Origin of the sequence: Staphylococcus casei (assembly GCF_030294405.1) — a bacterium.
Taxonomy (GTDB): Bacteria; Bacillota; Bacilli; order Staphylococcales; family Staphylococcaceae; genus Staphylococcus; species Staphylococcus succinus.
In genome coordinates this window covers 1,557,128-1,787,813 of sequence record NZ_CP125718.1, presented here as the reverse complement: position 1 = coordinate 1,787,813, position 230,686 = coordinate 1,557,128, and the positions used below count along the sequence as shown (strand labels likewise).

At 32.8% G+C, this 230,686-nt stretch carries 201 protein-coding genes, 4 pseudogenes and 1 riboswitch (2 of these 206 cut by a window edge); of the genes and pseudogenes, 169 read left to right on the top strand and 36 right to left on the bottom strand.

The genetic code is table 11. From position 1 onward, the window contains the following. Nucleotides 1-73: the 5' portion of an Rqc2 family fibronectin-binding protein gene (locus QMO72_RS08625; protein ID WP_069824286.1), read on the bottom strand. The gene continues 1,625 nt to the left of window position 1, outside the view; only the first 73 of its 1,698 coding nucleotides appear in the window; it begins with the start codon at nucleotides 71-73; the stop codon falls past the left edge of the window. A gap of 158 nt (nucleotides 74-231) precedes the next feature. Between QMO72_RS08625 and gmk the strand changes: the two genes are divergently transcribed. From gmk to QMO72_RS08600, 5 genes are all read left to right on the top strand, one after another. After that, entirely contained in the window at nucleotides 232-855 is a 624-nt protein-coding gene (gmk, locus tag QMO72_RS08620) for a guanylate kinase (protein ID WP_046836195.1), read from the top strand. Beyond that, entirely contained in the window at nucleotides 855-1,064 is a 210-nt protein-coding gene (gene rpoZ, locus QMO72_RS08615) for a DNA-directed RNA polymerase subunit omega (protein WP_046836196.1), read from the top strand. Before gmk ends, rpoZ begins: the two co-directional genes overlap by 1 nt. A 242-nt stretch (nucleotides 1,065-1,306) precedes the next feature. Beyond that, on the top strand, nucleotides 1,307-2,515 hold the full coding sequence (gene coaBC, locus QMO72_RS08610; protein ID WP_103267383.1) for a bifunctional phosphopantothenoylcysteine decarboxylase/phosphopantothenate--cysteine ligase CoaBC: 1,209 nt from the start codon (nucleotides 1,307-1,309) through the stop codon (nucleotides 2,513-2,515). Nucleotide 2,516: 1 nt separating this feature from the next. Next, entirely contained in the window at nucleotides 2,517-4,925 is a 2,409-nt protein-coding gene (gene priA / locus QMO72_RS08605) for a primosomal protein N' (protein ID WP_103267382.1), read from the top strand. Between the two features lie 336 nt (nucleotides 4,926-5,261). Beyond that, nucleotides 5,262-6,287 carry a DUF418 domain-containing protein gene (locus tag QMO72_RS08600; RefSeq protein ID WP_103267381.1) on the top strand — a complete coding sequence of 342 codons (1,026 nt, stop codon included), beginning with the start codon at nucleotides 5,262-5,264 and terminating at the stop codon, nucleotides 6,285-6,287. Nucleotides 6,288-6,395: 108 nt separating this feature from the next. Here the strand turns inward: QMO72_RS08600 and QMO72_RS08595 are convergent, their stop codons facing one another. Continuing rightward, nucleotides 6,396-6,716, bottom strand: coding sequence for an SdpI family protein (locus tag QMO72_RS08595; protein ID WP_103267380.1), 321 nt, complete (start codon nucleotides 6,714-6,716; stop codon nucleotides 6,396-6,398). Nucleotides 6,717-7,128: 412 nt separating this feature from the next. Here QMO72_RS08595 and QMO72_RS08590 point away from each other — a divergent pair, with 412 nt between their 5' ends. After that, nucleotides 7,129-7,761 (top strand): esterase/lipase family protein, encoded by a 633-nt coding sequence (locus QMO72_RS08590; RefSeq protein WP_069824281.1) that lies wholly within the window; start codon nucleotides 7,129-7,131, stop codon nucleotides 7,759-7,761. Nucleotides 7,762-7,895: 134 nt separating this feature from the next. Here QMO72_RS08590 and QMO72_RS08585 read toward each other — a convergent pair whose 3' ends face one another. Beyond that, a complete protein-coding gene (locus tag QMO72_RS08585; protein ID WP_046836202.1) occupies nucleotides 7,896-8,099 on the bottom strand; it encodes a TM2 domain-containing protein in 204 nt (67 codons plus the stop codon). Nucleotides 8,100-8,620: 521 nt separating this feature from the next. Here QMO72_RS08585 and QMO72_RS08580 point away from each other — a divergent pair. From QMO72_RS08580 to QMO72_RS08530, 11 genes are all read left to right on the top strand, one after another. After that, a complete protein-coding gene (locus tag QMO72_RS08580) occupies nucleotides 8,621-8,815 on the top strand; it encodes a helix-turn-helix domain-containing protein (protein WP_069824279.1) in 195 nt (64 codons plus the stop codon). 146 nt (nucleotides 8,816-8,961) lie between these two features. Next, nucleotides 8,962-9,651 carry a GNAT family N-acetyltransferase gene (locus tag QMO72_RS08575; protein ID WP_103267631.1) on the top strand — a complete coding sequence of 230 codons (690 nt, stop codon included), beginning with the start codon at nucleotides 8,962-8,964 and terminating at the stop codon, nucleotides 9,649-9,651. A gap of 241 nt (nucleotides 9,652-9,892) precedes the next feature. Further along, nucleotides 9,893-10,381 carry a peptide deformylase gene (locus tag QMO72_RS08570; RefSeq protein WP_069824277.1) on the top strand — a complete coding sequence of 163 codons (489 nt, stop codon included), beginning with the start codon at nucleotides 9,893-9,895 and terminating at the stop codon, nucleotides 10,379-10,381. Next, entirely contained in the window at nucleotides 10,374-11,306 is a 933-nt protein-coding gene (gene fmt, locus QMO72_RS08565; protein ID WP_103267632.1) for a methionyl-tRNA formyltransferase, read from the top strand. The genes QMO72_RS08570 and fmt overlap by 8 nt, the downstream gene beginning before the upstream one ends. Before the next feature lie 2 nt (nucleotides 11,307-11,308). Further along, a complete protein-coding gene (rsmB, locus tag QMO72_RS08560) occupies nucleotides 11,309-12,616 on the top strand; it encodes a 16S rRNA (cytosine(967)-C(5))-methyltransferase RsmB (protein WP_286093272.1) in 1,308 nt (435 codons plus the stop codon). 3 nt (nucleotides 12,617-12,619) lie between these two features. Next, nucleotides 12,620-13,714, top strand: coding sequence for a dual-specificity RNA methyltransferase RlmN (gene rlmN, locus QMO72_RS08555; protein ID WP_069824274.1), 1,095 nt, complete (start codon nucleotides 12,620-12,622; stop codon nucleotides 13,712-13,714). A 4-nt stretch (nucleotides 13,715-13,718) separates the two neighbouring features. Further along, on the top strand, nucleotides 13,719-14,462 hold the full coding sequence (locus tag QMO72_RS08550) for a Stp1/IreP family PP2C-type Ser/Thr phosphatase (RefSeq protein ID WP_103267634.1): 744 nt from the start codon (nucleotides 13,719-13,721) through the stop codon (nucleotides 14,460-14,462). Then, nucleotides 14,459-16,495: a Stk1 family PASTA domain-containing Ser/Thr kinase gene (pknB, locus tag QMO72_RS08545; RefSeq protein ID WP_103267635.1), complete on the top strand. Its 2,037-nt coding sequence runs from the start codon at nucleotides 14,459-14,461 to the stop codon at nucleotides 16,493-16,495. The genes QMO72_RS08550 and pknB overlap by 4 nt, the downstream gene beginning before the upstream one ends. A 575-nt stretch (nucleotides 16,496-17,070) precedes the next feature. Beyond that, nucleotides 17,071-17,946 carry a ribosome small subunit-dependent GTPase A gene (gene rsgA, locus QMO72_RS08540; RefSeq protein ID WP_069824271.1) on the top strand — a complete coding sequence of 292 codons (876 nt, stop codon included), beginning with the start codon at nucleotides 17,071-17,073 and terminating at the stop codon, nucleotides 17,944-17,946. Further along, complete coding sequence (rpe, locus tag QMO72_RS08535) at nucleotides 17,947-18,591, top strand: ribulose-phosphate 3-epimerase (protein ID WP_103267636.1); 645 nt, start codon at nucleotides 17,947-17,949, stop codon at nucleotides 18,589-18,591. It begins immediately after the preceding gene. 5 nt (nucleotides 18,592-18,596) lie between these two features. Next, nucleotides 18,597-19,232 (top strand): thiamine diphosphokinase, encoded by a 636-nt coding sequence (locus QMO72_RS08530; protein WP_103267641.1) that lies wholly within the window; start codon nucleotides 18,597-18,599, stop codon nucleotides 19,230-19,232. 86 nt (nucleotides 19,233-19,318) lie between these two features. On the opposite strand, the gene rpmB is transcribed toward QMO72_RS08530, so the two are convergent. After that, the gene (gene rpmB / locus QMO72_RS08525; protein ID WP_002483503.1) at nucleotides 19,319-19,507 is read right to left on the bottom strand and encodes a 50S ribosomal protein L28; all 189 of its coding nucleotides are present in this window, start codon (nucleotides 19,505-19,507) and stop codon (nucleotides 19,319-19,321) included. 229 nt (nucleotides 19,508-19,736) lie between these two features. Here rpmB and QMO72_RS08520 point away from each other — a divergent pair, with 229 nt between their 5' ends. The 5 genes from QMO72_RS08520 to recG all read left to right on the top strand — a co-directional run bounded on the left by QMO72_RS08520 (nucleotide 19,737) and on the right by recG (nucleotide 25,637). Further along, nucleotides 19,737-20,108: an Asp23/Gls24 family envelope stress response protein gene (locus QMO72_RS08520; protein WP_103267637.1), complete on the top strand. Its 372-nt coding sequence runs from the start codon at nucleotides 19,737-19,739 to the stop codon at nucleotides 20,106-20,108. Nucleotides 20,109-20,123: 15 nt separating this feature from the next. Continuing rightward, nucleotides 20,124-21,782: a fatty acid kinase catalytic subunit FakA gene (gene fakA / locus QMO72_RS08515; RefSeq protein ID WP_103267638.1), complete on the top strand. Its 1,659-nt coding sequence runs from the start codon at nucleotides 20,124-20,126 to the stop codon at nucleotides 21,780-21,782. Nucleotides 21,783-22,039: 257 nt separating this feature from the next. Then, nucleotides 22,040-22,705 carry an L-serine ammonia-lyase, iron-sulfur-dependent subunit beta gene (gene sdaAB, locus QMO72_RS08510; protein ID WP_069824267.1) on the top strand — a complete coding sequence of 222 codons (666 nt, stop codon included), beginning with the start codon at nucleotides 22,040-22,042 and terminating at the stop codon, nucleotides 22,703-22,705. Between the two features lie 14 nt (nucleotides 22,706-22,719). After that, nucleotides 22,720-23,589, top strand: a complete 870-nt coding sequence (gene sdaAA / locus QMO72_RS08505) for an L-serine ammonia-lyase, iron-sulfur-dependent, subunit alpha (RefSeq protein ID WP_046836217.1) — start codon at nucleotides 22,720-22,722, stop codon at nucleotides 23,587-23,589. 2 nt (nucleotides 23,590-23,591) lie between these two features. Further along, entirely contained in the window at nucleotides 23,592-25,637 is a 2,046-nt protein-coding gene (gene recG, locus QMO72_RS08500; protein ID WP_103267639.1) for an ATP-dependent DNA helicase RecG, read from the top strand. Between the two features lie 161 nt (nucleotides 25,638-25,798). On the opposite strand, the gene QMO72_RS08495 is transcribed toward recG, so the two are convergent. Continuing rightward, the gene (locus QMO72_RS08495; RefSeq protein WP_103267640.1) at nucleotides 25,799-27,373 is read right to left on the bottom strand and encodes a M4 family metallopeptidase; all 1,575 of its coding nucleotides are present in this window, start codon (nucleotides 27,371-27,373) and stop codon (nucleotides 25,799-25,801) included. 329 nt (nucleotides 27,374-27,702) lie between these two features. Between QMO72_RS08495 and fapR the strand changes: the two genes are divergently transcribed. From fapR to ffh, 10 genes are all read left to right on the top strand, one after another. Beyond that, on the top strand, nucleotides 27,703-28,272 hold the full coding sequence (fapR, locus tag QMO72_RS08490; RefSeq protein ID WP_069824264.1) for a transcription factor FapR: 570 nt from the start codon (nucleotides 27,703-27,705) through the stop codon (nucleotides 28,270-28,272). Then, a complete protein-coding gene (plsX, locus tag QMO72_RS08485) occupies nucleotides 28,265-29,251 on the top strand; it encodes a phosphate acyltransferase PlsX (RefSeq protein WP_103267850.1) in 987 nt (328 codons plus the stop codon). Before fapR ends, plsX begins: the two co-directional genes overlap by 8 nt. After that, entirely contained in the window at nucleotides 29,244-30,170 is a 927-nt protein-coding gene (gene fabD / locus QMO72_RS08480; protein WP_103267849.1) for an ACP S-malonyltransferase, read from the top strand. The genes plsX and fabD overlap by 8 nt, the downstream gene beginning before the upstream one ends. Continuing rightward, nucleotides 30,163-30,897, top strand: coding sequence for a 3-oxoacyl-[acyl-carrier-protein] reductase (fabG, locus tag QMO72_RS08475; RefSeq protein ID WP_103267848.1), 735 nt, complete (start codon nucleotides 30,163-30,165; stop codon nucleotides 30,895-30,897). The genes fabD and fabG overlap by 8 nt, the downstream gene beginning before the upstream one ends. A gap of 249 nt (nucleotides 30,898-31,146) precedes the next feature. Then, nucleotides 31,147-31,380: an acyl carrier protein gene (locus QMO72_RS08470; protein ID WP_046836224.1), complete on the top strand. Its 234-nt coding sequence runs from the start codon at nucleotides 31,147-31,149 to the stop codon at nucleotides 31,378-31,380. Nucleotides 31,381-31,635: 255 nt separating this feature from the next. Next, entirely contained in the window at nucleotides 31,636-32,346 is a 711-nt protein-coding gene (rnc, locus tag QMO72_RS08465) for a ribonuclease III (protein WP_433963175.1), read from the top strand. 81 nt (nucleotides 32,347-32,427) lie between these two features. Further along, nucleotides 32,428-35,997: a chromosome segregation protein SMC gene (gene smc, locus QMO72_RS08460; RefSeq protein ID WP_103267846.1), complete on the top strand. Its 3,570-nt coding sequence runs from the start codon at nucleotides 32,428-32,430 to the stop codon at nucleotides 35,995-35,997. Then, nucleotides 35,994-37,211, top strand: a complete 1,218-nt coding sequence (gene ftsY, locus QMO72_RS08455; protein WP_103267845.1) for a signal recognition particle-docking protein FtsY — start codon at nucleotides 35,994-35,996, stop codon at nucleotides 37,209-37,211. The genes smc and ftsY overlap by 4 nt, the downstream gene beginning before the upstream one ends. Next, nucleotides 37,198-37,530, top strand: coding sequence for a putative DNA-binding protein (locus QMO72_RS08450; protein WP_046836228.1), 333 nt, complete (start codon nucleotides 37,198-37,200; stop codon nucleotides 37,528-37,530). Before ftsY ends, QMO72_RS08450 begins: the two co-directional genes overlap by 14 nt. Before the next feature lie 25 nt (nucleotides 37,531-37,555). Next, nucleotides 37,556-38,923, top strand: a complete 1,368-nt coding sequence (gene ffh / locus QMO72_RS08445) for a signal recognition particle protein (RefSeq protein WP_069824257.1) — start codon at nucleotides 37,556-37,558, stop codon at nucleotides 38,921-38,923. A 110-nt stretch (nucleotides 38,924-39,033) separates the two neighbouring features. On the opposite strand, the gene QMO72_RS08440 is transcribed toward ffh, so the two are convergent. Further along, complete coding sequence (locus tag QMO72_RS08440) at nucleotides 39,034-40,341, bottom strand: LLM class flavin-dependent oxidoreductase (RefSeq protein ID WP_103267844.1); 1,308 nt, start codon at nucleotides 40,339-40,341, stop codon at nucleotides 39,034-39,036. Nucleotides 40,342-40,368: 27 nt separating this feature from the next. After that, a complete protein-coding gene (locus QMO72_RS08435; RefSeq protein WP_103267843.1) occupies nucleotides 40,369-41,121 on the bottom strand; it encodes a 3-oxoacyl-ACP reductase in 753 nt (250 codons plus the stop codon). A gap of 115 nt (nucleotides 41,122-41,236) precedes the next feature. Continuing rightward, nucleotides 41,237-41,335: riboswitch (TPP riboswitch) on the bottom strand. A gap of 322 nt (nucleotides 41,336-41,657) precedes the next feature. Here QMO72_RS08435 and rpsP point away from each other — a divergent pair. From rpsP to rplS, 4 genes are all read left to right on the top strand, one after another. After that, the gene (gene rpsP, locus QMO72_RS08430) at nucleotides 41,658-41,924 is read left to right on the top strand and encodes a 30S ribosomal protein S16 (protein ID WP_069824254.1); all 267 of its coding nucleotides are present in this window, start codon (nucleotides 41,658-41,660) and stop codon (nucleotides 41,922-41,924) included. 269 nt (nucleotides 41,925-42,193) lie between these two features. Beyond that, nucleotides 42,194-42,700, top strand: a complete 507-nt coding sequence (gene rimM, locus QMO72_RS08425) for a ribosome maturation factor RimM (RefSeq protein WP_069824253.1) — start codon at nucleotides 42,194-42,196, stop codon at nucleotides 42,698-42,700. Next, entirely contained in the window at nucleotides 42,700-43,437 is a 738-nt protein-coding gene (trmD, locus tag QMO72_RS08420) for a tRNA (guanosine(37)-N1)-methyltransferase TrmD (protein WP_103267842.1), read from the top strand. The genes rimM and trmD overlap by 1 nt, the downstream gene beginning before the upstream one ends. A 101-nt stretch (nucleotides 43,438-43,538) precedes the next feature. After that, a complete protein-coding gene (gene rplS / locus QMO72_RS08415; protein WP_046836235.1) occupies nucleotides 43,539-43,889 on the top strand; it encodes a 50S ribosomal protein L19 in 351 nt (116 codons plus the stop codon). A 178-nt stretch (nucleotides 43,890-44,067) separates the two neighbouring features. Here the strand turns inward: rplS and QMO72_RS08410 are convergent, their stop codons facing one another. After that, nucleotides 44,068-46,692, bottom strand: a complete 2,625-nt coding sequence (locus tag QMO72_RS08410; protein ID WP_103267841.1) for a YfhO family protein — start codon at nucleotides 46,690-46,692, stop codon at nucleotides 44,068-44,070. A gap of 50 nt (nucleotides 46,693-46,742) precedes the next feature. Continuing rightward, nucleotides 46,743-49,322 (bottom strand): YfhO family protein, encoded by a 2,580-nt coding sequence (locus QMO72_RS08405; protein ID WP_103267840.1) that lies wholly within the window; start codon nucleotides 49,320-49,322, stop codon nucleotides 46,743-46,745. Nucleotides 49,323-49,723: 401 nt separating this feature from the next. On the opposite strand from QMO72_RS08405, the gene ylqF reads away from it, so the two are divergent. The 26 genes from ylqF (at nucleotide 49,724) to QMO72_RS08275 (ending at nucleotide 82,141) form a co-directional block, all read left to right on the top strand. Further along, nucleotides 49,724-50,584 (top strand): ribosome biogenesis GTPase YlqF, encoded by an 861-nt coding sequence (gene ylqF, locus QMO72_RS08400; RefSeq protein ID WP_103267729.1) that lies wholly within the window; start codon nucleotides 49,724-49,726, stop codon nucleotides 50,582-50,584. An 8-nt stretch (nucleotides 50,585-50,592) separates the two neighbouring features. After that, the gene (gene rnhB / locus QMO72_RS08395) at nucleotides 50,593-51,363 is read left to right on the top strand and encodes a ribonuclease HII (RefSeq protein ID WP_103267730.1); all 771 of its coding nucleotides are present in this window, start codon (nucleotides 50,593-50,595) and stop codon (nucleotides 51,361-51,363) included. 107 nt (nucleotides 51,364-51,470) lie between these two features. After that, complete coding sequence (gene sucC, locus QMO72_RS08390) at nucleotides 51,471-52,637, top strand: ADP-forming succinate--CoA ligase subunit beta (RefSeq protein ID WP_073504606.1); 1,167 nt, start codon at nucleotides 51,471-51,473, stop codon at nucleotides 52,635-52,637. A 21-nt stretch (nucleotides 52,638-52,658) separates the two neighbouring features. Continuing rightward, complete coding sequence (sucD, locus tag QMO72_RS08385) at nucleotides 52,659-53,567, top strand: succinate--CoA ligase subunit alpha (protein ID WP_103267731.1); 909 nt, start codon at nucleotides 52,659-52,661, stop codon at nucleotides 53,565-53,567. Between the two features lie 348 nt (nucleotides 53,568-53,915). Then, nucleotides 53,916-54,785: a DNA-processing protein DprA gene (gene dprA / locus QMO72_RS08380; protein ID WP_103266803.1), complete on the top strand. Its 870-nt coding sequence runs from the start codon at nucleotides 53,916-53,918 to the stop codon at nucleotides 54,783-54,785. Nucleotides 54,786-54,992: 207 nt separating this feature from the next. Next, nucleotides 54,993-57,059 (top strand): type I DNA topoisomerase, encoded by a 2,067-nt coding sequence (topA, locus tag QMO72_RS08375; protein ID WP_103266801.1) that lies wholly within the window; start codon nucleotides 54,993-54,995, stop codon nucleotides 57,057-57,059. 155 nt (nucleotides 57,060-57,214) lie between these two features. Further along, entirely contained in the window at nucleotides 57,215-58,522 is a 1,308-nt protein-coding gene (gene trmFO, locus QMO72_RS08370; RefSeq protein ID WP_103266800.1) for an FADH(2)-oxidizing methylenetetrahydrofolate--tRNA-(uracil(54)-C(5))-methyltransferase TrmFO, read from the top strand. Nucleotides 58,523-58,640: 118 nt separating this feature from the next. Continuing rightward, nucleotides 58,641-59,531 (top strand): tyrosine recombinase XerC, encoded by an 891-nt coding sequence (gene xerC, locus QMO72_RS08365; protein ID WP_103266799.1) that lies wholly within the window; start codon nucleotides 58,641-58,643, stop codon nucleotides 59,529-59,531. A 3-nt stretch (nucleotides 59,532-59,534) separates the two neighbouring features. After that, the gene (hslV, locus tag QMO72_RS08360; protein ID WP_046836246.1) at nucleotides 59,535-60,077 is read left to right on the top strand and encodes an ATP-dependent protease subunit HslV; all 543 of its coding nucleotides are present in this window, start codon (nucleotides 59,535-59,537) and stop codon (nucleotides 60,075-60,077) included. Nucleotides 60,078-60,206: 129 nt separating this feature from the next. Then, nucleotides 60,207-61,616 carry an ATP-dependent protease ATPase subunit HslU gene (gene hslU / locus QMO72_RS08355; RefSeq protein ID WP_103266797.1) on the top strand — a complete coding sequence of 470 codons (1,410 nt, stop codon included), beginning with the start codon at nucleotides 60,207-60,209 and terminating at the stop codon, nucleotides 61,614-61,616. Nucleotides 61,617-61,640: 24 nt separating this feature from the next. After that, entirely contained in the window at nucleotides 61,641-62,414 is a 774-nt protein-coding gene (codY, locus tag QMO72_RS08350; RefSeq protein WP_069824241.1) for a GTP-sensing pleiotropic transcriptional regulator CodY, read from the top strand. Between the two features lie 253 nt (nucleotides 62,415-62,667). After that, a complete protein-coding gene (gene rpsB, locus QMO72_RS08345) occupies nucleotides 62,668-63,456 on the top strand; it encodes a 30S ribosomal protein S2 (RefSeq protein WP_046836249.1) in 789 nt (262 codons plus the stop codon). A gap of 94 nt (nucleotides 63,457-63,550) precedes the next feature. Beyond that, a complete protein-coding gene (gene tsf / locus QMO72_RS08340; RefSeq protein ID WP_103266795.1) occupies nucleotides 63,551-64,429 on the top strand; it encodes a translation elongation factor Ts in 879 nt (292 codons plus the stop codon). A 133-nt stretch (nucleotides 64,430-64,562) separates the two neighbouring features. After that, nucleotides 64,563-65,285, top strand: a complete 723-nt coding sequence (gene pyrH / locus QMO72_RS08335; protein WP_103266793.1) for a UMP kinase — start codon at nucleotides 64,563-64,565, stop codon at nucleotides 65,283-65,285. 16 nt (nucleotides 65,286-65,301) lie between these two features. Beyond that, nucleotides 65,302-65,856, top strand: coding sequence for a ribosome recycling factor (frr, locus tag QMO72_RS08330; protein WP_103266791.1), 555 nt, complete (start codon nucleotides 65,302-65,304; stop codon nucleotides 65,854-65,856). Nucleotides 65,857-66,089: 233 nt separating this feature from the next. Continuing rightward, a complete protein-coding gene (gene uppS / locus QMO72_RS08325; protein ID WP_069824239.1) occupies nucleotides 66,090-66,854 on the top strand; it encodes an undecaprenyl pyrophosphate synthase in 765 nt (254 codons plus the stop codon). 17 nt (nucleotides 66,855-66,871) lie between these two features. Further along, a complete protein-coding gene (locus QMO72_RS08320) occupies nucleotides 66,872-67,654 on the top strand; it encodes a phosphatidate cytidylyltransferase (protein ID WP_069824238.1) in 783 nt (260 codons plus the stop codon). Between the two features lie 316 nt (nucleotides 67,655-67,970). Then, nucleotides 67,971-69,257: an RIP metalloprotease RseP gene (gene rseP / locus QMO72_RS08315; protein ID WP_103266790.1), complete on the top strand. Its 1,287-nt coding sequence runs from the start codon at nucleotides 67,971-67,973 to the stop codon at nucleotides 69,255-69,257. A 20-nt stretch (nucleotides 69,258-69,277) separates the two neighbouring features. Continuing rightward, complete coding sequence (locus QMO72_RS08310; protein ID WP_103266789.1) at nucleotides 69,278-70,978, top strand: proline--tRNA ligase; 1,701 nt, start codon at nucleotides 69,278-69,280, stop codon at nucleotides 70,976-70,978. Nucleotides 70,979-71,250: 272 nt separating this feature from the next. Continuing rightward, on the top strand, nucleotides 71,251-75,567 hold the full coding sequence (locus QMO72_RS08305) for a PolC-type DNA polymerase III (RefSeq protein WP_103266788.1): 4,317 nt from the start codon (nucleotides 71,251-71,253) through the stop codon (nucleotides 75,565-75,567). A 233-nt stretch (nucleotides 75,568-75,800) separates the two neighbouring features. Further along, entirely contained in the window at nucleotides 75,801-76,268 is a 468-nt protein-coding gene (gene rimP / locus QMO72_RS08300) for a ribosome maturation factor RimP (RefSeq protein ID WP_046836258.1), read from the top strand. Between the two features lie 20 nt (nucleotides 76,269-76,288). After that, nucleotides 76,289-77,485 (top strand): transcription termination factor NusA, encoded by a 1,197-nt coding sequence (nusA, locus tag QMO72_RS08295; RefSeq protein WP_103266787.1) that lies wholly within the window; start codon nucleotides 76,289-76,291, stop codon nucleotides 77,483-77,485. A 17-nt stretch (nucleotides 77,486-77,502) separates the two neighbouring features. Continuing rightward, nucleotides 77,503-77,787 carry an RNase P modulator RnpM gene (gene rnpM / locus QMO72_RS08290; RefSeq protein WP_046836260.1) on the top strand — a complete coding sequence of 95 codons (285 nt, stop codon included), beginning with the start codon at nucleotides 77,503-77,505 and terminating at the stop codon, nucleotides 77,785-77,787. Continuing rightward, nucleotides 77,784-78,101, top strand: coding sequence for a L7Ae/L30e/S12e/Gadd45 family ribosomal protein (locus QMO72_RS08285; protein ID WP_046836261.1), 318 nt, complete (start codon nucleotides 77,784-77,786; stop codon nucleotides 78,099-78,101). Before rnpM ends, QMO72_RS08285 begins: the two co-directional genes overlap by 4 nt. Before the next feature lie 4 nt (nucleotides 78,102-78,105). Continuing rightward, complete coding sequence (gene infB, locus QMO72_RS08280) at nucleotides 78,106-80,229, top strand: translation initiation factor IF-2 (protein WP_103266786.1); 2,124 nt, start codon at nucleotides 78,106-78,108, stop codon at nucleotides 80,227-80,229. Between the two features lie 919 nt (nucleotides 80,230-81,148). Continuing rightward, nucleotides 81,149-82,141, top strand: coding sequence for a hypothetical protein (locus QMO72_RS08275; protein ID WP_286093170.1), 993 nt, complete (start codon nucleotides 81,149-81,151; stop codon nucleotides 82,139-82,141). Nucleotides 82,142-82,236: 95 nt separating this feature from the next. Here QMO72_RS08275 and QMO72_RS08270 read toward each other — a convergent pair whose 3' ends face one another. Next, nucleotides 82,237-83,109, bottom strand: a complete 873-nt coding sequence (locus QMO72_RS08270) for an HTH domain-containing protein (protein ID WP_103266951.1) — start codon at nucleotides 83,107-83,109, stop codon at nucleotides 82,237-82,239. Nucleotides 83,110-83,550: 441 nt separating this feature from the next. Between QMO72_RS08270 and rbfA the strand changes: the two genes are divergently transcribed. From rbfA to rny, 18 genes and pseudogenes are all read left to right on the top strand, one after another. Next, a complete protein-coding gene (gene rbfA, locus QMO72_RS08265; protein ID WP_046836265.1) occupies nucleotides 83,551-83,895 on the top strand; it encodes a 30S ribosome-binding factor RbfA in 345 nt (114 codons plus the stop codon). Nucleotides 83,896-84,026: 131 nt separating this feature from the next. Beyond that, a complete protein-coding gene (truB, locus tag QMO72_RS08260) occupies nucleotides 84,027-84,944 on the top strand; it encodes a tRNA pseudouridine(55) synthase TruB (RefSeq protein ID WP_103266950.1) in 918 nt (305 codons plus the stop codon). A 13-nt stretch (nucleotides 84,945-84,957) separates the two neighbouring features. Next, nucleotides 84,958-85,929 (top strand): bifunctional riboflavin kinase/FAD synthetase, encoded by a 972-nt coding sequence (locus tag QMO72_RS08255; protein WP_103266948.1) that lies wholly within the window; start codon nucleotides 84,958-84,960, stop codon nucleotides 85,927-85,929. A gap of 103 nt (nucleotides 85,930-86,032) precedes the next feature. After that, nucleotides 86,033-86,302, top strand: coding sequence for a 30S ribosomal protein S15 (gene rpsO / locus QMO72_RS08250; RefSeq protein ID WP_046836268.1), 270 nt, complete (start codon nucleotides 86,033-86,035; stop codon nucleotides 86,300-86,302). A 152-nt stretch (nucleotides 86,303-86,454) separates the two neighbouring features. After that, nucleotides 86,455-88,554 carry a polyribonucleotide nucleotidyltransferase gene (gene pnp / locus QMO72_RS08245; protein WP_103266946.1) on the top strand — a complete coding sequence of 700 codons (2,100 nt, stop codon included), beginning with the start codon at nucleotides 86,455-86,457 and terminating at the stop codon, nucleotides 88,552-88,554. A 376-nt stretch (nucleotides 88,555-88,930) separates the two neighbouring features. Next, nucleotides 88,931-90,604, top strand: a complete 1,674-nt coding sequence (gene rnjB / locus QMO72_RS08240; RefSeq protein WP_069824226.1) for a ribonuclease J2 — start codon at nucleotides 88,931-88,933, stop codon at nucleotides 90,602-90,604. Nucleotides 90,605-90,913: 309 nt separating this feature from the next. Then, nucleotides 90,914-91,798: pseudogene (locus QMO72_RS14165) on the top strand (cell division protein FtsK); the annotation flags it as partial. 114 nt (nucleotides 91,799-91,912) lie between these two features. Continuing rightward, nucleotides 91,913-93,364 (top strand): annotated as a pseudogene (locus QMO72_RS14160) (DNA translocase FtsK); the annotation flags it as partial. Between the two features lie 2 nt (nucleotides 93,365-93,366). Next, complete coding sequence (locus QMO72_RS08230) at nucleotides 93,367-94,080, top strand: GntR family transcriptional regulator (RefSeq protein ID WP_069824224.1); 714 nt, start codon at nucleotides 93,367-93,369, stop codon at nucleotides 94,078-94,080. 10 nt (nucleotides 94,081-94,090) lie between these two features. Then, nucleotides 94,091-95,383: an EF-P 5-aminopentanol modification-associated protein YfmF gene (yfmF, locus tag QMO72_RS08225; RefSeq protein WP_103266943.1), complete on the top strand. Its 1,293-nt coding sequence runs from the start codon at nucleotides 94,091-94,093 to the stop codon at nucleotides 95,381-95,383. Further along, entirely contained in the window at nucleotides 95,380-96,666 is a 1,287-nt protein-coding gene (gene yfmH, locus QMO72_RS08220; RefSeq protein WP_103266942.1) for an EF-P 5-aminopentanol modification-associated protein YfmH, read from the top strand. Before yfmF ends, yfmH begins: the two co-directional genes overlap by 4 nt. Before the next feature lie 3 nt (nucleotides 96,667-96,669). Beyond that, nucleotides 96,670-97,374, top strand: coding sequence for an elongation factor P 5-aminopentanone reductase (gene ymfI / locus QMO72_RS08215; RefSeq protein WP_103266941.1), 705 nt, complete (start codon nucleotides 96,670-96,672; stop codon nucleotides 97,372-97,374). 204 nt (nucleotides 97,375-97,578) lie between these two features. Continuing rightward, nucleotides 97,579-98,394 (top strand): DUF3388 domain-containing protein, encoded by an 816-nt coding sequence (locus QMO72_RS08210; protein ID WP_103266939.1) that lies wholly within the window; start codon nucleotides 97,579-97,581, stop codon nucleotides 98,392-98,394. Between the two features lie 36 nt (nucleotides 98,395-98,430). Further along, the gene (locus QMO72_RS08205; protein WP_103266938.1) at nucleotides 98,431-98,823 is read left to right on the top strand and encodes a helix-turn-helix domain-containing protein; all 393 of its coding nucleotides are present in this window, start codon (nucleotides 98,431-98,433) and stop codon (nucleotides 98,821-98,823) included. Between the two features lie 26 nt (nucleotides 98,824-98,849). Continuing rightward, a complete protein-coding gene (gene pgsA / locus QMO72_RS08200; RefSeq protein WP_073504582.1) occupies nucleotides 98,850-99,428 on the top strand; it encodes a CDP-diacylglycerol--glycerol-3-phosphate 3-phosphatidyltransferase in 579 nt (192 codons plus the stop codon). A gap of 385 nt (nucleotides 99,429-99,813) precedes the next feature. Continuing rightward, nucleotides 99,814-100,956 carry a CinA family nicotinamide mononucleotide deamidase-related protein gene (locus tag QMO72_RS08195; protein WP_103266937.1) on the top strand — a complete coding sequence of 381 codons (1,143 nt, stop codon included), beginning with the start codon at nucleotides 99,814-99,816 and terminating at the stop codon, nucleotides 100,954-100,956. Between the two features lie 171 nt (nucleotides 100,957-101,127). After that, nucleotides 101,128-102,174 carry a recombinase RecA gene (gene recA / locus QMO72_RS08190; protein ID WP_069824217.1) on the top strand — a complete coding sequence of 349 codons (1,047 nt, stop codon included), beginning with the start codon at nucleotides 101,128-101,130 and terminating at the stop codon, nucleotides 102,172-102,174. Nucleotides 102,175-102,514: 340 nt separating this feature from the next. Next, nucleotides 102,515-104,074, top strand: coding sequence for a ribonuclease Y (gene rny / locus QMO72_RS08185; protein ID WP_046836281.1), 1,560 nt, complete (start codon nucleotides 102,515-102,517; stop codon nucleotides 104,072-104,074). A 158-nt stretch (nucleotides 104,075-104,232) separates the two neighbouring features. On the opposite strand, the gene QMO72_RS08180 is transcribed toward rny, so the two are convergent. Next, nucleotides 104,233-104,448: a hypothetical protein gene (locus QMO72_RS08180; protein ID WP_046836282.1), complete on the bottom strand. Its 216-nt coding sequence runs from the start codon at nucleotides 104,446-104,448 to the stop codon at nucleotides 104,233-104,235. A 170-nt stretch (nucleotides 104,449-104,618) separates the two neighbouring features. On the opposite strand from QMO72_RS08180, the gene QMO72_RS08175 reads away from it, so the two are divergent. The 19 genes from QMO72_RS08175 (at nucleotide 104,619) to hfq (ending at nucleotide 126,346) form a co-directional block, all read left to right on the top strand. After that, on the top strand, nucleotides 104,619-105,407 hold the full coding sequence (locus tag QMO72_RS08175; RefSeq protein ID WP_103266935.1) for a TIGR00282 family metallophosphoesterase: 789 nt from the start codon (nucleotides 104,619-104,621) through the stop codon (nucleotides 105,405-105,407). A 116-nt stretch (nucleotides 105,408-105,523) separates the two neighbouring features. Then, complete coding sequence (locus QMO72_RS08170) at nucleotides 105,524-107,284, top strand: 2-oxoacid:acceptor oxidoreductase subunit alpha (protein ID WP_103266934.1); 1,761 nt, start codon at nucleotides 105,524-105,526, stop codon at nucleotides 107,282-107,284. After that, nucleotides 107,285-108,151, top strand: a complete 867-nt coding sequence (locus QMO72_RS08165; protein ID WP_069824215.1) for a 2-oxoacid:ferredoxin oxidoreductase subunit beta — start codon at nucleotides 107,285-107,287, stop codon at nucleotides 108,149-108,151. A gap of 203 nt (nucleotides 108,152-108,354) precedes the next feature. After that, nucleotides 108,355-108,975, top strand: a complete 621-nt coding sequence (locus QMO72_RS08160; RefSeq protein WP_103266932.1) for a poly-gamma-glutamate hydrolase family protein — start codon at nucleotides 108,355-108,357, stop codon at nucleotides 108,973-108,975. Between the two features lie 111 nt (nucleotides 108,976-109,086). Further along, complete coding sequence (locus QMO72_RS08155; RefSeq protein ID WP_103266930.1) at nucleotides 109,087-109,470, top strand: RrF2 family transcriptional regulator; 384 nt, start codon at nucleotides 109,087-109,089, stop codon at nucleotides 109,468-109,470. A 214-nt stretch (nucleotides 109,471-109,684) separates the two neighbouring features. Further along, the gene (locus tag QMO72_RS08150) at nucleotides 109,685-109,981 is read left to right on the top strand and encodes a thiamine-binding protein (RefSeq protein WP_046836288.1); all 297 of its coding nucleotides are present in this window, start codon (nucleotides 109,685-109,687) and stop codon (nucleotides 109,979-109,981) included. A 218-nt stretch (nucleotides 109,982-110,199) separates the two neighbouring features. After that, complete coding sequence (miaB, locus tag QMO72_RS08145) at nucleotides 110,200-111,741, top strand: tRNA (N6-isopentenyl adenosine(37)-C2)-methylthiotransferase MiaB (protein ID WP_103266929.1); 1,542 nt, start codon at nucleotides 110,200-110,202, stop codon at nucleotides 111,739-111,741. Then, nucleotides 111,741-112,106, top strand: coding sequence for a YlbF/YmcA family competence regulator (locus QMO72_RS08140; protein WP_046836290.1), 366 nt, complete (start codon nucleotides 111,741-111,743; stop codon nucleotides 112,104-112,106). Before miaB ends, QMO72_RS08140 begins: the two co-directional genes overlap by 1 nt. 27 nt (nucleotides 112,107-112,133) lie before the next feature. Further along, complete coding sequence (gene thiW / locus QMO72_RS08135) at nucleotides 112,134-112,625, top strand: energy coupling factor transporter S component ThiW (protein WP_046836291.1); 492 nt, start codon at nucleotides 112,134-112,136, stop codon at nucleotides 112,623-112,625. Between the two features lie 456 nt (nucleotides 112,626-113,081). Then, on the top strand, nucleotides 113,082-115,721 hold the full coding sequence (gene mutS / locus QMO72_RS08130; RefSeq protein ID WP_103266927.1) for a DNA mismatch repair protein MutS: 2,640 nt from the start codon (nucleotides 113,082-113,084) through the stop codon (nucleotides 115,719-115,721). A 12-nt stretch (nucleotides 115,722-115,733) separates the two neighbouring features. Continuing rightward, nucleotides 115,734-117,665: a DNA mismatch repair endonuclease MutL gene (mutL, locus tag QMO72_RS08125; RefSeq protein WP_103266925.1), complete on the top strand. Its 1,932-nt coding sequence runs from the start codon at nucleotides 115,734-115,736 to the stop codon at nucleotides 117,663-117,665. Nucleotides 117,666-117,677: 12 nt separating this feature from the next. Continuing rightward, a complete protein-coding gene (locus tag QMO72_RS08120; protein ID WP_103266924.1) occupies nucleotides 117,678-118,211 on the top strand; it encodes a glycerol-3-phosphate responsive antiterminator in 534 nt (177 codons plus the stop codon). A gap of 246 nt (nucleotides 118,212-118,457) precedes the next feature. Next, the gene (locus QMO72_RS08115) at nucleotides 118,458-119,492 is read left to right on the top strand and encodes a S66 family peptidase (RefSeq protein ID WP_103266922.1); all 1,035 of its coding nucleotides are present in this window, start codon (nucleotides 118,458-118,460) and stop codon (nucleotides 119,490-119,492) included. A gap of 171 nt (nucleotides 119,493-119,663) precedes the next feature. Beyond that, on the top strand, nucleotides 119,664-120,482 hold the full coding sequence (locus tag QMO72_RS08110) for an MIP/aquaporin family protein (protein ID WP_069824207.1): 819 nt from the start codon (nucleotides 119,664-119,666) through the stop codon (nucleotides 120,480-120,482). Nucleotides 120,483-120,662: 180 nt separating this feature from the next. Beyond that, a complete protein-coding gene (gene glpK / locus QMO72_RS08105) occupies nucleotides 120,663-122,165 on the top strand; it encodes a glycerol kinase GlpK (RefSeq protein WP_069824206.1) in 1,503 nt (500 codons plus the stop codon). Between the two features lie 146 nt (nucleotides 122,166-122,311). Then, nucleotides 122,312-123,985 (top strand): glycerol-3-phosphate dehydrogenase/oxidase, encoded by a 1,674-nt coding sequence (locus QMO72_RS08100; protein WP_103266921.1) that lies wholly within the window; start codon nucleotides 122,312-122,314, stop codon nucleotides 123,983-123,985. A 241-nt stretch (nucleotides 123,986-124,226) separates the two neighbouring features. Continuing rightward, on the top strand, nucleotides 124,227-125,165 hold the full coding sequence (locus QMO72_RS08095; RefSeq protein WP_103266919.1) for an alpha/beta hydrolase: 939 nt from the start codon (nucleotides 124,227-124,229) through the stop codon (nucleotides 125,163-125,165). A gap of 19 nt (nucleotides 125,166-125,184) precedes the next feature. Beyond that, nucleotides 125,185-126,132 (top strand): tRNA (adenosine(37)-N6)-dimethylallyltransferase MiaA, encoded by a 948-nt coding sequence (gene miaA, locus QMO72_RS08090; RefSeq protein WP_241965950.1) that lies wholly within the window; start codon nucleotides 125,185-125,187, stop codon nucleotides 126,130-126,132. Nucleotide 126,133: 1 nt separating this feature from the next. Further along, complete coding sequence (gene hfq / locus QMO72_RS08085) at nucleotides 126,134-126,346, top strand: RNA chaperone Hfq (protein ID WP_069824202.1); 213 nt, start codon at nucleotides 126,134-126,136, stop codon at nucleotides 126,344-126,346. Nucleotides 126,347-126,481: 135 nt separating this feature from the next. Here the strand turns inward: hfq and QMO72_RS08080 are convergent, their stop codons facing one another. After that, complete coding sequence (locus QMO72_RS08080; RefSeq protein WP_103266917.1) at nucleotides 126,482-126,955, bottom strand: glutathione peroxidase; 474 nt, start codon at nucleotides 126,953-126,955, stop codon at nucleotides 126,482-126,484. A gap of 103 nt (nucleotides 126,956-127,058) precedes the next feature. On the opposite strand from QMO72_RS08080, the gene hflX reads away from it, so the two are divergent. From hflX to QMO72_RS08045, 7 genes are all read left to right on the top strand, one after another. After that, the gene (gene hflX / locus QMO72_RS08075) at nucleotides 127,059-128,294 is read left to right on the top strand and encodes a GTPase HflX (RefSeq protein WP_103266916.1); all 1,236 of its coding nucleotides are present in this window, start codon (nucleotides 127,059-127,061) and stop codon (nucleotides 128,292-128,294) included. Nucleotides 128,295-128,311: 17 nt separating this feature from the next. Next, a complete protein-coding gene (locus QMO72_RS08070; RefSeq protein ID WP_103266914.1) occupies nucleotides 128,312-129,550 on the top strand; it encodes a methionine gamma-lyase family protein in 1,239 nt (412 codons plus the stop codon). Nucleotides 129,551-129,780: 230 nt separating this feature from the next. Continuing rightward, nucleotides 129,781-130,149 carry a MerR family transcriptional regulator gene (locus QMO72_RS08065; protein ID WP_103266954.1) on the top strand — a complete coding sequence of 123 codons (369 nt, stop codon included), beginning with the start codon at nucleotides 129,781-129,783 and terminating at the stop codon, nucleotides 130,147-130,149. Between the two features lie 21 nt (nucleotides 130,150-130,170). After that, nucleotides 130,171-131,511: a type I glutamate--ammonia ligase gene (glnA, locus tag QMO72_RS08060; RefSeq protein WP_046836305.1), complete on the top strand. Its 1,341-nt coding sequence runs from the start codon at nucleotides 130,171-130,173 to the stop codon at nucleotides 131,509-131,511. A 731-nt stretch (nucleotides 131,512-132,242) separates the two neighbouring features. Next, on the top strand, nucleotides 132,243-132,806 hold the full coding sequence (locus QMO72_RS08055) for a PepSY domain-containing protein (protein ID WP_103266912.1): 564 nt from the start codon (nucleotides 132,243-132,245) through the stop codon (nucleotides 132,804-132,806). Between the two features lie 601 nt (nucleotides 132,807-133,407). Beyond that, complete coding sequence (locus tag QMO72_RS08050) at nucleotides 133,408-133,938, top strand: hypothetical protein (protein WP_103266911.1); 531 nt, start codon at nucleotides 133,408-133,410, stop codon at nucleotides 133,936-133,938. Nucleotides 133,939-134,373: 435 nt separating this feature from the next. Continuing rightward, on the top strand, nucleotides 134,374-134,571 hold the full coding sequence (locus tag QMO72_RS08045) for a hypothetical protein (RefSeq protein WP_103266909.1): 198 nt from the start codon (nucleotides 134,374-134,376) through the stop codon (nucleotides 134,569-134,571). Nucleotides 134,572-134,757: 186 nt separating this feature from the next. Here the strand turns inward: QMO72_RS08045 and QMO72_RS08040 are convergent, their stop codons facing one another. Further along, nucleotides 134,758-134,943, bottom strand: coding sequence for a LapA family protein (locus QMO72_RS08040; protein ID WP_424153918.1), 186 nt, complete (start codon nucleotides 134,941-134,943; stop codon nucleotides 134,758-134,760). Between the two features lie 232 nt (nucleotides 134,944-135,175). On the opposite strand from QMO72_RS08040, the gene nucI reads away from it, so the two are divergent. Continuing rightward, nucleotides 135,176-135,706 (top strand): thermonuclease NucI, encoded by a 531-nt coding sequence (nucI, locus tag QMO72_RS08035; RefSeq protein WP_103268051.1) that lies wholly within the window; start codon nucleotides 135,176-135,178, stop codon nucleotides 135,704-135,706. Nucleotides 135,707-135,825: 119 nt separating this feature from the next. On the opposite strand, the gene QMO72_RS08030 is transcribed toward nucI, so the two are convergent. Continuing rightward, nucleotides 135,826-136,689 carry an NERD domain-containing protein gene (locus QMO72_RS08030; RefSeq protein ID WP_103268052.1) on the bottom strand — a complete coding sequence of 288 codons (864 nt, stop codon included), beginning with the start codon at nucleotides 136,687-136,689 and terminating at the stop codon, nucleotides 135,826-135,828. A gap of 300 nt (nucleotides 136,690-136,989) precedes the next feature. Between QMO72_RS08030 and QMO72_RS08025 the strand changes: the two genes are divergently transcribed. Next, a complete protein-coding gene (locus QMO72_RS08025; RefSeq protein ID WP_103267362.1) occupies nucleotides 136,990-137,445 on the top strand; it encodes a sugar phosphate isomerase family in 456 nt (151 codons plus the stop codon). Between the two features lie 108 nt (nucleotides 137,446-137,553). After that, on the top strand, nucleotides 137,554-138,141 hold the full coding sequence (locus tag QMO72_RS08020) for a hypothetical protein (RefSeq protein ID WP_103267361.1): 588 nt from the start codon (nucleotides 137,554-137,556) through the stop codon (nucleotides 138,139-138,141). A gap of 67 nt (nucleotides 138,142-138,208) precedes the next feature. On the opposite strand, the gene QMO72_RS08015 is transcribed toward QMO72_RS08020, so the two are convergent. Then, entirely contained in the window at nucleotides 138,209-139,576 is a 1,368-nt protein-coding gene (locus QMO72_RS08015) for an aspartate kinase (protein ID WP_073504556.1), read from the bottom strand. Between the two features lie 190 nt (nucleotides 139,577-139,766). Here QMO72_RS08015 and QMO72_RS08010 point away from each other — a divergent pair, with 190 nt between their 5' ends. Genes QMO72_RS08010 through QMO72_RS07995 form a run of 4 tightly spaced genes read left to right on the top strand, consistent with a single transcriptional unit; the run spans nucleotide 139,767 to nucleotide 143,886 of the window. Next, nucleotides 139,767-141,047, top strand: a complete 1,281-nt coding sequence (locus QMO72_RS08010; protein WP_069824189.1) for a homoserine dehydrogenase — start codon at nucleotides 139,767-139,769, stop codon at nucleotides 141,045-141,047. A gap of 5 nt (nucleotides 141,048-141,052) precedes the next feature. Beyond that, on the top strand, nucleotides 141,053-142,114 hold the full coding sequence (gene thrC, locus QMO72_RS08005) for a threonine synthase (RefSeq protein ID WP_103267360.1): 1,062 nt from the start codon (nucleotides 141,053-141,055) through the stop codon (nucleotides 142,112-142,114). 1 nt (nucleotide 142,115) lies between these two features. Further along, entirely contained in the window at nucleotides 142,116-143,036 is a 921-nt protein-coding gene (thrB, locus tag QMO72_RS08000) for a homoserine kinase (RefSeq protein WP_103267359.1), read from the top strand. Nucleotides 143,037-143,079: 43 nt separating this feature from the next. Further along, nucleotides 143,080-143,886, top strand: coding sequence for a Cof-type HAD-IIB family hydrolase (locus QMO72_RS07995; RefSeq protein WP_103267358.1), 807 nt, complete (start codon nucleotides 143,080-143,082; stop codon nucleotides 143,884-143,886). Nucleotides 143,887-143,946: 60 nt separating this feature from the next. Here the strand turns inward: QMO72_RS07995 and QMO72_RS07990 are convergent, their stop codons facing one another. Next, nucleotides 143,947-144,261, bottom strand: a complete 315-nt coding sequence (locus tag QMO72_RS07990; protein WP_103267357.1) for a hypothetical protein — start codon at nucleotides 144,259-144,261, stop codon at nucleotides 143,947-143,949. 235 nt (nucleotides 144,262-144,496) lie between these two features. Next, nucleotides 144,497-145,942, bottom strand: a complete 1,446-nt coding sequence (locus QMO72_RS07985; RefSeq protein ID WP_103267356.1) for an amino acid permease — start codon at nucleotides 145,940-145,942, stop codon at nucleotides 144,497-144,499. A 224-nt stretch (nucleotides 145,943-146,166) separates the two neighbouring features. On the opposite strand from QMO72_RS07985, the gene QMO72_RS07980 reads away from it, so the two are divergent. Further along, on the top strand, nucleotides 146,167-147,654 hold the full coding sequence (locus QMO72_RS07980) for a catalase (protein WP_103267355.1): 1,488 nt from the start codon (nucleotides 146,167-146,169) through the stop codon (nucleotides 147,652-147,654). A gap of 337 nt (nucleotides 147,655-147,991) precedes the next feature. Here QMO72_RS07980 and rpmG read toward each other — a convergent pair whose 3' ends face one another. After that, nucleotides 147,992-148,141, bottom strand: a complete 150-nt coding sequence (gene rpmG / locus QMO72_RS07975) for a 50S ribosomal protein L33 (protein WP_046836327.1) — start codon at nucleotides 148,139-148,141, stop codon at nucleotides 147,992-147,994. A gap of 314 nt (nucleotides 148,142-148,455) precedes the next feature. Here rpmG and rpsN point away from each other — a divergent pair, with 314 nt between their 5' ends. From rpsN to QMO72_RS07960, 3 genes are all read left to right on the top strand, one after another. Then, on the top strand, nucleotides 148,456-148,725 hold the full coding sequence (rpsN, locus tag QMO72_RS07970) for a 30S ribosomal protein S14 (RefSeq protein ID WP_069824183.1): 270 nt from the start codon (nucleotides 148,456-148,458) through the stop codon (nucleotides 148,723-148,725). Between the two features lie 193 nt (nucleotides 148,726-148,918). Then, nucleotides 148,919-149,896, top strand: a complete 978-nt coding sequence (gene guaC, locus QMO72_RS07965; protein WP_103267354.1) for a GMP reductase — start codon at nucleotides 148,919-148,921, stop codon at nucleotides 149,894-149,896. Between the two features lie 95 nt (nucleotides 149,897-149,991). Next, nucleotides 149,992-150,930: a CAP domain-containing protein gene (locus QMO72_RS07960; RefSeq protein ID WP_433963169.1), complete on the top strand. Its 939-nt coding sequence runs from the start codon at nucleotides 149,992-149,994 to the stop codon at nucleotides 150,928-150,930. A gap of 200 nt (nucleotides 150,931-151,130) precedes the next feature. On the opposite strand, the gene lexA is transcribed toward QMO72_RS07960, so the two are convergent. Next, nucleotides 151,131-151,754, bottom strand: a complete 624-nt coding sequence (gene lexA, locus QMO72_RS07955; protein ID WP_046836331.1) for a transcriptional repressor LexA — start codon at nucleotides 151,752-151,754, stop codon at nucleotides 151,131-151,133. A 142-nt stretch (nucleotides 151,755-151,896) separates the two neighbouring features. On the opposite strand from lexA, the gene sosA reads away from it, so the two are divergent. The 8 genes from sosA (at nucleotide 151,897) to sbcC (ending at nucleotide 160,627) form a co-directional block, all read left to right on the top strand. Then, nucleotides 151,897-152,133 carry a DNA damage-induced cell division inhibitor SosA gene (gene sosA / locus QMO72_RS07950; protein WP_103267353.1) on the top strand — a complete coding sequence of 79 codons (237 nt, stop codon included), beginning with the start codon at nucleotides 151,897-151,899 and terminating at the stop codon, nucleotides 152,131-152,133. Nucleotides 152,134-152,263: 130 nt separating this feature from the next. Then, nucleotides 152,264-152,512, top strand: a complete 249-nt coding sequence (locus tag QMO72_RS07945; protein WP_069824178.1) for a DUF896 domain-containing protein — start codon at nucleotides 152,264-152,266, stop codon at nucleotides 152,510-152,512. A gap of 76 nt (nucleotides 152,513-152,588) precedes the next feature. Next, nucleotides 152,589-154,577 (top strand): transketolase, encoded by a 1,989-nt coding sequence (tkt, locus tag QMO72_RS07940; protein WP_103267352.1) that lies wholly within the window; start codon nucleotides 152,589-152,591, stop codon nucleotides 154,575-154,577. Nucleotides 154,578-154,781: 204 nt separating this feature from the next. Next, nucleotides 154,782-155,021: a YneF family protein gene (locus QMO72_RS07935; RefSeq protein WP_046836335.1), complete on the top strand. Its 240-nt coding sequence runs from the start codon at nucleotides 154,782-154,784 to the stop codon at nucleotides 155,019-155,021. 369 nt (nucleotides 155,022-155,390) lie between these two features. After that, nucleotides 155,391-155,579 carry a hypothetical protein gene (locus QMO72_RS07930; protein WP_069824176.1) on the top strand — a complete coding sequence of 63 codons (189 nt, stop codon included), beginning with the start codon at nucleotides 155,391-155,393 and terminating at the stop codon, nucleotides 155,577-155,579. Nucleotides 155,580-155,890: 311 nt separating this feature from the next. Continuing rightward, nucleotides 155,891-156,358 (top strand): CcdC family protein, encoded by a 468-nt coding sequence (locus QMO72_RS07925; RefSeq protein WP_103267351.1) that lies wholly within the window; start codon nucleotides 155,891-155,893, stop codon nucleotides 156,356-156,358. Between the two features lie 108 nt (nucleotides 156,359-156,466). Next, nucleotides 156,467-157,597 (top strand): exonuclease subunit SbcD, encoded by a 1,131-nt coding sequence (gene sbcD, locus QMO72_RS07920; protein WP_103267350.1) that lies wholly within the window; start codon nucleotides 156,467-156,469, stop codon nucleotides 157,595-157,597. Then, nucleotides 157,598-160,627, top strand: a complete 3,030-nt coding sequence (gene sbcC, locus QMO72_RS07915) for an exonuclease subunit SbcC (RefSeq protein WP_103267349.1) — start codon at nucleotides 157,598-157,600, stop codon at nucleotides 160,625-160,627. A 374-nt stretch (nucleotides 160,628-161,001) separates the two neighbouring features. Here sbcC and mscL read toward each other — a convergent pair whose 3' ends face one another. Continuing rightward, nucleotides 161,002-161,355 (bottom strand): large conductance mechanosensitive channel protein MscL, encoded by a 354-nt coding sequence (mscL, locus tag QMO72_RS07910; RefSeq protein WP_046836340.1) that lies wholly within the window; start codon nucleotides 161,353-161,355, stop codon nucleotides 161,002-161,004. A gap of 202 nt (nucleotides 161,356-161,557) precedes the next feature. Here mscL and QMO72_RS07905 point away from each other — a divergent pair, with 202 nt between their 5' ends. The 3 genes from QMO72_RS07905 (at nucleotide 161,558) to menI (ending at nucleotide 166,807) form a co-directional block, all read left to right on the top strand. Then, nucleotides 161,558-163,213 (top strand): glycine betaine uptake BCCT transporter, encoded by a 1,656-nt coding sequence (locus QMO72_RS07905; protein ID WP_433963168.1) that lies wholly within the window; start codon nucleotides 161,558-161,560, stop codon nucleotides 163,211-163,213. A gap of 331 nt (nucleotides 163,214-163,544) precedes the next feature. Next, on the top strand, nucleotides 163,545-166,247 hold the full coding sequence (acnA, locus tag QMO72_RS07900) for an aconitate hydratase AcnA (protein WP_069824170.1): 2,703 nt from the start codon (nucleotides 163,545-163,547) through the stop codon (nucleotides 166,245-166,247). 101 nt (nucleotides 166,248-166,348) lie between these two features. After that, nucleotides 166,349-166,807: a 1,4-dihydroxy-2-naphthoyl-CoA hydrolase MenI gene (gene menI / locus QMO72_RS07895; protein WP_073504543.1), complete on the top strand. Its 459-nt coding sequence runs from the start codon at nucleotides 166,349-166,351 to the stop codon at nucleotides 166,805-166,807. A gap of 238 nt (nucleotides 166,808-167,045) precedes the next feature. On the opposite strand, the gene QMO72_RS07890 is transcribed toward menI, so the two are convergent. Together QMO72_RS07890 and plsY are read right to left on the bottom strand one after the other, a co-directional pair. Continuing rightward, entirely contained in the window at nucleotides 167,046-167,342 is a 297-nt protein-coding gene (locus QMO72_RS07890; RefSeq protein ID WP_069824168.1) for a HesB/YadR/YfhF family protein, read from the bottom strand. A gap of 346 nt (nucleotides 167,343-167,688) precedes the next feature. Next, nucleotides 167,689-168,297, bottom strand: a complete 609-nt coding sequence (gene plsY, locus QMO72_RS07885; RefSeq protein ID WP_069824167.1) for a glycerol-3-phosphate 1-O-acyltransferase PlsY — start codon at nucleotides 168,295-168,297, stop codon at nucleotides 167,689-167,691. Nucleotides 168,298-168,498: 201 nt separating this feature from the next. On the opposite strand from plsY, the gene parE reads away from it, so the two are divergent. The 11 genes and pseudogenes from parE (at nucleotide 168,499) to QMO72_RS07830 (ending at nucleotide 185,186) form a co-directional block, all read left to right on the top strand. Beyond that, entirely contained in the window at nucleotides 168,499-170,493 is a 1,995-nt protein-coding gene (gene parE, locus QMO72_RS07880) for a DNA topoisomerase IV subunit B (protein WP_286093270.1), read from the top strand. Next, the gene (parC, locus tag QMO72_RS07875; protein ID WP_103267346.1) at nucleotides 170,490-172,892 is read left to right on the top strand and encodes a DNA topoisomerase IV subunit A; all 2,403 of its coding nucleotides are present in this window, start codon (nucleotides 170,490-170,492) and stop codon (nucleotides 172,890-172,892) included. Before parE ends, parC begins: the two co-directional genes overlap by 4 nt. Before the next feature lie 255 nt (nucleotides 172,893-173,147). Continuing rightward, nucleotides 173,148-174,599, top strand: coding sequence for a glutamine transporter AlsT (gene alsT, locus QMO72_RS07870; protein WP_103267345.1), 1,452 nt, complete (start codon nucleotides 173,148-173,150; stop codon nucleotides 174,597-174,599). A 148-nt stretch (nucleotides 174,600-174,747) separates the two neighbouring features. Beyond that, on the top strand, nucleotides 174,748-175,587 hold the full coding sequence (glcT, locus tag QMO72_RS07865) for a glucose PTS transporter transcription antiterminator GlcT (RefSeq protein ID WP_103267344.1): 840 nt from the start codon (nucleotides 174,748-174,750) through the stop codon (nucleotides 175,585-175,587). Nucleotides 175,588-175,846: 259 nt separating this feature from the next. Next, nucleotides 175,847-177,073, top strand: coding sequence for an AI-2E family transporter (locus QMO72_RS07860; RefSeq protein ID WP_069824162.1), 1,227 nt, complete (start codon nucleotides 175,847-175,849; stop codon nucleotides 177,071-177,073). Nucleotides 177,074-177,361: 288 nt separating this feature from the next. Further along, nucleotides 177,362-179,888, top strand: a pseudogene (gene mprF, locus QMO72_RS07855) (bifunctional lysylphosphatidylglycerol flippase/synthetase MprF). Nucleotides 179,889-180,431: 543 nt separating this feature from the next. After that, complete coding sequence (locus tag QMO72_RS07850) at nucleotides 180,432-181,397, top strand: LacI family DNA-binding transcriptional regulator (protein WP_103267343.1); 966 nt, start codon at nucleotides 180,432-180,434, stop codon at nucleotides 181,395-181,397. A gap of 44 nt (nucleotides 181,398-181,441) precedes the next feature. Beyond that, nucleotides 181,442-181,831 (top strand): D-ribose pyranase, encoded by a 390-nt coding sequence (rbsD, locus tag QMO72_RS07845; RefSeq protein WP_103267342.1) that lies wholly within the window; start codon nucleotides 181,442-181,444, stop codon nucleotides 181,829-181,831. Nucleotides 181,832-181,843: 12 nt separating this feature from the next. Then, complete coding sequence (locus QMO72_RS07840) at nucleotides 181,844-183,334, top strand: sugar ABC transporter ATP-binding protein (RefSeq protein WP_103267341.1); 1,491 nt, start codon at nucleotides 181,844-181,846, stop codon at nucleotides 183,332-183,334. Then, entirely contained in the window at nucleotides 183,321-184,262 is a 942-nt protein-coding gene (locus QMO72_RS07835; protein ID WP_103267340.1) for an ABC transporter permease, read from the top strand. Before QMO72_RS07840 ends, QMO72_RS07835 begins: the two co-directional genes overlap by 14 nt. A gap of 12 nt (nucleotides 184,263-184,274) precedes the next feature. After that, nucleotides 184,275-185,186 (top strand): substrate-binding domain-containing protein, encoded by a 912-nt coding sequence (locus tag QMO72_RS07830; protein ID WP_103267339.1) that lies wholly within the window; start codon nucleotides 184,275-184,277, stop codon nucleotides 185,184-185,186. Nucleotides 185,187-185,269: 83 nt separating this feature from the next. On the opposite strand, the gene msrA is transcribed toward QMO72_RS07830, so the two are convergent. Beyond that, nucleotides 185,270-185,794 carry a peptide-methionine (S)-S-oxide reductase MsrA gene (gene msrA / locus QMO72_RS07825; protein ID WP_103267338.1) on the bottom strand — a complete coding sequence of 175 codons (525 nt, stop codon included), beginning with the start codon at nucleotides 185,792-185,794 and terminating at the stop codon, nucleotides 185,270-185,272. A 147-nt stretch (nucleotides 185,795-185,941) separates the two neighbouring features. Between msrA and QMO72_RS07820 the strand changes: the two genes are divergently transcribed. Then, nucleotides 185,942-186,922: an LCP family protein gene (locus QMO72_RS07820; protein WP_103267337.1), complete on the top strand. Its 981-nt coding sequence runs from the start codon at nucleotides 185,942-185,944 to the stop codon at nucleotides 186,920-186,922. A gap of 93 nt (nucleotides 186,923-187,015) precedes the next feature. Here the strand turns inward: QMO72_RS07820 and thmT are convergent, their stop codons facing one another. Continuing rightward, entirely contained in the window at nucleotides 187,016-187,201 is a 186-nt protein-coding gene (thmT, locus tag QMO72_RS07815; RefSeq protein WP_069824153.1) for a 2-hydroxymuconate tautomerase, read from the bottom strand. A gap of 149 nt (nucleotides 187,202-187,350) precedes the next feature. Here thmT and QMO72_RS07810 point away from each other — a divergent pair, with 149 nt between their 5' ends. Next, entirely contained in the window at nucleotides 187,351-188,613 is a 1,263-nt protein-coding gene (locus tag QMO72_RS07810; RefSeq protein ID WP_103267336.1) for a Y-family DNA polymerase, read from the top strand. A gap of 249 nt (nucleotides 188,614-188,862) precedes the next feature. Here the strand turns inward: QMO72_RS07810 and QMO72_RS07805 are convergent, their stop codons facing one another. Beyond that, nucleotides 188,863-189,954, bottom strand: coding sequence for a prephenate dehydrogenase (locus QMO72_RS07805; protein WP_103267335.1), 1,092 nt, complete (start codon nucleotides 189,952-189,954; stop codon nucleotides 188,863-188,865). A 128-nt stretch (nucleotides 189,955-190,082) separates the two neighbouring features. Here QMO72_RS07805 and QMO72_RS07800 point away from each other — a divergent pair, with 128 nt between their 5' ends. Beyond that, complete coding sequence (locus QMO72_RS07800) at nucleotides 190,083-191,120, top strand: M42 family metallopeptidase (protein WP_103267334.1); 1,038 nt, start codon at nucleotides 190,083-190,085, stop codon at nucleotides 191,118-191,120. A 153-nt stretch (nucleotides 191,121-191,273) separates the two neighbouring features. Here the strand turns inward: QMO72_RS07800 and QMO72_RS07795 are convergent, their stop codons facing one another. After that, nucleotides 191,274-191,639 (bottom strand): winged helix-turn-helix transcriptional regulator, encoded by a 366-nt coding sequence (locus QMO72_RS07795; RefSeq protein ID WP_069824149.1) that lies wholly within the window; start codon nucleotides 191,637-191,639, stop codon nucleotides 191,274-191,276. A 130-nt stretch (nucleotides 191,640-191,769) separates the two neighbouring features. Here QMO72_RS07795 and nfsA point away from each other — a divergent pair, with 130 nt between their 5' ends. The 6 genes from nfsA to QMO72_RS07765 all read left to right on the top strand — a co-directional run bounded on the left by nfsA (nucleotide 191,770) and on the right by QMO72_RS07765 (nucleotide 197,321). Next, nucleotides 191,770-192,510 (top strand): oxygen-insensitive NADPH nitroreductase, encoded by a 741-nt coding sequence (gene nfsA / locus QMO72_RS07790; RefSeq protein WP_103267333.1) that lies wholly within the window; start codon nucleotides 191,770-191,772, stop codon nucleotides 192,508-192,510. 467 nt (nucleotides 192,511-192,977) lie between these two features. Then, nucleotides 192,978-193,973: a glycoside hydrolase family 43 protein gene (locus QMO72_RS07785; RefSeq protein WP_103267332.1), complete on the top strand. Its 996-nt coding sequence runs from the start codon at nucleotides 192,978-192,980 to the stop codon at nucleotides 193,971-193,973. Then, nucleotides 193,966-195,225 carry an oligosaccharide MFS transporter gene (locus QMO72_RS07780; protein ID WP_103267331.1) on the top strand — a complete coding sequence of 420 codons (1,260 nt, stop codon included), beginning with the start codon at nucleotides 193,966-193,968 and terminating at the stop codon, nucleotides 195,223-195,225. Before QMO72_RS07785 ends, QMO72_RS07780 begins: the two co-directional genes overlap by 8 nt. 415 nt (nucleotides 195,226-195,640) lie before the next feature. Further along, the gene (locus tag QMO72_RS07775) at nucleotides 195,641-196,252 is read left to right on the top strand and encodes a YdeJ family lipoprotein (protein WP_103267803.1); all 612 of its coding nucleotides are present in this window, start codon (nucleotides 195,641-195,643) and stop codon (nucleotides 196,250-196,252) included. A gap of 200 nt (nucleotides 196,253-196,452) precedes the next feature. Then, entirely contained in the window at nucleotides 196,453-196,968 is a 516-nt protein-coding gene (locus QMO72_RS07770) for a MarR family winged helix-turn-helix transcriptional regulator (RefSeq protein ID WP_069824131.1), read from the top strand. Further along, a complete protein-coding gene (locus QMO72_RS07765) occupies nucleotides 196,965-197,321 on the top strand; it encodes a rhodanese-like domain-containing protein (protein WP_103267802.1) in 357 nt (118 codons plus the stop codon). Before QMO72_RS07770 ends, QMO72_RS07765 begins: the two co-directional genes overlap by 4 nt. 63 nt (nucleotides 197,322-197,384) lie before the next feature. Here the strand turns inward: QMO72_RS07765 and QMO72_RS14105 are convergent, their stop codons facing one another. Further along, nucleotides 197,385-197,612, bottom strand: a complete 228-nt coding sequence (locus QMO72_RS14105) for a sporulation protein (RefSeq protein ID WP_103267801.1) — start codon at nucleotides 197,610-197,612, stop codon at nucleotides 197,385-197,387. Next, nucleotides 197,560-197,790 (bottom strand): sporulation protein, encoded by a 231-nt coding sequence (locus QMO72_RS07760; protein ID WP_103267800.1) that lies wholly within the window; start codon nucleotides 197,788-197,790, stop codon nucleotides 197,560-197,562. The genes QMO72_RS14105 and QMO72_RS07760 overlap by 53 nt, the downstream gene beginning before the upstream one ends. 969 nt (nucleotides 197,791-198,759) lie before the next feature. Between QMO72_RS07760 and QMO72_RS07755 the strand changes: the two genes are divergently transcribed. The 5 genes from QMO72_RS07755 (at nucleotide 198,760) to QMO72_RS07735 (ending at nucleotide 200,721) form a co-directional block, all read left to right on the top strand. Beyond that, entirely contained in the window at nucleotides 198,760-198,936 is a 177-nt protein-coding gene (locus QMO72_RS07755) for a VraH family peptide resistance protein (protein WP_286093169.1), read from the top strand. A gap of 494 nt (nucleotides 198,937-199,430) precedes the next feature. Continuing rightward, nucleotides 199,431-199,628: a hypothetical protein gene (locus QMO72_RS07750; protein ID WP_107554227.1), complete on the top strand. Its 198-nt coding sequence runs from the start codon at nucleotides 199,431-199,433 to the stop codon at nucleotides 199,626-199,628. 327 nt (nucleotides 199,629-199,955) lie between these two features. Next, nucleotides 199,956-200,180: a VraH family peptide resistance protein gene (locus tag QMO72_RS07745; protein WP_103268046.1), complete on the top strand. Its 225-nt coding sequence runs from the start codon at nucleotides 199,956-199,958 to the stop codon at nucleotides 200,178-200,180. An 85-nt stretch (nucleotides 200,181-200,265) separates the two neighbouring features. Next, nucleotides 200,266-200,532, top strand: coding sequence for a hypothetical protein (locus tag QMO72_RS07740; protein ID WP_103268047.1), 267 nt, complete (start codon nucleotides 200,266-200,268; stop codon nucleotides 200,530-200,532). A gap of 24 nt (nucleotides 200,533-200,556) precedes the next feature. Beyond that, nucleotides 200,557-200,721 (top strand): hypothetical protein, encoded by a 165-nt coding sequence (locus QMO72_RS07735; protein WP_182689011.1) that lies wholly within the window; start codon nucleotides 200,557-200,559, stop codon nucleotides 200,719-200,721. Nucleotides 200,722-201,842: 1,121 nt separating this feature from the next. On the opposite strand, the gene QMO72_RS07730 is transcribed toward QMO72_RS07735, so the two are convergent. The 4 genes from QMO72_RS07730 to QMO72_RS07715 all read right to left on the bottom strand — a co-directional run bounded on the left by QMO72_RS07730 (nucleotide 201,843) and on the right by QMO72_RS07715 (nucleotide 204,653). Beyond that, a complete protein-coding gene (locus QMO72_RS07730) occupies nucleotides 201,843-202,088 on the bottom strand; it encodes a DUF3923 family protein (RefSeq protein WP_103268050.1) in 246 nt (81 codons plus the stop codon). Nucleotides 202,089-202,616: 528 nt separating this feature from the next. Continuing rightward, nucleotides 202,617-202,817, bottom strand: coding sequence for a hypothetical protein (locus QMO72_RS07725; RefSeq protein WP_286093168.1), 201 nt, complete (start codon nucleotides 202,815-202,817; stop codon nucleotides 202,617-202,619). Between the two features lie 240 nt (nucleotides 202,818-203,057). Beyond that, complete coding sequence (locus QMO72_RS07720; RefSeq protein ID WP_103268085.1) at nucleotides 203,058-203,666, bottom strand: stage II sporulation protein M; 609 nt, start codon at nucleotides 203,664-203,666, stop codon at nucleotides 203,058-203,060. A gap of 417 nt (nucleotides 203,667-204,083) precedes the next feature. Continuing rightward, entirely contained in the window at nucleotides 204,084-204,653 is a 570-nt protein-coding gene (locus QMO72_RS07715; protein WP_103268087.1) for a hypothetical protein, read from the bottom strand. Between the two features lie 829 nt (nucleotides 204,654-205,482). Here QMO72_RS07715 and QMO72_RS07710 point away from each other — a divergent pair. Beyond that, a complete protein-coding gene (locus tag QMO72_RS07710) occupies nucleotides 205,483-205,668 on the top strand; it encodes a hypothetical protein (RefSeq protein ID WP_103268088.1) in 186 nt (61 codons plus the stop codon). Between the two features lie 177 nt (nucleotides 205,669-205,845). Here QMO72_RS07710 and QMO72_RS07705 read toward each other — a convergent pair whose 3' ends face one another. Together QMO72_RS07705 and QMO72_RS07700 are read right to left on the bottom strand one after the other, a co-directional pair. Then, nucleotides 205,846-206,436, bottom strand: coding sequence for a DUF4352 domain-containing protein (locus tag QMO72_RS07705; RefSeq protein WP_103268089.1), 591 nt, complete (start codon nucleotides 206,434-206,436; stop codon nucleotides 205,846-205,848). Nucleotides 206,437-206,499: 63 nt separating this feature from the next. After that, nucleotides 206,500-208,000: pseudogene (locus QMO72_RS07700) on the bottom strand (glycosyltransferase). Nucleotides 208,001-209,695: 1,695 nt separating this feature from the next. Here QMO72_RS07700 and QMO72_RS07695 point away from each other — a divergent pair. The 3 genes from QMO72_RS07695 (at nucleotide 209,696) to QMO72_RS07685 (ending at nucleotide 213,580) form a co-directional block, all read left to right on the top strand. After that, complete coding sequence (locus QMO72_RS07695; protein WP_156874670.1) at nucleotides 209,696-209,863, top strand: hypothetical protein; 168 nt, start codon at nucleotides 209,696-209,698, stop codon at nucleotides 209,861-209,863. 1,399 nt (nucleotides 209,864-211,262) lie between these two features. Further along, nucleotides 211,263-212,552, top strand: a complete 1,290-nt coding sequence (locus QMO72_RS07690; RefSeq protein ID WP_286093167.1) for a ParB N-terminal domain-containing protein — start codon at nucleotides 211,263-211,265, stop codon at nucleotides 212,550-212,552. A gap of 23 nt (nucleotides 212,553-212,575) precedes the next feature. Further along, complete coding sequence (locus QMO72_RS07685; protein WP_103268061.1) at nucleotides 212,576-213,580, top strand: phage lytic cycle repressor MrpR family protein; 1,005 nt, start codon at nucleotides 212,576-212,578, stop codon at nucleotides 213,578-213,580. A 1,380-nt stretch (nucleotides 213,581-214,960) separates the two neighbouring features. Here QMO72_RS07685 and QMO72_RS07680 read toward each other — a convergent pair. Then, on the bottom strand, nucleotides 214,961-215,896 hold the full coding sequence (locus QMO72_RS07680; protein ID WP_103267948.1) for a helix-turn-helix transcriptional regulator: 936 nt from the start codon (nucleotides 215,894-215,896) through the stop codon (nucleotides 214,961-214,963). 79 nt (nucleotides 215,897-215,975) lie between these two features. Between QMO72_RS07680 and QMO72_RS07675 the strand changes: the two genes are divergently transcribed. Beyond that, nucleotides 215,976-216,629, top strand: a complete 654-nt coding sequence (locus QMO72_RS07675) for an FMN-dependent NADH-azoreductase (protein WP_103267947.1) — start codon at nucleotides 215,976-215,978, stop codon at nucleotides 216,627-216,629. Between the two features lie 119 nt (nucleotides 216,630-216,748). Here the strand turns inward: QMO72_RS07675 and QMO72_RS07670 are convergent, their stop codons facing one another. Next, nucleotides 216,749-217,279 carry a hypothetical protein gene (locus tag QMO72_RS07670; RefSeq protein ID WP_103267946.1) on the bottom strand — a complete coding sequence of 177 codons (531 nt, stop codon included), beginning with the start codon at nucleotides 217,277-217,279 and terminating at the stop codon, nucleotides 216,749-216,751. A gap of 1,462 nt (nucleotides 217,280-218,741) precedes the next feature. On the opposite strand from QMO72_RS07670, the gene QMO72_RS07665 reads away from it, so the two are divergent. From QMO72_RS07665 to QMO72_RS07615, 11 genes are all read left to right on the top strand, one after another. Next, complete coding sequence (locus QMO72_RS07665) at nucleotides 218,742-220,148, top strand: anthranilate synthase component I (RefSeq protein ID WP_103267945.1); 1,407 nt, start codon at nucleotides 218,742-218,744, stop codon at nucleotides 220,146-220,148. Beyond that, nucleotides 220,145-220,741 carry an anthranilate synthase component II gene (locus QMO72_RS07660; protein WP_103267944.1) on the top strand — a complete coding sequence of 199 codons (597 nt, stop codon included), beginning with the start codon at nucleotides 220,145-220,147 and terminating at the stop codon, nucleotides 220,739-220,741. The genes QMO72_RS07665 and QMO72_RS07660 overlap by 4 nt, the downstream gene beginning before the upstream one ends. Further along, nucleotides 220,710-221,726: an anthranilate phosphoribosyltransferase gene (gene trpD / locus QMO72_RS07655; protein WP_103267943.1), complete on the top strand. Its 1,017-nt coding sequence runs from the start codon at nucleotides 220,710-220,712 to the stop codon at nucleotides 221,724-221,726. Before QMO72_RS07660 ends, trpD begins: the two co-directional genes overlap by 32 nt. Next, nucleotides 221,710-222,492, top strand: coding sequence for an indole-3-glycerol phosphate synthase TrpC (trpC, locus tag QMO72_RS07650; RefSeq protein ID WP_103267942.1), 783 nt, complete (start codon nucleotides 221,710-221,712; stop codon nucleotides 222,490-222,492). The genes trpD and trpC overlap by 17 nt, the downstream gene beginning before the upstream one ends. Then, on the top strand, nucleotides 222,489-223,121 hold the full coding sequence (locus tag QMO72_RS07645) for a phosphoribosylanthranilate isomerase (protein WP_103267941.1): 633 nt from the start codon (nucleotides 222,489-222,491) through the stop codon (nucleotides 223,119-223,121). The genes trpC and QMO72_RS07645 overlap by 4 nt, the downstream gene beginning before the upstream one ends. Continuing rightward, complete coding sequence (gene trpB, locus QMO72_RS07640) at nucleotides 223,121-224,335, top strand: tryptophan synthase subunit beta (protein ID WP_103267940.1); 1,215 nt, start codon at nucleotides 223,121-223,123, stop codon at nucleotides 224,333-224,335. The genes QMO72_RS07645 and trpB overlap by 1 nt, the downstream gene beginning before the upstream one ends. Beyond that, complete coding sequence (gene trpA, locus QMO72_RS07635; protein WP_103267939.1) at nucleotides 224,328-225,062, top strand: tryptophan synthase subunit alpha; 735 nt, start codon at nucleotides 224,328-224,330, stop codon at nucleotides 225,060-225,062. Before trpB ends, trpA begins: the two co-directional genes overlap by 8 nt. A gap of 126 nt (nucleotides 225,063-225,188) precedes the next feature. Next, a complete protein-coding gene (locus QMO72_RS07630; RefSeq protein WP_069824098.1) occupies nucleotides 225,189-225,848 on the top strand; it encodes a type 1 glutamine amidotransferase domain-containing protein in 660 nt (219 codons plus the stop codon). Nucleotides 225,849-226,202: 354 nt separating this feature from the next. After that, nucleotides 226,203-227,465 carry an aminoacyltransferase gene (locus QMO72_RS07625; protein ID WP_103267938.1) on the top strand — a complete coding sequence of 421 codons (1,263 nt, stop codon included), beginning with the start codon at nucleotides 226,203-226,205 and terminating at the stop codon, nucleotides 227,463-227,465. A gap of 30 nt (nucleotides 227,466-227,495) precedes the next feature. Continuing rightward, a complete protein-coding gene (locus QMO72_RS07620) occupies nucleotides 227,496-228,755 on the top strand; it encodes an aminoacyltransferase (protein ID WP_103267937.1) in 1,260 nt (419 codons plus the stop codon). A gap of 1,337 nt (nucleotides 228,756-230,092) precedes the next feature. Further along, nucleotides 230,093-230,686 carry the 5' portion of a siderophore ABC transporter substrate-binding protein gene (locus QMO72_RS07615; protein WP_103267204.1) on the top strand. Its footprint extends 417 nt past the window's final position, so 594 of the gene's 1,011 nt are visible here — the first part of the coding sequence; the start codon lies at nucleotides 230,093-230,095; its stop codon lies off the right edge, out of view.

Genomic DNA, 230,686 nt, shown 5'->3' with positions numbered 1-230,686 from the left:
TGTGGATTCTACCGTCTACTAAAAATTGTAACGATTCCACCATTTTTCTTGTAAATAAACCATCGTATGCCATTACTATCAGCCACCTTATTTTTAGTCATTCATCATATTGTAACACGGCAAAAAGAATTGGTCATGGTCAAAGTTTGTACTAAGTATGCTATACAATCAAATGGTGATTGTGGTATCATGTGTTAATAATAGAAGTATAGCTTAGAGAGGTCGTAAGTCATGGATAATGAGAAAGGTTTGTTGATTGTACTATCTGGACCTTCTGGTGTAGGGAAAGGTACAGTTAGAAAGAAAATATTTGATGACCCATCCACATCTTATAAATATTCTATTTCAATGACAACACGTGATATGCGTGAGGGTGAAGTTGATGGCGTTGATTACTTTTTCAAAGCAAAGTCTGACTTTGAAGAATTAATTAAACAAGATCAATTCATAGAATATGCAGAGTATGTTGGCAATTATTATGGGACACCTGTGCAGTATGTTAAAGACACTATGGATCAAGGCCATGATGTGTTTTTAGAAATTGAAGTCGAAGGTGCCAAACAAGTGCGTAAGAAGTTTCCAGATGCATTGTTTATATTTCTTGCTCCGCCAAGTTTAGACCATTTACGCGAACGATTAGTCGGTCGTGGTACAGAATCTGATGAAAAAATTCAAAGCCGTGTGCACGAAGCGCGTAAAGAAGTGGAAATGATGAACTTGTATGATTATGTTGTCGTTAATGACGAAGTTGATTTAGCAAAACAACGTATTCAATCGATTGTAGATGCAGAGCATTTGAAAAGAGAACGCATTGAAGCAAAATATAGAAAAATGATATTGGAGGCAAAAAAATAATGTTATACCCACCATTAAACCAATTAACATCAAAGATTAACTCGAAATATTTAATTGCAACTACTGCTGCAAAACGTGCACGTGAAATAGATGAAAATCCAGAAACTGCATTGTTAAATAAGTACAACTCAAAAAAACCCGTAGGTAAAGCTTTAGAAGAAATTGCTGACGGTGAAATTTATCCAGACGGTACAATAAAACTTTCTTAAGTAATTGAACGTTCACCTTGAAATACATTTATATAATTGAGATGGCATTAAATAAAGGTCTTTCAAGCGCACACCATGCAAAAGCAAGGTGTGCTTTTTTAATTTATCTATTAATTTGTGTATAATAATGAGTAATCATGCCAATAAAACAACATACAACTTAATGTTTGTTGTTTTATAAGCCATCACTGAGTTATTACGTAATAACCAGTCACGTTTAAACTATCTGGAGGTAAATTATAATGAAACGAATCTTACTTGCTGTAACAGGCGGTATAGCTGCATATAAAGCCATCGATTTAACGAGTAAATTAACGCAAGCTGGATATGATGTGAGCGTTATGCTTACAGATCATGCACAAGAGTTTGTAACCCCTTTAGCTTTTCAGGCGATAGGAAGAAATGCCGTATATACAAGTACATTTGTTGAACAAAACCCTAAAGAAATACAACATGTTGCATTAGGAGACTGGGCAGATGCAATTGTAGTTGCGCCAGCGACTGCCAACACAATTGCTAAATTAGCACACGGTATTGCTGATGACATGGTGACTTCAACATTATTAGCTACAGAAACGCCCAAATTTGTTGCGCCAGCAATGAATGTGCATATGTACGAGAATAACAGAACACAGGAAAACATGGCCACATTACGTTCAGATGGGTATTATTTTCTTGAACCAGGTGAAGGTTATTTAGCATGTGGATACGTTGCAAAAGGTCGTATGGAAGAGCCTTTACAAATTGTAGAAAGATTAAATTTATTTTTTAAGGACAAGCAACAGAATCAAACTACAAAGGAAAGTCGATTTGAAGGTGTGCATGCTTTAATTACAGCTGGCCCAACTATCGAAGAGTTAGATCCAGTAAGGTACTTGTCAAATCGTTCTTCTGGGAAAATGGGTTATGCTTTAGCTGAGTCTTTGGAGAAACGAGGAGCAATAGTAACGCTGGTTTCAGGTCCCACAAACATCGTGCCTCCAGAAAATGTAGATACGATTCAAGTTACTAGCGCAGAAGAAATGTTTAAAGTAGTAAAAAATCGTTTTGAAACGCAGGACATCATATTCAAAGCTGCTGCAGTATCGGATTATGCCCCCGTAGAAACATTGGACCATAAATTGAAAAAACAAGATGGAACATTATCTGTTACGTTTAAACGTACACCTGATATTTTGAAGTATTTAGGTGAACACAAGACCAGTCAATTTTTAGTAGGCTTTGCTGCAGAGACGCAAAATATCGAAACGTATGCGCAACAAAAATTAAAACGTAAAAATGCAGATGTCATTATTGCCAATAATGTAGGTGATCGCACAATAGGGTTTAGTTCGGATGACAATGATTATACGATGTACTTTGAAAATGGCGATGAGACGCATTTAGGTAAAGCCAAGAAAGTCATTTTAGCGGAGCGTATACTAGACAGTTTAGAAAATAGGTGGCAATAAAATGATAGCAAAAGTAATTGTTGATATACCTTCTAAGAGTGTAGATTTCACCTTTGACTATATCATTCCTTCTAGATTGCAATCAATGATACAAGTAGGTATGCGTGTAGTGGTTCCTTTTGGCCATAGGACGATACAAGGTTATGTCATGGTGATTACAGAGCAGCCAGATGACAGTATAAATATATCGAAATTAAAAGAAATCAAAGAAATTCAAGATATCAAGCCAGAGTTGACACAAGAACTTATTGAATTAACAGATTGGTATAATAATTATTTTGTTACCAAACGTATTTCAATGTTGGAAGTTATGTTACCGAGTGCTATCAAAGCAAAGTATACAAAAGTTTTTTCTATGGTAGATTCGGAAGCTGTTCCATTGCAATTGCAACAAAGATTTAATGAAGAAGGTCAATATTTATATAAAACAGCACAACAAAATGACGATTTATCCACTATAGCACCACTATTAAAAAATGGTGCAATTCAGGAAGTCACTTTACTCTCTCAAAATCTTAGTAAAAAGAAACAACGTGCAGTGAGAGTAATTGAAGACTTTGATTATGATACCGTTTTAGGGTCATTAGAAAAGTCACCTAAGCAGTATGATTTATATGCGTATTTAGTTGATGAACGCCATCATACAGTAATGTTAAAACATATAGAAGAAATGGGATTCTCAAAATCAAGTGTAGATACATTAACACGCAAGGCTTATATAGAGAAATATGATGCGATCGTAGAACGCGATCCATTTGAAACACGAGTGTTTGAAAAAGATGAAAAGCAGCCACTTACATCTGAACAACAACAAGCTTTTGATGCAATTTTAGAAAACATTAAAGCGCATGAACAACGGACATTTCTGTTACATGGTGTTACAGGTTCAGGAAAGACCGAAGTTTATTTACAAACAATCGAAGAAGTATTAAATTTAGATAGACAAGCGATGATGTTGGTACCGGAAATAGCACTCACACCGCAAATGGTATTGAGGTTTAAACGTCGATTTGGTGATGAGGTTGCAGTATTACATTCCGGTTTATCCAAAGGTGAGCGGTACGATGAATGGCAAAAGATAAGAGATGGTAAAGCTCGCGTAAGCGTTGGCGCACGGTCAAGTGTATTTGCACCATTTAAAGACTTAGGAATGATTATTATTGATGAAGAACATGAATCCTCCTATAAGCAAGAAGACTATCCAAGATATCATGCTAGAGATATTGCACAATGGCGTAGCCAGTATCATGATTGTCCGTTGATATTAGGGAGTGCGACGCCGAGTTTAGAGAGCTATGCAAGGGCAGATAAAGGTGTTTATGAGTTGTTATCTTTACCACATAGAGTGAATCAACAGGCGATGCCAGAAATAGAAATTGTCGACATGAGAGCAGAGTTGAGTGCAGGTAACCGGTCTATGTTTTCAGGACAATTACGGGAAGCAATTCAACAGCGATTAGATCGCAAAGAGCAAATTGTATTGTTCTTAAATCGTCGTGGTTATGCTTCGTTTATGTTGTGCCGCGATTGTGGACATGTGCCACAATGTCCAAACTGTGACATCTCATTGACGTACCATAAATCAACCGATCAATTAAAATGTCACTATTGTGGACATCGGGAAACACCTCCTAATAAATGTCCAAACTGTGAAAGTGAGCATATCAGACAAGTAGGTACTGGTACGCAACGTGTGGAAGAGCTTTTACAAGAGGCGTTTCAAGAAGCACGTATTATCCGTATGGATGTAGATACGACATCTAGAAAAGGCGCACATGAAAAATTATTAGATGATTTTGGTGCGGGTAAAGGGGATATTTTATTAGGTACTCAAATGATTGCCAAAGGACTGGATTTTCCCAATATCACGCTTGTGGGTGTCTTGAACGCAGATACGATGTTAAATCTACCTGACTTTAGAGCAAGTGAACGTACATATCAATTGTTAACACAAGTTGCAGGTCGTGCAGGACGTCATGAGAAAGAAGGAGAAGTCATCATACAAACCTATAATCCAGAGCATTATGCAATTAAAGATGTTCAAGATAATGACTATACTGCTTTTTTTCAAAAAGAAATGAATTACAGAAAAATAGGTAAATATCCACCTTATTTCTTTATGATTAACTTTACCATTGCGCATAAAGATATGAAAAAAGTTATGGAAGCTTCTAAGCATATTCATAAAATTTTGTTACAACATCTAACAGAGAAAGCACTCGTACTAGGGCCCTCACCAGCAGCATTATCAAGAATAAATAACGAGTATCGCTTTCAAATCCTAGTTAAATATAAAAATGAACCTGCGTTACATGAGGCGTTAAAATATCTAGATGATTATTATCATGATTTGTATTTAAAAGATAAATTATCATTAAGAATAGATATTAATCCGCAAATGATGATGTAAATTAGGTGCTTAAATGACTTTATATCAGTATTTAAAAGGGTTTTATAGATTGTTAAAAATTAACTGAGGGCAGAAAAAGGGCAGATGGTTTAATTGGGAATGTTTTCTAACTTCTTAATTAACTATTTGCCCTTTTCTATTATATGCGTGTATATCAGAGTAGTTGATTTCAAAAATGGTTTACTAACCTTGTTGGGTTTTTTTAATATATTTAAGGTTAAGTACTGTTCCGGAAGCGCATATAAAAACAAGTGACAAGAATGTAAGATGTAAAAGTATTTTTTTCTGATAATATTATTTTAGTATCAAAGAAAAAATAGTATTAAGGAGATTATCATGGCATTAGATACGAGGCGTAAACGGATTGTAGATTTAGATTATATGAGGGGATTTGCCTTACTTGGTATCATGCTTACGAATATAATGACTATATTTAATTTGCCCATATCCATCAATTATGGACAAGCTCATTATTTAAAATTTCTTGATTTTTTTATCGAAAGTAAATTCTTTACAATATTTTCATTCTTGTTTGGAATGGGGTTTTATATATTTATTCGAAATAGTAAAGCTAAAGAATTAAATAGTACTATCATTTTTATAAGAAGACTAATTATTTTAGCGTGTTTTGGTATTTTGCATCAACTACTTCAGCCAGGAGAAGCATTATTGTTATATTCAATCATGGGGCTATTATTAATACCAAGTTATTATTTATATAAATATATAAATTTAAGTATGGGATTAATTTTGCTAGGTTTGTGTTTGTATATTGGAAATAAAACATTATTACCGATTCCGTATTTTATATTGGGGCTTACAGCAGGGCAATTTAATATTTTTGATAATGTAAAAAATAAAGCGTTAGTGCTATTAATGAGCATATCTGGTTTATTATCACTAGTCAGTTGGATGATATTAAGTCACTTTTATGTATTTCCAAGTTATAAATTTATAGATGGTGCTTTAAGTAAGGAAGAAGTAAATAACTTTATTCAAGATAAAGCGATTTATGAACATTTAATAATAATTACTAGTCCGTTTATAGCATTATTTTATGTTTCTTTCTTATTGTTAAGTGTTAGAACTCAAATTTTGCATAGAATCTTATACCCGTTGCAACTATATGGGAGAATGGCACTTACAAATTATATAGGCCAGACTTTATTAATTTATTTAGCGATATTACTCTTGGGTAATGAGCGTATAGATTATATAGATACTTTGTGGATTTGTATTATGGTCTATATTTTTCAATTGATATTCAGTGCGTGGTGGTTGAAATGCTTTGAATATGGACCATTGGAATATGTTTGGCGTTTAGGAACTTATTGGAAGCTGTTTAGTATAGTGAAAAAATAAAGATAATATTCGAGTAATCATTTCGACGTCTGTCTAATATATCATGTTGCAAATGACGATAAGAAAAGTGTCATCTCTTGAATAGATGCAACCATGATAAATCATGTTTTAAATCCTTTGAGATTTTTCGAATGCTTTAATAATCTTTTCTGTAAAAAAGATTATGAGCAAGATGAGCAGAATCAGACTAATGCTTTGTAGCGTCACAGACATAGCTTTTAAGTTTACAATAAGATCAATCATTAGCCAGATCGTTCCTACGCACATAAAGCAACGATTAAATAACTTACTATATTTTATAAATTCACCTTGTGCTACACACCAGTTTTGCTCATTTTTTAAAGCACGAGGTGTTCTATAACCTAATACTAAATTCCTGTGTTCATCTAATGTGTTATGATGTTTTTCATAAATTCTACAAACTATCATATTGAGCAACACTACTATAAATAGAATAATATATATCACATCCTTATCTATTCAATTTGAACATATAATGTTTATAGTGAAAAGTTATTTTTAGTTCAAAGGTTGATAGACATTTAGGGAATGAATTGTATTTTATTTGCTAAAATGAGTGCGTATCCTGTTTTGATTACACAAGTGAAGTGATAGATACATGAATAAATGTTAGGTGAATAAAAGCAAATATTAAGATAAACACGTCGTATAAATTATGGGAATTTATACGACGTATATTTTTATGCTATGAGATTTGAAACATTTATTATTTTTACAGAAATGGTTTTAAGAATTATAATTTCATAAAACTAAAAATTTTAATATATTTAATCAAATAAATGTTGTAATATTAAAATATGTTAATTTAGGAGGATATATAATGAAAAAAGTTTTGTTGTCAATATTATTAGTTGTTGTATTTGCAATTGCACTTCCTATAAATAAAGGAAATACAGTTCAAGCTGCTGAACAACATAACCCAGTTGTTTTTGTACATGGCATTGGAGGTAGTGCTAGTAATTTTTATAGTATAGAGAAATACTTAGCTTCACAAGGTTGGAATAGTAATCAATTTTATGCTGTTGAATTTTATAATAAACAAGGTTCTAATATCACTAATGGTCCACAATTAAAACGATACATTGATAGTGTATTACAAAGAACAGGTGCCCAAAAAGTCGATATCGTAGCCCATAGTATGGGTGGGGCGAATACTTTATATTACATAAAAAATTTAGGTGGCGGAAATAAAGTGGATAACGTAGTAACATTAGGTGGTGCTAATGGTCTAACGACGAACCAAGCATTACCTGGTACGGATCCTAATGATAAAATACTGTATACATCTATTTATAGCTTAACAGATGGTATAGTAGCTCCAAGTCTTTCAAGGCTATATGGTGGTAAAAACATTCGATTAACAGGTATTGATCATTTAAGTCTACTCATTAATTATCAAGTTAAGGGATACATTAAAGCAGGATTAAATGGTGGCGGAGAAAACACAAATTAAGAGTATTTTTATAAAAAAGATATAACACTTTAAAAGCACCCATCTATGAATGCATTCATAGATGGGTGCTTTTTATATAAAGCTTTGCATAATATAAGCATACTTGATAACTATTAAATTTTATATGGCTGTAGCTAAAGTGTTACATTACCATTTGAATCAGCAGGTTTAAATGCCACTAACACACCACTAATGATAGCTAAGATGTGAGGAATCGCTGTCCAACAAAATAATATGTGTAAGAGACCTTGCATATTTTTGCCAGCATAAAATTTATGCACGCCAAAACTACCTAAGAAAAAAGCTAGTAAAATATAAATGATTTTATTTACTTCCATCGTCTTTCCTCCTTAATTATAGATAAAATATAAAGATTGATTATTAACTATAGATCAAATTTGACACCATATTACATTGCTTAAATTGAAACTGTAATGCTGTAAAATAATAAAATACATTATTCTAATTGACTATACCTTTATTATCCCAAGGCTACTGTGAATAGTCAAATGATGGGGCTATTAACAGTAGGTCTATCAATATAGACATAACGCTAACGGGTTAGAAATGAAAATCAATGTAATACAATATTACAAGTGATAGTGATTAAGTTAATCATAAAGTGTACTAAATCCATAGGAATTATTAGGAATGAAGATGAATTTATAAAAAAATATCCAATTTAAATTTGCATTTAATACATATTGCAGTTATATTAAATAGTAACGAGTCCAATATAAATTTTAATCACATTTATTTAAGTTATTGATAATGTAGCGATATTACGAAGCGAGTTATGTATACATTGATGAATTACTAAAGTTCATCAAGTAAATTTATTGCGTAAGGGGTTATGCCTATGAGTTTATTAAGTAATAGAGAAGCAACAGGCTTAAGTATTGAAGAATTATCAAATCGTCTAGCGTCATTGTATAAGACAAATTTGAGTCCCGAAAAAATTGAACGCATAGAAACAAATGAATTAAAATTAGGTAATGATGAGGCTAGAATATTAGCAGAATTTTTTAATACGACCTCTGAAGATATTGTCTGAATATTACGAAAATGACTGTGTATTTTATCATATTGTGTGATAGTCTTGATATTAAAATGATAAATCATTATGAAGTCATACATTTAGATTATTGTGAAAGTGATTAATTTAAAAATGATATTGAAATATATGGGAGTGATAAATATATGAGGTTTAATGCATTTAATCAGCCTATTGGAGATCAAATAACGCATTTTGACAAACCTACCTTGCCTAATATAGCAACGTTAGATGGGAACTACTGTCGTTTAGAAAAATTATCTTCAAATCATACTGATGATTTGTTTCGACATTTTAGTGACCCGGAAGATACTCCCAATTGGACATATTTACCAGACGATCAAATCAAAAATTATAATCAATTTCAACAGTATATAAATAATAGAATAAGTTCAAAAGATCCATACTTTTTTTCAATCATAAATAAGACCAATAATGAAGCAATAGGTATAATCGCTTTATTGAGAATAGACCCTCAAAAGGGTTCTATTGAAGTGGGACATATCCATTACGCAAATGTATTGAAACGAACACGCATTGCTACAGAAGTACATTATTTACTGGCGTCCTATGTATTTGATACATTAGGATATCGTAGGTATGAATGGAAATGTGATGCACTCAATGAGCCTTCAAAAAAAGCAGCGCAAAGGTTAGGATTCAAATATGAAGGTACATTTAGAAACCACTTAATATATAAAAATAGAAATAGAGATACATGTTGGTTATCCATTATTGAAAGCGAATGGCCAAACATCAAACACAATTATGAAATGTGGTTAGATGAAAATAACTTTGATGAATCAGAGAAACAATTGAATAAGCTTTCCATATAGACAGAAACAAGTAGATGGCGTTAAATAAGCATTCAAATAGTTAGAACTATAAAGAAGATGAGTCTCAAATCATTGGGATTCATCTTCTTTAATTTTTTAATTTTAAATAAATTAAAAGCTTCACTAAGCATATAATTGGATTATGAGCCTAGATACATTGATACTTTTATGTGAAGCATGGTGCATTTTCATATAAAATAAGTTATAATGATATGATGAAATTTTCTAAGGAGAACATAGTATGACGATAAAACAGCTTGTTGCAAGTCAACACCCAATTCTAAAAAAATCTATTCCTGAAGTCACAATATTTGATAAGCAATTAGAACAATTGTTACTCGATTTAGAAGATACAATGTATGACGTCGAGGCATCAGCTTTATGCGCTCCGCAAATTGGCATTGCACAAAAAGTAGCAATCATTGATATGGAAGCGGATGGCTTGTTACAACTGATTAATCCTCAATTGATAAGTGAATCCGATGAAAAAGTTACGGACCTTGAAGGATCTATTAGCATTCCCGATGTTTTCGGTGAAGTAACACGCAGCAAGATGATTGTAATAAAAGGTAATGATAAAAAAGGTAATGAAGTAGAAATGACTGCATATGATGATATTGCTCGTATGATATTACATATGATTGACCATTTTGATGGTAAGTTATTTACAGAACGTGTAGAGAAATTTTTAAATGAAGCTGAATTGGAGGCGTATTTTAACAATGAGTAAAATCATCTTTATGGGAACACCTGATTTTTCAACGAAAGTATTAGAAATGTTAATTGCTGAACACAACGTGATAGCAGTGGTAACACAACCCGATCGACCAGTTGGTAGAAAGCGTAAATTAACACCGCCACCTGTGAAAGAAGTAGCAGTTGAACATGGTATCCCAGTCTACCAGCCAGAAAAATTAGCACAATCAGAAGATTTACAAACACTTATTGACTTAAATGCTGATCTAATTGTTACTGCAGCTTTTGGACAATTATTACCTGAATCATTATTAGCTTCACCTAAATTAGGTGCTATTAATGTTCATGCATCATTACTTCCTAAATATAGAGGTGGCGCGCCCATCCATCAAGCGATCATTGATGGGCAAAAAGAAACTGGTATTACAATTATGTATATGGTTAAAAAGTTAGATGCAGGAAATATTATTTCTCAAAAAGCAATAGAAATTGAACATCAAGATGATGTTGGGACAATGCATCAAAAATTAAGTTTTTTAGGCGCGGATTTATTAAAAGAGACGTTGCCATCTATTATTAATGGTACGAATCATAGTGTGCCACAAGATGATAGTGAAGCGACATTTGCGTCTAATATTCGTCGTGAAGATGAAAAAATTGACTGGACGTTGCCTGCTGAAGCTATATACAACCAAATTCGAGGTCTTTCACCGTGGCCTGTTGCATATACTGTAATGGACGATGGAAATATGAAAATATATGCATCGCGAATTGAAAAAGATAAAACAGGCACACCTGGCACAATTATTGAAACAACTAAAAAAGCGATTATTGTGGCTACGGGTTCGGAAGATGCAATTGCTTTAACTGATATACAAGTAGCAGGTAAAAAACGAATGCTTGCAGCAAATTATTTGAGTGGCGTTCAGACGTCGCTCGTGGGGAAGGTATTATCATGACAATAGACAATAATGTTAGAGAACTAGCGTTTGAAACGTTGCAATACATTATGAATGATAAAGCATATAGTAATATCATTATAAACGACGTGTTATCAAATAATGAATTGAATCGTGCGGACAAAGGATTATTTACCGAACTTGTATATGGAACATTAAAAAGAAAATTTACTTTAGATTATCTTTTAAAGCCATTTGTACAAACTAAACTTAAAGGTTGGGTAAGACAGCTTTTATGGATGAGTATCTATCAATATGTATACTTGGACAAAGTACCAGAACATGCAATTATCAATGAAGCTGTGGAAATTGCAAAACATAAAGGTGGGCCTCATAATGGTAATGTTGTAAATGGTATTTTACGAAATATCATGCGTAGCGAATTACCAGATTTCACTGAAATCACTGATGATAAAAAGAGAATTGCAATTGAGTACAGTTTACCTAAATGGTTAGTAGATCATTGGGCAACACATTTTGGAATTGAACAAACTGAAGCTATCGCACAATCATTTTTAACAAAAGTAACACAAACTGTTCGAGTGAATGTGACAAGAATTACGATTGAAGATGCAATAAGAAGGTTAGTAGATGATGAATATATTGTTGAACAAGACAAAGAAATTGAAACTTGTTTACATGTCAGTGGAAAGCCAATCATTGATTCTCGTATGTTTAAAGATGGTTTAGTGTCGATACAAGATAAAAGTTCAATGTTTGTTGCTCAGTTAATGGATTTACAAGAGGGTGATGAAGTCTTAGATGCTTGTAGTGCGCCTGGTGGGAAAGCGTGTCATATCGCCGAAGTATTAAACGGCACAGGGCATATTGATGCAACGGATATACATGAACATAAAATAGACTTAATAGATTTTAATATTAAAAAATTACGATTATCTAACATTTCAGCATTTGAACACGATGCAACCGAAAAATATGATAAAGTGTATGATAAGATTTTAGTTGATGCACCTTGCAGTGGTTTAGGTGTATTAAGACATAAGCCTGAAATTAAATATGAACAGTCACAACATACTATTAATTCACTCGTTGAGATTCAACTAGAAATTTTAAATAATGTTAAAGATAACTTGAAACCAGGTGGCACGCTTGTTTATTCAACGTGTACTATTGAACAATTAGAAAATGAAAATGTAATATACACATTTTTAAAAGAAAATAATGATTTTGAATTCGATACATTTGAACACCCAATCACTGGAGAAAAAGTAAAAACGATGCAAGTTCTACCTCAAGATTTTAACTCTGATGGCTTTTTCATTACTAGGATTAAAAGAAAGGAAAATTAATTTATGATAACTGCAGATAAGAAGAAAAAGAACAAGTTTCTTCCCAATTTTGAAAAGCAATCAATCTATTCGCTAAGATACGACGAGATGGAAGATTGGCTAGCACAAAAGGGTCAACAAAAGTTTAGAGCGAAGCAAATTTTTGAATGGCTTTATGAAAAAAGAGTAGACAGCATCGATGAAATGACAAATCTTTCTAAAGAACTAAGAGAAATTCTTAACGAAAACTTTACGATGACGACGATGACGACAGTGGTAAAACAAGAAAGCCGAGATGGCACAATTAAGTTTTTATTTGAATTGCAGGACGGCTATACAATTGAAACAGTACTAATGAGACATGAATATGGTAACTCTGTGTGTGTAACGACTCAAGTTGGTTGTCGTATTGGTTGTACATTCTGTGCATCTACATTAGGTGGGTTGAAACGTAACCTAGAAGCTGGAGAAATTGTATCGCAAGTATTAACTGTTCAAAAAGCCCTTGATGAGTCAGAAGAACGCGTATCACAAATTGTAATTATGGGTATAGGAGAACCATTTGAGAATTATGATGAAATGATGGATTTCTTAAAAATTGTAAATGATGATAATGGTTTAAATATTGGTGCACGTCATATTACAGTTTCTACATCTGGTATTATTCCTCGTATTTATGATTTTGCAGATGAAGATATTCAAATCAACTTTGCTGTGAGTTTGCATGGTGCAAATGATGAAGTGCGTTCACGTTTAATGCCAATTAACAGAGCTTATAATGTTGAAAAACTAATGGAAGCTATTAATTATTATCAAGAAAAAACAAATAGACGTATTACGTTTGAATATGGTTTATTCGGTGGCGTTAATGATCAAATTGAGCACGCTAGAGAACTGGCACATTTAATACAAAAATTAAATTGCCATGTTAACTTAATACCAGTCAATCACGTACCAGAAAGAAATTATGTTAAAACACCTAAAGAAGACATTTTTAAATTTGAAAAAGAATTAAAACGTTTGGGTATTAATGCAACAATTAGACGTGAGCAAGGTGCAGACATTGATGCTGCATGTGGTCAACTAAGAGCTAAGGAACGACAAGTAGAAACGAGGTAGAGACATGCTAAAAGCACAATTTTTTACTGACACGGGTCAATATCGTGATAAAAACGAAGATGCAGGTGGCGTTTTTTATAACCAAACAGAGCAACAATTACTAGTACTCTGTGATGGTATGGGTGGACATCTTGCAGGTGAAGTAGCAAGCCAATTCGTAACAAATGAACTGCAACGTCGATTTGAAGAAGAAAATTTAATCGAGGCAGAACAAGCTGAGACTTGGTTGCGCAAAACACTAAAAAATATTAACCGTGAATTATATCAACAATCAGTAGAAAACCCAGAATATCAAGGTATGGGTACAACTTGTGTCTGTGCATTAATTTTTGATAACTATATCGTCGTTGCGAATATTGGAGATTCACGTGCTTATTTAGTAAATAGTAGAGAGATTGAACAAATTACAAATGATCATTCATTTGTGAATCATTTAGTTATGATAGGTCAAATTAGTGCTGAAGAAGCAATTAATCATCCACAACGCAATATCATCACAAAAGTTATGGGGACTGATAAATTAGTTACACCAGATATATTTGTGAAGAAAATAAAGTTTTATGATTATTTGATGTTAAATTCTGATGGGTTAACTGACTTTGTACGTGATCCTATGATTCAAGATGCATTGATTCAAGAAGATGATTTGGAAACACATGGTCAAAATTTAATAGAACTTGCATTATCTCACCAAACCAATGATAATGTAAGCTTAATTTTGGCTGAGATTGAAGGTGATAAAGTATGATAGGCAAGATAATAAATGATCGCTATAAAGTGAGTAAGAAGCTTGGTGGCGGTGGAATGAGTACTGTCTATCTTGCAGAAGACTCGATACTCAACCGTAAAGTAGCAATTAAAGCAATCAGGATTCCAGCTGGTGAAAAAGAAACAACAATCAAAAGTTTTGAGCGAGAGGTACATAATCTTACTCAACTCTCACATAATAATATTGTTAATGTATTTGATGTGACAGAGAATGATGAAAACTTCTTTTTAGTAATGGAATACATACAAGGTCTAACATTATCAGAATATATTAAACAACATAAACCGTTAGACGTTCAAACAGTATTGAATTTTACTAAACAAATTATTGATGGGATTAAGCACGCTCACGATAATCAAATTGTTCATCGGGATATTAAACCTCAAAATATTTTAGTAGATGAGAATCAAACATTAAAAATATTAGATTTCGGCATAGCTAAAGCATTAAGTGAAACGACAATGACTCAGACCAATCATGTATTAGGTACTGTTCAATATCTTTCACCTGAACAAGCACGGGGTGAGTCTACTGATAATGGTACCGATATTTATTCTATCGGTGTCGTATTGTATGAAATGCTTGTGGGTAAACCACCATTTTCTGGAGAGACGGCCGTTGGAATTGCGATAAAACATATTCAAGATCCGATGCCTAATGCTACAGATAAACGTTCAGAGATACCTCAAGCGTTAAGTAATGTGGTGTTAAAAGCAACTGAAAAAGATAAAGCGGATCGTTATCTCGCTGTTAATGAAATGCAAAATGATTTAGATAGTGTGCTCTCTGATAGTCGTAAGGATGAAGCAATATACCAATCAGATGAGGCCAATGCTAAAACAGTACCTATTAATAAGGCGGAAATTGCTAATCAAGCGCGTGATGAAGATAAAGAAAAAAATATTAAACAAACGATGCAAATTCCAATCGTCAACCAGCAGCAATTTCAATCTAGTGAAGAACATATTTATGGAACTGCAACGCGAAAGCGTTCCAAGAAAAAGAAAGTTATTTACAGTTTGATTATAGTATTGTTATTATTTGGTTTATTTGGATTTATGGCCATGGGCATGTTTGGTAATAAATATTTAGAAACGCCAGACTTATCAGGAAAAACTGAAAAAGAAGCTGAAAGCATTCTGAAAGATAATAAGTTAGAACTTGGTGATATTTCACGTGAGTATAGCGATAAATACTCAGAAAATAAAATTGTTAAAACGACACCTGAAAAAGGTGAACGATTAGAGCAAAAAAGTAAGGTTGATATTGTATTATCTAAAGGACCTGAAATGGTAGATATGCCTAGCTTATATGGATTACCTAAAGATGAAGCTTTAGATAAACTTAAAAAGTTAGGAATCAAAGATGTTAAAGTTGATACGTCATATTCTAAGAATAATATGGCGAAAGGACTTATTGAAGCTCAAAATGTAAACCCTGGTGAGAAAGTTAAAGTGAATAATGGTGAAATTACATTAACTGAATCTTTAGGTACTAAACAAGTATATGTCGATAACTATGAGAAGAAACCTTTGAGTTCTGCTAAGACAGCATTGGAAGCGAAAGGGTTCAAAGTTATAGTTACAGAAGAACGAGAAGATGACAAAGTTAAAAAAGATAGTATCGTTAGTCAATCACCTAAAGATGAAGAAGTAGATGAAGGTTCAACTATTGAATTTACAGTTTCTAAAGGCGCTGCCAAAAAAGATACTGATGCTAAGAAATCTAAAGAAGATGACAAAGCAAAAGATAGTGATGATGAAGCGCAAACAAAGAATTATACAGAAACGTATGAAATACCATACACAGGTAAAGATGATAAGAGTCAAGAAGTTAAGGTATATGTGAGAGATAAAGATGATGAAGGAACTTCAGCTTCACAAACATTTAAGATTAAGAATAATAAATCTATAAAAATACCGATGACAATTGAAAAAGGCAAAACAGCAGGCTATACCATACGCGTTGATGATAAGATTGTAGCGGATAAAGATATCCCCTATGATTTTTAGAGACACTTAACGAACGTAGTGAGTTTAGTGTCTCTTATGCAAGTGAAACACTTGCGAACCGAAAGAACGTAGTGAGTAAAGTGTCTCTTATGCAAGTGAAACACTTGCGAACCGAAAGAACGTAGTGAGTAAAGTGTCTCTAATGCAAGTGAAACGCTTGCGAACCGAAAGAACGTAGTGAGTTTAGTGTCTCTTATGCAAGTGAAACACTTGCGAACCGAAAGAACGTAGTGAGTAAAGTGTCTCTTATGCAAGTGAAACACTTGCGAACCGAAAGAACGTAGTGAGTAAAGTGTCTCTTATGCAAGTGAAACACTTGCGAACCGAAAGAACGTAGTGAGTTTAGTGTCTCTAATTTTGCAGTTTACAGATAAACACCATTTCGACAAAATAAATTGTCGAAATGGTGTTTTATTTAATATAAAATAAACTAAGGTGATATTTATATTATCATTTTCACTGTTTTAGAAAACATAATAGTGAATTTTACTCGAAATAGCCTAAAATCATATTTAAATTAAAATTGCTTTGCTATAATATAATAACGTAATAGCTTTTAAAAGAGGGGTGCCTAATTGAAAACAGGACGCATCATTAAATCAATCAGCGGCGTGTATCGTGTGGATGTTAAAGGACAAATGTATGATACAAAGCCGAGAGGTCTTTTTAGAAAAAATAAATTTTCACCAATTGTTGGAGATGTCGTAGACTTCGAAGTGGAAAATATAAATGAAGGCTATATTCATCATGTGCATAGTAGAAAAAATGAAATAAAACGACCACCTGTCAGTAATGTAGATCATCTGATTATAGTGATGAGCGCGGTTGAGCCAGATTTTTCAACGCAATTATTGGATAGGTTTTTAGTCATTGCACATTCATACCATTTACGACCACGTATTCTAGTCACTAAAAAAGACTTAGCTTCAGATGAAACACAACAAAAAGTATCTCAATTATTAAATGTATATGAAGAAATGGGTTATAAAACACAGTTTATTAGTATGCACGATGATATAAAAAAAGTCTTTTTAGAGTGGGGAGACGGTTTGGCCGTATTAAGTGGACAATCTGGCGTAGGCAAATCGACATTATTAAATCAATATTATCCAGAATTAATGTTAGAAACTCAACATATATCGAAATCATTAAATAGAGGTCGTCATACAACAAGGCATGTAGAACTATTTGAACGTAGTCATGGGTTTATTGCAGATACGCCAGGTTTTAGTGCATTAGATTATGATCATATTCAAAAAGATGATATAAAAAAATATTTTATGGAAATCAATGAATATGGTGAACACTGTAAATTTAGAGATTGTAATCATGTTAAAGAGCCGAAATGTAATGTTAAAGCTGAATTGGAAAAAGGAAATATTGCTCAGTTCAGATACGACCATTACTTACAACTTTTCAATGAAATTGCAAATAGAAAGGAAAGATATTAAGTGGTAAAGCTATATCCATCATTATTATCAACAAATTTTTTAAAGTTACAAGAAGAATTAACAGCATTAGAAGAAGTAGGGGTAGATGGTGTTCATTTCGATGTTATGGATGGCCAATTTGTACCTAATATTTCTATCGGTTTACCAATTCTAGATGCGGTACGTAAAGGAACGCATTTACCAATAGATGTACACTTGATGATTGAAGAACCGGAAAAATATGTTGAGTTATTTGCAGATCATGGTGCTGATATGATTTCGGTACATGTGGAAGCAACACCGCATATTCATAGAGTGATAGAACAAATTCTATCTAAGAATGTAAAAGCAGGCGTAGTTATCAATCCAGGTACACCAGTAAGTTCGATTTTACCTATAATCAAAATGGTGGATTTTGTCTTAGTAATGACTGTAAATCCAGGTTTTGGTGGTCAAACATTTATTAATGAATCTATAGAAAAACTCGATGAATTATCAAAAATCAAAAATGATTTAAATTTAAGTTTTGATGTTGAAGTAGATGGTGGAATTAATGATGAAACGGTAGAATCTGTAGTAAGTCATGGTGCTACAATGTTAGTGGCAGGATCATACTTTTTTAAACATGAGGATTATAAAGAGGTAACCAAGATATTGAAAGGCTGAGGTTGATGAAAGTTAATTTGTTATGTGGTGATAGAAACTTACCGCAGGATATATTACAGGTACAAAAAGACACTCACTGGATAGGTATAGATCGGGGAGCGCTAATTTTAATAGAAGCAGGAATTATCCCGCAATTTGCAGTGGGTGATTTTGACTCTGTTACAAATGAAGAAAGAGCTTATATAGAATCACATATTACGATTAATCCACTTAACTCAGAAAAAAATGACACAGATTTAGCTTTGGGTATTGAGCAAGCTGTAGCTAGTGGGTATAAGGAAATTTGTGTATATGGCGCAACTGGAGGAAGACTAGATCATTTTATGGGAGCGCTTCAGACATTAGAAAAGTCGGAATATACTCAACAGAATATTACTATTAAGATTATCGATGAAAGTAATGAAATTCAATTTTTAAAAAAAGGTAATCATCAGATTCGCTATAGTCAATATTATCCATATATATCTTTTATCCCTGTTACATATCCAACAGTCATATCATTAGCTAAGTTTAAGTACAATTTGGAAAATGAAATGCTTAAGTTAGGTTCTACATTAACGATTTCAAATGAATTAAACAATGTAGAGGGAGAAGTGCGGATTTCAGAAGGCAATGTACTAATGATAAGAAGTAAAGATTGATCTACGATGATGATAAACAATGAAATAAAGCATAAAAAAAGACCATTCCTCCACATAAGGACTGGTCTTTTCGTGCATTATATTTATTAAACTCTAGTTACTTTACCAGATTTTAAAGCACGTGCAGAAACCCAAACTTTTTTAGGTTTTCCGTCTACAAGAATTCTAACTTTTTGAAGGTTAGCATTCCATCTTCTTTTAGAAGAATTTAAAGCGTGAGAACGATTGTTTCCAGTTGAAGCTTTACGACCTGTTACGAAACATTGTTTGCCCATGAAAGTACCTCCTTTAATAAATATAAATACACGTATCTACTACATACTTGAATAATGTACCACATCTCATTTGATATAGCAATATAAAGTTGCAATTTTTCATGTTTATTATTTTTGTTAGCGGTTAATTATGATATAATTGTAAAATGTGGGTAAATGTAGTATTTTCTTAAGTAGACAAATAGTGTAATGACTATTTTTATAACCATAAACTAGGAGGCCCTAATAAATGACGTTAGAAATCACGAATGATTATGGTAGTATAGATATTTCAAATGAAGTAATCGCTTCAGTTGTAGGTAGCAAAGCAGTTGAGTGTTACGGGATTGTAGGTATGGCTTCTAGACAACAAGTCAGAGATGGCATTGCTGAAATATTAGGGCATGAAAATTACTCTAAAGGTATTGTTGTCAAAGAAGAAAATGGTGTGATAAATGTAGATATGTATATTATCGTAAGTTATGGAACGAAAATTTCAGAAGTAGCAAGTAATTTACAGTCAACAGTGAAATATACATTAGAACAAACATTAAAAGTAAAAATTAATTCAATAAATATATTTGTACAGGGTGTACGATTGAATAACGGCACGAAAAACTAGGAGGACAAACGCACAATGGTTATCAAAATTAATGGTAAATTATTTGCCGAGATGATTATACAAGGGGCGCAAAATTTATCAAATCATGCAGACTTGGTTGATTCATTAAATGTGTATCCAGTTCCAGATGGTGACACAGGAACAAATATGAATTTGACAATGACATCAGGCAGAGAAGCGATAGAGCATAATATATCTCAGCACATCGGTGAACTTGGAAAAACATATTCTAAAGGTTTATTAATGGGCGCTAGAGGTAATTCTGGTGTTATCTTATCTCAACTATTTAGAGGTTTTAGTAAAGAGTTAGAAGCATATGAAGCAATTAATGCGCGACAGCTTGCTGAGAGTTTTAAAGCTGGTGTAGAGACTGCATATAAAGCAATTATGAAACCGGTAGAGGGCACAATTTTAACCGTAGCTAGAGATGCAGCTGATGCAGCGATACATAAGGTAGAAGAGACAGATGATTGTATTGAACTTATGTCTTATGTTTTAGAAGAAGCTGAAAAATCACTTGAAAATACCCCGAATTTATTACCTGTATTAAAAGAGGTCGGTGTTGTAGATAGTGGTGGTAAAGGTTTAGTCTTGGTATATGAAGGCTTCCTTAAAGCTATGAAAGGCGAAACAGTGAGTTCTGAAGCACCTAAATTAGATAAAGATTCATTAGTGAATGAAGAGCATGATTTTCATGGTGTGATTAACACAGAAGATATTGTTTATGGTTTTTGTACTGAAGTCATGGTGCGTTTTGATAAAAGCAAAAGAGTGTTTGATGAACAGATATTCAGAGAAGATATGAGTGAATTTGGCGATTCATTATTAGTAATCAATGATGATGAGATAGTCAAAGTACACGTACACACAGAAACACCAGGTGACGTATTCAATTATGGTCAGCAATACGGAGAGCTCATTAAGCTAAAAGTTGAAAATATGCGTGAACAACATCGGGAAGTGGTAAAAAAAGAAGAAAGTTCACAACGTAACGCTGTCAATTCTAAGACCGAAACTGTAGATACGGCAGTTATTACAATTTCAATGGGTGATGGCATATCAGAATTATTTAAATCTATGGGAGCAACAAATATTATTAGCGGTGGCCAAACTATGAATCCATCAACAGAAGATATTGTTAAGGTAATTAAACAATCTCAATGTAAACGTGCCATTATTTTACCTAATAATAAAAATATTATGATGGCAAGTGAGCAAGCAGCAGATATCGCAGATGTTGAAGCAGTCGTCATCCCTACTAAGTCCATCCCACAAGGTATTGCAGCGTTATTTAATTATGATGAATCAGATACACTCATTGATAATAAATCACGAATGATTGAATCTCTTGAAGCTGTTACTTCAGCTGCTGTAACGTATGCCGTAAGAGATACGACCATTGATGGCGTTGAAATTAAAAAAGATGCATTTATGGGATTGATTGAAGATAAAATTGTTACAAGTCATGTAGATTTATTAGAAACAGTTAAAGGCCTATTATCAGAAATGATTCATGAAGATAGTGAAATTATAACTATGATTGTGGGTGAAGATACAAGTGATGCTGTAACTTCACAAATTGAATCGTGGATTGAGTCGGCATATCCTGAGGTTGAACTTGATCAACACCATGGGCAACAACCAGTTTATCCATATTTATTTTCTGTGGAGTAAACGAAACATAAATAAACAATAGATTAAATATACGTAATTAGAGAATCAAATCTAATTACGTATATTTTTGTGTGAACCAAGCAATTGAGATATATTACAAAGTTGAATGCTTATTCGTGGCTATGTTGTCATTTCAACTTTAACAAGACAACCAGTTTTAGTTTATAATATCTAGCTATCTTGTTATAATAAAACCGTCATATGTAAATGAAAGCGCAACACATTAGAAACATTAAAAATAAGAGTGGGGTATAAATATGAAATACAAAACAGTTTTCGACATTATTGGTCCTACAATGGTTGGTCCCTCCTCCTCTCATACTGCAGGCGCAGTAAGAATAGGACTTGTAGCGAAAGATTTATTTAATGAGACACCAAAACAAGTAGATATATATCTTTATGGTTCTTTTATGGAAACTTATAAAGGGCACGGTACAGATGTTGCACTGGTAGGAGGCTTATTGGGTTATGATACAGATGATGATCGAATACAAACAAGTCTGCAAACAGCTGAAGAGATCGGAATGAAAGTGAATTTTATAGAAATGGCTGAAGAAAGGTCACATCCTAATACTGCTATTATCAATATGCGAACGGCAGACAAGGAAATTTCTGTTGAAGGCGTATCTATAGGCGGGGGCAAGATTGAGGTAGTAGCGATAAATGGCTTTAATATTGCTATTAGTGGGAACTACCCAGCACTACTTGTCTTCCATAAAGATACATTTGGTACGATTGGGAGTGTAGCTAAGATATTAGGAGATTCTAGTATTAATGTTGGTAGTATGCAAGTTTCTAGAAAAGAAAAGGGTGACCAGGCATTAATGACTTGTGAATTAGATGATGCTATTAATGATGAAATTATAAATCAAATTAAGAACGTCGATGGTGTAGTGACGGTATCACTCATGGGAGACGCCTAAACGGAGGGTAATACATGTTTAAAAGTGTGGAAGAATTAATAGCAATGTGTGAATCAAATGATAAAAAGATTCATGAAATTATGCTTGAGCAAGAAATGGAAGTAACAGGATTATCTGAAGCTGATGTTTATGCACATATGGATAAGAACCTGCAAACTATGGAGAATGCACTTGACGAAGGACTAGCAGGTGTAACATCTACAACAGGGCTAACAGGTGGAGATGCAGTATTAATCAAAGAATATTTGAAATCAGGAAAATCATTATCAGGACCGACGTTATTAGATGCAGTAAGTAAAGCTGTAGCTACAAATGAAGTTAATGCAGCGATGGGTAAAATTTGCGCAACGCCTACTGCTGGTTCTGCAGGTGTGGTACCAGGCGTGTTATTTGGACTTAAACCACGTTTAGAACCAACACGCAGAGACATGTTGAACTTTTTATTGACTGCAGGCGCATTTGGCTTTGTAGTTGCTAATAACGCATCAATCTCAGGCGCAGCAGGAGGTTGTCAAGCAGAAGTGGGTTCTGCAGCAGCTATGGCAGCAGGCGCAACTGTTGAGCTTGCAGGAGGCACGCCACAACAATCAGCTGAAGCTTTTGCAATTTGTTTGAAAAATATGCTAGGTTTAGTATGTGATCCGGTGGCTGGTTTAGTAGAAGTACCTTGTGTGAAACGTAATGCAGCGGGTGCTTCTAATGCAATTGTCTCTGCAGATATGGCTTTAGCAGGTGTGACTTCAAGGATACCTACTGATGAAGTTATTGAGGCAATGTATAAAATTGGACAAACCATGCCATCAGCTTTACGCGAGACTGGACGAGGTGGTTTAGCAGGTACGCCTACGGGTCAGCGTCTAAAACAAGAAATATTTGGTGATTAAACATGTCAAAAGTAAATTTAATAGATAGCCCATTTCTTTTATCCCAGATTAAAGGATTAGGACCGAAACGCTTAGCTGTACTTAATGAACTTAATATTTATACAGTTGAAGACTTGATTCTATATTTGCCAACACGTTACGAAGATAACACTGTGGTTGATTTGAATGAAGCTGAAGATCAAGCGATAGTGACAGTGGTAGGTGAGGTTTATTCAACCCCTACTGTCGCTTTTTTTGGTCGTAATAAATCAAAATTAACAGTGCATATTATGGTAAATCACATTGCAGTAAAGTGCACTTTTTTCAATCAACCTTATTTGAAAAAGAAAATTGAACTACACGGTACAGTTACTGTAAAAGGCAAGTGGAATAGAAGCAAACAAGAAATAAATGGAAATAGAATGTTTTTCAGTCAAAATATGATGGAAGAAGCTCAGTTTGAGCCTATTTATCGAATTAAAGAAGGTATTAAACAAAAACCATTAAGAGATATGATTCGTCAAGTTTTGGATGATGTAACAATTCATGAGTGGCTTACTGATGATTTACGTCAAAAGTACAAACTGGAATCACTTGAAGATACAATTAACGCTTTGCATTTTGCTTCTGATAAAGCATCGTTAATCAAAGCGCGTAGAACATATGCATTTACTGAATTGTTCATGTTTGAATTAAGAATGCAATGGTTAAATCGATTAGAAAAAACATCTGATGAAGCGATTGAAGTTGATTATGATATTCAATTAGTTAAACATTTCATTGATAGTTTGCCATTTGAACTGACAGATGCACAAAAGCATAGTGTGAATGAAATATTTAGAGATTTAAAAGCGCCACTCCGTATGCATCGCTTACTACAAGGCGACGTAGGTTCGGGTAAAACAGTTGTTGCTGCCATTTGTATGTATGCATTGAAAACAGCTGGTTTCCAATCGGCGTTAATGGTACCTACTGAAATCTTAGCGGAACAACATGCTGAAAGTTTGGTTGAAATCTTTGGAGATAGGATGAATGTTGCATTATTAACAGGTTCTGTTAAAGGAAAGAAACGCAAATTATTATTGGAGCAACTCAATAATAATGAGATTGATTGTATTATTGGTACGCATGCGCTTATTCAAGATGATGTTATTTTCAATAATGTAGGGCTTGTTATCACTGATGAACAACACCGTTTTGGCGTGAATCAAAGACAGCTGTTGCGAGAGAAAGGCGCTATGACTAATGTATTATTTATGACCGCGACGCCTATACCAAGAACGCTAGCAATATCTGTATTCGGTGAAATGGATGTTTCATCGATTAAACAATTACCTAAAGGACGTAAACCTATTATAACGTCATGGTCGAAACATGAAGCATATGAAAGTGTATTACATCAAATGACTTCAGAATTAAAAAAAGGACGTCAAGCATATGTAATATGTCCGCTTATCGAAAGTTCTGAGCATTTAGAAGATGTTCAAAACGTAGTGGCTTTGTATGAATCATTGCAAGCTTATTATGGCACGGATAAAGTGGGCTTGTTACATGGAAAACTACCTTCTGATGAGAAGGATAAGGTGATGCAACAATTTAGTAATCATGAAATAGACGTATTAGTATCTACCACAGTTGTAGAAGTAGGGGTAAATGTCCCGAATGCAACGTTCATGATGATATATGATGCGGATCGGTTTGGCCTGTCTACTTTACATCAACTGAGAGGGCGTGTAGGTAGAAGTGAGCAACAAAGCTATTGTGTACTCATTGCTTCCCCTAAAACTGAGACGGGTATAGAACGAATGAACATTATGACGCAAACGACTGATGGTTTCGAATTAAGTGAACGTGACCTTGAAATGAGAGGTCCAGGTGATTTCTTTGGTGTGAAACAAAGTGGCTTACCAGATTTCTTGGTGGCCAATGTAGTAGAAGATTATAAAATGCTTGAAGTGGCAAGAGATGAAGCGGCGGAGTTGATCCAATCGGGTGTATTTTTTGAACCGCAATATCAAAGATTAAGAACGTTTATCGAAGAAAATTTATTGTATATGAGTTTCGATTAATCTGACACATAGGGCTTAACTGAAACTGCTGATCACCTGTAGCAGTTGTCACATATTAAATCAAAAGGCATGATCTTAAAGAATTAAATTTCATCTTTAAGATCATGCCTTTTTTAGTTAGAAGTTTTACAGCGCTTAGTTTTAAAGTAGAAGCGTTGTGATTATTCAGTAACGCCTACATCATTCCAAGCTTTATCGATAGCATCTGCTTCCGTGCTATTGTCACCATATAATTGATTTGCAGCTTCTTTAAGTGCGAGTTTCGCATCAACGAATTGAGAATTTGGTGTTAGGTATTGCGTTAAAGCTAAATAATATATTTGTTGTGCTTTATCTTTGCCAATAGACTTGATTGTTAAGTATGCAGCTTTATTTGGTATACCACTATTTATATGTACGCCACCTTCGTCTTCAGTACCTTGATAGTAATCACTCATGTTTGCTGGTTGGTCATATTGTTCTGGGTTAGATAGACTTCTTAAACCATCACCGTCTTTTCCAGGTGTGTATGCATCTTCTCCCATTAACCAATCGTCTGGATCATTAAAGTAACCAAAAACGTCTGAGAAGGATTCATTTAATGCACCGGGTTGGTCATGATACTCTAACCCAGCAGTATGTTCGGTAACAGCATGTGTTAATTCATGTGCAACGACATCGTTAGCAGCGGATAATGGTGCAAATTGTTTGCCATCGCCATCACCATAAATCATGTATTGACCAGTCCAAGCAGCATTGTTGTACTGCTTACCATAATGTACTACAGAGTCAATTTTACTGCCATTACCATCTAAGCTATTACGGCCAAAATTGTCTAAATAATAGTTGTAAACTGAATTAGCATAATAATGTGCATCTACACCAGCGCGTTGTTCTTCTTTATCGAAATTAGTGTCACTGTTGACGATTGGTAAAGATAAGTTTTCTGTACTGTTTGCTGAGCGTGTTTCAATTTCAGCATCTTGTGATACATCGTGTAACGTGTACTTACCAAGCGCAGAAGAAATGTTTAACGGTGACTTTTCATCGCCATTGACACCGGTACCTTTTCCTGTTGCACTAGCATTTTCAATTAAGTCTTGTTTTTTTATAATTTCACCTGTATTTGCATCGACCTGTATTTTCCAATGTGCTGCTTTAGGATGAATATAGTTAATTTCCACATTATAAATTAATTTCTTTTTATCGCTGTTTATATCTAATTTATTATTGCTGATAACTGGATAACCTTTAATGTTACTTACATCACTTTTATTTATACCGAGAGATTGGAAAGCTTTGCCTTCAGCATCACTTTTTGTTAGTTTTTGGTTGTTTGTCAGTTCGATTTTTGGTTTATCTAAATTTCCGTTAATTAAAGTGACTTTGTTATTTTTGTTAACGTGTATTTTAATTTTACTATCAGTTGCTGTTATATTGTTTTTCTTTGGGGTAAGTGTATAGTGCGTTGCGCCTGTTTTATCTTGTTCTTTATCAACGACACTATATTGGTCAAATGCTGAACGCGTATAACTTTCATTTTGAGATTTATTTTGATCTTGAATTAGTTTTTGAGCATTTTCTTTTAATATACGCACTGGGTCTTGATCATTGTTGATTTCTAAATTATCCAGTTGCTTCAATTGTTGAGGAGCAATCGTTTGCTGAGCCTCTTCTTTTGCTTCTGCCTCGGTGACGTTACTTAATAAAGCAATTGTAGCACTAGATAACAAAGTTGTTAGTAATAATTTTTTCATTTAAAAACCTCCTGAATGATATGCGAAACGAATAAATCTATTAAATTGTTAATTAGTCATCATTATGCAATTAAAATTAGTTTAAATCAATAACTATTTCCAAATATATTTAAAATTTATAAAAGTGTAATTATTAAATCACGTTGAATATTTATTATATTAATTTTTATGATTGAAAATGAGTAAATGAGTAATTTATATAAAAATTTCGTAAAGTAGTATAAAAAGAATGTGTTAATGTGGTGTTATTTGTTGAGCATTATAAAAAGAAAGTGTTATGATGTGTTAGGAATGTTTAAGACTTGGTACTAAAAAGGGAGTTCGAATGTATGAAATTAAAAAAACAAGAACGTCGCGATGCAATTAAAAAAGAAATTGAAAAAAACCCCTTTATTACTGATTTAGATTTAAGTATACTGTTTTCCGTAAGTATTCAAACTATTAGACTAGATCGTAAATACTTAAATATTCCGGAGCTAAGGAAGCGAATTAAATCAGTAGCTAGAAAAAATCATGAAAATATTCGCTCAATTGATGGTAGTGAAATCATAGGTGATGTAATTAATGTACAACCTAATCAAGAGGCAACATCAATCATTGAAATTGATGAAGATTCAGTATTTACAAGAAATCAAATTGCTAGAGGTCATGTACTGTTTGCACAAGCAAACTCCCTATGTGTAGCACTTATACATAAACCAACTGTATTAACAAAAGAAAGTAATGTGACGTTTTTAAAACCAGTTAAATTAAATGATACGGTACGTGCGGAGGCACAGGCTGTTGAAATTACAAACAAATATTATATGATCAATGTAAATTCTTATGTCAAAGGTAGCATTGTATTTCAAGGTACATTCAAAATGTATTATATAAGTGAGGATGAACAAAATGGTTAAAATAGCGATTGATATGATGGGTGGAGATGAAGCACCTGGAATCGTTTTGGAAGCTGTTAAAAAGGCTATAAATGATTTTAAAGATTTAGAAATAATATTATTTGGGAATCAAGCCCAATGTAATCTCAATCACGATCGTGTAGAAGTACGTCATTGTACTGAAGAAATTACCATGGAAGATGAACCAGTTAGAGCAATTAAACGTAAAAAAGATAGTTCAATGGTGCGAATGGCAGAGGCTGTGAAAGCGGGCGAAGCTGATGGCTGCGTGTCTGCAGGAAATACAGGCGCCTTAATGTCTGCTGGTTTATTTATAGTTGGTCGTATTAAAGGCGTAGAACGACCAGCTTTAGTTGTTACTTTACCTACTATTTCAGGCGAAGGCTTTGTATTTATGGATGTGGGGGCAAATGCGGATGCGAAAGCCGAGCACCTATTACAATATGCAAAACTAGGAAATATATACGCGCAGAAAATTCGTGGTGTTCAACACCCTTCAGTAAGTTTATTGAATATTGGTACAGAGGCTTCAAAAGGCAATACACTTACGAAGAAAGCGTATAGTCTAATGGAAGCACAGCAAGACTTTAAATTCACTGGTAATATTGAAGCGAAAGCACTAATGACAGGCGAAGCAGATGTAGTAGTAACGGATGGATATACCGGAAATATGATTCTTAAAAACTTAGAAGGTGTAGCAAAATCCATAGGTAAAATGCTTAAAACAACATTGTTAAGTAGCTTTAAAAATAAATTGGCTGCACTTGTTTTACGTAAAGACTTAAATGCTTTAACAACAAAAATGGATTATGCAGAATATGGCGGTTCAGTGTTATTAGGGTTGAATGGTATTGTAGTCAAAGCGCATGGTAGTTCAAGTGCGAAAGCTTTTTATTCAGCGATTCGCCAAGCTAAAATAGCTGGAGAACAAAAGATTGTTGAAACAATGAAAGAAACGGTGGGTGAAGGAAATGAGTAAAACAGCAATTATTTTCCCGGGCCAAGGTTCACAAAAAGTCGGGATGGCAAATGATTTATACGAACATAATGAAGCAGCAACAGAAATACTTAATCAAGCCCAAGCACAAATGGACTTCGATATATTAGAAACGATGTTTACAGATTCAGAAGAAAAATTAGGTCAAACGGAAAATACACAACCAGCTTTATTAACACATAGCTCTGCGCTATTACAAGCGCTTGAAAAATTAGATGCAGATTATACTATGGGACATAGCTTAGGCGAATATGTAAGCTTAGTTGCAAGCGGTGTACTTGCGTTTGAAGATGCAGTGAAGATTGTGCGTAAACGAGGTCAATTGATGGCTGCGGCGTTTCCTGATGGTGTTGGTAGTATGGCAGCTGTTTTAGGGCTAGATTATGAAGCGGTAGAAGAAATATGTCAAAAGCTATCTACCGAAGATGAAATTATCGAACCAGCCAATATTAATGCTCCAGGACAAATCGTTGTTTCAGGACATAAAACATTAATCGATCAACTTGTAGCTGAAGGCAAGGCGATGGGAGCTAAACGCGTGCTACCACTTGCTGTATCTGGGCCATTCCATTCTGCAATGATGCAAGTCATTGAGGCTGACTTCGCTACATATATCGATCAGTTTGAATGGCATGATGCTCAATTTCCAGTAGTACAAAATGTCCACGCTAAAGGCGAAACGGATGCAAAAGTGATTAAAGCGCATATGATTAAACAACTTTATTCGCCAGTACAATTCATTGAATCAACACAATGGCTTATCGACCAAGGCGTTGATCATTTCATTGAAATTGGTCCTGGTAAAGTACTTTCAGGATTAATTAAAAAGATTAATAGAGATGTAAAATTAACTTCAATTCAGACGCTAGAAGATGTGAAAGGATGGAATGAAAATGACTAAAAGTGCATTGGTAACCGGAGCTTCAAGAGGGATTGGACGCAGTATCGCCATCCAATTAGCCGAAGAAGGGTATAATGTCGCAGTAAACTATGCTGGCAGTAAAGACAAAGCAGATGCAGTTGTGGAAGAAATCAAAGCTAAAGGTGTAGAAAGCTTTGCAATTCAAGCGAATGTTGCAGTAGGTACTGAAGTCAAAGCGATGATTAAAGAAGTAGTTAGTCAATTTGGTTCAGTTGATGTGCTTGTAAATAATGCTGGCATTACACGTGATAATTTAATCATGCGTATGAAAGAACAAGAATGGGACGATGTTATCGACACAAATTTAAAAGGTGTGTTTAATTGTATACAAAAAGTAACACCACAAATGTTGAGACAAAAAAGCGGAGCAATTATCAATTTATCTAGTGTTGTTGGTGCTATGGGTAATCCAGGTCAAGCGAATTATGTTGCAACAAAAGCAGGGGTCATTGGTTTAACTAAATCATCTGCAAGAGAATTAGCTTCAAGAAATATCACTGTAAATGCTGTAGCGCCTGGCTTTATTGTCTCAGACATGACAGATGCTTTGAGTGATGAGTTAAAATCACAAATGTTAGAGCAAATTCCATTAGCAAGATTTGGAGACGATAAAGATATTGCTAACACTGTAGCCTTTTTAGCATCGGATAAAGCCAAATATATTACTGGCCAAACAATTCACGTTAATGGCGGTATGTATATGTAAATGCTTGTGGCATGTCTATAAACGACATGTTAGGGTGGAATCAGTGTGATAAGATATTTGATTATGCGATTATCGTAACATTTATAGCGCTTAATTTAGTTGTACGTCACCTATATAAAGTTAAGGTTAAAACTACAATAATATACGAAAATATACACTTATCCATCTAATTGCCACTTGTATTTCAATAGATAAAATGGGAAAATATAAAAGTCTATAATTAGACTTTTTAAAAGGAGGTGAATCGACGTGGAAAACTTTGACAAAGTAAAAGATATCATTGTTGACCGTCTAGGGGTTGACGCTGAAAAGGTAACTGAAGGAGCATCTTTTAAAGATGATTTAGGCGCTGACTCACTTGACATCGCTGAATTAGTTATGGAATTAGAAGACGAATTTGGTACTGAAATTCCTGATGAAGAAGCTGAAAAAATCAACACTGTTGGTGATGCAGTTAGTTTTATCAATAGCATTGAAAAATAATAAACAAATATCTGAGTCGTTGAAATTACGGCTCAGATTTTTTATTGGCTAAAAATAGTAGCGCTTAAGCAAAGAGAAATCTGTATAGGTATATTAAACATATTGAATTCGTGAATGGCAGTCATTAAATGACGGATAAAGCAAACAGTTTTTTCTTTAGTTTTATGTTGAAATCACGTAAAATATAAGGATGTATGGGTAGTCTAGCTGTAAATCTGAGGAGGAAAGAGATTGACCAATAATAAGAAAACAGAAATGGTTCAAGCATTCCAAAAAAGGTTTGCTCAAAAAATGCAAGAATTAGAATTGAATTTTAATCAAGTAGAATTATATCAACAAGCATTTTCACATTCTAGCTTTATCAATGATTTTAATATGGATCGTTTGGATCATAATGAACGATTAGAGTTTTTAGGAGATGCGGTATTAGAATTGACGGTTTCACGCTATTTGTTCGATAAATATCCAGAATTGCCTGAAGGTAATTTAACAAAAATGCGTGCAACAATTGTTTGTGAGCCTTCACTTGTAATATTTGCCAAAAAAATTCAGCTTAATGATCTTATTTTATTAGGAAAAGGTGAGGAAAAAACAGGTGGAAGAACGCGACCTTCACTTGTTTCAGATGCTTTTGAAGCATTTGTAGGCGCTTTGTACTTAGATCAAGGTTTACCATCTGTATGGAAGTTTGCTGAAAAAATTATTTTCCCGTATGTGGAGGATGATGAACTTGATGGGGTAGTGGATTTTAAAACGCAATTTCAAGAATATGTCCATCAGCAAAACAAAGGTGATGTAACCTATCGTTTAATAAATGAAGAAGGTCCGGCACATCATCGTTTATTCACATCAGAAGTCATTCTAGAGGATACTGCTGTAGCTGAAGGTAAAGGTAAGACTAAAAAAGAATCAGAACAAAAAGCAGCGGAAAGTGCATATAAATTAATGAAAAACAAAGGGTTATAACTTTGTAATGATGTCATACGAAATAAAGAATACGTTGTTATAAATCTTCTCACTGGCAATGTAATGATTAAGGAGCATAACATGGTATATTTGAAATCAATAGATGCCGTTGGGTTTAAATCTTTTGCTGAACATACAAATGTACAGTTCGATGAAGGAGTAACAGCAATTGTTGGACCGAACGGTAGTGGGAAAAGTAATATCACCGACGCAATCAAATGGGTACTAGGTGAACAATCAGCCAAATCACTTCGTGGTGCTAAAATGGAAGATATTATCTTCTCCGGAGCTGAACATAGAAAAGCTCAAAATTATGCAGAAGTAAGATTAAAGTTAGATAATAGTTCTGGAAAACTACAAATAGAATCACCTGAAGTGTTGGTTACACGTCGGTTATATAGAAGTGGTGAAAGCGAATACTATCTTAATAACGAACGTGCCAGATTAAAAGATATTGTGGATTTATTTTTAGACTCTGGCTTAGGGAAAGAAGCATTTAGCATTATTTCACAAGGACGTGTCGACGAAATATTAAATGCAAAACCTGTGGATAGACGACAAATATTGGAAGAGTCTGCAGGTGTGTTAAAGTACAAGAAACGTAAGGCAACTGCTGTACAAAAATTAGACCAAACTGAAGATAACCTTTCTCGAGTAGAAGATATTCTATATGACTTAGAAGGACGCGTCGAGCCTTTAAGAGAGGAAGCAGCAATTGCTAAAGAATACAAGCACCTTTCTCAAGAGATGGAAAAAAGTGATGTACTGGTTACAGTGCATGACATTGAACAATATAGTAAAAGTATCCATGAACTTGATGATAATCTGAACTTCTTAAAGAGCCAACAAGAAGCTAAAGATGCGGAAAAAGTACAACATACGCAAGCGCTAAATAAATATAAATCTGAGCGACAACAAATTGATAATCAAATAGAAACGTTGAACTTTCAATTAGTTAAAGCAACAGAAGATGTTGAAAAATATGCAGGACAGCTTAAGGTTTTAGAAGAACGGAAAAAGAATCAATCTGAAACAAATGCGAGGTTTGAAGAAGAGCAAGCGAGTTTAGAGCATCAATCACATACACTTAAAGAAGAACAGACAGAGGCACAGACAAAGATCGATCAATTAAAGCAACAACAAAAAGAATTGAATGAAAAAATACATTACTTTGAATCACAACTTTATGTTACAGATGAACAACATGATGAAAAGTTAGAAAAAATTAAAGATAACTACTATCAATTAATGTCTGAGCAATCTGATGTCAATAATGATATTCGCTTTTTAGAACACACAATTCAAGAAAATGAGTCCAAACAATCACGATTAGATTCAAGATTACTTGAAGCATATGAAGAATTGAAAAACATTCAAAGTGATATTAATGATGCAGACAAACAACGTCAAAGTACACAAAAAGAACTGAAACAGTCAGAGCAACAATTAAATAAATACGAACGCAAATTAACCGAACTCAAACAACAACAAGAAACATATGAAGAAAAATTACATCAAGCTTATCGTTTTAACGACAAGCTAAAATCACGTATAGATAGTTTATCTACACAACAAGAAGAATACAGTTATTTCTTCAACGGAGTAAAACACATACTTAAAGCTAAAAAAGATAAGCTTTCTGGTATACATGGCGCAGTAGCCGAAATTATTCAAGTGCCTTCGAAGTTAACGAAAGCGATTGAAACGGCGTTAGGTGCATCATTACAACATGTTATTGTGGATTCTGAAAAAGATGGTAGACAAGCGATTCAATATTTAAAGCAACATGGTTTGGGAAGAGCCACGTTTTTACCATTGAATATCATCCAACCAAGACAATTGGGTAGCGATATTTTAAAAATTGCACAAGAGACGCATGGCTTTATTAATGTTGCCGCACAAGCCATACAAGTTGATCAATCATATCAAAATGTAATACAAAACCTACTCGGTAATACGATTATTGTCGATGACTTAAAGCATGCGAATGAGCTTGCACGTTCAATTCGTTACCGTACACGAATAGTAACGTTAGAAGGGGATATTGTTAACCCTGGTGGTTCAATGACTGGCGGCGGTGATCGTAAAACGAAAAGTATTTTAGCTCAAAAAGACGAGTTAACAACTATGCGACAACAATTGGAAGACTACCAACAGCAAACCATTGAATTCGAAAAACAATTTCAAACAGTTAAAGCACAGTCTGATGAAATAAGTGAAAAATATTTTGATACAAGTCAAAGTTATAATCACTTAAAGCAAACAGTGCATGATTGCGAATTAGAATTAGATCGTTTACGTAAAAAAGAAGCCCATATCAAAGATGAGCATGAAGAATTTGAATTTGAAAAAAATGATGGATATCAGAGTGAAACGAGTAAACAAACACTCATAGATAAAAAGCAAAGATTAGACGAAATAAAAGCTCAATTACAACAATTAGAGCATGACATTGACTTGTACACTAAATTGTCTAAAGAAGGCAAAGAAAGTACAACACAAATGCAACAACAATTACATCAAAAACAATCTGATTTAGCTGTAGTAAAAGAGCGGCTCAATAGCCAACAACAAACGAAGGCAAGGTTAGAAAAACAGTTGCTTCATGCAGCAGATCAACAGCAGAAATTAGATGAACAAATAAGGTTATTTAACTCAGATGAAATGACTGGCGAAAAGGCTTTTGAAACCATTCAAAGTAGTATCGCGGAAAGTAAGGCAGATCGAGATAATTTGACGACGACACTTGAAGAAATTAAATCGCGTAGAATGGCTTTGAATGATACAATAGAAGCGACAGATCAGCAATTACAAGAAGCTCATCAAGATATTTTATCAATAGAAAATCGCTACCAAGACATTAAGTCTGAACAGTCTCGACTTGACGTGTTAATCAATTATGCTATTGACCACTTAAGTGAGGATTATCATTTAACTTATGAACGCGCGAGTCAATTATATGATTTAGATGAAGATATCGATGTAATACGTAAAAAAGTTAAATTAACAAAAATGTCCATAGAAGAACTTGGACCAGTTAATTTAAATGCTATCGAGCAATTTGAAGAAATTAATACACGTTATACATTCTTAGATGAACAACGTACAGATTTAAGAGCAGCAAAGTTAACACTAGAACAAATTATCGAAGAAATGGATCAAGAAGTAAAAGATCGTTTTAAAGAGACGTTTTTTGCAGTACAAGGTTATTTCTCAGAAGTATTTAAGTCACTGTTTGGTGGTGGACAAGCTGAGTTACGTTTGTCAGGTGATGATTATTTAACAGCAGGGGTGGATATCATTGTTCAACCTCCTGGTAAAAAATTGCAACATCTGTCTTTATTAAGTGGTGGAGAACGTGCGTTGAGTGCAATTGCTTTATTATTCGCAATCTTAAAAGTACGTTCAGCTCCGTTTGTTATCTTAGATGAAGTAGAAGCAGCATTAGATGAAGCTAACGTTATACGCTATGCTCAGTACCTTAAAAAATTATCAGATCAAACACAGTTTATCGTAATTACGCACCGAAAAGGGACGATGGAATTTTCAGATTGTCTATATGGTGTTACCATGCAAGAATCAGGTGTATCCAAATTGGTAAGTGTTAATTTAAATACGATAGATCAAGTCATGAAGGAGGAACAAGCATGAGCTTTTTCAAACGATTAAAAAATAAATTTTCAGGTTCAGATGAAAATCAACAACAAGATGAACAATTAGAGCAACTAGAAGCAGAACACAATAGTGATGAGGACAAAGATAAAACCTCAAAAAAACCTAAAAAATTAAAAGAAGCAGATTTTGATGAAGATGGCTTGATTTCAATTGAAGACTTTGAAGAAATCGAAGCGCAACAACTCGGAGCAAAATTTAAAGCTGGTTTAGAAAAATCACGTGAAAATTTCCAAGAGCAATTAAATAACTTGATTGCACGTTATCGTAAAGTAGACGAAGATTTCTTTGAAGCTTTAGAAGAAATGCTTATTACTGCCGATGTTGGATTTAACACCGTCATGCAACTTGTAGAAGAATTACGTGAAGAAGCACAACGTCGCAATATTTCTGAAACTGAAGATTTACGTGAAGTCATTGTGGAAAAAATTGTTGAAATCTATCATCAAGACGAGGAAAATTCTGAAGTAATGGATTTGGAAGATGGTCGTCTGAATGTGATCCTTATGGTGGGTGTAAATGGTGTAGGTAAGACAACTACGATTGGTAAATTAGCACATCGTTATAAATCTGAAGGCAAAAAAGTTATGCTTGCAGCTGGTGATACATTTAGAGCTGGTGCGATAGAGCAACTTAAAGTGTGGGGAGAGCGCGTTGGTGTCGAAGTGATGAGCCAAAGTGAAGGGTCAGATCCTGCGGCAGTGATGTACGATGCTATTAATGCAGCTAAAAGTAAAGAAGTAGATATTTTAATTTGTGATACTGCGGGACGTTTACAAAACAAATCTAATTTGATGAATGAATTAGAAAAAGTAAAACGTGTAATTGGGCGTGCTGTACCAGAAGCACCTCACGAAGTATTACTTTGCTTAGATGCTACTACTGGTCAAAATGCATTATCACAAGCAAAATCATTTAAAGAAGTGACAAATGTTACAGGTATAGTCTTAGCAAAACTAGATGGTACTGCTAAAGGTGGTATTGTATTAGCGATACGTAATGAACTACATATACCTGTTAAATACGTTGGCTTAGGTGAAAAATTAGATGACTTACAACCATTCAATCCTGAAAGTTATGTATACGGACTATTTGCTGATATGATTGAACAAAATGTTGATGAAGCTGACGAAATAGCAGCACCAAAGTCCGAAGATGATGACTTAGAAGGTAATTCCAATGAGTCAAAATGATTTAATTAAAACAATTCGAATGAATTATCTATTTGATTTTTATCAATCTTTGTTAACTGATAAGCAGCGTAATTATTTAGAACTATTTTATTTACAAGATTATTCTTTAAGTGAAATCGCTGATACTTTTGATGTGAGTCGTCAAGCAGTTTATGATAATATAAGAAGAACTGGCGACTTAGTAGAAGATTATGAAGAAAAATTGGGATTATATAAAAACTTTGAACAAAGGCAAGATATATACGGGAAAATGAAAGAACATATGAATGATCCAGAAAAAATAAAACAATACATTCAATCACTTGAAGATTTAGAATAGATGATTAAAAAGGAGGGTATTTGATATGGCATTTGAAGGATTATCCGATCGTTTACAAGGAACGATGCAAAAAATTCGAGGCAAAGGTAAAGTTACGGAAGCAGATATTAAATTAATGATGCGTGAAGTAAGATTGGCATTATTAGAAGCCGATGTGAACTTTAAAGTCGTAAAAGAATTTGTCAAAACTGTATCAGATAGAGCTTTAGGTTCAGATGTAATGAAATCATTAACACCTGGACAACAAGTAATCAAAATAGTGCAAGAAGAACTTACTCAACTTATGGGTGGAGAAAATGCTACGATTACTATGGCTAACAAACCGCCAACTGTTGTAATGATGGTCGGCTTACAAGGTGCAGGTAAGACAACGACAGCAGGTAAATTAGCACTGCTTATGCGTAAGAAGTATAATAAAAAACCAATGCTTGTAGCGGCAGATATCTATCGTCCAGCAGCTATTGATCAGTTACAAACTGTAGGTAAACAAATCGACATTCCTGTATATAGTGAAGGCGACCAAGTGAAACCACAACAAATTGTAGAAAATGCAATAAAGCATGCTAAAGAGGAACACTTAGACTTTGTGATTATTGATACAGCTGGGCGTTTGCATGTGGATGAAGCATTAATGGAAGAATTGAGTGATGTTAAAGAAATCACTAAACCAGATGAAATTATGCTAGTTGTCGATGCAATGACAGGTCAAGATGCAGTTAATGTAGCCCAATCATTTGATGATCAACTTGAAGTTTCAGGTGTGACACTTACAAAATTAGACGGCGATACTCGTGGTGGTGCAGCATTATCAATACGTTCAGTAACGCAAAAACCAATTAAGTTTGTGGGTATGAGTGAAAAGCTTGATGGTTTAGAACCGTTCCATCCTGAACGTATGGCATCTCGTATCTTAGGAATGGGAGATGTATTAAGCTTAATTGAGAAAGCACAACAAGATGTAGATCAAGATAAAGCTAAAGATTTAGAGAAGAAAATGCGCACATCTTCATTTACGTTGGATGATTTCTTGGATCAATTAGACCAAGTTAAAAGTCTTGGACCATTAGATGATATTATGAAAATGGTGCCTGGTATGAATAAAATGAAAGGCTTAGATAATTTGAATATGGACGATAAACAAATTGATCATATTAAAGCCATCATACAATCAATGACGCCAACCGAAAGAAATAATCCAGATGCATTGAATGTATCTCGAAAAAAACGTATCGCTAAAGGTTCAGGTCGTTCTGTACAAGAAGTGAACAGATTAATGAAACAATTTAACGAAATGAAAAAAATGATGAAACAATTTTCTGGTGGGGGCAAAGGTAAAAAAGGTAAACGTAAACAAATGGAAAATATGCTAAATGGCATGAACTTACCATTTTAGTTATTCGTTTGCTATAAATGAGTTGCTAGCTAGAAAATCAAATAAAAAAAGGGTGGTTTCCTAAAAATGGAAACTACCCTTTTTTATTGAATATGATATGTAATGATATATTACATTAGGCCAAGATGTTCGCGGAAAGTTGTACCATCGTAGGAGGATCTAAATAAATCTCTTTTTTGCATCTCAGGAATAATCAGATTTACAAAATCTTCCAAACTATTTGGAAGTACAGGGGGCATCAAATTAAAACCATCAGCCACGCCACAATCCATCCACAGTTCCATAGTGTCTACAATGTCTTTGGGTGTGCCAATTAAAGTTAAATGTCCACCACCAGCGCTAAGATAACCTAGCAGTTCTCTTAACGTAGGATTCTTGTCTTGGATGATTTCAAGTACGGTCTCATAACGACCTACAGGGCCTGTAAACGATTCAACCGGAGGTAATGGTGGGACAGGTTTATCTAATTCCCAGTTATGGCAATCTTGTTGTATGAAAAAGCTCAATTGCTTTAATGCAGTTTCAACTGGTAGCGCTTCGTCTAATTTTTGTTTTTTTGCATATGCTGCTTCATATGTCTCACCTACATATGTAACTAAACCAGGGAAGACCTTAATATGTTGCCTGTTTGGATCTTCACTCAGTAACTGTTCGTCTAGTTTTTGGCGAAAGGCCTTTGCTTGTTTTAAATTCCATGCAACAGCATAAACAGCATCAGCATATTTGGCAGCTAGTGCTATACCTTGGCTCGATGCACCCGCTTGCATTGCTACTGGTTTGCCTTGAGGGCTACGAGGTGTAGTAGATGGACCTTTTACATTAAAGTACTTTCCTTCGTGATTGAAAGGATGTATATGTGATGAATGAATTAAATGATTGTCTTTACGGTTATGTGAAAAATCATTAGGGTCCCAAGAGCTAAATAGCTTATTCATTAGTTGAGCAAATTCATGAGCTTTTGCATATCTTTCCTTGCGAGGTGGAAGTGCTGGCATATTATGATTAAAAGCTTCTAAATCAGTCATTGAAGTGACAAGGTTCCAACCTACACGGCCTTGAGTAACATGGTCTAAACTTAAGAGTTGACGAGATGCTGTAAAAGGATTAGAAAATGTACTGGAAATGGTGGCTACTAAGCCAATGTGATGAGTTACTTGGGAAATTGCAGTTAAACTTACTATAGGGTCGAACCAAAATGCTGGCATATCGCTTTGAGACTTTGCTGGGAATGAATGATTGTCTGCAAAGAACACAGCATCAAATAAGCCTTGCTCAGATATTTGTGCTAGCTCTTGATAATAGGATATATCTCCTACACGTTCAACGCTTGAATCAGGCATTAACCAAGCAGCTTGGTGATGACCACAAGCATATATTAATATACCAATATTGAGATGTTTCTTAGAATCTATAGTCATTACGAGATGCCTCCAAATTTCAAATTATTAATTCATCGTTAAACCGCCATCAATGGTATAGTTCTGTCCTGTTATACCTTTTGCTTGATCAGATACTAAATAGGCCACCATATTGGCAACATCTTGTAGAGCAGTAACTTTTTTCAAAGGTGTTGTCTGTGCAATCAGATCAAATACTTCGGCAGTTGTGGCAGCACTGGCATCTGTGGTTTTTAATAAGCCGCCTGATACAACATTAGCTGTAATGCCAAACTGACCTAATTCTGCTGCAATGTTACGTGTTAACCCGATAAGGCCAGCTTTTGCTGTTGTATATTCATGATAAGGTACCACAGGATTTTGATATAAATTAGTACCAATAGAAATAATGGCACCAGATTGTCTTTCTAAAAATTGAGGTAATACACTTTGAGTGACGTTAAATGCTGATTTTAAAGTGCCATTGAGTTGTTGCTGATAATCATCCCAAGATAAGTCTTTGAAAGATTTTTGCTGCGTAGGATCAAACTTGAACCCAACTAATGCATTATTAACTACCGCATCGATATGACCAAAACGTTCTGTAGCTTGTACTATTAATTTGTCGACATCGTTTCTATTTGTAACGTCAGCTTGAATAGCTATCGCCTGATGTTCGCCAAGCTCAGTTACTAGTTGCTCAGCCAGTACTTTATTTTGAAAATAATTAATAATAACGTTATATCCTTGTTGAGATAATGTTTTAACAATAACTGCACCTAAACCTCTACTACTGCCAGTTACTAGTACTGTTTTATTCATATAAATCACTCCTATTCAGATGTTTACTAAATAAAAAAACACAACCTTCACTATAGAAAGTTGTGTATGAAAAAATAACAGTATATTAATAGTAGAAGCGTTGTCTCTAAAAAATACGAAATCATTCACACTTTCCTCCGCTAGATTTAGCTAGATCAGGTTCAAAGGGTTTGAGTAGAACTCATCTCAGTTTAAAACACCCCTAGTGCTATTATTATTTAATTTATCTTCAATGTATATTTTATATATTCAGATGTCAAGTGGTGCTCTTGAAGACACACAGGAAAGTGATGCGTTAGATGGAAGCTAGGAGAAAGACCATAATGATGTTATAAGTAAATTACATTTCACTTGGATTGTTTATCGTATGCACTTTAGTAAAATGACATAAAAGCTTTCATATTGCTGTTTAATAAGGGCTTGACGATAATTTTTGAAAAAGGTCAAGAAGAAACTCTTTACAAATGTAGGAAGTACTGTTATTATTATCTCTTGTAGAAAATAAAAATTATGAACATACAAAGGAGAGAAAATAAATGGCAGTTAAATTACGTTTAACACGTTTAGGTTCTAAAAGAAATCCATTCTATCGTATCGTAGCAGCAGATGCTCGTGCGCCACGTGATGGTCGTAACATCCAACAAATCGGTACTTATAACCCTAACAGTGTGAATGCACCAGAAGTTAAAATCGACGAAGAATTAGCACTTAAATGGTTAAAAGATGGAGCTAAACCTACAGATACTGTACACAATATCTTATCAAAAGAAGGTATCTTGAAGAAATTCGACGACCAAAAATAAGCTTAAACTTATGTCACAAATATATCATTTGTAAGAGTACCGACTCAGGTGCTCTTTTTTTAAATGCTAAAAATGATGCATTTAATATTAGAAATGGTATTGAAAGCAAGGCACACACTTAATCGCTTGTTCTTGTCTTAAATTTATAATTTCCAACGTTGATTGATAACTAAGATGGATTTATCCATGTTATAATGAGTAGCGTAAAAAATAAAACATACATAAAAATTAGGGACACCTAGGATATATATTTTATCGGAGGAACATATATGAAAGTTGAAGTAGGAAAAATCGTTAATACACATGGCGTCAAAGGTGAAATTAAAATTAAATCAGATTCTGACTTTACAGAAACGCGTTTTCAACCTGGTGAAGTCGTGCAAATTGAACGTGAAGGAAAAGAACCGCTTGAATTTAAAATTGCTTCGTATCGTATGCATAAAGGGTTACATATGCTCACTTTTGAAGGCATTAATAATATCAATGATATTGAATATTTAAAAGGTGAAACGATAGTGCAAGAACGTGATCATGAGGAAATTGAATTGGGTGAGCATGAGTATTTTTATTCAGATATTATTGGGTGTACAGTCTTTGACGATGAGGATACGCCGATTGGTCGGGTAACAGAAATATTTGAAACCGGTGCAAATGATGTATGGGTTGTCAAAGGTGATAAGGAATATCTTATTCCCTATATTGCAGATGTCGTCAAAGATATTGATGTTGAAGGTAGAAGTATAAAAATCACACCTATGGAAGGGTTATTAGATTAATGAAAATTGATTATTTAACACTTTTTCCAGAGATGTTTGATGGTGTGCTAAATCATTCTATTTTAAAACGTGCTCAAGAAAAAGGAATGTTAGACGTTAATACAGTGAACTTTAGACATTTTGCTGAGAATAAACATAACCAAGTAGATGATTATCCATTTGGTGGAGGACAAGGGATGGTATTGAAGCCGGAGCCTATATTCAATGCTATGGATAGCATTGAACAAACAGAGGACACACGCGTCATCTTAATGTGTCCTCAAGGACGACCGTTTAATCAACAAATCGCACAAGAGTTGAGCGAATCAGAGCATTTGGTATTTATTTGTGGACATTATGAGGGTTACGATGAAAGAATAAGAGAACATCTGGTTACTGATGAAATATCAATGGGAGATTATGTACTCACAGGTGGTGAGTTACCGGCAATGGTCATGACAGATGCTGTAGTTAGACTATTACCGGGCGTTTTAGGTAATCAGCAATCCCATGAAGATGACTCATTTCAAGATGGACTACTAGAGTTTCCTCAGTATACACGTCCACGTAGTTATAAAGATATGGGTGTACCTGATGTATTGCTATCTGGTAATCATGCACACATCGAAACATGGCGTCACGAACAAAAAATCTTACGCACATTTGAAAAACGTCCTGATCTATTAGAATCTTATACCTTAACCGATAAGGATAAAGATATAATAGAAAGATATAAAAATCAATTGAAAAAAGACTGACAGTGTGCTAATATATTTTAAGTGTGCGACACACGAAAATCACTATGGTCCGCTGCTATATTTTGTCAAGGCAAGAACATAGGTTGAAGGAGAGAAAAATAATGAGCAATCACAAATTAATTGAAGCAGTAACTCAATCGCAATTACGCACAGATATACCTTCATTCCGTCCAGGTGACACTTTAAGAGTTCACGTACGTATTATTGAAGGTACTCGCGAACGTATCCAAGTATTCGAAGGTGTAGTTATCAAACGCCGTGGTGGAGGTATCTCAGAAACTTTCACTGTACGTAAGATTTCTTCAGGTGTTGGTGTGGAACGTACATTCCCATTACACACTCCAAAAATCGAAACGATCGAAGTTAAACGTCGCGGTAAAGTCCGTCGTGCTAAATTATACTACCTACGTGAATTACGTGGTAAAGCTGCTAGAATTAAAGAAATTCGTTAATCAGCATAATAAGCATGAAAAAACGGTTCCTAATTTAGGAACCGTTTTTTTTGTGCATATATTTCGTTCGAATTCATATGATATAAGCTCACGCTGTTAAAAAATAAGTATCAGTGTATCTAGTAAAATGACGATTTAACTAGATACACTATATGGAAGTCGTTTATATGAATATTTATCATATGTTTGAATATGATTTAGATTTAATGAATTTTGCGAAGATGATACTTAATATTATGCCTATGATACTGAGCGTGATTAAAATATATAAGTAAGGTGGTGTGTATCTTAATTCTATATTTTCTTGACCCTTTTTGACTGGGATGACAGTCATGATACCATTGCCTTTTTTGACAGGAACGGCTTTTCCATCAACATTTGCATGCATGCCGTCACGATATGGTATGGGCAAAACAAGATATCCATTATCATCAATGTCTTTTTTTATGTTGTAACCATTACGTTGTTTTGCAACGTTCACTTCGTCTAAATCTTGAGACGCTTGTTTGAGTGTATGATAATCTTCGCCATAAATCCCCTTGATATTAAAGCGATATTTACCTTTAGGTAGTTTGATGTTCAAATCTTCGTTTGCTTTAACACGCATGGTAACAGGTGAAACAAAACGACGATATTTATATGATAATTCATTACGTTGTTGTGTATAGTCGTTTAAGCTAACGCTGTGCGCTTTATCTGGTGATAAAAGTTCGACATCCATTTCGACATACATATCTTTATATTTGTATGCGAGAGAAGGGGGCAAATGATATGTTACGCCACCATTATCATTAGTAACGATTAAATTATTTTTATCATCACGGTGTGCATCTTTTAATGAAACAGCACTATGACTTAATAAGTTTTTATTTGGCTTGAAATCACTATTTGCCTGTGTATTTTGGCCGTTAAACACGACGCCTTGTAACATAGCTTGTTCTTGATCCATAGGTGATTTAAGTTGCTTTGAGCTATAAACTTTATTCGTGATGTGTGCACTTGGATAAGGAATTTGATTCGTAGAATGAATAAAGAATTCATTATGTGCATGCTTGATCACATCCTCAGACTCAAAACCATATGTCATATTTAAATCTTGCGGACGACGTATTCGATCATTCACATCCCACAAAGCCATTAAATTGGCTCGATTATTAAACAACCTGTAGGTACTATTTTTATCTATTTGCATATTGATTTGTAGCGTTTTGTCATAATATTTTAGTATTTCACCATCGAAAATACTGGAGTAAAGAGCAATGCCATTAAAATGATAAATCATTGGTGAATTTAGGCCATATTTTGACATATAGTCGATTCTACTAAAAGGATCTTTGTCATGTCGTTGAGTGATGTCTTCAATTTTTTTAGCTAATTTCGGACTTTTATAGGATGAATCCTTTATTGCTGATAATGTAGATTCATATCCTTTCACATTATTCGTATGATGATTTGAAAGAATTAGTCCTTGTTGAATAACAAACAATACCAATAGTATAGGGAACCAACGCTTGTTGAAAAGCCTTCTATTGTATAGTAATATACCGAGATAAACCATGATAATGAGACACGCGACCATCCAAGTCATTTTTTCATTTTTAACAATTAGCGTCATCACTAACATGATGAGTATCGAGGGGACAGCAGTTTTGACATAAGTATAAAATGTCAATTCTGATATATGTTGAATATAGAGTGCGATTAATCCAGCTGTTGTTAGTGCAAAAATGTATACCCAACGACGTTCTGGAGTCGAAAATCCATTAAACATACTATCAAAATATGGCGTTAGAGAACCGATAAGCATTACCCAGGTCGCAATCGCAAATAATTTATAATAATAGTGTCGATATAATTTGAATGATAATAAAGCCTGTAAAGCAATAATTGAAACTGTTATATAAAAACCATTTGTGAAAAAATGTTTTTGACGTGCAAAATCAGTGAATAAAGGTATTTTAAAGTGAGGATTGCTGACTCTATCATTATGTAAAAATGAAGAAACGCCAGTATAGAAGCCCCATATACTTACCAATAAACTTAATGCTGCTGCTACAGGTATCACCCATAGTTTTTGTTTTCTTGTCACAATATCTTTGGGATGTGGATATACAATTCTATATATGTAATAAGCAAAAAGGACGATAGCTTCATAATAACTAAAATAGAAATTTGAAAATAGAGTTAATGCTATTGCAAAAATAAACAATCCGATTTTCTTCTCTCTATTAAAACGTTCAATCGCCCATAAAGATAATGGTAAGAAAATAAGTAAATCCCCATAGTAAGACCATGTAAAATTAAAGGAGATTACTGTAGTTGAAGCACCATATAGTAGGGAGGCAAGAAAAACAATGCCACCTTTGAATTTTAAGTATCTAAAATAATAAAAAGCAATTATAAATGTTGCTACACTCTTGAAAAATGAAACAATTAATTGATTACTTGCCCAAAATGCAATTGAATGAGGATTGCTATTAAATACAATATCTGAAATCCACACAAAAATAAAATTTATAAAAGTAATAGGTGATGTTGCATAGTAATAAGATAGGTCTTTAATATAATCGCCACCTAAACCAAAGGATTGATCATAAAATCCTTTGAATTGGCTTAAATGTTCATACAAGTACATTTGGAACGGCATCATTTGTCTATAACCATCGCCAGAACCGCTAAAGACAATACCTTGAGACAAATAGCGATATATGTATGGTGAGAATAAAAGTAGGGCAACTGCTATTCCCATTGAAGCGATGCAAATAAAACGTGTAACTTTGTGAGACCAAAGTCTATTAAACATGGCCATACCTCATCTCTAACAAACTCCTTTTTAGATAATTTATTTGCGTATTAAATATTATTCTTTCTTCTAAAATATACCCAGATAGCACTTGCGATAATACATATGCTAGAAATAGCAATCATTGTATACCAATACTTTGGTCTATATTGAATTACAATTTCTTTATTGTCTTTTGATACAGGCACACCTGTCATCATATAATTAACTTTAAAGGGTTTTACTTTTTTACCATCTATATATGCATACATCCCCTTTCTATAAGGTGTATTTATAGAGGCGATACCCTTTTGGTGTTGTCCTAAATGAACTTTAATACCATTTTTAATGTTTTTATAATGATGATCAAAATTACTTGAATGATGCGCTTTGATTAGATTTTGATAGTTTACACCATGTAGTGCTTTGATATCCACTTCGTAATCACCACCGGGGGAAAGGTCAATATTTATATTATCATTTTTATCTGGCTGAGTTCTATACAATTGTGTATATACCCCAGTACGATAAGTAGAGTTATTAAATAAACGACTGTTTACATATCCATTAACATTCACTGAAAAATTACTATCCGGGTGACCACGTTTAACGAATAGTGTTACATAGAAGTCTTTATAACGGTTACTTAACTTTTTAGGAACATGAATTTGAATACGACCGTTTGATTTAGCAATGTGAATAAGATGTTCTTTTTTATGCTTGATATCATGATATGTGATATGACTCTGATTAAGTAAATTCTTGGCTTTATGAGGATAAGATTGCCCATGGTGATTTAACACAACGCCATCAATCATTGCATGTTCTCTATCTATAGGATTTTTCAATTGTTTAGCATCATAAACTTTATCAGTAATCCTTACAGAAGGAAGCGTTAAAGTATTTTTATATATTTGGTATTGTCCATTACTTTTGATTTTTTTGAAATACCTCGGGACATTATCTTGATAATTTTTAATCATTAAATAGCGTACCGAAAATAAACTGGCAATATTTTGTCGACCATTTGTTGATTGATATATACTTACAGATTCTTTTTGCATATTAATTTTTAATGCATCGTAATAATAATCTAAGATATGATGATCAAAAATACTAGAGTATAAGCTCATACCTTTAAAATGCTGGTACATAGGCGTATTATCTTGATCATTTACTCTCCAATCTATACGCTCATCATCTCCTGTGTGTTGCTTCATTGTATTCACTAAGCGTTGTTGTAAAGGAGAGTCGTATAGGCTTTCAGTCGCATAACGCACATTACCACGTTGAATGTGATCTTCATAGTAAATTTGATTGCGTATAAATACAATAGATACAAGTATTGATAATATCATGATAGATAAAATGAAAAGTTGTGTTAAGTTGACCCGCACATAAGGTTCATTAACTAACAAAATAAGTAATCCTATTAAGCTTATCACTGGCACAAACCATATCCACGCGACAAAATCATCATAATACCATGCACTCACAAATACACAAGTTAGCCCAATTAACGTAGAAAAAATATAATTTTTTATGGATAATGTACGAAAATGTTTTGTATATAACGCGATTAATATTGCTGCGTTAAAAGCAATTAAATAGTGCCAACGCTTTTGTGGTGCCGATAAACCATTAAATAACTGATCGATAAAAGGAAAGAAACTGGCACAAATAGATAATAAAGTAAGAAAAGCAAATAATCTATAATAATAGTGTTTGTATAATTTAAAGGATAAAAGAGCTTGAATAGTAATAAAAAGGATCACAATTAAATAATTATCATAAAAGAGATTGGTATTTTGATTGAAGTGTTCTAATAAATCCACATCGCCTTTAAATGAAACACGTCTATTGTTTAAATAACTTTCAATACCATGAAAAAATATAAATAAACTACTACCTAAAGCGAGTAATGAAGATAGCGAAAGTGTCATTATAGCTTTTCCTCTTGGGATGATATCTTGTCTATGACGAAAAATGATGCGAATAATAAAATAAAGTAAACCAGTCAATAATTGGTAGTAGGCAAAGTAGAAATTGTTAATCAATGATATGGTTACGACTATAATAAAAACACCGATTTTACCACTTTTTAAAAAACGTTCAATTGACCACAATAATAGTGGTAACCAGATGAAAATATCACTAAAAAATGGCCAGTATACCGTAAATCTAAAGTATAAGGGCGAAATGACAAAGATAAATGCGGCAAGCATTGCTACTTTACGATTTAAGGCTATGTACTTCACATAAATAAAAGTGGCAAGCATTGCAATGGTAGATTTAATGACGGAAACAATCAGCGCATTAGTCATCCAAAACATGACAGCGGAAGTATCCATAGGGATAAAAGTCTTAAGCATGACAATGATTAGGATGTTGAAAATAAATATGATATTAGTTGAAAAATAATAACTTAAATCAGTAAAAAAGTCACCACCCAAACCAAAGTCAGAAGAGTAGAACCAATTACCATGACTCCAGTTATCATACAGGTACATTTGGATAGGAACCATTTGTTCCATCCCGTCATTTGGTCCTGTAAATAAGACGCCATCATAGATGAATCTATATATAACATAACTGTGACCGATTATTGCGAGAAACATAAATAGTGATATGTAAAAAATCTTGCGCTTCATAAAAAGTATCTCCCGTTATATGTAATAAATATAATCCTATTGTAACGATTTTTCTTTAAATAAGATAAAAAGAACTATTGATTTATATTAAAACATACATATATTTAAAAAACAGGTATTTGAAAAATTAATAAGTGATTATGATGACAAAAGTATTTTATTTATAAAGTATGAATGTTAATCAATACAAGTTTAAGTATTTATAGATAATTGAGGTGCATTGTTGAATAATGTTGTAAAATTGAAGATAAGTCGATGATAGTGTGATTATTATATTTAAGTAGATATTGCTAACGTGTTATGATTTCATAGTCTGTTGTTAATTCACATAAGAATTAAGTAAATAAATATAAATAATTGACGTTTCATAAATAAAAAACGAATTAAGAAAGGTGATATATATGGTAATTCAATGGTATCCAGGTCATATGGCTAAAGCAAAAAGAGAGGTTTCCGAGCAATTAAAAAAAGTTGACGTGGTATTTGAACTTGTAGATGCACGTATTCCTTATAGCTCACGAAATCCTATGATTGATGAAGTTATTCAACGCAAACCACGCGTAGTCATATTAAATAAAAAAGACATGGCCAATTTAAAAGAATTGGAAAAATGGGAAGCATTTTTTAAAGATAAAGGGTATTTTCCTGTAGCAATTGATGCAAAACATGGTAAAGGATTAAAGTTAGTAGAACAAGCTGCGATTAAAGCTACAAAAGAAAAATTCGAAAGAGAGAAAGCCAAAGGATTGAAGCCACGCGCAATTAGAGCGATGATAGTAGGCATTCCAAATGTTGGCAAATCGACACTTATTAATAAATTAGCAAATAAAGCAGTTACTAAAACAGGGAACACACCGGGCGTAACGAAACAACAACAATGGATTAAAGTAGGGACTTCATTACAATTACTTGATACTCCAGGTATTTTATGGCCGAAATTTGAAGATCAGTTAGTTGGTAAAAAATTAAGTATCACTGGGGCGATTAAGGATAGTATCGTTCATTTAGATGAGGTAGCCATATATGGCTTAGAATTTATGAAAGCACATGACTATGAAGGCTTAAAAAAACATTATGATGTTGATGTCTCTCTAGAAGCAGATAATATTGAGTGGTTTGATGCAATAGGTCGTCGAAGAGGCATGTTGAGACGCGGTAATGAAATAGATTATGAAGCAGTAATAGACTTAATTATTCATGAAGTACGTAATGCCAAGATAGGCACGTATACGTTTGATATCGTAAATGAAATGGAAGTGTAAGGGCCACTATGAAGCCAACAATTAAAGACATAAAGGCTATGTTACAGACTATAGAAACCAAGGAAGAATTGGATAATCTCATTATTAATAATGATGAAAGAAAAGGCGTCCAAAGTGCGATTGTGAGCAGACGAAAAGAATTAGATAAACAACAATTACTATTGGAAAATTATAAAGTCATGTCACGTTTTGAAAATGAAATATTGGCACAAGACAGTGAAGCTTTGATTTGTGGCATTGATGAAGTAGGGCGTGGACCTTTAGCTGGACCTGTAGTAGCTTGTGCAGTAATTTTAAATAAAGATCATCATTTTACAGGGCTTAATGATTCAAAACAATTATCGGCTACTAAAAGACAAATTTTAGAGCGCCAATTATTAGATGATGTTTATGCCTATGCGTATGGTTATGCTACGGTAGAAGAAATTGATGAAATTAATATTTACGAAGCGACAAAGCTTGCAATGGAAAGAGCAATATCAGGCTTAAGCGTTAAACCGACACATTTACTTATAGATGCAATGACATTAAATGTAGATATTCCACAAACCTCAATAATTAAAGGTGACGCAAAAAGTATTTCAATTGCTGCAGCAAGTGTACTAGCTAAAGAACATAGAGATAGATATATGCGAAATTTAGCAGTGAAATGCCCAGGTTATGGTTTTGAAAAAAACGTAGGGTATGGCACGCAACAGCATTTAGAAGGAATTAAAAAGTACGGCATTTTAAATGAACACAGAAAGACTTTTGAACCAATTAAATCGCTTAAAAGTTAATGTGCAAATTAAAAGAATTAAAAGAAGTGTACTTAATCAGTTTACAATAGCGCTTTCATTTCTTATAATTGATTATGAACTTAACCTAAGAAACAGGAGGATGGAGAATGAATATCCACGAGTATCAAGGTAAAGCAATATTTCGTTCTATGGGCGTTGCTGTCCCAGAAGGGCGTGTAGCATTTACTGCTGAAGAAGCGGTAGAAAAAGCAAAAGAATTAAATTCAGATGTATACGTAGTGAAAGCTCAAATACACGCTGGGGGTAGAGGTAAAGCAGGCGGCGTTAAAATAGCTAAATCACTTTCTGAAGTTGAAACTTATGCAAATGAATTAATTGGTAAGACACTAGTAACGCATCAAACTGGCCCTGAAGGTAAAGAAATTAAACGCCTTTACATAGAAGAAGGCTGTGATATTCAAAAAGAATATTATGTTGGTTTTGTTATTGATCGTGCAACTGACAAAGTTACTTTGATGGCATCTGAAGAAGGTGGAACAGAAATCGAAGAGGTTGCTGCTCAAACACCTGAAAAGATTTTCAAAGAAACAATTGATCCAGTTGTCGGTTTAGCACCGTATCAAGCAAGAAGAATTGCTTTCAATATTAATATTCCTAAAGAATCAATTAATAAAGCAGCTAAATTTTTAGTATCACTTTATAATGTATTCATTGAAAAAGATTGTTCAATCGTTGAAATTAATCCACTTGTTACAACAGGTGATGGTAACGTTTTAGCGTTAGATGCGAAATTGAATTTTGATGATAATGCATTATTCAGACATAAAGATATCCAAGAATTACGCGACTTAGAAGAAGAAGATCCAAAAGAAATCGAAGCTTCTAAGTATGATTTATCATATATTGCTTTAGATGGAGATATTGGTTGTATGGTTAATGGTGCTGGTCTAGCTATGGCAACTATGGATACAATCAATCACTTCGGTGGAAATCCCGCAAACTTCCTTGACGTAGGGGGCGGCGCAACTAAAGAAAAAGTCACAGAAGCATTTAAAATTATCTTAGGTGATGAAAATGTTAAAGGTATTTTTGTTAATATCTTTGGTGGCATTATGAAATGTGACATTATTGCAGAAGGCATTGTGGCTGCAGTTAAAGAAGTAGAACTGACTTTACCACTTGTTGTTCGTTTAGAGGGTACAAATGTGGAAAGAGGTAAAGAAATTCTTAAGGAATCAGGATTAGCAATTGAACCAGCTGCAACTATGGCAGAAGGCGCACAAAAAATCGTAAAACTTGTTAAAGAAGCGTAAGGAAAGGATGGGAGCACTAAGATGAGCGTATTTATTGATAAAAATACAAAAGTAATTGTACAAGGTATCACAGGGTCAACTGCCCTTTTCCATACACAACAAATGCTTGAATATGGTACACAAATTGTTGCTGGGGTAACGCCTGGTAAAGGTGGACAAGTTGTTGAAGGCGTGCCAGTATTCAACACTGTAGAAGAGGCTAAAGAAGAAACAGGTGCTACAGTATCTGTAATTTATGTACCTGCGCCATTTGCAGCAGATGCAATCTTGGAATGTATTGAAGCTGACTTAGATTTAGCGATTTGTATTACAGAACATATTCCTGTTATTGATATGATTAAGGTTAAACGTTATTCAGAAGGTAAGAAAACACGTGTCGTGGGACCAAACTGTCCAGGTGTTATTACTGCTGACGAATGTAAAATTGGAATTATGCCAGGATATATTCACAAAAAAGGTCATGTGGGCGTAGTATCTCGTTCAGGTACATTAACTTATGAAGCTGTACATCAGTTAACTGAAGAAGGTATTGGCCAAACTACAGCTGTAGGTATTGGTGGAGATCCAGTTAATGGTACAAACTTTATTGATGTACTGAAAGAATTCAATGAAGACGATGAAACTAAAGCAGTTGTTATGATTGGAGAAATCGGTGGTACTGCTGAAGAAGAAGCGGCTGAATGGATTAAAGAAAATATGACAAAACCAGTAGTAGGTTTTGTTGGTGGTCAAACGGCCCCTCCTGGTAAACGTATGGGCCATGCTGGTGCGATTATTTCAGGCGGTAAAGGTACTGCCGAAGAAAAAATTAAAACACTTAACAGTTGTGGTGTTAAGACAGCAGATACGCCGTCAGAAATTGGTACAACGCTAATAGAAGCGGCTAAAGAAGCAGGCATTTACGAGCAATTATTAACTGTAAAACAATAAGTTTTAGTATCTAGTAGCGCAAATTCCGAAAATATGTCGGAGTTTGCGCTATTTTAAGTGTATTTTTACGAAAGTCATGGAAATATGATTAGGTTAAACCGTTAAAATTATTATATATAGTAGAAAATCAGTTGCCAGCATAGCTATCAGACAATGATGTATTGGTTTCAGTCGATCGTTTTAAGTAGTTAAGTGAATATTTGATATTGTAGGTTTACAATAACTGCTATTTGATTAAATTTATAATTACTCTTTAAAAAAGTATTAAATTCATACATAAAATGTTGTCTTAATGTAACTTTAAAAGGCTTCTTAACCTTATATAATAAATGGTAAAAGGAGTTTTTTATGAAAGAATACCAATTTTTAAAACTACGTTTTTCTGGATTGACTACACAGCAAATAAGACAATTTTTAAAAGGTTATCCTTATTTCTTAGAGTGTAATAAAATTGAACAACATGATTTACTCAAACAGTTTTTATCTATTTTAAATGTTAGACGTAAAACGCATATATATAATCAATTTGTAAATTACAATGTTGAACAAATCTTATTACAAATGCAACAGTGGCGTGTAGATTATATACCAATTACACATCCTCATTACCCTCAATTGCTACGGGAAATTTACGACCCTCCATATATACTTTTCTACAAAGGAAATATATCTTTATTACAATCACCACACACATTGGCAGTTATTGGTTCAAGAAATGCTACTCAATATACAGATAAAGCATTATGCTATCTTTTTCCTTCATTTAAAAAAGTGAACATGACAATTGTTTCAGGTTTAGCTAAAGGTGCTGACTATAAGGCACACCGATATGCGTTAAGTATGGATATACCTTCTATTGCTGTGCTAGGTTTTGGACATTTGTATCATTATCCTAAAGAAACACAAAAGATTAGAAATCAACTTGAAGTTGAAGGGCTAGTGATAAGCGAATACTTACCAAATCAAACGCCACAAAAATATTATTTTCCTGAACGAAATAGATTAATTAGTGGATTATCCAAAGGCATATTAATTACAGAATCTAAGTCAATGAGTGGCACACGTATTACGACTCATTGCGCCTTAGAACAAAATAGAGAAGTATATGTTTTGCCAGGATCTATGTTTAATGAATTGACTAGGGGTAATTTATTGAGTGCACAAGAAGGTGCGAAAATTGTTTTGAGACCAAGTGATATTATAAATGACTTTCTTTAAAAATATGTATATATACATAGAAAAACAAAATAAAAAAATACATAGAAAAAGTGTGAACGTCAACATTGAGGGAATCATGATTATATGAAATTAAGACAGCGATAAATGATGAGGTAAAATGATAATGAAAATTAAAAACATTGACAAAAACAAAATACACCGTTTATCATTTATCTTTGTAATTAGAAATGCAAGGGGGTAACTACTTTGGCAGAAAATTTAGTCATAGTTGAATCGCCTGCAAAAGCTAAAACCATTGAAAAATATTTGGGTAAAAAATATAAAGTTATCGCATCGATGGGGCATGTTAGAGATTTGCCTCGTAGCCAAATGGGTGTAGATGTAGACAATGATTATGAGCCAAAATATATTACGATACGCGGCAAAGGTCCAGTTGTAAAAGAACTTAAAAAACATGCTAAAAAAGCAAAAAAAGTTTTCTTAGCTAGTGACCCTGACCGTGAAGGTGAGGCAATTGCTTGGCATTTGGCGAACATATTAAATTTAGAAGATTCAACGGAAAATAGAGTAGTGTTTAATGAAATCACTAAAGAGGCAGTGAAAGATAGTTTCAAACATCCAAGAGGTATAGAGATGAATCTTGTTGATGCACAACAAGCACGTCGTATGCTCGATCGTTTAGTAGGCTATAACATTTCGCCAGTCTTATGGAAAAAAGTTAAGAAAGGTTTGTCAGCAGGGCGTGTGCAATCTGTTGCATTAAGGCTAGTCATTGATCGTGAAAATGAAATTAGAAACTTTAAGCCTGAAGAATATTGGAAACTAGAAGGTGAGTTTAGATATAAAAAGTCAAAATTCAATGCTAAATTCCTTCATTTAAAAAATAAACCGTATAAATTAACTAAAAAAGAAGATGTTGATAAAATTACAACACAGTTAGATGGGGATCAATTTGAAATTACTAAGGTAGCGAAGAAAGAAAAGACACGCTATCCTGCTAATCCCTTTACGACATCTACTTTACAACAGGAAGCAGCACGTAAGTTGAATTTCAAAGCACGTAAAACTATGATGTTGGCACAACAATTGTATGAAGGTATTGATTTGAAAAGACAAGGTACTGTTGGTTTAATCACTTATATGCGTACTGACTCAACGAGAATTTCAGATCAAGCTAAATCAGAAGCTAAAGGTTATATACAAGAGACTTATGGTGAAGATTATACGTCTAATCGTAAAGCTAAAGGCCAGGGCGATCAAGATGCCCATGAAGCCATTAGACCTTCAAGTACATTACGTACACCAATTGAAATGAAAGATTATCTTACACGTGATCAACACAGATTATACAAACTCATTTGGGAACGCTTTGTAGCGAGTCAAATGGCACCTGCAATCTTAGATACTGTTGCTTTAGATTTAACTCAAAATGACATTAAGTTCCGTGCCAATGGTCAAACAATTAAATTTAAAGGCTTTATGACATTATATGTTGAAACGAAAGATGATAGTGAAGGCGGTAATGAAAACAAATTGCCTAATGTTGAAGAAGGCGAAATGGTTACTGCGACAAACATAGAATCATCTCAACATTATACTCAGCCGCCACCACGCTTTACTGAAGCACGATTGGTTAAAACAATGGAAGAGCTAAAAATTGGACGTCCGTCTACTTATGCGCCAACAATTGACACAATCCAAAAGAGAAACTATGTTAAAAATGAAAGCAAACGTTTTGTGCCTACTGAATTAGGCGAAATCGTACACGAACAAGTAAAAGACTATTTCCCAGAAATCATCGATGTTGACTTTACTGTGAATATGGAGACGTTACTAGATAAAGTGGCTGACGGTGAAATTGGTTGGAAAAAAGTAATTTCTGATTTTTATAGTAGTTTTAAGCAAGATGTGGAACGTGCAGAAGCAGAAATGGAAAAAATTGAAATTAAAGACGAGCCCGCCGGAGAAGATTGTGAAATTTGTGGATCTCCGATGGTTATTAAAATGGGACGCTATGGTAAATTTATGGCGTGTTCCAATTTCCCTGACTGCCGTAATACAAAAGCGATTATTAAAACGATTGGTGTGACTTGCCCGAAATGTAAAGAAGGCGATGTCGTTGAACGTAAATCTAAAAAGAATCGTATTTTCTATGGTTGCTCAAAATATCCAGAATGTGATTTTGTTACATGGGATAAACCAATAGGTCGTGATTGTCCTAAATGTGATCATTACTTAGCTGAGAAGAAACAAGGGCGTAAGAGTCAGGTTGTTTGTTCAAATTGTGAATACAAAGAAGAAGAACAGAAGTAATATCGAATAAATAGCTGAATAATATATTTTAGCAATTATAAAGTTTTAATAGTTATATGAGCAACTTACGACATATATTTATAATGTAAATGACTGTATTTATGATTATGGTATTTTGTCGTAGTTGCTATTTTTAATGTATAGGAGGAAATAAAATGACTCAAACTGTCAACGTAGTAGGCGCTGGATTAGCAGGTTCTGAAGCAGCATATCAATTAGCTCAAAGAGGCATAAAAGTAAATTTATTTGAAATGAGGCCTGTAAAACAAACACCAGCGCATCATACAGATCAATTTGCAGAACTCGTATGCTCTAACTCTTTACGTGGTAATGCTTTAACAAATGCAGTAGGCGTATTGAAGGAAGAAATGAGACGTTTGGATTCTCTTATTATAAGCGCGGCAGACAAAGCTAGAGTACCAGCAGGAGGAGCGCTAGCGGTCGATCGTCATGATTTTGCAGGATATGTGACTCAAACGCTAAAGAATCATCCGAATATAACTGTAGTAAATGAAGAAATCAATAGTATTCCTAAAGGTCAAACCATTATTGCGACAGGACCACTAACAACAACGAACTTAGCAAACGAAATAGTTGAAGCTACAGGAAAAGATCAGTTATATTTTTATGATGCAGCAGCACCAATTATTGAAAAAGAAAGTATAGATATGGATAAAGTATACTTGAAATCTCGTTATGATAAAGGGGAAGCAGCATATTTAAATTGTCCTATGACCGAAGAAGAATTCAATGCATTTTATGATGCAGTACTAGAAGCAGAAGTGGCTCCGGTCAATGAATTTGAGAAAGAAAAATACTTTGAGGGATGTATGCCGTTCGAAGTTATGGCTGAACGTGGTCGCAAAACCTTGTTGTTTGGACCAATGAAACCAGTAGGACTAGAAGACCCTAAAACAGGAAAGCGTCCATTTGCAGTTGTCCAATTAAGACAAGATGATGCAGCAGGTACACTTTATAATATTGTAGGATTTCAAACGCATCTGAAATGGGGCGCTCAAAAAGATGTCATTCGTCTTATCCCAGGCTTAGAAAATGTAGAAATTGTTAGATATGGTGTGATGCATAGAAATACATTTATTAACTCACCAGATGTGTTATCAGAAACATATCAACTTAAAGGCAGAGAAGAGTTATACTTTGCCGGTCAAATGACTGGAGTTGAAGGATATGTTGAAAGTGCGGCAAGTGGTTTAGTGTCTGGCATTAATTTAGCACATAAATTAAAAGATAAAGGGGAAGTTATATTTCCTAGAGAAACTATGATAGGCAGTATGGCATATTATATTTCTCACGCTAAGAACGAAAAGAATTTTCAGCCTATGAATGCTAATTTTGGATTGTTGCCAACTTTAGAACATCGTATTAAAGATAAAAAAGAACGATATGAAACATTAGCGAACCGTGCGTTGTCTTATTTAGATAATTATAAACAAACACTATAAAAGTTTGATAAATTTAGGTGATTTCCGAAAATTTTGAAAATTTGACACAATTAAATAGTTATTTTTAGCAGTCCCCTCCCACAATATGCTACAATTCTTATTGATGGAGGGGTTTTTATTGGAAGAAATCCAGCAGGCATATTTATATATGTTAAAAGTTGAAAAACAATTTTCAGAACATACTTTGAAGTCATATCATGATGATTTAGAACAATTCAATGCGTTTTTAAGTCAAGAATATTTGGAGTTATCTGCATTCGAATATAAAGATGCAAGAAACTATTTAAGTTTTTTATATTCAAAAAACTTGAAAAGAACTTCTGTTTCCCGTAAAATTTCTACGCTGAGAAGTTTTTACGAGTATTGGATGACTCAAGATGAACAAATTATCAATCCATTCATTCAACTCGTACATCCAAAGAAGGAACAATATTTGCCACATTTTTTCTATGAAGAAGAAATGGAAGCATTATTTGACACTGTTGAAAAAGACCCCAAAAAAGGATTAAGAGACAGAGTGATTTTAGAATTACTTTATGCAACAGGCATAAGGGTCTCAGAATTAGTTCATATAAAAGAGCGGGATTTAGATATGAATTTACCTGGAGTAAAAGTACTGGGTAAAGGTGGAAAAGAGCGATTTATCCCATTTGGTGAGTTTTGTAGGCAAAGTATTGAGCGATATATAGAGTCATTCAAACCTAAAATGAATAAAGCACACTCATATTTACTAGTAAATATGAATGGGGCGCCCATTACAGAACGAGGTGTCCGTTATGTGTTGAATGATGTTGTAAAACGTACAGCTGGTGTCACAGATATTCACCCGCATAAATTACGACATACATTTGCGACACATATGCTTAATCAAGGAGCGGATTTACGTACTGTACAATCATTGTTAGGTCATGTGAATTTATCGACGACAGGCCGTTATACACATGTGACTAATGATCAGCTAAAAAAAGTATATTTAAATGCACATCCTCGTGCAAAAAAGGAGAATTGAATTATGAGTACATCTATTCATGCGACGACGATTTATGCAGTTCAGCATAATGGCCATTCAGCAATGGCAGGAGATGGACAGGTTACGCTTGGTGAGCAAGTGATTATGAAAAAGACTGCAAGAAAAGTAAGACGTTTATATAACGATAAAGTCTTAGCGGGATTTGCTGGTAGTGTGGCAGATGCCTTTACATTATTTGAAAAATTCGAAACTAAATTACAACAATTCGGTGGTAATTTGGAAAGAGCAGCTGTAGAGCTAGCACAAGAATGGAGAGGTGACAAACAACTTCGTCAATTGGAAGCTATGCTTATTGTGATGGATAAAGATTCTATCCTTGTTGTAAGTGGTACGGGTGAAGTTATTGCTCCAGACGATGATTTGATAGCTATTGGTTCGGGCGGTAATTATGCGTTGAGTGCGGGTAGAGCATTGAAACGTCATGCTACCAATTTAACTGCCAAAGAGATGGCGTATGAAAGCTTAAAAGTAGCTTCAGATATTTGTGTATTTACAAATGACCAAATTGTGGTTGAAGAATTATAAATAAAGTAAGAAAAGACGTATAATTTTTAAATATTAGGATATAGTAAAAGCAATTCATAAATGTAATTACAAATTTGGTTACTAATGTTTAGAATGACAGAAATTATAATTACGGAGGTAATTTATATTATGGAGTCAAATGGTATTAAATTAACACCAAAAGATATCGTTTCAAAATTGAATGAATATATCGTTGGGCAGGATGACGCAAAACGTAAAGTAGCCATCGCATTAAGAAATAGATATAGAAGAAGTTTACTAATCGAAGAAGAAAAAAAAGAGATTGCACCTAAAAATATTTTGATGATTGGTCCAACTGGTGTCGGCAAAACAGAAATTGCACGCCGCATGGCTAGAGTAGTGGGCGCGCCTTTTATTAAAGTTGAAGCGACCAAGTTTACTGAAGTAGGTTATGTAGGACGCGATGTTGAAAGCATGGTGAGAGATTTAGTAGATGTATCCGTAAGATTAGTGAAAGAGCAAAAGAAAGCGCTAGTTGAAGACGAAGCAAAAGACAAAGCAAATGAAAAATTAGTGAAACTTTTAGTTCCGAGTATGAAGAAAAAAGCTAACCAAAATAATAATAACAATCCTTTAGAGTCATTGTTTGGTGGTTCAATGCCGAACTTCGGACAAAATAATGACGAAGAGGAAGAAGCACCAACTGAAGATGTTAAGACCAAACGTTCTGAAATCAAACAACAGTTATTAAAAGGTGAATTAGAAGATGAAAAAGTACGTTTGAAAGTAGAACAAGACCCAGGTGCTATGGGGATGTTAGGGACAAATCAAAATCAACAAATGCAAGATATGATGAGTCAATTGTTACCTAAGAAGAAAGTTGAAAGAGAAGTCCCTGTTAAAACAGCACGTAAAATATTAACAGATGAATTCGCTGACGAATTAATTGATCAAGAATCTGCAAACCAAGAAGCGATAGACCTTGCTGAGCAAATGGGCATTATATTTATTGATGAAATTGATAAAGTGGCAACGAGTAATCAAAATTCAGGTCAAGATGTCTCTAGACAAGGTGTGCAAAGGGACATTTTACCGATTCTTGAAGGTAGCATGATTCAAACTAAATATGGTACTGTTAGTACTGAACATATGCTGTTTATTGGTGCTGGAGCGTTCCACGTGGCTAAACCAAGTGATTTAATTCCTGAGTTACAAGGTCGTTTCCCAATTCGTGTTGAATTAGAAAGTCTTTCAATAGAAGATTTCGTACGAATCTTGACGGAACCTAAATTATCACTGATCAAACAATATGAGGCGTTACTTAAAACTGAGCAAGTCACAGTCAATTTTACTGATGAGGCAATTAAACGTTTGGCAGAAATTGCGTTTCAGGTAAACCAAGATACTGATAACATTGGTGCACGTCGATTGCATACAATTTTAGAAAAAATGCTTGAAGATTTATCGTTCGAAGCGCCGAGTATGCCGCATGCGGTTGTAGATATTACGCCACAATATGTAGATGATAAATTGAAAACAATTTCAACAAATAAAGATTTAAGTGCGTTTATTTTATAATATAAATGAAAAAGGAGAAGGAATATGAGCTTATTATCGAGAACGAGAGAATTAAATACACTTTTGCAAAAGCATAAAGGCATAGCAGTAGACTTTAAAGATATGGCACAAACGATAAGTAGTGTAACTGTAACAAACGTGTTTATCGTTTCAAGAAAGGGTAAAATCTTAGGTTCTAGCTTGAATGAATTACTAAAAAACGAACGTATTATTCAAATGCTAGAAAATCGTCATATCCCAACAGAATATACAGACAAATTAATGGATGTAAGAGAAACACAATCTAATGTTGATATTGAAAATGTATTAACGGTATTTCCACCTGAAAACAAAGATTTATTTAAAGATAGTAGAACAACTATCTTCCCAATCTTAGGTGGTGGAGAAAGATTAGGTACACTTGTACTGGGACGTGTTCAAGATGATTTCTCTGAAAATGATCTTGTGCTTGGTGAATATGCGGCAACAGTCATTGGTATGGAAATCTTACGTGAGAAACATAATGAAGTAGAACAAGAAGCGAGAGATAAAGCTGCAATTAGTATGGCAATTAATTCATTATCATATTCAGAAAGTGAAGCAATTGAACATATCTTTGAAGAATTAGGCGGCAAAGAAGGCTTGCTTATCGCTTCAAAAGTTGCAGATAGAGTTGGCATTACACGTTCAGTTATCGTAAATGCTTTACGTAAACTTGAAAGCGCGGGTGTTATTGAATCACGTTCACTCGGTATGAAAGGTACATTTATCAAAGTGAAAAAAGAAAAATTCTTAGATGAATTAGACAGAATTAAGTAACATAAATGAATTAAAACATTGAGCGAATACTATATATAAAAGAACGACTGAATTGTGTTGTTTAGTCGTTCTTTAAATATGTATAAATCAAACGCAAAACTATTGATTCATAAGAGTGAATATGATATATTTATTCACGGCTATTAAACCAATACACACATAAAAAGTGAAAGTATGAAGGGTGCGATCGTGTTTTTATCGTGTTTGTACGAGCTTTTTGTGGAGGTAATTAACCAATAGGAGGAATTTTATTATGGCAGTAATTTCAATGAAACAATTGCTAGAAGCAGGTGTTCACTTCGGTCACCAAACACGCCGTTGGAACCCAAAAATGAAAAGATACATTTTCACTGAAAGAAACGGTATCTATATTATCGATTTACAAAAAACAGTGAAAAAAGTAGAAGAAGCTTATAACTTCATTAAACAAGTATCAGAAGATGGCGGAAAAGTTTTATTCGTTGGTACGAAAAAACAAGCACAAGATTCAGTTAAAGCTGAAGCAGAACGTGCTGGTCAATTCTACGTTAACCAAAGATGGTTAGGCGGAATCTTAACTAACTATAAAACAATTTCTAAACGTATCAAACGCATCTCTGAAATTGAAAAAATGGAAGAAGATGGCTTGTTCGAAGTATTACCTAAAAAAGAAGTTGTAGAACTTAAAAAAGAATACGACCGTTTAATTAAATTCTTAGGCGGAATTCGTGATATGAAATCAATGCCTCAAGCATTATTTGTAGTTGATCCTCGTAAAGAGCGCAACGCAATTGCTGAAGCACGTAAATTACACATCCCTATCGTAGGTATCGTGGATACAAACTGTGATCCTGATGAAATTGATTACGTTATCCCGGCTAACGATGATGCTATTCGTGCCGTTAAATTATTAACTGGTAAAATGGCAGATGCAATCTTAGAAGGTCAACAAGGTGTATCAAATGAAGAAGTAGCAGCAGAACAAAACATTGATTTAAAAGAATCAACTGAAGCTACTGAAGCAGAAACAACTGAAGAAAACACTTCTGTTGAATCAAACTAAGAATAATGTAAAATGGGTGATAAGGTAAATAGGCTTATCACCTTTTTTTTAAGATAAATTTATTAAAATTCATTAAATGATGGAGGAATATAAAATGGCAATTTCAGCTAAACTTGTAAAAGAATTACGTGAAAAAACTGGTGCAGGCATGATGGACTGTAAAAAAGCACTAACAGAAACTGATGGTGACATCGATCAAGCGGTTGACTACTTACGTGAAAAAGGTATCGCAAAAGCGGCTAAAAAATCAGACCGTATTGCAGCAGAAGGCCTTGTACATGTTGAAGAAAAAGGTAATGAAGCAGCAATCGTAGAAATTAACTCAGAAACAGATTTCGTTGCTCGTAACGAAGGTTTCCAAGAATTAGTTAAAGAAGTTGCTATCCAAGTATTAGATTCTAAAGCTGAAACAGTAGAAGCGTTATTAGAAACTACTTTGCCAAATGGTAAAACAGTTGATCAACGCATCAAAGAAGCTATCTCTACAATTGGTGAAAAATTAAGCGTACGTCGTTTCGAAGTTAGAACTAAAACTGATAATGATGCTTTTGGTTCTTATTTACACATGGGTGGACGCATTGGTGTTTTAACTGTAGTTGAAGGTTCAACTGACTCAGAAGCTGCTAAAGATGTAGCTATGCACATTGCTGCGATTAACCCTAAATATGTTTCATCAGAACAAGTTAGTGAAGATGAAATCGCACACGAAAGAGAAGTTTTAAAACAACAAGCTTTAAATGAAGGTAAACCAGAAAATATTGTTGAAAAAATGGTAGAAGGCCGTTTACGTAAATATTTACAAGAAATCTGTGCCGTTGACCAAAACTTTGTAAAAGATCCAGACCAAACAGTTGAAGCTTTCTTAAAATCAAAAGGTGGCAAACTTGTTGACTTCGTACGTTTCGAAGTAGGCGAAGGTATGGAAAAACGCGAAGAAAACTTTGCGGATGAAGTAAAAGGACAAATGAAATAATTTTTCATAGTTAGATCAAGGAAGAAGACACCTTTTGTGCTCCGTATGAAAGATTTACTTTTGTATTGGAAGACCTATTGTGTCTTCTTTACTTGTATCAATTACATATTTTTACAATAGAGAGGATAAGACAATGGCTCAAACTTCTAATTACAAACGTGTTGTTTTAAAATTAAGTGGCGAAGCATTAGCAGGAGACGAAGGTTTTGGAATTAATCCAATTATTATTAAGAGTGTAGCTCAACAAGTTGCTGAAGTCGCAAAAATGGATTGTGAAATTGCAGTAATCGTTGGTGGTGGCAATATTTGGAGAGGTAAAACAGGTAGCGATTTAGGTATGGATCGTGGAGCTGCTGATTACATGGGAATGTTAGCTACAGTAATGAATGCTTTAGCTTTACAAGACAGTCTTGAGCAACTCGAGTGTGATACACGTGTTTTAACTTCAATTGAAATGAAACAAGTTGCAGAACCGTATATTCGTCGTCGTGCTATAAGACATTTAGAGAAAAAACGTGTAGTTATTTTTGCGGCTGGTATCGGTAATCCTTACTTCTCTACTGATACGACAGCAGCGTTACGTGCGGCTGAAGTTGAAGCTGATGTTATCTTAATGGGTAAAAATAATGTTGATGGTGTTTACTCTGCTGATCCAAAAGTGGATCCAGATGCAGTTAAATATGAACACCTTACTCATATTCAAATGTTACAAGAAGGTTTACAAGTAATGGACTCAACAGCATCTTCATTCTGTATGGATAACAATATTCCATTGAATGTATTCTCTATTACTGAAGAAGGTAATATTAAACGTGCTGTTATGGGTGAAAAAATAGGAACTTTAATAACAAAATAATCAGAGGTGTATGACAATGACTGACATTATTAATGACACGAAATCAAAAATGCAAAAATCTATAGATAGTCTTTCAAGAGAATTAGCTAATATCAGTGCTGGTAGAGCCAATTCAAACTTATTAAACGGTGTAAATGTAGATTACTATGGTGCGCCAACACCAGTACAACAACTTGCGAGCATTAGTGTACCGGAAGCGCGTTTACTTGTTATTGCACCATACGATAAATCTTCAGTGGCTAACATTGAAAAAGCAATTAATGCAGCTAATTTAGGCGTTAATCCTTCTAGTGATGGCGAAGTGATTCGTATAAGTATCCCAGCATTAACAGAAGAACGTCGTAAAGATTTAGTTAAAGATGTTAAAAAAATTGGTGAAAATGCAAAAGTTGCAATACGTAATGTACGTCGTGATTCAAATGACGAGCTTAAGAAGCAACAAAAAGACGGCGACATCACTGAAGATGATTTAAAAGGACAAACAGATGATGTTCAAAAACTTACTGACGATTCAATTAAAAAAATTGATAGCTTATTAGAAGAAAAAGAAAAAGATATTATGTCAGTATAAACATGGTAAAAATGATTATACTTCAAACTTCACTTCAAATTACGTAAATTATTACGGTTTTAACTTGAAGTTTGAGGTGTTTCATATATTTATCTGAACTGTATCAAATCAGACTTTGGTACAGTTTTTTTATTTGTTTATTCAATGCGCTTATCTAGTATGATAAAATGGTAGATAAATGTATCTAGAACTTATTATAATAAACAGAGATGATCACGCTCGGAGGAAATACCATGTTTAAAAAGTTAAAAAAGCAGAAAAAAAATCAGCCTAATCAATCCGATTTTGATTTAGATTTACATAATATACCTGAACATGTTGCTATCATTATGGATGGTAATGGACGATGGGCAAAACAAAGAAAATTGCCTAGAATCCAAGGGCATTATCAAGGTATGCAAACGGTAAAAAAAATCACTATGGAAGCTAGTGATATAGGAATCAAGTATTTAACGTTGTATGCGTTCTCTACAGAAAATTGGGCAAGACCGAAAAATGAGGTCAATTATATCATGAACTTGCCTGTTAACTTTTTAAAAACTTTTCTACCAGAGTTGATAGAAAATAATGTTAAAGTAGAGACGATTGGTTTTATGGAACATTTACCAACATCTACATTAAAAGCGATTGAAAAAGCAAAAGAAGATACTAAAGATAATACTGGATTAAAATTAGTCTTTGCTATTAATTACGGTGGTCGTGCTGAAATTGTACATAGTGTAAAATCATTATATGATAAATTGTCTGAGGATGGTTTAACGAGCGATGATATTACAGAAGAAATGATTAATGATCATTTGATGACGCACAATTATCCAGATCCTGAGTTACTTATCAGAACTTCTGGAGAACAACGTATTAGTAATTTCCTAATTTGGCAAGCATCCTATAGTGAGTTTATATTTAACGAAAAACTATGGCCGGATTTTGACAAAGAAGAATTAATAAATTGCATTAAAATTTATCAGTCTCGCCAACGACGCTTTGGTGGATTATAAATAGTTAGGAGAAAAGTATGAAAGTTAGAACTTTAACGGCAATCATCGCACTTATCGTTTTCCTCCCTATATTGTTAAAGGGTGGATTTAGTCTAATTTTATTTTCATATTTATTAGCATTCATAGGATTAAAAGAATTGCTTAATATGAATATGATTAAGTTCTTATCTGTTCCAGGTATTATAAGTGCATTAGGCATTTTGATTATTATGTTACCTCAAGATGCTGGAGCATGGGTAAGTGCTTTACAGTTAAAATCATTAATTGCTATGAGCTTTATTTTATTAAGTTATACAGTACTTTCTAAAAATAGATTCAGTTTTATGGATGCTGCATTTTGCCTAATGTCTATTGCATATGTTGGAATTGGATTTATGTATTTGTATGAAACGAGATCTGAAGGTATACATTACATACTTTTTGCATTTTTAGTAGTTTGGTCTACAGATACGGGTGCATATCTTTTTGGTCGTTTAATGGGTAAACATAAATTATGGCCAGTTATAAGTCCAAATAAAACCATCGAAGGTTTTGTTGGGGGGCTAGTATGTAGTTTAATCATCCCATTGGTGATGATTATGTTTGTAGATTTTAATATTGCAACGTGGATATTACTGATACTTACAATAATATTAAGTATGTTTGGGCAGTTAGGTGATTTAGTAGAATCAGGCTTCAAACGTCATTTTGGTGTTAAAGATTCTGGGCGCTTATTACCTGGACATGGTGGTATTTTAGACCGCTTCGATAGCTTTATGTTTGTATTACCATTATTAAATATCTTTTTAATTCAAATGTAATTTTAAATTTAATGTGCAAAGTACAACTGTATACAAAAAAATGGGAGTTAATGAAGTAATATATCTAAGCGATTATAGGCTGTTATATTATTAATTAACTCTTTTTGATAAGTTAATTAATCATTAGCAGTCAGAGTATTTACTTTTATATTAGATTAAAGGGTGTTTAAATAGGTTAAAGTTGCGTGTGTCTGTTAGACTAGTTGTGTTATACTTTTATAACCTAAAGTGGCAAATATTATAGTTATTTCAACACTTGATTTAATATATTGCGCATTAGTAATCAATTTATTCCGAAAATATGAGGTGTATTTAATTGAGTTTTCTAGTAACAATTATTTCTTTTATAATCGTATTTGGCGTCCTTGTATCTGTGCATGAATATGGACATATGTTCTTTGCTAAAAGAGCAGGAATTATGTGCCCTGAATTTGCAATAGGCATGGGCCCTAAAATATTTAGTTTTAGAAAAAATGAAACGCTGTATACTATAAGATTATTACCGGTTGGTGGTTATGTACGTATGGCTGGTGATGGTTTAGAAGAACCCCCCGTACAACCAGGTATGCATGTGAAAATTAAAGTGAATGATAAAGACGAAATTACACATATCATTTTAGATGATCAACACAAATTTCAACAAATCGAAGCTATAGAAGTAAAACAATGTGATTTTAAAGATGGTTTATATATTGAAGGCATAACGGCATATGATCAAGAAAGACATCGTTATCCAATTGCCGATAAATCATACTTCGTTGAAAATGGTAGTTTAATACAAATTGCACCAAAAGATCGACAATTTACTTATAAAAAACCATATCAAAAATTCTTAACGTTGTTTGCTGGACCGCTTTTCAATTTCTTACTTACATTAGTATTATTTATTGGTCTAGCATATTATCAAGGTACACCAACAAACTCCGTTGATGAAGTTGCCAAAGATTCACCTGCGGCACAGGCAGGATTGAAATCAGGTGATACAATTGTTAAGTTGGGAAGTCATAAAATTAACAATAAAGACGATATAGATCAAGCGGTTAGTGAAATTAAAGATCAAAAGACGAAGTTAACAGTTGAGCGCAATGGCAAACAACAAACTGTTGACATTAAACCTAAAAAAGTAGAACAGAAAGTAACTAAAACACATTCAGAAACCAAATATTTATTAGGTTATCAAGCAGGTACTGAACATACAGTATTCAAGCCAATTATTTCTGGACTAGAACAAACAGTAACAGCAGGAAAACTAATTTTCACTGCTATTTTAAGCATGATTGCTAGTATTTTTACAGGCCAATTTTCATTCGACATGTTAAACGGACCAGTAGGTATATATCACACCGTCGATTCCGTTGTTAAAACTGGCATAATTAATCTGATTTCTTGGATGGCATTATTAAGTGTGAACTTAGGCTTAATGAATTTATTACCAGTACCAGCACTAGATGGTGGTCGAATCTTATTTGTAATATATGAAGCAATTTTTAGAAAACCAGTAAACAAAAAAGCAGAAACAACAATTGTTGCAATAGGTGCAGTATTTGTATTAATTGTTATGGTTTTAGTGACTTGGAATGATATCCAACGCTATTTCTTATAATTGAGAGGAGCATTTTCGAAATGAAACAGTCAAAAGTATTTATACCTACAATGAAAGAGGTGCCAGCAGGCGCTGAAGCATTGAGTCATCGCTTACTATTAAAAGCAGGACTAATAAAACAAAGTACGAGTGGTATTTATAGTTATTTACCATTGGCAGCAAGAGTATTAAATAATATCGAAGAGATTATTAGAGAAGAAATGGAAAGCATTGATGCGGTTGAAATATTAATGCCTGCATTACAACAATCAGAATTGTGGGAAGAATCTGGTCGTTGGGATGCTTATGGACCAGAATTAATGCGCTTGAAAGATAGACATGGACGTGAGTTTGCACTTGGACCAACGCATGAAGAGGTAGTCACTTCAATTGTTCGTGATGAATTGAAATCATACAAACAATTACCTTTAACATTGTTCCAGATTCAATCAAAATTTAGAGATGAAAAACGACCTCGTTTTGGATTATTACGTGGTAGAGAATTTATCATGAAAGATGCATATTCTTTCCATGCTGATGAAGATTCATTAGATGCAACTTATGAAGACATGTATGGTGCATATGATCGTATATTCAAACGTGTAGGCATCAATGCTAGACCTGTCTTAGCAGACTCAGGAGCTATTGGTGGAAGCCATACACATGAGTTTATGGCTTTAAGTGAAATAGGAGAAGACACGATTGTTTATAGTGAAGAAAGCGATTATGCTGCTAACATTGAAAAAGCAGAAGTTGTTTATTATCCAAATGAAAAACATGATGAAATAAAACCATTAACTAAAATAGAAACACCTCATATACAGACAGCAAAAGCACTTGCAGATTTCTTAGAAAAACCATTAGATGAAATTACTAAATCAATGATATTCAAAGTTGAAGGCGAATTTATTATGGTATTGGTCCGTGGACATCATGAAATTAATGACATTAAATTAAAAGCGTATTTCAAAACTGATAATATTGAATTTGCAACAGAAGATGAAATTGTGAATCTATTAGGTGCTAAACCTGGTTCATTAGGTCCGATATTTGATAAAGAAGTGAAAATCTATGCAGATAACTTTATTAAGGATTTGAATAATATTGTTGTAGGCGCAAATGAAGATGGTTATCACTTTTTAAATGCGAATGTAGGTAGAGATTTCGTTGTAACTGAATACGGAGATTTCAGATTCATCTTAGAGGGCGAGCCGCTATCTGATGGTTCAGGTGTAGCTCATTTTGCAGAAGGTATTGAAGTTGGCCAAGTATTTAAACTTGGGACAAAATATTCAGAATCGATGAATGCTACATTTTTAAACAACCAAGGTAAAGCACAACCATTATTAATGGGTTGTTATGGAATAGGTGTCTCAAGAACGTTGAGTGCAATTGTAGAACAAAATAATGATGAAAATGGAATTATATGGCCTAAATCAGTTACACCATTTGATTTACATTTAATCACAATTAATCCTAAAAAAGATGATCAACGCGAATTAGGGGATCAATTATATGCACAGTTGAAAGAAAACTATGATGTGTTATATGATGATAGAAAAGAACGTGCTGGCGTGAAGTTTAATGATGCAGATTTAATTGGCTTGCCGATACGTGTAATGGTAGGTAAAAATGCAGCAGAAGGTATCGTAGAAGTGAAACGACGTGATACAGGTGAGAGCGATGATGTGCATGTCGATAACTTAATTAACCATGTCAATCAATTGTTCACAAGTATATAAGCTGCAGCAAGATTTGCAACAATTTGTTATAATTAAGAAAGAAAAATAGTGGTTGAATCTTACAAGTTAAATTAATGCATCATTGTAGTCGCTACAATGGTGCATTTGTTATTCAAATCAAAAGGATGAACAAGGATAAAGTTTAACTATTAGAATTTCATCCATATTCAGTTATAATATAGAGAATGTAATAATAATACATACACCGTCATTTAATGTAAGTAATCAAATACAAGTAAATCAGTGTAATTAAGAGTAAGGTGGTTATCGTCATGGCAATGACAAATCAGGAAAAGTTTAAAATTCTAGCTGACCAGATTAAAATAGCGAATCAATTAGATGCAACGTTTCTTGAACAAAGTGAATTAACACGTGTGGATGTAAAGGCAACAGACCGTTCATGGGTCTTCCAAATTACATTTCCACACTTCTTATCTATAGAAGATTATTTGCTATTTACAAGCGCAGTTACTGAAGAATTTAAGTTGATTGCAAAAGTTGATTGTAATTTTACGATAAAAAATAAAATGAACCAAGATGAATATGCTTTGAAATACTTTAGCTATTGCATAGACCAAACCCAATTATCACCAAAAGTCAAAGGGCAATTAAAACAAAAACGTCTAATTATGTCGGGTGATGTCTTAAAAGTCATGTGTCAAAATGATATTGAACGAGATCACTTTGACAAAGCATGCAATGGTAGCTTAATAAAAGCATTCCAAAAGTGTGGATTTGATTTTAATAGAGTTGTGTTTGAGACTGATAGTGTGAGCACAGGTGACGATTTAGCATCGTTAGAAGCACATATACAAGAAGAAGATGAAAAAAGTGCACGTGAAGCAACAGAAAAATTAGAAAAAATGAAAGCTGAAAAAGCGAAACAACAAGATAATAACGAAAGCTCAGTAACAAAATGTCAGATTGGTAAACCAATTCAAGTTGAAAGTGTAAAACCAATTGAATCTATTATTGAAGAAGAGTTTAAAGTTGCGGTTGAAGGTGTTATTTTTGATATCAATTTAAAAGAGCTTAAGAGTGGTCGACATATAGTGGAATTAAAAGTGACTGACTATACAGATTCCCTGGTATTGAAAATGTTTACACGTAAAAATAAAGATGATTTAGATCATTTTAAAGCATTAAGTGTTGGTAAATGGGTCCGTGCTCAAGGACGTATAGAAGAAGATACGTTTGTACGAGATTTAGTCATGATGATGTCTGACATAGAAGAAATAAAAAAATCTACCAAACAAGATAAAGCTGAAGAAAAAAGAGTGGAATTTCATTTGCATACATCAATGAGTCAAATGGATGGCATACCGAACATTTCAGCATACGTAGATCAAGCGGCTAAATGGGGGCATAAAGCGATAGCGGTGACTGACCATAATGTCGTCCAAGCATTCCCAGATGCACATAGTGCTGCTGAAAAAAATGGTATCAAAATGATTTATGGGATGGAGGGCATGTTAGTCGATGATGGCGTTCCAATTGCTTATAAACCGATGGACAGAGATCTTAAGTCTGCAACTTACGTAGTATTTGACGTTGAAACAACAGGTTTATCAAATCAATACGATAAAATTATTGAACTTGCTGCTGTAAAAGTAAAAGATGGAGAAATTATTGATAAATTTGAACGTTTTAGTAATCCACATGAGCGTTTATCAGAAACAATTATCAATTTAACGCATATCACTGACGATATGTTAGTAGATGCTCCCGAAATTGAAGAAGTACTCACGGATTTTAAAACGTGGGTAGGCGATGCCATTTTTGTTGCACATAACGCTTCGTTTGATATGGGCTTCATTGACACAGGATATGAGCATGTAGGTATTGGCGCTTCAACTAATGGCGTTATCGATACACTGGAACTCTCACGAACAATTAATACAGAATATGGTAAACATGGATTGAACTTTTTGGCTAAAAAGTATGGCGTTGAACTGACACAACATCATAGAGCGATTTATGATACTGAGGCCACAGCATATATGTTTATTAAGATGCTTAAGCAGTTAGAAGCGCTCGGTGTAGAAAATCATCAAGATATTAATAAGTCGTTGTCTAACGAAGATGCTTATAAACGCGCACGACCTAATCACGTTACATTGATTGTGCAAAACCAAACAGGTCTAAAGAATCTATTCAAAATCGTAAGTGCTTCACTCGTAGAATATTATTATCGAACACCAAGAATCCCTCGTTCATTGTTAGATGAACATAGGGAAGGTATTTTGGTTGGATCAGCGTGTGATGAGGGTGAAGTATTTACGGCTGTGATGCAAAAGGACCAGTCACAAGTAGAAAGAATAGCTAAATATTATGATTTTATAGAAGTACAACCTCCGGCGCTCTACCAAGATTTAATTGATAGAGAACTTGTACGTGATAATGAAACATTACATGAAATTTATAATCGATTATTAAGAGCTGGTGAAGTTAATAATATTCCAGTCATTGCGACAGGTAATGCACATTATTTATATGAGCATGATTCAATCGCTCGTAAAATTTTAATTGCGGCACAGCCAGGTAATCCTTTAAACCGTTCAACATTGCCAGAAGCACATTTCAGAACCACAGATGAAATGTTAGACGAATTACATTTCTTAGGTGAAGAAAAAGCATATGAAATCGTAGTGAAAAATACCAACGAGTTAGCTGATCGAATTGAACGTGTCGTCCCAATTAAAGATGAACTTTATACACCAAGAATGGAAGGGGCAAATGACGAAATTCGAGATTTGAGTTATTCGAATGCTAGAGCATTGTACGGTGATGATTTGCCACAAATTGTTATTGATCGCCTTGAAAAAGAGTTGGAAAGTATCATAGGTAATGGGTTCTCAGTTATTTATTTAATTTCACAAAGACTTGTAAAAAAATCATTAGATGATGGTTATCTTGTAGGTTCACGTGGTTCAGTTGGATCTAGCTTTGTAGCAACAATGACTGAAATTACAGAAGTTAATCCATTACCGCCACATTATATTTGCCCAAAATGTAAGAAAAGTGAATTCTTTAATGATGGTTCGGTAGGGTCTGGTTTTGATTTGCCTGATAAGAAATGTGAAACATGTGAGTGTGACTTGATTAAAGAAGGACAAGACATTCCATTTGAAACTTTCTTAGGTTTTAAAGGGGACAAAGTACCAGATATTGACTTGAACTTTAGTGGTGAATATCAGCCTAAAGCACATAATTATACCAAAGAACTATTTGGTGAAGATTATGTATTCCGTGCCGGTACAATTGGTACAGTAGCAGAAAAGACTGCATTTGGATATGTTAAAGGTTATTTAAATGATCAAGGTATTCACAAACGTGGAGCAGAAGTAGACCGATTAGTAAAAGGCTGTACAGGCGTTAAACGTACGACTGGACAACATCCGGGTGGGATTATCGTAGTGCCAGATTACATGGATATATATGATTTTACTCCAGTTCAATTCCCTGCAGATGATCAATCATCAGCATGGAAAACGACACACTTTGATTTCCATTCTATCCACGATAATGTCTTAAAACTCGATATATTAGGACATGATGACCCTACAATGATTCGTATGTTACAGGATTTATCGGGTATTGATCCGAAAACAATTCCAGTAGATGATAAAGAAACGATGGGTATCTTCAGTTCACCTGATCCATTAGGTGTTACACAAGAAGCCATTTTATGTAAAACAGGGACGTTTGGGGTACCTGAATTTGGTACAGGTTTCGTTAGACAGATGTTAGAAGATACAAAACCAACGACATTCTCAGAACTTGTTAGAATTTCTGGTCTTTCTCATGGTACAGACGTATGGCTTGGTAATGCGCAAGATCTGATACGTTCTGGTACTTGCGATTTAGCAAGTGTAATTTGTTGTCGTGATGATATTATGGTTTATTTAATGTATAACGGATTAGAACCTTCTTTGGCATTTAAGACGATGGAATTTGTGCGTAAAGGTAAAGGATTAACAGATGATATGGTTGAGGCCATGGTAGATAATGAAGTGCCTGATTGGTATTTAGATTCTTGTAGAAAAATTAAATACATGTTCCCTAAAGCCCATGCGGCTGCCTATGTATTAATGGCCGTACGTATTGCTTATTTCAAAGTACATTATCCACTTTATTACTATGCTAGTTATTTTACAGTACGTGCATCAGATTTTGATTTAATTACAATGATTAAAGACAAAGATAGTATTCGTAACGCTGTAAATGATATGTATTCACGTTATATGGATCTTGCTAAAAAAGAAAAAGATACATTAACTGTGTTAGAAATTATGAATGAAATGGCTCAACGTGGATACCGTATGCAACCAATTAGTTTAGAAAAAAGTAAAGCCTTTGAGTTTATAATAGAAGGTGACACACTTATTCCACCATTTATATCTGTTCCAGGATTAGGGGAAAATGTAGCACAAAGAATAGTTGAAGCTAGAGAAGAAGGACCGTTTTTATCTAAAGAAGATTTAAATAAAAAAGCAGGTTTATCTCAAAAAGTAATAGAATATCTTGATGAATTAGGTTCTTTACCTAATTTGCCAGATAAAGCACAATTATCAATTTTTGATATGTAAAAGTAGTGTTAAGAGGTCAAAGTATTTTTAAACTTTTATGTATTTGCAGAAAAGTTACGTTTAAGATTGTTAAGCATGAATAACTCTAGTTGCTATAAAAGGCTTTAAGAAATATAGTTATTTGTATAGAAAATGAACATATGCTATAATAATAGTGCTTAAAAAATTAGACTCAGGCAGAAAGAGTGGGCATATTACCCGCTCTTTTCTATTTGCCAAAAAAGGAGGTCAGCATGAGTAAAATAACTGAGCAAGTTGAAGCAATTATTCAACCTGTCCTTGACGACTTAGATTTTGAATTAGTAGAAGTTGAGTTTACAAAAGAAGGAAAAGACCATTTTTTAAGAGTATCTATCGATAAAGAAGGCGGCGTCGATTTAAACGATTGTGCGCTTGCTTCTGAAAAGATCAGTGAAGTAATGGACGCAGAAGATCCTATTCAAGAAATGTATTACTTGGACGTTGCGTCACCTGGTGCTGAAAGACCTATTAAAAAAGATAAAGATTTTCATAATGCAGTAACGAAACCTATATTTGTGTCTTTATATGCACCTATAGATGGCGCTAAAGAATGGTTAGGTGTTTTACAGTCTGTTGATGATGAAAATATAGTTTTAGAAGTCAAAGAAAAGTCAAAAACAAAGCAAGTTGAAATTCCAAGAAGTAAAATCGCTAAAGCGCGTCATGCTGTAATGATTTAACGTGATTAGGAGGATGAACCGTGTCAAGTAATGAACTGATATTAGCTACTGAATATTTAGAAAAAGAGAAGAAGATTCCTAGAGCAGTGTTAATCGATGCTATTGAAGCAGCATTAATTACTGCTTATAAAAAGAACTATGACAGTGCAAGAAATGTGCGTGTCGAATTAAACATGGATGAAGGTACTTTTAAAGTTATAGCTCGTAAAGATGTTGTTGAAGAAGTGTTTGATGACAGAGATGAAATAGACTTGAGTACAGCATTAGTAAGAAATCCAGCATATGAAATTGGTGATATATATGAAGAAGATGTAACACCAAAAGATTTCGGTCGTGTAGGAGCTCAAGCAGCTAAACAAGCTGTTATGCAACGTTTGCGTGATGCAGAACGTGAAATCTTATATGATGAATTTATTGACAAAGAAGATGACATCGTAACAGGATTAATTGATAGAGTAGATCATCGCTATGTATATGTGAATTTAGGACGTACAGAAGCGGTATTGTCAGAAGCGGAAAGAAGTCCTAATGAAAGCTATATTCCGAATGAAAGAATCAGAGTTTATGTGAATAAAGTTGAACAAACAACAAAAGGTCCGCAAATTTATGTTTCAAGAAGCCATCCAGGATTATTGAAACGTTTATTTGAACAAGAAGTGCCAGAAATTTTTGACGGTACAGTGCTTGTTAAATCAGTAGCACGTGAAGCTGGAGATCGTTCTAAGATTAGTGTTCATTCAGATAATCCTGATATTGATGCAGTAGGCGCTTGTGTTGGTTCTAAAGGCGCTCGTGTTGAAGCAGTTGTTGAAGAACTTGGTGGAGAAAAAATTGACATCGTTCAATGGAATGAAGATCCAAAAATATTCGTAAAAAATGCTTTGAGCCCATCACAAGTATTACAAGTAATTGTTGATGAAGAAAATCAATCAACAATAGTTGTTGTACCTGATTATCAATTATCTTTAGCTATTGGTAAACGTGGTCAAAATGCACGATTAGCTGCTAAGTTAACTGGATGGAAGATAGATATTAAATCAGAATCAGATGCTAGAGAAGCTGGTGTTTATCCAGTTGAAGAAACAAATGTGACTGAAGATACTGAAAATCAAACAAATAATGTTATTGAAGAAGATAATGTTGAATTGGAAGAACAAATCACTGAAGTACCAGAAACTGAAGTAATTACTGATGATGAGGAAAACACTGAAAAATAAATTGGAGTGAGCGTTTGATGAAAAAGAAAAAAATTCCAATGCGTAAGTGTATACTTTCAAATGAAATGTATCCAAAGAATGACATGATACGAGTTGTTATTAACAAAGATGGCGAAATTTTTGCTGATGCAACTGGTAAACAACAAGGCCGCGGAGCGTATGTTTCAAAAGACGTTAAATTAGTTGAAAAGGCACAGCAAAAAGGTATGTTAGAGAAATATTTTAAAGCTGATGCTGAAACATTAGAGCCTGTTTATAAAGAAATTATACGTCTTATTTATCGTGAAGAGATTCCTAAATGACACAAGAACAAATCATGAATTTTTTAGGTTTAGCCATGCGCGCTGGAAAAATTAAGACAGGTGAGTCAGTTATATTAAATGACTTAAAGAAAAACAAATTAAAGCTTGTAATTATTGCTACAGATGCTTCTGATAACACAATTAAAGTGATACAGAACAAATGTGAGAGCTACCATATATCATTACGTATATTTGGAACAAGAGCTGAATTAGGGCAAGCTTTAGGTAAAGCAGAACGTGTAAACATTGGAATCACTGATCAAGGCTTTGCTAAAAAGTTATTGTCAATGATAGATGAATATCGTAAGGAGTGACTATATGAGTAAAAAAAGAATTTACGAATATGCCAAAGAATTAAGTATTAAGAGTAAAGTTATTATTGATGAGTTGAAAAAAATGAATGTGGAAGTATCTAGCCACATGCAAGCACTAGAAGATGATCAAATTAAAACGCTAGATAAGATCTACAAACCAGAACAAGCTAAACAAGCAGAACAATCACAATCTAAGACGCAAAACAATCAACAATCAACAAATAACAAACCTAACAATAAAGGTAATCAAAATCATAACAACTCAAACAATCATAAAAATAACAAAAATAATAATTCAAATGGTAAAAACAACAAGAATAACAAAAATAATAAGAAAAATAATAAACAACCAAAACAAGAAGAGCCAAAAGAAATGCCTTCAAAAATTACTTATCAAGAAGGGATTACAGTAGGTGAACTTGCTGACAAATTAAATGTCGATTCATCAGCTATTATTAAAAAATTATTCTTACTTGGTGTGATGGCTAATATTAACCAATCATTAGATGAAGAATCATTAGAATTAATCGTTGATGAATATGGTGTAGAACTTGAAAAAGAAATCGTTATAGATGAACAAGATTTATCTGTATATTTTGAAGACGAAACTGAAGATGAAAATACTGTAGAACGTCCAGCAGTTGTTACAATTATGGGACATGTTGACCATGGTAAAACAACATTATTAGATTCAATTCGTCATACTCAAGTAACGGCTGGAGAAGCTGGCGGTATTACACAACATATTGGTGCGTACCAAATTGTCAATGATGGTAAAAAAATTACTTTCCTTGATACACCAGGCCATGCAGCATTCACTACAATGCGTGCACGTGGGGCGCAAGTAACAGATATTACAATTTTAGTAGTAGCAGCTGATGACGGTGTGATGCCTCAAACAATCGAAGCAATCAATCACGCTAAAGAAGCAAACGTTCCTACAATTGTAGCTGTCAATAAAGTTGATAAACCAACTTCAAACCCAGACCGTGTTATGCAAGAGTTAACTGAATATGGTTTAGTTCCTGAAGATTGGGGCGGTGATACAATATTTGTACCACTATCTGCTTTAAGTGGAGACGGTATCGATGATTTATTAGAAATGATTGTACTGACTTCAGAAGTACAAGAATTAAAAGCTAACCCAAGTAAACATGCTGTAGGTACAGTTATTGAAGCTGAGTTGGATAAATCACGTGGACCATCTGCGTCATTATTAGTACAAAATGGTACGTTAAACGTAGGCGATGCACTTGTAGTCGGTAATACTTATGGTAGAATCCGTGCGATGGTAAATGACTTAGGTAAACGTATTACATCTGCTGGCCCATCAACGCCAGTTGAAATTACAGGTATTAATGATGTACCTCAAGCCGGTGATCGTTTTGTTGTTTTCAAAGATGAGAAACAAGCAAGACGCATTGGGGAAGCGCGTCATGATGCAAATGTATTGCAACAACGTCAAGAAAGTAAGAGTGTTTCTTTAGATAACTTGTTTGAGCAAATGAAACAAGGTGAAATGAAAGATTTAAACGTGATTATCAAAGGTGATGTACAAGGCTCAGTAGAAGCACTTGCAGCATCTCTTATGAAAATCGATGTTGAAGGTGTAAATGTACGTATTATTCATACTGCAGTTGGTGCCATCAATGAATCAGACGTGACATTAGCAAATGCATCGAATGGTATTATTATTGGATTTAACGTACGTCCTGATACGGGTGCAAAACGCGCAGCTGAAGCTGAAGGCGTTGATATGAGATTACATCGAGTGATTTACAATGTAATTGAAGAAATAGAATCCGCGATGAAAGGTATGCTTGATCCAGAATTCGAAGAAAAAGTTATTGGACAAGCTGAAGTACGTCAAACTTTCAAAGTTTCTAAAGTGGGTACAATAGCAGGTAGTTACGTTATTGATGGAAAAATCACTAGAAATGCTGGTGTACGTGTAATTAGAGACGGTATAGTGCAATTTGAAGGTGAATTAGACACATTAAAACGTTATAAAGACGATGCTAAAGAAGTAGCTCAAGGTTATGAATGTGGTATTACAATTGAAAAATACAATGACCTAAAAGAAGGCGACATTATTGAAGCATTCGAAATGGTTGAAATTAAAAGATAAATTATGACATATATATATAAACGTCTTTCCTTAATGGGAAGACGTTTTTTTATATACAAAAATTATTCGATTTTTTAAAAGTGCATTATTTTGATATTATAAAAAAGTAATTAGAAATAAAAAATGCTTTTGTATTAATTTATTCGTTATAGTGTGTTATGTTAAAAGTATTAAAAATAAAATATAATGTAAGTGGACTTATTGGATTACAAAGATAAATCCATCTTCATAATATATCGCTTACTTTAGCTACCTATTTAATATTTTATCCCTCGATTTAAAATTATTATGGTTAAAAATGCATTTAAATTAAAATATATTTTCTTAATCTAGCGCTAAATTATTTCAATCTAATTAAGAGAATCATATTGATAAGCATGGTTTACCTTTAGTGAAATTTCCACTTAGAACTTAGCGGGATTTTGCCAGTCATTCAGTATATCTACGTGTGTTTTTGCTCATTTTATCTAATGAATTAGCAACCATTGAAAGCAATGATAAAAAATATTTTACCTACTTTGAAATAAGCAGTCTTATGTATTCCTATTTGAGTTAGTCTAACAATTAATGGGATTGTTGACATTTTATGTCTGTTCCTAAAAGCAATGTAGTAGCTTTTTTTAATTAATGTACTTCAAATTATCAAATAAGCTAACTTATAACATACTTAGTTCATAAGTATGAGCAAATGAAACATGCTTCTATATGATTACGCATACTACAATTCAACTATTTTATGTAAAATGGATCAAATGAAGATTGAACTTGGTATATGTTACAGCTTATTTTTATGATGACTTTGTCCTTTTGATAGTTAGAAACTAAATAAAAAGATTATAGTAAAATTGCGTCTCTTTATACAATTGACACTAGCTGTCTATGTGTTTATATACAATGGAGAAATAGGAGGTTATACCTGATGAATGAATATTTAAAAGATATAAATGAATTTTGGCGAGAATATTTTAGTCAATATAACACTATCTATGATGAAGAGACGCTGGAAAAGATTGTGAAAAGTAATGACACCACTGCTTTTTTACACCCGCAAGATTTAGCATACTTAAAAGAACATTTTGGTGATGCGTTTGACCAAATTCCAAGATTTAAAAAAATGATAGATTTTGCAAATGGTAAAATAACAATCAATAAAAACAGACAAGTTGTGATGATGGAACAAAAAGATATTAATCCAGCAATTGCTCGACCATATTTCGGTAACCCGGATTTAGCTGATATCGTGCTATTAAAAAAACAACCAGAAAATGATTTTAAAACCTATGGTGTGGACCTACCCGAATCGGTAGCTATAGAATATCGTAGAAGAATATTCTTAGATATACAGGGGAGATTAACATTTAATAAAGAAAAACTATTTTTACCGTATATTGATAAACATCGATGGTTTATGAAGTATTTATATAGCAACTCATCAACATTAAAACGATTTAATATTGATCCTAACAGAGTTATGGTATTAAATTTCTTCCCTTATCAGACTGGTCATACGGCAGGGATACCTAAAGACTTTTTAACATTTAATCATAATTTACCATCTCAGCGTCAGACATTTGACTTACTGCTGAAAATATTAAATGATGATAAAAAGCGTATCTATATTGTGAGTGAAGAAGAATTGTTTATTTCTATATTAAGAAACTATACGAATGATGATTTATGTCAGTGTTTGAAAGATAATTTATTTGTCCTCGCTTCAAAACAAAACAGACATATTACTTTAGGTAATGTACTAAGTTACAAAGAATATAAATATCGATTATGCAAAAAAGAAGAATTATCTAAAAAAGAATTTTATAAATGGAATAAGCAAAAGAAAGAAGAACGAGAAAATGGAAATTCTGATTTTTATGAGAAAATGTGTTTGATACAAAAAAATGAGGTTTATCAATAATTAGAACAGAAACATTTAAGTGAAGTGCTTACAGTCATACCTATGTGTTGGGTATGACTGTAAGCTTTCACTTATTTTATTGAGGTTAAAATAAGTTATATATTATAATTATCAAACAAATTTCTTATCTTTGTTTTAAAATCATCAACATATGTTTGAGGTTTTAGTAAAATTATATCTTGTGGATAATCGTAAGCAATCTGCAGACATTCTTCTTTTGAAACTATGACATCTACAAGTATGCCATTATGTTTCTGTTCTTTATGAATAATTATAAATTGTTCATAAAACTCAGCCCAAAGTTCATCACTTACTAATAAAGTTGCACTTTTTGTTTTTAAAAATATATCTTGATCGAACATTTCTTCTATTTGATCTAAATCTAATATTGATGAAACTTTCATACTATGAGCCTGATTTTGATATAAGTAACTAAACCAATATTGATGATTAAAATATCTTGTGTAGATAGGGATGACTTTTATACGCTGTTTTGGGCTAATTTGTAATGAGATGAAATTTTGATTTTCGATAGCTAATTGAATTCGAAAAATAAATGTCGAATTGCTAGTTTCACGATATATTTTAAATTGACTTAATAACTTATTAGATAATAATTTTTCGGCAAGGTTAGAGTTTGCATTGAGACCTCTGATGAGGTTATAGGTATCTTCATGGATGACTGGTGTGAAACTTTTCATTCTAAATAATAAATTAAGTAACCTATTGTTTCTAAATTTATATCTATCTACTTTTAAACGATGGTGTTCCGAATCGTAATCATAAATAATTCTACCTTCGAGTCCTTGCCACTCGTGGTCTTCATATATAAAATGATTAATATCACTTAAATCCCTTTGTATTGTACGCACGTTTACTTTTAAGTCCTGTGCAAGTTTTTCTTTATTTAAAGTTTTTCCATTTAAAAAACGAGTGTAAATATATAAAAGACGTTCTGGTTTTTCCAATTATACACGCTCCTAAAATTTGTGAAAAATAAAAGATAATAATAGCTTATTAGTGTTATAGTATATCATTATAAGTATTGAAATGCGTAACACTTTTTAATATTTATTTTATAATCTTGTGGTTTATTGTTGCGCATAATGATTAAAATAACTTAATAACAGTTAAGCATAAAAAACTAACGGTTAGGCAATATAAAATTTAAAATATAACGTTTTAATGAAAAATCATTTTATTATACAACAGATAGGAATTAAAATTTTGCCTAAGTGTAATAAAAATTTAAAGAGAGATATATTCCGGTCAATTTAAAGTGGAATATGCGAATCTCTTTTATAGTGACCAACTTTGGTAAAATTTGTTTGACGTTGTGAAATAAACTATCATATAATCTTTTAGTAAGGAAGCTTAACTCGGACAAAAAATAATGTGAGGTGAAAACAATGAATATGAGAGCAGAGCGTGTTGGCGAGCAGATGAAACAAGAGATTATGGATATCGCTAATAATAAGGTGAAAGATCCTAGAATTGGATTTTTAACAATTACAGATGTTCAATTAACGAATGACTTATCTATCGCAACGGTATTCTTAACAGTATTAGGAAATAAAAAACAAAAAGAAGATACTTTTAAAGGTTTAGAAAAAGCTAAAGGTTTTATTAAGTCTGAACTTGGTTCTAGAATGAGATTGCGTATCGTACCTGATTTGAATTTTGAGTATGATGAGTCTATCGACTACGGTAACAAAATAGAAAGAATGATCCAAGACTTGCATAAGAAAGATTAATATAATGATTAAGCTGGAACAAAATCTAACTAGATTTTCTGTTTCAGTTTTTTTTACATAACTCAAGGTGCGTAAGTCGTGTTAAGATGAAGTTTAAGTATAAAAAGAGAGTTTGAAGGTGGCGTAAAAGGATGTATAACGGTATTTTACCTGTATATAAAGAGCGTGGTTTAACGAGTCATGATGTAGTATTTAAATTAAGAAAAATTTTAAAAACTAAAAAAGTTGGACATACTGGAACCTTAGATCCAGAAGTTTCAGGTGTGCTTCCTATCTGTATAGGCGCTGCTACAAAGGTTAGTGACTATATTATGGAAATGGGTAAATCTTACGAAGCAACTGTAACACTTGGTATAAGTACTACAACAGAAGACCAAACCGGTGATACCTTAGAGCAAAAAGCTATTTCTGATAGTGAGGTATCTCATGAAGCAATTGATGAAGTTTTAAAACAATTTGAAGGTGTAATCACTCAAATTCCCCCAATGTATTCATCAGTTAAAGTTAATGGAAGAAAGTTGTATGAATATGCAAGAAATAATGAAACAGTGGAGCGACCAGAACGACAAGTGAACATTATAAATATCAAGCGTATTTCTGATCTTCATTTTGAAAATAATATGTGTCATTTTGATATAACAGTAGAATGTGGAAAAGGAACTTATATTCGAACACTGGCAACAGATATTGGAAAAGCTTTAAATTTACCTGCACACATGTCTAAACTCACAAGAACACAAAGTGGTGGATTTGATTTGAATCACAGTTATAGTTTAAGTGATATTGCAGAATTACATGAGCATGAAGCGTTACAAGAAAAATTATTTCCGATAGAATATGGATTGAAAGGTTTACCGCAAATAATGATAACTGATAAGACGATAAAAGCGAAGATTTTGAATGGACAAAAGTTTTATAAAAGTGAGTTTAATGCTGCAATTCTAACTCAAGTTGTCATGGTAGATGCTGAGCATGAAAAAGTGTTAGCAATTTATGAACCTCATCCAGACAAGATAGATGAAATTAAACCTAAAAAGGTATTTAACTAAAGGAGAAATACGCATGAAAGTGATTGAAGTAGCTCATCCAATTCAAGAAGATCAATATATTACAGAAAACGTTGCTATGGCTTTTGGATTTTTTGATGGTATGCACAAAGGTCATGCAAAAGTATTTGAAACTTTAGACGAAAAAGCTAAAGCAGCAAATTTAAAAAAAGCGGTTATGACCTTTGACCCACATCCATCAGTTGTATTAAATCCTGAACTAAAACGTACAGATTATTTAACCCCGATACAGGACAAAGTGGAAATATTAGAATCATACGGTATTGATTATTGTATTGTTATCAATTTTTCTTCCAAGTTTGCTGGTGTAGATGCAGAAGAATTTATTCAAGAATATATAATTAAAAATCATGTTAAAGAAGTAATTGCTGGATTTGATTTTACTTTTGGTAAATACGGTAAAGGAAATATGATGATTTTGAATGAAATGGATGAATTTAATACTACAACGGTAAGTAAGCAAGAAATTGAATCAGAAAAGATATCTACTACTGAAATTAGAAGAGCACTTAAGACGGGTAACCTACAAAAGGCTAATGAAGAGTTAGGGTATCGTTTTCGTATTAAAGGTACAGTTGTTCAAGGTGAAAAGAGAGGGCGCACGATAGGCTTCCCAACAGCTAATGTACAACCTAGTGATGATTACGTACTACCTAAAAATGGTGTGTATGCTGTCAGTATGGAAATGGGTCCAGATGATAAGGTTTACCGTGGCGTTGCTAATGTAGGCGTTAAGCCAACATTTCACGATCCTTCAAAAGCGCAAGTAGTCATTGAAGTAAACCTTTTTGATTTTAATGAAAATATATATGGAGAACGTGTTACAGTTTATTGGCATCATTATTTACGTCCTGAAATTAAATTTGACGGTATTGATCCTTTGGTAGAACAGATGAATAAGGATAAAGAAAAGGCTAAATATTTATTAGCGGTTGATTTTGGTGATGAAATATCATATAATATTTAAGTCGAATGTGTATTACACATTTAAGCACCTTTACCTTGGCAGTTCGAGTCTCCGACGGTTTGCTCGGATAAAGGCGCATCAAATTTAAAGGAGGAAATTGACAATGGCAATTTCACAAGAACGCAAAAATGAACTAATTAAAGAATACCGCACACACGAAGCAGATACTGGTTCACCAGAAGTACAAATTGCAGTGTTAACAGCGGAAATCACTACATTAAACGAACACTTACGTACTCACAAAAAAGACCACCACTCACGTCGTGGCTTATTAAAAATGGTGGGTCGTCGTAGACACTTACTTAACTATTTACGTAACAAAGATATTCAACGTTACCGTGAATTAATTAAATCATTAGGTATCCGTCGTTAATCTTTTGACGTATATTGATAGGGAAAGAACCTTAAGGGTCCTTTCCCTTTTTTAATAATTTATAAAGCGTATTTTAAAAAGTAAATACTAATATAAAAAATTTCTTAGAAATGATATGATAGAACTAATAGATATATGAGAGGAGATTCGTAATGTCTCAAGAGAAAAAAGTTTTTAAAACTGAATGGGCAAATAGATCATTAACGATTGAAACAGGACAGCTTGCTAAACAAGCTAACGGTGCTGTTTTAGTTCGTTATGGTGACACAGTAGTCTTATCTACAGCTGTTGCTTCAAAGGAACCACGTGATGGTGACTTTTTCCCATTAATGGTAAATTATGAAGAAAAAATGTATGCTGCAGGTAAAATTCCTGGAGGATTTAAAAAACGTGAAGGTCGACCAAGTGATGAAGCAACGTTAACGGCGCGTCTTATCGATAGACCGATTCGTCCGCTATTCCCTAAAGGTTACAAATACGATGTGCAAATCATGAATACAGTATTAAGTGCAGACCCAGACTGTTCGCCAGAAATGGCTGCAATGATTGGTTCATCAATGGCACTAAGTGTTTCAGATATCCCGTTCCAAGGTCCTATTGCTGGAGTGAATGTGGGGTATATCGATGGAGAATACGTTATTAATCCTACAGTGGCACAAAAAGAAATTTCACGTTTAGATCTTGAAGTAGCTGGTCATAAAGATGCAGTGAACATGGTGGAAGCTGGTGCCAGTGAAATTACTGAAACTGAAATGCTTGAAGCTATCTTCTTTGGTCATAATGAAATTCAACGTTTGGTCGAATTCCAACAAGAAATTGTGGATCATATTCAACCAGTTAAAAAGGAATTTGTTCCAGTTGAAAAAGACGCAGCACTCGTAGAAAAAGTGAAACAATTAACACAAGACAATGGTTTAAAAGAAACAGTATTAACATTTGATAAGCAACAACGCGATATTAACCTTGAGGCATTAAAAGAAAAAGTAGCATCAGCATTTGTTGATGAAACAGACGAAGATAATGCAGCATTGATTAAAGATGTTTACGCTATTTTAAACGACTTAGTTAAAGAAGAAGTAAGAAGATTAATTGCCGAAGAAAAGATTAGACCAGATGGTCGTAAAACAGATGAAATTCGTCCGTTAGAATCAGAAGTTGGCGTGTTACCAAGAACGCATGGTTCTGGTTTGTTTACTAGAGGCCAAACGCAAGCACTCTCAGTGTTGACATTAGGATCATTAAGTGAGTATCAAATCCTTGATGGACTAGGGGAAGAAGAACAGAAACGCTTCATGCACCACTACAACTTCCCTAACTACTCAGTTGGTGAAACTGGTCCCGTACGTTCCCCAGGACGTCGTGAAATTGGACATGGTGCACTTGGTGAACGTGCGTTAAGTCATGTTATCCCTGATACAAAAGATTTCCCATATACAGTGAGAATTGTAAGTGAGGTATTAGAATCTAATGGTTCGTCTTCACAGGCTTCTATATGTGGTTCAACACTTGCACTTATGGATGCGGGTGTACCGATTAAAGCACCTGTAGCTGGTATTGCAATGGGATTGGTAACACGTGATGATAGCTATACTATCTTAACGGATATTCAAGGTATGGAAGATGCGCTAGGCGACATGGATTTCAAAGTTGCAGGTACTGCTGAAGGTATTACTGCGATACAAATGGATATCAAGATTGATGGTCTGACAAAAGAGATTATTCAAGAGGCGTTAGAACAAGCACGTGAAGGACGTTTAGCAATATTAGATCACATGTTACAAACAATTGATCTACCACGTAATGAGCTAAGTATGTTTGCACCGAAAGTTGTTACGATGTCAATTAAGCCAGAAAAAATTAGAGATGTCATTGGTCCAGGCGGTAAGAAGATTAATGAAATCATCGATCAAACTGGAGTTAAACTTGATATTGAACAAGATGGCACGATTGTTATTGGTGCGGTCGATAAAGATGCTATAGCTAAAGCACGTAGTATTATTGAAGATATCACTCGTGAAGCAGAAGTAGGACAAGTATATGAAGGCAAAGTTAAACGTATTGAAAAATATGGTGCATTTGTTGAATTATTCCCAGGTAAAGACGCACTTGTTCATATTTCACAAATTGCCAACGAACGTATTGAAAAAGTTGAAGATGTGTTGAAAGTGGGAGACACATTTAAAATAAAAGTAACTGAAATAGATAAGCAAGGTCGCGTAAATGCGTCACATAAAGCATTACTTTCAGAATAACTTGATTGAAAACATTAAATTATAGTAGAAACTGGTAAATGATTAGAAACTTCATTACGATAGAATATGATTCATTCTATCGTTAGAAATTTCTAAATCATAAGCACTAGTTTCTTTTTTTGTATTAAAAATTTATGATATGTAAACAAAAATGTCTTTTTGAAGTTATTGCATAATAAATTATTGAAAGAACATATACATAGAAATCAAACAATATAAATAAAATATATAATGTTTTAAAACAAAAGTTTATGTATGGATTACATCCCTGAACTATTTATAGTTATTACTTTAATAGTGTACATAAAGCCTATTTTAACTTATAATAAACTATGAGTTTATATATGGACGGGTAATTTAAATAGGAGGTAACATTTTGAGTTTAATTAAGAAAAAGAATAAAGATATTCGTATTATTCCTCTTGGCGGCGTCGGAGAAATTGCGAAAAATATGTATATCGTCGAAGTAGACGATGAAATGTTTATGTTAGATGCAGGATTGATGTTTCCTGAAGATGAAATGCTTGGCGTAGATATCGTTATCCCTGACATTCAATATGTCATTGAGAATAAAGAAAAGTTAAAAGGAATCTTTTTAACACATGGACATGAACATGCAATTGGTGCTGTTACATATGTGTTAGAACAAGTTGATGCGCCTGTGTATGGTTCCAAATTAACAATAGGCTTAGTTAAAGAAAATATGAAAGCACGTAATGTAAACAAAAAAGTTAGATACTACACTGTGAATAATGAATCAGTGATGCGTTTTAAAGGAGTTAATGTAACATTTTTCAATACTACCCATAGCATACCTGATAGTTTAGGTGTTTGTATCCATACATCTTATGGTGCGATTGTATATACGGGTGAGTTTAAATTTGATCAAAGTCTTCGTGGTCACTACGCACCGGATTTGAAAAAAATGACCGAAATTGGTCAAGATGGTGTGTTCGCATTAATCAGTGATTCAACTGAAGCTGAAAAGCCAGGGTACAACACGCCTGAGAATGTCATTGAATCACATATGAGAGATGCATTTACCAAAGTGAAAGGCAGATTGATTGTATCTTGTTATGCTTCAAATTTCATTCGTATTCAACAAGTATTAAATCTAGCTAGTAAATTAAATAGAAAAGTTTCTTTCTTAGGCCGTTCTTTAGAAAGTTCATTTAATATTGCTAGAAAAATGGGGTATTTTGATATACCTAAAGATTTATTAATACCAATTAATGAAGTTGAAAATTATCCTAAAAACGAAGTTATTATCATTGCGACAGGTATGCAAGGTGAACCGGTAGAAGCATTACATCAAATGGCACAAAAGAAACACAAGATTATGAATATTGAGCCAGGTGATTCTGTATTTTTAGCAATCACTGCTTCTGCAAATATGGAAGTGATTGTGGGTAATACGCTAAATGAATTAGTACGTGCTGGTGCAGAGATTATACCTAACAGTAAAAAGATTCACACTTCAAGTCATGGTTGTATGGAAGAATTGAAGATGATGATTAATATCATGAAACCAGAATATTTCATTCCGGTAAATGGTGAATTCAAAATGCAAATTGCCCATGCGAAACTAGCGAATGAAGCAGGGGTTCAACCTGAGAAAATATTCCTCGTAGAAAAAGGCGATGTCGTTAACTTCAATGGTGAAGAAATGATTTTAAATGAAAAAGTGAATTCTGGTAATGTACTTATAGATGGTATCGGTGTAGGTGATGTAGGTAATATCGTATTGAGAGATCGTCATTTACTTGCTGAAGATGGTATCTTCATTGCTGTCGTAACACTTGATCCCAAAAATAGACGTATTGCAGCAGGTCCTGAAATACAATCGCGAGGATTCGTTTATGTAAGAGAAAGCGAAGCATTGTTAAACGAAGCTGAAGAAAAAGTACGTGAAATAGTAGAATTAGGATTACAAGAAAAACGAATTGAATGGTCTGAAATCAAACAAAGTATGCGTGATCAAATTAGTAAACTACTATTTGAGAATACGAAACGTCGTCCGATGATAATTCCAGTCATTTCTGAAATTTAATAAAATCCTTACTAAACAAAGAGGTTAAGACAAGCGCTTAAGTAAACATATTTAAATGTAGATTGCAGTTGATTGTTATAGCTTAAATATGACAAGTATGCAACCTTTAAATTCACTCCAAGCGATCATAGTCTTTGCCTCTTTTATGTTATTATAATAAATGTAATAAAACTTTATTTATACCATATTACTTATATATGAGAAAATGTATTTTTTAGTGAAGAGTAAAAAAGAAATATTTACATAGAAATTTAAATGACAAATTCTAAGTATAAAAAAGAAATCAGAGTTGAAAAGAAGGTGTGAAAGTTGGCACAGGCGAAAAAGAGAACAGCAACCAAAAGAAAAACAACAAATACAAGAAAGAAAACAAGTAATCAAAAAAAGAAACAAAGTGACAGTCCGTTAAGATATATATTAGCCATTATTATATTTGTATTAATCGTATTAGGTGCATTTCAACTGGGCATTATAGGAAAAATGATTGATAGTTTCTTTAATTATCTTTTTGGTATGAGTCGTTATTTAACGTATATCCTAGTAGCAATTGGAACAGTATTTATTACATATTATAAAGCGCTACCTAAGTCTAGACGTACAATAGGCGCAATCACACTACAATTTGCCTTATTATTTGTAACGCAGATCGTATTTTATTTTACAAATAAAGCACAAGCACAAAGAGAGCCTGTTTTATCATTTGTTTATAAATCATATGAACATTCTCATTTTCCAAATTTTGGTGGAGGTTTAATAGGACATTATTTATTGACTTTATTTATCCCGTTAATTTCAATTGTAGGTATTATTATCATAACCATGTTATTAATTGCTTCAAGTATCATACTACTACTTAAGCAAAAACATCGCGATGTTTCCAAGGTACTATTTGAAAGTATGAAAGCGAAAAGTAAAGATGCTTCGGAGAATTTGAAGGAGAAAAGGAAACATAGCAAAATTAAACAAGAAGCAAAGGCACGTGTAAAGGCTGAGAAAAAAGCTGAAAAAGACTTACAAGCATCTCAAGCAACAACACAAGATAGTCCTAAAGATGTAAGTAGTTTACCAGAAGTCTCAAATATAGATAGTGAACAACAGTCATCGATTCCAATTTATGGACATAGTGATAACGAAGACGATACTACTCAGCTTAAACGTTCACAAAAAGGTAAACGTTCCAAAAGACTGTTCGATCAAAATGAAGAAAATAGTCAAATGACATCACGACAAAATGCTAATGAATCACAGGCCGCCTTAGATGAATTCGTTGATGCCCAGGAAGAAGAAAAAAATAATAACGGTGAAGTAGAAAATTCTATTTCTGAAGCTGGAGAAGTAGAAAATGAAGCTTATACGATTCCTCCTTTAACGTTATTGAATCAACCGGCCAAACAACAAGCGACGTCTAAAGCTGAAGTACAACGAAAAGGTCAATTACTTGAGACAACTTTAAAAAACTTTGGTGTAGATGCAAGAGTAACCCAAATCAAGATTGGACCAGCAGTTACACAATATGAAATACAACCTGCACAAGGTGTGAAAGTAAGTAAAATAGTCAACTTACATAATGATATTGCTTTAGCATTGGCCGCAAAAGATGTACGCATTGAAGCACCTATCCCTGGCCGTTCAGCAGTAGGTATAGAGGTGCCTAATGATAAAATTTCACTGGTATCTTTAAAAGAAGTATTGGAAGAAAAATTCCCTGCTAAAAACAAATTAGAAGTAGGTTTAGGTAGAGACATTTCAGGTGATCCAATTACAGTGGAATTAAATAAAATGCCTCATTTACTGGTAGCTGGTTCTACTGGTAGTGGTAAGTCAGTTTGTATTAATGGTATTATCACAAGTATATTACTGAATGCTAAACCACATGAAGTAAAACTTATGTTAATAGATCCAAAAATGGTAGAATTAAACGTATACAACGGGATTCCACATTTATTAATACCAGTAGTGACAAATCCCCATAAAGCATCGCAAGCCTTAGAAAAAGTTGTAGCTGAGATGGAAAGACGTTATGATTTATTCCAACATTCTTCAACTAAAAATATTGAAGGCTACAATGAAATGATTAGACGACAAAATGAGGAACTAGAAGAAAAACAATCTGAATTGCCTTATATTGTTGTTATTGTGGATGAATTAGCTGATTTAATGATGGTTGCAGGCAAAGAAGTAGAAAATGCCATACAACGTATTACACAAATGGCACGTGCTGCAGGGATTCACCTTATTATTGCAACGCAACGTCCGTCAGTAGACGTTATTACTGGATTAATTAAAAATAATATCCCTACCCGAATTGCTTTTGCTGTTAGTTCTCAAACTGACTCTAGAACCATTATTGATAGTGGTGGTGCTGATAAGTTACTAGGTAAAGGCGATATGCTATACGTTGCGAATGGTGGTTCTACTAGGACACGTGTACAAGGTGCATTCTTAAGTGATCATGAAGTTCAAGATGTAGTGAATTATGTTGTTGAACAACAAAAAGCGAACTATGTAAAAGAGATGGAACCAGATGCACCAGTAGATAAATCAGAAATGAAAAGTGAAGATACGTTGTACGATGAAGCATATCTATTCGTACTAGAGCAACAAAAAGCGAGTACCTCTCTTCTACAAAGACAATTTAGAATTGGATATAATCGGGCTTCACGTTTAATGGACGATTTGGAACGTAATCAAGTTATAGGTCCACAAAAAGGTAGTAAACCTAGACAAATACTAGTAGATTTAGATAGTGATGAGGTGTAAATATGGAACTTACTTCTGTTTATAAAGTAAAAGAATGGATGATTCAGCAAATCAAAAATGGTGACTTGCATTATGGCGAACAATTACCAAGTCATTTAGCAATTGCTAGAAAATTAAATGTTAAAACAGATGATGTATATGATGCTATTGATGAATTAATTACAGAACAAGTTTTATCTAATAATTTAGAAGAAGGGGCTAGTGTGAAATCACTGCATCCCTTCTCTTATCCTTTAGGTGAACTTGTAAGTATAAGTAAGATGATTGAAGAACAGGGATACAGCGCAGGTACAGAGTTTATTAGTTTCGATGAAAAGCCGGCAACATCTTTAGATTCTCAAAAGCTTAATCTTCCTGAAAAAGCTTATGTGACCATTATTGAACGGGTAAGAATGGCAGACCGCATCCCCATGGTCTATTGTTTGGATAAAGTGCCGACCAGTATTTTAACGTGTGCCCAGTATCAAAGTAGTGATGAGTCTATTTTAAATGCTATTGAACAAAATGCTTCTCAAAAAGTAGCTTATGCTGAAACAGAGATAGAAGCAATTAGTTATGAACCACATATTTCTGATGTATTAGATGCTTCACCACACGAAGGACTAATGTTATTGAAACTAATTCATTATGATAAAGATGACCAACCAATATTTTATTCATTTAATTATTTCAAAAGTAGTTTAGTTAAATTCAAAACGGTTAGAAATAGAATATAAAAACAAAATTATGAAAGTGAGGCATGACAATTTGAAAATAGATAAACAGAAAAATGACTTGCACATTAAAGTAATGCCAACAACAAAGTTTAAAACCACAACAATAACATTCAAGTTTATGGCTCCATTAGATAATGAAACCATGACATCACGTTCAATATTAAGTAAATTACTTGTTCGTGCGACGAAACAATGGCCAACGGATAAAGCGTTTACGCGTCACTTATCTCAACTATACGGTGCATATGTAAATAGTTTTGTATCAAAGTTTAAAGATAAGCATGTCATTACAATTTCATTGGAATTAGTTAATGAACGTTATCTTAAAGATCAAACGCCACTTTTTGAAAAAGGATTAGAATTATTTAGAGAGATTTTATGTAATCCACTCGTTTCAAATGAACGTTTTGATGAGACCTTTGTAGCACAAGAAAAATCATTACTTACTAAAAAATTAGAAGCGATGGTTGATAACAAATCGCAAATATCGTTTTTAAATTTATTGAAATATATGTTTGGAGATCAACCCTATCGCCATTTAGCGACTGGACAAGTTGCCTACATATCAGATGTTACACCTGAAAGTTTATATCATACATATCAATCTATGTTACAAGACGACTATTGCGCCGTATACGTAGTAGGTAATGTAGATGAAGAAGAAGTACAATCACAGATTCGAACATATTTCGATATCAAGCCAACGCAATTTAAATTATCACAAGTAACTGCTGCTCAACAGGGGCATAGTTTACCGCAAGAAATAATTGAAGAAGATGAAGTTGATCAAGCAAAATTAAATATGGGATTCAAGTTTCCAGCCCAATATGGAGATCCTCAATATTTTGCTATCGTAGTTTTTAATATTATGTTTGGTGGGGATCCTTCGTCTGTGTTATTTAATGAAGTGAGAGAAAAACAAAGTCTAGCTTATTCAATTCATTCTCAAATAGATGCAAAAAATGGATACATGTTTGTACTTAGTGGTGTATCTGTAGATAAATATGAAACTGCAAAAGACACAATTATTTCTGAATTTGAAAAGTTCCAAAAAGGAGAATTTAATAACGACAAATTAGAATTAGCTAAAAAAGTTATCATTTCGCAACGACAAGAATCTCAAGATAGACCTAAAAGTATTATTGAAATACTAAATAATAATATTTTACTAGAAGAAGATATGTCTGAAACATCTTATATTGAAGGTATTCAACACGTTTCAAGAGAAGATGTTATAGCATTAGCTCAAGAAACAATTCTTGATACGATATACATTTTGACAAAAGGAGGTAGCGACTCGTGAGAGAAACATATTATGAGCAAATAGATGAACGTGTTTTTGAAGCAGAACTCAATAATGGTTTGAAAGTGTTTATTATACCTAAACGTGGTTTTCAAAAAACATTTGTGACTTATACGACACAATTTGGATCACTAGATAATAAATTCAAGCCACATGGTAGTGATACATATGTAACAGTTCCAGATGGGGTTGCACATTTCTTAGAACATAAATTATTTGAAAATGAAGAAGAAGATTTATTTACTGCTTTTGCTGAAGATAATGCACAGGTCAATGCATTTACAAGTTTTGACCGCACAAGCTATTTATTTAGCGCTACAGACCATGTGGAACGTAATATTAAGCGTTTGTTGACAATGGTTGAAACGCCTTATTTCACTAAGGAGACCGTCGACAAAGAAAAAGGCATCATTGCTGAAGAGATAAAAATGTACCAAGAACAGCCGGGTTATAAACTTATGTTCAATACACTTAAAGCCATGTATGAAAGCCATCCAATCCGAGTGGATATCGCAGGTAGTGTTGAAAGTATTTATGAAATTAATAAAGATGATTTGTATTTATGTTATGAAACGTTCTATCATCCTTCGAATATGGTGCTTTTTGTTGTTGGAGATGTTGATCCTAATCACATTTATCAAGTGATTGCTAACCATGAAGATGCTAGAGATAAAGCGTATCAACCTAAAATTGTTAGAGACCCTTTAATAGAAAAGTCTGAAGTAAATGAACATTTTGTTGCTGAGTCGATGAAATTACAATCGCCAAGACTTATGATTGGTTTTAAAAATGAAGTCTTGAAAAATGAACCGGCTGAGCAATTTGTGAAACGTGATTTAGAGATGACACTCTTTTTTGAAATGGTGTTTGGCGAAGAAACTGATTTTTACCAATCATTACTCAATCAAGATTTAATTGATGAGACATTTGGTTATCAATTTGTATTGGAACCGACATATAGTTTTTCATTGGTTACGAGTGCAACACAACAGCCTGATACATTAAAGACGTTATTGTTAGATGAGTTAGAGCTTAAACAAGGTAATTTAAATGATCAAGAAGCTTTTAATTTATTGAAAAAACAATTTATCGGTGAATTTATATCAGGTTTAAACTCTCCCGAATATATTGCTAATCAATATACGAAACTGTACTTTGAAGGTGTTAGTCTATTTGATTTATTAGACATAGTTGAAAATATTACACTTGATAGCGTAAATGCAACTTCAGAAGTATGCTTAAATTTAGCTCAAGTTGTAGATAGTCGCTTGGAGATGAAATAAGTTATGAAAGCATTGGTCATCGGCGGTTCTGGCACGATAGGTACTGCAATTGTTGAGCGTTTGCTATCAGATGGATATGAAGTCATTATCCATTATAATCAAGCCAATCATGAGGCATTGCAAGCACAGTATGAACATCGTGCAGTACAGTTCGTAAGATGTGATTTAACGCAAGTGAATAACTTAGATCCATATTTTGGTTTTATACAAAATGTGGATTGCTTAATATATGCAAGTGGTACAGCTTTATATAATCTGTTACAAGATACAACAGACAAAATGATTGATGAAAGTTTTCAAATTCATTTACGTCAATTAATAAGAATATGCAGGTATTTTACTGATCAATTGCGACAAAGTGAAAATGGTAGGATTGTCGTCATTTCTTCAATTTGGGGAGAAACTGGAGCAAGTTTAGAAACGATATATTCTGCCATGAAGTCTGGGCAAATTGGTTTTGTTAAAGCATTAAGTCAAGAACTTGCTATGACATCTGTGACAGTTAACGCAATTGCGCCTGGCTTCGTGAGTGGTAATATGGCGCAAAATTGGTCTGAAGATTCACTTGAAGAAATCATGCAAGATTTACCTCAGCAAAGATTTATTGAACCCGAAGAAATCGCACATACTTGCAGTTATCTCTGCCACCCTTTAGCCAAAAGTATTACTGGTACTGTACAGAAAGTGAATGGGGCATGGTATTTATAATTTTGAGTAGCCTATAAAAATAAACCAACTCGTAAAGATTCAATGGTATAATATCAATACAATAAAAGATATAAATAGGTCTCTGAATTTAAAATATATCTCGTTAAAATTAAAGTATTAAATATGGATATTACTAGACGATTTGTTTTTTCAAGTCTATTATATTATTTAACTGTGGATTTTAAGCGAAGGGGTGTTTCTTTCATGGCAGTAGCTACGAGACAAGAATGGTATTTAGAGTATGAGATAACGATGAACCGTGCCGGGTTATTAGGCGATGTTTCAAGCTTGTTAGGTATGATGGGTATTAGTATTGTAACAATTAACGGTATTGATGAAGGACGAAGAGGTCTACTGATTAAGTCTGATAACTTAGAAAAAGTGAGTAGATTTGAAAATATCGTAACTGAAATAGATGATATTTCTATTACAAAATTACGTAAGCCTGAACTACGTGATCGATTAGCAGTGAGGCATGGTAGATACATAGAACAAGATGCAGATGACAAAAAAACATTTCGTTTCGAAAGAGATGATCTAGGTTTACTTGTTGATTTTATGGCAGAGTTATTTAAAGAAAAAGGGCATAAATTGATTGGTATCCGAGGTATGCCAAGAGTCGGTAAAACAGAATCTATTGTTGCAGGTAGTGTATGTGCACATAAACGGTGGTTGTTTATTAGTTCAACTTTAATTAAGCAAACAGTGCGTAGTTCATTAATTAAAGGTGAGTATGATTCGGATCATGTTTATATTATTGATGGTGCAGTCACAGCTAGGGAATCTAGTCAAAAACACCAAGAATTAGTTAAAGAAGTGATGAGTTTACCAGCAATTAAAGTAGTTGAACACCCAGATTTATTCGTTGAGACAAGTGATTATGAAATGAAAGATTTTGATTATATTATCGAATTAAGAGAAAATAAAAATCAAGAAATTCATTACGAAGAAATGAAAAAACAAACCGTAAAAAGTAAAAATAACTTGGATTTTGGTGGCGGATTTGGTTTTTTTGAATAAAAATCTAATAAATAGTGACTGAGGAGGACTCACAAAGTGAATTCAGTTGGTCAAACTTTAAAAGGACGTCGTGAAAGATTAGGTATGACATTGAATGAGTTAGAAGCGCGTACTCAGATGAAACGTCACACTTTAACATTAATTGAAACAAATGAATTTGAAGCTTTAAATAACGAAAATTATGCTGAAGGATTCATTAAAAAATATGCAAAAGCTGTAAATATTGATTCAGAACAATTGATTGAAGCGCATAGAGATGAAATACCTAATAACGACGAGCAAATGCAACGTACGATAGAAGCTTTTTCACAAGAAAAAAAACCTACATATCGTAGTAAGAATAACGAACCGATGCAATTAGCTATAATTATTAGTTTTGTAGTTATTATTACAGCAGTATTGTGGATTTTAGCTGTGTTAATGCTTTAAGTTATATATAGAAAAGAGGACTTTTTATGAATATACCGAATTGGATAACCGTTTTCAGAGTTATACTAATTCCAATATTTATGGTATTTGCTTTAGTAGATTTTGGATTTGGTAAGGTATCATTTATTGGTGGGTACGAAGTGAAAATCGAACTATTAATAAGTGGTATTATATTTATTATTGCCTCGCTAAGTGACTTTGTAGATGGCTATTTAGCGAGAAAATGGGAACTTGTAACCAATATGGGGAAATTTTTAGACCCATTAGCAGATAAATTATTAGTTTCTAGTGCATTAATAGCGCTAGTACAAATAGATTTAACGAATTCTGTAGTGGCAATTATCATCATTGCACGTGAATTTGCTGTTACTGGTTTACGTTTATTACAAATTGAACAAGGCTTTGTAAGTGCAGCAGGTCAATTAGGTAAAATAAAGACAGCTATAACTATGGTGGCAATTGTATGGATACTATTAGGTGATCCTTTGGCAACTTGGATTGGCTTTTCACTTGGTAATGTACTGTTATATATCGGTGTATTCTTCACAATCTTATCCGGAATAGAATATTTTTATAAAGGTAGAGATGTGTTTAAAGCGCAATAAGGTCAGTACACAAGTTATCATATTTGGACGCATATTCGAACTTTGCATACACACTGTGAAGTGACGCTTGCTTCAAGACCGATACATATCGGTGCGCTAGTAATCTTTAGACAGACTTTAACATTTCAGATTGTAGATAGATAATTACGGATGGAAATGTTACTTTTATTTAGTTATATTAACTGGAAACGACGTGAAACGTAGCGTTGCTTCCAGTTTTTTATTCTTATTCGCGATACTTTTAAATTTGAAAACGTATCTTTAGTTTTTAAAAGGATTTAGATTTATAATTAAGGGAACAATAAATAAAGTTTCGCAGTATATGATATGGAGCGTTAAGCATATAAAATGAAAATTGTGTTACTTGTTTCAAGGAGGAAATATTGTGAAAATATCAATTATTGCAGTGGGCTCAGAGCTACTGTTAGGCCAGATAGCAAACACGAATGGGCAATATCTATCGAAATTATTAAATGGTATTGGTCATAGCGTTGTTGAACATAATGTTGTCGGGGATAATCCGGAACGATTAGAACGCGTCGTGAACACCGCACTACAAAATTATGACATGGTCATTCTTACAGGTGGTTTAGGTCCTACGAAAGATGATTTAACAAAGCACACTGTAGCCAATATTTTAGAACGTGAACTCGTTATAGATCAGCAAGCATTAGACTATATCGAACAATATTTTAAAGATCAGAATATAGATATGACGCCGAACAATCGTCAACAAGCATTAGTGATAGATCAAGCACATGTATTAGAAAACAAAGTAGGTATGGCACCAGGTATGCTAGTTGAGCATCATAATAAACGCATCGCTTTATTACCTGGACCTCCAAAAGAAATGCAACCAATGGCAAAAGATGAATTGTTACCATACTTAATGAATGGTGAGCAGACAATATTCTCCGAATTATTGCGTTTTGCTGGTATTGGAGAGTCGAAAGTAGAAACTGAGTTAATGGATTTAATTGACGAACAAACCAATCCCACGATTGCACCTCTAGCTGGCACACATGAGGTGAATATTAGATTGACTGCGAATGGTGATAGTCAACAATCTTGTGAGTCATTAATTGCACCTATAAAAGAAGAAATTCTAAACCGAATAGGCACCTATTACTATGGTTCTGATGACATTTTAATCGAACAGTCGTTTATGAATAATATGAAACAGACTTTCGCATTGTATGATGGTGTCACGGACGGCGAACTTTATTCTAGAATGAATAATTTTAATGATTCACAGTACCTTAAAGGTATGCTTGTGCATCACTCACAATTTTTAGATGAAAATAAAGCTATCGATAATCAACTTTCAGTTGCTACAAACATTGTTAAAGATTTATATCACACAGAGGTTGCTGTCGCATTATTACGTCAACATGACACTGTATACTTAGGTGTTTTGTCTAACAATCAACTTAATGTACAATCGTTTAAAATGAATCAACGCCGTAATTTAATAAAAAGCAGAACTCAAAATTATGCACTTATAAGGTTGTTAAAATGGTTTAACTAACAAGAAAAACAACGAAAATTGACAAAATATAGTACGTGTGTTCTATTTTTGGGAAAACGATTCGATTACTAGCGAACAAATATTCGTAAAATACTTGCGAAATTAGAAAAAGCAATGTATAGTATGGGTAAGATATTTTACAGAGATTAATCTCAATTAGGAGGTCCAGCATTGGATAACGATCGTCAAAAAGCTTTAGATACAGTAATTAAAAATATGGAAAAATCATTTGGTAAAGGCGCAGTTATGAAATTAGGTGATAACAAAGGTCGTCGAGTTTCTAGTGTATCAAGTGGTTCTGTGACATTAGATAATGCGTTAGGTGTAGGTGGTTACCCTAAAGGAAGAATCATCGAGATTTATGGTCCGGAAAGTTCTGGTAAGACGACAGTTGCATTGCATGCTATAGCTGAAGTCCAAAGAAATGGTGGCGTCGCAGCATTTATCGATGCTGAACATGCATTAGATCCTGAATATGCACAAGCGTTAGGTGTCGATATCGACAATCTATATTTATCGCAACCTGACCATGGGGAACAAGGTTTAGAAATTTCAGAGGCATTCGTCAGAAGTGGCGCTGTTGATATTGTGGTCGTTGACTCCGTAGCTGCGTTGACTCCAAAAGCTGAAATTGAAGGTGAAATGGGTGATACGCATGTTGGTTTACAAGCGCGTTTAATGTCCCAAGCCTTACGTAAACTTTCTGGTGCAATTTCGAAATCAAACACTACGGCAGTGTTTATTAACCAAATTCGTGAAAAAGTTGGTGTGATGTTTGGTAATCCTGAAGTGACTCCAGGGGGACGTGCATTAAAATTCTATAGTTCAGTACGTTTAGAAGTACGTAGAGCAGAACAATTAAAACAAGGCCAAGATATTGTTGGTAATAGAACAAAAATTAAAGTAGTTAAAAACAAAGTAGCACCGCCATTTAGAGTTGCAGAAGTAGATATCATGTATGGACAAGGTATCTCTAAAGAAGGCGAATTGATTGATTTAGGTGTAGAACAAGAAATTGTAGATAAATCAGGTGCTTGGTACTCTTATAACGGTGAACGTATGGGTCAAGGTAAGGAAAATGTGAAAACATACCTTAAAGAGAACCCAGAAGTCAAAAAAGAAATAGATCAAAAATTACGTGAAAAACTCGGTATCTTTGATGGCGATATTGAAGAGACTGAAGCAGAAAAACCTACAACGCTTCTTGACGAAGAATAAATTGATATTAGGGTCATGCAGATAACTTTGTTTGCATATTCAAATAAAAAATAAGCGTATATAAAATATGCGCTTATTTTTTTGTATATATATAAGAAAAAGAAAATATTATATTTTACTATTTTCATGTTCTTATAAGATGTAAAATTAGTGTTAACAATAGTTATAGTATATATAGTGTAAAAGAGTCACTTCAAATATTGAATTAATGTATATGGAAACCTTGACACTTCTTAGTTCAAAACCGTACAATTACATTGTATGATTCTTATATAACTTCATATAATCATATTGAAATTGATATACAGAGCAAAATCCTAGATAAAAAGGGGGTGTTTGTGTGAGTTTATTAGGCCTCCTACTCATTTTGCTAGGTATTATTCTCGGAGTTGTTGTAGGGTATATTATAGCCCGTAATTTATTGCTTCAAAAGCAATTACAAGCAAGACAAACTGCCGAAGATATTATCGAACAAGGTAATAAAGAAGCGGAAAATATTAAGAAGGAAAAGCTTCTTGAAGCTAAAGAAGAAAATCAAATCTTGAAGGAACAAAGTGAAAATGAACTTCGTGAAAGACGCGGTGATCTTCAAAGGCAAGAATCCCGACTTCTTCAAAAAGAAGAAAACTTAGAGCGAAAATCTGATCTTTTAGATAAAAAGGACGAGATTTTAGAGCAAAAAGAATCTAAACTTGAAGAAAGACAACAACAAGTAGATGCAAAAGAGAGTAGTGTTCAAACATTAATAAATAAGCATGAACAAGAATTAGAACGCATCTCTGGTCTCTCTCAAGAAGAAGCTGCTCAAGAGCAACTTCAAAGAGTTGAAGAGGAATTGTCACAAGATATTGCAATACTTGTTAAGGAAAAAGAGAAAGAAGCAAAAGAAGCAGTCGATAAAAATGCAAAAGAATTATTAGCAACAACTGTTCAAAGATTAGCGGCAGAACATACTTCTGAATCTACAGTTTCAGTTGTTAATTTACCGAATGACGAAATGAAAGGTCGAATCATTGGTAGAGAAGGAAGAAATATCAGAACATTAGAAACGTTAACTGGTATTGACTTAATTATAGATGATACGCCAGAAGCAGTTATTCTTTCTGGTTTTGACCCAATTAGACGTGAAATTGCAAGAACTGCATTAGTAAATCTTGTTTCAGATGGACGCATCCATCCTGGACGTATTGAAGATATGGTAGATAAAGCTCGAAAAGAAGTAGACGATATTATTAGAGATGCCGGGGAACAAGCGACATTTGAAATTAATGTGCATAATATGCATCCAGATTTAGTTAAAATCTTAGGTCGTTTACAATATCGTACGAGTTATGGACAAAATGTACTTAAGCATTCTATCGAAGTTGCACACCTAAGTGGTATGCTAGCAGCGGAACTAGGAGAAGATGTTACATTAGCTAAACGTGCTGGTTTACTTCATGATGTTGGGAAAGCAATTGACCACGAAGTTGAAGGAAGCCATGTAGAAATTGGTGTAGAATTAGCGAAAAAATATGCTGAAAACGATACAGTAATTAACGCAATTCAATCCCATCATGGTGATGTCGAACCGACTTCTATAATTTCGATATTGGTAGCTGCAGCAGATGCATTATCCGCTGCAAGACCTGGTGCTCGTAAAGAGACACTTGAAAATTATATAAGAAGATTAGAAAGACTGGAAACGCTTTCTGAAAGTTATGAAGGTGTTGAAAAAGCATTTGCAATCCAAGCTGGTAGAGAGATTCGAGTTATTGTATCACCAGATACTATCGACGACTTAAAATCACATCGCTTAGCAAGAGATATTAAGAGCCAAATTGAAGATGAACTTCAATATCCTGGTCATATAAAAGTGACAGTTGTTCGTGAGACTAGAGCAATTGAATATGCAAAATAATAAAAAGGTTAGCCATTGAATGGCTAGCCTTTTTATTATTTGCGTATAGCTTAAAGATCGATTTTTGTAACATTAAAAAAGCCATCCAAATTTTATAAATGGATGGCTTACTGCTATGTCTGTAAAATGAAAGGATTACAGTGCAGCAATTTTATATATTAAGTTAACTCTAAATCGGCCTTTTTAACTTCTTTCAGAACTTCAGCTGTGTCATAACAATTTGTAGAGATATTTGCATATCTTTCAGCTAAACGATAAGCGGTAATGTATAATTCTAAACTTTCTTTAGCTATATTATCAGCGTCTTCTTCTTTTGATGGATTTGCTGTAACTACTAAGTCAGCAAAATGTTGTGGATCAATATTAATAGACATGTATTACTTCCAACTCCTATATTTTGAATTATCAATTTCCTATTCCTAGTAATATATTTACCACGTATATTATAGATTAAAACTTATAGATTTTAATGGATATTTTACAAAGAGACTTTTAATCGTAAATCATTTACATTAAACTAACAGTAAGAGAGGATGAACATGTAATGAGAATATTATTTATTGGGGATATCGTTGGTAAAGTAGGACGAGATGCTATTTCAACGTACTTAACGAGACTCAAACAGGAACATCGACCAACGGTTACAATTGTAAATGCAGAAAATGCAGCACATGGTAAAGGATTAACTGAAAAAATTTATAAAGATTTATTAAGAGAAGGCGTAGATTTTATGACTATGGGAAATCATACATATGGTCAACGTCAAATCTATGATTTTATAGAAGATGCTAAACGCATGGTTCGACCAGCAAACTTTCCAGACGAAGCACCAGGGATAGGTATGCGCTTTATCCAAATCAATGACATTAAGTTAGCGATTATAAATTTACAAGGTCGCGCATTTATGCAAGATATAGATGATCCATTTAAAAAAGCAGATGCTTTAATAGAAGAGGCTCAAAAGGAAACAAATTATATATTTGTCGATTTTCATGCTGAAACAACATCTGAAAAAAATGCAATGGGTTGGTATCTCGATAATAGAGTGAGTGCTGTTGTAGGGACACATACGCACATACAAACATCAGATGAAAGAATATTGCCTGGTGGCACAGGCTATATTACAGATGTAGGGATGACTGGCTACTACGACGGTATACTTGGCATTAATAGAGCTGAGGTTATTAATCGTTTTCTTACGAGTTTACCTCAAAGACATGTAGTACCAGACGAAGGGCGTTCAGTATTATCAGGAGTAATTATTGATATTAATAAAGAAGGTAAAACAACACACATTGAGCGCGTGCTCATCAATGACGATCATCCGTTTTAACTATTATCGTCCATTAGTATGAATTTTAATTTAAACCACTCTTTACATAGTAATAGGGTGGTTTATTTTGATATGATTGAATATGAATTATTATAACCACTAGGAGGCAAGATGATATGAAATCACAAGTATCATGGAAAGTGGGCGGTCAACAAGGTGAAGGTATTGAGTCGACAGGAGAAATCTTCGCTACTGCTATGAACCGTAAGGGATACTACTTATATGGCTACCGTCATTTTTCAAGTAGAATAAAAGGCGGCCACACAAATAACAAAATAAGAGTGTCAACATCACCTGTACACGCAATAAGTGATGATTTAGATATACTAATCGCTTTTGATCAAGAAACAATTGAACTTAACCATCATGAGATGAGAGAAGACAGTGTTATCATTGCGGATAGTAAAGCAAAACCAGATAAACCTGAAAGCTGCCGTGCGCAACTTATAGTTTTACCGTTTACAGCTACTGCAAAAGAACTAGGGACAGCTTTAATGAAAAACATGGTAGCAATTGGTTCAACTTGTGCAGTGATGAATTTAGATATTACAGCTTTTGAAATACTAATTACTAACATGTTTAGTAAAAAGGGTGAAAAAGTAGTTGAAATGAATATCGCAGCGTTAAATGAAGGCTACCGTTTAATGAATGAGCAATTAGATACTGTAGAAGGTGATTATGTACTACAGGCTACAGATCACACACCACACTTGTATATGATCGGTAATGATGCTATTGGATTAGGCGCATTATCGGCTGGATCAAGATTTATGGCTGCATATCCAATTACACCTGCTTCAGAAATAATGGAATATATGATTGATAACTTACCTAAAGTAGGCGGTACAGTCGTACAAACTGAAGATGAAATTGCTGCTGCAAATATGGCGATTGGATCAAATTATGCTGGTGTGCGTGCATTCACTGCGAGTGCTGGACCAGGATTATCTTTGATGATGGAAGCGATTGGCTTGTCAGGTATGACAGAAACACCATTAGTTATTATGAATACACAACGCGGTGGTCCTTCTACAGGATTACCTACGAAACAAGAACAATCAGATTTAATGCAAATGATTTATGGTACACACGGCGATATACCTAAAATAGTAGTGGCACCTACTGATGCAGAAGACGCATTCTATTTAACAATTGAAGCATTTAACTTGGCTGAAATGTATCAATGTCCGGTTATTATACTCAGTGACTTACAGCTTTCATTAGGTAAGCAAACTGTTGAAAAATTAGACTATAACAGAATAGAAATTCACCGAGGTGCTTTAATTCAGTCAGAAATTGAACGCGAAGAAGGCGATAAATCTTACTTCGAAAGATACAGCGTAACTGATAGTGGTGTATCACCAAGACCTATTCCAGGTGTTAAAGGTGGTATTCACCATGTTACAGGTGTTGAACATAATGCTGAAGGTAAGCCAAGTGAATCTGCTGAAAATAGACAACAACAAATGGATAAACGTATGCGCAAGACTGAGCAGTTACTTATTCAAGATCCAGTAGAGTTAGATGAATCACATGAGGAAGCAGACATCCTCTATTTAGGATTTATTTCAACTAAAGGGGCTATTCAAGAAGGAAAATCAAGGCTTGAGGCACAAGGGCTGAAAGTGAACCATTTACAAATTAGACAACTTCACCCGTTCCCGAAAGAAACGATTCAACAAGCTGTAAACAAGGCTTCTAAAGTTGTAGTGGTTGAACATAATTACCAAGGTCAACTTGCTAGTATAATAAAAATGAATGTCAATATAGGCGATAAATTAGTGAACCAAACGAAATATGATGGTACGCCATTCTTGCCAAATGAAATTGAAACTAAAGGACTTGAAATTGCCAAAAGTTTAAAGGAGTTGGTATAAATGGCAACGTTTAAAGATTTTAGAAATAATGTAAAACCCAATTGGTGTCCTGGCTGTGGCGATTTTTCTGTACAAGCAGCAATTCAAAAAGCAACAGCGAATGTTGGCTTAGAACCTGAGGAAGTAGCCATTATTACAGGTATAGGTTGTTCTGGACGTTTATCAGGTTATGTTAATTCATATGGTGTGCATGGTATTCATGGACGTTCATTACCACTTGCACAAGGTGTTAAAATGGCAAACAAAGATTTGACTGTAATTGCTTCAGGCGGTGATGGAGATGGCTATGCTATAGGTATGGGACATACGATCCATGCTTTGCGTAGAAATATGAATATGACTTATATTGTTATGGACAACCAAATATACGGTTTAACTAAAGGTCAAACATCGCCATCTTCAGCGCCAGGATTTGTAACAAAATCAACACCAAAAGGTAACATCGAACAAAATGTTGCCCCATTAGAGCTCGCATTGTCATCAGGCGCGACATTTGTAGCGCAAGGTTTTTCAAGTGACATCAAAGCACTTACTAAAATGATAGAGGATGCAATCAATCATGATGGCTTTTCTTTTGTAAACGTATTTTCACCATGTGTGACATATAATAAAGTAAACACATATGATTGGTTTAAAGAAAATCTTACAGATATAGAAGAGATTGAAGGCTATGATATGTCTAGTAAAAGTGTAGCGACACAAAAAGTGTTGGAATACAATTCTTTAATCAAAGGAATCGTTTATCAAGATACGGAAACACCATCATATGAATCTCAAATTGAAGAAATGGAAGGTACGCCATTAGCTAAAAAAGATATTCATATTGATGAAGCGCAGTTTAACGAACTTACAAAACAATTTGTATAAATATAGTTCATTTAAAGCTTGCGGTATAAGGAAATTTTAACATGATATAGCATAGCTGATTATTTTCGGTATAAGGTTTGGTATAATGACCATGCTCTATACTGAAATGAGTCAGCTATTTTTATTAGTTTTGACACATTTAACATACGAATTCTATACATAATTTAAAGTAGTAAAAGCACAATTTAGCTGGAGGTATTGGAATGGTAGATCGATTTAAATCAATGACTGACCTTATGTCACAGACAATAGAAGGCGTCGATTGGGAAATACTTACAAAAGAAGCAGCAAAATCAACAATCATAACTGCCGTACATGGTGGTGCAATAGAACGAGGTACAACAGAGCTTGCGTTGTTGATGAGTGAACGTGGGGAATATGATTTGTATACTTTTAAAGGTGTAAGAAGAAATAAAAATAACGAATTACATGTCACTTCAAGACATTTCGATGAGCCTAAACTCTTACACATGGTTAAAAATAATCAACGCGCCATATCTATCCATGGGTGTATGGGTCAGCAACCAGAAGTGTATATTGGTGGCAGAGATGAAGGACTAATTGAACGTATTAAGGTACAACTAACCCAAATGAATGTAGTTGTCAAAGATGCACCAGCACATATTTCTGGTAAGCATACAGATAATTTTGTGAATTGTTGTCAAAATGGCGCTGGAGTACAACTAGAATTAACAGTGGCTTTAAGGAAAAGCTTTTTTAAAAATAATAAATTTAATTTACATGATAGAGCGCATAGAGATAATTGGTCACCTTTATTGTATCAATTTACGGATGCAGTCATTTCAGCAGTTGATAATGGTTAACAGGGCTATGTTATTTTAGATTCAATAGCTCATACTGGATGTGATTGTATAATAGGCTTTTATAAGATAATATAGATTTATAATATCTATAATTAGGAAGATGATAAAACTATGAAATTTTCAAAAGCAACAGATTATGCCTTGCATGCATTACTTTACATGATAAAAAGTGATGGAGGAGCATCTAGAATCCCCGTACAAGACTTAGCTTCAGCACTGTCTGTTTCGACAACTTATTTATCTAAAATATTGACCCGACTTGTAAAGGCAAATATCATCTCAGCACACAGTGGCGCTAAAGGTGGTTACCAACTAAAAAAAGATTGGCAAAATGTTTCATTTTATGAGGTTATTGTAACGATTGAAGGTCAACAAAGTCTATTAGAAGATAGCTTTAGTCATGACAAGGATTGTCCAATTAAAGTAATTATGGAGGAGTCAGAACGTCTATTAATACATCATTTAGAAAGCAAAACGTTAAAAGATTTTGTATAATACATCATCGATCAATGTTTTATTATTCGTATTTCGATATCTACATAGGACTTTCATTGATGTCTGGATTGTTAAAATGAGTCAATGACATCTAACATAAATAGACTATACATTCATTTGTATTAAACAAAGATTTCCTCATTAAAATCTATACCTTAGATAACTAATTTGATAAACTAGAGAATAAGTAAAACAATTAAGGGGATGTATTCATATGAACGATACTTTAATGAGTATTCAAATTATTCCTAAAACTGCTAATGGTGAGGACGTTATCCCATATGTTGATGAAGCAATCAAAGTCATAGATGACTCAGGACTAGAATATAGAGTAGGACCGTTAGAAACGACTGTACAAGGTGAAATGAATGAATGCTTAATATTAATTCAAAAATTAAACGAACGCATGGTTGAGTTAGAAATCCCAAGTACAATTAGCCAAGTGAAGTTTTACCATGTACCTGAAGGTATAACAATTGAGACACTAACTGGAAAATATGATGAAATTTAATTCAATCATTTAAGGAAATCGATTCAACCGTCAAACAGTGGTGAGTCGATTTAATTATATATACGACTTTTTGCACTTTAAGATCAAATTTAATATAATGAAATAATGATTATGGATAAGTTATAGAACTTTGAACGATTAGGTTGCCATACGGAGATGTGAAGCATATTTAAAAAGATTTGTTCTTAGTTTTTATGATATAGAAAGGGTTTTGTAGAGTGAATGAAGAACAAAGAAAAAGTACTTCTATAGATATCTTAGCGGAACGTGACAAGAAGGCTAAAGATTATAGTCAGTATTTTGAACATGTGTATCAGCCACCAAGCTTAAAAGAAGCTCGAAAACGTGGAAAAGAAGAAGTGAATTATAACCGTGATTTCCAAATTGATGAGAAGTATCGCAATATGGGAAATGGAAAAACTTTTTTAATTAAAACATACGGTTGCCAAATGAACGCACATGATACAGAGGTCATGGCAGGGATATTAGGCGCTTTAGGTTATACAGCTACAGAAGATATAAACCAAGCGGATGTTATTTTAATAAATACTTGTGCAATACGTGAAAATGCAGAAAATAAAGTGTTTAGTGAAATTGGCAATTTAAAACATTTAAAAAAAGAAAAGCCTGAAACTGTAATAGGTGTATGTGGATGTATGTCGCAAGAAGAATCAGTAGTGAATAAAATCCTGAAATCTTACCAAAACGTGGATATGATTTTTGGGACGCATAATATTCATCGTCTTCCAGAAATTTTAGAAGAAGCATATCTATCCAAAGCGATGGTGGTAGAAGTTTGGTCAAAAGAAGGCGATGTTATTGAGAACCTTCCTAAAGTAAGGGAAGGAAAGATTAAAGCATGGGTCAATATTATGTATGGCTGTGATAAGTTTTGTACATATTGTATCGTTCCATTTACGCGCGGAAAAGAACGTAGTAGACGTCCAGAGGATATTATAGAAGAAGTGAGAGACCTTGCGCGTCAAGGTTATCAAGAGATTACTTTATTAGGTCAAAACGTAAACTCTTACGGCAAAGATATTGAAGGATTAGCGTATGGCTTGGGCGATTTACTTGAAGATATCACACAAATTGATATTCCACGAGTGAGATTTACTACGAGTCATCCTTGGGACTTTACTGATCGTATGATCGAAGTTATTGCTAATGGCGGTAATATCGTACCCCATATTCATTTGCCTGTACAATCAGGAAACAATGCAGTCTTGAAAATTATGGGTCGTAAATATACACGCGAGAGTTATTTAGAGTTAGTGGATAGAATTAAAGCTAAAATACCTAATGTTGCTTTAACGACAGATATTATCGTTGGATATCCTAATGAAACAGAGGCGCAGTTTGAAGAGACACTTTCGTTATACGAGGAAGTTGGATTTGAACATGCATATACTTATATTTATTCACAAAGGGATGGCACGCCTGCTGCTAAAATGAAAGATAACGTGCCAACAGACGTGAAAAAAGAGCGATTACAACGATTAAATAAAAAAGTATCTTATTATTCAGAACAAGCAATGAAACGTTATGAAGGTCAAATTGTTCAAGTATTATGTGAAGGCGCAAGTAAAAAAGACGAACATGTGTTAGCAGGGTATACATCTAAAAATAAATTAGTTAACTTTAAAGCACCTAATGAAATGATTGGTCAATTAGTAGACGTACAAGTAGATGAAGCGAAACAGTATTCCTTGAATGGAACGTTTTTACGTGCCAGCGAAAAAGCTGTGGTGACACAATAATGTATGAAAAAGATGACATTTTAGAAGCGGCGACGCAATTAAGTGAACGTATTAAATCTTTAGATACCGTGAAAGAGTATCATGCGGTTGAGGCGCAAATACACCACAACAAGCACATCGAACAACGTATGAAAGATTTAAAGAAAACGCAAAAACAATCGGTAAATCTTCAAAACTATGGTAAAACAGAAGCACTCAAACAATCAGAAGGTAAGATACATGATATTGAACAAAATATTAATGATTTACCTATAGTAGAAGAATTTAGAGAATCACAAACAGAAGCCAATGATTTGTTACAAATGATGATAAGTACGATGTCAGATCGTTTAAATCAACATCAACAAGATCATGATAACACTTAAAATATCTTCGGAAGGGGGATGAGCCACATGAAGACAAAAAAGTTAACGTTAACTGCAATATTTATTGCTATAAATGTTGTTTTAAGTAGTATCGTTGTCATTCCACTTGGACCAGTAAAAGCAGCACCAATACAACACTTAATCAATGTACTGTGTGCAGTATTCGTTGGTCCTTGGTTTGGGCTAGCGCAAGCATTTATATCTTCTATATTACGCTTAACTTTTGGTACAGGTAGTTTCTTCGCCTTTCCTGGAAGTATGGTAGGTGTATTATTAGCAAGTGGATTCTATTACTATAGAAAACATATCTTTATGGCAGCAGTTGGAGAAGTGATAGGTACAGGTATTATAGGGAGCTTAATGTGTATCCCATTGGCTTGGATACTTGGCTTCTCAAACTTTGCCATTAAACCATTGATGTTGGCCTTTATTGTCTCTAGCATTATTGGCGCTATCATAAGCTACATCATATTAATGATATTAAAACGAAAAGGCATTTTAAAACGCTTTTTAAAATAAGTAACTTACAAGAGATTAAGACATATATTCTTAAGCATGATGTGATTTTTGAGCCATAGCAATAATCGTTATGAGGATCACAAAATTATGGTTAAAAATATGTCTTGATCTTTTTTTATAACTGACTATACAGTGGATTATTTTAAAGGGACTGCTGGTGCTTTATCCACAATGAATGTGCAAGTATGTTAAATGAATAAATAGGCGTAAGGCTATACTTGTGTTAAAATTTAAGAGTTAAATTCGCAATTTCAAACTGAAACCTAAGCAGTATCTAACCAACTGTCAATGATGAATTGGCGTTAGATCTTAAAAAAATAAATGCTATACATGATGTATATACAGAAGATGGAAGATAAGAATTGGAAATTATAAAATGATGAGAATCATATGTTTAATTAAGTACGGAATATGATTAAAAGTAAGAAACTATTAAAAGGATTGTGAAATATTATTATGACGAACCAAACCCCAATGATGCAACAATATTTAAAAATAAAATCACAATATCAAGATTGTCTATTATTTTTTAGATTAGGCGATTTTTATGAAATGTTTTTTGATGATGCTAAAGAGGCTTCGAGAGTATTAGAAATTACATTAACTAAGCGTGATGCTAAAAAAGAAGACCCTATACCTATGTGTGGCGTTCCTTATCATTCTGCGGACGGTTACATTGAAACGTTAATAAATAACGGATATAAGGTAGCTATTTGTGAACAAATGGAAGATGCTAAACAAACCAAAGGCATGGTTCGACGTGAAGTAGTAAGAATAGTGACGCCTGGTACAGTCATGGATCAAGGGGGCGTAGATGAAAAACAAAATAACTATATATTAAGCTTTTTAACCCATAATAATACATTTGCGCTAAGTTATTGCGATGTTTCAACAGGCGAATTAAAAGTTACACACTTTGAAGATGAAGCGACGTTAATGAATGAAATCACAACTATTAATCCTAATGAAATAGTTGTGAATCAAGAAATAAATGAAACATTAAAACGTCAAATTAGTTTGACAACTGAAACGATAACAGTACTTTCTGAGCTTTCAGATGCACAATATAAAGTGAATACGATGTCGGAAACCCATTTATATAAAGTGACGCAATTATTACTTGATTATATCTATCATACTCAAAAGAGAGATTTATCACATATTGAGTCAGTTATTAAATATGAAGCGGTCGATTTTATGAAAATGGACTTTTACGCTAAACGAAATCTAGAATTAACAGAGAGTATGAGACTTAAAACTAAAAAAGGCACTTTATTATGGTTGATGGATGAAACGAAAACACCAATGGGCGCGAGACGTTTAAAACAATGGATCGACCGACCATTAATTCATAAACAGCAAATAGAAGCACGTTTAGACACAGTAGAACAATTTATTAATCATTTTATTGAACGTGACACTTTGAGAAATCATTTAAACCAAGTATATGATATTGAACGGTTAGTCGGTCGTGTCAGTTATGGAAACGTGAATGCACGTGATTTGATACAACTCAAACACTCTATATCAGAAATTCCTAACATCAAGCATTTATTAGGGGATTTTGACGAGCAAATGACAGAGCAATTTAAAGCACTAGAACCTTTAGATGATTTATTAACGTTATTAGAAGATAGTTTAAAAGAAGAACCACCTATTTCTGTGAAAGAAGGCGGATTGTTTAAAGCTGGTTTTAATTCAGAGTTAGATGAATACTTAGAAGCTTCTAAAAATGGAAAATCTTGGTTAGCAGAATTACAGGCTAAAGAACGTCAACGTACAGGTATTAAATCCCTGAAAATTAGTTTCAATAAAGTATTCGGGTATTTTATTGAAATTACTAGGGCAAATTTACAAGGATTCGATCCGACAGCTTTTGGTTATCATAGGAAGCAGACATTGTCTAATGCCGAACGTTTCATTACAGATGAATTAAAAGAGAAAGAAGACATTATTCTTGGAGCTGAAGATAAGGCGATAGAATTAGAATATCAATTATTTGTCCGTTTAAGAGAAGAAATAAAAATGTATACAGAGCGATTACAGAAACAAGCAAAAGTGATTTCAGAACTGGATTGCTTACAAAGTTTTGCTGAAATAGCTCAAAAATATAACTATGCGCGTCCGAGTTTTAGTGAGGATAAGACATTGCAACTTACGCATTCACGTCACCCTGTGGTTGAACGTGTAATGGATTATAACGATTATGTGCCTAATGACTGTAAGTTAAATAATGATTCCTTCATATACCTTATTACAGGGCCTAATATGTCTGGTAAATCAACTTACATGCGACAAGTTGCAATTATTAGTATCATGGCACAAATGGGTGCATATGTACCTTGTGAAGCAGCGATACTACCAGTATTTGATCAAATATTCACGAGAATTGGTGCAGCTGATGATTTAGTATCTGGTAAAAGTACTTTCATGGTAGAGATGCTTGAAGCTCAAAAAGCACTTGCACACGCTACTGAAAATAGTCTGATTATATTTGATGAAATAGGACGAGGCACATCAACATATGATGGACTCGCACTTGCACAAGCGATGATTGAATACGTTGCCACGACTTCTCATGCAAAAACACTTTTCTCTACACACTATCACGAACTAACCGCACTCGATCAATCATTAACATGTTTGAAAAATGTGCATGTGGCTGCGAATGAGTATAAAGGGGAACTTATTTTCCTCCATAAAGTTAAAGACGGTGCAGTAGACGATAGTTATGGTATCCAAGTAGCAAAACTGGCTAACCTTCCAGAGGAAGTTATTGAACGGGCACAGGTTATTTTGAATGCATTTGAACAGCATGATAAGGAAGCTAATCATGTTGTAGTTAATACATTGAAAACAGATGCTATACAAGATACACAACAAGCCGAAATAGTAGAGGAAGCGAGTACGGAATATCAAAATCAGACATCACAACAAGCGCAAAGTCATCAATTTGAACAAACGGAATTCGATTTATTTGATGCGCCAGTAGCACAAAGTAAGGTAGAAAATGAACTTAAGTCATTGAATCTATCTAATATGACGCCAATTGAAGCGTTGGTGAAACTTAGCGAATTACAAAATCAGTTGAAATAGAGGTGAAGTCCAATGGGGAAAATCAAAGAATTACAGACATCATTAGCAAATAAAATTGCTGCTGGAGAAGTAGTTGAACGTCCTGGCTCAGTAGTTAAAGAGTTGTTGGAAAATGCCATAGACGCCCAAGCGACTGAAATCAATATAGAGGTTGAACAATCTGGAGTTTCGTCTATTAGAGTCGTCGATAACGGCACTGGAATACAGGCTGAAGACTTGGGTCTAGTCTTTCATCGTCACGCGACAAGTAAATTAGATGAAGATGATGATTTATTCCACATACGCACACTTGGGTTTCGTGGAGAAGCATTAGCCAGTATATCATCAGTAGCCAAAGTCACATTGAAAACGTGTACAGATAATGAAGAAGGGCAAGAGATTTATGTGGAAAATGGTGAACTCTTAAATCATAAACCCGCTAAAGCTAAAAGAGGCACAGATATTTTAGTTGAATCTTTATTTTATAATACACCGGCACGTTTGAAATATATTAAAAGTTTGTATACTGAACTAGGTAAGATTACAGATATTGTTAACCGTATGGCAATGAGTCACCCAGACATACGTATTTCACTTGTTTCTGATGGTAAAACAATTATTAAAACAAATGGCTCGGGACATACCAACGAAGTGATGTCGGAGATTTATGGTATGAAAGTGGCTAAAGACTTAGTGCATATTACTGGAGATACAAGTGATTACCATTTAGAGGGCTTTGTAGCTAAACCAGAACATTCAAGAAGTAACAATCATTATATATCTATCTTTATTAACGGAAGATATATCAAAAACTTCCTGTTAAACAAAGCTATTTTAGAAGGTTACCATACATTATTGACGATTGGCAGATTCCCAATATGTTATATCAATATTGAAATGGATCCCATTCTGGTTGATGTGAACGTGCATCCTACTAAGTTAGAAGTAAGGTTATCAAAAGAAGACCAACTATTTGAGTTAATTGTAGAAAAAATCCGAGCAGCATTTAAGGATAGAATATTAATTCCGCAAAATGACATGGATAAACTAAATAAAAAAAATAAAGTATTAGATAACTTTGAACAACAAAAAATGGATTTTGAAAGACGCAAGCAGCAAGCAGCTCAAACAGATCATGAAAAGGCGCAACGCTCTGATGGTGAGACACAGGATAAAGCTTTTGAACGACCTGCATCATCTGAAGCAATGCCCACGAATAATTATAATCATTCTTATATACAAGAAGAACCATATAGTGATGATGGATACGTTCAGTCACAAAGAGAAGTTTTGTTTGATATGGACGATGTACAAGAAGCATCAGTTGAGCAATTAGATGATACATCCGACATCAAAGGTAGTGTGAGTCAGGATCCGACGAGACGTGTGCCTTATATGGAAATTGTAGGACAAGTACACGGGACTTATATTATTGCTCAAAATGAGCAAGGTATGTTTATGATTGATCAACATGCAGCACAAGAACGGATTAAATATGAATATTTTAGAGAAAAAATAGGTAAAGTATCAAACGAAGTTCAAAACTTACTAATACCGTTAACATTCCATTTTTCAAAAGATGAACTCATGCTTATTAAACAATATAAAGAAGAATTAGATAAAGTGGGGGTTCATTTGGAACCATTTGGTGGCCATGATTATATCGTAGATAGTTATCCAGTATGGTTCCCTAAAGCAGAAGCTGAAGAAATTATTAAAGATATGATTGAATATGTCTTAGAACATAAAAAAGTGGATGTTAAAAAAATCAGGGAAGATGCAGCAATTATGATGAGTTGTAAAAAATCCATCAAGGCCAATCATTACTTGAAAAATAATGAAATGGCAGACCTGGTTAACCAATTACGTGAAACTGAAGACCCATTTACATGTCCGCACGGCAGACCGATTATTATTAATTTTTCAAACTATGAAATAGAACGACTATTTAAACGTATCATGTAGGAGGTTAGTGGATTGAAGCCACATATTTTACCAGCAGTTCGGTCAATGAAGGATTTAGAAAAGCTCACTCAAACAGATTATAAGGAATGTGTGTTATTGGACACGCATATTGGTCATGTTAAAAGTATCATGGAATTATTAAAGAAAAATCATGTAGAAACATATATGCATATTGATTTAATTAAAGGTATGAGCCATGACGAATTTGCATGTGAGTATATCATACAAAACTATCACCCTAAGGGTATCGTTTCTACTAAGACAAAAGTGATTAATAAAGCGAAAGCATTAAATACTATAACTGTATTTCGTGTTTTTATATTGGATAGTCATGCGCTGAATAGAAGTATTGAACTTATTAAACGTGTAGAACCAGATTTTGTAGAAGTATTGCCAGGTATCGCAACGAAAGCAATACAAATTATTAATGAAGAAACGGATACATCTGTCATCGCAGGTGGATTAATTAATGATATTGAAGAAGTGGATGTTGCAATAGAAAATGGAGCGAAATATATTACAACTAGTGATCGTAAATTATGGTAAAGCCACACTTCTGCAAAATGAATATGGGGAAATAACCTTCTATTTAACGCGAGCAGAACAGATTAGTATTTAAATGTTTAACATCATATATAACTATAAAAGTTAGCAATCGATTAGAGCACTTTCAGTGTGTATTAGCAGCTGAACGCTATAAATCCTAATCAAGTGCTAACTTTTTTTTGATTTTTTAAGGATATGTTTTAAATATAAATTATAATAGTATTTATAATAGATAGGTGGTGTAATATGATTAAACCAATGCGATTACAAAAAGGCGATACGGTTGCTATTGTATCTTTATCATCCGGATTAGCAGGTGAAGAAACAATAGTGTGGCGTACATATCAAGGGATCACGCGATTACAAAATGTTTTTGGGCTGAATGTTAAAGTGATGCCTAATGCACTCAAGGGGATTGCATATATTCGAGCACATCCAGAACAACGTGCAGCAGATTTAAATGACGCACTTAGAGATAATGAAGTAAAAGCAATCATCAGTTGTATTGGTGGAGATGATGCTATAAGAATTGCGCCATATGTTGATTTTAAAGCAATTCGAAAGCATCCAAAAATATTTATAGGGTATTCAGATACGACATCAGTACATATGATGTTTTACAAAATGGGCGTTGTTAGTTTTTATGGCCCTGCATTATTGACAGATTTTGCAGAAAATATAGAAATGGATGCATATACAATTGACTATTTGAAGAAATGTTTGTTTCATACTGACCCTATCAATAAAATTATGCCAGCTTTATACACTAGAACGAATGATTTAGAGTGGAAAGAAGACAATAAAAATATGGCTCGGACAATACGTAACCAACGTGGGTATGAGGTTGTCTGTGGTGAAGGGATTAAGCGCGGACATTTAATTGGAGGTAATCTAGAAACATTTGCCAGCTTGATATCAACCGATCTTTTCCCAGATGCACAACAGTTTAAGAATGCTATTTTATTTTTGGAAACTTCTGAAGATATGCCAACTCCTCAAGCATTTGCTGACGATTTAATGTGTTTATTAAATAAAGGTGTGTTTAAACATTTGAATGGTATGATTGTGGGGAAACCATTTAATGATTTTTATTACACTGAATATAAAGCGGAACTTTTAAAAATTATAGAAAAAAGTAAGAATCAACATATTTCAATCCTTTTTAATTTATCATTTGGACATTGTGAACCCAAACACAGCTTACCTTATGGTGTAATGGCAGAAATAAATTGTAGTGAAAAAAGTTTTGAAATTATTGAAAGTTCTGTGGTTGACAGTTAAATTGTGTCTAATTATTTACAAAAAACATTGACAACGCTTACAAGTGAAGTGTAAGATGATATCAAGTTAATAATTTAGAACAGAGATGGGAGATTTCTACAGTAATTAAACCGGTGGTTCGAAACTGGGTATAATTGTAGGAATCTCTCTGTCTTTTTAGGAGGAGTCTCTATGAGTGAATATTTTGCTGAATTTTTGGGAACAGCAATCCTAGTATTATTTGGGGGAGGTGTTTGTGCCAATGTGAATTTGAAAAAAAGTGCTGGTAACGGTGCGGATTGGATTGTAATTGCTGCGGGTTGGGGGCTTGCAGTGACAATGGGTGTATATGCAGTTGGGAATATATCTGGTGCCCATTTGAATCCTGCTGTAACGCTAGCTTTTGCTATGGATGGTGGAATTAGTTGGGCTATGGTTCCTGGTTTCATTATTTGTCAGATGCTTGGTGGTATTGTAGGTGGTGCATTGGTTTGGTTAATGTACTTAGCGCATTGGAAACAAACAGAAGATCAAGGTGCAAAATTAGGCGTATTTTCTACAGCACCCGCTATAAAAAATTATTTTGCTAACTTTTTAAGTGAAATAATTGGAACAGCGATTCTTACATTAGGTTTAATGTTTATTGGTACAAATAAAATTGCTGACGGTTTAAATCCATTAATCGTTGGTGGTTTGATTGTTGCAATTGGTTTAAGCTTAGGCGGGCCAACAGGTTATGCCATTAATCCTGCTCGTGATTTAGGACCACGTATTGCACATGCAATTTTACCGATAGCTGGTAAAGGAAAATCAAATTGGAGTTATGCAATTGTCCCTGTTCTTGGACCTATTACAGGTGGTATGATAGGAGCAGTGATTTATAGATTATTCTATAAAGGTGCATTTGATGCTATGTCCATAGTTGCAATCATATTATTAATTGTAACTTGTGTACTAGGCATCGCTTTAAATAAATCGAAAAATGCTAAAGGCATTGAATCTATTTATTAATGAGATCAATTCGTCCTGTTTATATATTCAACTATAAACAGGTCTTGTCTTGTGAATTTTTAAGAGTTTGAGCATGAACGTTGAGGGTATTGGATAATAATGTGTACAGTTGAATTGTAATGAAAATTAATTTACATACATTATTCAGACTAAAAACGGATCGAAAGGGAGAGTATAATTATGGAAAAATTTATTTTATCAATTGACCAAGGCACAACGAGTTCTAGAGCGATTCTATTTGATAAAGATGGAAAAATTAAAGGCGTAGCGCAACGTGAGTTTAAACAATATTTTCCTAAATCAGGCTGGGTTGAACATGATGCAAATGAAATATGGACATCAGTTTTAGCGGTAATAGCAGAAGTACTTAATGAAGAAAATGTTGGTGCAGAACAAATTGCAGGCATTGGTATTACAAACCAACGTGAAACAACAGTGGTTTGGGATAAAAATACAGCGCGTCCAATTTACCATGCAATTGTATGGCAATCACGTCAAACACAAGGCATTTGTCAAAATCTAAAAGAACAAGGCTTAGAAGATAAATTCCGCGAAAAAACAGGACTCTTATTAGATCCGTATTTTGCAGGTACAAAAGTAAAATGGATACTTGATAATGTAGAAGGCGCTAGAGAAAAAGCTGACAATGGTGATTTATTATTCGGTACGATTGATTCATGGTTAGTTTGGAAATTGTCTGGTGGAAAAGCACATATTACAGATTACACTAATGCAAGTCGTACATTAATCTACAACATTCATGATTTAGAATGGGATCAAGAGTTATTAGATATTTTAGAAATCCCTAATTCAATGTTACCTGAAGTTAAAGCATCAAGTGATGTGTATGCGAATACAATCGATTATCATTTCTTTGGTGAAGAAGTGCCAATCGCAGGTATTGCAGGTGACCAACAAGCTGCATTATTCGGACAAGCGTGTTTCAACCGTGGTGATGTGAAAAATACTTACGGCACAGGTGGTTTCATGTTAATGAATACTGGTGAAGAGGCCGTAGCTTCTAAGAGTGGTTTATTAACTACAATTGCTTACGGTTTAGACGGAAAAGTAAATTATGCACTTGAAGGTTCAATTTTTGTATCGGGTTCAGCAATTCAGTGGTTACGAGATGGATTAAGAATGATTAATTCAGCCCCTCAATCAGAAAATTATGCAGAACGTGTAGAATCATCAGAAGGTGTATACGTTGTTCCTGCATTTGTAGGTTTAGGTACACCATACTGGGATGCAGAAGCTCGTGGTGCTATCTTCGGTTTGACACGTGGCACAGAGAAAGAACATTTTATTCGTGCAACACTAGAATCGCTTTGTTATCAAACACGTGATGTATTAGAAGCGATGGAAAAAGATTCTGACATCACTGTAAATAATTTACGTGTAGATGGTGGCGCGGTTAAGAATAATTTCATCATGCAATTCCAAGCGGACTTACTTAATTTAGGTGTGGAACGCCCAGTAATAAACGAAACAACAGCTTTAGGTGCTGCATATCTTGCAGGATTAGCAGTTGGATTTTGGGACAGTAAAGATGAGATTGCAAATCGTTGGAAGCTTGAAAAAGAATTTAAACCTGAAATGGAAGAAAAAGAGAGAGAACGATTATATAAAGGTTGGAAAAAAGCTGTAGAAGCTACACAAGTCTTTAAAATAGAAGAAGAATAAAAAGTTAGACTAAAAGTTGTTAGTTATGCTACAATATGGGTAAGTTAATAATATCAAGATGAGAAGTGAGAGATTCTGTTCGTACAATTTATATATGTATGGGATAGGTCTCTCTTTTTTTATTATTTTAGGAGGCGCTAGATTTTATGAGTTTATCAACGTTGAAAAGAGAGCAAATAAAGAAAGATTTAAAAAACGATTCTTATGATGTTGTAATTATCGGTGGTGGTATTACAGGTGCAGGAATCGCTTTAGATGCTAGTGAAAGAGGTATGAAAGTAGCTTTAGTAGAAATGCAAGATTTTGCTCAAGGGACAAGTTCACGTTCTACTAAATTAGTACATGGTGGCTTACGTTATTTAAAACAATTACAAGTAGGTGTCGTAGCTGAAACTGGTCGCGAACGTGCGATTGTTTATGAAAATGGACCTCACGTAACAACACCTGAACGTATGTTATTACCATTGCATAAAGGCGGATCTATGGGCAAATTTACTACATCGATCGGTTTAGGCGTTTATGATAGATTAGCAGGTGTAAAAAAAGCTGAACGTAAAAAAATGTTAAATGCAAAAGAAACACTTGAAAAAGAACCATTAGTTAAAAAAGATGGTCTTAAAGGTGGCGGTAGTTATGTAGAATATCGTACAGATGATGCGCGTTTAACAATTGAAGTTATGAAACGTGCCGAAGAAAAAGGCGCTACAATTATAAATCATACGAAATCAGTACATTTCACATACGACGCAAAAGAAACTGTTAATGGCATTCATGTTGAGGACCAAATCAATGGCGAAACTTATCCAATTAAAGCTAAAAAAGTTATTAATGCAAGTGGTCCGTGGGTAGATGAAGTTCGTAGTGGTGATTATGCACGTAATAACAAACAATTACGTTTAACTAAAGGTGTTCACATTGTTATTGATCAATCTAACTTCCCATTAGGCCAAGCAGTATACTTTGACACTGAAAAAGACGGTCGTATGATCTTCGCTATTCCACGTGAAGGTAAAGCTTATGTGGGTACAACAGATACGTTTTACGATAATAACAAAACAGCGCCATTAGCAACACAAGAGGACAGAGATTATCTTATTGAAGCTATAAATTACATGTTCCCAGATGTGAACGTGACAGATGATGACATTGAATCATCATGGGCAGGTATCAGACCATTAATCTTAGAAGAAGGAAAAGATCCTTCAGAAATTTCACGTAAAGATGAAGTTTGGGAAGGTAAATCTGGACTATTAACTATCGCTGGTGGTAAATTAACAGGCTATCGTCACATGGCTTTAGAAATCGTTGATTTATTAGCAAAACGTTTGAAATCAGAATATAATCTTAAATTCAAAGCTTGCGAAACAAAACACCTAACTATCTCAGGTGGCGATGTAGGTGGTAGTAAAAACTTTGATAAATTTATTGAGAAAAAAGTTGAAGAAGCTAAAGCTTACCAATTAGATGAAGCGACTGCACGTCATTTTGCTTCTAAATACGGTTCTAATGCTGAAGATTTATTCAAGATTGCTCAAACTGCTAAATATCAAGAAACAGGTTTACCATTAGACATATATACTGAATTAATTTATTCAATTCAAAATGAAATGGTTTATCGTCCGACTGATTTCTTCGTGCGTCGTACTGGTAAACTTTACTTCAAGATTGAAGATGTTTTAAATTATAAAGATCATGTTATCGAAGTAATGGCTGAGTTACTAGGCTACTCAAATGTAGAAAAAGCACAATATACAAAAGAATTACAAACTGCAATTGATGAAGCACAAACTGGTAATAATCAACCAGCAGTAAAAGAATAATTTAGATTAAAAAGAATAGATTTTAATTACTACTAAAAACTGCTAACTTATTTAAGTTAGCAGTTTTTTTATCAGTAAAAATTTTAAATAGTATGATTAAAATGCTTGTTGTTTCATAGATCATAGTGTTTGAATTATACTTTGAAGGTTAACGTTTGGCTTACAATTTGATAACATTGTATTATGAATATATTGTATAATATAAGAAAATCGAAATGATGCATGGTTTGGGGGAAGAAACATGAATCGAAATGATTTTAATATCACGGTTTCAGATGGCACAATGCTAGAAGTTAGGTTAAATAAAGCTAAAAAAGAAACAATCGGTGTCATTCATTTACTACATGGCATGGCTGAATATATGGATAGGTATGATCGACTTGTAGAATCACTGAATTATCAAGGTTATGATGTGATTCGTCATAACCATAGAGGTCACGGTAAAGAAATAGATGAAAAAACACGTGGCCATATCGATGATTTAAGTCAAGTTGCAGATGATACCTATGAAATTGCGCAAACAATTTGTACAAACTATGCTAATATTCCATATATTATAATTGGTCATTCAATGGGATCGATTGTTGGTCGTATATTCGCTCAAAAATACCCAGACGCTGCGCATGGTTTAATCTTAACGGGTACGATACAATACCCTGCATATTTAGGTGTGCCCCTGGGCATAGTGTTGAAAGTGATTACATTATTAACAGGGAAAAAACGTCGCTTAAAATGGGTGAACAGATTAATGTATAAGTCATTTAATAAAAATGTAAGACAATTAAAGACATCAAGTGATTGGCTGTCTAGCGATCCTGATGAAGTCGCACGCTTTATTAAAGATCCTTATACTGGTTTTCTAGTGTCTAATCAACTCATTTATCAAACTATTAAACATATGAGTGCCACAAGTCGTTTGAAGCATATCAAAATGATGAACCGAGACTTACCTATTTTACTCATATCAGGGAAAGATGATTCGTTAGGTGGGTATGGTAAAGGGATAAGAACACTAGGTCAGCGTTATAAAAAATGTGGTATTAAGCATATTACCGTGCAATTGTATAAAAATAAAAGGCACGAAGTTTTATTTGAAAAAGACTACGCTAATACATGGCAACATATGTATGAATGGATAGAGAAACAAATCTTAAAAAAGAATGGTAAAGCAGAAAAATAATATAAGAGAGTTGATACACGTGCATAACGATAAGCAGTTTTTAATTGTGCTTGTAGGGCCAACGGCAGTGGGTAAAACTGAATTTAGTATCGAATTGGCTAAAAAGTTTAATGGTGAAATAATCAGTGGAGATTCGATGCAAGTTTATAAAAAAATGGATATTGGTACGGCTAAAATTACGCAAGAAGAAATGTCAGGTGTCCCTCATCATATGATAGATATATTAGAACCAGATGATACATTTTCTGCGTATGATTTTAAAAATAGAGCACAACGGTTAATTAATGAAATTACTGAAAGAGGTAATGTTCCTATTATTGCTGGTGGTACAGGGCTTTATATTCAATCGCTTATCTATGATTACGCGTTCGAAGACGAAGTGGTATCAACGGAACAGGCAGTTGAAGTAGCAGCTCAGTTGCAAGAGTTAGATCAACTAACTAATGAAGACTTACATCAATATTTGGCACGTTTCGATGATGCTTCAGCTCAGGCAATTCATCCGAATAATCGGAAAAGAGTACGAAGAGCGATAGAATATTATTTGAAAACAAAAAAACTTTTAAGTTCGCGTAAGAAAGTACAACAATTCACTGAAAATTATGATACATTATTAATAGGGATAGAAATGTCGCGTGAAACATTATATCAAAGAATTAATAACCGTGTAGATATTATGTTGCAGCGTGGATTACTAAATGAAGTGAGTCAGCTCGTTGAACATGGATATGAATCATGTCAAAGTATGCAAGCGATTGGTTATAAAGAAATGATACCAGTGGTTAAATATGATGCAGATCTTGATGAAGCGACAGATAAATTAAAGCAACATTCTAGAAATTATGCAAAACGACAAATGACTTGGTTTAAAAATAAGCTCGACGTAGCTTGGTTAGACAGAGAGAACATGTCACTTTCATTAATGTTAGATGAGGTTTCAGCCCAAATAAAGAAAAGGAGTACATAACATGAATGCATTAGAAAACATCCAAGACAAATTCCTAGGGCAATTTAAGACTGAAAAAACAAAAGTGATTGTATTTTTAGTCAACGGATTCCAAATGAAAGGTATTATTGAAGCATATGATAAGGACTTAGTATGTTTATTATCACAAGGGAAACAACACTTAATATATAAACATGCTATAAGTACATTCACAATTGATGATACTGAGGCATAGTGATAATACAAGTTTAACAATGTAACCAAATTAAATGTCAAAAAAAGCTACGTTAGATAATAAATATCTAGCGTAGCTTTGCTTTTTAAACAACTTAACTTACCGATACGTTTTTAGATAATAAAGTATCAATAGTTATAGTAAGGCTTCGATTTCAGCTTCAATTTGGTTAGGTTTCTTTTGTGGTGCAAAACGCTTCACGACGTTGCCCTCTTTATTAACTAAGAACTTTGTGAAATTCCATTTGATTTTTTCATTTAAAAAACCATTCTGTTCTTCAGTTAAAAATTTAAATAAGGGATGTTGATTTTCACCTTTAACATCGACTTTTTCATGCATTGGAAAGGTTACCCCATAATTGATTTTGCAATTCTGTGTTGCTTCTTCACCTGTACCTGGTTCTTGTCCCCCAAATTGGTTACAAGGAAAACCTAACACAACAAAGGATTGATCATTATACTTTTCATATAAATGTTGTAATCCTTCAAATTGTGGTGTGAAGCCACATTCACTCGCTGTATTTACAATTAGTATAGTTTGACCGCGATATTTATCTAATTTATATGTGTCGCCATTTGGCTTTTTGACTTCTATATCATAAATTGTCATTGTAATTCACCTCTTAACCATAATTTAACACAAAATGCCTCTATAGTCTTTATAAAGACACTGTGATAGAATGACTAAGAAACTTTGAAAAGAGGTGTATGTTATGTCCCAGCAACTAACACATAATACTGAAAAACGATTAGAGACTGCGATTTTAGTTGGAGTACATGCGCAATCAGAAGATGAATTTAATTTCGATTCAACAATGGAGGAATTAGCTTCTTTATCTGAGACATGTCAACTTAACGTACAAGAACAATTTACCCAAAATAGACAACGGTTTGATCATAAATATTATGTAGGTAAAGGTAAGTTGCAAGATATTCAGGCTTACATTGAGCACCATGATATAGATGTAGTGGTTGCAAATGATGAGTTGACAACAGCCCAATCTAAAACCTTGAATGATAATTTAAATGTTAAAATTATTGATAGAACCCAATTAATATTAGAAATTTTTGCTTTAAGAGCGCGTAGCAAAGAAGGTAAATTACAAGTGGAGCTGGCTCAATTAGATTATTTAATGCCGAGATTACAAGGTCATGGACGTAGTCTATCACGCTTAGGAGGCGGTATTGGTACGAGAGGCCCAGGGGAAACGAAACTTGAAATGGACAGACGCCATATTAGAACAAGAATGAATGAAATAAAACATCAATTAGAAACAGTAGTCGAACATCGAGAACGCTATCGTAATAAACGTGAACAAAATCATGTCTTCCAAGTTGCTTTAGTAGGTTATACCAATGCTGGAAAGTCATCGTGGTTTAATGCGTTAGCACGAGAAACAACATTTGAAAAAAACTTGCTATTTGCAACACTTGATCCTAAAACAAGACAGATACAAATTAATAATGGTTTTAATTTAATTATTTCTGATACTGTAGGTTTTATTCAGAAATTACCTACTACATTGATTGCAGCTTTTAAATCAACGCTCGAAGAAGCTAAAAGTGCTGATTTATTATTACATGTAGTAGATAGTAGTCATCCTGAATATAGGGCGCAGTATGACACAGTAAACCAAATCATTAAAGATTTAGATATGGGGCATATACCCCAAGCTATAATCTATAATAAGAAAGATTTGCACGAAGGTACGATTCCAACTACAAATAAACCGTCTGTTTTTGTATCTAGTAAAGACGAAGCCGATATAGAAAAAGTCAAAGCTTTGCTATATGAACAAGTTAAACGTACATTAACATATTATGAAGAAAATGTACCGAGTACAAATGCTGATCGATTATACTTTTTAAAGCAACATACACTTGTATCTGAGTTAACATTTAATGAAGGTGACGCTTCTTATACTATAAAAGGATACAAAAAAGAATAGAAGGAAGTAATGAATATATGAATGATATGAATCAATTGATAGCTGAGGTTGAAACAACGTTGACGCCTTATTTTAAAGACATAGAAGCGACTGCATATGCTAACCAAGAAAAAGTATTAGATGCGTTTCATGCAGTGAAAGCAACTGAAAGTGATTTACAAGGTACTACTGGTTATGGCTATGATGACTTTGGTAGGGATCACTTAGAAGAAATATATGCAAGGACTTTTAAAGCAGAAGATGCCATTGTACGCCCACAAATTATATCGGGTACTCATGCAATCACGATAGCTTTACAAAGTACATTGAAGTATGGTGATGAACTACTGTATATTACAGGAAATCCATATGATACATTATTAGAAGTTATAGGTATTAATGGCAATGGTATAGAAAGTTTAAAAGAACATGGTGTAGATTATAGGAAAGTAGATTTGAAAGCAGGAAAAATTGATGTTGATCAAGTTATACAAACGATTAGCACAACGACTAAAGTGATTGCAATACAACGTTCTAAAGGGTATGACCAACGCCCATCAATACCGTTAGATGAAATTGAGTCAGCCATACAAATGATTAAAAGTCTTTATCCTGAGATTATTATATTTGTAGATAACTGTTATGGCGAATTTGTTGAAGAGCGTGAACCTATAGAATGTGGTGCAGATTTAATCGCGGGTTCTTTAATTAAGAATCCTGGTGGTGGATTAGCAAAAATAGGGGGCTATATCGCAGGAAAAGCGTCATTAATAGCTAGATGTGGCTATCGTTTAACCGCACCGGGTATAGGTAAAGAAGCGGGGGCATCTCTTAACTCATTACAGGAAATGTACCAAGGCTTCTTTTTAGCACCTCATGTTGTCAGTCAAAGTTTAAAAGGCGCACTATTTACTAGCCTTCTTTTAGAAAAAATGAATATGCGTACGCAACCTAAATATAATGAGCCAAGAACAGACTTAATTCAAACGGTTGAATTTGATACAAAAGAACAAATGATACAATTTTGTCAAAGTATTCAACATGCTTCTCCTATTAATGCGCACTTCAGCCCAGAACCTGCTTATATGCCAGGGTACGAAGATGATGTCATTATGGCGGCAGGCACGTTTATACAAGGATCTTCTATCGAGTTATCGGCAGATGGTCCGATACGACCACCTTATGAAGCATACGTCCAAGGTGGTCTCACATATGAACATGTTAAACTAGCGGTATCAAGAGCAGCTAAACGTCTTCAATCTGAAAAATTAATATAAACTTTTCGAAATCCATATAGATTCTCAATTATAAATTGATGAAAATATGGATTTTTTTTAAATAAATTTAAGGAATTTTCAAAATATTCTACTAATAACGATTGTGAAAGTGCTTTAAAGTCAATGATACCAAGGGTTGGAACCTTCATGTAAGGAAACATGACATGTCTTTGTATTTATTTCATTTTTGTGCTAAATTGATAACAAGTTCAAAAATAGAGGTGATTGGATTGAAGTCAAATGATACATTACGTCGTAATATGGCTGTCTTCTCTATGAGTGTTGTAACTAAATTGAGCGAATTAACTGCTAGACAAGTTCGCTACTATGAAACACATGAACTGATTAAACCAGAACGTACAGAGGGGAATAAAAGACTCTTTTCATTAAATGATTTGGAACGTCTTTTAGAAATTAAAAGATTGATTGAAAAAGGATTTAATATCAAAGGAATCAAACAGATTATACATAATGAACAAGACCACCTTTCTGCTGATGAACAAGAAACAAGAAAAAAAATGATAGTTGATGCTACACAGAAATCACAACAAGAAGCGATTCCGATAAATCGTGGTGATTTATCACGTTTTATCAAATAATATTACTGGAGGACATTTATAATGCCAAAACGTACATTTACAAAAGAAGATATTCATAAGTTTGCTAAGGAAGAAAACGTTAGATATTTACGTTTACAATTCACAGATATTTTAGGCGTAATTAAAAACGTTGAAGTACCGGTTAGCCAATTAGAAAAAGTATTGGATAATGAAATGATGTTTGACGGATCTTCAATCGAAGGTTTCGTACGTATTGAAGAATCAGATATGTATTTATATCCAGATTTAGATACGTGGGTTATTTTCCCGTGGACTGCTGGACAAGGAAAAGTTGCGCGTCTTATTTGTGATGTATATAAAACAGATGGTACACCATTTGAAGGGGATCCGCGTGCAAACTTAAAACGTGTATTAAAAGACATGGAAGAACTCGGTTTCACTGATATTAATCTTGGACCAGAACCAGAATTCTTCTTATTCAAATTAGATGAAAAAGGCGAACCAACGTTAGAGTTAAATGACGATGGTGGATACTTTGACCTTGCACCTACTGATTTAGGTGAAAATTGTCGTAGAGATATCGTTTTAGAACTTGAGGACATGGGCTTTGATATCGAAGCAAGTCATCACGAAGTTGCACCAGGACAACATGAAATTGACTTTAAATATGCGGATGCAATCACAGCATGTGATAATATCCAAACATTTAAACTTGTTGTAAAAACAATTGCACGTCAACATAATCTACATGCAACATTTATGCCGAAACCATTATTTGGGGTTAATGGTAGTGGTATGCACTTTAACGTATCTTTATTCAAAGATAAAGAAAATGCATTCTTCGATCCAAATGGTGATATGCAAATGACTAAAGACGCTTTCCACTTTATCGCAGGTATTCTTAAAAATGCGCGTGGATTCACAGGAGTATGTAATCCATTAGTGAATTCATATAAACGTTTAGTTCCTGGTTATGAAGCGCCATGTTACATTGCTTGGAGTGGTAAAAACCGCTCACCATTAATCCGTGTACCATCTTCACGTGGATTATCAACACGTGTTGAAGTACGTTCAGTTGACCCAGCAGCTAATCCATACTTAGCATTAGCAGCAATCCTTAAAGCAGGTCTAGATGGAATCGAAAATAAATTAGAAGTTCCAGAACCAGTAAACCAAAATATTTATGAAATGAATCGCGATGAACGTGAAGCTGTGGGTATCCAAGATTTACCTTCAACGCTTTATACAGCAATCAAAGCTATGAGAGAAAATGAACCTATTAAAGATGCACTAGGTAATCATATCTATAACCAATTCATCAATTCTAAATCAATTGAGTGGGATTATTATAGAACTCAAGTATCTGAATGGGAAAGAGAACAGTATATTAAACAATACTAGGTGCTGAGCAAAGGGGCGAAACACTAGTAATAACAACAACTCGAGTCATTCTGAATGGATGATTTCGGGTTGTTTTTATGTGTCTGTATGTAAGAACATAGTCGAACAAAAGGTTATCCAATATGGAATAATTAGTTTTGTAAAATGGAAACGAAAAAATTTTCAAAAAAATAATAGTTAAGATATTGAAAAATATAATCGTTTATTATATTATCGCTTTATGAAGTTTCTCCAGAACTTCATCCTTTTTGATGCCGCCCTTCGGGGCGGTGCTTTAAATAAGGCAACCAATCAAACCATAATATTCTAGTAAAGGTACTTGTCATTTTTTCCTAATACAAAGGTAGGCACTTATGTGCTTGCCTTTTTTAATATTTTAGTAGCAAAGTTTAGATAAGTATTGATTCATATCTATCAGGTGTTATAAAGCTATAATTAAGTATTAATGAAATTAGGCAAAGGATAGAATAAGTTAGTGAAAAAGTTGAAAGCACAACAGTTATAGAGATAGTGGATTTATTTATGTATAGTTTACAATGTTACGCTCATTTTTATTGAACCTCTTTCTAATGCTCTGTATGTAGACCTAACAATCATGTTTAAATTGAGTTGGAAAACCACTCGATGAGTTAATAGAACTTTAAAATGTGTGTATAAATTAAAGTGAGAAATAGGTTTTGTTCATTGAGCTTACGGGAAAAATACTGTTAAAATTCTAGGAGGTAATCTTTATGACAATAAAAAGATTGGCAACGTTAACGCTGTCTGTAGTATTATTAACTGCTTGTGGTAATAGTTCCTCAGATAGTGATAAAAAATCAGCAATCTCGAGTAGTGAAGAAAGTAATGAAAAAGTTATCACATTAAATGATATCCAAACTAGTCCAAAAGCGGCCTTGAAGAAAGCGCAAAGTGTCTATAGTGGCCAACATTTAAAAGGTATTTCTTATGAACAACATAAAGGTGAATGGGTATATAAAATTGAACAACAAAAATCAAATGAAGAATCAGAAGTAATCGTTTCTGATAAGGATAAAAAGTTAATAAACAAAGAATCTGAAAAAGAGAATTCAGTAGACCCTAAAGAGGCATTTAAATATAGTGACGCTATTGATTTTAAAGATGCAATTAAGAAAGGGCAAAAAGAAGTTAACGGTGATATCAAAGAATGGTCATTATCCAAAGATAATGGAAAGCTTGTTTATGATATGGATTTGAAAAAAGGAAACACTCAATATGAAGTCAGCATTAATGCAAAAAATGGAAAAATATTAAATAGTGAAAAAGACAATTAAACGATATGCCCCCGCTTAGGTGCAGGGTAATCCTTATATGTTTATAAAAGTTCTTAACGGGTATAATTTAAGTAACATCAAAAGATATATTAGTTTATATGGTTAATTTGCTACCACTCACTTAGTCCCCGAGTGGTATACATAAATCCCAGGCTAGTAAAAACTGCGCATCTTCTGCAGAATAATGTGAGCGCATCTATCAAGTTGCTGGTTAGTGATAGGCATTAATATAATGATATAAAATATATGAGTACCGTACTAGCAAAAACCTAAGTCTGATTTATTATAGAATAGCTCTTACCCTAGGTAGCGGTTAGGGGGACTATACATAATTCCGTTTCTAAAAAACTTACCATAACTCTTAGGTAGGCAGTGAGGAGTGACAACTCCTCAGAGACGGATAGTGGACACGCCCGTCAGAAATGGCGGGCGTGTTTTTTTGCGATTGTGCTTTCTTTTATACGTAACGTTTTAATGATTCGACGTCTGGTCATTTGCTATAAATTAAGTCAGTATTATATAGTTTAAATGGTTAGATAATTAAAAGAATGAAGGCGTTATTATTTTGAACTGAGCTCTCCCAAAATTAAGGAGTGATAGAATGATCAATATTATTTCAGCCATTGGATCACTTGGAACTTTTATAATGGCGTTATTTTATTTTGTTTCTGTAAGTATTCAGCTTTATCAAATGAAAGTTGGCTTTATTCCTGCACTAGGTTTTAACCAGGTTTTACTCAAGTTAGATAAAGATGGAACGCTTACGATGAAAAATATGACGATACACGATTCGGATCATGAAGATTATCTAAAGTTATATAACCTTGGTGGGGGCGCAGCAAAGACAATCAATATAAAAATTTTATTAGATGACGAAAAAATTGTTCAAGAAAAATTATTGAATATTTTACCGAGTAAAGAAAGTTACCTTTTACCTATTAATGCAGAAGTATTCGAAGAACTTGAAAGTACGATTCAAAACAACGGTTATGAATCTAATTTAAATATTAAACTATCTTATTATCATAATGTAAGTAGAAAACAGCAAGATATGCTATTAGTCGCTAAATTAGATGAATTTAATATGTACGAAAAGGAAAAAGTTTATGAATTGCAATTTATAAATCAATGATTTAACCCTATATAATTAAAAGAGACAAGCTATATTGTCTATCAAAACTATCTTTTTACAAATTGGATGTCCACGTGGATGCCAGCAAGAAAAAAATGAGTGATGCTGCATCTGCATATGTCAAAAATCAGTAATTAAATGCTTTTCAATTTTCAAGCATAAATAGCAATTACCTATTTATTTGAACAACTCAAACATCTAAATATAAACAAATAATAATAGGTACTAAACATTAAGTGGTAAAACGCTAGTTACTCAAATTCAGTTAACAAGAGTTGTATTTTGTCTATGTGGTGAATAGCTACAGATGAATTTATAGTTGTTGCATTTAGGGTGTTAGTTTTAAGAAGATTGTTTTTTAATTGTATGACACAACTGTACGTAGTATGATAGTTGTAATTCATTTTCATATGACATTCTAAGGGGGAATGAACGATGCAAGAAATTAAATTAAGTACGATAAAGGCAAGTTCATTAGAAGAGTTAGAAAGTAGTATTAACGCTTATTTAAAAGACGATGAAGTAGCAGGCTATCAATTATTAACATCAACGGTGCGTGAAATTGAAGAACGTACATTTTCGGCGAATGAACAAGCATTTAGTGCTTTTCTCACATTTATAAAAAATGTTTAATATCATTATAGTTATAAGTAAGTTACATACAAAGTCTATGGTCTTTGATATGTAACTTTTTTTATGTGATTTTAAAAGTGGTATAGTAATTCTAAAGTTTGATAGATAAATATTCACAACTTTGAAGATATGAAGAATTAAATTTAGAAAATAAAAACTGCCGACATACATATGCGGCAGAACGTGTTATTTTTTCTTTTTTTTCGTAATCAGTGATTGGATTAAAATAATGATAAAACCAATAAATATACCTAAAAATATCGCTACAACAGCTGAAACTATAGGTGGTAGTTGGAATTGAAATTGTAAAATCAAGCCTATAATAATTGCAACCACGATTGCAATGGTAGTAATCATATTCTCTTTAGCCATAGTCAAATTGTTCACTCCTATCATCCATATTATAGCATGACAAAAATATTTATAAAATAAAATAGTGTCATGGAATTGTGTCCTTTATGTTGAACTAGTCTGAGCGATGATTACTTATAATTTAACGATAAAGTAATACTTGAAATGAAGAAACAAATTATATTTGACTCTTGACGATTTAAATGAATTTATATATGATGATTTGGACAATTCTATATAAGTAGGTGCAACAGTGAAATCGACAAAGAAAATGACAACGCTAGTGGTTGGTATTATTATTTTAGGCGTTTTAGCTTTTCAATTTATTAATCATAGTGGTCCGTTTCAAGGGAACAGTTCTAATTCAGCATCTGGTCCTGATCAAACGGAAAAGGTGCATGTTGAACGTGTAGTAGATGGAGATACGTTAGTTGCTAAAGATGAAAAGGGTGAGCAATTAAAGGTTAGATTAATAGGTATTGATACGCCAGAAACAGTTAAACCCAATACACCGGTACAGCCTTATGGGAAAGAAGCTTCAAATTATACTAAGAAACATTTAACTGATAAGGATGTTTTTTTAGAGTTTGATAAAGAAAAAGAAGATCGTTATGGTAGAATTTTAGCCTATGTTTGGTTAGATAAAAAAACAATGTATAATGAACAAATGGTGAAAAATGGTTTAGCTCGTGAGAAATATTTTGCGCCGAATGGTAAATACAGAGAAATATTCCAAAAAGCTGAGCAACAAGCTAAAAGTGATAAAATAAATTTGTGGAGTTAAATAAATATTTTCTAAATTCATTTGCACGGTTTAAACAATCTATATTCAAGCTTGCACATCATAAACATACTAAACCCCCAATGCTGTATTTGGCATCGGGGGTTTAGTATGTTTATGAGTTAGTGGAAACGCGCTACAAGTTTATCGTATTGCTCTTTCGTTAAAGCTTCCTCAGCTTCGTTGATCGTTCCACCAATGATTTCTTTAAGTGAAGACTTAGAAGAAACAGTTTCAGCATATTCTTCTCTGACCGTAGGGCCATCGATTAAATTCACGCTGCCATCTGTAAAGTATACAAGTCCGATACTTTTGATGTTGTGATTGAGGCGTTCAGCTATTTTGGCCTCTAACTCTTTAGTGTTTTTGGCTGCTTGTTCATAAGGATCATAATTATAGAAATCAAAAATAACCGAGTTATTTTTGATACGTTCTATAAATGTATATGTTGCTTTGTTTGAAGATTGGAATTGGCTATGATATTGCTCAGCAATATAGCGACCCACTGTTTGGTTTACTGTGTTCTCTTTATTAGATTGATTTTCTAAAGTAGGGTCTACAGTAAAGTGATAGAACGTTTTTTGTTTCCAGTTTTTCACGTTAATGTTGAAAATACCCTTTTCTGAAATAACAACATAATCAAAAGTTCGTGCAAATTCGAAAAGCGGATGTTTTACTGCAAGATTTCCTGTTGCAATAATAGCATAGTGTTGAATTTTGCCTTCTTGTTTATATTGTTCTAAAATTTCATATAAGTCTTGCTTAGCTTTTCTTAAGCCATGGTGATGTGTATCATTATTGCCATCAATGCGTAACATTTGGTTTTTTAAGTGCGTGTTTTCACGTGTAACCGTACTTATTTTAGTGACCAATTGGTCTTTAGCATAAATTTCTGTATCCAATTTTTGTTGCATAACACGGTGGTTAATAATAGCAACAATAATGAGTAAAATAATGATTACTAGTAAAATGAATAGAAGAAACATGGTGATCATCCTAATCTTATTAAATTTATTGATACAGTTTATTTTACTCTTTTATACATAGTAGTACAAATACAATTATTTAAACTGTTATATATTGATTATATGACTTTTATTAGAAGAGAATCAATTTTAAGGTTGTTATACAATTAATATTTTCAAGAATGACTATATATAAATGTAGTCATTATATTTTTCTATACATTGAATGTTAATATTAAGGGTGAATTTCGTTTACACTTAGGGGGATTAATAGATATAATAAAGGGTACAAAAGATACGTTGAAGATGGGGGACAATGATTTGAGTGCTATCAAAAATTATCTCGAGCAAATAATGCAACAAATAAAGAAAGGTGAAATTATCGCTTTCGATAATCATCCTACTGCTTATAAGATAATTGATTATTTATATAACACAGGAACTAAAATTTCTGTGATAAGCTATTCAACTGATATTATTAAATATGTAGCTAAATATACTGATTTTAATATTATTTTACCTAATGGTGTGGTAAATGGCACATATCATATTATTGTCGGTCCGGATGTTGTACAAACTTTTTCAAAATATCAAATTCGTTATTACTTTGCGGCTGTACCATATATGATTGAGGATGCGCTATACCAATCTATACCGGAAGTTGCAGAGCTTCAACTGACATTATATAACAATGCTAACGATACATTGGTTGTGAATCGACCAGAGTTTTTAAGTACAGAATCATTAAGGGGCTACATGTTTATTGGTTATTTTTAATAGCATATTAAATAGTTTTCAAATATGTGAGTAATACGTTGAAAATTATAACTACAAATTATATAATGTATATTATTGGAAACGCTTACTTTTAGAGGAGGTGCTCATTTGAACAATAATGAAAATATTAAAACGCTTGTTAATAGATTAAACGAAAAAGTTGGTAATCTATTTAAATATAATGGCGAGGTCGCTAAGCAATTATTTTTACATGATGAATTTAATTTAGATGGTAAAGTAGATATCAGTGTTGAAAGGAAATTTCTTGCTGAAGTATTAAAATATATCCCGAAAACATATCACATAAATTTGTATGATGAAACACAGAGCACTTCAGACTTTTCTGAAATAGAGTTCTCTAAGATTACACATGCCAATATTTTTGATCAAAATGAATTAATCATGACAGTTATCGTATATGATGTTGAAGATGATGATTGGATGTTTAGATGGAATCACAATATACGTATGCCAGAGAAACACATTTATTTCCATTCAATCAAATGGGATGTTGATTATGTGAAACCTGAGATTGTTTTAATGTATGAGTTATTAGATCCAATTGATTATCATCAGCTGCCTAATTATCGTAGCGTCATTGACTCTCTGAGTTATTATCAATTTGTAATGTTGCGTTTAGTTGTTGGTGATGAACGTATAAATCAAGCGTTAAATTCGGAAAAGAAAGCGATATAAAATCCTTCAAATCGTTAACAAAAGTCTGACTTCAATCAAGACATTTACGATTTGAAGGATTTTAGTTTTACAATTTCAAACATTCGCCATTATAACAATATTCGTATGTAGCTTTAACTGCTTTTTCAGCATCAGTAACATCGATACCAAACATGATTGAAATTTCTGAAGCGCCTTGGTTCATCATTTTTAAATTGATATTAGACTCTGCAAGGGCATGGGTAATTGTATTCGCAGTACCGACAATTCTATGCATGCCTTCTCCAACAATCATGAGTATTGCTAAATTGTGTTCAACACTTAATTCATCCACATCACAATTTTTACGGATATCATTTAACACTTGTTCTTCTCGATTTTGAATTTCTTTTGAACGCATAATAATACTTATACTATCTATACCAGAAGGCATATGATCAAATGAAATATTATAATCTTCAAGCACGCCAAGTATTTTACGTGTAAATCCAACTTGTCTATTCATTAAATATTTTTTGATATTTAGTACCGTAAAGTCTTTGTCACAGCTGATGCCACTGACGATATTATTCGAATTGATTTCTCTATCGTGGCGAATAAAAGTACCTGTATCGTTAGGACGATTTGTATTTTTTATAACGACGGGAATTCTATCTTTGTGCAATGGTTGTAGTGCTTCATCATGGAATACACCAAAGCCAGCATAAGATAACTCGCGCATCTCTCTATAGGTAATTTCATCAATGACTTCAGGGTGTTTTACAATAGTTGGGTTTGCTCTAAATATACCTGAGACATCTGTGAAGTTTTCATATAAATCGGCTCTTACACCTCGTGCAACAATTGCACCGGTAATGTCAGAACCGCCACGAGGGAATGTTACAACATAGTTTTGTCTTGAAATACCAAAAAAACCCGGGATAATTAATTTTTCTTTATATGCTCTTAATTGGTAGATATCTTCATAAGAATGGTCTAAGATTTGTGCGTTTTGTGGTAAGTCAGTAACTGTGATACCCGCATCACCTGGTGAAATATAACGCGTAGGGATGCCTTGACTATTATTATATTCAGCAATAAGTTGGGCATTGAAATTCTCACCACAAGAGAGTAGCGCATCTAATAAACGAGAAGGTTTATTTTTTAATGTCTTGATGTAATGTTCTAGCGTTTTATCAATAGTGAATAATAAATTATCATGCATTTCTAATTCATAAATAATATCAGCATAACGTTGCATAATTTCTTCTTTTTTAGAAATATGGTCTAAACCTGCAATGACTTTTTCGTATAGACGTATCAGTAAGTCAGTTGTTTTGACGTCTTCTTTATGGCGTTTACCTGGTGCAGAAACTACAATAATCTTTCTATCCTCGTCCGAATTGACGATATTTAATACTTTTTTTATTTGTTCTGCATTAGAAACAGAACTTCCTCCAAATTTCGCTACTTTCATAGTGACATACAACCTTTCTAAAAAATCAGAAAATTTTGTTTAGTTTTTATCACGAGAGTGATAGTATAGATATACGATTTAAATTTTCAACCTTTACAAAAATAATGAATGAATTTATACTATACCATATTCAAGTATTTTTCAACTGTACACTTGTATTTTTTAGAAGAACAATCGGAGGAATGAAGTTATGAAAGAATTAAATGTAGCCCTGCTCGGTTTAGGTACTGTAGGTTCAGGTGTAGTTAAGATAATCGAAGAGAACAGACAACAAATTAAAGACACAATGGACAAAGATATTAATATCAGACATATCTTAGTTCGCGACAAATCTAGATCAAGACCTATTAATGTATCGAAGTATAATTTAACAGAAGACATTGATGAAATTTTAAACGATGATTCTATTGATATTATTGTTGAAGTAATGGGCGGCATTGAGCCGACGGTTGACTGGTTGAAACGTGCGTTAAGTCAGAAGAAGCATGTTATTACTGCAAATAAAGATCTACTAGCTGTTCATTTGAATGTGTTAGAAGACTTAGCACAAGAAAATGATGTAGCACTGAAATATGAAGCGAGTGTTGCTGGAGGTATTCCAATTGTTAACGCGATTAATAATGGTTTGAATGCCAATAACATCAGTAAGTTCATGGGGATATTAAATGGTACATCTAACTTTATCTTAAGTAAAATGACTCAAGAAGAAACATCGTTTGAAGATGCATTAGATGAAGCTCAAAAACTAGGTTTTGCAGAAGCAGATCCTACTGATGATGTAGAAGGTGTTGATGCAGCAAGAAAAGTTGTAATTACATCATATTTAACATTTAATCAAGTGATTAATTTGTCTGATGTAGAAAGACATGGCATTAGTGATGTTGAATTATCAGACATCAAAGTTGCGGATGAATTAGGTTATAAAATCAAATTGATTGGTAAAGGTACATATGAAAATAGAGAGGTTCAAGCATCTGTAGCACCAACGTTAATCAATAAAGCGCATCAACTTTCTGCTGTTGAAGATGAATTTAATGCGATTTATGTTATTGGTGATGCTGTTGGAGAAACGATGTTCTACGGAAAAGGTGCAGGTAGCTTAGCCACAGGTAGTGCTGTAGTGAGTGATTTATTAAATGTAACATTAAATTTTGATTCTAATTTACACACATTACCACCACATTTCGAGTTGAAAACAGAAGCAACAAAAGAAATGATGGATGATGAAGATACAGTGACAATTAAAGAAAAAGAAAGTTACTATGCTGTTGTCCAAACTGATGGTGATGAGCTTAATAAAGTTGAGTCATTGATTAAAGCTAAATTACCTTTCCATAAATCATTAGCTGTCAAAGAACGTGATGCACATACAGTTGGTGTGGTTATCGTAGGTATAGATGAGTCACCAGAGTCTTCAATAACAGAATCAGGTTATATCGTTAAGAAAATATATCCAGTCGAAGGGGTTTAATTAAAATGGAGAAATGGCAAGGGTTAGTAAAAGAATTCAAGGAATATTTACCAGTAAATGAAAATACACCACAATTAACATTAAATGAAGGTCATACTCCATTAGTTTATTGTGAAAATTTATCGGAAATGCTTGGTATTGAATTACACGTAAAATACGAAGGTGCAAATCCTACAGGTTCTTTTAAAGATAGAGGCATGGTTATGGCTATGGCTAAAGCTAAAGAAGAAGGGAAAAAAATAGTAATTTGTGCATCAACGGGTAACACTTCAGCATCAGCGGCTGCTTATGCAGCACGTGCAGGTCTAAAAGCAATCGTAGTCATCCCTGAAGGTAAAATAGCTTTAGGTAAACTATCACAAGCTGTCATGTATGGTGCGGAAATCGTTTCTATTGAAGGCAATTTTGATGAAGCCTTAGAGATTGTGAAAGAAGTTGCTGAAAATGGGGAAATTGCACTGGTAAATTCAGTCAATCCATACAGAATAGAGGGTCAAAAAACAGGTGCCTTTGAAGTTATAGAACAATTAGGTGGCGTAGCTCCAGATGTTTTATCTATTCCTGTTGGTAATGCTGGTAATATTTCAGCCTATTGGAAAGGTTTTAAAGAATATCATGAACGTGATAATACAGCATTGCCCCATATGTATGGGTTCCAAGCTGAAGGTGCATCACCTATCGTTCAAAACAAAGTAGTAAAAGACCCTGATACTGTTGCAACGGCAATTCGTATTGGTAATCCTGCAAGTTGGGATAAGGCGACAAATGCATTAAATGAATCAAACGGTTTAATTGATAGCGTTACAGATGAAGAAATCTTAGAAGCGTATCAATTAATGGCACGTAAAGAAGGTGTCTTTAGTGAACCAGCAAGTAATGCCTCTATAGCTGGATTGATAAAATTACACCGTGCTGGCAAATTGCCTCAAGGGAAGAAGGTTGTAGCTGTACTCACTGGTAATGGATTAAAAGATCCTGACACAGCAATATCATTGTTAGATAACCCTATCAAACCTTTACCAAATGATAGAAAGAGCATCTTAGAATATATCAAAGGGGCACTCTAGCATGAACAACATGTTACATTTGAAAATTCCGGCATCTACAGCTAACTTAGGTGTCGGTTTTGATTCTATAGGTATGGCTTTAAATAAATTTTTATATTTAGATGTAAAAACAAATACAAGTGGCGTATGGAGTTTTAATCATGTTGGACCTAATGTAGAAGATTTACCCACAGATAATAGGCATTATATTTATCAAATTGCGCAGAAAGTTGCACGCAAATATGATGTCACATTGCCAGGGTTAGATATTGAAATGAGAAGTGAAATCCCGCTTGCGAGAGGGTTAGGCTCTTCAGCATCAGCTTTAGTTGGTGCCCTCTACATCGCTAACTATTTTGGTGATATCGAATTGTCTAAATACGAATTACTTCAATTAGCTACAGAGTTTGAAGGGCATCCAGATAATGTGGCCCCAACAATATATGGCGGTCTTGTTTTAGGGTATTATAATCCGGATACTAAAGTGACGGATGTTTCATATATCGATACGCCTAAAGTAGATATTATTATTACTATACCATCATACGAACTACGAACTGATGATTCCAGAAATACCTTGCCAGATACATTTTCACATAAAAAGGCCGTACAAAATAGTGCAATCAGTAATACTATGATCAGTGCATTGATTCAACACAATTATGAACTTGCAGGAAAAATGATGGAACAAGATGGCTTTCATGAACCATACCGTCAACACTTAATCCCAGAGTTTCAGTCAATTAAAGATATAGCTAAACAATATCAAGCTTATGCTACAGTTATTAGTGGTGCCGGTCCAACAGTACTTACGCTTATTGCACCAGAACGTAGTGGTGAATTAGTGAGGGCGCTCAAAGGCGAGTTTGATGATTGTCGTTCTGAATTGGTAACTATCAATGAAAGTGGCGTAGTATCTAAAGTACTGTACCAACGTCTTTAATATATAGTAATATATAAAGAGATGTTGAAAGGAGACAGGCAACATGAGTGAGTATAAAGTTATAGTAATGGATATGGATGACACATTGATGAATACTAATAATGAAGTTAGCCCTGAAACAGCTGCTTATTTGATTGAAGCACAAAGACAGGGGTATAAAGTAATACTAGCTTCAGGTCGTCCAACAGAAGGAATGTTACCGACAGCAAAATTATTACAACTAGATCAAAACAATAGTTATGTAATCAGTTATAACGGCGGTAAGACAATTAATGTTAGCAATGAGCAAGTAGAAGTGAGTCGCTCAATTTCTAAAGAAAATTTTGACTTAATAGTAGATTACTGCAGAGAAAATAAATTATTTGTTTTAACGTATGATGGAGGTTATATCATATATGAAGGTGAGCATGAATATATGAATATAGAATCTGAGTTAACTGGTTTGCCGATGAAACGCGTAGATAATATTAAGGATTATATTCAAACAGAAGTACCGAAAGCAATGGGTGTAGATTATGTACCGAATGTTACGGCTTTGAATATTGAATTAGCAGGACACTTTAATGAGGATGTTGACGTTACAACGAGTAAACCTTATTTCCTAGAGTTTATGGCTAAAGATGTATCCAAAGGCAATGCTGTTACCGCATTATGTGATAAATTAGGTTATAATCTATCACAAGTTATTGCATTTGGAGACAGTTCTAATGATATATCAATGCTTGAAGTAGTTGGTTATGCAGTAGCAATGGATAATGCTAATGATGCAGTTAAAGCTGTTGCTGATGAAGTTACTTTAAGTAATGGGGAGAACGGTATTCCTCATGCTTTAAAAACACTTTTAAAATAAAAAAATGGACCGATATATAGCTATCGGTCCATTTTTTGTTGTTTTACGATGTGTGTCGCATTATTTAGCTGTATGTGTCCATTCATGTTTGCCACGATGTCTCTTAACGTGTGCATATACATGATCAGCAGCATAATCTAAATTTGTATATACAGTAATCGAAAATGCAGACTGATTTTCTTCAAAGTCTTCTTCTAAAAATAAATCTTTAAGATGGTCAAAGAGACTTTCCATTTGAGCATGATCCAAGCTACTATATTCTCTAAGTGTGCGCTTAATCAAGCGGTTGTGTCTGTCTTCAAGTGATTGCACAACAATAACGAAGCGTTCTTCAGTTTCTAAAATGTCGTCAAATAAGTTTGTCTGTCCAATCATAGTTTCCACCTCTAGGTTAACGTTTATTATTATACTTAATTATACTATAATTTTACTGAACTGAAAATATCAAGGACTCATGTAATTTTAGTGAGTGAAGCGTTTTCGTATTATGAAGTATATCATATACAATGTGCACGCTAATCAGAGTACTAATAAGTTTTGCTTTCTATTCTATTAATGATATACATAAAAAAACAAGGATACATGAGATGTTAATGTATCCTTGTTTTATTTACTCATAAGTGTGACTTTTTAAATCCATTTCTTCAAGTTTAATGACTTTCGTTTTACGAATGATTTTATGTGCAAAGTAAATAATAGCTAAAATAATAATTGGTGAAATATTACGTAGTACTGCTAAAAAATCACCAGAGATGAGAGCGCCTAACGAATTACCAGCAAATAAGAATAATAATGCAACAATAACAATAATAGGTCCTAATGGATAGAACGGTGCTTTATATGGAAGCACGTCATCTGGATTTTTATTTTGCTTTTTGATTGCTGAACGTAAACGGATTTGTGAGATAATGCTAGATGCCCAAACTACTATAACCAATGAACCAATTATATTAAGTAATGAAAATACGATGTCTGATTTAAATTGAGCCAATATAATAATAAGTAATACTATGATAAACGTAGTGAATATAGAAATCATAGGTAATTTAGTCGTTTTATTTAATTTCCCGAAAATACGTGGTGCTTGTTTATCTTCGGCCATTGAGAATAACATACGACTTGTTGTGTAAATACCAGAATTTGCTGCCGACAATAGTGAAGTTAAAATAACTGCATTAATGACAGAAGCAGCAAAAGCAATACCTACACGATCGAATACAATGGTAAACGGACTTTGGCTTACTGATTCAGACTTATTTAATAGTAGTGGATCAGTATAAGGTATAATTGCTGAAATAACTGCAATTGATAACACATAAAATAATAATATTCTCCAAAACACCTGTTTAATAGCTTTAGGCATTGATTGATGAGGGTTCGAAGATTCACCGGCTGTTACTGCAACAACTTCAGTGCCACCAACAGAAAACCCTGCAATTAATAATACACCTAAAAAGCCAGAAATGCCGCCAACAAAGGGGGCTTGTCCAGTAGTGAAATGGTCAAAACCATACGTTTTTCCACCTAAGATACCTACTATTGTTAAAATACCAATAACAATAAATATAATTATAGTTATGACTTTGATAAGTGATAACCAAAATTCAGTTTCACCAAAAGCCTTAACTGAAAAAATATTCAGTAACAAGAGTAAACATAAAAAGAGCATACTCCAAGTTACGGGACTAAAGAAACTAAACACTTCCCAGTAATTCAGTACACTAGATGCAATGATGATATCAACACTTGTGACCAATACCCACATGACCCAATATAGCCATCCCATTGTAAACCCTAAAGAACTATCTACGAATCGAGTTGAATATGAGCTGAAGGATCCCGATACTGGATAAAATGTAGCTAATTCCCCAATGGATGACATTAAAAAATATAACATCACTCCGATAATCAAGTAAGCTAATATTGCACCACCAGGGCCTGCTTGAGAGATTACGCTTCCTGTCGCTACAAATAGTCCAGTCCCAATTGCACCACCAATAGCTATCATTGAAATATGTCGCGAGTTTAGACCACGTTTCATGTTATTTTGCGCCATAATTTGTCTCCTATAATTTATTAAATTTTATATACACTCCATTTTAATGCTTTTAGTTACTACAATCAATGCTTTTTATGTTACTAAAATCATCAATATTTTAAATTTTCGGAAAATTATTGTGAGTTTACATGTTAGTTTGTTGCTTTTAAGTGCGGTATACATTAAAATTAATTCTAGATAATAATCATTATTATCTAGAATTAATTTTAGGGGGAAACATTATGAGCAATAATAGAAGATTGACTAGTCTTTTTGGTGCGCCAGTTTCTGATAGAGAAAATAGTATGACTGCAGGCCCTAGAGGACCTATGGTGATGCAAGATTGGTACTTTTTAGAACAGATGGCTCATTTTGATAGGGAGGTAATTCCAGAGCGACGTATGCATGCAAAAGGTTCTGGTGCATTTGGGACATTTACAGTCACAAATGATATTACTCAGTACACATCTGCAAGTATTTTTTCAGAGGTTGGAAAGCAGACTGAAATGTTTGCACGTTTTTCTACTGTAGCAGGTGAAAGAGGCGCCGCGGATGCTGAGCGTGATATTCGTGGGTTTGCATTGAAGTTTTACACTGACCAAGGGAATTGGGATTTAGTAGGTAACAATACACCAGTATTCTTCTTTAGAGATCCTAAATTGTTTGCGAGTTTAAATCATGCAGTGAAACGTGACCCTAGAACAAATATGCGCAGTGCACAAAACAATTGGGATTTCTGGACCTCTCTACCAGAAGCGTTGCATCAAGTCACTATTTTGATGTCAGATCGAGGTATTCCAAAAGGATTTAGAAATATGCACGGTTTTGGTTCTCATACTTACTCTTTATATAATGATAAAGGAGAACGTGTTTGGGTGAAATTCCATCACAGAACGCAACAAGGTATTGAAAATTTACAGCCTGATGAAGCAGCTCAAACGATTGCTAATGACAGAGAGTCTTCGCAACGTGATTTATTTGAAGCGATTGAAAATAAAGATTTCCCAAAATGGAAAATGTATATACAAGTTATGACGGAAGAACAAGCAAGAAAGCATAAAGATAATCCATTCGATTTAACAAAAGTTTGGTACAAAGGCGACTATCCATTAATTGAAGTAGGAGAATTTGAACTTAACCGTAATCCAGATAACTACTTCCAAGATGTCGAACAAGCTGCTTTTGCACCGACAAATATAGTTCCGGGAATTGATTTTTCACCTGATAAAATGTTGCAAGGTCGTTTATTCTCATATGGTGATGCACAACGTTACAGACTTGGCGTAAATCATTGGCAAATACCAGTTAACCAACCTAAAGGCGTAGGTGTTGAAAATATTTGTCCATTTAGTAGAGATGGTCAAATGCGTATCTTAGATAATAACCAAGGTGGAGGTACACATTACTATCCAAACAGTGATGGTTCATTTGAAGATCAACCTGAATTTAAAAAACCTGGTTTACCAGTTGAAGGCGAAGCGTATGAGTATAATTATAGAGAAGATGATGATAATTATTTCGAACAACCAGGGCGTCTCTTTAGATTACAATCTAAGGAGCAACAAGAGCGTATTTTTGTAAATACAGCTAATGAAATGCAAGGTACAACATTAGAAGTACAACATCGTCATATTCGTCATTGCTTCAAAGCGGATTCTGAATATGGTAAAGGTGTAGCCAAAGCATTAGGTATTGATATTAATGATGTAGATTTAGAAATTAAAGATTAGTTGCCATTAGTAATCTAACTCATCATTAGCTGTGCTAAAGAGTGTCGTAAATGCGATGCTCTTTTTTTATTTAGGTAAAAGTAAAACACTATGATCGATGGTGTAGATATAGACGATATAAAGTAGGGGTACTATGAAATATAGATTGGTAATATTTTATAAACTTTTGCTATTTAAAAATAGTTACCTCAACAAATATATATTTAAATAGAAGAACTGAGCATACTAAAAGTTGAATTTAACGACAAAAATAAACCTGAAATAAGCTGCAATATGCGCTCGTTTCAGGTTTGAAAGTAAATCTGTCGTATTTAAAAAAGCTAATAAGGACAGAACCCTATTTTGTTTCACGATGTAATGTATATTTATTTAATCTAGGACAGAACTTTTTAAGTTCGATACGTTCTGGGTTATTACGTTTGTTCTTTTTAGAAATATAATTACGATCGCCACATTCTGTACAAGCTAATGTAATGTTAACGCGCAAAGTCGACACCTCTTTCTTAATAGGAATTGTTACGTTTTAAAATTTTATCATAATTATAAGTAAATATCAATTGTGTATTTCGATTAAATGGTTAAATCCTCAAAATATATAAGGTCTAGTCATAGAAAATTACATTTAAGCGTACTTATTGAGCATCAAAGATCAAAGATATTGGGATATAGATTTGTAAGTAAAAGCAGCCGCTTACAGAATATAGAACGAGGATTAACAATTTAATTATTTGCTAAAGTGAAAAAGTGTGTTATTATACAAAACGTAATGATTACGTTTTATAAAAGAGAGGTTGAAAGTTAATGGCGAAAAAATCCAAAATAGCAAAAGAACAAAAAAGGGAACGTTTAGTTAATCAATATCGTGAGTTACGTGAAGAATTAAAGGCTAAAGGTGACTATGAAGCATTGAGCAAGTTACCAAGAGATTCTTCACCTACGCGGCTAACTAGACGCTGTAAAGTGACAGGTAGACCTAGAGGGGTTTATCGCAAATTTGAAATGTCACGTATTGCATTTAGAGAGTATGCACATAAAGGGCAAATTCCAGGAGTTAAAAAATCTAGTTGGTAATTTACGACTATAGTCCATTTACATTTACGATAAAACAATGTATATTATCTAATGGTGAAGATGAGTGGAAAAAGTTATTGTTCGGAAATTGTACTAAAGTTAGATATAATTTCATTTAGAACAAAGGAAATCATCATGAAAATCTTACCATTAAACGATTGTATTATTAAAAATGTTAGGGGTTTGTTTAACTATGAAAATATTTGATTACGAGGATATCCAACTTATACCAAACAAATGTATTGTTGATAGTCGCTCTGAATGTGACACAACTGTTCAATTTGGGCCAAGAAGTTTTAATTTGCCTGTAGTTCCTGCCAACATGCAAACAGTTATGAACGAAACGTTGGCTGAATGGTTTGCAGCAAACAATTATTTCTATATTATGCACAGATTTGATGAAGAAGCACGCATTCCGTTCACAAAGCGTATGCAAGAAAAAGGATATTTTGCATCTATTTCAGTGGGTGTTAAAGCACGTGAATTTGATTTTGTTGAAAAATTAGCTGCTGAAAAAGTTATTCCTGACTATATTACAATTGATATTGCACATGGGCACTCTGATTCGGTTATTAATATGATTAAGCATATTAAACGTTTTATTCCAGAAGTGTTTGTTATTGCTGGTAATGTTGGTACGCCTGAAGGTGTGCGTGAACTTGAAAACGCTGGTGCAGATGCTACTAAAGTAGGTATTGGACCAGGTCGCGTTTGTATCACTAAGATTAAAACTGGTTTTGGTACAGGCGGTTGGCAATTAGCAGCTTTGAACCATTGTAGTAAAGCAGCACGTAAGCCTATTATCGCCGATGGTGGAATTAGAACACATGGTGATATTGCGAAATCCATTAGATTCGGTGCTTCAATGGTAATGGTTGGCTCATTGTTTGCAGCACATGAAGAATCACCAGGTGAAACTGTAGAGTTAGATGGTAAATTATATAAAGAATACTTTGGTAGTGCATCTGAGTTCCAAAAAGGTGAACATAAAAATGTTGAAGGTAAAAAAATGTTTGTTGAACACAAAGGTTCATTATCTGATACTTTAGTGGAAATGCAGCAAGATTTACAAAGTTCTATTTCATATGCAGGTGGCAAAGATTTAAATTCCTTGAGAAAAGTGGATTATGTAGTCGTGAAAAACTCTATTTTTAATGGAGATAGAGACTAATTTAATAGTAGGTGTGACACATTAGAAAATTTTTATTATATATCGTTGTTATTCTAGTAATCGTGTTGGTAGTTCCTGTAAAAGAGACAGCCCCAATGGAAGCATTACAACAACAAGTTAAAACTAAAGTGAATAGTTGGACTTCGGACAATTCTACCTCTGACCAGGCACTGAAAGTTCCTAGCAAACAAGAGTTTGCAATCAATAATATTCAAATGAATATGACCAAGCAAACGGTGGAGCAGAAGTTGGGTGATGCCCAACGTGTTACATCTAATGAGTATGGTACAAATTGGCATACTTATTATTCAGGCGATTATAAAGCATTTGTAATGGTCAGTTATATTGATAATAAAGTGCATGCATTGTATAGTAATCAAAATGTCATTTCATCACAATCTAAAATTAAATACGGCACACCTAAAGAAACAGTCAGGGATAGACTAGGTAAACCTATTACTGAAAAGCAAAAAGGACATGTTAGATTCGATGTAAAAGATGATGAATATGATAATTTTCATGATGATCAAATTTATACAACAGCTTTTTATGATAAGCATGAGAACAATAACTTAACTGCTCTTTTACAAGTTAGCGATAATATGGAGAGCCGTTTACAACAACAATATGGTGCGCCTTCAGAAGGATTAGCTCAAAGCTTTGAACTGCAAAACTTTGATTTGGTCAATGCTGAAAGGATTCAACATGACTTAGCCACATTAAATTATTCATCGAGTATTTCTGATACTGCTAGAGCGCATAGTGAAGATATGGCTGAAAATAACTATTTTGATCATAATAATTTATCCGGGGATTCACCGTTTGATAGGTTAGAAGCGGACGGCCATGATTTTAATGCCGCTGGAGAAAATTTAGCTTACGGTCAAACAAGTAGTATATATGCACATCAAGGTTTAATGAATTCATTAGGTCATAGAAAAAATATACTCAAACAATCTTTTAAAACGCTCGGCGTAGGTGTTGATTTTAATGAAGAAAGACAACCATATTGGACTGAAAATTACACAGGATAATGTTTGATTGTGTTGTAAAAGGGTATCTTTAATTTGTGAGGATGAATAAGTTATGACAACAAATAAAAAAGATAAAACAGAAGATATACTTGAAAAAGTAAAAGAAGTTTTAGAGAAGAAAGACGAAAAATAAGAGGTTGAGCGCATGCGCTCAACCTCTTATTTTTGTGAGAGTACCATTAGAACTGTATGATATGACTTTACATTTCTCGGAATAAACCTACGACTTTACCTAGTACAGTAACATGATCTAAATAGATAGGGTCCATAGTGCTATTTTCAGGTTGTAAACGATAATGTGCTTTTTCTTTATAGAATCGTTTTACTGTAGCTTCATTATCTTCAGTCATAGCTACAATAATATCGCCATTTTCAGCGATTGTCTGACTTCTAACTATGACCTTATCACCGTCTAATATACCTGCTTCGATCATACTATCGCCAACAACATTAAGGATGAAAATATCACTGTTATGTGTTGAAGTAAAGTGTTCGGGTAAAGGGAAATATTCTTCGACATTTTCTACAGCTGTAATTGGAACGCCAGCTGTAACTTTACCGATTACAGGAACATGGATAGTTTCTTCCATATTAACTGCTTCACCTACTTGTTCGGTTACAATCTCAATAGCGCGTGGTTTAGTAGGGTCTCTTCTTATATAACCTTTTTCTTCTAATCTTGATAAATGGCCATGTACAGTTGAGCTTGACGCCAAACCGACAGCCTCACCAATTTCACGGACACTTGGTGGGTAGCCTTTTAATTGAACTGTTTGCTTTATATATTCAAAAATTTCATTTTGTCGCTTAGTTAATTCTCTCATAATAGGCACTCCCTAGATTGATTTGTATTTATTATAGCACGCACATATACATTTTACAAACGTTTGTTCGTTTTGGTGTTGACTTAGAACAAGTGTTCTGTTAAATTGGTAATACAAACAAACGTTCTAGGAGTGTTATTAAATGTTGAAAATGTATAAATCAGAAGTGAAACCATATATAACGGTACTTGTTGTTACTATGATATTATGTGCTTTATTTATTATAAGTGCTGACAACAATGCTAAATCAGAACAAACGTACGAAATGACGGACCATCAAATTACACAAGATACAGCGAAACACGAACGAAATCAACCAACTTCAGAAGGAAAAAGCGAACACATAGAACAAGCATTAATTGCAGCAGCGCATCAATAAAGTCGTTAAAGTTATTTACAGAGATAAGATAATTTTGAATTAGCAAATGGGAGGAAAGTGAGCGAAACTATTTAGTTTCGTTCACTTTTTTGTTATATTTTTCTATATTAATGAAATACGGAGGTTTCTTATGGCAAAGATGGATGGCGTTGATATAGAACGTATTAATGAACTCGCTAAAAAGAAAAAGGAAGTTGGCTTAACTGAGAATGAAGCTAAAGAACAATCTAAATTACGCAAAACATATTTAGATTCGTTTAGAAAAAAATTTAAACAGCAAATTGAAAGTACAAGAGTGATTGATCCAGAAGGTAATGATGTAACACCAGATAAAGTAAAAAAAATATTAGATTCTAAAGATGAGGAAGAAAAAAATTAACTCATTTTTTTGTTAAATAGATGAAAAATCATGTATAATGATTATGAAACTAGCTAGAAGAAAGGAAGTCATTTAGATGAATAAAGAAAAAGATCAATTAGCGGTAGATACGATAAGAGCTTTAAGTATTGACGCTGTTGAACAAGCAAACTCAGGTCACCCTGGCCTACCTATGGGTGCAGCTCCTATGGCATACACTTTATGGACTCGTCATTTAAATTTTAACCCCCAATCAAAAGATTTCTTTGATAGAGATCGTTTTGTATTATCTGCGGGTCATGGATCAGCGTTATTGTATAGCCTTTTACATGTTTCAGGTAGTTTAGAATTAGAAGAACTTAAACAATTTAGACAATGGGATTCAAAAACGCCTGGACATCCTGAGTTTAAACACACTGATGGTGTTGAAGTAACTACTGGTCCTCTTGGACAAGGGTTTGCTATGTCAGTTGGTATGGCAATGGCTGAAAAACATCTAGCAGGTAAATTTAATAAAGATGATGCACAAGTAGTGGATCATTACACATATGTACTTGCATCAGATGGTGATTTAATGGAAGGTATTTCCCATGAAGCAGCATCTTTAGCAGGTCATAGCCAATTAGATAAACTTATTGTTTTATATGATTCAAATGACATTTCTTTAGATGGTGATTTAAACAAAGCATTTTCTGAAGATATTAAAGGTCGTTTCGAAGCTTATGGTTGGAAACATATTTTTGTCAAAGAAGGCAATGATATCGATGCAATCGATAAAGCAATTGAAGAAGCTAAGACACAAGATGTGCCAACAATTATCGAAATTAAAACAATTATTGGTTACGGTGCGCCTAACAAGCAAGATTCAAGTGGTGCACACGGTGCGCCATTAGGTGAAGACGAAAGAAAATTAACTTTCGAAAACTATGGTTTAGACCCTGAAAAACGTTTTAATGTGCCTGAAGAAGTTTATGAAATTTTCCAACAAAGCATGCTAAAACGTGCAAATGAAAAAGAAGCATCATGGAACAAACTTGTTGAAGAATATAGCAATAAATATCCAGAATTAGCTGAAGAATTTAAATTAGCTATTAGTGGTAAATTACCAGACAACTACAAAGATGTACTTCCAGAATATGAAGCTGGACATAGTGGTGCAACACGTGCAGATTCTGGAGAAGTTATTCAATCATTAAGTAAATCTGTACCTTCATTCTTCGGTGGTTCAGCAGACTTAGCTGGTTCAAATAAATCAAATGTTAAAGATGCAACTGACTTTGATAAAGATACGCCAGAAGGTAAAAATATTTGGTTTGGTGTTCGTGAATTTGCTATGGGTGCTGCAGTAAATGGTATGGCTGCTCACGGTGGTTTACATCCATATGGTGCAACATTCTTCGTATTCAGTGACTACTTAAAACCAGCATTACGTTTATCAGCAATTATGGGCTTAAATTCAACGTTCATCTTTACGCATGATTCAATTGCTGTTGGTGAAGATGGTCCTACACATGAACCAGTAGAACAATTAGCTGGTTTACGTGCGATTCCAAACATGAATGTGATTCGTCCAGCAGATGGTAACGAAACGCGTGTAGCTTGGGAAGTAGCATTAGAATCAGAAAATACACCAACTTCATTAGTACTAACGCGTCAAAATCTTACAACTATGGATCTTCCAAAAGAAACAGTTGAAGAAGGCGTACGTAAAGGTGCTTATGTAGTGTTCGAATCAGATCAAGCGCCTGAATTCCTATTATTAGCTACTGGTTCAGAAGTTAACTTAGCTGTTGAAGCTGCTAAAGATTTAGAAGCTCAAGGTAAAGGTGTGCGCGTTGTTTCAATGCCTAACTGGAATGCATTTGATCAACAATCTGATGAGTATAAAGAATCAGTAATGCCATCATCAATTACCAAACGAGTTGCTATTGAAATGGCATCATCACTAGGTTGGCATAAATACGTTGGTACTGAAGGTAAAGTCATCGCTATCGATGGATTCGGTGCTAGTGCTCCTGGCGATTTAGTAGTTGAAAAATATGGTTTCACTAAAGAAAATGTATTGAATCAAATTCAAACATTCTAATAAATGTCTAATAGCATTTAATTATTGGTATGGGAGCGCTTGTTCTCATACCAATTTTTAATATCAAAGAAATATGTGACTATATTTACAAATTGAAATTGAAATTGATATAATACATAAGGTTAGAAGATATTCATGGAGTTACTCTTGAAATAGAGTACTAATTTTAGTAAAATTCATTAGGATAGGAAAGTGGGTGAAACAATGGCAACTTGGTTAGCAATAGTATTAATCGTGTTAGCACTTATTATTGGATTAGTCGGTGGATTTTTCCTAGCAAGAAAATATATGATGGATTATCTTAAAAAGAACCCACCAATTAATGAAGAGATGCTACGTATGATGATGATGCAAATGGGTCAAAAACCATCTCAAAAGAAAATAAATCAAATGATGACGATGATGAATAAAAATCAAGAGGAACAACTCAAAAAGTCTAAATAGACCGTCAATAAAGGGCCGGCAGCTACTTAAAAAAGTAACTGCCAGCCCTTATTTTTGTTTGTAGTAAGGTGGAATGATTTCAGTTTAAACTTATGTTATAAGCGTAGCCTAATAAAAATAATAGATAGCATTTATTGAAGAAAGATGATGCAATGTAGTGATATTGATTCGTAGATGTAGATGAGTTTAAAATACTTTTAACGAAGTAATTTATACCTTTATTTTATGTATAAATTCAAAAAAATTTTTCTCGAATAGTTATTGTTGTGGCGCGTTTCGTGGCAATTTATGTTTTTTAAATATTCAGAAAATTATTGAAAATATTTTCTGGTTTGATATAATATGCTTATACAAGGGAGGTATTACAAAGTGAGAGATGCTTTTGATATGGAAGACAAAGAGGTTTTAGATCGACTTGCAAATATACACATTAACTTTCCGACTGAAGAATCATTTAAAAAATATCATAACGCAATGCAGCTTCATGATATGAATTATCTTAGAATGACATTAAATAATGCATTTTCTGCTTGCGACAATACGTCACAAGCTATGTAAATAAAAACGTTAAAATAAGTCTCTTTGAGGCTTATTTTTTTCTGTGAAATTTATATTGCTTATTACATATTAGATAGAGACAATGTGTATGTTGAGTGATACACTTCATTATATTATACAGCTGTGCTTAAATTGATAAAACCCATGTATTTTATTATCTTCAAAATGTAAAAAATGCTAATATATACTATGTGATGTTTTTAATAATAGCTAAGTAATCAATGGCGTGTCAATTTCACGTCTTAGCTTTGTAGAGTGATGAACAATCCTAAATAAATATCATCTTGTAGAAACTTAAAGAAGGTGTCAGCATGTTATATTTGATCTTTTCTATAGTTTTCGCTTTTTTAATGGGAATTGCTGTTATTATCGTGCGCATGAAAGCACAACAATTTCCTGTTAATGAAAGGAAAATTATTTTGCCACCGTTTTTTATGGCAACTGGAGCTTTAATGTATGTCGTTCCATATTTTAGATTAACGGGATTTGAAATTTTAGAATGTATTATTTTAGGCGTATTATTTTCGACAATTTTAATATGGACATCTAGATTTGAAACTAAAGGTAATGAAGTATATATGAAACGATCTAAAGCTTTTCCTATAATACTTATCTCATTACTTTTAATTCGTACAGTAATTAAAATATTTATTAGTAATAAAATAGACCCAGGAGAAATTGCGGGAATGTTTTTCTTGCTTGCTTTTTGTATGATTATTCCTTGGCGTTTGGCGATGTTATATAAATATAAAAAAGTGAAGCGTAGTTTAATACAATAGTTTTGAGCCGTTTATCCTAGGTGATAAGCGGCATTTTTATTATAATAGAAATGATTAAGGGAATATAATAGTATATATACGAACAAAGGTTCTATGAGAGGTGTAAATATGAAAGTAATACATACAGCAGATTGGCATTTAGGAAAAATATTGAATGGCAAAACATTACTAGATGACCAAATATATATTTTAAAGTGCTTTATAGAAGAAATGAAAAATGAACAACCCGATGTAATTGTAGTTGCAGGAGATTTATATGATACAAGTTATCCAAGTAAAGGTGCAATACAATTGTTAGAAAGTACAATAAATACTTTGAATTTAGAAATGGGCATACCACTCATTATGATTAGTGGTAATCACGATAGTAAAGAACGATTAAACTATGGTTCTAAATGGTTTGAAAAATCTGGGATGCACATTCGTACAAAACTTGTAGATATTGATAAGCCAATATCATTTGGAGAAATAGATTTTTATACATTGCCCTTTGCAACCATCAATGAAATGCAGCATTTCTTTGATGATGATTCTTTAGAAACACATCAACAATGTGTAAATAAAGCTTTATCACATATAAGTAAAGCGATTGATAAAGACAAAGTCAATGTATTGGTTGGGCACTTAACGGTTCAAGGTGGACTTAGATCTGATTCAGAACGAGCATTGACAATTGGTACGGTGGAATCTGTAGAGGCAAGTTCATTTCAACAATTTGATAGGGTAATGCTTGGCCATTTACATCATCCATTTAGTATAGATTCAGATTTTATAAATTACAGTGGTTCATTATTGCAGTATTCTTTCTCGGAAAGCAATCAACCTAAAGGTTACAGGGTAATGGAAATGAAAGATAACAAGATTAAAGATAAATTTATACCTATACAACCACTTAGACAGTTAGAAGTTATTGAAGGCGATTATGAAGAGGCAATTCAGGAAAAATTAGATATTAAAAACAAAGAAAACTATTTACATTTCAAACTAAAACATATGTCACATGTGAGTGATCCGATGGTGCATTTAAAACAAATTTATCCTAATACACTCGCTTTAACAAATCAGACGTTTGATTTTAATACGCCTATTCATCGTAGCAATTATGAGATACAAAAATTAGACGATGAAACGATTATTAAGAATTTTTACCAAAGTATTACAGATGAATCTTTAACCTCTACACAAAGTCAAAAGGTAGATCGTGTGTTAAATGATTTGTTAGAAGGAGGTATGCAATAAATGCGACCATTAACTTTAAAATTAAACAATTTTGGACCTTTTTTAAATGAAACGATTGATTTTGATCATGTAAAGGATGACCAATTATTTTTAATAAGCGGAAAAACAGGTTCAGGTAAAACGATGATTTTTGATGCAATTGTCTATGCCTTATTTGGCGAAGCTTCTACTAAGGATCGTAAAGAAAGTGATTTGAGAAGTCATTTTGCTGATAGTAAATCTCCTATGGTTGTAGAATTTGAATTTAAGTTAAGAGATGATGTTTATAAAATTGTACGTCAAGGCGCATTTATTAAAGAAGGCAATAAAAATAAAACATTGGGTCAATTAACGGTATATCAATTTGATAATGATGGCTATGATTTAAAAGAGAGTAAAATAAATACAGGAAATCAATTTATTAAAAGCCAATTAGGCGTCAATGCAGAACAATTTCGACAATTATTTATACTACCGCAGGGTGAGTTTAAACGGTTTTTATTATCAAAAAGTTCTGAGAAACAAGAAATTTTAAGAACATTATTTAATAGTCAACGGTTCGAAGATATTCAAAGAAATTTAATGGATGATGTTAAAGAAGTGAGAGAAAAGATAGAAAAAAGATTTAGTATCTTAGAAAATAATTGGCAAGATATCGATGCATTTAATGATGAAGTATTAACTGAGTATAAATTAATCAATGCGAGACAAACGAATCGTGTTGTTGAGGTGTTGCCTAAATTTATTGAAAAAGCCAAAGATATACAGGAACAACTCAAACGAAGCAAGGACCGCCAACAAGACGAGGTTAAAAAATCCGAGAAAATATTAAATGATAATATAAATTTAGAACATGCATTGTCTAAATTAAAAGAGCAACAAGAAAAATATGATGCTTTAGTGTTAAAAGAAAATGATATACAAAGTAAATTAAAATTACTCAATGAAATTTATGAGGTCAGACCTTTAGCTAATTTATTAGATACTCAAGAAACATTAAAAATTAAAAAAAATAAAATCACTCAAGATATAAGTAATAAGGAGCAATTGATAAGGCGTTTAGTATCGAAAATACAAAATGATGAAGAGACGCTAATGATTCATAAAAAGTCATCTCAAACCTTAGAAAAAACAAGAGCATTTATAGAACGCTGTAAGCTATTTTATGATAATGCTAATAAATATAAAAAAGCATATCAAGAATATGATGCTTTAAAAGTTTCTTACAACGAGCTCAATGAAAATTTTATCTTACAACAACAGCAATTTGATACGATGAATGCACAGTTGAATTATAGAAACCCTGATTATGAAATAATAGAAATATTAAACAGTGAAATTTTTGAATTGAAGAATAAAGTGAAAGATTTAAAACGTAATGAATTGAAAAAAATAGAGTATCAATCATTACAAAATAGAAAAAAACAAAAAGTAGAGGATTTAAAAGCTGTTGAGCAACATCTGAAAAATTTAGAAAATGAATATCGTAGTATTGATAAAACAAATATAGATTTGAATAATAAAAAAGATATCATTACAAAAATACAATCAGCAGTACAATCAGGTGATACTTGTCCTGTTTGTGGAAATGAAATACATAAAATTGAACAGCATTTAGATTTTGATGAACTTACTGAAAGATCGCAAAATTTATCAGAAATAGAAAGATGTATTAATGAAGCTTCGGGCAATAAAATTAAATGTGAAAGCGAGTTAAAATATGTAAACGAGCAATTAGCAGAATTTTCACAGGCTGACTTAACTGATACAAATTATGAAGCATATGACGTACTTATAGAGACAAAAGAACAGCAAAAGAAAAAAACAACTATTGAAAATGAAGAAATTAGCCAATTAAAGGAACAGCTCCAACAGCGTGAGCAAAAACTACATGCCCTAGAATTAGAAAGTAAAACTGTGTTCCAGAATTTGAAAGCGCATGAAGTGATGATCAATGATTTTGAAAATTCAACAGAACATAAAAATGTTGATGTATTTATGAAAGCGTACGAGCTTGATGTAGTCAAGATACAACAATTTGATAATGAGTTAGAAAAGTTAGGACGAGGCATACAACAAGCCCAAAATGAGCTATCTATTGAAGAAAATAGTAAAAAATACTTAGACGCAAGTTATACAGAAATTGAGGAAGAATTAGAAAATATGGTTGCCAAAATTAACACAGAAATGGGAAGAATAGGTTTTGAGCATTTTGATCAAGTAAAAGAAACCATAGCTAAGCTAAATGAAAAAAATAAATTAGAAGATGATATCGATACGTATAATAAAGAGAAGCAATCATTTGAATTATTGATAGCACAACTAACAGCAGAAACAAATGACCGTGAGCTTCAAGATAGTGAAAAATTAAAAGAAGATTATGAACGACAACAACAATGTTTAGAAACCGTTGCAACTGAATTAAGCCAACACGAGTTTAAAATTGAATTTAATCAGAAAAAAATTGATGAAATTAAAGCAACGATTGAACAATTAGAATTCGAATTAAAAGAACAACAAGAAGTTTTTCAGCTTGCAGAAATACTTTCAGGTAAAAATGAGCGAAAACTGACATTAGAAAATTATGTTTTAATTTATTATTTAGAAAGAATATTGGCTCAGGCTAATCAACGTTTAGCATTAATGACGGGTGAACGTTATCAACTAACAAGAAGAGAGCAAATTTCACAAGGTTATAGTGGCCTTGAAATCGACGTGTTTGATTCTCATTCTAATCAGGCTAGACATATTACATCGTTATCTGGTGGGGAAACGTTCCAAGCTTCACTGGCATTAGCGTTAGGTCTTAGTGAGATTGTACAGCAAGAAGCGGGCGGTATCGCTTTAGATTCTATGTTTGTAGATGAAGGATTTGGAACTTTAGATCAGGAAACATTAGAAACTGCCTTAGATACATTATTAAGTTTGAAGTCTTCAGGTAGAATGGTAGGCATTATTTCTCATGTGAGTGAACTCAAACAACGGATACCGCTCATTCTTGAAGTTGAAACCGAACAATATCAAAGCACTACACAATTCAAAAAACAGTAATTTACTAGAGCGGATATATGCTTAGTGGCAAGCTAAAACCTCTGGAGTGTAAGCAAGTTTGGCGTACACTTTTCATCAGAACTACTGCAACATGTCATGTTCATCATGAGTACTGCTCTTGGGGGAAGACAAAACTCTTATGATCAACATAAGCAAGGATAATACAGTTTGTATTTGTAAAAGACTACGGTTATGATTTAAAATTTATATTCAAGCTAAAGACCGAGCAAACACAGTTTAAGTGTTTGCTCGGTCTTCTTAATGAACATAAAAAATAATCGAAATGTCTTATTATAAAATGGCCCATATTTTAAAACTGTTGATTTATTTTAAATGAAAAAGACAAGCATTAAATGCTGGTCTTTAGGGAAAAATTAATTCTTTTCACGTAATAAATCACGGATTTCTGTAAGTAATACAGTGTTTTCTTCGATTTCTTCTTCTTCTTCTTTTTTCATTAATGTGTTGGCAATTTTTACAAAGATAAATAGTGCGAACGCAATGATGATGAAGTCGATAATTGATTGAACGAACATACCATATTTAATGCCCATGAATGACCAACTTTTTGCAAAATCAACTGTACCAAAAATTAGCCCTATTAATGGCATAATGATAAATGTAACTAAAGCTGTTACAATTTTGTTGAAAGCAGCCCCCATAACAACTGCTACTGCTAAATCTAATACATTACCTTTTAATGCAAATTCTTTAAATTCCTTTAACATAATACTTAACCTCACTTTTTTTAAAAATATAAATTTTATTATACAATAATTTTTATGTTTGGAGTATACTTTTTTTATCTAAGTTTGATATTAACAAAAGGGTTTGTTATTGTTATATATGGTGAAACAAAAGTAGTTATATATAAGTTTTGTAATTTTCTACTTAAGATTTTAAAAATATAATAAGATGAGAAAGGGAGTAATGAGTGTGAATTCTTCTAACAAACATGCGAATGGTAAGAAGATATCTCCAGTTTTTATTTATAGCGCGATTATCGTAGCGATTGTAGTTTTAATTGGTGCTGTTTTACCAGAGCAATTTGATACAATTACAAATGGCATTAAGCTATGGATTACGGACAAACTAGGTTGGTATTATTTGATTCTTACTACGTTTATTGTTTTCTTCTGTATTTTCCTAATCTTTAGCCCTATCGGAAAATTAAAACTAGGGAAACCAAATGATAAACCTGAATTTAATACAGTTTCATGGTTTGCAATGTTATTTAGTGCTGGTATGGGTATTGGATTAGTATTCTACGGTGCTGCGGAACCTATGGCGGATTTTGCTGCGCCACCGACTGCAGATCCTAAAACAACTGCTGCTTATACTGAAGCATTACGTTCTACTTTCTTCCATTGGGGATTCCATGCATGGGCTATTTATGGCGTAGTTGCATTGGCGCTTGCATATTCTCAATTTAGAAAAGGGGAACCAGGACTTATTTCAAGAACATTACGTCCTATTTTAGGAAATAAAGTAGAAGGCCCAATCGGAACAATCATTGATGTTCTAGCTGTTTTTGCGACAGTAGTTGGTGTTGCTGTATCTCTTGGTATGGGTGCATTACAAATCAATGGTGGGCTAAACTATTTATTCGGTATTCCAAATAACGTCTGGGTACAAGCTATAATTATTATAGTTGTAACTATATTATTTATCATGAGTGCTTGGTCCGGTTTAAGTAAAGGTATTCAATATTTAAGTAATTTAAATATTACTTTAGGTGCAATATTAATGATTGCTGTATTAATCATTGGGCCAACCATTTTGATTTTAAACATGATGACAAGTTCAGCAGGTAGTTTATTAAATTCGTTTTTATTGAATTCATTTGATACTGCTGCTCAAAACCCTCAAAAACGTGAATGGATGTCTAGTTGGACGCTTTATTACTGGGGTTGGTGGTTAAGTTGGAGCCCATTCGTAGGGATCTTTATTGCACGTGTTTCAAAAGGACGTTCAATTCGTGAATTTATCGCTGGTGTGCTTTTAGTTCCGGCTATTGTAAGTTTCGTATGGTTCAGTGTATTTGGCGTACTAGGTATTGAAACTGGTAAGAAAAATCCTGAACTCTTTAATATGACTGCAGAAACGCAATTGTTCGGCGTATTCCATGAAATACCAATGGGAATGGTTTTATCTATTGTTGCATTGGTATTAATTGCATCGTTCTTTATTACGTCAGCAGATTCTGCCACATTCGTGTTAGGGATGCAAACCTCTTATGGATCATTAGAACCTTCAAATTTTGTGAAAGTGACATGGGGCGTGGCCCAATCACTGATTGCTTTTGTATTACTATTTGCAGGTGGAGGTGACGGTGCTAAAGCGCTTAATGCAATACAAAGTGCTGCCATTATCAGTGCATTGCCGTTCTCCTTTGTTGTTATAATGATGATGGTGTCATTCTATAAAGACGCGAATAAAGAACGTAAATTCTTAGGATTAACATTGACACCAAATAAACATAGATTGCAAGATTACTTACAGCATCAACAAGAAGATTATGAAGATGATATTATCGAAAGACGCGCATCGCTTAGAGAAACTGAAAAGAATGAAACCTTAAAATAAATTATATGAAGCAATTTTTAAAAGCGTGCCCATTATGGGTGCGTTTTTTTTATTGAAATGAAGGGTATATATTACGCGCAATTATGAAATAGAAGAATGAAATGACATAAAAGTAATTGGAAAAATCTGAAAATGTTGATAATGATTCTCAATTGATAATATTAACTTATTACACATCCCTTTAATGATAAGTATAACTTATACATACCGATTGAAAATTCAAATCTTAATTATATAGGTTTCTGGCTTTATGTAGTTGTTTTAAGTCACATATAATTATACAATTTAGATAACGGCATAAATTTAACAAAAACTTTCAGGGGGGATTTATATGGCTTCAAATATTAAGCAACAAGCGAAAAAATCGTTTGATCTTAACGGGAAATCATATACGTTTTATGATTTGAAGACTTTAGAAGAGCAAGGATTTACTAAAGTATCGCAACTGCCATATTCAATTAGAGTATTATTAGAATCAGTTTTAAGACAGGAAGATGGTTTCGTAATTACAGATGATCACATCAAAGCATTATCCGATTTCACTAAAGGGGCAGAAGGGGAAGTACCATTCAAACCTTCACGTGTCATCTTACAAGACTTTACAGGAGTTCCTGCTGTAGTGGACTTAGCATCATTACGTAAAGCTATGAATGATGTTGGTGGAGATTTAAACAAAATCAATCCAGAAGTGCCAGTGGATTTAGTTATTGACCACTCAGTACAAGTTGATAGTTACGCTAATCCAGACGCTTTGGAACGTAATATGAAATTAGAATTTGAAAGAAACTATGAACGTTATCAATTTTTAAATTGGGCTACTAAAGCATTTAATAACTATAGTGCAGTGCCACCAGCAACGGGCATTGTTCACCAAGTTAACTTAGAGTACTTAGCAAACGTAGTACATGCTCGTGAAATTGATGGGGAAACTGTAGCCTTCCCTGATACTTTAGTAGGAACTGACTCACATACAACGATGATTAATGGTCTTGGTGTCCTAGGATGGGGCGTTGGGGGCATCGAAGCTGAAGCAGGCATGCTTGGTCAACCTTCATACTTCCCAATTCCAGAAGTTATCGGTGTGAGATTGTCTAACGCATTACCACAAGGATCAACTGCTACTGATCTAGCTTTACGTGTCACTCAAGAGTTACGTAAAAAAGGCGTAGTTGGTAAATTCGTTGAGTTCTTTGGTCCAGGCGTACAACATTTGCCATTAGCTGACCGTGCAACAATTGCGAATATGGCTCCAGAATATGGTGCAACTTGTGGTTTCTTCCCAGTTGATGAAGAAGCATTGAAGTATATGCGTTTAACAGGTCGCCCAGATGAACAAATTGATCTTGTTAAAAAATATTTACAAGAAAATAGCATGTTTTTCACTGTAGATAATGATGAGCCAGAATACACAGATGTAGTTGAATTAGACTTATCAACAGTTGAAGCTTCATTATCAGGTCCAAAACGTCCACAAGATTTAATTTTCTTAAGCGATATGAAAAAAGAATTTGAGAAATCAGTTACTGCACCAGCAGGAAACCAAGGACATGGATTTGATGAAAGTGAATTTGATAAAACAGCAACAATCGAATTTAAAGATGGTAAAACAACTACAATGAAAACAGGTGATTTAGCAATTGCTGCGATTACGTCATGTACGAATACATCTAATCCATATGTAATGTTAGGTGCGGGTCTGGTTGCTAAAAAAGCTGTCGAAAAAGGATTAGAAGTTCCTGACTACGTTAAGACTTCATTAGCACCTGGTTCAAAAGTTGTTACAGGTTACTTAAGAGATTCTGGATTAAATGAGTATCTAGATGATCTTGGCTTTAATCTTGTTGGTTATGGTTGTACGACTTGTATCGGTAACTCTGGACCATTATTAGAAGAAATTGAAAAAGCGATTGCTGAAGAAGATTTATTAGTAACTTCTGTATTATCTGGTAACCGTAACTTTGAAGGACGTATACATCCTTTAGTGAAAGCTAACTATTTAGCATCACCTCAATTGGTTGTAGCTTATGCATTAGCAGGTACAGTTGATATTGACTTACAAAACGAACCTTTAGGTAAGGGTAAAGATGGCGAAGATGTATACTTAAGAGATATTTGGCCATCAATAAAAGAAGTTTCAGATACTGTTGATAGTGTTGTTACACCAGAACTATTTAAAGAAGAATATGAAACAGTATATAATAATAATGAAATGTGGAACGAAATCGATGTAACTGATCAACCATTATATGACTTTGATCCAGAATCAACATATATTCAAAACCCATCATTCTTCCAAGAATTATCTAAAGAACCAGGTACAATCGAACCTTTAAATAATTTACGTGTTATGGGTAAATTTGGAGATTCAGTAACAACTGACCATATCTCTCCAGCGGGTGCGATTGGCAAAGATACACCAGCAGGTAGATATTTACAAGAGCATAATGTTCCGATTCGTCAATTTAATTCATATGGTTCACGTCGTGGTAACCATCAAGTTATGGTTCGTGGTACGTTTGCCAATATTCGTATTAAAAACCAATTGGCTCCTGGAACTGAAGGTGGTTATACAACTTATTGGCCAACAGGCGAACAAATGTCAATTTTTGATGCAGCTATGAAATACAAAGAAGATGGAACAGGTTTAGTTGTATTGGCTGGTAATGACTACGGCATGGGTTCTTCTCGTGACTGGGCAGCTAAGGGTACGAATTTATTAGGTGTTAAAACGGTTATTGCGCAAAGCTATGAACGTATTCACCGTTCAAACTTAGTTATGATGGGTGTACTACCATTACAATTTAAAGATGGAGAATCTGCAGATAGCTTAGGTATCGATGGTACTGAAACGATTTCAGTAGAAGTTGATGAAGCAGTTAAACCTCATGATTTAGTGAAAGTACAAGCTAAGAAAGACAATGGCAAAGTCATTGAATTTGAAGCAATTGCACGTTTTGATTCAAATGTAGAATTAGACTATTATCGCCATGGTGGTATCTTACAACTTGTATTGAGAAATAAATTAGCTGAGTAACTGTATTCGTTGTCAAAACAAGCTGTATTAGCAACATGCTAATACAGCTTGTTTATGTTAATATTTACTTAGTATGTATTATTGAAAAGAGGACGTTAAAGATGATTTATAGTATGACAGAAATTGAATCTCGCTATCAAGAAACAGACCAAATGGGTGTGATTTATCACGGTAATTATCCTACATGGTTCGAAGTTGCACGTACAGATTATATAAGTAAATTAGGGTTCAGTTACAAAGAAATGGAAGATTCAGGTGTGATTTCTCCAGTGACGGATTTAGATATTAAATACATTCAATCTATAACGTATCCAGAAAAAGTAAAAGTAAAAACATGGGTAGAAAAATATTCTAGACTGAGATCACTTTATCGTTATGAAATTTATAATGAAGCCGGAGAACTCGCGACAACTGGGTCTACAGTGTTAACGTGTATTAGAAAAGATACTTTTAAACCTATTCGATTGGATAAATATTTTCCTGAATGGCATGAAGTATATCAAAGTGTTGAGCGAAGAAATAAGGCAGGGGAAACTTTAGAAGTAACGAATGGACTTTAAGTTACTTTAAGTTTATATACGCTATAAATATAAAAGAGGTGCATTCAGTTAACTGAGCGCACCTCTTTTATATTGGTATGAGCAAACCCTTATTATTGTTATGTTTGACATTCAGCGTAACAATAAAAAATAACAATAATATTATCTATTTAGTAATAAAACTTATGTTTTGAAATAGAAGTTTATCGTTTCAAAACACTTTAAGATAAAGCATAGAACAAAATAACTCAGTACAATATTATTTTGCAGTATAGGAAATTTCGTCAAGACCATCACTTACATCAATGAATAAGTTGTTATCTTTGAAATACCATAAATCATGTTCGGCGATTACAACATCTAAGCCTTCATAATTATTTTCATAACCGATTTCAAGATCATTCTTCTTATCAACGCTAAAGGCAGGACTGAAACCTTGTTTTAATTGGAATTCTCCACCATAACGTACGAAGAATTGTAAGACTTTGTCATCTTCAGGTAAATCAAGTTCTTCTTTAAACCAAGACACAGCATTATCTGAAAGTTCTATTTCCATAATAAAAGGCCCCTTTCGACTCACAAGCGCTTCACTTATGACAGTTAGTCACTAATTTATGAATTAGTATTATATTAATTACCCGATTTGAGTAACGTTAAAAGCAGTATACCACACTTTTTTTATTAAATATTCAAAATAAACCGACTAATAACTTAAATGTGGAAAATTCATGCTAATGACCTATATTAGTAGTATAATAGAAATAATGGTGTTTTAAGGTAATCGGAAATACTCAGCTAACCGATGTGATCGGAATCATAAAAATAAAAAGCCAGAGGTTGAACACCTCTAGCTTAGTTCTTTATTTGATACTTTTTTATTTACTAAATGACTTTTGTAATAGTTACATCCATTTTATTTTAGGTTCTTCACCTTTAAATATTCTTACGATATTAGTGCGATGTCTGATGATTAATAATACTCCGACACCGATGCTAACAACAAATAAGATATAGTCCCGAATTAATAAAGCACCAATAACGCAACACAGTGATGCGATGATACTTGATAGAGATACGTACTTTGTTAAATATAATATTACAAAGAAAATTGCTGCTAAAATTAATAATAAGACAGGATTGATACCAAGTATGACACCAGCACTTGTTGCTACTGCTTTACCACCTTTAAATCCAAGATAAACCGGATATACATGACCAAGAATTGCAAAGGCACCAACGATAAGACCATTTGTGAAAAATGTACTTATAGCACCATCTGCATGGACAGGTAACCAAAGTGGGAAAAACACAACTATAAAACCTTTGAATATATCTAAAAAAGTTACTAGAAAACCAGCTGGTTTTCCTAATACTCTAAAACTGTTTGTTGCACCAGTGTTCCCACTACCAAATTGTCTAATATCTTTTTTAAAAAATAATTTACCTATTACATAGCCACTTGGAAAAGCACCGATAAGGTAACTTAATATTAACATGATTACGATCATCATATATAATCACACATCCTTTAATGACATTAAAATTATTTTACCACATCAGACTATGTTTATACGAATAAATTTTTCAAAAAGGATATGATTTCTTCTTTAAAATTGATTTGGTGCTTGCATTTTAATTAGATTTATATAAAAATAACTATTGTATAGTTTTAAAAACGAACGTACGTTTGTAGGAGGGCGAAACGATTGGCAATGAATAAACAAAATAATTATTCGGATGATTCCATTCAGGTTCTTGAGGGATTAGAGGCCGTAAGAAAGCGACCTGGGATGTATATTGGTTCTACCGATAAACGTGGATTACATCATTTAGTATATGAAGTTGTCGATAATTCCGTCGATGAAGTATTGAACGGTTTTGGAAATGAAATCATAGTAACAATTAATAAAGATGAAAGTATTACTATAGAAGATGATGGACGTGGAATGCCTACAGGTATTCATGCTTCAGGCAAACCTACTGTAGAAGTTATTTTTACAGTACTTCATGCAGGTGGAAAATTTGGACAAGGTGGATATAAAACTTCAGGTGGCTTACATGGTGTAGGTGCCTCGGTAGTGAATGCTTTAAGTGAGTGGTTAGAAGTCGAAATCCATAGAGATGGAACGATTTTTACACAAAGCTTTAAAGATGGTGGAAGACCCGCTTCAGGACTTGTCAAGCATGGTAAAACTAAAAAGACCGGTACAAAAGTAACGTTCAAGCCAGATCCAGAAATATTTAAATCAGCTACATCATTTAACTATGATGTGCTAAGTGAACGATTACAGGAGTCCGCCTTTTTACTAAAAAGCCTAAGAATCACTCTGAAAGATTTGAGAGCAGGAAAAAAACGAGAAGATGTGTTCCATTACGAAGAAGGTATTAAAGAATTTGTAAATTATGTCAATGAAGGTAAAGAAGTATTACACGAAGTAGCAACCTTTGATGGCGAAGCGAATAATATAGAAGTCGAAGTAGCTTTCCAATATAATGATCAATATTCAGAAGGTATTTTGAGCTTTGTTAATAATGTACGTACTAAAGATGGTGGGACACATGAAGTTGGCTTTAAGTCAGCAATGACACGTGTCTTTAATGATTACGCGCGACGCATCAATGAATTAAAAGATAAAGATAAAAACTTAGATGGTAATGATATCAGAGAAGGTCTAACGGCTATCATTTCTATACGTATCCCAGAAGAATTACTTCAATTTGAGGGACAAACGAAATCTAAATTAGGAACAACGGAAGCAAGAAGTGCAGTTGATTCTGTCGTAGCAGATAAATTACCGTATTATTTAGAAGAAAAAGGACAATTATCTAAAAATCTTGTGAAAAAAGCAGTGAAAGCACAACAAGCTAGAGAAGCTGCTCGTAAAGCAAGAGAAGATGCGCGTTCTGGTAAGAAGAATAAACGTAAAGATACATTGCTATCTGGTAAATTAACACCGGCACAAAGTAAAAATACTGATAAAAAAGAATTGTATCTTGTAGAGGGTGACTCTGCAGGTGGTTCTGCTAAGTTAGGTAGAGATCGTAAATATCAAGCCATATTACCGCTAAGAGGGAAAGTAATCAATACCGAAAAAGCGCGATTAGATGATATTTTCAAAAATGAAGAAATCAATACCATTATCCATACTATTGGGGCCGGCGTGGGTAACGAGTTTAAAATTGAAGATAGCAATTATAATAGGATTATTATCATGACAGATGCTGATACAGATGGTGCCCATATACAAGTACTGCTACTAACATTTTTCTTTAAATATATGAAACCTTTGGTAGAAGCTGGAAGGGTATTTATTGCATTGCCACCTTTATATAAATTAGAAAAAGGTAAAGGTGCTTCAAGAAAAATTGAATATGCTTGGACAGATGAAGAGTTAGAAAAATTACAGAAAAAATTAGGTAAAGGTTTTAGTTTGCAACGTTATAAAGGTCTGGGCGAAATGAATGCTGACCAGTTATGGGAAACAACAATGAATCCTGATACAAGAACGTTAATTAGAGTACAAATTGAAGATGAATTACGTTCATCCAAACGTGTAACTACATTAATGGGAGATAAAGTTGCGCCACGACGTGAATGGATTGAAAATCATGTTGAATTTGGATTACAAGAAGATCAAAGTATTCTAGATAATAATGAAATTCAAATTTTGGAGCAGGACAATCCTAATGAGGAGGAAAGAAATTGAGTGAAATAATTCAAGATTTATCGCTAGAAGATGTTATTGGCGATCGATTTGGTAGATATAGTAAATACATCATTCAAGAGCGTGCATTGCCAGATGTTCGTGATGGGCTCAAACCTGTTCAAAGACGTATACTTTATGCAATGTATTCAAGTGGAAATACGTATGACAAGAATTTCCGTAAAAGTGCTAAAACAGTCGGTGATGTAATAGGTCAGTATCATCCACATGGAGATTCGTCAGTTTATGATGCTATGGTACGACTCAGCCAAGATTGGAAATTACGACATGTACTAATAGAAATGCAAGGTAACAATGGTAGTATTGATAATGATCCAGCAGCTGCCATGCGTTATACCGAAGCTAAATTAAGTAAGATTTCTGAAGAATTATTAAGAGATATCAATAAAGAAACCGTACCATTTATGCCAAACTATGATGATACGACGACGGAACCTATGGTATTACCAGCAAGAATACCTAACTTGCTAATTAATGGTAGTACAGGGATATCTTCTGGTTATGCCACAGATATCCCCCCTCATAATTTAGGCGAAGTGATTCAAGCTACACTGAAGTATATTGACAACCCTGATATTACAGTGAGCCAGCTCATGAAATATATGAAAGGCCCTGATTTTCCAACAGGTGGTATCATACAAGGCATTGATGGAATTAAGAAAGCCTATGAAACCGGTAAAGGTAAAATTATAGTCCGTTCTAAAGTAGAAGTAGAAGAACTAAGAAATGGCAGAAAAGAGCTTATTGTTACTGAAGTTCCATATGAAGTCAACAAAAGTTCGCTTGTTAAAAAGATGGACGAATTACGTGCTGATAAAAAAGTAGATGGTATTGTCGAAGTACGAGATGAAACTGACCGTACAGGACTGCGTATAGCGATTGAATTGAAGAAAGATGTAAACAGTGAAGCTGTAGCTAATTTCTTATATAAAAATACCGATTTACAAGTTGCGTATAACTTTAATATGGTCGCGATTAGCGAAGGGCGTCCTAAATTAATGGGTATTCGTCAAATTATCGATAGTTATTTAAATCACCAGATTGATGTTGTGACGAAACGTACGCGCTATGAGTTGGATCATGCTGAAAGTAGAATGCATATTGTAGAAGGATTAATGAAAGCTTTATCAATTTTAGATGAAGTCATTAAACTAATCAGAAACTCTAAAAATAAAAAAGATGCTAAAGATAATTTAGTTGCTGAATTTGATTTTAGTGAGGCACAAGCTGAAGCAATTGTGACATTGCAATTATATCGTTTAACAAATACGGATATTGTTCAACTCCAAGAAGAACATGATGAACTAAAAGCTTTAATTGAACAGTTAAGAAATATTTTAGACAATCATGATGCATTATTACAAGTAATCAAAGAAGAATTAACAGACATTAGAAAACAATTTAAACAAGAGCGCTTGTCTGATATTGAAGCTGAAATAAGTGAAATTAAAATTGATAAAGAAGTTATGATTCCTAGTGAAAATGTAATTATGAGTATTACAAAACATGGTTATATTAAACGAACTTCTTTACGTAGTTTTAATGCAAGTGGCGTAGGTGAAGTTGGTGTTAAAGATGGTGATGCCCTTTTGAAACATCAAGAAGTTAACACATTAGATACAGCCCTTGTCTTTACGAATAAAGGGCGTTATTTATTCATACCAGTGCATAAATTAGCTGAAATAAAATGGAAAGATTTAGGTCAACACGTGTCACAAATAGTGCCAATTGACGAAGGGGAACATGTCATAGATGTCTTTTGTGAGAACGAGTTTAAACCCGAAACTTTTTATATACTTGCTACGCGTGATGGCATGATTAAGAAAAGTAATGTGTCCATGTTCAAAACGTCGCGTTATAACAAACCGTTGGTGGCAATGAAACTAAAGAATGATGATGAAATCATTAATGTCATGCGCATAGAAACGCCACAGTTACTCACTGTACTTACGCATAAAGGTATGTCACTCACATACAGTAGTGATGAACTGTCAGATACAGGTCTAAGAGCCGCGGGTGTTAAATCGATCAATTTAAAAGAAGCGGATTTTGTGATACTGACACAGTTAATTACAGAAGGAAATACTATTTTAATGGCAACGCAACGTGGTTCTTTAAAACGAATTCATTTTAAAATATTGCAGGTCGCTAAACGTGCACAGCGTGGTATTACTTTGTTGAAAGAACTTAAAAAAGCACCACACCGTATTGTTGCAGCAGAAGTAGTCCAACCCGGACAAACCATGTATACCATTTATTCAAACAAACAAGAAGAATCTGGTAATATCAAGGACATTCATTTATCAGAACAGTACACAAATGGCAGTTTCATTGTAGATATAAATGACTTTGGAGAAGTGGAAAGTTTGATAATTAAGTAATTGAATTTCAAATTTCATTAGTCATTATAAGTTTATAATGATAAAATATCATTTAGGTACAATAAAAAATAAAAACAAGAGGTTTATATTAGTGGAAAAGACGCGAAAAACATTGTTTAAACGAATGTTTGAGTAGCTTTTCCGATTTTCGTTCGCATTCTTATATCATTAGATATTTGACTATGTGTGTGAAATCTACTATAAGTCTCTTGCTTTTAATATTAAATTTTAAACAAAGAGATGAGAGGGATTAAATTGAGAGATTTTGATAGTTTAATTCCAGATTGGTTCAAAGCATTTGTTCAAGTCGGGAATGATTTAATTTGGTCACAATATCTAATTGGGCTATTAATTACTGCTGGTATCTTCTTTACAATTAGTTCTAAATTTGTGCAGTTAAGATGGATTCCAGAGATGTTTCGTGCCATTGGAGAAAAACCAGAAACATTAGATAATGGTAAAAAAGGTATTGCGCCATTCCAAGCGTTTGCAATTAGTGCAGCGTCACGTGTAGGTACTGGTAATATTGCAGGTGTTGCTACTGCAATCGTTTTAGGTGGTCCAGGTGCTGTATTTTGGATGTGGGTTATCGCATTTATCGGTGCTGCAAGTGCTTTTATAGAAGCGACTTTAGCTCAAGTATACAAAGTACCTGATGAAGATGGTGGTTACCGTGGTGGTCCAGCGTATTACATAACTAAAGGATTAAATCAAAAGTGGTTAGGTGTCGTATTTGCTATATTAATTACAATCACCTTTGCGTTTGTTTTTAATACAGTACAGTCTAATACAATTGCCGAATCATTAAAAACACAATATAATGTGAGCCCTGTTATCACAGGAATCATTTTAGCGGTATTTACAGCAATCATTATTTTTGGTGGTGTTCGTAGTATCGCAACAATGTCATCAATTATTGTACCTATCATGGCAATTTTATACATTTTTATGGTCGTAATCATATTATTTATGAATTATGATCAAATTATTCCTATGATTTCTACAATTATCAAAAGTGCATTTGGTTTCGAACAAATCACAGGTGGCGCAGTTGGAGCTACAATATTGCAAGGTGTTAAACGTGGTTTATTCTCAAATGAAGCAGGTATGGGGTCAGCGCCTAATGCTGCGGCAACCGCTGCTGCGCCACATCCAGTCAAACAAGGGTTAATTCAATCACTTGGTGTGTTTTTCGATACGATGCTTGTATGTACATCTACTGCCATTATGATTTTATTATACTCAGGATTAAAATTTGGTGATAAAGCGCCACAGGGTGTTGCAGTTACACAATCAGCACTTAATGAACATTTAGGTAATGCGGGTGGTATTTTCTTAACAGTTGCTATTACACTATTTGCCTTTTCATCAGTAGTGGGTAACTATTATTATGGTCAGTCTAATATTGAATTCTTATCTAAAAATAGAATGATCTTATTTATATTCAGATGTTTAGTCGTGGTCTTAGTATTTATTGGCGCAGTTGCCAAAACAGATGTTGTTTGGAGTACTGCTGATTTATTTATGGGATTAATGGCAATCGTCAACTTAGTGGCAATCATTGGATTATCTAATATCGCATTTGCAGTTATGAATGATTACCAACGACAACGTAAAGCAGGTAGAAAACCAATTTTTAGACCCGATGAATTAGATATTAATTTATTTGGTATTGAGAGTTGGGGCGTTAAAAATAAAAAGTTCTAATGAATAATTTGAAGCTATGCATTTCCTGAGTTGGAAATTGCATAGCTTTTGTTATGTCATGAGATTATTCTATCGTTAGCAATACTACTTTCAATTTTTGATTTTTCAATATATAATGCTTATTGACATAATAAGAAGGATGATTAATTTGAGTTCTTACCTGATTACAAAGGTGTTAAATAATAATGTGATAATTTGTACAAAAGATAAAGAAGAATATGTGCTGATAGCTAAGGGGATTGGTTTTAATAAAAAGGCAGGCATGCCCCTACAAGAAAATCAAACTATTGAAAAAGCGTATATACTCGATCAAAAACTACAGCAAGAACATTATAAAACCATTATCGAGTATGCTGATGATACATTGATACAAGCTGTGATTGATGCAGTGAATATTATTACGAGTTCTGAGATGAAAATAGACAACCAAACGTTGGTCGTTTCAGTGACAGATCATATCATATTTGCATATAAACGTTTGCAACAAAATCAAATTATAACTAATCCATTCGTTGTAGAAACAAAACAATCGTACAGTGAAGCTTATGCTATAGCGGAAAAAGTAATAGAACGGTTAAATGATGTGCTGGACGTCAATTTTCCAGAAGATGAAATTGGATTTATTGCATTACATATAGCTTCAAACATTGAAACGTTGACTATGCATGAAATAGAAATAATAAATCACTTAATAAATAAAAGTATTTTTATTGTAGAACATGATTTGAAATTTACTGTAGATAAAGAAAGTGTCCAGTATCAACGTTTTATTAGACACATACAGTTTTTAATAAGAAGGCTAAGAAATGGTGAGGTATTGCAAAAAACAAGTCCATTTGAAGCATTATTAAAAGAACAGTATCCGCTGTGTTTCAATGTTGCATTAAAAATAATGAAAATGTTGCAACAAGAGTTAAATGTGTCTATATATGAAGCAGAAGTAATTTACCTCACGTTACACGTTTATCATTTCACAGTTGATAAATAATAATAGAAAATATGAAATTCTAATTAAAAGTCATCTATGAGGGTAGTAGAATAAAGTTGGCGCATACTTAAGTTACAGAGTGAATCACTGTAATCATTGATTCCATATATTTTGAATAGCGACATCTATGTTTGATACATATGGAATGTGTTATTATTAATCTAACGCTTGAGCTATTGCTGTACTTGTGCTTGAAGATTGTTGTATTAATGTGAATATGCAAATTTTTTAAGAATTAATTTAAGGTATGGTGAATTGAATGTCGAATGAAGAAAATATTAAGCAAGAAAAAGTGAGTGGGAAAGATAGAATGAAATTGAGTTTTCCTGAAACCCGCTTCATGAAATTTTTCGGTGGTAAGGATCTACTCTTTGGTTTGTTAATACTGATACTTGTTGGAATCGCAATTTTTATATTTGACCAAGTTTCCTATGTTTTCAAGCCTTTTATCATCGTATTTAATACAATTGCAGCACCCATTATTGTTTCAATTATTTTATATTACTTATTCAATCCATTAGTTAACTTAATGGAACGTTATAATATTTCTAGAATTTGGGGAGTTATTATTCTCTTCTTACTGATTATCGCTGTGATAGCACTAGCTGTTAACTTACTTATTCCAGTGATTAGTACACAGATTAAGAGTTTTGGAAATAATTTTCCACACTATGTAGATAAAGTAAATCAATTTATCGATAGTATTACTAAATATTCACTGATTTCTAATTATTATGGTCAAGTACAAGATCAATTAGATGCGTTAGCAAATAAATTACCATCTATGATATCAGATTACTTTAATGGTTTTGGTTCAAAAGTTAAGAATGTAGCAGAGGCATTAGTTAATGTTGGTGTAGTCATTGCAACAACGCCATTTGTTTTATTCTTTATGTTAAAAGATGGTCATCGTTTTAAAGAATTTTCTACGAAGATCATGCCACCAAGATTCAGAAAAGATTTTCATGATTTATTAGATAAAATGAGCGAACAAGTTGGTTCTTATATTCAAGGACAAATCATCGTATCATTCTGTATTGGTATTCTGTTATTTATCGGTTATAGTATTATTGGTTTAGATTATAGCTTGATATTAGCTTGTATAGCTGCGGTAACAAGTGTTGTTCCTTATATTGGTCCTACAATTGCGATTTCACCGGCAATCATTATTGCTTTGATTACCTCACCAATTATGCTATTGAAATTAGTTATCGTATGGACAGCCGTTCAATTTATTGAAGGACACTTCATTTCCCCTAATATTATGGGTAAAACATTGAAGATTCATCCGCTTACAATCATCTTCATTTTATTAAGTGCTGGTAATTTACTCGGTGTTGTTGGTGTTATCTTAGGTATACCAGCATACGCGATTTTGAAAGTATTAATATCACACTTATATCTTTTATATAAACGTAGATATAATAAATATTATGGTGATGATGCAGGTGAATACGAAATTCAAGACGAGGAAGTTATTCGTTAATCTGTATCTTGCTGCGTACATGAGTACGACTCTATATGCTAAGATGTATAACGTTATTTTACAAATCACACGTCTCTTTGGAAAAATATTTCAAAGGGACGTTTTTTATATATCATAAAAGTGAAGACGCTATTTGATTTAAGTCATTCAAATGAAATGATGAGGAATGTCTACAACCTAACAATAATGTTAGTATTTATCATTAAAGTTTTATTTCATATGTAATAGTATTGTGATATATTTTTTGTAATGCATAAGAAATATCCAAAAGTGAAGTGAAAAGAAAATATGTCTAAGGAATTAAGAAGTAAATTACTTTCTATATTAAAAGTAATATTTGCAATTGCATTATTTATTTTTGTTGTCTTTACATTGTATAAAGAGCTCTCTCATATTGATTTTAAAGAGACAATAAAATCTTTTGATCAAATAAATAGAGTTTGGTTAGTGGCGCTATTCTTAAGTGGTGGCCTTTCAATTGTTGTACTATCACTGTACGATGTTATTTTATCGAAAGCATTAGATTTACGTATATCTTTATTAAAAACAATTAGGATTGGTTATATTGTCAATGCCTTAAACGCCGTAGTTGGTTTTGGTGGTTTTATCGGTGCTAGCGTACGTTTTTTATTTTATAAAAATACCACAGACGATAAGCGCGCATTACTGCATACAATATCAATTGTATTAGTGTCTATGCTTACAGGACTGAGTTTACTGTCTATTCTCGTTGTAGTTCATGTATTTGATGTGTCGCATATCTTTAGTCCATTTCCGTGGATGCATTGGTTGCTATATATTGTTGCATTATTTTTACCAGCATTTATCTTATTTACTATCATAAAACCAGTACAAAAAGATAAAAAAATTGCTTGGTGTTTATTGTACGATTGTATCTGGTGTGGAGTGGTTTATTGCAGCTTTGGTATTATATATGGCTATGTGGTTAGTCGATATACATATTTCGTTCGCCACGTTTATGGGGATATTCATTATAGCTGCACTTTCAGGTTTGATCAGTTTTATTCCTGGTGGTTTTGGTACATTTGATTTAGTTGTATTATTAGGGTTAAAATCAATGAAAATTCCTGAAGAAAGTATTGTACTAGCGTTACTACTTTATCGCTTTGCGTATTATTTATTCCCAGTATTAGTTGCCTTGATTTTATCTACGTTTGAATTTCGTAGTACAGCTAAACGTTATTGGGAAGGCTCGAAAATTATAGTTCCAATGAAAGATATGACTTCTCTTCTTGGGTCATATCAAAAAGATATTATTGCACGTATTCCGTCATTTTCGATTGCTTTATTGCTAATGTTTACGAGTATAGTATTTTTCTTGAATAATTTAACGATTATTTACGATGGTTTGTATAACCCACACCATTACATTTATTATATTATTGTCTCAGTACACACTTGTGCTTGTTTATTACTATTATTAAATGTATTTGGTGTGTATCATCTTTCTAAACGTGCCATCTTGTTTTCAATCATATCAATTATCTTAATATTTGTGGTAACTGCCTATACTTATGCATCTTTTATGTTAATTAGTTGGCTTATCATTATGTTGATATTATTAGTCATATTTTATAAACGCGCACATGTGATTAAACGACCGTTTAGATATAGTAAGTTATTTGTAAATATCATTTTGGGTTCTGTAATCTTATATATCAACCATCTTTTTATAGCTAGTACATTTTACTCGTTAGATATTTATCACATTGAAGTAGATACTTCAATTTTAAGATATTATTTCTGGTTTACCATTATACTTGTAGCTATGATCGTAGGTATTATTGTATGGTGGTTTGAACAACGTTATAGAATATTACGTAGCGGTAGTGAAGACGAAATATGTAACGCTATTATCAAACAGCATGGAGGTAATTATTTAAGTCATTTAATGTATAGTGGTGACAAAAAATGCTTTATAAACGAAACACATGATGCATTTTTAATGTATAGATACAAAAACAATGCACATATCGTATTGGGAGATCCTATCGGTAATCCTAAGTCATTTCAGAAACTATTAGAAAGTTTTTACAAAGAAGCGGAATATTTAGGCTATGATATTATATTCTACCAAGTGACAGATAAATATATGTCCTTATACCATAATTTTGGTAATCAATTCTTCAAATTAGGCGAAGAAGCTTTAATAGATTTAACGACGTTTACTATATCTGGTAAAAAGAAACGTGGTTTACGTGCGACGCTCAATAAATTTGATGAGCTTAACTTATCGTTTGAAGTATTAACACCGCCATTTTCACAAGCTTTAGTGTCAGAATTAAAAGATATTAGTGATGACTGGTTAGGTGAACGTAATGAAATGCATTTTTCTGTAGGTAGTTTTGACCCACACTATATATCTAAAGCACCTATAGCCGTCATTAAAGATAATGATCAGACAATTATTGCATTTTGTACATTGATGCCAACGTATTATAAAGCAACTATGTCGGTTGATTTAATTCGTTGGAAATCTGATGTAGCGTTGCCACTTATGGATGGTTTATATTTAAATATGCTGTTATGGGCAAAAGAAAATGGTTATGAGCGTTTTAATATGGGAATGGCTACATTATCTAATGTGGGGCAGGTGCCATATGCATTTTATGGTGAAAGAATTGCGGGACGTGTATTTGAACATTTTAATGGTTTATACCGCTTCCAAGGTCTTAGAAGATATAAAGAGAAATTCAATCCGGATTGGGAACCAAGATTTCTAGTTTATCGTAAACATCACTCATTATGGTTGAGTATGTTAAGCGTGATGCGTGTGATTAGAAAAGGGAAATAGAAGAACGTATACGCTAAAATTAAAAAACCAACACGTACAATATATGTGCGTGTTGGTTTTTGTTTAAGGCGTTTAGTGTTTAATGGTTTGTGTAGTTAAATACTGGAGAAGTCATTAACTACTTAATAAACTAACTGGTGTTTCTTGCTTAAATATTATTTTGACTCTAACTATATGGAATTTCTCGTTACCCCTTTGTCAAAGGTACGAACATAATATAACACTTATGGTAAGCGCTTTCAATATTGATAGAACAATTTACTATAAATAAAAAGGATATATGATACTTTGAATTTCAGTTTATTATAATGTTGTAATATTTCATCATCTTTATGATTCAATTGCGCTATGCTACAGCGTTATTTTTGACTTGATGATAATGTGTGATAACAACTATTAAATGCTTTTGCAATTATTTCTTTATAATTAACGAAAAGCTAGCTTATTCATAGAAGAAAATAAAATATTTCTTCTAATTGAACTGTCCAATAAGAATAACTTATGTTAATATGAAAACGGTTACATATAATTGAGGTGATTTTAATGACTACTATTAGAGAAGTTGCACAATTGGCTGGTGTTTCTGTCGCAACTGTTTCTAGAGTGATAAATAATAATGGATATGTGAAGCATCAAACGAGACAACAGATTGAGCATGCAATAACTCAGTTGAACTATCAACCTAACGAAGCGGCACGAACCTTGTTTAAAAGAAAGTCTAAGATGATAGGTTTACTCTTACCAGATATAAGCAACCCATTTTTTACGTTAATTGCGCGTGGTGTCGAAGATATTGCTTTAGAACAAGGCTATCAAGTACTTATTGGTAACAGCGATAATGATGTTACCAAAGCAAGAGACTATTTATCTACGTTTATTTCACATAACTGTGTTGGAATGATTACAACCGTCATTGATGAGCACGTCGTAGAAAATATGCTGTCACAACAAGGTATTCCATTTGTATTTGTCGATCGTACGAACAATCAGCGTAGTGGTATTTCTACCAATCACTTTGAAGGGGGACAACGCCAAGCTGAATTAATATTAGAAGGGCACGGTAAACACATACTCATAGTGCACGCTGACTTAAATATTGACGCATTCAAAATGCGGGTTGAAGGAATTCAATCTATATTACAACGGCACGCTGTTTCATATCACTTTTGTAATACAGAACAGCTGGATGAAGAACGTCAATTTCTCAAGATGCTAAGTCAATACAAAATAGATAGTGTGATTTGTAGTAATGATTTGTTAGCAATTAAAATTCTAGGACTTATCCAGCAACATCAATTTAAAGTGCCTGATGATATTCAAATTGTGGGATATGATAATATACCATTTTCAGAAATGACTTATCCTCAAATTACGACGATAGATCAATCTGCTTATCAATTAGGTCAACTTGCAGTTTCGAAACTACTTAATGTATACGATGAAAGTAGTCATACTCAGTGTGATAGCGTGGCGTTAATAGTCAAGCGAAGGAAAAGTACTAGATTTTAATGCTCAATATGTAACGGGTTACATAAATGACGAGGAGTGAGGATATGTATAAGACAGGTATTTTAAATAGTGAAATTTCTAAATTACTGAGTGATTTAGGTCATACAGACCAAATTGTAATTGCTGATTGTGGTTTACCAGTGCCACAAGGTGTGAAAAAAATAGACCTCGCTTTGGAACTAGGGAAGCCATCCTTTTTAGAAGTTTTTAATGTGATAAAAGCACATATGAACATAGAAAATATGATAGTAGCTGAAGAAATGAAGACTGAAAACCATGTGTTATTTAAACAGTTATGTACTGCAAACATTGATATTGCTACACAAACGCACGAACAATTCAAAGCACAAAGTAAATATTCAAAGGCTGTTATACGCACAGGAGAAGCCAAGCCTTATGCCAATGTAATATTAACGAGCGGCGTTTTATTTTAAGGGGTGATTGAAATGATAACAATGAATCAAATTTATAAGTCGTTTGGAAATAACGATGTACTCAGGGGTGTTGATTTTGAGATTGCTGACGCTGAAGTACATGCTTTAATGGGTGAAAATGGTGCCGGTAAAAGTACCTTGATGAAAATACTTACTGGTGTGTATGAAGCAAAGAGCGGTTCTGTACTGTTGAATGATAAGCCGCTTCAGTTTAAAAATACAAAACATGCTGAACAACATGGTGTATCTTTTATCCAGCAAGAATTGAATATTTGGCCGAATTTAACAGTGTTAGAAAATTTGTTTTTAGGTAAAGAAGAGACTAAAGCATTAGGCATTATTGATAATAAATCAATGAGCAAACGTGCAAGGGCCATTTTTGAAAAACTTAATATAAACGTTGACTTACATCAATTGGCAGGCACCTTATCCGTAGGCATGCAGCAAATGTTAGAAATTAGTAAGGCCTTAATGCAGGAATCTAAAGTTATTATTATGGATGAACCTACTGCAGCTTTGACAAGTAGTGAAATTGAAGTGTTATTTCAACAAATTAGAAGATTGAAAAGTGAAGGTGTATCATTCGTATACATTTCGCATAGAATGGAAGAAATTTTTAATATCTCAGATCGTATTACAGTAATGAGAGATGGCCGCTCTATTTTGACGAAAGATACTAAACAAACATCAAATGCTCAAATTGTTAAGGCGATGATAGGTAGGGATTTAGATCACCAATATCCAGATAGAAATTATAAACAAGATGAAGTTGTCTTATCTGTAGAGCATCTAAATTCAACAGCACATAAGCTCGAGCATATTCAATTCGAATTACACAAAGGCGAGATACTTGGCTTTAGTGGATTGATGGGCGCTGGACGTTCTGAAATCATGCGTGTGTTATTTGGATTAGATAAAGGAGATATGCGAGTAACACTAAATGATAAAAAAGTGCAGATGCATAATCCTAATCAGGCTATTAAGCACGGGCTAGCATTTATAACAGAAAATAGAAAAGAAGAAGGTTTAGTGCTACAAGATACGATATTAGAAAATATATCTTTACCTGCTTTAAAAAGTTTCTCTAAATCTGGATTTATAACTCGGGTATCAATGGAACAATATACCGAACAAATGATTCAACGCTTAAATATAAAAGGTAAGAAAAATGATGTGTGTATAGATTTATCAGGTGGGAATCAACAAAAGGTAGTATTAGCGAAGTGGATAGCTACAGCACCACACGTGCTCATATTGGATGAACCGACAAGGGGCATAGACGTTGGAGCTAAAAGAGAAATTTACCAATTAATGAATGAACTTACTGAACGTGGCATGTCGATCATTATGATTTCATCAGAGCTTCCTGAAATTATAGGGATGAGTGACAGAGTAGCCGTGGTACATGAAGGTAGCATAGCAGGCATTTTAGATAAAGCAATGTTAACAGAAGAGCATATTATGACTTTAGCTACAGGAGGAAAAATATATGAAACAATCTAAGTTATCTTTTTCATATTTAGAAAAAATAATTCCTTTTATTGGATTAATCTTATTAGTGATTATTATAAGTGCTTTAAATAGCGCATTTTTAGAACCCTCTAACTTATTTAATTTATTAAGACAAGTGTCAATCAATGGACTGATTGCTTTTGGTATGACATTTGTCATTTTAACAGGAGGGATTGACCTATCTGTTGGTTCTACATTGGCGTTATCAAGTGCAATGATAGCAATATTAATGGTCTCAGGCGTGGACTCTATTGTGGCATTGTTAATAGGATGTATCTTTGGTGCCATTTTAGGGGCGATTAACGGCTTATTAATAACTTTAGGTAAGATGGCGCCTTTCATAGCAACTTTAGCCACTATGACTGTGTTTAGAGGCGTCACGCTAGTTATTACCGATGGCAATCCAATCACTAACTTAAATGGAAGTTACGCTTTTCAATTATTTGGGCGTGGTTATTTTTTAGGCGTGCCTGTTCCTGCTGTAACTATGTTCATTACCTTTGTCGTTTTATATATAGTATTGCATAAAACGATATTTGGACGACAAACCTATGCTATGGGTGGTAATGAAAAAGCGGCATTTATTTCCGGTATTAAGGTTAATAAATTGAAAGTGATGATTTATAGCTTAGCTGGGTTAATGTCAGCAATGGCTGGTGCGATACTCACATCACGATTAAACTCTGCACAACCAACTGCTGGAATGTCATATGAATTAGATGCAATTGCTGCGGTTGTATTAGGCGGCACTTCGTTGACGGGAGGTAAAGGGCGCATATTAGGTACTTTAATCGGTGTCTTAATTATCGGCGTATTAAATAATGGGTTAAATTTATTAGGTGTCTCTTCATTCTATCAACAAGTCGTTAAAGGTGTAGTCATTATCATTGCTGTACTGATTGATAGAAAGAATAAATAAGGGGGAGTCAGTATGAAAAAAATAATCGGAGCTTTTGTTATTTTGCTATTTTTAACAGGGTGTTCACTAGAATCCCCTTTAGAAAATAATAATAGTGGGAAATCACAGAAGAAAAAATCAGATGTAGTTATTGGTGTGAGCATTTCCACTTTAAATAATCCATTTTTTGTAAAGATTAAAGATGGTATTGAAAATGAAGCTAAAAAAGAAGGCGTAAAAGTGAAATTTGCTGACGCGCAAGATGATGCAGCTAAGCAAGCTAATGATATCGATGATTTAATACAGCAAAATGTAGATTACCTTATTGTAAATCCTGCAGATTCAGATGCCGTTTCTGGTAGTATACAAATTGCTAATGATCAAAATATCCCTGTGGTTACGCTTGATAGAGAAGTAGCAAAAGGCAAAGTAGCATCATTTATAGCTTCAGATAATATTAAAGGTGGAGAAATGGGAGGTCAACTTATTGTTGATCAATTTGGTAAACAGACTAAAGTAGCAGAATTAGAAGGCATACCAGGAGCAAGTGCTACTAGGGAAAGAGGTAAAGGATTCCATAATGTAGCCGATCAGTCATTGGATGTCGTTTCGAAACAAAGTGCGAAGTTTAATAGGACTGAAGGATTAAATGTTACGCAAAACATTATACAAGCACATCCAGATATTAAAGCCATCTTTGCGCAAAATGATGAAATGGCTCTAGGAGCAGTAGAAGCGGTAGGCAATAAAGATATTAAAGTTATCGGTTTTGATGGTAATGAAGATGCGCTAAAATCCGTAGATAATAAGCAACTGTATGCTACTGTTGCACAACAACCTAACTTAATGGGAGAAGCAAGTATTAAAACAGTTATGAAACTATTTAACGGCGAAGATGTTGAGAAAAAGCATAAAATCCCGTTAGAAATGAAGCGACAGCAGTAATAGTAATGCGAAATTGGTATATCATTATAATAACGTAAGTATGATAAAAGCCGGATTACAGTAGATATGTAATCCGGCTAATTTTATATTGATGAATCTGTTGACGATGCTTTAAAATGTTGACGGTCCTGTTGTTCTTTAGCATAACGTTCAGGATTTTTCTTATAAAAGTCTTGATGTTCTTCCTCAGCTTCATAAAATGTAGAAGCGGGTAATATCTTAGTTGCGATTGCTTTATCTCTATTTATAGTTTGCTTTAATTTTTCAACATAGTCTTCAGCAACTTCTTTTTGATCTGCGTTGGTATAGAAAATGGCAGTTTGATATTGCGCACCTCTGTCTTGAAATTGTCCACCTTCATCAGTAGGATCTATTACAGAAAAGAAAATTTCTAATAATTTATGATATGAGAACAATGCGACATCATACTCGATTTCAACTGTTTCAAAATGTCCAGTGTCGCCAGCTTTGACTTGTTCGTAAGTTGGATGGTCAACGTGGCCTCCCATATATCCAGAGGTTACTTTTTCAATTCCTTCGTATGTGTCAAAGGGTTTGACCATACACCAAAAGCAACCACCTGCGAAGTATGCTTTATTTATATTCATGTTTAACATCCTTTCTGTCTTTCTGTATTAGACCTTAGTACCATTTATTAAGAAATCACTTGATTTTTATTCACTTTTTATATAACTTAAGTATATGCTAATTATAGTACATAAATGTGCAATTTTGAAGATATAAGGTTGATACTAATGAATGAAGATAAACAAAACAACAATGAACACACAAGCAATGAGACGAATCAACGCCCTATGCGTAGGGTTAAGAAGAAGCGAATACGAAAGTTGCCTATTATTATTTTAATCTTAGTTATAATATTGGCGATAGTAATTGGCTATTCAGTTCACGGATATAACGCTGGAATTGATTATGCTAAAGACCACGGTAAGACACTGAAGCAACAAAAATTTAATGGTGCCGTTAAAAATGACGGTAAAATAACGATTATGGTGTTAGGTGCAGATAAAGAACAAGGTGGTATTTCTAGGACTGATTCTATTATGATCGCACAATATGATTATATTCATAAGAAAATGAAGATGATGTCTGTGATGCGTGATATTTATGCAGATATACCCGGTAATGGGCAACATAAGATTAATTCAGCCTATTCTATAGGTGGGCCAGAATTATTGAGACAGACTTTGAAGAAAAACCTAGGTATAGATCCTGAATACTATGCTATTTTAGATTTTACTGGTTTTGAAAAAATGATTGATGAATTAGAGCCTAATGGTGTACCAATAGATGTCGAAAAAGATATGTCTGAAAATATCGGTGTATCATTGAAAAAAGGTCATCATCGTTTAAATGGTAAAGAACTATTAGGATATGCTAGATTCAGACATGACCCTGAAGGTGACTTTGGTCGTGTACGGAGACAACAACAAGTGATGCAATCACTTAAGAAAGAACTTGTGAGTTTAGACACACTGCCTAAATTACCACGAGTTGCTGGTATTTTAAGAGGTTACTTAAATACCAACATGCCAGATTCTGCACTGATGCAGACAGGTTTAAACTTCGGTATTCGAGGCGATAAAGATATTGATTCTATAACATTACCTATCAAAGGCACGTATCAAGATATTCAAACGCCAGCCGATGGTAGTTCATTAGAAATCGATAAAGCTAAAAATAAAGAAGAAGTTAAAAAGTTTTTAAATGAATAAGGTAGCAGTAGCTATAAAAAGGAGTAACTCATTAATTGATGAGTTACTCCTTTTTGTTGTGTCTACCAAAGTGACTGTGACACATACAGTGTATTATTGATCTGACTTTCTCACACCAGCTACACCAAAATGCGTAGGTTTCATTTCTTCTATAACTACTTGGATAGCTTCTTTGTTAGCACCTGTGGTTTTTTCTACAGCTTGTGTAACCTCTGACACTAACGCTTTAAGTTGATCGTCAGAACGACCTTCTAATAATTGTACATTTACGATAGGCATATCTTATCCTCCTAAAACTATTTTTTAATATTATAGCATGAAAATTTAAAAAACTATAAAAAATCACGGGGTACGAACATTTGTTCTATTTAATTGAAAACGAACAAATGTTCGTATATAATGAAATTAGCACAAGGAGGTCATTTGATATGTATGATTATAAACGAGTGGAAGATAGAGATGTATTATGTATCGATCAAAAAAGCTTTTTTGCAAGCGTTTCGTGTATACAAAAGGGATTAGATCCAACGAAAGTAAAGTTAGCAGTAGTTGCAGATACAAAGAGACAAGGCTCAGTCGTTTTAGCAGCGACAGCGCCTTTAAAAGCTTTAGGTATTAAGACGGGGTCGAGACTATTTGAAATACCACATAGAAATGACATATATATCATTAACCCAAGTATGAGAAGATATTTAGAAATTTCAGTAGCAATCTCTAAGATTGCATTACGTTATGTACCACCAGAAGATTTACATCAATATAGTATCGATGAGTTTTTTATGGATGTGACAGATAGTTATCATAGATTTAGTAAGACACTACATGCTTTCTGTAAAAAATTACAACTTGAAATCAAAACGGAGACAGGTATCGATTGTTCTATTGGTATAGGCTCAAATATGTTACTAAGTAAGATAGCGATGGATATAGAGGCAAAACACACCTCAAGTTTAATTGCAGAGTGGCGCTATCAAGATATTCCAAGCAAGCTGTGGCCAATTCAACCCCTAAGTAAATTTTGGGGAATTAGTCAACGTACAGAAGCTAAATTAAATAAACGAGGCATTTTTACGATAGGCGATTTAGCAGTCTACCCACATGAGTATTTGAAAAAGGATTTGGGAATTATCGGCGTAGATTTACATTTGCATGCAAATGGTATAGATGAAAGTCGTGTAAGAGAGAAATGTAAGGTGATGAACCCATCTATTTGCAAGAGTCAAATACTGATGCGTGATTATCAATATAAAGAGATGAAGGTCGTCATGCGTGAATTAATTGAAGATGTTGCGAGTAGAGTTAGAGCAAGAAACCAATTAGCGAAGACGATTCATTTTTCAATTGGTTATAATGAGGAAGGCCATGTGAATAAACAGTATACATTAGAAAACCCAACGAACTTAGAAGATGATATCTTTAAAGTCATTGACTATTTTTTGGACAGGCTGTGTGATACTACAGCATTATTTAGAACAGTAAGTGTATCTTTAACACAATTTGTAGATGAGAACGATGCACAGTTAAACTTGTTTATAGATGAGTATGAAAAGAAGCGAAAAGAGCGGTTGGCTAAAACAATTGATGCATTACATCGTAAATTTGGTAAAGGTATTGTTTCTAAAGCTGTATCTTATACAGATGCTGGAACAAAAAATGGACGCTTAGGCTTAATGGCTGGTCATAAGATGTAGTAAGCGTGGTTACTTACATTTAGTTCATATCGATTTCCTCCAATAAACATGGTGTAAGCGCACACCTTTGTGAAGCGGATATAAAAATGAAGTATATAGATTATAAAAGGTATAAACATGCGGATATAAGTAATTAAATAAAGACAAGTACATTTCTATTATGCTGAATGTACTTGTCTTTATAATTTTAACCTATGGCATTTATAGTAAGGAAAAGTCATAGATTAATGTGCATATGCATAAAGGATGTTAAGCAATATAAGTGTCAAAATCACTTAAAGCTTCAGCGCCATCTTTACGATCTTCAGGGTTTTTAAAACTAATACGTAACGCACCATAAATATCTTCACGTACTTCTAATATTCTTAGGTTGCTTATAGAAATATTATGTAAACTTAGGATATTTGTAACTTTGCTAATCATACCTGGTTTATCTGGAATATCGACATATAGATCATACTCCACAGATAATGCGCCTTGTGATTTAAGGGGGAGTTCATCGCGATAAATTTTAGCATCATTAAAGAAATCATGTAAGTCGTCGGGACTATTCCGCTTAATGAGTGAAATCACATCTTCCATTTGATCTTTCCATTCATTTAAAATGGAGAGGATAACATTTTTATTTTCAATAGTGATGTCACGCCACATAATTGGATTACTGCTAGCTATTCTTGTGATATCTCTGAAACCACCAGCTGCTAATGTTTTAACAAGTTCAGAGTCCTGGACATGTTGAGCGTTTAAATGAACGAGACTCGAAGCTATAATATGTGGAACGTGACTCACAATACCAGTAACAAAGTCATGTTCATCAGCGGTTGTTGAAATGAATTTAGCATCAGTTGTCTTTAATAGATTTTGTATTTCCTCAAAGGCAGCGTCATTACGAGATTCATTATGTACTAAAATATAAAAAGCATTTTCAAATAAGTGTTTCTTAGCATTTAATACTCCAGACTTGTGACTACCTACCATAGGATGACCACCTATTAAATGTATATCATGGTCTAAAAGTAAAGGTTCATATTGTTGAATGGTAGATTTGGTGCTACCAGTATCAGTAATAATCACATGTTTCTTAGTATGATAGTTAGGTAATTCTTGTAAATATTTAATTGTTTGTTGTACGGGTGTCGCGTAAATGATAATATCCGCACTTTCAACGCTTGTCTTATAGTCTGATGATTGATCATCTATAATACCAATAGATAAAGCTTTATCTAATTGGGAAATATCTGCATCATAAGCAGTTATTGTAATATCATCATGGTAATATCTTAAGTTACTCGCTAAACTTCCGCCGATTAAACCTAAGCCAACGAAAAGAATGTTTTTCATAAAGCAAACCACCTCTATCAAATTTTCAGAATAGTAACATTGTATAGTAGCTTATGCTAATACGCAATATGTATCAATTTTAAAAAAGAAAAGTTAAAATAAAAATATAAATAGTAGGAGGGGATAGCATGACAGAATCTATTTTTAACACGATTCAACAATTAACTAGCATTAACAGTCCATCGGGAAATGCAGATAAAGCGATTGCCTATGTGAAAAATGAAGTAGAACAATTAGGGTTTGCTACTGAAACAACGCATAAGGGTGCATTGATTATTACTGTTAAAGGGCAGAATGATGAATCTTATAAGTGTATTACCGCACACGTAGATACATTAGGTGCAATGGTGAAAGAAATCAAAGCAGATGGCCGTTTAGCGTTAGATTTAATCGGGGGTTTTAGCTATAACGCGATAGAAGGTGAATATTGCGACATTGAAACATCATCAGGTCAAATATATACAGGAACGATATGTTTACATGAAACGAGTGTACATGTTTATCGTGGAAATGATAATGAACCTAGAGATATTGAACATATGGAAATTAGATTAGATGAAAAAGTAAATACTAAAGAGGAAACTGAAAGTTTAGGTATTGAAGTAGGAGACTTTATTAGTTTTGATCCTAGAACACAAGTGACATCTTCAGGCTTTATTAAGTCCCGTCATTTAGATGACAAAGCGAGTGTTGCAATGATTATTGAATTTTTAAGAACTGTGAGAAGCGAAGATATAACACTACCTCACACGACTCAATTTTATATATCTAACAATGAAGAAATTGGTTATGGTGCAAATGCATCTATTTCACCTAAAATCGTTGAGTTTATTGCATTTGATATGGGTGCATTGGGCGATGGACAAGCATCTGATGAATATACAGTTTCTATCTGTGCTAAAGATGGCTCAGGTCCTTACCATAAAGGACTGCGCGAACAACTTGTAAACCTGTGTAAAACAAATAAAATCCCATACAAAGTTGATATTTATCCATACTATAGTTCTGATGCTTCTGCTACACTAAAAGCAGGTGCTGACATTAGGCATGGTTTATTTGGTGCAGGTATTGAATCATCACATGCGTTAGAGCGCACGCATATTGATTCTTTAAAGGCAACGCAATCTTTACTTCATGCATATTGCTTAGCTCCAGTAAATATATAGTGAATGAGGACGTAAAGGAGATTTTTACGTCTTTCCCATTCATCGATATCATAAAAAGCGCAATCTTATTAGCACTAAGATTGCGCTCTTACTTATTATTATTTGAAGCAAGTAGCTTTTATACAAAATGAGGATGAGCTAGATTTTTTAATGTTATATACTATGGGGCTGTTCTCCGTGACGTTTCCCATAATTTTCCATCATATCTATAATAGGCAACAAATCTTTACCTTTTTCAGTTAATCCATAAACCACTTTGGGTGGTACTTCAGGGTATACCGTACGGCTTATAATCTTATCACTTTCTAATTCTCGTAATTGCTTCGTTAATGATCCTTGTGAGATATCTTCAAGAAATTTTTTAATGTGACTATAACGACGGTCTTTTTCTTTCAAATACCAGATGATTAAATTTTTATAACGTCCTGAAAGTACATTTTGAGTATATGCAATACCATAAATATCTCTATTGTCTTCTATCACTTCTTTATCAAAACCATAATTACAAATTTTAACCATATAAATCCCTCCATTGTACAAAGGTACAAAATTTAATACTACGTATTTTTATATTGCCTTCTTCTAATTTAATACTTAATAATTTATCATATTATATATCATAAAATAGTATATTGAAAGGGGAAGACAAATGAACGACACAATCAAATTATTACAAAACCATAGTTCAGTGAGAAAATTTAAAAATAAAGCAATACCAGAGGAGCAGGTTAATCACATATTTAAAGCTGCTAATCAAGCATCATCGTTTAGTTTACTACAAGCAGTTTCTATTATACGAATTACGGATAAACAAACAAGAAAAGCAATTATGGAATTGAGTGGTCATCAAAGTTATATACAAGAAGCATCGGAGTTTTGGATATTTTGTTCAGATTTTAATCGTAATCATCAAATTGCGCCTGATGTTGATATCGCTTATGCAGAATTTTTACAAATTGGAGCAGTAGATGTTGGATTAATGGCACAAAATGCTATGGTTGCTGCAGAATCCTTGGGGTTAGGTGGCGTTTATATTGGAGGAGTCAGATTAAACATTGAAAAAATCAGCGACTTATTACAATTACCTGAGTATGTTATACCTTTAGTAGGCTTGAGTATGGGGTATCCAGATGAAGAGAAAGCGCCACTAAAACCAAGACTGCCTCAATCAATAGTCATGCATCATAATCAGTATGAGCCTTTCGACGTGGCACATATAGAAAGTTATGATGAAGAGATGAAGCAGTACTATGAAAATAGACCAATCAAAGCACCTTTTATAGCAAGAAAAATTAAAGGCTGGAGCGACCACATAGATGATCATTTAGCAAGAAGTATACAACCTAATATGCTAGCATTTCTTAATAAGCAAGGCTATGTACGTAAATAAAGTGAAATATGCGATAAGTATATGGAGGAATACGTAGCCTTTCATTTAAAAAGATAATAAGTACGAAACAATACACTGCTTTAAAAGTAAACACTTTGAATGTAAAAAGTGCCTTACGTTAAAGCAGTGTATTTTTATGCCTATTAATAAGATTTGTATATAGAATATTTAACATAAGTACTTGTTACAAGCATGATTTGGATAACCACTCGATAAAGCATACAGTAAACTAAAATATGGTTTGTGTTACATATGAGCTTTGTGTAATGCAAGGGATATAATATATCGATAATTCATGGGCATTAATTTGAATAGAGGATTTAACTTTTAAATTTATGGCAAGAATACATTGAGTATATGTGTCCTTATAATTTATACGGACGTATCTATAATTAATTTGACATGTACGGACAAATATTTTATAGTTATTTTGAAAACGTTTTCAAAAAATGTCAAGGGGGAGTTTTATGGTTAATATTAGCAATCCTATCGTATTACAAAGGGCGGATCCTTTTATTTACAAAGACAAGGGGAATTATATTTTTACAGGCTCACATCCTAAATACGATAGAATTATATTGAGAATATCTGATACGATAAACGGTCTATACGATGCCAAAGAACATGTAATATGGGGAAAACATGACAAAGGGGGACAAAGCCATTTAATTTGGGCACCTGAAATCCATAAAATTAAGGATAAATGGTATATATATTATGCAGCAGCACCTAATGAAAAAATTGAAGATGATACATTTAATCATAGGATGTATGTATTAGAAAATAACTCTGATGACCCTCTGTCTGATAATTGGGTAGATAAAGGACAAATAGATACAGGTTGGGATTCATTTGCCTTAGATGCTACAATATTTTGTTTAAATGACACTTTATATTATGTTTGGGCACAGCAAGACTTTGAAATTCCGGGGCATTCAAATATTTATATTTCAAAGATGAAAAATCCTTGGACTTTAGAAGGCGAAATAACTATGTTAACTTATCCTGAATATGATTGGGAAAAACAAGGCTTTTTAGTGAATGAAGGTCCAGCCATTCTAATAAAAGAGAATTATATTTATTTAACCTATTCAGCAAGTGCAACAGGGATAGAATATTGTGTAGGTTTATTATATGCTGATATCACTAGTGATTTATTAGATTCTAGCTCGTGGTCTAAAGTGAGCCAACCTATTTTTAAAAGTAGTAACGCTAATGCACAATATGGACCTGGTCATAATTCTTTTACTGTCTCAGAAGAGGATAATCAAGATATTATTGTCTATCATGCTAGAAATTATCAAACTATTGAAGGCGATCCACTATATGATCCGAATCGTCACGCAAGAGCACAAGTTATAGAATGGGATAATATGGACATGCCGATATTGTATGAACCTGTGCCAGATGAACGATGGACTCCAAATTCTCCACGAATATTGGAGGATGATAGCAATGATTAATATTAAAAGTAGTGTATTTTGGCGTTTTGGAGGTGTGAACTTTTTTTATTTTGCAATATGGACACTGATAATAACTTTTTTACCATTATGGTTAAATAAGGAGGCAAATTTAGATACAGCTGAAGCTGGTATTGTTTTTGCTACTATGTCTATCGTTGCGATAATATTAGAGCCGATTTACGGCATAATTCAAGATAAATTAGGATTAAAAAAATATTTATTTGCCTTTGTCATTTTGTGCCTACTTTTTATTGGTCCTTTTTTCGAATATGCATTTATACCATTGCTAGAATTAAATGTATTTTTAGGGAGTATCATTGGTGGTTCTTTTATAAGTTTATGCCTATACAGTGGCGTTGGGGTTGTAGAGTCATATTGTGAAAAATCAAGTAGAGCTAATGGATTTGAATATGGTCATACAAGGCTATTTGGGTCATTAGCAGGTGGTGCTTTTGCTTTTGCTGGGGGTATCATGTTTGTTCATAATGCCAATAGTATTTTTTGGATATGTTCTATATCAGCTTTGTTACTAGGCATATTACTTTGGAGTATTAAAGTGAAAAAATCCGATGATCAAAAAAATGATGATAGCCAAAATGAGAAATCAAATGTAAATAAAGAAAGCATCTTTGAGCTATTCAAAAACAAAAGTTTTTGGGGACTTTGTTTATTAATTATTGGTAGTGCCAGTTTATATGATGTATTTGATCAACAGTTTCCTAATTACTTTGTGCAATTTTTCCCTGACAGTAGAACTGGAGAAACTCTATTTAGTAGACTTACTTCAACACAAATATTCATTGAAGCAGGCGTAATGGTCATCATGCCATGGATTATAAATAAAATCGGATCAAAAAACGGTTTGTTTTTATATGGTCTTGTATTGTTTGTAAGAGTGGTAGGTACTGCTTTTACAGATGAGATTTGGTTGTTATCTTTCTTTAAACTATTAGCAGCTATAGAAATGCCATTAATGCTCATATCGATAATGAAATATATAGTGAGTATATTTGATATAAGGCTTTCAGCAACGATTTATATGCTTGCTTTCAACGTTGCAAAACAACTTGGCGTAGCGTTCTTTTCTGTAGTAATGGGTAAATTATATGTAGAAATAGGTTTTCAAAATACCTATTTAATTATGTCAGTTACTATCATTATTTTAGTTTGTATTGGAACACTGTTAATGAAGAGTGATAAAGCGCTATCTGATTTAACAATTTCCAAAGAAAAAGTGAGAGATATGAGTTAATATAATGAATAAAAAAGAAGTATGTAATTTTATTAAGCTCCCCTAAAAGTAGACACTTAAAAAGTGGAAATTTTTTAGGAGGGGCTTTTTATTTATTGAATTGTTAGACACAATTTTTCATCTTGGAAAAATGTTGAGATATATTATATGAAATTTAATATAACAATAGCTTGAATAAAACAGCAGTTAGAAGAAAATAAATATAATGTAAACGAAAAATATAATTAAGTATAAAACGATCAGTTAATAGATATTTATAATGTATATCAAAAACACATATTATAAATGGATAGTCTAAATATGAATTGCATACTATAGTATAATAGTATTTATGATGTGAAATACATATAAGTTACTAATTTATTAAAATTACCGAATTTCTATTTGATTTAAAAAAATGAAAGGAAGAAATGAAATGAAGAAAATATTCATTGTGTTAATAGTCTTTTTGATAGCCATAGGACTTTCTGGCTGTAATGATACTAAGGAAAACAACAACTATAATCATCAAGAAGATGAAAAGACGAGTAATGCTAGTAATGCCAAAAATTCAATTAATGAGAATAAGAAAACTGAAGAGAAGGGTATTTCTAAAGAGGGGAAGAAAGAGAGTAATTTAAATGATTTTAGTACTAAAGAAATCGAATATGCACGTATATGGTATCAATTACGTGTGTCTAATTATAATGTAGACACGACTATGCCAATCTATATTAACAAGATAGCGAAAGGTTCAAAAGTCAATCCTCAAGCAAAAGATAGCGCTGTTTATAAAGAAGATGTGACTACAATAGCATCTTCTCATAGCGCAATTGGTTCTATAACTTATAGTAGTAATGGAGATGGCACAATTAACTTATATAAAAATGTGCCATATAAATGGGAAAGCCCTCAAGTTAGTGATTACAGTCATATGGCAGAAGTTACTAAAAAGGTTATTGAAGAGAATATAGAAACAATTTATGTTGAACCATCGGATAATCAAGATGTAGGTGAAGTGGCCCAAAATATTAAATATACAAACTAGAGTTAAATACGGGAATATTAGAATGAAAGAAATTAAACACTATAAATCAGAGGATATTACACTAATAAATATCCTCTGATTTTTATATTTAAAATTTCGAAACATATGGAATTTGAATAGATAGTTATATTGAAAAAATATATTAGGTATGATAATTTTAATATAGTTAGGTACCTAACTATATTTGAGGAGGTTATCTTTTGGAAGATATATATTTGTTTGATAGTCCTACATTAGCTAAATTAAAAGCTTTGAAACAAGATTATGATAATTTAAACATAATTGATGTTTTACTCTATTTAGAAATTCATAAGTCTTATTGTTTAATGAAAGATAAATATGATTCGCTTTTACAAAAATATGATTTAACTGAAGCAAAATTTTCAATAATGATGCTATTAACATATGAAAAAGATATGACATTAGCACCATCTGATTTAGCAGAAAAATTAGGAAGCAAAAAATCGACGATTACTGGCATAATAAAAGGGATGGAAAAAAGAAATTTAATTAGAAGGAAAGTTTTGCCAAATGATAAACGTACGAATTATGTCCAATTGACTAATGAGGGTTCAGAGTTGTTAAAAAGATTTTTACCTTTTAATTATGATTTAGTTTCCAAAGTTTTTGAAGTATTTAGTGAAGAAGAAAAAGAACAATTTTATATGTTATCCAACAAGCTCAAAAATCATTTAGAAAAGGATGAACTATTATGAACAAAGTAGAATTCCTAGAAACATTTTTAAGTTTATATATAAATCATCATGAAGTAGTGAAAGATATTGAAACTGGTGAAGGAAAATATACAATTATTGATGTCAGAAATGCTCCAAAACACATTAAAAAAGATAAAATTAAAGATGCTATTGAAATACCAGCTAAAAATTTGAACGATCATTTAGATGATTTATCAAAAGATAAAATATATGTAGTGTATGATTGGACTGGTGGTACCATTTTAGGGAAAGTTGTATTATTAGAGCTATACAAACATGGATATGAGGCATATGAGTTAGCTGGTGCTTTAGAAGGCTGGAAAGGTATGAATTTACCTCTAGAAAATATTTAAATTAAAAAATCGGGTGATCTTATACTATCACCCGATTTTTGTTTAGAATGAAATATAAATAAGCTAATATATTACATCAATTTGATCCTCGTCATAATTGTCAACTGCATTTGCTAAGTATATATGTGTTCTTATAGTTATTTGATCAGGCTTACCTTTTATATTTTCTAATGGTAGGGCTACTGAAAATTTGCGGCTAATTTTTTCATTAGCTTGAACAGTGAACTTATCTTTAATCTCATAAGTGTATAAGGATATTATCGAGTACTTTAAAATCACTTGTAGGGTCATTATTTTCAATTTTTTCTATGACTTCTAATTTTATATTATATATTTCTTCTGATGAATTGTCTCCTTCAATGAGTATACTCCCATGTAACTTACCATTAACGTAAAACGAGTTATTATCTACTACAGTATTAATTTTTAAATCATTAATTCCAAACTGACTAAGCCATTTTGGTAACATATTATCACCTCATATTAAATTTTCCCGAGATATCATAGTGTAAACAAAAACATTTATAACGTTAATAAATTGACTATCGTATTAATGAGTATATAGATATTGATCAAATATAATATAAAGGGACAGCTATATGACTATAATCTTAATTGAAATATACTATTAGTATTGATAACGTTGTTTTTTATAGCAACTGTGGTAATGCATGTTAACCAAATTAAAAAGGGTGAAAAGGAAGGAGAAAGCGTATTAGACGTTTATATAATAGTAACTGTAATTTTAATAATAATTTTATTATGTATTAGGGGATTTACATAAATTTACGATGTTATCTGAAATAATATGTAATTATAGCATCTTACTTTCAAACAAGTATATTATCCCATATTTGTTATATAAATTAGACACCTGACCCCTGTCTGTAAATAAAGTTCACTCTTTAATACAGGGACACAGGTGTCTTTTGGTTTTAACTGGTTATTCTAATAAGTGTTTTTTGTTAAACAATTATAAATTAAAAAAAGGGCGCAAGTGCCCATTAAATTATTCTTTATTACATTTGGCGTCACGATATTGAATGGCATTTAGCTTAATCGCTTTATTTTTAACTAATTCTAATTTTAAAATTATTGCACCTCATATAATAAAACTTACTTCTAAATCAATAAAGAAGATTATTAGAAAGGTATCGGTAACTTTCTCGGTTTTATTAAGATTAAATTGCATAGACATAATAACAAATAAGAATAAAACACTAAAGATTCCAAAGATATAGAAGACAACACTTAATGCAGTTTTCATAGCGGTTCTCTTCAGTTAATTTATTTTAATTAAACAATTTTATAATTTATTTCTATTCTAGAATTCATTGGAATTTTGTTATACAATATAAATATAAATGAATTGTTTTGCAAAATAGTTAATATTTTAAAAGTGGTTATTTATATTTGATAATTTTACTAGAAGGGATTAATGATGAAGTTTAAAGAGATAAAAGAAATGTTAATGAATTATCGATGGGATTCTACAGATGTCATATACTTAGTATTATGTATTATTTTAGGGAGTATTTTTATCAATCCTTTTATAGGTGTCCCAATAGGTATAATTGCATATTTCTATTTATTCTTCAATGAAGATGATGGTTAAGGAGGGGATAATAATATGGCTATATTTTTGTTCATATTAATTTGTAGTTTATTGACATATTTCATGAGTTATAAAAGGAAATCTAAATAACAACATATTCTTAAAGGAATAAATATAGGATTCTAGGAGAAATAATTCGTGTTAAAAACACTCAAAAACTACAAAAGCTATGAAAGATTATCAAGTATTATATTTTTTCCGTCTCTACTATGCTTACTTTTAATTTCCGTTTTAAAAGTAATGTTTGGATGGTCTTTTTTAGATTACTTAAACAGTATCGTCTCAGCTATATTTCTAATAAGTATAATAATCAGTATTATACCCAATTTTTTAGAGAAAAACATTAAACATATAGTAGTAGATTTATTACTTATTTCTATAATAATAGTATTGCTCTGCTTTGGTTAATAGTTAGGTCTGTAACCTTGCTATAAGGTATTTAAGAAGGAATAAAATAGTTATATTAAACTTAATCAAAATAGGAGGTGAATTTTATGAAAGATAATAATACAAAAGACATGGGATTTCTTATATCAACTATATTAAATGTATTTTTATTAGTCGGTCTCATTTTTATTTATCAATTTGATCATTTAACTTTAACAATCATTTATACTGTTGTAATGATGATAAATGCCATTTATTTACTTGTTAAGACAAGAAACAGTTGGAAAGATAGAGATGATATATAAATACAATGATTCATTAAACAGATAATATACTAAAAGGAGATTTTTATGCCTATATTTGTAATTTTTTTAGCTGTTATTCTTTTAATTTTCACAAAAATTTATGCGGATCATAAAGATTAAAATAATTGTGATGTTTGTATCTATTATTTTAAAAAGGAAGGATGTTTTTAATATGACTCCGAAAATATTAATGGCTTTGTTTATTATTTTTTATCCAATATTTATCAAAGCGATCAAAAATAAAGATGATTACAATTTGTTAAAAGACATAAATAAAAAATTCTAAATTCAGGATCTTTTATCGATTATAGTAAGGAGTGATTTTTTATGACGATTAAGCAAATGTGGAAAGAGTTATTAAATAAAAAGTGGAATTCAGATGATTTATTTTGGTTAATATTGATGATTCTTATAGCAAGTTTTTTTACAACTCCGTTTTGGGGATTTCCTATTGGTATTGTAGTTTACTTTTTACTTTTTTATAAAGATGAGGATTTTGATGAGGATGAGATGGCAGAAAAATATGATTATCAAGATAAAGATAAGAAATAGAGACCCATATACGCCATGAAATGAGGCATCAAGAATCAGCGTCAATAAAGCAAAACGTTATTTTGAATTAAAAAGGAGTGATTGTATGTTAACTAAAAATATTAAATATCCCTACATAAAATTGATTTTTGATGTTGTAGGTATTCTTGCTGGTGTTGGTATTTTATTAATGTTTATCTTTAATACATATGCTAATTTTGAATCAAATGGTAGCGCTTCATTTGGAGTAAATATTATAGGTTCTAGCATGACTTTATTATCTATTTTGATATTGATTGTGATTGTATGTGCTGTTTTTTCTTTCGTTTTGAAATTGATAAAAAAGAAAGGAATAAAAGCAGCAGATAGTTAATAATAATTAGTGAGGTTTTTTATTTTGAAAAATTTATTGAAGAAGAATTCTAACATTATTCTTTATTGTATAATATTTGGAGTTACTTTATCTACTGTCATGGGACCTTTTGGTACTGTTGCCGGAATAGCTATAGGGTTAGGTGTTGGCATTGCTCTAAATGAAGATAAAAAGAATAATAAAAAATAAAAGAGTTTAATTTTAGGCACTTTTATTGTCGTTTAGAAACGAGTTTCTTTATATATTTTACTTTATTATGCTTTGAAATTTGGTGTTAGAGATGGTCTTATTGAAATCGAAACCAATAAAGATGATTTGATTTATTATAAAAAAAGTGAAAATCTACTGGATGAAATTGTGAAAGTTTATACACAAGTCCCTAAGATTAAATCCAAAGATGCAAAATGTATCTTTAATGATGCTTTTGATATCTTACTTTCAGAGGAAAAACCAAAGGTTATATATGAAGAATTAACCAGAAAGAAAAAGAGATTTTAGAATTAAATTTATCAGCCTAAGAAGAAAGGAGAATAATCGTTTTGAAATGGTTTTTATTTATTGTGCAAATCATTTTGACGGTTTTTTTAGCATTTTTTACCTATAAACAAATGAATCAAAACCATTTAGATACATGGTTTACTGTTTTTGGAGTACTCTTTTTGATTTTCGTATTTTGGAATGCTAATCGATATCACAAAAATTAAACAGAGCATTTATGCCGAGGGAATTTAGGATTAATACATATTTATAAAAATAATAATTTAAATGGTTTGTTATCATTAGGTTTTATATTAGTTGGATTATCTTTTATTTATGATATGTTTTTAAAGAAAGAGACAAGAGGTGTTGAACCCAATTAAAAGGATTTTAATTGGGTTTGATTCTAGATAAGGAGATTTTAGATGCTTGTAACGATATTAATAATTTTTCTAATGATTAATGCTTTGCCAAGTTTTTATTTTGGGAAAAAGTATTTTAATTTAAAAAAGAGTGGATCTAAGGATAAGGATTTTAAAAGATTATCTGATTCTATGATGAAGGTAGATGAGGTGATAATTCCAACTTCTATAATCATAGTTTTAATAATTTATTTTATTCAGAAATAAAGAAGTGGGCCTCTTGATTATCCACTTCTTTGGTTCATATTGTTAGTTAGGCAACGGCCTGCTTATTTCTCTTTCAACTCTGTAAAATCGATGTCTTTCAAAAAAATTATGTACTATTATTCTATAGTACTTTTTCAAGAATATAGGAGCAATATTTTTGCTAATTAATTTTTACAGTTGCTTAAAATATTTCAAGTCATTTACTTAATTCAGTGCTTGTGCTTTTTGTTTTTTTGAAAAGACTAAATTAATGATCAGCCATATTAGCTGTATGGTTAAGGGAATTAAATATGCAATTCCTATCACAGCAACATTGATCCATTTCAATTCAGTTGTTTGTATGGCGCCTGACGCGTCTACATTTCTTGTCCAAAGAAAAATAGTAAAGCCTATAAAGCTTAAAATTTCAATAGCGCCTATTATCCACCAAAAAATCCATGAAATTTTCATTTTATTCACCTTCGTTTTTAAATTTAAGTTTGAGTATAGAATAATTTATTAACTTTCCTGACTTTTTGATTAAAACCAGTTTCTTCTTGTCTTGATAATAGATAGATATAACGTCTTTTTAAAAGTATTTTGAATTGTTATTATCACATTATTTTTATATGTAATATAACGCTGAAAGGTATATAGATGTAAGACAGGCTAATTAAAAATCTTTTGTTTTTAATCAAACTATACTCAACTTTTTTAATCGAGTTTATTTTTTTTGTGAATTTACTCGTAAAGTGATTGAAATAGGTCATTATCGTCGCAAATATTAATGATGATAATAATATTCTTATAATGCTAAATTCTTTCGTAAAAAGCCCAAAAAATATAATGTCTAGTATAAAAAAGACTATGAATATGAGTATGAAATATTTAACTAAACGCATCAGTAATCCTCCCTTTATATTCTTAAGTTTACTATCTAAAAGGGTAATGATGAACATGAAGAAGCTATAATAGATAATAAAGAAAATGTTCGAATTTTTATGCAATAATCCAAAGTATTACTAGGATAATTATTGATATAATAAATGTTACAGACATTAATGGAGATAACTTATCTACCAATTTTTTATATTCTTTATCAGCTGCATTTCTTTTTTTTAGTTCCCGAAACTTTATTCCTAGATATAAGGCTTCTAATAAATTAACTATTAGTACCAATATTAAAATTGTAACTATCATATATGTGTATCTCCTCAATTTTTATGTAATTTAGTTGTTGCTATCTTTATGATTTCTTCTTCATAACTATGTGTATGGCATTCAAGCGTGTTTGTTTTGCCCATATTTGCGTTTTAAGAAAGACGAATACTTCAAAATACCCCTTAAAATTCACGTGAAGTTATGTAAAAACAAAGAGTCAACTTAGATAAAATAGATGGGATCTTTGTTTAGCTTTACAAAGTAAAACAACTTATTAATTTATGGAAACAAATTATCTATAAAAGAGGGGAAATATGTTTCTATAAATGCTGCTATTATGTATAAAGGTAAAGCGATAAAAACGTAGATTTTAAATAAATTAATTATAGCTAATTTAAGAGAGAAACGTTGCTTTTTATTTTTCCTAAAAAGATTGCTCATTTTTCTAATAATCGCTTGATTTAATTTATATAAACCACTGATAACAAAGCACATCGCAAGTATCTCGATGATTGTATGTGGTATTGAAGATAGAACCATTATAGAGCCTTTGTAAACATCAAGATGAACTGCAAATCCAAAAACAATACCTGTAATTATAATTGTACTAATTAAATTAGCGAAATATAAAAATGGGATTGGAATCATAGCGATGATCAGCATTTGTAAAGGTGTTCTAAATCCATTATTTATTATATATTCCCAAACTTTTCTTAAACCATGAGCTTCCGAAAGTTTATTAGAAGTACCAGAACCTAAATTTTTAAAGGTTTCGATTGAGGGTGTAAAGATAATTGCTAGAACAAACGTAATTATGAAAATGATCGTTGCTAGTATAAATATTTTTATTGATCTTTTGGTGTAATCATTGTCTCTTATATTGAACATAATGTACCTCTCTTATTTAATTTAAAAAACACTTTATCCGAAATATTACGATCAAATCTAGATGCTTTTCTTTTTGAAAATAAAACTAATTAAAAGTGAGAAAAAATATAAACGATAGTACGAATTATATTAAGTATATAGGTGAATTATTACTACTAAAATTGATAATAGTGCATAAAAACATGGCCCAATGATCAAATGTTTTTTATCAATTTTCAATTCAGCATCACTTTTACCCGACCTCTTTTTTTGAAATATTCCAACAGATAATTGGTAATATGTACAAGCTAGAATAAATACAAGGACGAATAAAAAAGCGTATAAGTATTGCAAAAAAGCTCCTAACTGTAAATGCTATAGTTACTTGTTATATCATGCAATTTTAGTCTTTCAGTTTTCTTCTTTTGAAAATAAATATTATAAAGCGATTTCATCGACTTTTTTAATTCCTTCCTCTTTTTGGATTAGTTTATTAGCTTGTTTATAAAGAAAGAAGTGTCCTGTATTTGCCTTACATTTTGGACATAGATTCATAGCATAAACAGATTGAGTTGTTTTACTGTACTTTTCTTTTATACGTTTTGGGTATTTTTCTAAAAGTAATTGATCATATTTAGAAATATCTCCTAAGACAAAAATGGAGTAGAATTCTATTTCGGAATATTGCATATGTGCTTGTATATCTTCAAATATTTGAAGTTTATTCCAACCTTTATTGGTTAGTGGGAGTTCTAAATTACTACTTGGGTCCTTTTTATAAACCATGTAGGTCAATAAATCGACTTTATGGTGACATCGCCAACAGTCAATTTCATATGGATAAATATTTAATACTGTATTATTATCAAGCTGTAATCTTTCTTTTTTGAAACGATAAGGTTTACTGCCTTCTGAAAACTGTACTTCAAAATATGATTTATCTTTGCTTTCCTTAATACTAAATACATTTAAGTATTTATCTTTGATTTTATCCCATACTTTTATCATTTCATTATCTCCCTTATTAGCTTTTATAACGTTCCTTAATCTTGCTCTAATCCCTTCATAAAAAGCGAAATATATGAAGGAATTACTAACAATTATAATTATCGCAATAACATTGCATCACATCAATCCTAGTAAAAACCTCCTTTTTAAATCGATCAAAACCTTAATTAAATCAGCTTTTTTTAGCGTGTTCGGGTATGTATGAGTTTGAAATAGGCGCTCTAGTTCTCTTTAATTCGGTTTTTAAAACTTCTTTCTATTAAACTTAAAAATAAGAAGATTAAAAAACAAAGTCTCAACGTCAATAAAGCAACATTAGTTTTTTTCATTTTTTGTCCAAAGAAAAAATAATGTTGTAAGGATTAATGATGATATTATACTTGTTGCTAAATCATAGGAATCTAGTAATAGACTCGATAAAGAATAAATAATTAAAGCTATTATAAATACGATGAAGATCTTAATGAATTTCAATATTACTTCTCCTTAATATTAAGTTATATTTTTCATACATACCTGAAATTGAATAAATAAACAAACATATTATCAACAAAATATATTTGGCTAAAGTTTTTTGATCTTTCACGTCTTTCATAATAATCCACGCTTTTGTTTTTAATAAGAATTTAATAAACACTCTTACTAATATGATATAATAATATATAAATTTCAATAACTTTTTATTTTTAAAAATAAAAAGTTATTGAAATTATGTTGTCTATACAAAAATCTGATGCTTTGTATTAAGTGACATATTTTTCGTGTCCTATAGAAATAAGCGAAGTTCTATTTGTTTTGATAATATAATGAAGCATAGGAGACAAATGTAATGAAAAATTCAATAATACTTTCATTTCTCGTAGGAGTCATTTATATTGCAGCAGCTATCTGCTGCTTTCCGTTGTTATTTAATAATGGTAATTATATAACAGTAGTAACTACAGCATTACCATTAATTCTAATTATTGTTTATATAGTTAAACGCATAAAAGATAAGAGAAATAACGCGCAATAATATAATATGCATGAGAACATTTTTAAACTAATTGCTATAAATCATATATGGTTAGTGCTCAGTAATATATTATCTAAGTAACTCTTTTTATAAAAAAGCACCTTCGTATAAATTTAACGAAAGCGCTTTTTTATTATTCCCATATTCAGGAGTCAGTTCAATAGAATGAGTCCATGTTTATTTAGGGTCAATTTCAAATATGATTTTTTTATTAGAAAAATCTAAGAATTGTTCATATTCAAGTTCAATTTTTTTAGGATTGCCATTAATAGCAAATCCTTCAGAACCATCAATGCTTCTATTAGGCGATAGGCCATCGAGTAACTCATCGTCTACAGGGTATGACTTAGCTTGTTTACCATCAATGTAAGCTTTAACTTCTCCACCAACTGGAATATCCTCGTCCCCATTGTTTTTAACAGTTAAATCGACTTTTAATATTTTATCAGCAGGAGTGTCTTCATCTGCAAATTCGTTTCTCTCATCTGTGTAGTATGCATCATTTAAAGTGAACTCTACATCTTTAACTTTAACCGTATCACCGACATGTTTAATCTCAGTATCTTTATCTTTCTCTAATGTTCCTTTTTCATTCACACTTTTATCTACTTCATTTACAAAAGCACCAGTACAGGCTGTGAGACCAATAACTATTAAAATAAGTAATCCTAAGCATCCACCACATCCCCAAAACCATTTTTTTCTTTTACCTTTTTTCTGTTGCTGTCTTGCTAATAATGCTTCATTTGTTAAGTTGTTTTTTGTCATTTTTATTCTCCCAATCTTTTAAATTTAAAGACAAATTATGTATTATATTGCATTACTATAGAATCAGATATTATAATTTATTGAATTAAATAACTGTTTATAATTGTTTTTAGCACTATCAAAAGTTAACTCAGGTTTTGTTTTCACGTTACTTAATGGTGTTTCAATAACTTTTATCATATATTTCGTTAACTCAGCTATGTTATTTGCTTCAACAAGATAGCCATTTTCACCATGATTTATAATTTCTGAAGCCCCGTACCTCATGTCATACGAAATAACAGGACATCCTATATTGATACTTTCCATTGTAGTTAATCCAAATCCCTCAAATGAACTTGTTAATAAGGAAGCTTTCGATTTTTGGAATTCTAAGGAAGGGTTGGTTGTATAGTCATTAATATGCACTTTATCTTGAATTTTGTATTCATGAATCATTTGTTTGATAATCTCTAGCTGACCTAGTTCAGACTTACCATATATTGATAATGTTGTATCATAACCTGTTTTTAAAAATGCTTTATAGGCAGTTAGTATATGATCAATCTGTTTTTCTGGTGCTATTCTACCCACAAAAACAAACCTATTCTCTTTTTTTATATTATCAAGAGGTTGGGTAGATTTAATAAAATGGGGGATAACTGCAAATTTATTAGAGTCTATAGAAGTCACGTTTTGAATATCTTGTTTTTGTTTGTTAGTTAATAAGATATATTTAGAAATTTTATCAGGGTTGTTTAGCGCATACTTATAAGAATCTTGTATATTCCCATTATTTAAATGACTACTATGAAAAACCAAAATATTCTTAGTCTTTCTTTTTTGTCTAAGTAAGGGTTTGTCTAACAACCGAGCATCACAAAATACAACGTCTTCATCTTTAAACTTACTTTCAAAATAATATTGAAATAATTGTTTCTCGCTTTTAAATGTTTTATAGGGTCTATTATTTTTATAAGTTTGTATATAAATCAAGGTATTAAGTTCACTGTCATTATAAGACTTTTTACAATAGATATTCCCATCTATATCAAAAAATTCTTCTAACACTTTTTTTAGCGTATTTGGCGCATAGTAGATTTTTCGGTGTAACACACCATACTTATTATATTGCCAGCGTTGGACTCTTTTTTTACTTATTGGAGACATAAAGTCTTCAAACTCAATCACGCTTTGATCATCATAATACTTTCTGTACAAGACATAAGTATTGTCTTGGTCATAATAGCGCACAATTCTTTTGTTTTTGGCTATTTCATGTTTTAACCCTTCTATTTCAAGAGGTTGTTCGTTATATTTTACTTTCTTAAAAAGCTTAGTTTGAGGAAATGTGAGCAATTTGAAATCTGATAACCAGTCATATAGATTTTCATATGTGATAGTCAGTAACTTTATCTTCTTCTGAAAATAATTTGTAAACATCATTATAATTTACATTATAGTTAGTAGTTAATATTTTAGTTGGAGCATTCAATTCTGTATCTAAAAATTTAACTCTACTTAATAACGATTTAGTTCTTCCTCCGTGTATTGGAGGTAAAGTTGTTGTGACTGTATAAATCATAGATAGCATCCCTTTTTCTGTTATTGGAGAATGTATAAAATATATTGTAGTTAGTATTTACTATGTTCTCCAAGATTCCCATATTTTGTTTTTAATTATTCAATTTAAGCAAATCACACCTACACATGCTGCATATGTAGATGTAACTTATAAAAAATACGTAAATAAACTTTATAAAATTGTAAAGCAGTTAATTTACAAAGAAGTGATAAATTACTCAACTTATATTACTTTAGTATTTACATCCCAATAGTAAACACATGTTAATAGATAACCTTTGTTATATTTTATTTTATATAGATATTAACTGAGATTCCCATAACAGTTAATATCTATATAAAAAGTAATATTATTTGCCGAACCATAAATTATTATAACTTCACAACATATATTGGTTGAATATTATATTTTATTAACAATTCAAAACCATTTAAATACGTATATAATAAGTATAGCAAAACATATAAAATAATTAAATAGTACCTACAAAACTTATTTTATTAAATATAGCATTGTGCTAAAAGGGGTTGAATGTTATATTTATAAGCAAAAATGGTAGTCATTGTAAAAAGTTTCTCAACTTATTGTTCAGTGACTCGAATCTCGACGTCAATAAAGTAATGGAAATAAAATGTTACTGTTTGATCAGTTAAAGTAGAAAAGGGTGAATACATTTTAAAAAGGATGATATCAAAGTTTTAGAAATATAAACTAATAGCAATTGGTTCTATATTTTGGCGACTGTGATTTATGAAGAAAAAAGTGAATCTGAAATGTTTTGAAAACGAGTTTCTTTTTGTTCCGATAATATATACAGATTTGGAAAATATACAAAGAATATACGTGATATTGATCAATTGCTATTACTGATTAACTAATATAATTTATATTGAATTATATGTATACACTCTGAATTACCACATATAAATACTTTCATGGTATTTATAGTTGTTCACAAAAATGTAACATTTAAATGATTATGTGTATTTATGAATATGTATTCATAAAGTGACAGAGATACATAAATATTTTGAGAATGTTTTATTATAATAATTATATTAAAAAGTCATTGTCGTGATTCTTTAGTTTATATTGAACGCTTATATGCGATAACAATACAATGTTTATAATCATTGTAATATAAATACTTATAAAATATTGGTATAAATAAAATTTTTGATTTATACGCTTAATGAACAATATTATTTATAACTTACGGAATCGAGATAAAATTGCCGAAAAGTTTTATTGAATGTATAAAGATACTATGATAATTTGATTTTATTACTTCATTTAATAATTCTGTTTGTAGTAGATTGAGTTAAAAGGGAAATGAGTAAACGTTAATGCATAACGAACTTGCGTTCTATTTCAAGTTAATAGAGCGTGAATAATAATTTGACGTGGAATATTTATATTAGTTTTGAGTATAACCTATTTAAAAACGGTTTAGCTTCCAAACATAAGCGTGTGTATTTGGGATTGGTATATTTTATACGCGAATTGCAAGAATCAAGAATATAGCATCGTTTTTACATGATCTTATCCTATCTCTATCTGTATATGATGCAGTAAGCTAAGTAGTTCTGCATAACTTTATTTCATTTCATAAGGTTTTATAAGTATTTAAGTGATTGGTGGATGATTTAAAAATGTTAGTTATAAATAAAATATAATTGAGAAAGGAGAATAGATTTGAAAAAAGGATTTGATATAGTGGGAGAGGTACATAGTGAAATACCTGATTTTAGCATTGAAAATATTGAAGATGCTATATTAATTTTGAGAACTAATTCTGGGAGAAGCATTACTATAAGATTAGAAGAGATAGCAAAGGCTGATATCATCGATCTTGAAAAATAATAATTTTAGCACAACTTAAATCAATACACTAGGATTAAGTTGTGCTAAAAAATAATTGAAGAGTATATGGATATGATGAAAGCTTTGTTAAATTATGCTGCCGCTGTAATTCATTCATTATGTGTTTCATACATATGGAATAGCTTGTGAATACAATATTGAAATAAAATATAATAAAAGGTGCATATAGAAGGTGGTGTGTGACTAATAAGAAACATACTATGTGATTTGACAACACATAGCATAGCAATTATGAATTTAATGCTAATCATATAAATAGTAAATCTCCTCCCCAAAATTTATTAGTATAAATACAATACTAAAAATGAGTTAATAGACAAATCAATTTAAGGTTTAAAGTATTATATATAGATATAATAACGACGTATATCGTAAATCTAATTAACAGATTTTAGGAGGTATGATGGAAACGTTAAAAGAAATAATATATAATAAATTTATTATAGGAGGAAAATGAATAAGTAATGTAGTAGAAATGGTATTTTAAAAAAATAGGGCAAGCGTATAGTTGAGTATTATTATATCTAGAGAGTTAGATAATTTATGGAATTGAAACAGCACAATAAAATTTAATTGCAAACACATTTTTATACAGAAAGTTACTAAGGGTGTTTGATTCACTAGCGTATGAGCTTAAAAATAGTCTGATACAGTTGCTTTTTAAGGTGGAATCCATAAAAAGTGATAGGCAAATGCTTATGATTCTTACTGTGTGAAACAGATATAATAGCAGGTCAGAGTATTGAATCAAATTTAAACTTTCTTCACTTATAGCAAAGTCGATGAAGGAGTCATCAAAGATTGAGTTTAAAAGAAATAATTTATAATAAATATTTACTTTTGGTTTGCTAGATTGAGAAATTAGAAATATAAGCCCTGCGCTGAACTTAGAGAGAATTTGTCGTCCATAGCTTTAAAAAGCGCACTGTGACTGGTATATTTAATATTGCAGAAGGTATAGTGTTGCTAAAAAGTTTGTTTGAAAGTTTATGTGAACTGTCGATATACTTATTGAACTTAGAGCAAATATTTAAAAGACCATCACAAATTAATTAGTATATTGAGAATAAAAACAGCATTTATGAACTCTAAAAGGAGAATTGTAAAATATCAAATGCTTTACTATAGAAACTTGTTGTTACAATACGTTTCTTATAGTAAAATATTAATGCTATGAAACAATTTATGATAAATAAATATATTTAGGGCTGAAAGTTACACATTACATATTGAAATAAAATATGATGAGATGGAAAATAGTGTTTATGTTTATGGAGCTTAAACTGAATAATAGATGGTAGTAAAGTCATTACAGTTAACTAAAAATAAAACTCGAAAAAGATAATAATCTCAAAAGCGAAATCGGAGGCAATAAAAAGTGATAAAAAGAGAAATACTATTAAATATTGTATCTGAGTTAAAAAATCAAAAAAACGATGAATTTATAGAGAAGATAGCTAAAAATATGAATCTTAATTACAATATTCCAGAAGGTGTTTCGATATCTTTCACTTCTCGTGAACTTGATGATAGTTTTTTTATGAATACTGACATTAGACTCATAACTTTATATATTATGGAAGCATTTAAAGTAATGGGTAGAACAGAGATGCTTAATGATTATATTTTAAAGGGTGAACAACAAGAAGCGAAACAGTTTGATTTTACGGCTTATAAAAAACAAGATGAAATACAATTACCATATGAGTTTTCTCCAGCGTTACCAGTAAATGATGTTTATAGTACTAAAATGTCTGTTAAAGAAATTTCTGACTTTGTAAATAGTGGTATTATTAATTATAATTTTGATATTCAACGTGAAGCTAAATTAGAAAAAAGATTATCTTCAGTTGTAAAGGTCCCAACAATAAATCAAAAAAATGTAAACGAAATAACAAAGCATCTTTTGAATGGTACGTTAAAGGAAAGTACGTTATATTTAAACGCAGCGCCTACAACCTCAGACAGTGGAGATGAGCTGATGTATGATCCCAATGACCATATCTTAGCTATTACTGAGGGCACACGTATAGATGTTTTAGATGGCTATCATAGATTATTAGCGACACAAAAAGCCTTTAGAGAAAATCCTACAATAAAATTCGAATTTAATGTTGTAATCAGTAATTTTACAACTTCAGAAGCTATTAAATGGCAAGCACAACATAGTAAAGCAACTTCATGGTCTAAAAATAGAGTGACTGAAATGCAACAAGAAACAAAATCTGCTAAAGTCGTTAAAGCTATAAAAGATTCTGATACAGAGTTTGATGAATTGATTTATACAGGACAATCAAGACAAGGACTCAGAAGTTCACTCATTACTTACAATCAACTGACTAGGGTGATTGATGAGTGTTTTACGATTGAGAGTAGAAGAGAAGAAGTGAAAATTGCTGATGACTTAAGTGATATTCTGTTATTGATAAATGAAGTTAAGAAAGCTAATAAAACATTAAGATCGCAAATGTATATAAATGCTTTTGTAAAATTATATAAAGAAGACTATAATAGTAACATTAAAGATTATATAGAATTCTTAAATAATGTTTTGGAATATTCGTATGAAAAAGAATATGATTTTGCGCTACACGAAAAACAAGACGCACAAGCGAAAAGAATAGCATATAACAAACTAAAAGAATTAGAGCAAATATTACAAGGTTAAAAGAAAACGAGGAGAGATTGAAAATGGCGTTTTATAACCACTTTTTTAAAGAAGAGTTTTTAAGTACTGTTTCAGAAAAAAACAGATATTACTACCGCTCATTATTCAATAGAAGTGCAACTTTAGAACAACAGTTAGACAAGGACTTATATAACTTTACAGACAATGATGTAGAAATATTACTTTACAGTATAAACACATCACAAAAAAATACATTAGTAACTTATCTTAATCAAGCTAAAAACTATTGTGAGTATGCCATTGAAAAAGGCAGTAAGATTAGTAACATTAACGTATTCAAATCTTTTTCATATGGATCGCTAGATAAATATACAGCTAAGCATAAAATGAAGCACCTTTCTAAAAACGATTTAGAAATTGCTTTAAAAGATATTGTTAACTCAAATGATTTTGCTTTGTATGTTGCTTTATTTGAAGGTATAGGTGGTTTTGAATATACAGAGCTCTCAGAACTTAAAATTGACGATGTTAGAGAAGCATATAATAACCCTGTAGAAGGTGGATATGTCATAGAGTTAAGAAGTGAACAGAAGCATTCCAAAGAAATTAAAACTAGAAAATTAACTGTCACTAAAAATCTATTGAAATATTTAGAGCAATCACATGCACAAAAAACGTATCTCTTAAAAAATGGCGCTTCTGAGTTCACTAAAAATGAAAGAGATATTATAGACGGTATTTATGTGTTTAGAAATGTCACTACAACGAATAGACCAGACGGTAAAATAGATAAGCAGTTTATATATCGTAAAATAAAAGTCCTAAGTGAGGCAACAGAGGGAGAGGTATCATCTATATCTACGCTTATTAACTCTGGTATGATTTATTATATGCATTTACTTGCAGATGAGAGTGGCAAAATAAATGTCAAAGACTTAAAATACGTAACTGATCGATTTGGTTTATCTGTGAATTCACTATCACCACACTCTTCTTATAAAACGTTGGCTAAGAAGCATAAAGAGGCGTTAGAGGCGAATTATAACGTTGCTTTTGCTAACCTTTAGTCCCTAAATAAAAGTTTAGGGTACATATTAGAAATAAAATATAGAATTGTCAGTTGTGACTTGATTCTACAATAATATTTGTAGTTTTAAAGCCTGATAAATATTATCTGAAAAACAAAATACTGACTTAAGTTTAATGTTGGACATAGAATTATCAAATACTTCCAAACCAGACACATTTTAAACTTAAAAAAGAGTTTTTGATACAAGAAAAATGATGAAATTGTCTCCAGGTTTGTGGATATCTTAATAATATGAGTTACTGCTACTTTACTGTTTTTTATAATAGTCTATTATTTTTTTACATGATTTATTATACTAGCAATCATAAAAAGAGTTTATTTAGGAAATCTTTTTAAAATATAATAGAACCTTTAATTGATAATAGTGCTCATATACAGTTAATGCAAAATGAGAGTGCTTATTATAAAATGAATTATACGAGAAACGGAGGAGAAAAAATTGAAAAATAAGATAGCTACAATAATAGTTGATTTAATAGTCATTATAATTTTCGCAATTATTTTATATTACAATTTTAATAGTGATTCATTTTTATCAAAAGGGATATGTATATTAGCTATTTTACATTTTGGATATTCTTTACTTAAAGAGCTTTTTAGTAAAGAATATCCAAAATGATATTTATATAAAGAGTGAAATAAAAAAGAGATTGTATAGAGGATAATAATAAAGCATATAAAAATATAGTTTGATCATAAAAATGTCTAAAGTCGTTAATGTCTTTCCAAAAAATAAAGAAGAAAATAGTGAACAAGATGTAATAATAATTAGCAATATAAATAATCTAGAAAATCCATTACAGATTTTCAAAGGAATGAGTGAACATAGGATTTTATTTATGTACTAGATAAAGCGTTCAACTTTACTCATTTAGTTCAACTAGCATGCTACAACGTTCAAGGTTGTAGTCCTTAAATAACTTTTCATGAGAATGATGAAAAATAAAATATAGGATTAAATGTTGTTAAACATAAAAATAAAAGGAATATTCCGAAAATTGAAACGTATTACAACATTTGCTTGTTTACAGCGTAGTTATTATAAGTTATTGTTAGTTAGAGTGAGGGGAATGGGTAACCTCTCCACAAAGTTTTTCAGACATTCTATTTTTGGAGACGATTATTATACATGGGTACAAATTTTTACATATGTTATAATCTAGCGTTTCCTAAGCTGTAAGGTATATACCTTACAGCTTTTTTGTATTTAATAAACGCTTTTAAAACACTAAAAACAAAATATAATATAGTGGGAAAGTCAATCTATCTACTTTTTATAACTGCAATTACATCAACGATTGTAACTTTCGTCTGCGCATCAATGCGTTCCTTCCTCAAGGGTTTACCCAATAATATATTATTTATAGGCATTTAAAATACTTTTCAATTTATTTATATAACTATTTTTAAGTTGTTCGGGATAGATGATTTTCACATGTTCACCTAATGAAATTAAATATTGAACCATATAAGCAAGTTCTTCTTTGTTATAGCCTCCAGTAATATAAGGGACATCATCAATATATGCTAATTGCATATTAGGATAATTTTTCTTTTGATATAATTCTACGCCCAAAGAGGTTAGCTGGCATCTAAAAGAGATGTTGTGGTATGTATCTTCAAAGTGAGTTTGAAACTGTTCTAACGCTCGTCTCGAATAAGGCGTAACTTCATGATTCTTGAATTTTAAAGCAGTGATATAATCACAGCGATAAGTTCCCCATTGTTCATTATTAATATCATATGCACTACAGAACCAGATACCATTTCTATAGAATAGATCATAGATTTGAATATGAGTTGTTATATTTTGATGTTGTGTATATGTTATTGAAACAACGTATTCGTTCATGATAGACATTAATATATCAGATAAAAATGGTGATTTATTAATAGGGGCTACATTATAGTAATAAATGTAATTTAAAACTTTAGAAATATCTTGTTTCTTATTAGAGGGTAAAGTGGCGAAAAGCTTTTCTTTAATTTGAGTATAAGATTTTTCAAAAGGCGTGCTGGATAATATATCTAATGCTTTAAGTGCAAAAAAGATAGCTAATATTTCATCATTGCTAAAATAAACAGGAGTTAATAAATTTTGAGTAACCAGTTTATATCCACCATAGCGGCCATTTTCAACATAAATACCTAGCCCCATTGTTTCAAGTTCTTTTATATCTCTTAGTGCAGTCCTTTTAGATATATCAAACGCGTTCATAATATCTTTTAAATGAAATGAAGATTTATCACTTAAGAAAATGAGTTCTTGATTTAATCGTTCAGATTTTTTCATAATTCCTCCTTTAATGGTGTCGTATTTAGGCACCATTGAATTTTATACTTAGTTTATCAAAGTAAGAAGGAGAATGTATATGAAAACATTAATTATTAATGCACACCCAGACTATAAAAATGAAAGTAGTTTTTCTTATAAATTACAAGCGCTATTTTTATCAAAATATAAGGCTGAATTTCCAGAAGATAAACCTGAAATATTAAACTTATACGCAATCGATTTACCTCGCATAGCTACAACAGAATTATTGCATATTTGGAATAAACAACGTAATCAAGAAATATTAAGTGAAAAAGAAAGTAAAATAGAAGTCATTACGTCGGAATTATTAACTCAGTTTAAAAATAATCACCGCATAGTAATCATTTCACCGCTGCACAATTTTAATGTAACATCTCGTTTAAAAGATTATATGGACAATATATTACTTGCACGCCAAACATTCCAATATACGAATGATGGTTCAGTTGGATTAATGACTGATAACTATAAAGCGCTATATCTACAGGCTAGTGGATCAATATATACAAACAAGGATCGCTATACTCCACTTGAATTCTCATATCAATACTTAAGAGCTATGTTTGAAGACATCATGGCCTTTGATGCATTATACGTAGCCCGTGCTCAAGGGACAGCGATATTACCAGAAGAAGAAGTTTTAGACAATGCGAAAGAAGATTTAGCAAAGGCTTTCGAAAAATTTTACGATAAGCAACTTGCTTTGTAACTTTTAATAAAAAAATTAATAAAGCTGAAATAGAGAATGGACATTTGAACTTCACTGATCGACAATAAGTTATAAAAAAGACAACCTATGAAAGGCTGTCTTTTTTTATTCTAATAAGGTTATAAACTATGCCTTTTTCTGAATTTATTAAGCATAATTATGCTGATACCTATAATTAATACAAATGCACTATACAAAGTATGATGAAAAGATGTAGATTCTCCGGCTGCTGGCAATTTGTCTTCTGAATATTTCTCAATCGTAAGTTGTTTGCCAAAGGGCGTAGTGATTTCATTATTTCCCTGTGCTAACTCATAGTCATCGAGGTTTAACGTACCAGATGTTTTAAAGTCATTAGCATCTTTATCTCCAAATAATAACTGACCATTGGATTTATTCACTTTTATAATTTTTATACCGCCCATGCCTGTAGATTGATATGTTGGAATAATATAATACGAATTTTTATCTTCCACTTCTCCTGTAGGTCTTAGTCCTTTATCTTGATAGTGAAATGTTTCAGAAACTTTCTCTATTGCATCATTTTTCAATTCAGTTTCACCCTCGACCGATGCTTCGATAGGATTATGTGTCAAAAACATTGTCGTTGCTAAAAGACTAGAACTAAGTGTAAAGATTTTTTTGTTCATAAAATAGTTACCCCTTTCTATTAATGATTTAAGTATATCATAAGTGTATAAATAAATTAATATTTATAAATACATTAACAATATTCAAAGATTAAATTTACAATATATTGTACTAAGCTATACAAATTTAAAGAAAGTAAGCAATTTAGGAAGTCAACTGCTGATGTTCTACAATGATTAGTATTGGGCTATTATACTAAAGTAGTTATGGCTATGTTAATTTAAACAATCTTATTAAATGCATTGCAAGGCATAGAAAAGCACCCCTCTAGGTAGAAAGGGATGCTCGAGAAATTATGAAATGTGTAGTATAGAAAGTTAACGCTGACAAGCAATAAGGAGTAATGTCCTTTTATGTTAGCTTGATACTGATACCTAGTACAATTTTGCTTTCGCATAATGATTAGACTGTTAACCCCAACAGTCATTAAAACCATGTGAAAGCTTAAACTTTAAGGTAAGGACAGGAACGGTTAACCTGCCCTTAAATACACCGTATCATTAATTGCTAAAAATACAATAGCGAGCTATATAATTATACATAAACTTAATAGTGTGAAATACAGAATTTACAATATCGTTTAGCGCAAATAGGTAAAAAGGGTGTGGAATTTTTGGTTTTTAACAGGTTATGCTATAACCAATACCTCGCATAAAGATGTTCACAACAAGTCGTATTTCTTATACTAAAATATCAATCACATAGTATTTCTTTAAGTACAAGTAGCGTTAACAACTTGTACTGTGAACTTAACATATCAATCATGGATCATAAGCAAGTCTTTTTATTAAATAATTGACAATGTAACTTTATATATTTTGAGGAATTTAAATTAATGCCTTAATATAATCATGTATGTTCTATTAAAAAATATTTTTCTCCTCGTCTTGCTATATAGGTGTAATGGCCTTTTTATTGCTTATCAATAAGGATATACAAATTTTGAAGTTGACAAAATCGAATTATACTTGTACTATACTAATTAATTACTTTCGCAACACAAGTTGCCATTTGGAAGATAACGTAGCATATATGTCATGTAGCAAGAAGAAAGCTAATGGTTGATGAAAATTAGCACTACATATATAGTGAATTGGGCTTTTAAATGAGATTACAATTATAAATAAAGCAATTAAAGTGAACAGAATCTGTTAACTAAGGTGGCACCACGGTAACGCGTCCTTACAGTATGCGTTATTGTGGTGTTTTTTTGTTACAAAAAATAGAAAACAAAATGAAGTAAGTGATGAATGGGTAGCAACAGAAAGTTAGTGGTCGATGAAAACTGACACCCACATCTACTGAAATTGGGTTTTGTTGGATTACAAATGAAAATGAATGAGTGAGTAGGTCAATATATCAATATGATGATATATCTACTAATTTAGGTGGTACCACGCGTCAGCGTCCTTAACAATTATTGTTATAGGATGCTGATTTTTTTATGAGGAGGAAAGTAAAATGAAAGTACAATATCAAAAGTTAAATGCAGAAGTAACGCCAGAAGCTTTAGCGAGGTTAAGAGAGCAAAAAATCGTTTTGGAAAGTTCAGATCAATCTAAACTTAAAGGTCGCTATTCAATTGTTATTTTTGACACATATGGTTCAATCACATTAGATAATGAAACCATGGTTGTGCAAACACCGAAGGAAAAGCAAGTAATCACAGAAGCGCCATACAGTAAAATAAAAAAACTCATCGACGATTATAAAGCAGAAATAGCAGACGAAGCGTTAACAGACTTACCATTTATCTCAGGTTTTGTGGGAACATGTAGCTTTGATTTAGTAAGACATGAATTTCCAATCTTAAAGGAAATTAATTTAGAAGACCATACACAACATGATGTGAAGTTTCATATGGTAGAAGATGTGTATGTCTTTGATCACTATAAAGAGCACCTTTACGTAATTGCAACAAATTTATTTTCTGGCCAGAGCGAGGATCAATTAAATGCACGTGTCAATACACGTATAGAAGAATTAAAACAAATCAATATCTATCCATCATATATAGAAAGTGAACAAAATGAAAAAGTTATTGAATCCAATATAGCACCAGAACAATTTATGGCAACAGTGAGTAAAATGAAAGCACTTATTCAACAAGGTGATATGTTCCAAGTCGTACCATCTATTATTTATAGTTATAAACATTATTTCGCTAGCCAAATACAACAATTGTCATATCAGTTATATCAAAATTTAAAAAGACAAAATCCAAGTCCGTATATGTACTATTTAAATATGGACCATCCGATTATAGTCGGAAGCTCTCCTGAAAGTTTTGTGAAAGTACAAGGTCAAACTGTAGTGACTAATCCAATAGCTGGAACAATAAAGAGAGGTAAGAACGAATCAGAAGACCGAGCAAATGAAGATAAACTAAAAAATGATGAAAAGGAACTGAGTGAACATAGTATGCTTGTTGACTTAGGTAGAAATGATATTCATAGAGTATGTGAAATCGGAACATCTACAATAGAAAAATTAATGACAATTGAACGGTATGAGCATGTGATTCATATTGTTAGTGAAGTTACAGGCAAGTTGAAAGCGAATTATTCACCGATGTCCGTTATAGCGAGTTTATTACCAACTGGCACAGTATCAGGCGCACCTAAACTCAGAGCCATTCAACGTATTTATGAAGTTCAACCCCATAAACGTGGTGTATATAGTGGCGGCATTGGATATATTAATTGTAATCACGATTTGGATTTTGCATTAGCTATACGCACAATGATGATTGATGAGACTTACATTAATGTACAAGCTGGCTGTGGTGTGGTTTACGATTCAATTCCAGAAAAAGAACTTGAAGAAACAAAGCTTAAGGCAAAAAGTTTATTGGAGGTATCACCATGATATTAATCGTCGATAATTATGATTCATTCACATATAACTTAGTAGATATGATTGCACGACAAGAAGAAGTCATTGTTAAATATCCCGACGATCCGACGATTTATAATTTAGATATAGAAGCACTTGTTATTTCTCCGGGGCCAGGTCATCCTATGGATACAACGCATCTAGAACACATCATTGAGCACTATCATCACAAACCTATATTAGGTGTATGTTTAGGATCACAAGCATTGACGTGTTATTACGGTGGCGATGTGATACAGTGTGAAAATATAAAACATGGTAAAAAAGATCAAATGAAAATTATAGATAAGACGTTGTTGTATGAAGATATTCCAGAATATTCAGAAATAATGAGATACCATTCACTTATGAGTAACCCTGATACTTTCCCTGAAAGTTTAAAAGTTACGGCGCAAACGAAAGATTGTATACAGTCTTTTGAACATAAGACAAACTTACATTTTGGTATACAATTTCATCCTGAATCGTTTGCAACAGAATATGGCACTCAGATGATTAACAATTTTTTAACATTAATGAAGGAGGTCAGAGACAATGGTACTACAAACACAGTTGAAACAACATAAACCGTTAGATCAAAAACAAATGGATGAATTTATAGACATACTCATTGCTAAAGATATAGACGATCAAATGAAAATTGAGTTGTTAGAAGTGTTTTCTGAAAAAGAAATCACCCAAGAAGAATTAACATTTATTTCTAATAGTTTGATTCGTTCGATGTATCCTCAGCAACCATATTATCCAAATAGCATGTGTGTATGTGGTACCGGAGGAGATAAATCGAATAGTTTTAATATTTCTACTACGGTTTCTTTCGTTATTGCAAGCTCTGGCGTACCTGTGGTTAAACATGGCAATAAAAGCGTTACTTCTTCATCAGGGAGTACAGACCTATTAAATGAAATGAATATTAAAACAACATCTGTGAGTGATACAGCCGAAAAATTAGATAGTAATGGCTTGGTGTTTTTAAGCGCAACTGAAACGTATCCAATTATGAAGCATATCCAACCATTAAGAAAAGCATTACGTAACCCAACCATATTCAATATTACTGGTCCAATCATCAATCCGTTTAAACTGGATTACCAAGTTATGGGTGTTTATGAAACATCGAAATTAGAAAAAATAGCACAAACATTAGGGGATTTAGGGCGTAAAAAGGCAATTGTCTTGCATGGTGCTAATGGCATGGATGAGGCGACACTATCAGGTGATAACATCATCTATGAAGTGAATGACCATGGGGAAATGAGTCATTATACGCTGAACGCTCAAGATATAGGTTTAAGTTATGCCTCTAATGATCAGCTTGTTGGAGGTACACCTCAGGAAAACTTAACCATCACCAAAAATATACTGAATGGCACAGATCACAGCGCTAAAAGAGATGTTGTAGTCTTAAATGCTGGGATTGCACTTTATGTTTCAGAACAAGTTTCAACTATTCAAGCAGGCGTCCGCAAAGCTCAAGAATTAATCAACACAGGGCAAGCTTTACAACAATACAACAAAATGGGAGGTAAGACATATGACTATATTGGATGAAATTGTGGCATATAAACAAACATTACTGGCACAAGGATATTATGAAGAAAAGTTAAAATCTTTAAATCATATAGATATATCGCATAAACCTAAATTCCAAACACTGATGGATCAATCGGATCAGTTAGCAGTCATAGCTGAAATTAAATCTAAAAGCCCATCTTTAGATCAACTACCGGGTAAAGATTTAGGACAACAAGTTCAAGATTACGAAGCTTATGGTGCGAACGCAGTTTCAATATTAACCGATGAAAAGTATTTCGGAGGTAGTTATGAACGTTTACAAAAATTAACGACTGAAACGTCGTTACCAGTATTATGTAAAGACTTTGTAGTAGATTCTATACAAATTGATGTCGCCAAAAAAGCTGGTGCTTCAATTATCTTGCTTATCGTTAATGTACTCAGTGACGAGCAATTAAGCACATTATATGATTATGCTACTGAACAAAACTTAGAAGTATTAGTCGAAGTACATGATAAAGCAGAACTTGCACGTGCATACAAACTGAACCCTCAAATCATCGGGGTAAATAATAGGGACTTAAAACGTTTTGTTACAGATGTCTTGCATACTAATGAAATATTAGAAGATAAAAAACAAGGATATTATTATATTTCAGAAAGTGGTATTCATACTAAAGAAGATGTCGAAAACATAGTTAAATCAGGCATTGATGGTCTGCTCATTGGTGAGTCCTTAATGAAATGTGATGATTTAAGTCAATTCTTACCGAGTTTAAAGTTAAATAAGGTGCAGCAATGAAACTAAAGTATTGTGGATTTCGCACACTAGAAGACGTAAAAAAAGCAAAAGACTTAAATATCGATGCTATGGGCTTTATCCATTATCCTAAAAGTAAGCGATATGTTGATATCCCAACCATTAAACACCTTACAGATATTATACCTAACGACAAAGAGAAGGTAATTATCGTTGTTAATCCTGAGTATCATACATTGATACAGTTAATAGAACAAACCACCCTCACTACCATACAATTTCATGGTAGTGAAACATTAGAATTAATTCATGCTATTAAATTATATAAACCTACAATTAAAGTGATTAAGTCATTGCCTGCAACAGATTACGAAACATTGGTGAAACAAATTAAGTATTATCAAGATAGCGTAGATCAATTTATCTTTGATACGCCATCATCTTCGTATGGTGGTACAGGTCAAACATATGACTGGGAACAGTTGAGAACCATTCAGCATATTGATTACTTAATTGCAGGTGGTATTAACTATGAACATATTAAAACGATCGAAGCATTAGATTTAGCACACAGTGGTTATGATATAGCTAGTGGTATAGAAACAAACAATGAAAAAGATAGCACTAAAATGCAATTAATTGTTGAACACGTGAAGGGAGAAAATAAATAATGATGAAAAATATACAGATAGAAACGGATGAATTTGGATTTTTTGGTGCATATGGCGGCCAATTTGTACCTGAAACGTTAATGCCAGCTGTACAAGAGTTAAAAAAAGAGTATCAAAAAGCGAAAGCAGATCCAGAATTTCAAAAAGCATTAGATGGTTATTTAAAAGATTATGTAGGTCGTGAAACACCACTTACCTATGCAGCATCGTATACTGAAAAACTTGGCGGTGCAAAAATTTATTTGAAACGTGAAGACTTAAATCACACAGGCGCACATAAGATAAACAACGCTCTAGGACAAGCATTGTTGGCTAAACGTATGGGTAAAAATAAACTTGTTGCGGAAACTGGAGCAGGACAACATGGGGTGGCTAGTGCTACTGTTGCAGCTTTATTCGATATGGAGTTAGTAGTCTTTATGGGTGAAGAAGATATTAAAAGACAATCCTTAAATGTCTTTAGAATGGAATTGTTAGGTGCAAAAGTTGAACCGGTGACTGAAGGACAAGGTACATTGTCTGATGCAGTTAATAAAGCGTTGCAATATTGGGTGAGTCATGTTGAAGATACACATTACTTATTAGGTTCTGCACTTGGCCCAGATCCATTTCCTACGATGGTTAGAGACTTTCAAAGTGTGATAGGGTCAGAAATTAAGACACAAATTGTTGAGAAAGAAGGCCGGTTACCAGACGCAATTGTTGCATGTGTAGGTGGAGGTTCCAATGCAATAGGTACATTTTATCCATTCGTTCAAGACGATGTGAAATTATATGGTGTTGAAGCTGCAGGCGAAGGCTATGATAGTGATAAGCATGCGTTAGCGATTAATAAGGGAAAAGAAGGCGTACTACATGGCACTAAAATGTATTTAATACAAGATGATGATGGTCAAATTGAGTTAGCGCATTCTATATCTGCTGGCTTAGATTATCCTGGTGTAGGACCAGAACATTCATATTACCATGATATTGGTAGAGTAAAATACGAAACTGCCAGTGACCAACAAGCGATGGATGCACTAGTTCGCTTTACAAAAGCAGAGGGGATCATACCAGCGATAGAAAGCGCGCATGCATTAAGTTATGTAGAAACATTAGCACCAACAATGGATGAAGACGCAATTTTAGTCGTCACTGTTTCCGGTCGTGGAGATAAGGATATGGAAACAATTAGAAACTATATGAGAGAAGAAGGTGAAACGCATGCGTAAATTATTTATTCCTTATGTAATGGGAAATAAAGCCTTTATAGAAAATGTGAAAACATTAAGTGATGCTGGAGCAGACATCATAGAAGTTGGGGTGCCATTTTCGGATCCAGTCGCGGATGGGCCAGTTATCATGGACGCCGGTAGCAAGGCGATAGAAGAGGGCGTTAATATTCAATATATATTAGATCAGCTAATGAAACATAAGGCATCGATATCTAGTGATTACGTCTTAATGACATATTACAATATTATTAATTTCTACGGTGAAGCAGAATTTTTAGCAGCTTGTGAAGTAGCAGGCGTGTATGGATTAATCATTCCGGATTTGCCACATGAACTCATACAACAATTAAAGGCACGGCACCCTAAGCGCAAAGTTAAGTTGATCTCATTGATTGCTATGACAACTTCGGATGAACGAATGAATGAAATTGCCAAGCATGCGGAAGGATTTATATATACGGTTACTATGAATGCAACTACAGGAGAGAATGGTAAATTTCATCCCGAGTTAAAAAATAAAATAGCACATATTAAAGCAATTGCTGATGTGCCAGTGGTCGCTGGTTTTGGTATTCGTACGCCAGAACATGTATCTGACATTATAGAAGCTTCAGATGGCGTTGTAATAGGTAGTGAAATCGTAAAACGTTTTGCCAGTGATACGCAAAAGGATACAGTCGAATACTTAAATTCAATTAGAACGGCACTTAATCAAGCAAACTAAATCAATTTTGTATGAATAAATTAGCGCATTCAGGGTATACAATGACCAGAGAATCATTAGTAAGACTTAAATGATATGTTAACTAGTCGAGTGTATTCTCTTATACTAAAAAAGAGGTGAAGGATTTTGAGTAAAAAAGTCTTATTCATACTAACAAGTAGAAATCAATATGATGATGGTACACCAACAGGATTATGGTTAGAAGAGGCAAGTGAGCCTTATAATATATTAATAAATGCAAATATTGATGTAGATATTGTTTCTATTGAGGGCGGTGAAGTGCCAGTCGATCCTAATTCTACACAAAATGGAGAATTAGAGAAATATGCTCAATTTGTCGATAGTATCAAACAAGTACCTAGTTTAGGTGAAGTCAACACTTCAGAATATGATGCGGTTTACTTACCTGGTGGACACGGAACTGTTTTTGATTATGCACATAACCAAAAATTAGCTTCAATGCTTGCGGATTTCAAATCAGAAGGTAAAATTATTTCTTCAGTTTGTCATGGGCCAAGCGCATTTGTTGGGGCAAAGGATAATGAAGGAAACTTCTTGATAAACGGTGTAACGTTAACTGCGTTTACAGATGAAGAAGAACGTGCGATGGGCTTAGAAGACAAAGTACCATTCTTAACACAATCAGAATTGGAAAATCAAGGTGCTAAATTTATTACAAAAGATAACTTTGTGGAGCATGTGGAAACTGATGGACAATTTATTACGGGTCAAAACCCACAATCAAGTGTTGCAATTGGTGAAGCATTACGCAAAGCATTAAGCTAATGATCATAAAGCCTTTAATAAAGTATTAAAAAATGCTGAAATACAAAAACTGGAAAACAATATTGTTTTCCAGTTTTTCTTCTATTATAAATAATAGTCAAGCGATATAGAGTTAATAAGAATCACGCATTACCTCATATATACTAAAATTTAACATTATTTTTAGTGGCTTATTCTTTGCTAATACGAAAGTAATGATATAATAAAGAAATACATAAAGTTCATGACAACCTGTGTTTTTCATGGGTGATGTATGTGCTATTGATTTAGTTTTATAAACGATTATTGTATAATAATTAAGATTGAAGTTTAAAGCTCGAGTTAAAGAACTATAGACAATTAGGAGTATATAAAATGAAATTTACGAATTTAACTGCAAAAGAGTTTGGGACATTTACAGACAAAATGCCAAATAGCCATTTCACGCAAATGGTGGGGAATTATGAATTAAAAATTGCAGAGAGTACAGAAACACATTTAGTAGGTATAAAAAATAATGACAACGAAGTCATTGCCGCATGTTTATTAACTGCAGTTCCAGTTATGAAATTCTTTAAATATTTTTACACAAACCGTGGACCGGTTATTGATTTTGAAAATAAAGAACTTGTGCATTACTTCTTTAATGAGTTATCTAAATATGTTAAAAAACATAACGCCTTATATTTAAGGGTAGATCCATACTTAGCATATCAATATCGTAATCATGATGGAGAAGTGTTAGAAAATGCAGGACATGACTGGATTTTCGACAAAATGAAGCATTTAGGATATAAGCATCAAGGATTTTTAACAGGTTTCGACCCTGTGATTCAAATCAGATATCATTCAGTATTAGATTTAGCGGGGAAAGAGGCTAAAGACGTTTTAGCAGGTATGGACAGTTTACGTAAGCGCAACACGAAAAAAGTACAAAAAAATGGGGTTAAAGTAAGATTCTTAGAAGAAGATGAATTGTCGATTTTCCGTTCATTTATGGAAGATACTTCTGAAACAAAAGACTTTGATGATAGAGATGACCGTTTCTATTACCATAGACTAAGATACTATAAAAATCGTGTTTTAGTACCATTAGCTTATATGGATTTCAATGAGTATATAGAAGAGTTAAAAGCAGAGCGAGAAGTACTCAGCAAAGATATTAATAAAGCGATTAAAGATATTGAAAAGAGACCAGAAAATAAAAAATCTTACAATAAAAAAGATAACTTAGAACAACAATTAATCGCAAATCAACAAAAAATTGATGAAGCAAAAGCATTACAACAAGAACATGGCGACGAATTACCAATTTCAGCTGCTTATTTCATTGTTAATCCTTATGAAGTTGTATATTATGCAGGCGGGACATCGAATGAATTTAGACATTTTGCCGGTAGTTATGCAATACAGTGGACTATGATCAATTATGCTTTGGACAATAATATTGATAGATATAATTTCTATGGTATCAGTGGTGATTTTACAGAGGACGCAGAAGACGCAGGTGTAGTTAAGTTCAAAAAAGGATTTAATGCTGATGTCGTTGAATATGTTGGTGATTTTATTAAGCCGATTAATAGACCAATGTACAAAATCTATACGACTTTAAAAAAATTAAAAGAGAAAAAGAAATAAACATAAATAATAGAAGGGAACTAAGCTAGAATGAAATTTACAGAGTTAACTGTCAAAGAGTATGACAATTTTGTACAGAATCCAGCATTAGAAAGTCATTACTTTCAAGTAAAAGAAAATATTGCGACAAGAGAAGAAGATGGATTTCAAGTTGTTTTATTAGGCTTAAAAGATGACGATAATCAAGTTATTGCTGCTAGTCTTTTCTCTAAAATCCCGACAATGGGAAGCTATGTTTATTATTCAAATCGTGGACCAGTCATGGACTATAACGATCTAGGTTTAGTGGATTTCTATTTACGTGAATTAGATACTTATCTACAACAGCATAATTGTTTATATGTCAAAATGGATCCGTACTGGATTTATCAAATTTACGATAAGGACATCAATCCATTTCCAGACCATGACAAAAATGATGCACTAGTTAATCTATTCAAATCACATGGTTACACACATCATGGTTTTACAACTGAATATGATACCTCAAGCCAAGTAAGATGGATGGGTGTATTAAACCTAGAAAAAGAAACGCCTACATCTATTAAAAAACAATTTGATAGCCAACGTAAACGTAATATTAACAAAGCAATTAATTTTGGGGTTAAAGTAAGACTGCTAACTAGGGAAGAGTTTGGCATATTCTTAGAATTGTATCGCGAAACAGAAGAACGTACAGGTTTTGTATCAAAAACTGACGACTATTTCTATAATTTTATCGACAATTATGGGGAAAAAGCCTTAATACCTTTGGCGTATATAGACTTAGATGAGTATATCAATAACACTCAAGATGCTATTTATGAAAAAGAGGCGCGTCGCGATAAAATGATGCAAAATGAAAATAAATCAGAGAAACAATTGAAAAAAATTGCTGAACTGGATAAACAAATAGAGCATGATAAAAAAGAGCTATTACAAGCTAGTGAATTAAGACAAACAGATGGTTCAATATTGAATTTAGCGGCAGGGGTATACTTTGCAAATGCATACGAAGTAAATTACTTCTCCGGTGGTTCTTCCGAGAAATATAATCAATATATGGGACCTTATATGATGCATTGGTATATGATGAACTATTGTTTTGATCATGGTTATGCACGATATAACTTCTACGGTTTATCAGGTGACTTCACTGAAAACAGTGAAGATTACGGTGTGTATCGTTTTAAACGTGGATTTAACGTTCAAATAGAGGAGCTTATTGGCGATTTCTATAAACCAATTAAGAAAACAAAATATTGGTTATTCAATACACTCAATAATATTAGAAAAAAAGTTAAAAAATAGCAAAAAAAGAAAGCACGCTGATGATAGTAATCGTTAGGTGCTTTCTTTATTAATGTGGAACTTAATTCTTAGGTGTTGATTCTAGTTGTGTTCCACAAATATAAGTATAGCATAGGCTTAACTTATTGCAACGGTGCTATATTATGAAATTTTTATAGTAAAAAATATTATTATAATTTGAGAGTTTTAAATAAATTTTTATGGAATTACAATAAAAAAACGCTCTGACAAATACTACCAAATACTATAGAGCGTTTTTTTAAAACATAAATATAGGTGTCTATATTTATGTTATGTAACCCCTATATAGTACTTTAACAGTTCAAAATAAAAAATAAGGTAAGGTAAGATCTATACAATAAATAAGTTGAAATAGTAATAAAAACGTTATTTCTCAGTGATCAAGCCCGTTAAAATATGTTTTAACGGGCTTGATCACAGTGTTGAGCTTCTTTAAAGTCACAATAACAGCAATTTCGGGATTGTAAGTTATCGTTGTACTATTAGCATAAAAGCTAACAATCAGAGTATTAATCTTTAAGAATAATTAAACACTTTAAATCATTCTTAAAGATTAATACTGATATTTTCTTTATTATGCATTTTTACGTTATATACTTATGATGACTATAACTATGTTATGTAACTTCTATATATAATAACTTAATAATAAACCCTTTAGTTAAGGACAGTGATTTTCGGTGCAATGTGTTATTTTCACAGTTAGTAAGCGCTATGTCGCTCAATTGAACGCTGAGATTTGGATTTGTGAGCATCTAAAAGTATCTTTGGTTGATGAGTGTATGCATATTGGAATCACATTTGTATCTGTTGAGTTAAGCATTTAGCTTTATAGGTAAATTACTTATGTATTGGTTTTATATAGTTATAGTTTAAGTGCGTCAATTCATAATAGATAATAATTACGAATAGATTGATGAAATATTGTTAATTAGAGATGTTATAGCATTGTATATTTAAAATTTCATTTTAGTTTACATAATATATATTATAGGAAGTTATGTGTGTATTGGAAAAGTGCACTGCGATCTCATTATTTTAGCAACCTACTTCATAAATTAAAAAACATTATGCACGTATTGTTTCTAGCTAGTTTGGTATAAACTATATATGTATATGTTCAGGTCAATACATATACATATAAGTTCTATATGATGTGCTATTATATACAACTATCGTTATACATATATAGATGCTTTGTATATTTTATAATTACAGAACTATTTATATATGTAGTATTTGAAATAACTAAAATACCTAATTGATAACTTTTATCAGTTAGTATATAATTAAATCTCACTATAAGGAGGATTTAAATGAAAAGATTATTGCTATTTATATTAACTTTGTCTGTAGTATTGGCAGCTTGTAATACTGAGTCAAACAAAACAACTAAACACGATACGGTCAAGATTACACATACATATGAGTTTAAAGATAAAAATAAAGATCATAATAAAGGACAAATAAAAAAAGAAACGATAAATGTGCCTAAAAATCCTAAGCGTGTTGTTGTTATGGATTATGGTGCTTTAGATGTTATGAAAGCACTTAAACTTCAAAATCGTATAGTTGCAGTTGCTAAAGGGCAAGGCGCATCTTTTTTACCACAAAGCTTAAAAGAATTTAAGAATACTAAGTATGATAATCTTGGTAATCCTGGACAGCCAGACTATAATCAATTAGCTAAAGCGAAGCCAGATGTGATTTTTGCATCATTTAGGCAAGCGCATACTAAAACACTTGATGAAATGAAAAAAGCTGCACCAGATGCTAAAATCGTTTTTGTTAGCCCTAATAATGATGATTATATAGATTCTATTAAGAAAAACACTAATAATATCGGACATATATTCGGTAAAGAAAAAGAAGCACAAAAGTTAACAGCACGTTTAGATCATAAGGTTAAA

Coding starts and splice junctions, on each gene's coding strand:
- hfq (WP_069824202.1), top strand. CDS start 126,134: ATGAATGCATTAGAAAACATCCAAGACAAATTCCTAGGGCAATTTAAG.
- QMO72_RS07710 (WP_103268088.1), top strand. CDS start 205,483: ATGAAAAATTCAATAATACTTTCATTTCTCGTAGGAGTCATTTATATT.
- coaBC (WP_103267383.1), top strand. CDS start 1,307: ATGAAACGAATCTTACTTGCTGTAACAGGCGGTATAGCTGCATATAAA.
- QMO72_RS08285 (WP_046836261.1), top strand. CDS start 77,784: ATGACACAAGAACAAATCATGAATTTTTTAGGTTTAGCCATGCGCGCT.
- mscL (WP_046836340.1), bottom strand. CDS start 161,355: ATGTTAAAGGAATTTAAAGAATTTGCATTAAAAGGTAATGTATTAGAT.
- QMO72_RS08010 (WP_069824189.1), top strand. CDS start 139,767: ATGAAAGAATTAAATGTAGCCCTGCTCGGTTTAGGTACTGTAGGTTCA.
- QMO72_RS08015 (WP_073504556.1), bottom strand. CDS start 139,576: ATGAAAGTAGCGAAATTTGGAGGAAGTTCTGTTTCTAATGCAGAACAA.
- trmD (WP_103267842.1), top strand. CDS start 42,700: ATGAAAATTGATTATTTAACACTTTTTCCAGAGATGTTTGATGGTGTG.
- QMO72_RS07840 (WP_103267341.1), top strand. CDS start 181,844: ATGATAACAATGAATCAAATTTATAAGTCGTTTGGAAATAACGATGTA.
- plsY (WP_069824167.1), bottom strand. CDS start 168,297: ATGATGATCGTAATCATGTTAATATTAAGTTACCTTATCGGTGCTTTT.
- mutS (WP_103266927.1), top strand. CDS start 113,082: ATGACGAACCAAACCCCAATGATGCAACAATATTTAAAAATAAAATCA.
- QMO72_RS07820 (WP_103267337.1), top strand. CDS start 185,942: ATGAATGAAGATAAACAAAACAACAATGAACACACAAGCAATGAGACG.
- QMO72_RS08255 (WP_103266948.1), top strand. CDS start 84,958: ATGAAAGTGATTGAAGTAGCTCATCCAATTCAAGAAGATCAATATATT.
- dprA (WP_103266803.1), top strand. CDS start 53,916: ATGAAAGAATACCAATTTTTAAAACTACGTTTTTCTGGATTGACTACA.
- QMO72_RS07645 (WP_103267941.1), top strand. CDS start 222,489: ATGAAACTAAAGTATTGTGGATTTCGCACACTAGAAGACGTAAAAAAA.
- sucD (WP_103267731.1), top strand. CDS start 52,659: ATGAGCGTATTTATTGATAAAAATACAAAAGTAATTGTACAAGGTATC.
- msrA (WP_103267338.1), bottom strand. CDS start 185,794: ATGAATATAAATAAAGCATACTTCGCAGGTGGTTGCTTTTGGTGTATG.
- glnA (WP_046836305.1), top strand. CDS start 130,171: ATGCCAAAACGTACATTTACAAAAGAAGATATTCATAAGTTTGCTAAG.
- QMO72_RS08495 (WP_103267640.1), bottom strand. CDS start 27,373: ATGAAAAAATTATTACTAACAACTTTGTTATCTAGTGCTACAATTGCT.
- QMO72_RS07715 (WP_103268087.1), bottom strand. CDS start 204,653: ATGATAAAAGTATGGGATAAAATCAAAGATAAATACTTAAATGTATTT.
- QMO72_RS07905 (WP_433963168.1), top strand. CDS start 161,558: ATGAGTGTGAATTCTTCTAACAAACATGCGAATGGTAAGAAGATATCT.
- QMO72_RS07680 (WP_103267948.1), bottom strand. CDS start 215,896: ATGAAAAAATCTGAACGATTAAATCAAGAACTCATTTTCTTAAGTGAT.
- trpB (WP_103267940.1), top strand. CDS start 223,121: ATGATGAAAAATATACAGATAGAAACGGATGAATTTGGATTTTTTGGT.
- QMO72_RS07660 (WP_103267944.1), top strand. CDS start 220,145: ATGATATTAATCGTCGATAATTATGATTCATTCACATATAACTTAGTA.
- QMO72_RS07850 (WP_103267343.1), top strand. CDS start 180,432: ATGACTACTATTAGAGAAGTTGCACAATTGGCTGGTGTTTCTGTCGCA.
- frr (WP_103266791.1), top strand. CDS start 65,302: ATGACTGACATTATTAATGACACGAAATCAAAAATGCAAAAATCTATA.
- QMO72_RS08435 (WP_103267843.1), bottom strand. CDS start 41,121: ATGAATAAAACAGTACTAGTAACTGGCAGTAGTAGAGGTTTAGGTGCA.
- QMO72_RS08320 (WP_069824238.1), top strand. CDS start 66,872: ATGAAAGTTAGAACTTTAACGGCAATCATCGCACTTATCGTTTTCCTC.
- parE (WP_286093270.1), top strand. CDS start 168,499: ATGAATAAACAAAATAATTATTCGGATGATTCCATTCAGGTTCTTGAG.
- rimP (WP_046836258.1), top strand. CDS start 75,801: ATGAGTAAAATAACTGAGCAAGTTGAAGCAATTATTCAACCTGTCCTT.
- QMO72_RS07785 (WP_103267332.1), top strand. CDS start 192,978: ATGGTTAATATTAGCAATCCTATCGTATTACAAAGGGCGGATCCTTTT.
- rnhB (WP_103267730.1), top strand. CDS start 50,593: ATGAAGCCAACAATTAAAGACATAAAGGCTATGTTACAGACTATAGAA.
- QMO72_RS08310 (WP_103266789.1), top strand. CDS start 69,278: ATGAAACAGTCAAAAGTATTTATACCTACAATGAAAGAGGTGCCAGCA.
- ymfI (WP_103266941.1), top strand. CDS start 96,670: ATGAAAGCATTGGTCATCGGCGGTTCTGGCACGATAGGTACTGCAATT.
- hflX (WP_103266916.1), top strand. CDS start 127,059: ATGTCCCAGCAACTAACACATAATACTGAAAAACGATTAGAGACTGCG.
- QMO72_RS08040 (WP_424153918.1), bottom strand. CDS start 134,943: ATGGCTAAAGAGAATATGATTACTACCATTGCAATCGTGGTTGCAATT.
- ylqF (WP_103267729.1), top strand. CDS start 49,724: ATGGTAATTCAATGGTATCCAGGTCATATGGCTAAAGCAAAAAGAGAG.
- QMO72_RS07935 (WP_046836335.1), top strand. CDS start 154,782: ATGGCAACTTGGTTAGCAATAGTATTAATCGTGTTAGCACTTATTATT.
- pnp (WP_103266946.1), top strand. CDS start 86,455: ATGTCTCAAGAGAAAAAAGTTTTTAAAACTGAATGGGCAAATAGATCA.
- QMO72_RS07945 (WP_069824178.1), top strand. CDS start 152,264: ATGGCAAAGATGGATGGCGTTGATATAGAACGTATTAATGAACTCGCT.
- ftsY (WP_103267845.1), top strand. CDS start 35,994: ATGAGCTTTTTCAAACGATTAAAAAATAAATTTTCAGGTTCAGATGAA.
- QMO72_RS08585 (WP_046836202.1), bottom strand. CDS start 8,099: ATGGAAGTAAATAAAATCATTTATATTTTACTAGCTTTTTTCTTAGGT.
- QMO72_RS07705 (WP_103268089.1), bottom strand. CDS start 206,436: ATGACAAAAAACAACTTAACAAATGAAGCATTATTAGCAAGACAGCAA.
- sosA (WP_103267353.1), top strand. CDS start 151,897: ATGTTGAAAATGTATAAATCAGAAGTGAAACCATATATAACGGTACTT.
- gmk (WP_046836195.1), top strand. CDS start 232: ATGGATAATGAGAAAGGTTTGTTGATTGTACTATCTGGACCTTCTGGT.
- pknB (WP_103267635.1), top strand. CDS start 14,459: ATGATAGGCAAGATAATAAATGATCGCTATAAAGTGAGTAAGAAGCTT.
- sbcD (WP_103267350.1), top strand. CDS start 156,467: ATGAAAGTAATACATACAGCAGATTGGCATTTAGGAAAAATATTGAAT.
- QMO72_RS08550 (WP_103267634.1), top strand. CDS start 13,719: ATGCTAAAAGCACAATTTTTTACTGACACGGGTCAATATCGTGATAAA.
- hslU (WP_103266797.1), top strand. CDS start 60,207: ATGGAGTCAAATGGTATTAAATTAACACCAAAAGATATCGTTTCAAAA.
- rbfA (WP_046836265.1), top strand. CDS start 83,551: ATGAATATGAGAGCAGAGCGTGTTGGCGAGCAGATGAAACAAGAGATT.
- QMO72_RS08095 (WP_103266919.1), top strand. CDS start 124,227: ATGAATCGAAATGATTTTAATATCACGGTTTCAGATGGCACAATGCTA.
- QMO72_RS07795 (WP_069824149.1), bottom strand. CDS start 191,639: ATGGTTAAAATTTGTAATTATGGTTTTGATAAAGAAGTGATAGAAGAC.
- acnA (WP_069824170.1), top strand. CDS start 163,545: ATGGCTTCAAATATTAAGCAACAAGCGAAAAAATCGTTTGATCTTAAC.
- QMO72_RS08175 (WP_103266935.1), top strand. CDS start 104,619: ATGAGAATATTATTTATTGGGGATATCGTTGGTAAAGTAGGACGAGAT.
- QMO72_RS07765 (WP_103267802.1), top strand. CDS start 196,965: ATGAACAAAGTAGAATTCCTAGAAACATTTTTAAGTTTATATATAAAT.
- thiW (WP_046836291.1), top strand. CDS start 112,134: ATGAAGACAAAAAAGTTAACGTTAACTGCAATATTTATTGCTATAAAT.
- QMO72_RS08070 (WP_103266914.1), top strand. CDS start 128,312: ATGAATGATATGAATCAATTGATAGCTGAGGTTGAAACAACGTTGACG.
- QMO72_RS08080 (WP_103266917.1), bottom strand. CDS start 126,955: ATGACAATTTATGATATAGAAGTCAAAAAGCCAAATGGCGACACATAT.
- QMO72_RS08600 (WP_103267381.1), top strand. CDS start 5,262: ATGGCATTAGATACGAGGCGTAAACGGATTGTAGATTTAGATTATATG.
- QMO72_RS14105 (WP_103267801.1), bottom strand. CDS start 197,612: ATGACCCTACAAGTGATTTTAAAGTACTCGATAATATCCTTATACACT.
- QMO72_RS08055 (WP_103266912.1), top strand. CDS start 132,243: ATGACAATAAAAAGATTGGCAACGTTAACGCTGTCTGTAGTATTATTA.
- QMO72_RS07755 (WP_286093169.1), top strand. CDS start 198,760: ATGATGAAGTTTAAAGAGATAAAAGAAATGTTAATGAATTATCGATGG.
- QMO72_RS07685 (WP_103268061.1), top strand. CDS start 212,576: ATGGCGTTTTATAACCACTTTTTTAAAGAAGAGTTTTTAAGTACTGTT.
- QMO72_RS07730 (WP_103268050.1), bottom strand. CDS start 202,088: ATGAAAATTTCATGGATTTTTTGGTGGATAATAGGCGCTATTGAAATT.
- QMO72_RS08405 (WP_103267840.1), bottom strand. CDS start 49,322: ATGAAGCGCAAGATTTTTTACATATCACTATTTATGTTTCTCGCAATA.
- QMO72_RS07620 (WP_103267937.1), top strand. CDS start 227,496: ATGAAATTTACAGAGTTAACTGTCAAAGAGTATGACAATTTTGTACAG.
- QMO72_RS07775 (WP_103267803.1), top strand. CDS start 195,641: ATGAAGAAAATATTCATTGTGTTAATAGTCTTTTTGATAGCCATAGGA.
- QMO72_RS07805 (WP_103267335.1), bottom strand. CDS start 189,954: ATGAAAAACATTCTTTTCGTTGGCTTAGGTTTAATCGGCGGAAGTTTA.
- QMO72_RS07780 (WP_103267331.1), top strand. CDS start 193,966: ATGATTAATATTAAAAGTAGTGTATTTTGGCGTTTTGGAGGTGTGAAC.
- infB (WP_103266786.1), top strand. CDS start 78,106: ATGAGTAAAAAAAGAATTTACGAATATGCCAAAGAATTAAGTATTAAG.
- rnc (WP_433963175.1), top strand. CDS start 31,636: ATGGTTCAAGCATTCCAAAAAAGGTTTGCTCAAAAAATGCAAGAATTA.
- QMO72_RS07725 (WP_286093168.1), bottom strand. CDS start 202,817: ATGATAGTTACAATTTTAATATTGGTACTAATAGTTAATTTATTAGAA.
- thrC (WP_103267360.1), top strand. CDS start 141,053: ATGGAGAAATGGCAAGGGTTAGTAAAAGAATTCAAGGAATATTTACCA.
- QMO72_RS08570 (WP_069824277.1), top strand. CDS start 9,893: ATGACGATAAAACAGCTTGTTGCAAGTCAACACCCAATTCTAAAAAAA.
- QMO72_RS07960 (WP_433963169.1), top strand. CDS start 149,992: ATGGAAGCATTACAACAACAAGTTAAAACTAAAGTGAATAGTTGGACT.
- QMO72_RS08045 (WP_103266909.1), top strand. CDS start 134,374: ATGCAAGAAATTAAATTAAGTACGATAAAGGCAAGTTCATTAGAAGAG.
- QMO72_RS07750 (WP_107554227.1), top strand. CDS start 199,431: ATGAAAGATAATAATACAAAAGACATGGGATTTCTTATATCAACTATA.
- QMO72_RS08275 (WP_286093170.1), top strand. CDS start 81,149: ATGAATGAATATTTAAAAGATATAAATGAATTTTGGCGAGAATATTTT.
- mutL (WP_103266925.1), top strand. CDS start 115,734: ATGGGGAAAATCAAAGAATTACAGACATCATTAGCAAATAAAATTGCT.
- QMO72_RS07740 (WP_103268047.1), top strand. CDS start 200,266: ATGTTAACTAAAAATATTAAATATCCCTACATAAAATTGATTTTTGAT.
- QMO72_RS08410 (WP_103267841.1), bottom strand. CDS start 46,692: ATGTTTAATAGACTTTGGTCTCACAAAGTTACACGTTTTATTTGCATC.
- QMO72_RS08160 (WP_103266932.1), top strand. CDS start 108,355: ATGGTAGATCGATTTAAATCAATGACTGACCTTATGTCACAGACAATA.
- tsf (WP_103266795.1), top strand. CDS start 63,551: ATGGCAATTTCAGCTAAACTTGTAAAAGAATTACGTGAAAAAACTGGT.
- QMO72_RS07925 (WP_103267351.1), top strand. CDS start 155,891: ATGTTATATTTGATCTTTTCTATAGTTTTCGCTTTTTTAATGGGAATT.
- nfsA (WP_103267333.1), top strand. CDS start 191,770: ATGAACGACACAATCAAATTATTACAAAACCATAGTTCAGTGAGAAAA.
- QMO72_RS08110 (WP_069824207.1), top strand. CDS start 119,664: ATGAGTGAATATTTTGCTGAATTTTTGGGAACAGCAATCCTAGTATTA.
- QMO72_RS07830 (WP_103267339.1), top strand. CDS start 184,275: ATGAAAAAAATAATCGGAGCTTTTGTTATTTTGCTATTTTTAACAGGG.
- QMO72_RS07890 (WP_069824168.1), bottom strand. CDS start 167,342: ATGGAAATAGAACTTTCAGATAATGCTGTGTCTTGGTTTAAAGAAGAA.
- rpsO (WP_046836268.1), top strand. CDS start 86,033: ATGGCAATTTCACAAGAACGCAAAAATGAACTAATTAAAGAATACCGC.
- QMO72_RS07670 (WP_103267946.1), bottom strand. CDS start 217,279: ATGAACAAAAAAATCTTTACACTTAGTTCTAGTCTTTTAGCAACGACA.
- plsX (WP_103267850.1), top strand. CDS start 28,265: ATGGTTAAAATAGCGATTGATATGATGGGTGGAGATGAAGCACCTGGA.
- fakA (WP_103267638.1), top strand. CDS start 20,124: ATGGTTATCAAAATTAATGGTAAATTATTTGCCGAGATGATTATACAA.
- thrB (WP_103267359.1), top strand. CDS start 142,116: ATGAACAACATGTTACATTTGAAAATTCCGGCATCTACAGCTAACTTA.
- smc (WP_103267846.1), top strand. CDS start 32,428: ATGGTATATTTGAAATCAATAGATGCCGTTGGGTTTAAATCTTTTGCT.
- QMO72_RS07990 (WP_103267357.1), bottom strand. CDS start 144,261: ATGATTGGACAGACAAACTTATTTGACGACATTTTAGAAACTGAAGAA.
- trmFO (WP_103266800.1), top strand. CDS start 57,215: ATGACTCAAACTGTCAACGTAGTAGGCGCTGGATTAGCAGGTTCTGAA.
- QMO72_RS08100 (WP_103266921.1), top strand. CDS start 122,312: ATGAGTTTATCAACGTTGAAAAGAGAGCAAATAAAGAAAGATTTAAAA.
- sucC (WP_073504606.1), top strand. CDS start 51,471: ATGAATATCCACGAGTATCAAGGTAAAGCAATATTTCGTTCTATGGGC.
- QMO72_RS08115 (WP_103266922.1), top strand. CDS start 118,458: ATGATTAAACCAATGCGATTACAAAAAGGCGATACGGTTGCTATTGTA.
- QMO72_RS07860 (WP_069824162.1), top strand. CDS start 175,847: ATGTCGAATGAAGAAAATATTAAGCAAGAAAAAGTGAGTGGGAAAGAT.
- sdaAA (WP_046836217.1), top strand. CDS start 22,720: ATGTTTAAAAGTGTGGAAGAATTAATAGCAATGTGTGAATCAAATGAT.
- fabG (WP_103267848.1), top strand. CDS start 30,163: ATGACTAAAAGTGCATTGGTAACCGGAGCTTCAAGAGGGATTGGACGC.
- QMO72_RS07995 (WP_103267358.1), top strand. CDS start 143,080: ATGAGTGAGTATAAAGTTATAGTAATGGATATGGATGACACATTGATG.
- glpK (WP_069824206.1), top strand. CDS start 120,663: ATGGAAAAATTTATTTTATCAATTGACCAAGGCACAACGAGTTCTAGA.
- thmT (WP_069824153.1), bottom strand. CDS start 187,201: ATGCCTATCGTAAATGTACAATTATTAGAAGGTCGTTCTGACGATCAA.
- QMO72_RS08450 (WP_046836228.1), top strand. CDS start 37,198: ATGAGTCAAAATGATTTAATTAAAACAATTCGAATGAATTATCTATTT.
- QMO72_RS08230 (WP_069824224.1), top strand. CDS start 93,367: ATGGAACTTACTTCTGTTTATAAAGTAAAAGAATGGATGATTCAGCAA.
- truB (WP_103266950.1), top strand. CDS start 84,027: ATGTATAACGGTATTTTACCTGTATATAAAGAGCGTGGTTTAACGAGT.
- QMO72_RS07675 (WP_103267947.1), top strand. CDS start 215,976: ATGAAAACATTAATTATTAATGCACACCCAGACTATAAAAATGAAAGT.
- rnpM (WP_046836260.1), top strand. CDS start 77,503: ATGAAAAAGAAAAAAATTCCAATGCGTAAGTGTATACTTTCAAATGAA.
- QMO72_RS08165 (WP_069824215.1), top strand. CDS start 107,285: ATGGCAACGTTTAAAGATTTTAGAAATAATGTAAAACCCAATTGGTGT.
- pgsA (WP_073504582.1), top strand. CDS start 98,850: ATGAATATACCGAATTGGATAACCGTTTTCAGAGTTATACTAATTCCA.
- rplS (WP_046836235.1), top strand. CDS start 43,539: ATGAGCAATCACAAATTAATTGAAGCAGTAACTCAATCGCAATTACGC.
- QMO72_RS08440 (WP_103267844.1), bottom strand. CDS start 40,341: ATGACTATAGATTCTAAGAAACATCTCAATATTGGTATATTAATATAT.
- QMO72_RS07760 (WP_103267800.1), bottom strand. CDS start 197,790: ATGTTACCAAAATGGCTTAGTCAGTTTGGAATTAATGATTTAAAAATT.
- rpsB (WP_046836249.1), top strand. CDS start 62,668: ATGGCAGTAATTTCAATGAAACAATTGCTAGAAGCAGGTGTTCACTTC.
- QMO72_RS08030 (WP_103268052.1), bottom strand. CDS start 136,689: ATGTTTCTTCTATTCATTTTACTAGTAATCATTATTTTACTCATTATT.
- rpsP (WP_069824254.1), top strand. CDS start 41,658: ATGGCAGTTAAATTACGTTTAACACGTTTAGGTTCTAAAAGAAATCCA.
- QMO72_RS08580 (WP_069824279.1), top strand. CDS start 8,621: ATGAGTTTATTAAGTAATAGAGAAGCAACAGGCTTAAGTATTGAAGAA.
- QMO72_RS08575 (WP_103267631.1), top strand. CDS start 8,962: ATGAGGTTTAATGCATTTAATCAGCCTATTGGAGATCAAATAACGCAT.
- QMO72_RS08170 (WP_103266934.1), top strand. CDS start 105,524: ATGAAATCACAAGTATCATGGAAAGTGGGCGGTCAACAAGGTGAAGGT.
- trpC (WP_103267942.1), top strand. CDS start 221,710: ATGACTATATTGGATGAAATTGTGGCATATAAACAAACATTACTGGCA.
- tkt (WP_103267352.1), top strand. CDS start 152,589: ATGAATAAAGAAAAAGATCAATTAGCGGTAGATACGATAAGAGCTTTA.
- menI (WP_073504543.1), top strand. CDS start 166,349: ATGATTTATAGTATGACAGAAATTGAATCTCGCTATCAAGAAACAGAC.
- pyrH (WP_103266793.1), top strand. CDS start 64,563: ATGGCTCAAACTTCTAATTACAAACGTGTTGTTTTAAAATTAAGTGGC.
- ffh (WP_069824257.1), top strand. CDS start 37,556: ATGGCATTTGAAGGATTATCCGATCGTTTACAAGGAACGATGCAAAAA.
- QMO72_RS07720 (WP_103268085.1), bottom strand. CDS start 203,666: ATGTTCAATATAAGAGACAATGATTACACCAAAAGATCAATAAAAATA.
- sbcC (WP_103267349.1), top strand. CDS start 157,598: ATGCGACCATTAACTTTAAAATTAAACAATTTTGGACCTTTTTTAAAT.
- yfmF (WP_103266943.1), top strand. CDS start 94,091: ATGAAAGTGAGGCATGACAATTTGAAAATAGATAAACAGAAAAATGAC.
- rpmB (WP_002483503.1), bottom strand. CDS start 19,507: ATGGGCAAACAATGTTTCGTAACAGGTCGTAAAGCTTCAACTGGAAAC.
- QMO72_RS08155 (WP_103266930.1), top strand. CDS start 109,087: ATGAAATTTTCAAAAGCAACAGATTATGCCTTGCATGCATTACTTTAC.
- QMO72_RS08050 (WP_103266911.1), top strand. CDS start 133,408: ATGATCAATATTATTTCAGCCATTGGATCACTTGGAACTTTTATAATG.
- lexA (WP_046836331.1), bottom strand. CDS start 151,754: ATGAGAGAATTAACTAAGCGACAAAATGAAATTTTTGAATATATAAAG.
- QMO72_RS08210 (WP_103266939.1), top strand. CDS start 97,579: ATGGCAGTAGCTACGAGACAAGAATGGTATTTAGAGTATGAGATAACG.
- QMO72_RS08180 (WP_046836282.1), bottom strand. CDS start 104,448: ATGTCTATTAATATTGATCCACAACATTTTGCTGACTTAGTAGTTACA.
- QMO72_RS08150 (WP_046836288.1), top strand. CDS start 109,685: ATGAACGATACTTTAATGAGTATTCAAATTATTCCTAAAACTGCTAAT.
- rpoZ (WP_046836196.1), top strand. CDS start 855: ATGTTATACCCACCATTAAACCAATTAACATCAAAGATTAACTCGAAA.
- QMO72_RS07835 (WP_103267340.1), top strand. CDS start 183,321: ATGAAACAATCTAAGTTATCTTTTTCATATTTAGAAAAAATAATTCCT.
- uppS (WP_069824239.1), top strand. CDS start 66,090: ATGTTTAAAAAGTTAAAAAAGCAGAAAAAAAATCAGCCTAATCAATCC.
- sdaAB (WP_069824267.1), top strand. CDS start 22,040: ATGAAATACAAAACAGTTTTCGACATTATTGGTCCTACAATGGTTGGT.
- trpD (WP_103267943.1), top strand. CDS start 220,710: ATGGTACTACAAACACAGTTGAAACAACATAAACCGTTAGATCAAAAA.
- guaC (WP_103267354.1), top strand. CDS start 148,919: ATGAAAATATTTGATTACGAGGATATCCAACTTATACCAAACAAATGT.
- QMO72_RS07625 (WP_103267938.1), top strand. CDS start 226,203: ATGAAATTTACGAATTTAACTGCAAAAGAGTTTGGGACATTTACAGAC.
- rpsN (WP_069824183.1), top strand. CDS start 148,456: ATGGCGAAAAAATCCAAAATAGCAAAAGAACAAAAAAGGGAACGTTTA.
- rlmN (WP_069824274.1), top strand. CDS start 12,620: ATGATAACTGCAGATAAGAAGAAAAAGAACAAGTTTCTTCCCAATTTT.
- fabD (WP_103267849.1), top strand. CDS start 29,244: ATGAGTAAAACAGCAATTATTTTCCCGGGCCAAGGTTCACAAAAAGTC.
- QMO72_RS07665 (WP_103267945.1), top strand. CDS start 218,742: ATGAAAGTACAATATCAAAAGTTAAATGCAGAAGTAACGCCAGAAGCT.
- fapR (WP_069824264.1), top strand. CDS start 27,703: ATGAAATTAAAAAAACAAGAACGTCGCGATGCAATTAAAAAAGAAATT.
- QMO72_RS08140 (WP_046836290.1), top strand. CDS start 111,741: ATGTATGAAAAAGATGACATTTTAGAAGCGGCGACGCAATTAAGTGAA.
- recG (WP_103267639.1), top strand. CDS start 23,592: ATGTCAAAAGTAAATTTAATAGATAGCCCATTTCTTTTATCCCAGATT.
- hslV (WP_046836246.1), top strand. CDS start 59,535: ATGAGTACATCTATTCATGCGACGACGATTTATGCAGTTCAGCATAAT.
- priA (WP_103267382.1), top strand. CDS start 2,517: ATGATAGCAAAAGTAATTGTTGATATACCTTCTAAGAGTGTAGATTTC.
- QMO72_RS07980 (WP_103267355.1), top strand. CDS start 146,167: ATGAGCAATAATAGAAGATTGACTAGTCTTTTTGGTGCGCCAGTTTCT.
- QMO72_RS07985 (WP_103267356.1), bottom strand. CDS start 145,942: ATGGCGCAAAATAACATGAAACGTGGTCTAAACTCGCGACATATTTCA.
- QMO72_RS08590 (WP_069824281.1), top strand. CDS start 7,129: ATGAAAAAAGTTTTGTTGTCAATATTATTAGTTGTTGTATTTGCAATT.
- trpA (WP_103267939.1), top strand. CDS start 224,328: ATGCGTAAATTATTTATTCCTTATGTAATGGGAAATAAAGCCTTTATA.
- QMO72_RS08305 (WP_103266788.1), top strand. CDS start 71,251: ATGGCAATGACAAATCAGGAAAAGTTTAAAATTCTAGCTGACCAGATT.
- rbsD (WP_103267342.1), top strand. CDS start 181,442: ATGTATAAGACAGGTATTTTAAATAGTGAAATTTCTAAATTACTGAGT.
- QMO72_RS08595 (WP_103267380.1), bottom strand. CDS start 6,716: ATGATAGTTTGTAGAATTTATGAAAAACATCATAACACATTAGATGAA.
- rimM (WP_069824253.1), top strand. CDS start 42,194: ATGAAAGTTGAAGTAGGAAAAATCGTTAATACACATGGCGTCAAAGGT.
- QMO72_RS08530 (WP_103267641.1), top strand. CDS start 18,597: ATGAAAGTTAATTTGTTATGTGGTGATAGAAACTTACCGCAGGATATA.
- QMO72_RS07745 (WP_103268046.1), top strand. CDS start 199,956: ATGACGATTAAGCAAATGTGGAAAGAGTTATTAAATAAAAAGTGGAAT.
- QMO72_RS07800 (WP_103267334.1), top strand. CDS start 190,083: ATGACAGAATCTATTTTTAACACGATTCAACAATTAACTAGCATTAAC.
- codY (WP_069824241.1), top strand. CDS start 61,641: ATGAGCTTATTATCGAGAACGAGAGAATTAAATACACTTTTGCAAAAG.
- QMO72_RS07810 (WP_103267336.1), top strand. CDS start 187,351: ATGTATGATTATAAACGAGTGGAAGATAGAGATGTATTATGTATCGAT.
- fmt (WP_103267632.1), top strand. CDS start 10,374: ATGAGTAAAATCATCTTTATGGGAACACCTGATTTTTCAACGAAAGTA.
- QMO72_RS08520 (WP_103267637.1), top strand. CDS start 19,737: ATGACGTTAGAAATCACGAATGATTATGGTAGTATAGATATTTCAAAT.